The sequence below is a fragment of the Streptomyces zaehneri genome (assembly GCF_032248645.1).
Classification (GTDB): Bacteria; Actinomycetota; Actinomycetes; order Streptomycetales; family Streptomycetaceae; genus Streptomyces; species Streptomyces coriariae.
In genome coordinates this window covers 1-199,953 of sequence record NZ_JASTTJ010000018.1, presented here as the reverse complement: position 1 = coordinate 199,953, position 199,953 = coordinate 1, and the positions used below count along the sequence as shown (strand labels likewise).

Here is a 199,953-nt window from a genome sequence, read left to right as displayed (position 1 = left end):
GGCCGGGACTGCGGGGGAGGCGGGGGAGGCGGGGGAGGCGGGGGAGGCTACCGAAGCGGACCTGTCGTACCACGGTTCCGCCGTCATGCGCGGCGGCCGGGTCGACGTCCGGCTGACCCCGCGCAACCACGGTCCGCAGGACGTCTCCGACTCGACCGTGCGGCTGCGCTGGTCGGCGCCGTTGGCGGCCGGGGCGCAGCGGCTGCCGGCCGGCTGCGCGCGCACGGGCCGCCAGGAGGTGGTGTGCCGGACGGGGGCGCTGGCCGCGGACGGGCTGGGGGAGCCGATCGCGTTGCGGGTGTGGCTGCGGGGGCGGCCGACGGAGGTGACGATGGCCGTCGACACGTTGTGGGGCGGCGGGGCGGTGGACCGCAACCGGGCCAACGACCGGCAGCAGGTGCTGGTCCTGGACACCGGGGACGCCTACTTCTTCTGACGGTCGAGGGAGCGGAGCGTCGTACGATCTGCGGACGGCGCTGACGGCGGTGCCGACGAAGGGGTGCGATGTCCGGGAACGTACGCTCGCGACTGCTGGACGAGCTGTCCGTCGTGTCGCGTCGGTACGCGGCCGCGTACGCGCTGTTCAACCAGGCCCTCGCCGACCGTCTCGGGCTGCATCCCACGGATCTCCAGTGTCTGAACCTGCTGATGCTGGAGCGGGAGCCGGTGACGACGGGCCGGGTCGCCGAGCTGACGGGGCTGACCACCGGGTCGGCGACGCGGCTGGTGGACCGGTTGGAGAAGGCGGGTTACGTCGTCCGGGAGCGGGACGCGGCCGACCGGCGGCGGGTCCTCGTGGTGACGGTGCCGGAGCGGATCGCGGAGTTCACGCGGATGTGGGAACGGCTGGGCGGCGACTGGATGCCGCTCTTCGAGGACCTGGAGGACGGCGAACTCGCCGTGATCGTGCGGCACATGCGGCGCACGGTGGAGTTCGGCGCGGTCCAGGTCGCACGGTTGCGGGAAGGCCGGGTCTAGGGCGGGATGCAGGAGACGGACATACGGCCGTCCGCGGCGGCGGCCGAGGGAGTGCGGGCGGCGGACGCCCGCCCGGCGGGTGCGCTGCCGCGGCACTGGCCGCTGTTGCTGCTGGGCGCGGCGGTGGTGCCGGGTGTGCTGCTGGTGCTCGTCGGGCGGGCGTCGGACGAGCCGGCGATGCAGGCGTGGCGGACGGTGTGTCTGGCCGTGACCGTGCAGGCGCTGCCGTTCCTGCTGCTGGGCACGGCTCTGTCGGGGGCGATCAACGCGTTCGTGCCGGCCCGGGTCTTCGGCCGGCTGCTGCCGAAGCGGGCCGCGCTGGCGGTGCCGGTCGCGGGGATGGCGGGTGTGGTGCTGCCGGGTTGCGAGTGCGCGTCGGTGCCGGTGGCGAACAGCCTGATCGGGCGAGGGGTCACCCCGGCCGCCGCGTTCGCGTTCCTGCTGTCGGCGCCGGCCGTGAACCCGGTGGTGCTGACCGCCACGGCCGTCGCCTTCCCGGGCAGCCCGGAGATGGTGCTGGCCCGGCTGCTCGCCTCGCTGGTCACCGCCGCCGCGATGGGCTGGCTGTGGCTCTGGCTGGGGCGCGAGGAGTGGTTGAAGCCCACCGTCGTCCGGCACACCGGGCATGTTCCGGGGCGCAGCCGGTTCACGGAGTTCCGGCGTGGTTTCCAGCACGACTTCCTGCACGCGGGGGGTTTCCTGGTGGTGGGGGCGATGGCGGCGGCGACCTTCAACGTGGCGGTGCCGCGCACGCTGCTCGACACCTTCGCGGGTTCGCCTTGGCTGTCGGTGCTGTTCCTGGCGGCGCTGGCGATCGTGCTGGCGGTGTGCAGCGAGGCGGACGCGTTCGTGGCGGCCTCGCTGAGCGGGTTCTCGCCGGTCGCGCGGCTGGCGTTCATGGTGGTGGGGCCGATGGTCGACCTGAAGCTGATCGCGCTTCAGGCGGGCACGTTCGGGCGGGCCTTCGCGGTGCGCTTCTCGGCGGCCACGGCGGTGGTGGCCGTGGTGTGCAGCGCGGTGATCGGAGGGGTGCTGCTGTGAGGCGGTTCGTGCAGGTGGGGCTGCTGGTACTGGGTGGGCTGGGGTTGTTGCACACCTCGCTGTTCACGGACGAGTACCTGCGATACGTCAAGGAGGGCATGCGCCCGCTGCTGGTCGCCTCCGGGGTGCTGCTGCTGGTGCTGGGAGTGGCGGAGGCGTGGGCCGCCCCGCCGAGCGAGGAGCACGGCGAGTCGGGGCACGGCGGGCGGGAGCACGGCGAGTCGGGGCACGGCGGGCGGGAGCACGGCGAGTCGGGGCACGGCGGGCAGGAGTACGGGCACGTGGGTCCCGCCTTCGAGGGGGACGGGCACGTGGGTCCCGTCCGCGAGGGGGACGGGCACGTGAGCGGGGCCCACGGGGGGCACGGGGGGCACGGGCATGATCACTCCCGTGTTCCGCGGGTCGCCTGGCTGCTGTTCCTGCCCGTGCTGAGTCTGCTCTTCTACGCGCCTCCCGCGCTCGGCTCCTACACGGCCTCGCGGGAGCCTGCGAAGGCCGTCGCCGTGCAGGACGACGCCTTCGATCCGCTGCCCGCGACCACTCCGTTGCCGATCACGCTCACCGACTTCACCCAGCGGGTGCAGCAGGACCGGTCGCTGGCCATCCGGGGCCGTGCGGTCGTGATGACCGGGTTCGTCACCCCGGCCCCGGGGAAGCAGGACGGCTGGTATCTGACCCGGATCGTCGTCAACTGCTGTGCGGCGGACGCGTCGTCCGTGAAGGTGCTGGTCCGGGGGATCGCGGCGCCGAAGCCCGACACCTGGGTGAACGTCACCGGGACCTGGCGGGGGAGCGGCACGCTGGGCACGTCGTCGGCGGCGGCCGCGTTGGACGCGCGGGGCGTGCAGAAGGTGCGCAAGCCGTCGAACGCGTACATGGACGCGCTGCCGCTCCCCTCCTGAGCGGCACGGAGGCACCGAGCGGCACGGAGGCACCGAGCGGCGCTGACCGGCACCGAACGGTACCGGCGGCGCCGCTCAGACGTCGGTGGCTCAGAGGTCGGTGGCTCAGAGGTCGGTGGCTCAGAGGTCGGTGGCGTCCGCGTCGTAGCGTCGGCGGGCCGCCTGGACCTCGTCGAAGTGGATCTCCGCCCAGTTCTTCACGGCCGTCAGCAGCAGCGCGAGGTTGCTGCCGAGGGGGGTCAGCTCGTAGTCGACGCGGACGGGGACGGACGGGGTGACCGTGCGGGTCAGGATGCCGTCGCGCTCCAGGGTGCGCAGGGTCTGGGTGAGCATCTTGGGGCTCACGCCGGCGATCCTGCGGGCCAGGTCGCTGTACCGCTGGGGGCCGGGGGCGAGGGCCGAGACGACCAGGCTGACCCACTTGTCGCTGAGGCGGTCCAGGAGCTGGTTGGTCGGGCAGCTGCGAAGGAAGGCGTCGTACTCGCTGCGGGCCTGCTCGCGCCGCTGGGCGGCGGTCGTGGTGGCCATGGTGGCTCTCCTCCTGGTGACGTAGGCACCTTCAGGTAACTACTTCCCCCTGGATAGTAACTCTTCCTAGGGTTGCGGCAGCGAGAGGGGAGCGGGAGATGCCCGCAAGTACCCGCCTATTCAGGGGAGTTGTCATGCGTGCAGCAGTGGTGCGGACGTTCGGCGGGCCCGAGGCCGTCGAGCTCGTGGACGCGGAGCTGCCGGAGCCGGCCGCCCGGCAGGTGCGGATCAAGGTGGCGGCGGCCGCGCTGAACCCGGTGGACGCCGGGGTGCGCTCCGGGGTCTTCGGCGGCGCGGGCAAGCAGGTCGGACTCGGCTGGGACGTCGCCGGGACCGTGGACGCGGTGGGGGTGGCCGCCGCGTGGAACGTGGGGGAGGAGGTCGTGGCGCTCGACTACGGGATGGTCAAGCCGCTCGGTACCCACGCGGAGTACGTCGTCGTCGACGCGGACGCGGTGGCGCTCGCGCCGGCTTCCGTGGACGCGGTGCACGCGGCGACGCTTCCGCTGAACGCGCTGACCGCTGCGCAGGCGCTGGACCTGCTGGCCCTGTCGCCGGGGGATTCGTTGCTGGTCACGGGCGGTGCGGGGGCGGTCGGAGGCTATGCCGTCCAGCTGGCCGCGCGGCGCGGGGTGGCGGTCGCCGCGCTGGCTCGGGCGCAGGACGAGGAGTTCGTCCGGTCGTTGGGGGCCACGCGCTTCCCCGGCGGCGAGGGGAGTTTCGACGCGGTGCTGGACGCGGCGGTGCTCGGCGCCGAGGCGCTGGCCCTGGTGCGGGACGGGGGTGCGTACGTGGGGGTGATTCCGCAGGCTCAGCCCGCGTCGGAGCGGGGGGTGCGGACCGAGGCCGTCGAGGTGAACGCGGACGGGGCCCGGCTGGCGGAGCTGGTGCGGTCGGTGGACGCGGGCGAGCTGATCCTCCGGGTGGCGGACACGTTCGCCCTGGAGGACGCCGCGAAGGCACACGCACGACTGGCGGAGGGCGGCGTCCGGGGACGACTGGTACTGGTGCCTTAGCCGGGGCGGGGGGCAGGGGGCAGGGGCCGCTGGACCGCGAGGGTCGGGTGCGCCGAGACGGTCGGCGAAGCCGCGGACGCGCCCGGCCGCGGGGCCGGGCGGAGTCGGGCGGAGTCGGGCGGGGCCGGGCGGAGTCGGGCGGGGCCGGGCGGAGTCGGGCGGGGCCGGGCGGAGTCGGGTGCGGCATGCGGGGGAGCCGTACCTGCGTCTGGGCGGCGGAGCTCAGCCCGCGCGCGGTGGCCCGGCCGCGTCCGCGTCCGTGCGGCGGAGCCGCGCGGGGCTCGGCTCGGGGCCGTTCACGGGCCGCGATGCCTGGCGTAGGTGGCAGGGGGGACCCCGACCGTCGTGGTGAAGTCGCGGACCAGGTGGGCCTGGTCCGCGTAGCCCAGGTCCGCGGCCAGGGCTGCCCAGTCCACCGTCCTCTCGGCCTCCGCCCGCTCCAGGGCCTCGTGGATGCGGTAGCGCAGGATCACCCATTTGGGGCCCACGCCGACGTACGCGGCGAACAGGCGCTGGAGCAGGCGTACCGACAGTCCCTCGTCGCTCGCGAGGTCCGCCACCCTGCGGATCGCGCGGTCGGTGCGGATGCGGTCCACGAGGGTCATCGCGAGGTCGGCCTGGGGGTCCGGGCAAGGGACGCGGGCCGCCAGGAGGTGTGCGTCGAGGGCCGCCACCCGGGCCTCCTCGTCGGCCGGGTCCAGAACCGGGGCCGGGTCGGTGCCGGTGAGGTGGACCCGGCGGCCCGTCCAGTGGGAGACCGGGTGCTCGGGGGCGAAGGGGCGGAAGCCGCCCGGACGGAACTTGACGCCGCACACCCGCCCCCGGCCCTCCAGTTTCTGGCTGAAGAGGCCTTGCTGGACGCCGGCGATCTCGACGAAGGGCTCCTGCCCCTCGAACCGCTGGAAGACGAGGTGGACCGCGGGGTGCGGGACCACGTGGGAGACGTACGGCTCGGTCAGGTCCCAGTCGATCAGCCAGTAGTGCTCGACGTAGGGGCGCAGTGGCGGGGCCGGCTCGGGGCGGCGGAAGCGCACGCGTGCGAGGAAGTCCGCCGCGTCGACGATGCCTCGGGTGTCACGGCGTGGGGTGGCCATGTCCGGATCGTAGGGCGGCCCACTGACAGCGCCACCGACAGCGGGACGGCCCGCCGACAGCGCTGCCCACGGCGGCACGGGCAGCGCCCCTCACGGCGGCATCGGCACCGCCGCCGACACTCGTGCCGGTCGGCGGAATAGGGGGGACGAGGGAGGTGTTTGGCCGGTATAGTTTAACGGTCAACAACTTTGGAGGTTGAGCGACCATGCAGTTCGGGATCTTCAGCGTCGGCGATGTCACGCCGGACCCGACCACGGGCCGTACGCCGACCGAGCGCGAGCGGATCAAGGCCATGGTCGCCATCGCGCAGAAGGCCGAGGAGGTCGGCCTCGACGTCTTCGCCACCGGTGAGCACCACAACCCGCCGTTCGTGCCCTCGTCGCCGACGACGATGCTCGGCTACATAGCCGCGCGCACGGAGAAGCTGGTCCTCTCCACCTCCACCACCCTCATCACCACCAACGACCCGGTGAAGATCGCCGAGGACTTCGCGATGCTCCAGCATCTGGCCGACGGGCGCGTCGACCTCATGATGGGGCGCGGGAACACCGGCCCGGTCTACCCCTGGTTCGGCCAGGACATCCGGCAGGGCATCAACCTCGCCATCGAGAACTACGCCCTGCTGCGCCGGCTGTGGCGCGAGGACGTCGTCGACTGGGAGGGCAAGTTCCGCACCGCCCTCCAGGGCTTCACCTCCACGCCCCGCCCGCTGGACGACGTGCCGCCGTTCGTCTGGCACGGCTCCATCCGCTCGCCCGAGATCGCCGAGCAGGCCGCGTTCTACGGCGACGGCTTCTTCCACAACAACATCTTCTGGCCGGCCGACCACACCAAGCAGATGGTCGAGCTGTACCGCGCCCGGTACGCGCACTACGGACACGGCACGCCCGAGCAGGCCATCGTGGGGCTCGGCGGGCAGGTCTTCATGCGGAAGAACTCGCAGGACGCGGTGCGCGAGTTCCGGCCGTACTTCGACAACGCGCCGGTCTACGGACACGGGCCGTCCCTGGAGGACTTCACCGACCAGACCCCGCTGACCGTCGGCACGCCGGAACAGGTCATCGAGAAGACGCTCAAGTTCCGCGAGTACGCCGGCGACTACCAGCGCCAGTTGTTCCTGCTGGACCACGCGGGGCTGCCGCTGAAGACCGTGCTCGAGCAGCTCGACCTGCTCGGCGAGGAGGTCGTGCCGGTGCTGCGCAAGGAGTTCGCCGTCGGACGGCCGGCCGACGTGCCGGACGCGCCGACCCACGAGTCGCTGCTCAAGGCGGCCCAGGCCACCCAGGAAGGGGTGAACGTCGCATGAGGCTCGTCGTCGTCTCGGCGGGGCTGAGCGTCCCGTCGTCGACCCGGCTGCTGGCCGACCGGCTGTCGGCCGCGACCGCCGGGCGAACCTCTCCGGGGGCGGACGTGGAGGTGGAGGTCGTGGAACTGCGCGACCTCGCCGTCGAGATCGCCCACAACTTCACCAACGGCTTCCCCGGACGCAACCTGGCGGCCGCGCTGGCGGCGGTGACGGCGGCGGACGGGCTGATCGTCGTCACCCCGGTGTTCTCCGCGTCCTACAGCGGCCTGTTCAAGTCGTTCTTCGACGTGATCGACCCGGACGCGCTGGCGGGCAAGCCGGTGCTGATCGCCGCCACGGGCGGCTCCGCGCGGCACTCGCTGGTACTCGAACACGCCCTGCGGCCGCTCTTCTCGTACCTGCGCGCCGTGGTCGTCCCGACGGCCGTCTACGCCGCCTCGGAGGACTGGGGCGCGGAGGGCCTGCCCGAGCGGATCGAGCGGGCGGCGGCCGAGCTGGCGACGCTGATGACGGGCCTGTCCGCACCGTCGACGCGGCCCGCACCGGTGAAGGACGAGAAGGACGAGAAGGACGAGACGGCAGAGAAGACCGACAAAGCGGAGAAGACCGGGCAGGCCGGGAAGGCCGAGTTCACAGTGGTCCCCTTCGCCGACCAGCTCGCGGCCCTGGCCGCCCGATAACCGATGCCGCTGACCGCTGACCGGTGACCTCCTGAGCGTCGGGCGGGCAGATCCAGCCCGTCCGGCGATCGAGGACGAGGCCGTTCAGGCCGATACGGGGGTCCGGGGGCGGCAGCCCCGGGTGCGTCCACCCGGTCGGACGGTGAGAGCCCAGTAAGAAGGGTGATCGTAGGACCGTCCCCACCGCCCAACCGCCGGAGGCCTTGGCAGACTGGCCTGGTGCCTCCCACCGTGCTGCTCGCCGAAGACGACCGTGCCATCCGCAACGCCCTGGAACGCGCCCTGGCCCTGGAGGGCTACCGGGTGACCGCGGTCGCCGACGGGGTCGAAGCGCTGGCGCACGCCCACAAGAACCCGCCGGACGTACTCGTCCTCGACGTGATGATGCCCGGCATCGACGGCCTCCAGGTCTGCCGGGTGCTGCGCGCCGAGGGTGACCGCACGCCCATCCTGATGCTGACCGCGCTGGTGGAGACCGCCGACCGGATCGCCGGTCTGGACGCGGGCGCCGACGACTACGTCGTGAAGCCGTTCGACGTCGAGGAGGTCTTCGCCCGGCTGCGGGCGCTGCTGCGCCGCACCAACCCCGACGCCGCCCCCGAGGCCGCCGCGCCGGTACCCGAAGCCCCGAAGCGGGGTACGGAACGGCATGTGGAGGCGGCCGGGCTGCGGATGGACCCGCAGGCGCGGCGCGCATGGCGGGGCGGGCGCGAGCTGGAGCTGACCCGGACCGAGTTCGAGCTGCTGGAACTGCTGGCGCGCAACGCCGGGATCGTCCTGGACCATGCCACGATCTACGACCGTATCTGGGGCTACGACTTCGGTCCCGGCTCCAAGAACCTCGCCGTCTACGTCGGCTATCTGCGCCGCAAGCTCGACCAGCCCGGCGCCCCGCAGCTGATCCACACCGTGCGCGGGGTGGGTTACGTGCTGCGGGAGGACTGAGTGACGAGGTCGAACGTGAGGCGAGGTCGAGCGTGAGGCGAGGCAGAGCGTGAGGCGAGGGCGACAGTGAGACGAGGACGCGAGTGAGTCGTCTGCGTCGGTCGCTGTCCCGGCCGCGGCCGAAGCTGGTGTCGCTGCGGACCACCTTCGCGGTGTCCTTCGCGGCCGTGACGGCCGCGGTCACCGTGCTCGTCGGCGTCCTGTCGTACTCGGCGGCCGCCCGGCTGGTCCGGGTGGACCAGGAGTCGGTTTTCGACGAGGTCGTGCAGGACCTGCGGGACGAGGTGCGCGACCACCGGATGGCGCCGGAGGACTTCTCCTCGTCCGCGCCGGGACACGACATCGTGCGGCCGGCCCGTACGGACGTGCAGGTGCTGGGCGCGGACGGCTCGGTGGTGGACAGCGGCAGCCCCGGACTGCCCGTCCGGCCCGCCGACCGCACGATCTCGGCGGCCGCGGCGGCCGGGCGGATCACCGAGCACAAGGACGTCGACGTCGGCAGCGACGTCTACCGCATCGCGACCGTCTCCCTGGGCGGCAGCCGGGGCGCGGTGCAGGTGGCGCAGGAGTTCAGCGACACCGAGGACCTGCTGCGGGCCCTCCAGCAGCGCACCCTGATCCTGATGATCGCGGTGGTGACCGCCGCGGGGCTGTTCGGCTGGTGGCTGGCCCGGCGCATCACCCACCGCCTGGTGATCCTCACCACCGCCGCCGAGGACGTCGCCCGCACCCGCCGGCTCGGCGTCCAGGTGCCGGTCACCGGCCACGACGAGGTGGGCCGGCTGGGCCGCGCCTTCGACCGCATGCTCGGCCGGCTCGCCCAGTCGGAGGAGGACCAGCGGCGGCTGGTCCAGGACGCGGGCCACGAACTGCGCACGCCGCTGACGTCACTGCGTACGAACATCTCGCTGCTGCGCCGCATCGACGAACTGCCGCCGGACACCCGTGACGAACTGGTGGCGGATCTGACCCAGGAGGCCCGGGAACTGACCGACCTGGTCAACGAGCTGGTCGACCTCGCGGCCGGCCAGTCCGACACCGAGCCGCCGCGGCGGCTCGACCTCGCCGATCTCGCGGAGGAGGTCGCGAGTCTGGCCCGGCGCCGCACCGGGCGGCCGGTCCTGATCCGGACGAGCGGTGACACCACCCTCTACGGCCGGCCGGCCATGCTCCAGCGGGCGGTGTCCAACCTCGTGGAGAACGCGACCAAGTTCGACCGCGAGGGCGGGGCGCCCGTCGAGATCGCCGTCACCGGACCGTCCCGGCCGGGGGTCGTCCGCGTCGAGGTCCTCGACCGCGGTCCCGGCATCGCCGAGGCCGATCTGACCCGCGTCTTCGACCGCTTCTACCGCGCCGCCGACGCCCGCTCCCTGCCGGGCTCGGGCCTGGGCCTGTCGATCGTGCGGGAGGTGGCGCTGGCCCACGAGGGTGCCCCGTTCGCGCACCGGCGGGCGGGGGGCGGGTCGGTGATCGGGTTCACGGTGGGCGGGGGGCTGTGACGCGGGCGGAGAATGCCGACGGGCCGGGCGTCGCCGGTGGCGAAACCCGGTCCGACCGGAACCCGACCGGTCCTCCTATGGCTCCAGGTTCTGCTTCCGCGTCACGGGGTCCGTGCTGGGCGAGCCCTTGAGGCTGAAGGACTGCTTGTATGTGTCTCCGCCTTCGCAGGTCACGGTCGCCTTCGCTGTCACCGTGGCGTTCTTGGCGATCTTCTTGAACGTGACGGAGTACGAGTTGCTGTTCCCGGCGAGCGAGTTGTCGGTCTTCGCCTCGGCGCCCGCCTTCACCGTCACCGAGTCGGGGGAGGAATCGTCGAGGCAGTCGTCGACCGTTCCCGTGAGCGTGACCTTGCCGATGGTGACGGCTTGCGCCTGACCTGCGATCGCAACTGACGCCGCCACCCCCGACAGGGGAAGCAGTGCTGCGACAGTGAGAATTGCGAGACGATTGCGCATGAGCTTCTCCCAGCTGATTACGGCGTGGGTGAGTGATCCTCTGCCAAGGTCTCGCTTTTGCCGTGTGCGGGTCAAGGGTGATCGTTACCCATGGTCAGCGGGGTAGAACTACCCACACCGGGTGCTCATTCCGGGTAGGTGAGGCCGTTCTCCAGAGCGATCCGGGTCAGATCCGGGCGGCGCCGGGAGCCGGTTTTCTCGCCGATTCGGTCGAGGTGCGAATGGACGGTGTGTTTGCTGATACCCAATGCGGCGGCGATTTCGTGGTCTGTTGAACCATTGGCGAGAAGCCGCAGGATCTCCTGTTCCCGGTCCGTGAAATGGGGAGAGTGCCCCACCAGATGGCTGGCGGGTGCGGAGACATAACTGCGGCCCGAGCCCACGGTCCGGATCGCCGTCAGCATTTCGTGCGCCTCCGCCTGTCGGCTCAGATAGCCGCTCGCGCCCGCCTGGATCGCCTGTACCGCGTCCAGATGCGGTGAGGAGGACACCACCAGGACGGCATGCCCCCTCCTGCGCAGCTTTGTCACCGTCGAGGCGAGTCGGGTGGCGGACTGCTGGAGGTCGATCAGGACGACCTCCGCGCCGCGCAGGCTGCCGTCCGCGCTCTCGATCGACGGTGCGGCCGCGACCAGGTGGAGGTCGGGAGCGGAGCCGATCAGGTTCGAGATGCCGTGCCGGAAGACGGGACAGTCCCCGATGACCGCGATCCGCACGCGTACGGCGCAACCGCTCACCGGTACCTCCGCTGCTCGATGGACATGCCACGACAGACACGCCCCGCCCCCAGAGTCGGCGGGGTGGGCGCCTCCTGCGCGGTGGACTGACCCCTTCGGGGGAATCGGGGCGGGGAGGCGGAGTGGGGAACCGGAGTGAGGTGAGACAGCTCATACATGGCGGATTGAGTTCAGGACCGGGGTGAATTCCGTACCTCCGTACGACGGACGGTGTCCGAATGCGAGGATGAGGCGCCATGACTGCTGGGTGGTGTACTCGCTCGCTACGGGCCGCGCTGTTCGCGGCTGTCTGCGTGCTGCTCGCCGCCCTGGGCCACGTGATGATGTCCGGGGCCGAGGTGCCCGCGTGGGCGCTGGCCGCGGGCGTGGCCGTCACCGGGATCGCGGGCTGGTGCCTGGCGGGCCGGGAGCGGGGGCTGCCGCTGATCGTGACGGTCGTGGTCGCCGCCCAGACGGCCCTGCACTCGGCGTTCTCGCTGGCCGGGCCGGAGTCCGGTACCGCGGCGTCCGCGGGTATGGGCGCCATGGGCATGGACTCGACGTACATGGACTCGACGCACATGGACTCCCTGCACATGGACTCCATGGACATGGGCCACATGGACATGGGCCGCATGGATCAGGTGAGTCATATCGGCCACATGAGTCACCTGGGCCACATGAGTCACGTGGGGGAGGGTGTCGGAGAGGGCGGTTCCTCCTCGTTCGGCATGCTCGCCGCCCACCTGCTCGCCGCGCTGCTATGCGGGTTGTGGCTGGCGCACGGTGAGAAGGCCGCGTTCCGCATTCTGCGGGCGCTGGCCGGACGGCTGGCCGCGCCGCTGCGGCTGCTGCTCGCCGTGCCCGCCACCCCGGACCGGCCACGGGTCCGGTTCCGTCGCCGCCGCTCGGCACGAGCGCCCCGGCTGCTCCTCCTCACCCACGCGATCACCACGCGGGGTCCGCCCCCGGGGACCGCTGCCGCCGTCTGATCTCTGACGTCCGACCCTGACGTCCGACCCTTACGTCTGACCTCTCACGTCTGACCTCTCACGTCTGACGTCCGGCCTCTGACATTAGGCGTCCGACCTCTGACTTTCGACGTCTGACGACAGGCCGGCAGCAGGCGACCCGGGGCTGCCCCTGTGCGCCCCGGGCCACGGCCGTACGCCCGTGCAGACGGGCGTGGGGCCGTCTCACCCTCATGCCCTTGTGGACGATCCGAGAAGGACACCAGGTGATCACGTCTGCCGTGAAGGCACCCCCGGCACCTCAGACACCCCGCACCTCCCACGCCTCCCACGCCTCCCATGCCCCCTGTGCCCCCCATGCGTCACAGGCCGCACTCGACGAGTCGATCACCGCGTGGGCGCTCGCCGCTCGGGCCGGTGACGCGGACGCGGTCGAGCGCTTCGTGCGTGCTCTGCACCGCGACGTCCTGCGCTATGTCTCCCACCTGTGCGCCGATCCCCAGGCGGTCGACGACCTCGCCCAGGACACCTTCCTGCGCGCCCTCGGCAGCCTGCACCGGTTCGAGGGCCGTTCCTCGGCCCGCTCCTGGCTGCTCTCCATCGCCCGCCGGGCGGTGATCGACAGCTATCGGTACGCCGCCACCCGGCCCCGGCTGTCCGACGTACCGGACTGGCAGCTCGCCGCCGAGCGCGCCCAGCCGCGCGACCTGCCGGGCTTCGACGACGGCGTCGTCCTGCTGGACCTGCTGGCCACGCTCCCGGCCGAGCGGCGGGAGGCGTTCGTCCTCACGCAGCTGGCCGGGCTGCCCTACGCGGAGGCGGCGGAGGCGAGCGGCTGCCCGGTGGGCACCGTGCGTTCGCGCGTGGCGCGGGCTCGGGCGGCCCTGGCGGACCTGCTGGAGGAGGAGCCGGCGGACGAACCCGCGACCCTCGCGGCCTGACCCGCACGGTCCCCCGGCCGCACGACCCGCACGACCCGTGCGGCCCGCACGACCCGCACGACCCGTGCGGCCCGCACGACCCGTGCGGCCCGCACGACCCGCACGACCCGTGCGGCCCGTGCGGCCCGTGCGGCCCGTGCGGCCCGTGCGGCCCGTGCGGCCCGTGCGGCCCGTGCGGCCCGTGCGGCCCGTGCGGCCCGTGCGACCCGTACAAGCTCCGACACGAACCGGGCGGGTCGCCGTGCTCTGCCGGAGGCGGTGGCCCGCACCATGCGTGGAAGCCGTGATCCGCGAGCACGTCCTGACGGCGGGTCACCGGCGGGACTCGGCGGTGCACGCGGTCCTCGATCGCCAACGGCGGTCGGCGGCGCTGGGTCAGAGCCCGCCGTACGGCGGTTTCATGGGCCCCGTCCATCGCCCCCGCCCGTGGGTCAGTTGTTCTTGCGGGCCACTCCGCCGTAGATGCCGATCGGCGGGGCGTTGTGCTTCGGGGGCTCTTCGGGGCGCCAGTCCGGGACCGGGACCAGGCCCGGGTCGAGGAGGGTGAAGTCGCCGAAGAGGTCCAGGACGCGGGCGTGGGGGCGCAGGTTCAGGGAAGCGCTGGCCTTGTTGTAGACGGAGGCCGCGTTCTCGCGCCGGTCCTCGTGGACGTCGCCCGTGGCGTGCGACAGGACGAGGTAGGAGCCGGTGGGCAGCGCGTCGCGGAGTGTCGCGACGACGGCGTCCGGGTCGTCCGCGTCGGCGAGGAAGTGCACGACGGCCACCAGCAGCAGCGCCACGGGCTCGTCGAAGTCGATGATCTTGCGGACGTCGGGGTGGTCGAGGACGGCGCGCGGATCCCGCAGGTCGGCCAGGACGACCGAGGTGTGGGCGTCGGGGCCGGGGCCGGTGTCGGCGTCGGCCATGAGGGCCATCGAGTGGGTGCTGACGATCGGATCGTTGTCGACGTACGCGACCCGGGTCTCGGGGGCTATGGAGTGCGCGATCTGGTGCACGTTGGGCTCGGTGGGCAGGCCCGTGCCGATGTCGAGGATCTGCCGGACACCGCCCTCCGCGACGACGTGCCGGACGGCGCGGTGCATGAAGTGCCGGTTGGCGCGGACCCCGTCCCGCACCTCGGGTGCCACCTTGATGAACTGCTCGGCGGCATCCCGGTCGACCTCGTAGTTGTCCTTCCCGCCGAGGAAGTAGTCGTACATCCGGGCGGGGTGGGGCTTGCTCGTGTCGATTTTCAAGAAGGGGCTGCCGGTGCCGCCGCTACCGGCGTCGCTGCTGCCGCTGAGGGGAGAGGTCATGCTGCCTGGCTCCGTCCTGGACTCGCGTCCCACCACCGGATGGACCGCCGTGAGTGACTGTCAGAACATCATTCACCATGCGGAGTTGCTCGAAGACCAGCCCCGTCCCCGTGGCGGTCGACACCTTCCGTGAACCCGAACGACCGGACCCACGAGGGGAGTTCCCGTCACGAGGACGAGCCGCCGGCCACCGGCCGGGCTGACGCCGTGCGGGAGGCGGCCGACAGTGCCCCACGCCCACCGGTCATGTTGGTCACCAAGCGGTCGGCCGCGGTGCCCGCAGGTGTCCTGCCGGTCGCGTTGGCGGCATCGGTCCAGCGCATCGCCGGGCCAGGACGACCGCGTGAAGCGGGTCCATCACCGCGGCTGCGTCGGGGATTTCGGCGACGTGATCGAGATCCCGGCCATGGCCGGGCTTCACCGGCTTCAGGACCGCCGCGGCTGAGTGTCCTTCGGCCGATCAGGTGCGGTCGTGGAGGGTGACCTGGTAGCCGTCGGGGTCGGCGAAGGTGAATGTCCGGCCGAAGGGGCCGTCGATCGGTGCGGAGACGATGGTGTGACCGTCGGCGACGAGAGCATCGTGAATGGCCTGGACGTCTGTGGCGTGGAGCCAGATCGCGGCGCCGATGCCGGGCTGGGCAACGGATGCGAGATCGGTGCCGGGAACGACGTCGCGGAGTGCGAACGCGATCGGCTTCGTCTCGAAGACGACGGCGTGCGGAGGTCCGGCCTGCGAGCGGACGAGGCCGAGGTACTGCTCGTAGAACGCCTGCGAAACGGCGAGGTCGCGCGCTTGGAGCGAGATGAAGTCGGGGCCGGTGGCGGGCATGATGATGCTCCTTCTCTGCGTGTCAGCATTCTGACACAGGTCAATCTATGTCAGAATGCTGACATGAATCAAGACGGTGTCGGCGTCGACCTGGAGACGTCACTGGGCTACCTGCTGAAAGAGGCCTCGAGCGCCCTGCGCGCAGCCATGGAGGAGGTGCTGCGGCCACTCGGGATGAGCGTGACGCGCTACTCCTGCCTCGAGCTGCTGGCTCAACGGCCGGGCTTGTCGAACTCCGAGCTCGCGCGGGGCGCGTTCGTGACACGGCAGTCGATGAACGTGCTGCTCCAGGCCCTGGAACGAGAGGGCTACGTGACCAGGCCTGCGGAGGCGCCCGTCGGGAAGGTTCTTCCCACGCGGCTCACGCCTCGCGGCCGACGGAGCCTCGAGAAGGCGACCGTGGCGGTCCGGTCCGTCGAGGTCAGGATGCTGGCGGGCATGACCGAGACCGAGCGGTCAGGCGCCTTCCGGATCCTGCAGAGCATGATCCATTCCCTGCGCGACGGCAACGACGGTGCGTAGCTCGTCGCCCGGCGCACGTCTCGTCGCGCCCGGACAGGAACGTGGCCGAGCGTGAAGATCCGTGCCGACGATCTCGAAGACCGGCAGGCTCCGCCCGCACCCTCGTCCGCGATGAGCCCCCACTGTGTCCTGGCCGCCTGACCGGCCTCCATGGACATGACCCTGGCCGCCTGACCGGCCTCCATGGGCATGAAAAAGGCGGGGTCCGAAAACCCCGCCCGCAGACCACGAAACCCCTGATCAGGGCCACACCAAGCAGTACGGCTGATGCCCCGCCTCGTGCAGGCGGTGGCTGAAGTCCTGCCACTCGTGCAGCAGCTGGTACACGTTGAACGCGTCCCGGGGGCCGCCCCGGTCCGGGACCGTCGACCAGATGAAGGCCGCCGCGCCCACCGCTTCCTCGCCTATGTCCCGCAGCGGATCCACGACCGTCATGGGGAGCTTCACCACGGCGTAGTCGGGATGGAGGACGACCAGCTCCAGCGGGGGCACCTTGCTGAGGGGGACGCCTTCGATGCCGGTCAGCACCATCGCGGCCATCGTCTCCGGCTTGATCTTGGTGAACATGCCGTTCATGCCGAGCTCGTCGCCGCCGAGTTCCTCAGGGCGCATCGAGATCGGGACGCGGGCCGCGGTCGCGCCGTCGGGCGCGCCGAAGTACTTGTACGTCACCCCCACCCGACCACCATTCCTGCTCCCCGCCCGGAGGGGATCGATCCGCTGGTCGACTCGCCGCTCGACCTGCTCGAACCGCTCGACCTGGTCCAACCGCTCGATCTGGTCGATTCGGTCGATTCGGTCGAGCCGGTCGGTTCGGTCGATCCGCTCGGGCTCACTCGGTACACCTTGTGACTGCGTCTGACGTGCTTCGTTGGCTTCCTCAGCGTCGCGCCGGTGCCTTCCCCGCCGGGCACGTCGAGGACCCAGGTCGTCCGTCCCCTCGCCCAGTCCACCACCGCGATGCATATCTCCACCCGACTGCTTTTCTAGGACGCGTGGCCCCCGCCGCGCAACCCGATCATCGTGTCAGTGACCTCCCCCACGGCCGCCCGCCGAAACGTGCGGTGAAACACCTGTCCGCAGGATCTTCGCAGCCACTGGACACACGGTCGGTGTGAGCTACGTCTACCAGGCCCGTTCCGACTCAGTTTCGCAGATGGTGAAGCGGTTGACGGCCCCGCCGGCCCCGACTGCCGCTGGCCTACCCTGGGAGGTCACTGACAACCGGAGTCCAGCAAGTCGGAGAAGGTCGGAGAAGTCGCAGGTCATGAGCGAACTGCCCTATTCATACGATGCGCCTGTATCGCAGGCGCTTTTCGACCGTGCGTCCGCCGTCACGCCGGGGGGTGTGAACTCGCCGGTGCGCGCGTTCCGCGCCGTGGGCGGCACGCCCCGGTTCATGGTGTCCGGCACCGGCCCGTACCTGACGGACGCCGACGGCCGCGAGTACGTCGACCTGGTCTGTTCCTGGGGACCCATGATCCTCGGGCACGCGCACCCCGAGGTGATCGCCGCCGTGCAGGAGGCCGTCTCGCGCGGCACCTCCTTCGGTACGCCCGGTGAGGGCGAGGTCGCGCTCGCCGAGGAGATGGTCGCCCGCATCGAGCCCCTGGAGGAGGTGCGGCTCGTCTCCAGCGGCACCGAGGCCACCATGTCGGCGATCCGGCTGGCCCGCGGGTTCACCCGGCGCACCAAGGTGATCAAGTTCGCCGGCTGCTACCACGGGCACGTCGACTCGCTCCTCGCGGCGGCCGGCTCCGGGGTCGCGACCTTCGCGCTTCCCGACACCCCCGGCGTCACCGGCGCCCAGGCCGGCGACACCATCGTGCTGCCGTACAACGACCTCGAGGCCGTGCAGGAGGCCTTCCACCGGCACCCCGGCGAGATCGCCTGTGTGATCACCGAGGCCTCGCCGGGCAACATGGGCGTCGTGCCGCCGCTTCCCGGCTTCAACCAGGGGCTCAAGGACGCCTGCCAGAACAACGGCGCGCTCTTCATCTCCGACGAGGTCATGACCGGGTTCCGTACCAGCCGGGCCGGCTGGTACGGGATCGACGGCGTGCGGCCCGACCTCATGACCTTCGGGAAGGTCATGGGCGGTGGCTTCCCCGCCGCGGCTTTCGGCGGGCGGGCGGACGTCATGGCGCACCTCGCCCCCGCAGGGCCCGTCTACCAGGCCGGCACCCTCTCCGGGAACCCCGTGGCGACCGCCGCCGGGCTGGCCCAGCTGCGACTCCTCGACGACGCCGCCTACACCACGATCGACGGCGTCTCCACCCGGATCCGGACCCTGGTGTCGGAGGCGCTGGCCAAGGAGGGGGTCGCGCACACGCTCCAGAGCGCCTCCAACATGTTCTCCGTCTTCTTCACGGACCGGCCGGTCCGTGACTACGCGGACGCCAAGGCGCAGGAGTCCTTCCGCTACACCGCCTTCTTCCACTCGCTGCTGGCGAACGGCGTGTACCTGCCGCCGTCGTCCTTCGAGTCCTGGTTCGTGTCCACGGCCCACGACGACCGGGCCGTCCAGAGAATCGCCGACGCCCTCCCGGCGGCGGCCCGAGCGGCTGCGGAGGCCACAGCGGCATGACCACCCCGGAAAACGCCCCCGAGAACGCGCCCGACAAGGCCTTCGAGGACGTCCTCGATGACGCCCTCGAGAACACCTCGGGCAACAAGGACCTCACCGTCGTCCACCTCATGCGGCACGGTGAGGTCGACAACCCCGACGGGGTGCTCTACGGCCGTCTCGACGGCTACCACCTCTCCGAGCTGGGCCGGCAGATGGCCGACCGGGTCGCCGAGCACCTCGCCTCCCGCGACGTCACCCACGTCGTCGCCTCCCCGCTGGAGCGGGCGCAGGAGACGGCGACGCCGATCGCCAAGGCGCACGGGCTCGACCTGGCCACCGACGCGCGGCTCCTGGAGGCGGAGAACGTCTTCCAGGGCAAGACCTTCGGCGTCGGGGACGGGGCGCTGCGCCGGCCCGAGAACTGGAAGCACCTCGTCAACCCGTTCAAGCCGTCCTGGGGCGAGCCGTACGTCGACCAGGTCGTCCGGATGATGGGTGCGCTGGACGCGGCGAAGGACGCGGCCCGCGGACGTGAGGCGGTGCTCGTCAGCCACCAGCTGCCGATCTGGATCGTGCGGTCCTACGTCGAGCGGCGGCGGCTGTGGCACGACCCGCGCAAGCGGCAGTGCACGCTCGCCTCGCTGACGACGTTCACGTACCGGGGCGACAAGATCGTGTCCGTCGGCTACAGCGAGCCCGCCATCGACCTGGTGCCCGCCCATCTCCGGGCCGGCGCCAAGCCCGTGCAGGGCAAGGGCAAGGCCTTCGGGGCGTAGACCCACCGCCCGGCCGGATCCGCCCTCCGGGTCCGGCCACCGGGTCCGCCCCTCCACGTCCGCTCTCCGGCTCCGGTCACCGGTTCCGCCCTCCGGGTCTGCCGGCCACCGGGTCCGGCCACCGGCTCCGCCCCTCCACGTCCGGTCTCCAGTCTCCGGGTCCGCCCCTCCACGTCCGCCCTCCGGAACGCGCGGTGGGCCGGCGTGGCTGAAACCGGCCACTCTGTTACGGAATCCGGAACTATCGGCGGAACCTCCTCGTTCGTCACGTCCTCTGAATGGGTGACCATCGGAAAATGTGACGAACGGGGTTGCCATGCGCGCCATCACCCGAAGGGGAGCACTCGGACTCGGCGCCGGGGCCGCCGCCGCTGCCGGACTCGTGGGCTGCGGCAGCCTCACGAACTCGGACGGGCCGGGCACCCCCGGCGGTTCCGGCGGCTCAGGCAAGCCCTCCGGCAGTCCCGGCCCGAAGGTCACCGCCCGCCCCATCGGCGACGGTTCCACCTCCTTCACCGGCAAGCAGCCCCACCAGCCGGCCAAGCCCGTGCCGCTCCAGCCCGGCGAGGAACCGCCGCAGTTCGTCGTCTTCTCCTGGGACGGGGCCGGCGAGGTCGGCAACGGACTGTTCACGCGCTTCCTGGACCTCTCCAAGGAGCACGGCGCGAGCATGACCTTCTTCCTCTCCGGGCTCTACCTGCTGCCCGAGTCGAAGAAGCGGCTCTACGACCCGCCGAACAACCCGCGCGGCGCCTCCGACATCGGCTACCTCACCGACGAGCACGTCAGGATGACGCTCGACGGCGTCCGCCGCGCCTGGCTCGAGGGGCACGAGATAGGCACCCACTTCAACGGGCACTTCTGCTCCGGGAACGGGACCGTCGGCAACTGGACGCCCAAGCAGTGGCGCAGCGAGATAGACCAGGCCAAGTCGTTCGTGAAGGAGTGGCGGACCAACACCGGCTGGAGCGACCTGCCCGCGCTGCCCTTCGACTACGACAAGGAACTCGTCGGCGGCCGGACGCCCTGTCTGCTCGGCCAGGACAACCTGCTGCCCACCGCCCGCGCCCTCGGCTGGCGCTACGACGCCTCCTCGCCGGGCGGGCGTCAGGTGTGGCCGCGGAAGAAGGACGGGCTCTGGGACCTGCCGTTGCAGCAGATACCTTTCCCCGGCCGCGGTTTCGAGGTCCTCTCGATGGACTACAACATGCTCGCCAACCAGTCGGTCAACTCGACCAAGGCGCCCAGCCACAACTACCCGGGCTGGCGGCAGCAGTCCTCGCAGGCGTACATACAGGGATTCAAGCGGGCATTCGAGACGAACCGCGCACCCTTCTTCGTCGGCAACCACTTCGAGCAGTGGAACGGCGGCATCTACATGGACGCCGTCGAGGAGGCCTTCAAGCACATCGCGCGCGAGAAGGAGAAGGGCGCCGACGTACGGCTGGTCTCCTTCCGGCAGTTCGTGGACTGGATCGACGTCCAGAAGCCGGAGGTCCTCGAGAAGCTGCGCACCCTCGACGTCGGGCAGCAGCCGGCCGGGGGCTGGAAGGCGTTCCTGGGCGCGAGCACCCCCTCCGCGTCCACCTCCGCCTCGACCTCGGCGGATACCGGCGCCAACGCCGCCTGAAATGGGGTTTTCTCCCCGCAAGGGGGGTGGGCAAGATCCCCAGAACGGGCATGCGAAACTTTTCACATGAGTGCCGCCAGCCGCACCCCCCTGTGCTCGACCAGCCGGAACCGTTCGCGCCGTGCCGCCCTGACCGCGGCCGCCGGCGGAGCCGTCGCCGCACTGCTGCTGTCCGCCTGCACCTCCGGAGGAACCGCCGGAGGAGGCGGTGACACCAACTTCGTGATGGGCAAGGACGGCATCTCCACCGCGAAGAAGGGGACGCGGGCCGCGGCCCCCGACCTGTCCGGCAAGTCCGTCGCCGGAGGGCAGCTGGACATCGCCGCCTACAAGGGCAAGGTCGTCGTCCTCAACGTGTGGGGTTCCTGGTGTGCCCCGTGCCGTGCCGAGGCGCCGGGCTTCCAGAAGGTCTACACGGACCTCAAGGACCAGGGCGTGCAGTTCGTCGGCATCAACACCCTCGACACCAGCAACGACAACGCCCTCGCCTTCGAGAAGCAGCAGGGCATCACCTACCCCAGCCTGTCCGACCCCAAGGGCAAGCTGCTGCTGCGCTTCAAGAAGGGCACGCTCAGCCTCCAGGCCATCCCCTCCACGCTGGTCATCGACCGGGAGGGCAAGATCGCGGCCCGGTCGCTGGCCGCGCTCAGCGAGGACAGGCTGCGCAAGATGATCGCGCCCGTCCTCGCGGAGAAGTGACGTGAGCGCGGTCACCACGCTCGCCGCGACGGGGTACAACGACACCGTGCTCAACGGCGCGTTGCTGGTCGCGCTGCCGATCGCGCTGCTCGGCGGGCTCGTCTCCTTCTTCTCGCCGTGCGTCCTGCCGCTCGTCCCCGGCTATCTGTCGTACGTCACCGGCGTCGCCGGCACCGACCTGGCCGAGGCCCGCCGCGGGCGGATGGTCGCCGGCGCCTCCCTCTTCGTCCTCGGCTTCACCGCCGTGTTCGTCTCCAGCGGGGCCCTGTTCGGCTACTTCGGCGAGAACCTCCAGGCCAACCAGGATGTCCTGTCCAAGGTGCTGGGTGTGCTCATGATCCTCATGGGCGTCTTCTTCATGGGGCTGATGCCCTGGATGACCCAGCGGGAGTTCCGCTTCCACAAGCGGCCCGTCGCCGGACTGGCCGGCGCCCCGCTGCTCGGCGCGCTGTTCGGCATCGGCTGGACCCCGTGCATCGGCCCGACCCTCGCCTCCGTGATCGCCCTCTCCTCCCAGCAGGGAAGCGCGGGCCGCGGTGCCATACTGACCGTCGCCTACTGCCTCGGCCTCGGTGTGCCCTTCGTGCTCGCCGCGGTCGCCTTCCGCAAGGCGCTCGGCGCTTTCGGCTGGGTCAAGCGGCACTACGCCTGGGTGATGCGGATCGGCGGCACGATGATGATCGTGACCGGTCTGCTGCTGCTGACCGGTGCCTGGGACCGCCTTGTGCAGGACATCCAGTCCTGGTCCGTCGGCTTCACCGTAGGGATCTGATTCATGAGCAAGAGCACCGTCGGCCCCGCCCCGGGCGAGACCCCGGCCGCCGCCGACGAGCAGGATCTCGGCGCCGCGGGCTCCCAGCTGTCCACCGCGCCCGTGGACACGCTGGCCAGTGGGCCCACCCTGGGGGTCGTCGGCTGGGTCCGCTGGTTCTGGCGGCAGCTCACCTCCATGCGGGTCGCGCTGCTGCTGCTTCTGCTGCTGGCCCTCGGCGCGATCCCCGGTTCGCTGATCCCGCAGTCCGGCACCGACGAGACGAAGGTCGCCGAGTTCCGTCAGGCCCACGGGACGCTCGCGCCGGTCTACGACAGGCTCGGCCTCTTCCACGTCTACAGCTCGGTGTGGTTCTCCGCGATCTACATCCTGCTGTTCGTCTCCCTCATCGGCTGCATCGTGCCCCGCACCTGGCAGTTCGTCGGTCAGCTGCGCAGCCGCCCGCCGGGTGCGCCGAAGCGGCTGACCCGGCTGCCCGCGTACACGACCTGGCGCACCGACGCCGAGCCGGAACAGGTCCGTGCGGCCGCGCTCACCCTGCTGCGCAAGCGCCGCTTCCGGGCCCACCTGGCCGGGGACGCCGTCGCCGCGGAGAAGGGCTACCTCCGTGAGGTCGGCAACCTCTCCTTCCACATCGCGCTGATCGTGATGCTGGTCTCCTTCGCCTGCGGCCAGCTCTACAAGGCCGAGGGGAACAAGCTGGTCGTCGAGGGCGACGGCTTCTCCAACACCCTCACCCAGTACAACGACTTCAAGTCCGGCAACCTCTTCAGCACCGACGACCTGAACCCGTTCAGCTTCACCCTGGACAAGTTCACCGGCACGTACGAGACGTCCGGTCCCAACACGGGCACCGCGCGCACCTTCCAGTCCGCCATCACCTACAGCGTGGGCGCCTACGGCAAGGGCAAGAAGGCCGTCGTCAAGGTCAACCACCCGCTGGAGATCGACGACTCGAAGGTCTACCTCACCGCCCACGGCTACGCGCCCGTCATCACCGTCCGCGACGGCAAGGGCAACGTCGTCTACCGCGACGCGGTGCCGCTGCTGCCGCTCGACTCCAACATCACCTCCAGCGGTGTGATCAAGGTCCTCGACGGCTACCGGGACGCCAAGGGCGTCGGTGAGCAGCTGGGCATCTCGGCCTTCTTCCTGCCGACGTACACCACGGGCAGTGAGGCGGCCTCGACGTTCCCGGCCCTGCGCAACCCGGTGCTCAACCTGACGCCGTACCACGGCGACCTCGGCGTCAACTCGGGCATCCCGCAGAGCGTGTACCAGCTCGACAAGTCGCACATGAAGGAGTTCAAGGACTCCAAGGGCGCCCAGCTGCGGGACAACCTCAAGCCCGGCGAGACCATGACCCTCCCGAACGGCGCCGGCTCGGTGACCTACGAGGGCACCAAGGAGTGGGCGAACTTCCAGGTCACCCAGCAGCCCGCGAGCGGCTGGGCGCTGGGCGGGGCCATCGCCGCGATCTTCGGTCTCGCCGGATCCCTGTTCCTCCAGCGCCGCCGGGTGTGGGTGCGCGCCGTGAAGGGGGACGACGGGGTGACGGTCGTCGAGATGGGCGGACTCGGCCGCAGCGAGTCGGCCAAGGTGCCCGAGGAACTCGGCGACCTCGCCGGGATCCTGTACGACCAGGCTCCCTCGGCCCCGGACCCCGACACCCCCGGACCGCTCGCATCGTCCGCATCCCCCGAACCCGAAGTCGTACCTGCCGAAGGGGCTGAGAAGTGACTCTCGCCGCCACCACGGAGCTTGCCGCCGCCACCAACGAGAACCTCGCGAGCATCAGCAACACGCTGATCTACTCCGCGATGGCCGTCTACACCCTGGCCTTCTTCGCGTACATCGCCGAATGGCTCCTCGGCAGTCGCAGCAAGGTCGGCCGTACCGCCGCCGCGCTCACCGCCACGACCGCGGCCAAGGGCCCGGCCGTCACCGCCGAGAAGAAGGGCGGGACGGCCGTCCTGGAGCGGCCGCAGGTCGTCGTGCGCTCCGCGGCCGGCGCGCGCGACGTGCCCGACGGGCCCGGTGCGCACGGCGGTGACGAGCAGGGCGACATGTACGGCCGGATCGCCATCTCCCTCACGGTGCTCGCGTTCCTGGTCGAGCTGGGCGGCGTGATCGCCCGCGCGGCCTCGGTGGAGCGGGCCCCGTGGGGCAACATGTACGAGTTCAACCTCACCTTCTCCACGGTGGCCGTCGGCGTGTACCTCGGGCTGCTGGCGCTGAGGAAGAACGTGCGCTGGCTCGGCCTGTTCCTGATCACCTCGGTCCTGCTGGACCTGGGTCTCGCGGTCACCGTCCTCTACACGGCGAGCGACCAGCTCGTCCCGGCGCTGCACTCGTACTGGCTGTACATCCACGTCTCCACCGCGATCTTCTGCGGCGCGGTGTTCTACGTCGGCGCGGTCGCCACGATCCTGTACCTGTTCAAGGACGCCTACGAGAACAAGCTGGCGACCGGCGGCAAGCCCGGCAGGTTCGCCGACTCGGTCCTCGACCGGCTGCCCGCCTCGGCCTCGCTCGACAAGTTCGCCTACCGCGTCAACGCGGCCGTCTTCCCGCTGTGGACGTTCACGATCATCGCGGGCGCCATCTGGGCGGGCGACGCCTGGGGCCGCTACTGGGGCTGGGACCCCAAGGAGACCTGGTCGTTCATCACCTGGGTCGCCTACGCCTGCTACCTGCACGCCCGGGCCACGGCCGGCTGGAAGGGCCGCAAGGCCGCCTACCTGGCGATGATCGCCTTCGGCTGCTGGCTGTTCAACTACTACGGCGTCAACATCTTCGTCTCCGGAAAGCACTCGTACGCGGGCGTCTGAGCCGCGACAGGCTCACGGCGAAGGCCGGTTTCTGTGACCTGGGTCATGGAAGCCGGCCTCTTTCGTCGGGCCGTCAGGACGGTGGCAGGCACTCCGGGGCCGGGGGTCTGCCCTCCGGCCAGGCGATGCGGACGAAGCGGGAGCCGCCATCGGGGTGGAGTTCCACGATCGGTACGGCCTTGTCGTACGGATTGCCGTGCACGTCCAGGCAGATCCAGCCGCTCGCCCCGCTCACCCGCAGCGAGCCCTTGACCTGAGGCCACTGGAGGCCGACGTCCGCGAGGGGCGGGACGGTCGCGCCGTCGGGCGTGGCCTCCCGGATGCCGTGCACGGCCAGCGTCATCGCGTCGAAGCCGATGATCAGCTGGCCGTCCTCCAGGGCGATGTCGCCGATCGGGCCGACCGGCTCGCGGGCGCTGCGGGCGAGGAGGTCGGTGAGGACCTTCGCGTCCGCCGCCGAACCGCCCCGCAGCGTCACGGGGGCGTTCACCCAGGCGTCCGGATGCGCGAGCGAGGTGTAGCGGACGGCGAGGTTGTGGGTGAGGGCCGTGCGGTCCAGCTTCTTGTCGCCGGACAGGTACGAGCCCTCGTCGCCCGTCAGCACCGTGAACTTCCGGTTCTGACAGCCGCGCGTGCCGAGCGCGTTGACGAACTGCCGCAACTGCGTGTGCCGGCCCGCGAACAGGATCGTGTCGGTCTCCGCGGAGGTGTCGCAGACCAGGTGGGTGATCTGCCGGAAGGTGTTCGCCGTCGTCCCCTCCTGGGTGCGGTCGGCGGGCGGGGTGAACGGCTGCGGCTCGTAGGGCGAACCCTTCAGCAGCGCGGCGAACGACGTCCGGAGCGTCCGCGTGTACGGGTCGCCCGGCTTGTCGTACACCAGCAGGGCCCGGCCGGCGTCGACCTTGGCGAACGAGGCCAGGGCGCGTGCCTCGTCCGTGTTGGTGGGGGAGACCCGGGCCAGGCCGGGGAAGGGGTCCTTGCCGTTCTGCCCGTTGGCGAGGTTGTCGGCGGTGATGGAGGCGCCGACCACCGGGATGCCCCGCCGGGTCAGTTCCGCCACGGCCTTCTTGTTGTTGTCGGTGCTCTGCCCGACCCCGGCGACCGCGCGCAGCCGGTCGGCGCCCTTCGCCATCCGCTCCAGTCGGTCGACCATCGCCTCCCAGTGGTCGCTGGTGGCACCCGGGTTGGCGAGCACCAGGCGGATCGCCGGGGCCTGGCCGTTGGAGGTGTGGTTGGCCTGCCACTGCGCCAGGTAGGCGCCCTGCACCTCGTGCTGGATGTCGCTGAGCGTCGAGGGGGTGGAGGCGGTGTAGGGCAGCATCAGCGCGACCGTGACGTAACCGCCCGCCTCGAGCCGGTCGTTCTCCCGGTCGATCGCCCGCACCGCGTCCCGCAGTTGGGGATGGCCGAAGTCGTACGCGCCCGTGGCCACGCCCACGCACTCGTCGCTGCCGGCCGGACGGGCCACGCCGGGCGCGCAGGAGCGGTCCTCGTCGGTGACCGCCCGCACGGCGAGGACCAGCCCGGTCAGCACCGCGGCCGTGACGAGCAGTGCCAGATAGCGGTGGAGGCGGATCTCCCAGACCTCCCGCAGCCACCGCGCCAGCGGGCTTCTGACTCCGTCGGCCATCACGTCACCCCGTCCCCGTCGGCCATCACGCCACCCGTCCCCGTCGGCCGGTCCGTGCCCTTCGCCGTCCGTGTCGCCGTCGTCGTCCTCGGCCGGGGTGCGCAGCGGGCGGCCCGCGAGGGCGTCCCGGGGCCAGGCCTGGGAGGTCGCGAACAGCAGCGCGCCCCCGGCGGGCCGCTGGTCGGACAGCTGGAGCAGCTCGAACTCCAGCCGCCCGCACACCTTCGGGTCCGGCAGCACCAGCGGGTCGGTCACCTGCCAGACGGCGTGCAGCAGCCGCCGTATCCGCAGGTGGAGGGCGGCGCTCACGCCTTCCGGCGGCTCGTGTCCGGCGTCCGTGCGGCCCAGCGCGATCGCCGACCGGCGGTCGTCTCGGCCGTCGAAGTCGCGGCCCGCCGCGTCGTGCGCGTGGAAGTAGGGCGCGGACGCCAGGAACCGGAGGGTGTCGGTACACATGCGAGTCGACCGCCTCGTACGCCACCCGGCCGACGGGCGCCGGGACGGACTCCACGAGCGTCCCCGGGGTGCACTCGCCGAAGTGGACGAGGGACATCAGCTCCTCGGCGGGAGCGTCGGCCGGGGTCTGCGTCCCCTCCGAGTAGCCGTTGGCCTCCGCGCCCGGCCCCAGCCAGCCCCGCCCGCCGACCTTCGCGCCGTAGGCCTCTTCGACATCGGCGGGCAGCACGAAGAACATCCGGGCGGCGTCCCGGATGCGGTCGCGCAGGGCGGGGTCGACCCCGTGCCCGGTGACCAGCAGGAACCCGGCGGTCCGCAGGGCGCCGTCGACGGTGCGGGCGATCGCGGTGCGGGCGTCGGCGTCGCCGGAGAGCCAGGGCCCGAGGTCGATCGTCGGTATGCGGGAGGTGTGGGAGGCGCGGGAGGTGCGGGCGACAGGGGGCTCACTCACCGATGTCCTCGTTCCAGAGCGCCGGGTTCCTCGCGATGAAGTCGCGCATCAGGGCGATGCACTCGGAGTCGTCGAGGAGCACGATCTCGACGCCGTGCTCCGCCAGCCAGTCGTGGCCGCCGTGGAAGGTGCTCGCCTCGCCGACGACCACCCGGGAGATGCCGAACTGGCGGACCAGCCCGGAGCAGTACCAGCAGGGGGACAGGGTGGTCACCATCGTCGTGCCGCGGTACGAGCGCTGCCGTCCCGCCGCGCGGAAGGCGGCCGTCTCCGCGTGCGTGGAGGGGTCGTCGTCCTGGACGCGCCGGTTGTGGCCGCGGCCCAGCAGGGTGCCGTCCGGGCCGTAGAGCGCGGCGCCGATCGGGATACCGCCCTCGGCGAGACCGGCCCGCGCCTCCTCGACGGCGGTGGCGAGCCACGACCGAGCCGTCGCCTGATCCACCTGATCAACCCGGTCCACCTGGTCCATGGGGTCCTCCTCGACGAGGTGCGTGCCTTCACCACGATCCGTTCCCGGAGGGATCCGCGCCGACGCGGGCGCTCACGCGATCGTGTGGTGAGGCCGGCGCGAGATGACCTGGCTCGGGCCGTCGAGCGGGTCCTGACACCGCACCAACCGTGCCGAAGCGCCCCCGGCGAATGGCCGGGAGCGGGTTCCGACGCCGATTTCGCTTGAGCTCGGGCGCCAAGAAACCGATCACTGCACCAACTGCGGTTGCCCAGAGCCAATCAGTGCGCCCTGAATCTGAGGGTCCATGCAGAAGCATTCTGGGGGCACAGCCGAGCGACGTGGAGGGCGAGCGGCCTCAACCAGCGACGGATGCGTTAGCTCGTGCCGCAGATCCCGCCCGCCCTCTGGTGCACGGGGTACGAGGACGGGCGGCCAGACCGGTGAACTTGCGCTGAGGCCCGCTGCTTCCTGGCCCTGCCCGACCACCTGTGCGGGGCCTCTGCGTGTCCAGCAGGCGACGCCTCATCCCCCCTGGATCACAACATCAGTGATCTTCACGGACACCTTCTTGCTCGACGACGCCGTACTGATCAAAGACTGTGAGTAGTTCAGACTCGTCTCGTTCGACAGCTCAGCCGTCTCGATGACCGGCCCCGACTCGTCACCACGGATCTCGTAGGTGATCTCGTACACCACGTCCGGATCGATCCCATTGAAAGCACCCACGTAGGACAGGGTCGGCTCGACGGTCACGTTGCAGCCCGCCGACCCGAAGCACTGCCGCTTGGTGGTGCGTAGATCCATCGTGAAGTCGGCGGGGGTCAAGGCGGCGTACGTCGGCTCGGATTCCGGCTCTGATTCCTCTGCGGCATCGACGGTGCCGCCCGAACCGTAGAGGCTCGGCTGGGCGGCGGCCGGCTTGCTGTCGTCGTCTGTGGACTGCACGACGACGATTCCGGTTGCGACGACCGCGGCGATCACCGCAGCGGCAGCCCCGATGATGATCGCGTTGGTGCGGGATGTCCTCGGCCGGGCCGTCGGCTCGGGTGGGGCAGCAGGCGGGAGGTCGGGCGGCGGCGTGGTGTTGCTCATGGGTCCCCCCAAGGACGTGCGTGATGGAGGTCGCATCATCGTGGCTTGCATGCCGCTGTGTGGCGGCTATCGACGTGTTGTGACCCTGAGGGGTGATGCGACCGAAGGGTCGTATGAGAAGCCCGCCCGCCCTCCGTGACGACTGGGATACGAGGGCGGGCGGGCCGCTGGTGTTGTTGTCAGCCCTGGGGCGGGACGATGAATCCCCGCTTGGGTTGCGGCTGCGGGTCACGGGACTGAGGCTGCTGCGTGCGCTTCCACGCCGCCACCACTTCCGCGTACCGCGGGTCGATCCACTCGGACATGTGGCCTCCCTTCAGCAGGGGAGGCTAGACCACGCCGCCGGGCTTCGGCTTCGGTGTGATGACGATGGTGCAGTTCGGGGTGTGCTGGCACTTCGCCGCCACGGACCCGAGCGTCTCGTCGGACGGTGGCCCCCACAGCTGCGGGTCGGCCTCCCACCCGAGTTCGGTGATCTTCTCGCGGGTACGGTCGAGGATCGGTGGGTCGTAATTCGTCGGGTCGTAGCCGGGGAAGTGGTGGACGAAGTCGCCGCCGAGCCGCTGACAGAGGTCGGCGTACATGGCGGTGTGGAGGATGAGGGCGTGCCAGCCCTCGTCCACGATCCGCGACGGGGCGAGGCCGATGCCCGGGTTGCGGGAGCAGGCGGCCACGAACTTGAGGCCCTCCTCGACGATTCGGCCGGCCATCTCCTCGGCCAAGTCCGGGTTGCCGTCCATCACGGTGTTGCGGCAGCTGGCGAACCGCTCGTCGGTGATGAGCATCCTGGCGAGCGCGGGCACGGCCTGCGGGTCGGGCATGGGTCCCGGAGGTATGGTCACGTTCGTCTCCTTCGCTGGTTGCGGATGGGGACATGCGCCCGGGTCGGGTTCTTCGCGGGATGCGGCCCGGGCGTTCCTGCTGTCGGCGCGCCGCAGCGCAGGCCGGCGACAGGAGTCTGGGTGTATTCAGCTCTGGCCGAGCCTCTCGTAGTGGTCGCACAGGGCGCCGAGAACACGGGCCGGCCTCCGGGCGTACACGAGCGCTCCGCCGGATGCACGGCTCGGCCCGGCTCGCAGCCCTCCGCGCGCCTCACCGAGACAGGCGAGCGCGCAGTATCGGGGGATGCTGTCGCGCTTCGGCCTACGGGCCGCCTGCTCGACCTCGGGGATCAGCAACGCGAGGTGCCCGCGCGCGGCCAGCGTCAGCGTGTCCAGCTCGGGGCCGGCCGGGGCGGGGGCGAAGGCGTCGGGATCCAGCAGGACACGCGCGGTCTTCCGCATGACGGCGATGTCCGGCGGATCGGCCGGGGGATGCTCTGCCGCCCTTGGAAGCTGCGCTGTAGCGTTCGGCACGTCGACCTGCTCTCTCAGGTTGGCCACACCCCGGGGCCGGTTGCACGGCCACCGGGATTGGAACACCCAGCCTCGCGAGTACCTGCGGCTTCTGACTTCCCGCCGGGGGGTACCCATCATGGGTACTCTCACCGTCAGACCACGCCGTCACCATGTGCGATGAGGCACCTCATGAACGGTCACGAACCGCCAACCGCGCTCCCTCGCGAGCTGCTTGAGCGCCCCGACGTCCGATCCGCGCTCGCCGCCCACGACTTCGGCACGGTGTTCCATGTGGCCCGTACCGAGGCGGGCATCAGCTACTCGATAATCGCGGCCGAGTGCGGCATCAAGCCGGAGCGGGTGGGGAAGCTCGCCAAGGCACATGGCAAGGTGACGACGTTCGAGAAGGTCGTCTGTATCGCCGACGCCCTGCGAATCCCCGGCCACCTGGTGGGCCTCGCCCGCCGGCCGTGGGAGGCAATTCCCGAAGGCTCGGCGAACGCGAGGCCCGAGCGCCGGGAGTTCCTGAAGGCCTCCGCTGCCGCGAGCCTGGCCGTCGCTCTGCCTGACCTCACCCGCCCGTCGTCGGGCGGCCGCGTCGGCAGCGATCTCCCCGAGCGGCTGCGGCAGCGCACGGCCCGCCTGCGCCGCCTCGACGACGTCCTCGGAGGCGGCGACACCTACCGCACCTACCTCGGCGAGTACCAGTCCACCAGGTCACTGCTGCGGGGCCGTTCGTACACCGAGGAGACAGGCCGCGGTCTGCTGTCCGTGCTCGCCGAGCAGGCCCAGCAGGCCGGTTGGGCGGCCTTCGACAGCGGCCGGCATGCCGAGGCGCGCGGCCTGTACGAAGCCAGCCAGAAGGCTGCGGTGGACGCCGGAGATGACGCGCTCGCCGGGAACGCCCTCGCCTTCCTGGCTTACCAGAGCCTGCGTGGGGACCGGCAGGCCAGGCGGGATGCGGTGCAGACGGCGGCCAGATCGTGTGCCACGGCCGGCCCGAACGCGGCTCCGGGGGTGCGGGCGCTGCTGTACGAGCGGCTCGCCTGGGCGCATGCGGTGGCAGGCAACGCCGAGGAGACGGAGCGAGCCCTCGACGCCGCCCGTGGCGCGCTCGCCGAGGTCGACGACACACCTCAACCGGACTGGGCTGCGTGGGTCGACGACACCGAGTTGCGGATCATGTCGGGCCGATGCTGGACGGAACTGCGGCGACCGCTGCGGGCGGTGCCGGTCCTCGAAGCGGCGCTCGCCGAGTACGACGACTCACACGCACGGGACAAGGCGCTGTACCTGTCGTGGCTCGCCGACTCCTACCTGACCGCCGGGGAGGTCGAGCAGGCCGCGTGGGTCACGGGCCGCGCCCTCGACCTGTCCTCCGGGGTCGCATCCGTCCGGCCGCGCGAGCGGCTGGCGCCGGTGCTGCGGCGGTTCGTCGAGCATCAGGCGCTGCCCGCGGTCGCCGCCGTCCTGGAGCAGGCCCGCGGTTGAGCTACTCGGCTGGGGCGGTGTTTGCGGCGATCCAGCCGAGGCACCCCTTCGACCCGGCCTCGATCGCTACGGCGGCGATCTCTGGGTTCTGCCACGGGTGGTGCTTCAACAAGTGGGCTTCCAGCTCCGGGTAGCGGGCTCGGGTGGTCTTCAGCAGCAGCTGCCATTCCTCGCCGGTGCCGAACTCGCCGTCGTGCCAGAACGCGGACGTGACGGGGCCGACGATCTGCGCGCCGGCGGCGAGCCGTTCGGCAACGACGGTGCGGGCGAGGTCGACGGCCTGGTCACGCGTGGGGGTCGCTGTTGATACCTGAAGGAAGTCAGCCATGCGGCCAGCCTATGTTTGACTCGGCCGCGGCTGGCGCCTACTTGGACTGCTGCTTGATCGGGTCGAGGAGCAGGATGTGGATGGTTGCGATGGCGATGAACGCCCGGAGCACCCAGGTCAGAAGAACGTGATCGTCGTGCGGGTGGTCGTGGTCGACCGGCTTGATGACGGCCGACACCGACCAGAAGGAACACGATGATGGGCTCACCGCGCTGCGACACCGCAACCGGCACGCCCTTGACGTGGTCAAGTAACCTGTGCCGATCACCGCCGCAGGCGCGGCAGTTGAGCCTCGGGCGGAAGGAAAGTTCATGGTTGCTGCTCCTGTTCTGGAGGAGCTGCGGGAGGTCTGCCAGCCGCAGGCCAAGCTCGCCAGCCGCAACGGCGAGCACTGGGCGGGACGCCTGTACATGCGGCGCGTCTCGCTGCGGTTCACCCGCCAGCTGGTGCGCACCCGGGTCACCCCGGATCAGCTGACCTGGACGATGGTGGTGTGCGGGGTGCTGTCCGGTGCCGCGCTGCTCGTACCCGGTCTCGCCGGGGCCGTGCTCGCCGCGCTCCTGATGCAGTTGTTCCTGCTCTTCGACTGCGTGGACGGCGAGGTCGCCCGCTGGAAGGGACAGAACAGCGCGACCGGCATCTACGTCGACCGGCTCGGCGCCTATCTGGCCGACGCGGCGCTCATGATCGGCTTCGGCTTCCGGGCCGCCGAGTCCGGCCTCGGCGGCTGGGCGGGCTTCAACGGCTGGGTGTCGCTGGGTCTGGCGACCGCGCTCGGTGTGGTGCTGCTGAAGGCCTCGACCGACCTGGTGGACGTGGCCCGCGCGCGGCGCGGCCTCGCCGTCGCCGACGACGAGGCCACCGCGCCCCGCTCCCAGGGCGTCGCCTCACTGCGCCGGCTCGCCGCCGCCTTCAAGATCCACCGGGTCACCAACGGCATCGAGGCCTCCCTGGTCCTGCTGGCCGTGGCGGCCCTGGACGCGGCGACCGGCGGTGTCGGGCCCACCCGCTGGGCGCTGGCGGCCATCGCCGCGATCACCTGGGTGATGGTCCCGGCCCACCTGCTGTCGATCCTGTCGTCGTCCCGGCTGCGGTGACCCGGGCGAGGTAGCCGTGGAGGGCGCCCGCGCCCTCCAGCATCGCGTGGGTGCGGGCCGTCAGCGCCTCCCCGCGGGCCGTGAGCGCCACCCGCAGGGGCTCACCGCCGCCCTCCCGGCGCAGGCCCTCGAGCACCGGGCGGATCTGCCGGAACAGGTAGTGGCCGCGCCGCAGGGAGTCGACCACCCGGGCGTCGCGCACGTCGGCGGGGCCGAACACGCGGTATCCGGTGCCCCGTTGGCGCGTCGGGCTGAGCAGCCCGGCCGCCTCCCACACCCGCAGCGCCGACGTGCGTACGCCCAGCAGCGCGGCGACCTCGCCGATGCGCAGGCCGGAACGGGGCGCCGCCGGGGGCGGTTCCCCGGCCTCCCGCCGCGTCCGCGCCGTGACCGGCGGCGCCGGGCCCAGCGCTTCCAGCGCCTCGCCGGTCGCCCGCAGCGCGCCGCGCTCCTCGTGCAGCGCGGCATGCGCGGCGTCCACGAGGGCGAGGGCGGCCGGGGCGTCGCCGGCGTGCAGGGTCCGCATGATCCGGGCCGCCACCACGGGGCGTAGAGCACGTGTCCGGCGGGAGGACCCGTGGAGCGGCTCACCCGCACGCCGGGTTCGCACTGGGCTCGAACTGGGCTCGCACTGGGTTCGCACGGACCTGACACTCGGCTCGCGCGTCCGATCAGGTGATTCGACGATCGGTCCGGGCGGTCCCGAGTGAGTCGCCTCCGGGGAACATATGGCCGCTCCTATTGTCCTACCTTGTCGATCTTTGGTGCGCCGGATGTGCCGGATGTGCCAGGTGTGCAGGTTGTGGAGGATTTGGTGCGAAGAGCCGGAAAGATTCGCTTCCGTAGTGGTTTGGTCGCCTGTGCCGCGCTGTCGGCCCTCACGGCCGCCGCGGTCGTGCCCGGCTCCGCTCAGGCCGCCGAGCCCGCTCCGGCGGAGCGCTGGATCGTGCAGCTGAAGGACACGGTCACCGATCCGGGCAGGGTCGCCGAGGAGCAGGCGAAGGGACAGGCGTCGGACGGCGGGAGCCGGCTGCGCCATGTCTTCGACGCCACCGTGGACGGGGCGGCGATCAAGGGCTACGCCCTGGAGGCGACCGCGGACCAGATCGAGGCCATTCGCGCCGACCCGCAGGTCGCCTCGGTCGAACCCGACCGACTGGTGTCCCTGCCCGAACCGGTCGCCGGTTCCTCGCTCCAGGCGCCGCGGCAGCGGACGGGCAAGCCGGACGGGGGCGGTGTCGCGTACAAGGGCGACCCGCTGCTCGCCGGGCAGTGGGGTCTGTTCCGGATCGGCGCCGTGGCGGGCTCCGAGCACGGATTCCGGGTGCCCGCGGCCGCCCGTGTCGGGGTGGCGGTGCTGGACACCGGTGTGGACGCCGGTCACCCGGACCTGCGGGTGGCCGGGAACGCCAACTTCAGTACCTCGCCCGGCGCGAACGACCTCCACGGTCACGGAACGCACGTCGCGGGCATCATCCAGGCGCTCAACAACGGCCTCGGCGCGGAGGGCACCGCCCCGGGCACCCGGCTGTGGAACGTCAAGGTCCTGGGTGACAGCGGCTCGGGGTTCTTCTCCGACCTCATCGCCGGCCTGAACTGGGTCGCCCAGAACGCGAAGGCGAAGAACATCCGGGTCGCCAACCTGAGTCTGGGATCCTCGGTGGACAGCCCGCTGGTGCACCAGGCCGTCCGGCTCGCCGGCCAGGCGGGTGTCGCCGTGGTGGCCTCGGCGGGCAACGCCGGTACGACCGTGCCGAACTACCCGGCGGCCTACCCGGAGGCGATCAGCGTCGCCGCCACCACCGTGTTCGACCAGCGGGCGCCCTTCTCCAACCACGGAGCGTCGTGGGTGGACATCGCGGCCCCGGGCACCGACATCCTCTCCACTCTCCCCACCCACGCCACGCGGCTGGGCGAGGACCACGGCTTCCTCTCCGGCACGAGCATGGCCGCACCCTTCGTCACCGGCTCCGCCGCACTGTGCCTGAGCTCCGGCCACTGCCGGGGCAACGCCCGCGACATCCTGCGCACGCTCGGCCGGGACGCCCGGCCCGTCGCCGGCACCGGCTCGGACTACCGGTACGGGCTCGTCCAGGTCGGCTGCTACTGGCAGCACGCTCCCCAGTGCTCGCCCAGGTCCCTCGAACACGACGCGGCCTGAGACGGCGTCCAGGATCCGTCCGATCCGTCCGACCCGTCCGACCCGTCCGGCCCCTCCGACCCGTCCGGCCCCTACGACCCGGCCGACCCCTACGACCCGGCCGTTCCGCCCCGGGGCCGCCCGTTCCGGGCGCGGAGTGGCCCCCCGCGTCCATACCCCGGCGCCCGCGTCTCACCGAGACCGCAGGGCGCCGTCGGCGTGCCTCAGGCCTGCGGAGGCTGGGGGTCCTCACCGGACTCGCGGCGCTTGAGCTCGTCCTCGCGGCGGCGCAGGTCGGCCTCCCAGTCCTTGAGGAGCGCCTCGTCGTCCTTCTCGTCCTCCCCCTTGTTCTCCTTGAGGGACTTCAGGAACTCGGGGTTGTCGTCGGGCGCGACCCACTCGGCGCGTCGGCCGCGGGGCGACTCGGCCTGAGTGCCACCGCCCACGGGCGCGCGGCGCGCCTTGCCGGCCACCAGCCAGGCGACCGGACCGACGAGCACCTCGCCGAAGAGCAGGATGATGATGACCCAGATCACCTTCGGCAGCCCCCGCACCTCCTCCTCGGGGGTGTTGAGGCAGTCGATGAAGGCGTAGATCCACAGCGCCAGTACCAGCAGGAACGGCAGATACCTGAGCATGGTGGCGGGTTCCCCCAGGAGATGGTGACGGCGACGGGGGCGCGGGAGCGCCCCGGTGACCGGGCCAGGGTAGCGGGTGGCGGAAAACGTGCCCTCGCTGGCGGGCCGAGCGGATGAACGGATCGCGAGGACCGCTCAGAAGGGCTGCTCAGAAGGGCTGCTCAGAAGGGCCGATCGGGAGGGCCGCTCAGAAGGGGCGCTCGCGAGGGCCGATCAGAAGGGCCGCTCGGGAGGGCCGATCGGGAGGGCCGATCGGGAGGGCTGCTCAGAAGGGGCGCTCGGGAGGGCCGATCCGGAGGGCCGCTCGGAAGGGGCGTGCGCGAGGGCCGGCGGCGGGGCTGGTGCGGGCCGCGTCGCGGGGCGGTGCGAGGGGGCGTAGTGCGGGGCGCGCGTCGGCGCCGGAGGGGCCTCGGCGATACTGGGACGCATGGCTTACGACGATCTTCGTTCCCTGCTCAGGGCACTGGAACGCGAAGGCGACCTCAAGCGCGTCAAGGCTGAGGTCGATCCGTATCTGGAAGTCGGGGAGATCGTCGACCGGGTCCAGAAGTCCGGTGGCCCCGCGCTGCTCTTCGAGAACGTGAAGGGGTCGAGCATGCCCCTCGCGATGAACGTGTTCGGCACCGACCGACGGCTCCTGAAGGCCCTCGGCCTCAAGTCGTACGCCGAGATCAGCGAGAAGATCGGCGGACTGCTGCGGCCCGAGCTGCCGCACGGGTTCGTCGGCGTCCGCGAGGCGTTCGGCAAGCTCGGCGCGATGACGCACGTCCCGCCGAAGAAGGTGAAGCCCCAGGACGCACCCGTCCAGGAGGTGGTCCTGCACGGTGACGACGTCGACCTCGACGCCCTCCCCGCCCTCTTCACCTGGCCGCAGGACGGCGGCTCCTTCTTCAACCTGGGCCTGACGCACACCAAGGACCCGGAGAGCGGGATCCGCAACCTCGGCCTGTACCGCCTCCAGCGCCACGACAAGCGCACGATCGGCATGCACTGGCAGATCCACAAGGACAGCCGCAACCACTACCAGGTCGCGGCCCGCAAGGGCGAGAAGCTCCCCGTCGCGATCGCGTTCGGCTGCCCGCCCGCCGTGACGTACGCCTCCACCGCCCCGCTCCCCGGCGACATCGACGAGTACCTCTTCGCCGGCTTCATCGCGGGCAAGCGGATCGAGATGGTCGACTGCAAGACGGTCCCGCTCCAGGTGCCGGCGCAGGCGGAGGTCGTCATCGAGGGCTGGCTGGAGCCGGGCGAGATGCTGCCGGAGGGCCCGTTCGGCGACCACACCGGCTTCTACACCCCGCAGGAGCCGTTCCCGGCCCTGAAGATCGACTGCGTGACGATGCGCAGGCGTCCGCTGCTCCAGTCGATCGTGGTCGGCCGGCCGCCGACGGAGGACGGTCCGCTGGGCCGCGCCACGGAACGCTTCTTCCTCCCGCTGCTGAAGGTCATCGTCCCGGACATCGTGGACTACCACCTGCCCGAGGCCGGCGGCTTCCACAACTGCGCGATCGTCTCGATCGACAAGAAGTACCCCAAGCACGCGCAGAAGGTCATGCACGCGGTCTGGGGCGCCCACATGATGTCCCTGACCAAGCTGATCGTGGTCGTCGACGCGGACTGCGACGTCCACGATCTGCACGAGGTCGCGTGGCGGGCGCTCGGCAACACCGACTACGCCCGTGACCTGTCCGTCGTCGAAGGCCCCGTCGACCATCTCGACCACGCCTCCTACCAGCAGTTCTGGGGCGGCAAGGCGGGCATCGACGCGACGCGGAAGTGGCCCGAGGAGGGGTACACGCGGGACGGCGGCTGGCCGGAGATGGTGCTGTCCGACCCGGATACGGCGGCGAAGGTCGACCGCCGCTGGAAGGAGTACGGCCTGTGAGTTCCGCTTCCGCGGCGCTGCCGCAGCCAGGACGCACCAAGGCCTTCCTGCGGCTGGTGATGATCGAGCACTCGGTCTTCGCGCTGCCCTTCGCCTACATCGCCGCGCTGACGGCGATGTTCCAGACCGACGAGAACATCCACTGGGGCCGGCTGCTGCTGGTCACCGTCTGCATGGTGGGCCTGCGCACCTTCGCCATGGCGGTCAACCGGATCATCGACCGCGAGATCGACGCCCGTAACCCCCGCACGGCGCACCGCGAGCTGGTGACGGGCGCGATGTCGGTCCGGCACGCCTGGACCGGCGCCCTGATCGCCCTGGTGATCTTCCTGGGCGCGGCGGCGCTGCTGAACCCGCTCTGCCTGGCCCTGGCCCCCATCGCGGTGATCCCGATGGTGGTCTACCCGTACGGCAAACGCTTCACGAACTTCCCGCAGGCCATCCTCGGCCTGGCGCAGGCGATGGGCCCGGTCGGCGGCTGGCTGGCGATCACCGGCGAGTGGTCCTGGGACGCGGTGATCCTGGGCCTTGCGGTGGGCATCTGGATCGGCGGCTTCGACCTGATCTACGCCTGCCAGGACGTCGAGACGGACCGCGAGGTCGGCGTCATGTCGGTCCCGGCCCGCTTCGGCATCCCGGCGGCGGTCTGGGGGGCGCGGGTCTGCCACGCGATCACGACGGCCCTGTTCGTCTGGTACGCCCTGGCCACCGACGCCGGCGCCTTCTTCTGGTTCGGTCTGGTGATCGTCGCGGGTGCCTTCGTCTACGAGCACACGATCGTGCGGCCCCACGACCTGACCCGCCTGAACAGGGCGTTCTTCTCGACGAACGGGTTCATCGGCATCAGCCTGTTCGGGTGCGCGCTGATCGACCTGCTGGTGCGGGGGCTCACGGTCTAGGGCCGCGCGGTCCGCGTGATCCGTCCATGTACTCCGTCCGGGTGAACGCGCGGGCGGAGGGAGCGAAGGGGGCACGCGGGCTCCAGGGCCGACCGGTCCTGAAGACCTCTCCGCCCACCGGTACGCTCAAGGTGTGAACGCAGGAGAAACGCAGCGCGTGCCTTGGATCGTGGGGGTGTCCGGGGCGTCCGGTACGCCCTATGCCGCCGCTGTGCTGCGGGCGCTGCTCGCCGCGGGAGAGAGCGTCGACCTGGTGGTCAGCCGGGCCTCGCGGCTCACCCTGCTCGACGAGACGGGGATCTCCTTCCGGGACGCGCACTGGCGCGACGACCTGCGGGAGTGGCTCGCGCGGGGGGCCGACGGGAAGCCGGGCACCTTCGACGTGGACCTCGAAGGCGGGGGCGGGGACGAAGGCGAGAGCGACCGCGTGCGGTACTGGGCGGCCGGGGACCTGGCCGCCGGGCCCTCCTCGGGGTCGTACGCCACGAAGGGCATGCTGATCGTGCCCGCCTCCACGGCCTGTGTGGCAGGCGTCGCCCTCGGGCTCTCCAAGGACCTCCTCCAGCGGGCGGCGAGCGTGACGCTCAAGGAGCGGCGCCCGCTGGCCGTGGCCGTACGGGAGACCCCGCTGAACGGCCAGACCCTGCGTCATCTGGTCGCCCTGGACGAGGCGGGCGCGAGCGTGGTGCCGGCCTCCCCGGCCTTCTACGCGGGCGCCACCCACATCCAGGACCTGGTGGACTTCGTCGCCGGGCGGGTCCTCGACGCGGCGGGCGTCGGGCACGGGCTGTACCGCCGCTGGAAGGGCGAGATCGGCGGCGGCTCCCGTCCTCCCGCCTGAGCGTCGGACGCGGGCGGCGCGGGCGGCGCGGTCGGCACGCACCACCGCTCCAGGAACACCCCGTCAGGAAACCCCCTTCAGGAAACGCGCTTCAGAAACACCCGCTTCAGAAACACCCGCTTCAGAAACACCCGCTTCAGAAACACCCGCTTCAGAAACATCCGCTTCAGGAACTCCCCCCACACACTCCTCATCTCTCCTCTTCGGAAGGCTTCGATCGCATGGACGCGGTGGACAGGCAGCTCATCCAGGCCCTGAGGGAGAACGGCCGGGCCTCCTACGCGGAGCTGGGACGCCTCGTCGGTCTGTCGGGACCCAGCGTCACGGACCGCATCAACCGGCTGGAGGCGGCCGGTGTCATCACCGGTTACCGCGCCACGGTGAACGCCGCCCAGCTCGGCCTCGGTGTCACCGCCCTCATCGGCATCTCCCTCTCCGACGCCGCCGACCACGAGGACGTGGCGAACCGGATGAAGGACCTCAGCGAGATCGAGGACTGCTGGTTCATCGCCGGCGACGACTCGTTCATGCTCAAGGTGCGGGCGAACGACGTGGACGGTCTCGAGCGGATCATCCGGCGGCTCAGCGGGACCAAGGGCGTGTCCCGGACCCGTACCACCATCGTGCTCTCCACCAAGTGGGAGAACCGGGTCGGGGAGCTTCCCGAAGAGGTCTAGGACCGTCTCCCGGCCGTCCGGGGGCGCCTCCCGCGCGAAGAGCGGGGGCGTACGGTTGGTCGTCGGTGGCGTCATCGCAGGAAGTCGCAGGAAGTCGTAGAGAGGTGCGGGCATGGATGTCGGACTCAAGCGCGAGCTGGAGCAGAAGGTCAGGGCCGGTGAGCGGCTGACCCGTGAGGACGGCATCGCGCTGTACGAGTCGGACGACCTGGCGTGGCTGGGCGGACTGGCGCACGAGGTGCGGACCCGCAAGAACGGCGACGTCGTGCACTTCAACGTCAACCGCCACCTCAACATGACGAACGTGTGCACGGCGTCCTGCGCCTACTGCTCCTTCCAGCGCAAGCCGGGCGAGAAGGACGCGTACACGATGCGCATCGAGGAGGCGGTGAAGCTCGCCAAGGCGATGGAGGGCGAGAACCTCACCGAGCTGCACATCGTCAACGGCCTGCACCCGAACCTGCCGTGGCGCTACTACCCGCGCTCGCTGCGGGAGTTGAAGGCCGCGCTCCCGGACGTCTCCCTGAAGGCGTTCACGGCGACGGAGATCCACCACTTCGAGACGATCAGCGGGCTGTCGGCCTCCGAGATCCTCGACGAGCTGATCGACGCCGGTCTGGAGTCGCTGACCGGCGGCGGCGCCGAGATCTTCGACTGGGAGGTCCGGCAGCACATCGTCGACCACCGCACGCACTGGGAGGACTGGTCGCGCATCCACCGGCTGGCGCACGAGAAGGGGCTCAGGACCCCGTGCACCATGCTGTACGGCCACATCGAGGAGCCCCGCCACCGCGTCGACCACGTCCTGCGCCTGCGCGAGCTCCAGGACGAGACGAACGGCTTCCAGGTCTTCATCCCGCTGCGCTACCAGCACGACTTCGTGGACATGCAGGACGGCAAGGTCCGCAACCGGCTCCAGGCCCGCACCCAGATGGCGACCGGCGCGGAGGCCCTCAAGACCTTCGCGGTCTCCCGGCTGCTCTTCGACAACGTCCCGCACGTCAAGGTCTTCTGGGTCATGCACGGCGTCCAGACCGCGCAGCTCGCGCTCCAGCACGGCGCCGACGACATGGACGGCTCGGTCGTCGAGTACAAGATCACGCACGACGCCGACAACTACGGCACCCCGAACAAGCTGACCCGCGACGACCTGCTGGACCTCATCCGGGACGCCGGCTTCCGCCCGGTGGAGCGCAACACCCGGTACGAGATCATCCGCGAGTACGACGGCCCCGACCCGGCGCTCCGCGAGTCGCCGCAGCCGATGCGGGTCTGAGGCGGTAGGAGCGGGGACTTGGAAGTCGGGGCCGCGTAAGGATTACCATCCTTTCGTGGCCCTTACTTTCACCCTCGACCCCGCCGTCACCCCCGCCCTGCGTGACGGCATCCTCGACCTGTGGACGGACGTCTCCAACACGGGCGGAGCCGTCGGCTTCGTGGCGCCGGTGGAGCGCGAGACGGTCCGGCCCGAACTGGTCCGCCACCTCGTCCAGATGGCCGAGGGCCGTACCCGGCTGCTCGTCGGACACGACGCGGCCGGCGAGGTGGCGGCGACGGCGTTCCTCAGCTTCAACACCCACCGGCTCCAGACCCACTGGGTGATGCTCTACACGGTGATGGTGCACCCCCGGCACCAGGGCAAGGGCTACGGCCGTGACCTGCTGGCGGCCGCCGCCGAGGAGGCCCGCGCCTTCGACGGCATCGACGCGATCCGGCTCACCTGCCGCGGCGGACTCGGCCTGGAGCACTTCTACGGCTCCTGCGGCTACAAGGAGGTCGGCCGGGTGCCCGGCGCCATCAGGGTCGCGCCGGGCGACGACCGCGACGACATCATCATGCTGCTGCCCCTGACGTGACCGCTGCCCTGACGTGACCGCTGCGACTGCCGCGACCGCTCCGGGCGCTCGCACCCCGATGCAAGATCGGCACCCCGGCGTGCTTCACTGGATGACGGCCCCTTTTGGAATCGGAAGAGTGGATTGACATGCTCCGCTACACACTGATGCGCCTCGGTGTCTTCGCCGGCTGCCTCGTGGTCGTCTGGGGTCTCGTCTACTCGGGCGTCGTGCCCCGCGGTCTCGGCGACTCCAACATCATGTGGATCCTGCTGCTCTCGCTGGTGATCTCCGCGCCGATCAGCTTCGTGGTGCTGCGCAAGGAGCGCGACCGTGCCTCGGTGCACGTCGTGCGGCGGGTGGACCGTATGAAGGCCAACCTGGAGGCCAACAAGTCCCAGGAGGACGCCTCGATCGACGAGGCGGCGCACTCGCAGGGCCAGGCGCAGACCTCGTAGTCGCGTCACGCGGTGGGGCGGGCCGGGCCGGCACCCGAGCGGGCCCAACTACGCTGTGTCCATGGGGACCGTGAAGACCAAGCGGATGCCGCGTGCGGTCCGTGAGCAGCAGATGCTGGACGCCGCCGTGGAGACCTTCGGCCGCCGGGGGTACATGGCCGCGTCCATGGACGAGATCGCCGAACTCGCGGGCGTGTCCAAGCCGTTGGTGTATCTGTACCTGAACTCCAAGGAAGACCTCTTCACCGCCTGCATCCGGCGCGAGGCCAAGGCGCTCGTCGCGGCGGTGCGCACCGGCGTCCGCACCGACCTGCCCGCCGACCGCCAACTCTGGGACGGTCTGCGGGCGTTCTTCGCGCACACCGCCGAGCATCCGCACGCCTGGTCCGTCCTGCACCTTCAGGCCCGCACGCACGGCGAGCCCTTCGCCGCCGAGGTCACGGCGATGCGCGAGGAGATCGTCGCGTTCGTCACGCACCTGATCGTGGTCGCGGCCAGGGAAGCGCACCGGGACCCCGACCTGCCCGAACGAGAGGTCGCCGGACTCGCCGAGGCGCTGGTCGGCGCCGCCGAGTCCCTCGCCGCCTGGGCCAACGCCGCCGACGGCACCACGGCCCGGCAGGCGGCGGCGACCCTGATGAACTTCGCCTGGGCAGGCCTGGGCAACCTCATGGAGGGGCGGCCCTGGACCCCACCGGAGGCCTGAGGACCTTGGGCGGGGCCACGCGGTCGCCTCAGCTCAGGTCCATGGCTTCCGCCGGTATCAGCGCCGGGGCCTGCTCGCTGTCCGAGGCCGAGGCCGAGGAGTCGGATTCGGAGCCGTATCCGGTGTCCACCCGCTCCTGGCCCTCGCAGTCGACCCGGAGGCTGACGTGCGTGCCGTTGCCCTGCCGTGCCGCCCTGTCGATTTGCCACGCGATCGTGCTGGCGTTGTCGACGGTGTAGTCGAGCCCCATGTTGGAGGCCCTGCTCGGCCAGTACGGGCCGGGACGCTTGGAGTCGTCGTGGGTGAAGAGTTCCATGTAGCAGACCATGCAGGGCCGCTTGACCCCGGAGAGCGCGGTGATGCTGCCCGCCGGTGCGCTCTCGACGATGCGGCGCTCGGCGTGCAGGCCGTCCGTGGCGGCGTCCTCCCGCTTCGCGGGCACGCTCACCGAGCCGCCGAGTGCCTGGAGAACCGTGCCGTACGCCTCCCTGCCCTCCGGGTTCTTCAGCAGACGTGAGGCCAGCTTCTGGGCGTGCCGTCGCTCGCGCGCGGACTGGCTGGCGAGGCTCGGCTCGTTGGCCTCCAGGATCGCGGTGAGGAACGTCGCGGCGCTCTCCTGGCCCGCGTAGAGGTCGGAGAGCGCCTTGTTGGCGTTGTCCTTGTTCGACGAGATGTACAACTGGTACCTGTTCGGGGCGTCGGAGTCCATCGTCTCGTCCTGGACGGCGCTCAGGCCCGCCTGTACCTCTTCGGGCTGCTTGCGCAGGTCGTTGAGGTAGCTGAAGACCACGGTGGAGATCCAGCGCAGGGCCTGGTCGGCGCGCTCCGTCGCGAAGGAGCGTTTCGTCCGGATGTTGTCGGTGCCGTGGTACATCGCGCTCATCGCGGCGCCCTTGAGTCCCTCGCTCATCGCGTGCGCGGGGGGACTCGCGGAGGGGAGCGGCAGGTGCACGGTCTTGTTCTGAGCCCCGCCGTACTCCGTCCAGCCGTACGTCTCCACCAGGGCCTTGGTGATCGCCTGCGCCACGGTCTTCTTCTTGCCGCCCTTGGCCTTGGGCCGGGACTTGGTCACGCCGCTGGGGGCCGTGGGCATCCGCTGCACGCTCTGCCGCTCGCCGGTGCCGGCCGCCGCCCGCTGTACCGGGGCCCCGTGGCCCGCCGAGCCGGGCAGCGAGAGATCAGGAGTCGAACCCTGCGCGACCAGACGGCCGTTGGCGGCCGACTGACGCTCGAAGGCGTCACCCGGGTCGGACACCTTCACACCCGAGCCGTTGTCGCTGCCCGCCACCGGGCCCTGCGACTGCTGCCGGACGTGGTCGAGTTCGTGGAACATCGTCTCGTCGTCCACCCGGGACGAGCCGAGCACGATGTGGTGGCCGACGGTCATGGCGTGGGCCTGGAAGTCGGCGCTCGCGCGCTGGGCGGTCGCGTCGTTGTGCACGCGCACGTGACCGAGCGGCATTCCGTACGCCTGCTCGGCCTTGGCCTGGATGCGCGGGTCCAGAGAGCTGCCGCCGGATCCGGTCACCTCGGCCAGCGACACCCGGCGCTGTACCGCGGCCTGCTGCACCTCGTCGATGTCCACGGCCCGCTGGACCGACCGGTCCGCGTGGCCGCAGCCGGGGCCGTGCTCGTGCCGCTGTTCCTCGATGGCACGCGTCACCGCCGCGTTGCCCGCCGAGCGCTGGAGGGCGAGCAGTCCCGCCGCCGGTCCCGGGAGCGACGACCGTGCGGAGCCCCTCCCGGCCTTGGACCGGCGGTTGCCACCCAGGTCTTTCTCCTGGTCCTGCGCGCGCATGGACGCTCCCTTCAGCGACAGAGCCATCAGAACCCACCACTGTGCTCGACCGGACGCGGCCGGGGTAAGGACCTGGAGGGCAGTCCCGGGGGCCGACCGCGCAGTATCACCGGGCGATCCTGCGGAGCCGTGGCGCGACGGACAGGGCAAGCGGCGCGCCGCCGACGAAGCGGCGCGCCGGTCCCCCCGGCTCCGGTCACCTGGGATCCGCCCTCCCGGGTCCGGCGTCCCAGGTCCGGCCTCCCGGCCCGCTCACCTGGGGTCCGGCGTCCCAGGTCCGGCCTCCCGGCCCCGCTCACCTGGGGTCCGGCGTCCCAGGTCCGGCCTCCCGGCCCCGCTCACCTGGGGTCCGGCCTCCCAGGTCCGGCCTCCCAGGTCCGGCCTCCCGGCCCCGCTCACCTGGAGTCCGCCCTCCCGGGTCCGGCGTCTCAGGTCCGGCCTCCCGGCCCCGCTCACCTGGGGTCCGGCCTCCCCGGTCCGGCCTCCCGGCCCCGGTCACCTGGAGTTCGGTCTCCCGGTCCCGGTCCCGGTCCCGATCCCGGTCCCGGTCACGGCGTCAGCGGAGCCACCCGGCCGCTCACATGCACCGGTCCCGAATCTCCCGTCCCGCGCAGCTCGAACCGCTCGCCGTCCGCCGCGAAGGCCACCGTTCCCGGCAGCAGGACCGGTGCCCGGAACTGCGCGCGCACCCGGACGGCCTGGGGGGTGCCGTGTGCGGCGAGGCAGCGGGCCACGGTCCACATGCCGTGCGCGATGGCCCGGGGGAAGCCGAAGAGGCGGGCGGTGAGCGGGTGGAGGTGAATGGGGTTGCGGTCGCCCGACGCGGCGCCGTAGCGCCGTCCGACGTCGGCGGCGAGCCGCCACTCGTCGAGGACGGGCAGCGGGCCGGGTTCCGCTCCGAGAGCGGGGAGCGGGTCGGGCTCCGGTTCGCGCGCAGCGGGCGCTGCCTCGGTGCGGTGCCGGGCCAGATACGTGCTCGTCGACTCCCACACGAGCGCGCCGCCGTCCCGCAGCTCCGTGACGACGACCGCCTCGGTCCCGCGCCGGTGCGCGGCCAACCGCTCGACGCGCACGGCGAGTTCGTAGCTGCCGGTGGCGGCGAGGGTGGTGTGGCGGGTGATCTCGATCGACGTGTGGACGAGGCCGAGCAGCGGCAGCGGGAAGCCGCGGCCGCTCATGATCCGCATGGCCAGCGGAAAGCCCAGGACGTGGGGATACGTGAGCGGCAGGGAGTCCTCGCCGGTCGGGAAGCCGCACACCCGCTCGTAGGCGGCCAGCCGGGTCAGGTCCACCCGCAGGCCGGGCAGCACGAGCCGGTCACCGGTGCCGGGGAACGCGACGCCCGGCCGGGGCCGCTTGAACGGCGAGCGCAGCGCGCCGAGGGCGAGCAGCGGACCGAGGGAGGGAGGGCCGGACAGGACGGTCACCGTGCCGGTCACTACGCCCCCAGCAGACTCTGGCCGCACACGCGCACGACCTGACCGTTCACCGAACCGGACGCGGGGTGGGCGAGCCAGGCGGTCGTCTCGGCCACGTCCACGGGCAGGCCCCCCTGCGCGAGGGAGTTCATCCGGCGCCCCGCCTCGCGGATGAACAACGGCACCGCGGCCGTCATCCTCGTCTCGATGAAGCCCGGCGCGACCGCGTTCACCGTGACTCCGTGCTCGGCGAGCGCGCGCGGCGCGAGGGACCGGACCAGACCGGCGACGCCCGCCTTGCTCGCGCCGTAGTTCGTCTGCCCCGCGTTGCCCGCGAGCCCGGCGATGGAGGCGGTGGCCACGATCCGCCCGCCGGTCCGCAGGGCGCCCTTGGCGAGCAGGGCGTCGGTGGTGCGCAGCACGCTCGCCAGATTGACGTCTAGCACCGAACTCCAGCGCTCGGCGGGCATGTTGACCAGCCGCCGGTCTCTCGTGATCCCCGCGTTGTGGATCAGTACGTCCAGCCCGTCGGGCAGCTCGGCGGCGATCCGCTCGCCCGCGTCGGCGGCCGTGATGTCGAGCGTGAGGGCGCTGCCGCCCAGCCGCGCGGCGACCCGGCGGGCGTCCTGCGCGGCCTGCGGCACGTCCAGAACGACGACATGGGCGCCGTACCGGGCCAGCGTCTCCGCGACGGCCTCGCCGATGCCGCGGGCGGCGCCGGTGACGAGCGCGGTGCGCCCGGCGAGGGGGAGATCCCAGTCGACCGGGCCGTCGGACCCCTCGGCGGCCCCCACCCCGATCACCTGGCCGCTGACGTACGCCGACCTGGGGGAGAGCAGGAAGCGCAGGGTGGACTCGGCGGCGGACGCGTCGGTCAGCCGGACGAGGTTGACGGTCCTGCCCCGTCCGATCTCCTTGCCGAGGGACCGTACGAAGCCCTCCAGGGCCTGCTGCACGGCCGCCTGGTGGTGGTCCCGGGCGTCCAGGGGCGCGCCCAGCACGACGACCCGCCCGCTCGCCGCGACCGACCGTACGACCGGGTGCAGGGCCGCGTGGACCTCGGCGAGCGCGTCGACGTCCCGGACGCCGGTCGCGTCCAGGACGACGGCGGCGGGGCCGGTGGGTCCGGTGGCGCGGCCGGTGGGTCCGGTGGTGGTTCCGGCGTCGGACCCGGTGGTGGTTCCGGCGTCGGACCCGGTGGTGGATCCGGCCGTTCCGGTGGCCGTGGGCAGGCCGGTGCGGGCCAGGACCGGCGCGAGGTCGAGCCCGGACGGCCCGCCGGCCGTGAGGTGCAGCAAGTGGCCGTCCAGGGAGGGGCGTTCGGCCGTCCAGCGGGTGAGCGCGGCCGGCTGGGGGAGCCCGAGCCGCGCGGTGAGGAACCGGCCGGGGGCCGTGGCGGTGAAGCTCAGATAGCGGTCGGCCATGATGATCTCCCACGGGCTCGGCGCACACCTCGTACCGGGTGCTTACTCTGAAGTAAGGTTACCGTGGGTAAGTCTAGGTCACGGGTGAGGAGCAGGTCGAGATGAGTACCTCGGAACCGTCACGGGCGAGCCGGCGAGTGAGCCACCTGAAGGTCGCGGAGAGCGGTGCGCCCGTGCCCCGGCCGGAACTGCCGCGGATCCGCCGCGTGGCGATCGTCGGCGGCACCCGCATCCCCTTCGCCCGCAGCGACGGCCCCTACGCCACCGCCTCCAACCAGGAGATGCTGACGGCGGCCGTGAACGGTCTGGCGAACCGCTACGCGCTCGATGTGCCCGGCGTCGTGGGCGAGTTGGTCGCCGGAGCCGTGCTCAAGCACAGCCGCGACTTCAACCTCGCCCGCGAGACCGTCCTCGGCTCGAAGCTCGACGCCCGCACCCCCGCCTACGACATCCAGCAGGCCTGCGGCACCGGCCTCCAGGCCGTGATCGCCGCCGCCAACAAGATCGCCCTCGGCCAGACCGAGTCCGCGATCGCCGGCGGCGCCGACACCGCCAGCGACGCCCCGCTCGGCGTCAACGACCGGCTGCGCCGCATCCTCTTGGAGGCCCGCCGGGCGAAGTCGACCGGCGACCGCGTCAAGGCCCTCGCGCAGATCCGGCCCGCCCACCTGATCCCCGACATCCCGCGCAACGCCGAACCGCGCACCGGTCTCTCCATGGGGGAGCACGCGGCGGTCACCGCCCGCGCCTGGGGCGTCGAGCGCGAGGCGCAGGACGAACTGGCGGCCACCAGCCACCAGCGGCTCGCCGCCGCCTACGAACGCGGCTTCTTCGGCGACCTGGTGGTCCCGTTCCGCGACCTGGCCCGCGACCAGAACCTGCGTCCGGACTCCACGGTCGACAAACTGGCCACGCTGAAGCCGGTGTTCGGCGCCGACGGGCCCGAGCCGACCATGACGGCGGGCAATTCGACGCCGCTGACCGACGGAGCGGCGGTCGTGCTCCTCGCCTCCGAGGAGTGGGCCGAGGCGCGGGGCCTGGAGCCGCTCGCCTACCTGACGGCGTACGAGACGGCGGCCGTGGACTTCGTGCGCGGCGATGTCGCGGGCGGCGAGGACGGGTTGCTGATGGCGCCCGCGTACGCTGTCCCGCGCATGCTGGAGCGGACCGGTCTGGGCATCGAGGACTTCGACCTGTTCGAGATCCACGAGGCCTTCGCCTCCCAGGTGCTGGCGACGCTCGCGGCCTGGGAGAAGCAGGGGCTGGCGCCGGTGGACCGCGACCGTCTGAACGTGGCCGGCTCCTCCCTCGCCACCGGTCACCCCTTCGCGGCGACCGGCGCCCGCATCGTGGCGACCCTGGCCAAGCTGCTCGCCGAACGGGAGGGCCCCGCAAGGGGATTGATCTCGATCTGCGCGGCGGGCGGACAGGGGGTCACCGCGATTCTGGAACGAACGTGAAGATTCCTCATATAACCCCCGAGATTGCACATCCCCAGCCCCGGAACATCCCGGAACACGCACAAGCCCCACACGTGCGCGCCGTACGATCCCCTACCTAACCGGCGGTAACCCCTTTCTTAGGGGGCATCCCGGTTGAACGCCTCGGTACGTGAGGCACGTACGTCATGCAGCAAGCAGTTTCGTCGCTGCACGCCCAGGGAGTCGCCCGTGTCCACCCCGTACCCAGCCGCCGGCTCGGCCTTCGCCGATCCCGACGCTCCCCCCACCCTGGTGGAACCCGAGACACGACGACTGGACGGCGTGGTCCGGGAGGCGGCCGTACCGGCACTCGCCCGCCCGGTGACGTACGGGTCGCTCGCCGACCTGCCCTACGACAACGCGGCCGCCGCCCCCGAGTCGGTGGTGCTCAGCCGCAGGGGCCAGGACGGCGAGTGGACGGACATCACGGCCGAACGCTTCGCCGCCCAGGTCCACGCGGTGGCCAAAGGGCTGATCGCCGAGGGTCTCGTGCCCGGCGACCGGCTCGCCATCATGGCCCGCACCACCTACGAGTGGACGCTGCTCGACTTCGCGGCCTGGGCGGCAGGCCTGGTCACCGTCCCCGTCTACCCGACCTCCTCCGTCTTCCAGACCCGCTGGATCCTCCACGACTCCGGCGCGGTCGCCCTGGTCACCGAGAGCACCGCCCAGGCGGCCGCCCTCGGCCCCGAACTCGACCGGCTGCCCGACCTGCACCACCTGTGGGTGATGGAGAAGGGGCATGTGGACCGGCTGATCGAGGCGGGCGAGCACGTACCGGACGCCGAGGTCGAGATCCGCCGGGGAATGCTCGTCCCCGACACCCTCGCCACCCTCATCTACACCTCCGGCACCACGGGCCGCCCCAAGGGCTGCGCGCTCACCCACGGCAACTTCTTCGCCGAGGTCGACAACGCGATCGAGCTCCTCTACCCGGTCTTCAGAGGCAAGAACGGCGACGACCTCTCCGTCCTCCTCTTCCTCCCCATGTCCCACGTCTTCGGCCGCATGGTCGCCATCGCCTGCGTCCGCGCCCGGGTCCGCCTGGGCCACGCCCCGAGCCTGAAGGCCGACGAACTCCTCCCGGACCTGGCGGCCTTCAGACCCACCTGTCTGCTGGCCATCCCGTACATGCTGGAGAAGATCTTCAACACCGCCCGCGCGAAGGCCGAGGCCGGCGGCAAGCTGTCCTCCTTCGACCGGGCGGCCGGCGTGGCCCGCCGCTACGGCGAGGCGGTCGAGGCGCAGAAGACCGGCACCGGTTCGGGACCCGCGGCCACCCTCCGCGCCGCCCGCACCTTCTACGACCCGCTCGTCTACCGCCGCATCCGCAACGCCATGGGCGGCCGAGTCCGCCACGCCATCTGCGGCGGTTCGCCCCTCGGCCAACGCCTCTCCGCCTTCTACCTCGGCGCGGGCATCGAGATCTACGAGGGCTACGGCCTGACGGAGACGACCGGAGCGTCCACGGTCACCCCGCCGCTCAAGCCCCGCCTGGGCACGGTCGGCTGGCCCCTGCCGGGGACGAAGATCCGCATCGCGGCGGACGGCGAGATCCTGATCGCCGGCGACCACGTCCTGCGGGGCTACTGGGACCCGGCGGCCGGCGGAGTGGTCCCCGCCACGCCCGACGGCTGGCTGCCCACCGGCGACATCGGCGAACTGGACGACGAGGGCTATCTGACGATCACCGGCCGCAAGAAGGAAATGATCATCACGGCGGGCGGCAAGAGCGTGGCCCCCGCGCCCCTGGAGAACTGGCTGCGCTCCCACCCCCTGGTCTCCCAGGCCATGGTCCTCGGCGACGGCCGCCCCTATGTCTCCGTCCTCCTCACCCTCGACCCGGACGGCCTCACCCACTGGCGCCAGATGAACGGCAAGCACCCGGTCCCGGTGGAGCTGCTGATGGACGACCCGGACCTGCACGCCGTGCTCCAGCGAGCGATCGACGAGGCCAACAAGCTGGTCTCCCGCCCCGAGTCGATCCGCCGCTTCGCCATCCTCCCGACCGACTTCTCGGAGCACGCCGGCCACCTCACCCCCTCGATGAAACTCCGCCGTGAGGCGGTCCTCGCGGACTTCGCGGACCAGGTGGAGGAGCTGTACGCGCACTAAAGGGTTCGCGGGAGGGGCCCGAGCCCGGGAGTATGCGGCGGGTGAACGGCATCGAGTTCTTCCACTGTCCCTGGGACGGGCGCCCCGCCGCCCCGGTCTGGGGTGCACGTGTCGACGGTGTCGATCTGCGGGCGCTGACCGCCTGGGCGACGCGGGAGCTGTGGCGGCCGGAGCTGGAGGGGCAGTTCGAGGACCAGGAGCGGGAGTCGGCCGAGCTGATCTGGCGGCAGCACGGCGGGCTGGGCGTCCTCGACTTCACCGAGAACCCGTTTCTGCGTACGGCCGGCCGGACCCCGCTCCTCGGCTGCCCCTGTGGCATCTGGCAGTGCCGGCCCCTCATGGCCCGCGTCGCCATGACGTCCACGACGGTCACCTGGTCCGGTTTCCGCTACCCGGAGCGCGAGGAGTGGGGCGAACTGCCCCTGGGCCCGTTCGTCTTCGAGCGGCAGGCCTACGAGGCGTCGCTGAGCGCCCCGGCGGTGCTGGCGGAGGACCCCCTGGGCCCGGTTCCGGAGTCCTTGGGCTGCGTCCCTTGATCCTTCTCGGTGGCGGCGGCGGCGGACAGCAGCGTCGCACCGGCGAGACTGCCCCAGAGCGCGGCCGTGCCGTGCGGCGCGAGAGCGGTGATGACCGTCGGGGAGACGGCGAGGCCGAAGCCAGAGGAGCACGTCAAACCCTCGATCTGCCCGCGCCGACGGCACTGGGGTCAGACCTGCTGGGGGCGGTGCTGCGCTGAGGCGACTACTTCACGGCTTCACGGCGAGCGCGAGGAACTCCGCCCAGGCGCCGGTGCCGAGGGAGAGACGGGGGCCGTCGGGGTTCTTGGAGTCACGGACGTGGATGGTCCGGGGGCAGACGGCTACTTCGACGCATTCGCCGCCTTCGCCGTCGCTGTACGGCGATTTGTGCCAGGTGTAGGCGACTTCAATGCACTCGCCGCCACCGCCGCTGCTGTAGCTGGACTTGAACCAGTTGAGTTTTTGCCTGCTCACAACTCCCCCAGCTTCTTGTCGATCAACGCCCGGGTTTCCCGGGGCGTGAGAGCCATTGCTCGGATCATTCCATAGCGATCCACGATCTTCCTTACCTCCTCGGCATCGGTGATCAAGTGGGGAAACTCCTGGGATTCCGTGTACGCGACCTGCGGATGCTTCGGAGGGGTCAACAGGTTGAATGCGCTGTCCAAGTTGGGGTGGTGCTCGACGCCGGTCGGCATCACCTGAATCTCCACGTTCCGCAGTCCCGCGATGCGCAGCAGGTGCTTCAACTGGCCTTCCAGGACTTCCCGGCCGCCGATTGGCCGATCCAGGACGACCTCCTCAAGGACGAAGCTGCACATGGGCGGCGGCCATCTGTCGAAGACCAGTTGGCGTGACAGCCGGTCGGCGATGCGCTTCTCGATGGTCTCCTCGTTGAGTAGCGGACGTCGTTGAGAGAACACCGCCCGCGCGTAGTCCGCGGTCTGTAAAAGGCCCGGCACGCCCTGATTGGCGTAGAAGTGCAGCTCCCGCGCCTCCGCCTCCAGCGCCGCGTAACTCCGATACCACTCCGGATGCCGGGTCCGCACCCGGCTCATCGCCTCCCGGACCTCGGGAATCGCTTCCTTGAACAGGCCCCCGGCGTCCAGCAGTTCGTCCGCCTTCTCCAGTAGCTCGGGCCGGATCGTCCGCACGCCCCGCTCCATCGCGGAGATCGCGTCCGGCCCGTACCCCACCAGCTCTCCGAACTCCTTCTGCGTGAGTCCCTTGCGCTCCCGCAGCAGTTTCAGCATCTTGCCCAGGGCCGTGAACAGTCCTGTCGTCCCGTCGGCCTCCGCCGGTGTCTCCGGCCTGCGGTCCTCCGTCACGTACGCCACCACCCTCCCGCCCCCGTGGTCACGGCCGACGACCCGTACGCCTGCCCCACCGCAGCCGTACAACTACCCAGAGTCGCCGAGCCGCTCCTGGTCAGGGTAGGGACAACCGACCACGCTCAGTCAGGTGAACTCCGAAATCTCCACCCAGATCTCCACCCAGGGATCCGCCAAGGGATCCACCCGGGACACCCCTCTCGGTGAACTGACCCTGCGCCTCAGCGCGACACCGCGCGGTGCCCGGCTGGCCCGTCGCCTCACGGGTCACCAGCTCACCGCCTGGGGGCATCCGCACGGCAGCGACGCCAACCACACCGCGCAGCAGGTGGTCGCGGAGCTGGCCGCCAACGCCGTCACGCACGGCCGGGTCCCGGGCCGGGACTTCGAGCTGCGGCTCCGGCTGCTCCCCGAGGACACGCTGCGTGTCGAGGTGAGCGACGCCCGCGCGGACCGGCGACTGCGGATCGTCACGAACCCGGAGGAGGAGGGCGGCCGGGGGCTGATCCTCGTCTGGGTGCTGGCCCGCACGTGGGGTGTCGCGGAGCGGGAGGTCGGCAAGACGGTCTGGGCGGAACTACCGCTCGGCCCTTGACTTCACAAGACCCTCGCGCGACATTCCGGGCTCCGCACCCGAATCCATCCATTCGTTCCCAGCTGGCTGGAGTGGCCATGACCACGAGCGCGGACCCTGTGAGACAAGTCGGCCTTCCGTCCAGGAGGGCCGTGCTCGGCGCCTCCGCATCCGCCGGTGCCGGGCTGGCGCTGGCCGCCGTCGGGCGGGAGGCGGCCGCCGCCGACCTTCCCGTCCTCGGTACCTACGACGTCGTCGTCATCGGCTCCGGCGCCGCCGGGATGACCGCCGCGCTGACGGCCGCGAGGCGCGGGCTCAGCTGTGTCGTGGTCGAGAAGGCGCCGACGTTCGGCGGGTCCGCCGCCCGCTCGGGCGCCGGGATCTGGATCCCCAACAACTCCGTCATCCTGTCCGCCGGGGTCCCGGACACACCCGCCAAGGCGGCCGCCTATCTGGCGGCCGTCGTCGGAGCGGACGTCCCCGCCGACCGCCAGGCCGCCTTCCTGGCGCACGGGCCCGCCATGCTCTCCTTCGTCATGGCCAACAGCCCGCTGCGCTTCCGCTTCATGGACGGGTACAGCGACTACTACCCCGAGTTTCCGGGCGGGCTGTCCGGCGGCCGTTCCGTCGAACCCGACCAACTGGACGGCAACCTCCTCGGAGCCGAACTCGCCCGCCTCAACCCGCCGTACATGGCCGTGCCGACGGGCATGGTCGTGTTCAGCGCGGACTACAAGTGGCTCGCGCTGGCCGCCGTCAGCGTCAAGGGGGCCGCCGTCGCCACCGAGTGCCTGGCGCGCGGGACCAGGGCCGCCCTGCTCGGGCAGAAGCCGCTCACCATGGGACAGTCGCTGGCCGCGGGCCTGCGGGCCGGCCTGCTCGCCGCCGAGGTGCCGGTGTGGCTGAACACCCCGCTCACCGACCTGCACGTCGAGGGGGGAGTGGTGACGGGGGCCGTCGTCACGCGCGACGGCGTGCCCGGACTCCTGCGGGCCCGGCGGGGTGTCGTCGTCGGCTCGGGCGGGTTCGAGCACAACGCGGCGATGCGGGCGCAGTACCAGCGGCAGCCGATCGGGACCGCGTGGACGGTCGGGGCGAAGGAGAACACGGGAGACGGGATACGCGCCGGTCAACGCGCGGGCGGGGCGCTGGCGCTGATGGACGACGCCTGGTGGGGACCCGCGATCCCGCTCCCCGGCGAGCCCTACTTCTGCCTCGCCGAACGCACCCTGCCCGGTGGCCTGCTGGTGAACCGCGCCGGTGCCCGCTTCGTCAACGAGGCCGGTCCCTACAGCGACGTGGTGCACACGATGTACGACCTCGACCCCACCGCCCCCGACATCCCGGCGTGGCTGGTCGTCGACCAGAACTACCGCAACCGGTACCTGTTCAAGGACATCGCCCCGACCTTCGTGCTCCCCGACGACTGGTACACCTCGGGCGCCGCGCGCAAGGCCTGGACCCTCGACGCCCTCGCCGCCTCGATCGGCGTTCCGGCCGCCGCGCTCCGCTCCACCGTCGACCGCTTCAACTCCCTTGCCCTCAGGGGCAGGGACACCGACTTCCAGCGCGGCGACAGCGCCTACGACCACTACTACACGGACCCCTCGGTCCTGCCCAACTCCTGCCTCGCGCCCCTGTGGCTGCCGCCGTACTACGCCTTCCGGATCGTCCCCGGCGACCTCGGCACCAAGGGCGGTCTGCGCACGGACGCCAGGGCCCGCGTGCTGCGCGCCGACGGATCGGCGATCCCCGGCCTGTACGCCGCCGGGAACGCCAGTGCCGCCGTCATGGGGCACAGCTACGCCGGCGCGGGTTCCACGATCGGGCCCGCGATGACCTTCGGCTACATCGCTGCCCTGGACCTCGCCGGGGGACTCTAGGAATGTGACCGGGACTCTGGGAACGTGACCGGGACTCCGGGGATGTGACCGGGACTCTAGGAATGTGACCGGGGACTCTAGGGATGCGAGGGGTGCCGATACGGGGTGAGTGCCTGGGCCAGCCGGTCCACGAACTCGGTGACGAGGTCGAGACGCGGCCCCTCACGGGCGACCCGGAACCCGTGGTGCCGCCCGTGGAAGGCGGCCTGGACGAGGTGGAACTGCGCCCAGCGGCGGGTGCGTTCGCGGTCCAGTCCGGCGGCCTCCGCGAAGCGGTCCAGGATGCGGTGGGCGACCCGGCGCAGGTCCGAGTCGCTTCCCGGGCCGTGCCGCACGACGTGCCCGAAGACCAGCGGCTTGAGCAGGGTGCCGCCGTCGTACGCGGGATCCCCGGCCCACCCCTTGGGATCGACGGCGAGCCACGGCTCACGTTCGGCGCGCAGGATGTTACGGCCGTGCAGATCACCGTGGACGAGCAGCTCGGGCTGACCGCGCCCGAGTTCTCGTACGGTGTCCAGGGCCGCGTCGACCGTACGGGCGGGCAGGGCCCGGTCGAACTCCGCCTGGTCGAGCAGCAGCTGCCGCTTCCATCCGTCGGCCATGTCGCTCAGCCGGGGCAGGCCGTCCGGCGCGGGAACGGCGAGGCGGCGGCTGATCCGCCCGGCGACGAGGGCGACCTCCTCGGTGTCCTCGACCTCGGCGAGGGACGACGTCCGCACCCGCTCCAGCAGCATCGCGAAGCGCGCGTCGTCCCGCTCGTACAGCCGTACGGCACCCGCTCCGCTCCAGGCGGCGAAGGCGTCGGGCTCGTGGACGTTGCCCGGGTGCGGGAAGGACACCTTGATGACGGCGGGGGTCCGGTCGGACCGTCGCAGCACGGGTACGACGATCCCGACGCCGCCGTGCGCGATCTGGCCGTCGGGCGCGCAGTCCCAGCGGTCGAGCAACTCGGCCACCAGCGCGGGGAGTCCCTCGACCCAGCCCGCCCCGCGCTGTCCCTCCCGCTGGACGGTGGTGCTCGCGAAGGCCTGCGGTACCTCGATCATGGCCCCATTGTGCAGGGACCGCCGCCTTTCGATCAGCGGCTCGGGCGGGTGCTTCGGGCGGCGCTCTCGATGTCGGGGTGGAGGGGGAAGATCTGGTCGAGACCGACGATGCGCAGGACGCGCAGGGTGTTGGCCGGAACGGCGGCCAGCGCGATGTCCGCGTCGGCGGCCTGGGCGTGGTGGTGGGCCGCGATCAGCGCGGTGATGCCGCTGGAGTCGCAGAAGTCCATGCCGGCCAGGTCCAGGACGAGGCGCTGGCCCGGCTGGAGGGTCAGCGTGGTGAGCAGGTCACGCAGCTCGCCGGCGTGGGCGTAGTCGAGGTCGCCGAGGACCGCCAGGACGGGACCGGTCGCCGTGTCTCGGGTGGTGATCTTCAGCGGGCTCATCGGGTGCTCTTCGTCGCCGGGACGGGGTCGGGGTCGGGGGCGTGGTCGGAGTCGAGGATGGGGACGGGACCGGGATCGGGGGCGGGGACGCCGAGCGCGAGCAGGGCGGTGTCGTCGTCGAGGCCGTCGCCGAACTCGTCCAGCAGGCCGGTCAGGGCCTGGATGACGGCCTGCGGGGAACGGCCGGCGTGCTCGGCGGCGAAGGCGCGCAGGGCCTCGTCCCCGTACAGCGTGTCCCGGTCCTCGCCGACCCTGGCCTCGGTGAGTCCGTCGGTGTAGAGCAGGAGGGTGTCGCCGGGGGCGAGGACCGTGGTGGCGGCGACGAAGCGCGCGTCGGGCAGGACGCCGACGAGGAGACCGCCCGGCGTGTGCAGGAAGTCGGCCGTGCCGTCGGCACGCAGGGCCAGGGCCGGAGGATGGCCGCCCGAGGCGATGCGGACGGTGACCCGCCCGGTCCCGGGGTCGGGTTCGAGAACCCCGAAGACGGCGGTGCAGTAGCGCGGATCACCGCCGGCGGAGTACCGCTCGTGCAGCACCTTGTTGAGGGTCGACAGGGCCGCGACCGGGTCGCAGTCGTGCAGCGCGGCGGCCCGCAGGGTGTAGCGGGTCAGCGAGGTGACGGCTGCGGCCTGGGGGCCCTTGCCGCACACGTCGCCGAGGAAGAACGCGAAGCGTTTGCCGTCGACCGGGAAGACGTCGTAGAAGTCGCCGCCGAGCCGGTCGGGCGATGCCGTGCAGTAGTGGGCGGCCGTCTCCATCCCGGGCACCTTCGGCAGGGTGGTGGGCAGCAGCGACTGCTGGAGCACCGCGAGGGCCTCCTGCAGCCTGGCCCGGTCGGCCTCCGCCTGCCGGCGCGCCTCTTCGGCCGCCTTCCGGCCGCGCAGGAGTTCCTCCTCGTAGGCGCGGCGGTCCCGGGCGTCGAAGACGGTGGTGCGGATCAGCAGCGGCTCGCCGCCACCGCCGTACTTGACCACGGAGGAGACCAGCACCGGCATCCGGTCGCCGTCGGCGTGCTTCATCTCGAGCGCGATGCCGCCGAGCCGGCCCTGCATGCGCAGCAGCGGTGCGAAATGGGTCTCGTGGTACAGCTTGCCGCCCACGGTCAGCAGGTCGGTGAACCGCATCCGGCCCACCACCGCCTCCCGGTCGAGGCCGAGCCAGTCCAGCAGCGTGGTGTTGATCTTCGCGACGGTGCCGTCCATCAGCATGGACAGGTATCCGCACGGCGCGCTCTCGTACAGGTCCTCGGCGCTGTCCTCCAGCAGCGCGGCGAACGCCGCGTTCGAGGTCTTCCCGTTGTCGGCATCGATACCGGCACCGGCACCGGGGTCGGTACCGGTATCGGTAGCGGGGTCGGAATCGGGATGTGTATGGGGATGTTGATCGGCCGGGTCGGTCTGCCGGCCGGTCCGGCACATCACCGCAGCCCGGCCAGGAAGCCGGTGATCGCCTCGTTGGTGGCCTCGGGCGCGGACAGGTGCGGGCAGTGTCCGATGGCGTCCAGGGTGATCAGCGTCGAGCCGGGGATCGCCCGGTGGACGAAGGCGCCGACCTCCCGGGGCGCTATGGCGTCCTGGGTGCACTCCAGCACCAGCGTCGGCACCCGCACGCTCTTCAGGTCGGCCCGCGAGTCCGACAGGAACGTGGTCCGGGCGAAGACCCGCGCCATGTCCGGGTCGGTGGCGCAGAAGCTGTTCTTCAGCTCCTCACCGAGCTCGGGCCGCTCCGGGTTCCCCATGATCACCGGGGCCATCGCCGCCGACCAGCCCAGATAGTTCGACTCCAGTGACGTCAGCAGCTCGTCGATGTCCGGCGCGCTGAACCCGCCGCGGTAGTCCCCGTCGTCGATGTAACGCGGCGACGGGGCGACCATCACCAGCGCCCCGATGCGCTCCGGAGCCATGTCGGCGGCCAGCACGCCGATCATCGCGCTGACCGAGTGCCCCACGAACACCGCGTCGCGCAGATCGAGCGTCTCGCACACCTCCACCACGTCCCGCGCGTAACCGTCGAGGGAGGAGTAGCGGGTCTCCGAGAACGCGGACAGATCCGAGCGGCCCGCCCCGACGTAGTCGAACATCACCACCCGGTACTTCTCGGCCAGAGCGGGCACGGTGAGCCGCCACATGTTCTGATCGCAGCCGAATCCGTGCGCCAGAACCACCGTCGGCCCCTGCGGGTCGCCGGTGACCGTGACGTTGTTCCTGCGATCGATGTCCATACCCACCAGTTTCCCAAACCTCGCCGACCCCTCCCGTACCCGGTTTGTGTCACCCCATACCCAAAGCTCAGGAGCCCGGCGCGGCCGCCCTGCGGGCGATCAGGAAGGCATGCGGGGTCGACTCGCCGAGGACCGGCTCCCGCACCGTGCGCCACAGCATCGTGAAACCGGCCGCCGTCAGCAGCCCGGCCATCCGCTCCGGGCGGATTCACGCCACACCCATCGCCCGCGGCACCCCCGGTTCACGGCCGGAGGGCAAAGGCAGGAGCCCCGTGCCGACCGGCACAGGGCTCCTTGGGTACTGCTCTCAGACTTGCGATCTCAGGGTTCCGAAGATCAGACGGGGGTGACGTTCTCCGCCTGGGGACCCTTCGGGCCCTGCGTCACGTCGAAGGAGACCTGCTGGTTCTCCTCGAGCGAGCGGAAACCCTGCGCGTTGATCGCGGAGTAGTGGACGAAGACGTCGGGGCCGCCGCCTTCTTGGGCGATGAAGCCAAAGCCCTTTTCGGCGTTGAACCACTTCACGGTTCCGGTAGCCATAAGCCCTCCTTGGGCCCAAAGGGTTGCCCTGCTCCAGAACCCTGCAAGCGTGAAAGCAAGTGCCGCACAACTGCATACGTCTGAAAACGACGAGAGCCCGCGGTTACATGCTCCGCAGGCTCTGTACTGCAAGGGAAACCAAACTGCAACTTGCGGCGAGCCTAGCATGCAGGCAGCCGAAAGCAATAGAGGTCAAGATCACGTCACCCGGATGTTTGAACATGGCCGGAAGGGCTTGACCGAGGGGGTGGAGTGCCCACGGTATCCGATGGGGTCTAGCCTCGCGATGTGGACAATTCTCGCACCCGGCCGCGCGTCGGCCACATCCAGTTCCTCAACTGCCTGCCCCTCTACTGGGGGCTCGCGAGAACCGGCACCCTCCTCGACTTCGAGCTGACGAAGGACACCCCGGAGAAGCTCAGCGAGCGACTGGTGTCGGGTGACCTCGACATCGGGCCCATCACCCTCGTCGAGTTCCTCAAGAACGCCGACGACCTGGTCGCCTTCCCCGACATCGCCGTCGGCTGCGACGGCCCGGTGATGTCCTGCGTGATCGTCTCCCAGGTCCCGCTGGAGGAGCTGGACGGCGCCAGGGTGGCCCTCGGCTCGACCTCCCGCACCTCCGTGCGCCTCGCCCAGCTGCTGCTGGCGGACCGTTTCGGCGTCCGGCCGGACTACTACACCTGCCCGCCCGACCTCAGCCTGATGATGCAGGACGCCGAGGCGGCCGTACTCATCGGAGACGCGGCGCTGCGGGCCAACCTGCTGGACGGACCGAAGTTCGGCCTGGAGGTGCACGACCTCGGGGCGCTCTGGAAGGAGTGGACCGGCCTGCCGTTCGTCTTCGCGGTGTGGGCGGCCCGCCGGGAGTACCTGGAGCGCGAGCCGGTCATCACCCGTCAGGTCCACGAGGCCTTCATCGAGTCCCGCAACCTCTCCCTCGACGAGGTCGGCAAGGTCGCCGAGCAGGCGGCCCGCTGGGAGGAGTTCGACGAGCGGGTGCTCGAGCAGTACTTCACCACCCTCGACTTCCGCTTCGGCGCGCCCCAGCTGGAGGCCGTGACCGAGTTCGCCCGCCGGGTCGGCCCGACGACGGGCTTCCCGGCGGACGTGAAGGTCGAGCTGCTCCGGCCGTAGCCGCGGCACTACGCTGCTGCCCAGTCCTACGGGGCCCCGCGGGGGCGCCTTTCGGGGGAGAGGTGGACGTCCTATGCAGCCGCTCGGAGCCGACGAACCCACGACCGTGGGCCCCTACCGGCTGCTCGGCCGCCTCGGCGCCGGCGGGATGGGCCGCGTCTATCTCGGCCGCAGCGCCGGCGGCCGCACGGTCGCGGTGAAGATCGTGCACCCGCACCTCGCGCTCGACGAGGAGTTCCGCGCCCGCTTCCGGCGCGAGGTCGATTCCGCGCGGCGGGTCGGCGGCGCGTGGACCGCGCCGGTCCTGGACGCCGACCCGGAGGCGACGGTGCCGTGGGTCGCCACGGGCTACGCGGCCGGTCCGTCCCTGGCCGCGGCGGTCAGCTCCGGCGGCGGACCGCTGCCCGAGCACTCCGTACGGGTGCTGGGCGCGGGCCTGGCGGAGGCGCTGGGGGCCGTGCACCGACTGGGCCTGGTGCACCGGGACGTGAAGCCGTCCAACGTCCTGCTGACGGTGGACGGCCCGCTGCTCATCGACTTCGGCATCGCGCGGGCCACCGACGGCACGGCGTCGCTCACCTCGACCGGCGTCTCGGTCGGCTCGCCCGGCTACATGGCCCCCGAGCAGATCCTCGGCAAGGTCGCCTCCGGCGCGGCCGACGTCTTCTCCCTCGGCGCGGTGCTGGCGTACGCGGCGACCGGGCAGCCCCCGTTCCCCGGCGACTCGTCGGCCGCCCTCCTCTACAAGGTCGTCCACGAACAGCCCGAGCTGGGCGAGCCGGACAGCGGGCTGCGGGGCGAACTCCGGGCGGTGGTCGAGGCCTGTCTGTCCAAGGACCCGACCGCCCGCCCGGCCCCCGCCGAGGTGGCCAGGCGGCTCGCCCCCGAGGGCGCGGCCCGGCTGGTGGCGGGCGGATGGCTGCCGGGTGCGCTGGTGGAGCAACTGGGGCGCAGCGCCGTACAGCTGCTGAACCTGGAGGGGACGGGGGCCGGGGTGGAACCCGTCGCGTCCGGGCCGGTGGGGTTCAGCAGTCCGGCGGTGACCTCGGGGAAGCAGGCCGTGTCGTTGGGCGAGTTCGGGCCGCCGCCGGTGATGGGCGGGGGCGCCGTCACCCCGGCCGACCAGCCGCGTCCCGTCCCCGAGCCGAGGGACGCCGAACCGGCGGCCACCGGCGCGGACCGGCCGGGCAAGGTCTCCGTCACCGTCGCCGCCACCGCGACTCCGGGGGAGGGCGGGCGCGGCCGACGGCTGAGCTGCACCGTCGCGCTGGCGGTCGCGGGGGCGATGGCGGCGGTCACGGTCGGCTCGGTGTTCCTGTTCCACATGCTCCCGGGCGACGACGAACACAACGACGCCTCCGGCAGCGACGCCTACTCCTCGGCGCCGGCCAGCGGTTCGAGTTCCGGCCCGGCCGCCTCGCAGGCGCCCACCGCGCTCCCGGCCCGCTATGTCGGCACCTGGGAGGGCGAGGGCAGCGGCCTCGGCGGAACGCTCCCGATGGGCACCTTCCGGGTGACGGTCCGGCAGGCCGACGTGGGCGACAAGTTGGGGGAGCTGCGGCAGACCGATGTGCTCGGTGGTGTCTGTCTCGACGTCCTGACGCTGAAACAGGTGACGGCGAAGGAGATCGTCGCCACCTCGGTCGGGTCCGAGAGCAACCACAGCGGCTGCAATCCCGAGGCCCACACGATCCGCCTCACCCCGACCGGCGACGACCTGACGTACTCCTCGGACAGCGCGGCGGAGGGCAATCCGGTGGCCCGCATGTCGAAGGTCGCACAGTGAACCGTTTCGGCCGCACAGCGAACCGGTTCCGGGTCCGGTCCCGCTCCCGGGCCGGTGGCGTCCGGTTCTCGTCCCCTGGCGGGAGCAGGGCTGCGCGCTCTTCATGAGGCCGCCTCGGGGTCCCTAGGATCTCTGCCGATGACCACACCTCCCGGCGACCTGGCGCTGATCACCGTCGCCGCCCTCTGGGGCGCCGTCGCGGGTGCGCTGCTGCCACGGGCCGTCCACCGCTTCTCCGTACCGTGGGAGGAGCGGGACGGCGGCTGGCGGGCGACCTGCCCGGGCGGGCACCCGATCCGGGGGTGGCTCGGGCGGGCGAGGTGCGGGCGGTGTGCCGCCGCCTACGGGTCCGGTGCCGTCGGTCTTCCCCTGCTCACCGCTGTCGTGTGTGCCGCGCTCGCCGCCGCGACCGGTCTGCGGCCCGAACTCGTCGTCTGGCTGCTGCTCGCGCCGGTCGGGGTGCTGCTGGCCGCCGTCGATCTGCGGGTGCGCCGGCTGCCCGATCCGCTCACTCTTCCGCTCGCGGCCGCAGCCCTCGCCCTGCTGGGCCCGGCCGCCCTGCTGCCCGAGCACGCAGGCGACTGGACGACGGCCCTGCTGGGCGCGCTCGCCCTCGGGGCCGGATATCTCGTGCTGCATCTCGTCAACCCGGGCGGCATGGCGTACGGCGACGTGAAGTTGGCGCTGTCGGTGGGTGCCGTCCTCGGCTGGTACGGCTGGGCGACGGTCATGCTGGGCACGTTCGCCGCGTTCCTGCTCGGGGCGCTGTACGGCGGTGCCCTGGCCGTCGTGGGACGGGCCGGCCGCAAGACGCTGATCGCCTTCGGGCCGTTCATGCTCGCCGGGGCTTTCGCCGGGCTGCTGATCGGTGCGTACGCGGCCTGACGTCCGGGTGCCGGGACCGCTGGCGTAGGCTGGTTCGGTCCGTCCACAACCCTTGACGAAAGGGACGCTCCGGTGCCCGAGAAGGCCGACCTCCAGTCCGTGCTCGACCGTGCAGCGGACGGCGGGCGGATCACCCCGGAAGAGGCCCTCGACCTCTACCGTGACGCCCCCCTGCACGCGCTCGGCGCCGCCGCCGACGCCGTACGCCGCCGGATGTACGCGGGCACCGAGCACATCGCCACGTACATCATCGAGCGGAACATCAACTACACGAACGTGTGCGTCACGGCGTGCAAGTTCTGCGCCTTCTACGCGGCCCCCAAGGACACCGCCAAGGGCTGGACGCGCGACCTCGACGACATCCTGCGGCGGTGCGCCGAGACCGTCGAGCTCGGCGGCACGCAGATCATGTTCCAGGGCGGGCACCACCCGGACTTCGGGGTGGAGTACTACGAGAAGCACTTCGCGGCCATCAAGGAGGCGTTCCCGCAGCTGGTGATCCACTCGCTGGGAGCGTCCGAGGTCGAGCACATGGCGCGGATCTCGAAGGTGTCGGTCGAGGAGGCCATCACCCGTATCCACGCCGCCGGCCTCGACTCCTTCGCCGGCGCCGGCGCCGAGCTGCTCCCCGCCCGTCCCCGCAAGGCGATCGCCCCGCTCAAGGAGTCCGGCGAGCGCTGGCTGGAGATCATGGAGACCGCGCACGGGCTGGGCGTCGAGTCGACGTCCACCATGCTGATGGGCACCGGCGAGACCAACGCCGAGCGCATCGAGCACCTGCGGATGATCCGTGACGTGCAGGACCGGACGGGCGGCTTCCGGGCCTTCATCCCGTACACGTACCAGCCCGAGAACAACCACCTGAAGGGCCGCACCCAGACGACCCTCTTCGAGTACCTGCGGATGATCGCGATCGCCCGGTTGTTCTTCGACAACGTCCGGCACATCCAGGGCTCGTGGCTGACGACGGGCAAGGAGGTCGGCCAACTCTCCCTGCACTACGGCGCGGACGACCTCGGCTCGATCATGCTGGAGGAGAACGTCGTCTCCTCGGCCGGCGCCAAGCACCGCTCCAACCGCCTCGAGATCATCGACCTGATCCGGAAGGCGGGCCGCGTCCCGGCCCAGCGCGCGACGACCTACGAGCACCTCCTGGTGCACGACGACCCGGCGAACGACCCGGTGGACGAGCGGGTCATGTCCCACATCTCGTCGACCGCGATCGCCGGCGGTACCGCGCACCCCGAACTGAAGCTCCTCGCTTCCAACTAGGTCCCTCTTGCTGACGATTCACGCCGACTCCAGGGGCCGGGCGCTCGCCGTCGAAGGCGCCCTGATCGCCGAGGCCGGTCCGCTGGAGCGGCTCGTCGCCGCGTATCCGTCGGCGCGGGTGCGCCGGTGGCCCGGCATCCTGACGCCCGGTCTCGTCAACCCGCACGGCACGGAGTTGCTTGAGGGGGCCTACCACCCCGACCCGCGCGAGGCCGACGAGCTGGGCACCGAGCCGCTGACCGGGGACGCGCTCACGGCACTGGCGCCGGACGACGCCCGCTGGGGCGCGAGCGCCCGGCGCGGGGTGCAGCGCATGCTGGCCCACGGCACGGTCGCGGTGGCCTGCGAGGGACTGCGCCGGCGCGCCGTGCGGGACGCCGTGGCCCGCTCCGGCCTGGCGGTCGTGGGCCGGCCCGCGCCGCGCCCCGGCGGGGTGCCCTCGCTGGATCCGTACGCCTGCGGCCTGCCGGTGGAGTTCGCCCCGCCCCGGGAACGCGGCTCCGCCGCCCGTTTCGCGGTCTTCGACGTGCCCGACGAGGCGGCCCTGTCGACCCGTGGCGCGGGAACCTGCGTCGCCACGGTGATCGAGGGCCGCCTGCTGTACCGACGGCGCTGACCTGGGGCCCCGGTTCGCTCAGCCCGTGAACGCCTCCGCGAACGCTCCCGCACTCTGCTCGACCCCGCTGCAGTTGGTCAACGCGTCATCCGTGGCGGAGCCCTCCTCGCACTGCTGGTCGCGGAACGTCGACCACATGGACACCCAGGAGATGCCCTTCTCCTCGGCGAACGTCCGCACCTGTGCCGCGTCCGCGAGCGAGAACGTCTCGTTGTCGACGTCGTTGGTGCCGATCATCGAGGTGAGCGCCATCCCCTTCCAGGCGGCGGCGTCCGTCGTCCCGAACACCTTCTTGAGCTGCGCCTGCGCGGCCGTTGCCGAGGTGAGCGCGTACCCGCCCATGTCGCCGGCGTACGACTCGCCGTAGTTCATCGTCATGAGGTTGACGGTGGAGACCTGGACGTCGTACTTGTTCGCGGACGCCAGCAGCGCCAGGCTGTCGGCGTCCAGCCCGGAGGGCATGACCGGGAGGGTGAAGGACACTTCGAGGTCCGGGCGCTCCTCCTGGAGGGCGGCGATCGCCCGGGAGCGCAGGGCGACCGAGTCGGAGTCGGTCAGTTCGTCGCCCTCGATGTCGAAGTCGGCCTGGGCGGAGCCGGCCGCGTCGAGCGCCTCGCCGTACGCCTCCGCGAGTTCGGACACGCTGTCACAGGTGGCCGCCAACTCCTTGCCGGAGGCGCCGCCGAAGGACACGCGTGCCGTGGCGCCCGACTCGGTCAGCGCCGAGATACGGGACTTCACGGCGGAGTCGTCGATGGCGTTCGTACCGTTCCATTTCGGTGTACAGCCGCTGCCGCTCGAGATGACGAACGCCAGGTTGTACGACGTCGGCGAGCCGGCCGAGTCGTTGTCATCGGCCTCCACCGCGCTCACGTAGGGCGCGTAGGAGGTGCCGGTACTCGATGATGTGGCGCTGGGCGATGGTGAGGGACTGTTCGCCTGTTCGCTCTCCGCGGGTGGTGCCGCGTCCGACGTGCTGTCGGACCCCGCGGAGCATCCTGTAACGGCCAGGGCAAACAGGCAGGTGACCCCGGCCATCGGCATCAGGAAACTCCTCATTGCGTATGCACCCGCTCTCGTGATTTCTGTCTCAGCATGGAAACAAAGCGCGTTTCCCAAATGGAAATGTCTCACAAGTGGGCGGATCGCGCGGGAACAGTGGACACACAGACAGTTCATGGAGATAACCGCGCAAAAGGTGATATCCATCCGCCCAAAAGGGATAATCAACCCTCCCATGGCGGGCAGGTGCCGCGCAGGGGATTTGGGGATCTCTCAGGGAAGAGACAGGTTCACCTGTTTCTCATGGGTCTCTCACAAGCGGCGCAGAGTTTGTGCCACATAAAGGCTCTCTAATATCCGTGGAATGCAATCCGAGCCTGCCATCGAAAGCCGTGCCGCTGCTCGCGGCAGCCGTCGCAGCCGCAAACGTGACGACGCCTCCGCCGAGGGGCCCGTGTTCGTTGACAACTCCGGGCGCAGGTCCAGGCTGCTGCGCCGGATCGGCCTCCTCATGGGGGTCGGCTGTCTTGTGTACGCCGTCGTCCTCGGCGCCGCCTTCATGGGCTGGGGCACCTCCCTGGCCCCGTCCTCCCTGCTGCCGTTCGGCAACGGAGGCCCGCGCGGCTCCCAGAACTCCGGCCCCGGCGGCGTCCAGCCGCAGGGCGGTATCGGCACCCCGCCCTCGATGCCCACCGGCACTCCGCCCACGGGCGTCGCCACCGGCGAGCCGCCGAGCTCCGCCCCGACCGCGACCGCCTCCGCGGCCGCCAACTGACCGGAGTTCAGCCACTCCCATGACGATCACTTCCTCGCGCGGCCGCCGCCGTGCCCCGACCCGGATGTCGCGGGCGGCGGGCAAGGCCGCGGCGCTGCAGAAACCGCGTGTCATCCTCGCCCTGCTGCTTCTGCTCGCGCTGACCAGCGTGATGCTCCTCGACGGCTATCTGCGCGCCGAGGTCGGCGGGGACCAGCGCGTGCGCACCGGGGCCAGCGCCGGCAAGGTGCCCGACAAGGTCCTCGACGGCGGCCCGATCCTGACCTTCCAGGGCGGCCAGGCCACCACCGTCTCGGTGCCGGACAAGACGATCGCGCTGACCTTCGACGACGGGCCGAACCCGACCTGGACGCCCCAGGTGCTGAAGATCCTCCAGGAGTACGACGTGCCCGGCACGTTCTTCCTGGTCGGCTCGATGGTCTCGCGCTACCCGAGCATCGTGAAGGACATGGTCGAGGAGGGCAACGAGGTGGGGATCCACACCTTCACCCACGTCGACCTCTCCTACCAGTCCGACGCCCGCGTCGACCGTGAGATGGAGCAGACCCAGCTCGCGCTGGCGGGCGCGGCCGGCATCACGACGACGCTCTTCCGCGCCCCGTACTCCTCCGAGACGGACGCCATCGACAACTACAGCTGGCCCATCTACAAGAAGCTGGGCGAGGACGGTTACACCAGCGTCTTCGTGGACACGGACAGCGACGACTGGAAGAAGCCGGGCGTCTCGAAGATCATCAAGTGGGCCACGCCGGAGGACGGCAAGGGCGCGTCGGTGCTCTTCCACGACGCGGGCGGCGAGCGCTCGCAGACGATCAAGGCGCTGCCCACGTACATCGAGAAGATGAAGGCCGCGGGCTACACCTTCACCACCATCAGCGGTGTGATGCAGGAGCAGAACGCCGCGGCGCGGCAGGCCTCCGGCACCGGTCAGCAGCAGGCCGCGGGTGCGGCCGGGACCGGCGCGGCGACCGCGACCGAGGGGACGACGGCAACCGAGGGGGCCACCGCGACCGAGGGGGCCACCGGCGAGCAGCCCGGCAACGTGCCCAACGGCGAAGGCGGCACCGGCGTGAACGGCGGGACCGGCCAGACCGTCAACCGGCTCCAGGCCGCCCACCGCGAGGCCACCGGCGTGACGCTCTACGAGGGCAAGGCCCTCATCGCGGCGGTCACCCTCGCCGAGTGGACCGTCCCGACGCTGTCGGTGGGGCTGATGGTCGTCGGCGTGGCCGTCATGGGCCGGTTCGGGATGATGCTGATCCTGGCCCGCCGGCACTACAGAAAGCGCAACAAGCGCCGCTTCAGCTGGGGGCCGACCGTCACCCGGCCGGTCAGCGTGATCGTCCCGGCGTACAACGAGAAGGAGTGCATCGCCAACACCCTCAAGTCGCTGGCGAAGAGCACCCACCCGATCGAGATCATCGTCGTGGACGACGGTTCGACGGACAACACGTCCGAGATCTCGCGCGAGGCGGCCAGAGCCCTCGGAATGACGAACGTCCGCGTCATCCGGCAGGAGAACGCGGGCAAGCCGGCCGCCCTCAACAACGGTGTCCGCAGTGCCAGTTACGACATCGTCGTGATGATGGACGGTGACACCGTCTTCGAGCCGGACGCCGTGCACCAGCTCGTGCAGCCCTTCGCCGACCCGAAGGTCGGCGCGGTCGCCGGCAACGCCAAGGTCGGCAACCGCGACACGATCATCGGCGCCTGGCAGCACATCGAGTACGTGATGGGCTTCAACCTCGACCGCCGCATGTACGACCTGCTGCGGTGCATGCCGACCATCCCCGGCGCGATCGGCGCGTTCCGCCGCGAGGCCGTGCTCGAGGTCGGCGGCATGAGCGAGGACACCCTCGCCGAGGACACCGACATCACCATCGCGATGCACCGCGGGGGCTGGCAGGTCGTCTACCAGGAGCACGCCAAGGCCTGGACGGAGGCGCCCGGCTCGCTGAAGCAGCTGTGGTCCCAGCGCTACCGCTGGTCCTACGGCACCATGCAGGCGTTGTGGAAGCACCGCAAGTCCCTTACGGACAAGGGGCCTTCGGGTCGCTTCGGCCGGGTGGGCATGCCGCTCGTGGTCCTCTTCCAGATCATCACGCCGGTCTTCGCCCCGCTCATCGACGTGTTCACGATCTACTCGATGATCTTCATCGACTTCCAGGCGGCCCTGCTGGCCTGGCTGGCGGTCCTCGGCGTCCAACTGGGCTGCGCGGCCTACGCGTTCCGCCTGGACCGCGAGAAGTACCGGTACCTGCTGATGATGCCGCTCCAGCAACTGGCCTACCGCCAGATGATGTACCTCGTCCTCATCCACTCCTGCATCACCGCCCTCACCGGCGGCCGCCTGCGCTGGCAGAAGCTGAAGCGCACCGGCGAGGTCGGCACCCCCGCCGGGGCGAGCTGATGAGCTGGGAACAGCAGGGCTTCGGCCGGGACTCCGGCCAGGAGCACGGGCCGGGTCCGGATCAGGGAGACGGCTACTGGCAGGGGCAGGGGCAGGGGCAGGGGCAGGGGCAGGGGCAGGGGCAGGGGTACGGGCAGGGGCAGGGGCACGGGCCGGGGCAGCAGTACAGCCACGAGTACGGGCAGCCGTCGCCGGACCCGTACGGGTACGACGGGTACGGACAGCAGCAGTATCCGCAGCAGCCCTACCCACAGCCGTACGGCCAGCAGCCGCATCCACAGCAGCCCTGTCCGCAACAGCCCTATCCGCAGGAGTACGCGCAGAACGCGTTGTACGGCCGGGGCGTCGCCGTCGAGGAGACGGCGCCCCTGCCGGCGGTGGACGCGGACCCGATCGCTGACCTGAACGTGGTCCCGAGCGCGGCCCCGAGTGCGGCTCCGAACGCGGACCAGGACCCGGATCCCGTTCGGGAGCCGGAGGCTCCGGCGGCGACCGCCATCGTCACCGAGAAGGCGACGGCGGAGCCCCCGCCCCGGTCCGAGCCCGCTGCCCCCCAACGTGACCGCTACTTCGACACGCTCCGCGCCCTCGCCCTCATCCGTGTCGTCGCCTACCACACCTTCGGCTGGGCCTGGGCGGGCATGGTCTTCCCCTCCATGGGGATCATGTTCGGCCTGGCCGGCACCCTGATGGCGAAGTCCCTGGAGCGTCCGGCGCTGAAGGTGGTGAAGAGCCGCTTCCGCCGGCTCCTTCCCCCCTTCTGGTTCTGGGGCGTGTTCGTCGTCCTGGCGATGCTGATCCACGACTGGATGCCGGGCTGGGAGATCGTCTACTGGATCGTGCCGCTGGGGGACCCGCCGGGCAACGCCTGGGGCGAGCAGGCCTGGGAGATCCTCTGGTACCTGCGGACGTATCTCTGGTTCGTCCTGCTCTCCCCGCTGCTGCTACGGCTGTTCCGGCTGGCGCCGGTCGCCGTGCTGGCGCTCTCCCTCGCGCCGATCCTGGTGCTCACCTTCGTCTGGGCGGGCCCGGACAACCGTCTCGGCACCGCGATGTGGGACCTGTCGACGTACCTCTTCTGCTGGATGCTCGGCTTCGCGCACCGCGACGGCGTCCTCCAGCGCATGAAGCCGGCCCTGGTCGTCGTGATGTCGCTCGCGGCGATCGGGTTCGGCGGCTGGTACGCCTTCACGCACCAGGCCGAGTTCGGCACCTACGACCTGGACGAGGACCCCCTCGCGCAGGCGTTCTGGTCGGCGGGCTTCGTCATGCTGCTGATGTGGGCGAAGGCGCACTTCGGGATCGACTTCGCCTGGCTCACCCGCTTCCGGCGCACGAACCGGATCGTCACCGTCTTCAACGCACGCGCGGTGACGGTCTACCTCTGGCACGAGATCGCCCTGATCCTGGCCGTGCCGCTGATCGACCGGTTCTGGGACATCCCCGCCTTCGAGAAGTACCTGCCGCTGGAGAGCCAGTGGTTCATGTTCGGCGTGGGCTGGCTGCTGATCGCCCTGTTCGTGCTGCTCTGCGGGTGGGTCGAGGACGTCGCGGCACGGAAGAAGCCGAGGCTCCTGCCGTGAGCCGGTGAGGAGGGGGCTGCCACAATGGGCGGGTGACCCGTGCTTCCCTGAACAAGCAGCCCCACGAAGTCGCCTCGATGTTCGACCGCGTGGCGGAACGGTACGACCTGACCAACGACGTCCTGTCGCTCGGCCAGGACCGGAGGTGGCGCAAGGAGGTCGCGAAGGCGGTCGACGCCCGCCCCGCCCAGAAGGTCCTGGACCTCGCCGCGGGTACGGCGACCTCCTCCCTCCCCTTCGCGCAGACCGGCGCCTACGTCGTCCCGTGCGACTTCTCCCTCGGCATGCTCCAGGTCGGGAAGAAGAACCACACCTGGCTGCCGTTCACCGCCGGGGACGCCACGCGACTGCCCTTCAAGGACGACGTCTTCGACGCCGTCACCATCTCCTTCGGCCTGCGCAACGTGCAGGACTTCGACGCGGCCCTGCGCGAGATGTACCGGGTGACCCGGCCCGGCGGCCGCGTCGTGATCTGCGAGTTCTCGCACCCGACCTGGGCGCCGTTCCGGACCGTCTACACCGAGTACCTCATGCGCGCGCTGCCCCCGGTCGCCCGCGCGGTCTCCTCCAACCCGGACGCCTACGTCTACCTCGCCGAGTCCATCCGCGCCTGGCCCGATCAGCCCGCCCTCGCCGAGCACCTGCGCAAGGCGGGCTGGTCGAAGGTCGCCTGGCGCAACCTGACGGGCGGCGTGGTGACCCTGCACCGGGGCTTCAAGGAATCCTGAGCCACGGAGCGCGGCCACGGAGCGCGGCCACGGAGCGCGGCCACGGAGCGCGGCCACGGAGCGCGGCCACGGCTCGGGCCGCATGGTGAGGCTGCGCGGCTCGGGCCGGCTGCGTCGCCGCTACCCGGTGATCGCCTCGAAAGAATGTCCGGGCCGGTCCAGTTCGCGCTGCAACCCGCCCCCGCCCGGTCTGGGCACCCGAGGCTCGCGCACGCCCGCGCCTCCGCCGCCCTCTCCTTCGCCGAACTCGAACCACACGGTGACGACGGCGCCGCGCGGCACCTCGACACCGGGTGGCGGGTACTGCCGTACGACGTAGTCCACGACCGCGCGGTGGAACTCGGGCCGGTCCGGTGCGGCCAGCAGCACGCCTTGTGCCGCGGCCGCCGCGCGCGCGTCCACAGCCATCAGACCGACGAGTCTCGGCACGCACACGTCGGGTGTCTTGGGTGGTATGAGCACAAATGTCACCCCCAGCGGTACTGGAAGGGTAATCGCACGGGGGCGCCGTCCGGAAGAGCCATGTGCCTTTCTGTAGCCAATGACTACGGAGAGTTGCTTTCCGGTGGGGTGGCGGAGGTTACAAGGAGAGCCGGTAGCAGCGTCCCTCCCGTTTCGGCTCCGGTGTCGTGAAGACCTCCGCGAGCCGCATGCCCAGCCGCTCCGTGACGGCGATGGACCGCGCGTTGCGTGCGTCGACCATGGCCACCACCCCTGGCACCCCCGCCGCGCGCACCCGCTCCAGCGTCATCTGCGCGGCCGCCGTCACATACCCCTGTCCCCAGTGCTCCCGCCCGAGCCGCCATCCGATCTCGATCTCGCCCTGGGGACCCCACTGCTGCGGCCACGGCTGGGCGCCCGTGAACCCGATGACCCGGTCGTCCCGGTCCAGCATCGTCCACAGACAGAAGCCGTGCTCGGCGTCGTGCCGGCGCTGGCGGGCGGTGAGCTCCTCGTAGGCGGACAGCTCCGCGGACCTGCCGCCGTGGAACTCCATCACGTCCGGGTCGTCGAAGACCCGGTGCCAGGTGACCGCGTCCTCGTCCGTGGGGACACGCAGCCGTACTACGGGGAGAGCTCGGTTCACGGGGCAGCCCTTCAGCCGGGTGATCAATTCTGCTGAATAGACTGCCCATGTCCAGTGCCGGTCGGCACGAAGATTCCGAACTTGGGGAGATCCCGCCGTGACCGCCGTGAACGAGCTCCTCTCCGAAAGTACCGCCGATGTGATCGTCGTCGGCGCGGGGCCGAGCGGCTCCACGACCGCGTACTACCTCGCCAAGGCCGGACTCGACGTACTCCTCCTGGAGAAGACCGAGTTCCCGCGCGAGAAGGTGTGCGGCGACGGCCTCACCCCGCGAGCCACCAAGCAGCTCGTGGCCATGGGGATCGACATCTCCGAGGAGGCCGGCTGGCTGCGCAACAAGGGCCTGCGCATCATCGGCGGCGGGGTCCGCCTCCAGCTGGACTGGCCGGATCTCGCCTCCTTCCCCGACTACGGACTCGTCCGCAAGCGCGACGACTTCGACGAGCAGCTCGCCCGCCAGGCCCAGAAGGCGGGCGCCCGCCTCTACGAGCGCTGCAACGTCGGCGCCCCGATCGTCGACGACCGCACCGGCCACATCGTCGGCGTGCACGCCAAGCTGGGCGAGGAGAAGCGCGAAGTCACCTTCCGCGCCCCGCTCGTGGTGGCCGCCGACGGCAACTCCAGCCGTCTCTCGCTGGCGATGGGCCTGCACCGCCGCGAGGACCGCCCGATGGGCGTCGCGGTCCGCACCTACTTCACCTCCCCGCGCCACGAGGACGACTACCTGGAGTCCTGGCTGGAGCTGTGGGACCGCCGGGGCCCGGGCGAGGACCGGCTGCTGCCCGGCTACGGCTGGATCTTCGGTATGGGCGACGGGACGTCGAACGTCGGCCTGGGTGTGCTGAACACCTCCAACTCCTTCAAGGAGCTCGACTGGCGCGAGGTGCTCAAGGCCTGGTGCGCGTCCATGCCGGAGGACTGGGGTTACACCCCCGAAAACATGACCGGCCCGATCCGCGGCGCCGCCCTCCCCATGGCCTTCAACCGCAAGCCGCACTACACCAAGGGCCTGCTGCTGGTCGGCGACGCCGGCGGCCTGGTGAACCCCTTCAACGGCGAGGGCATCGCCTACGCCATGGAGTCCGGTCAGATCGTCGCCGACGTCATCGTGCAGGCGCACGCCCGCGCCACCCCCGCCCAGCGTGAACTGGCCCTTCAGCGCTACCCGCAGGTCCTCGCGGACACCTACGGCGGCTACTACTCGCTGGGCCGCGCCTTCGTGAAGCTCATCGGCAACCCGAAGGTCATGAAGATCGCGACCCAGCGCGGTCTGACCCACCCCCTGCTGATGAAGTTCACCCTGAAGATGCTCGCCAACCTGACGGACCCCACGGGCGGCGACGCGATGGACCGCATCATCAACGGCCTGAGCAAGGTGGCCCCGAAGGCCTGACCGCGGCGGGGCCCCTCCGCAGGCGGAGCACCGGCGGGCCCGGCGCGAAGCCCCCTTCCCGCCGGCCCGCCACGCCGTCCTGCCGTCTACGGTCCTGCCCTGCCACGCCGTCCCGGTCGGCGTCGACCGTCGTCACCACCGCCTTGCGGTGTGCCTCGCCGGAGACGAAGACGGTCGCCTCCGCCATGCCTGCCGTCTACAGGCCTGCCCTGCCGCGTCGGTCTGCCGTCCACGGGCCCGCTCTGCCGCGTCGGTCTGCCGTCCACGGGCCCGCTCTGCCGCGTCGGTCTGCCGTCCACGGGCCCGCTCTGCCGCGTCGGTCAGCCAGCCGTCCTGCCGCCCGCCACGTCTGCCCGCTGCCCACCGGCCTGCCCTTGCCCGGCAGCCCAGGGCGGTGCGACCTCCCGGCTTCTGCCGGGCAGCCGATCTGGAGCTGCTCCAGACCCGGTCCCGAGCCGGCCCGGATCCGCTCACGTCGGACATCGGCAGCCACGCCGACAGCCGGACCGGGCCCGACCGGACCGGGCCGAACCGAGCCGATCCGGCACCGGGATTGACGGTGTGTCCGACATGTCACCACATCGCGCTCGATGTGACGCCGCTCTGGCCTTGTCGGCGGCGCGGAGGGTGGCAGGCATGCTCACGAGGCCGGCCGACGCGCTCGTGTGCGGTCCCGGAGCGGGGTGGTGCCTCCAGGTGTCCTGGAGGCGGCGGGAGGCGACTGGGGGCCTCTACGCGCGTTCTGGAGGCGGCTGCTGGGCCCGCGGGCGCGTCGAACAGCGCGGCCGAGCCGCGCGCATGGGCCGCTGGCGTCGACCACGCGCGTCGGCAGTGCCCGAAGGGCCGCTGCCCCCGAGCGGCTGCGGCCCTTGCGTGCGTGAGGTGCCACCAGGGGCACCCAGGGGTGTCAGAGCACCCGTACCGCGCCGGTCGGCGGGTCGTACGACATCGGCTTCTCGGCCACACCGGTGGACGGGTTCTGCGCGCCGACGAACATGCCGTCGCCGACGTACACCGCCACGTGGTACGCGCTGCCCGCGCTGCCCCAGTAGAGGATGTCGCCCGGCAGCAGGTTGTCCAGCGACACCTGGGTGCCGAAGGTCGACTGGTCCTGCGAGACGCGCGGCAGGTCGACACCGACCTGCTTGAAGGCGGTCTGCATGAGACCCGAGCAGTCCCAGGAGTTCGGGCCGGTGCCGCCGGAGACGTAGGCGTCGCCGATCTGTGCCTTCACGAAGGCGATGACGGCCGCGGCCGAACCGGTCGCCGTGGAGCTGCTCGTGCTGTCGGAGCTGCTGCTGCTCGACGTCGAGGTGAGCGTGGTCCGCTCGGCGGCGCGGGTGGCCCGCTCGGCGGCGGCCTTGCGGGCGGCCTCGGCCTTCTTCTTCGCCTCGGCCTTGGCGTCGGCGAGGTCCTTCTTGGCCTCCTTGGCGGCTGCGGTGGCGGCCGCGTCGCGCTCTGCCTGAAGCTGGTAGTTCGCCGCGGCCTGCTGCGTGGCCTGAGCGGACTGCGCGACCTGGGCGGCCAGGTCGCCCGTGAGGACGGGCAGTTCGAGCGTCTGCGTCACCGGCTCGGCGGCGTTGGCCGTGCCGGCTGCTGTGGCGACGGCCAGCGTGCCGAGGACACCACTGGCGACTCCGGCCCGCATCGCGATCGTCGACGCGCTGCGGCGGGGTTTCCGGTGGCTGCGTATGTGAGCGGTGTGGGACATGGGTACAACCGGTATCAGGGGCTCCTCCATACCTTCAAGAAACGTGTGCTGCGCCACAGTTGTTCAATGGGCGCCTCAAATTCCCTGGGCTGGGTTCTTTATTGACGCCGTAACGGACATTGCGGACGCAGGTGATCAAGCCTGTGATCATGGACTTTCGTCGTTACGCCCGGATTGCCCGACGCCTACCACCGGTTGAGACCGTTGGCCAAGCCCGGCTCTTAGGTGCCTCTCACGGATGTGGCGGAGGTCACGGAACGGTTACCGCGGCGGCCGCGTCCCGCGCGTCCGGCACAGTCACCTCCGCTTGTGAACGTGTACACACGTCCACACTCGGGCCCCGCCTCCCCCTGATGTGTGAATGCGTGCCTCTATCAGGGCCCTGTGTCCATCACCAATTTGCATGCAAGGGAAGCCTCTTGATATGGAGACGACCCGCGATTCCTACGGTGACGAGCGCAAATGTCACTTCTTGTGATCACTCTGACGCTTCACGTACGAAGATCACCGTCGATATGACTTCATGATCCTTCGTCAGGTGGTGGAGATCACAAAGCTTGTGTAATACCCCGTGTCGCAGATCACAGAGCGGCGGGCATAAGATGCGAGGCAGTTGGGCTTGTGACCTGCTTCACATGTTCGCGATCTTCGCCGGGACGGGCGGGGTTCGGGTGCCTGGGGCCGCAGAGTCCGACGTCATCGCCAGCAGTCAGTGCCGACTGAGAGGAGCGAGGAGCGGTGAACGCGTATGCGCCCATCCTCGTACTGGGAGCCCTCGGGGCAGGCTTTGCGATCTTCTCCGTGGTCATGGCCACGTTGATCGGGCCGAAGCGGTACAACCGCGCCAAGCTCGAGGCCTACGAGTGCGGTATCGAGCCGACCCCCACGCCGGCCGGCGGCGGGCGCTTCCCCATCAAGTACTACCTGACGGCGATGCTCTTCATCGTCTTCGACATCGAGATCGTCTTCCTCTACCCCTGGGCCGTCACCTTCGACGCCCTGGGTGTTTTCGGGCTCGTGGAGATGTTGCTCTTCGTGCTCACCGTCTTCGTCGCGTACGCGTACGTATGGCGGCGCGGCGGCCTGGAATGGGACTGAGGGGCCTTTAGCCATGGGACTCGAAGAAAAGCTGCCGAGCGGATTCCTGCTCACCACCGTCGAGCAGGCCGCGGGCTGGGTGCGCAAGGCGTCCGTCTTCCCCGCCACGTTCGGCCTCGCCTGCTGTGCCATCGAGATGATGACCACCGGCGCCGGCCGCTACGACCTGGCGCGCTTCGGTATGGAGGTCTTCCGGGGTTCGCCCCGCCAGGCGGACCTGATGATCGTCGCCGGCCGGGTGAGCCAGAAGATGGCGCCGGTGCTCCGGCAGGTCTACGACCAGATGCCGAACCCCAAGTGGGTCATCTCCATGGGCGTGTGCGCGTCCTCCGGAGGCATGTTCAACAACTACGCGATCGTCCAGGGCGTCGACCACATCGTGCCCGTCGACATCTACCTTCCGGGCTGCCCGCCGCGCCCCGAGATGCTGATGGACGCGATCCTCAAGCTCCACCACAAGATCCAGAACAGCAAGCTCGGCGTGAACGCCGAGGAGGCGGCCCGCGAGGCGGAGGAAGCGGCGCTCAAGGCCCTGCCCATGATCGAGATGAAGGGGCTGCTGCGGTGAGCGACGCGAACGGCACCCACGGCGCGAACGGCACCCACGGCGCGAACGGCCCCTCGGACGGGGCGAACGGGTCGGACGGGGTGAACCCCGAGAAGGATCTCTCCGCCTCCAACCTGCCAGGTCAGCGCGGTCAGGGCGGCGAGGAGGTCCGCGTCCAGCGCGGCATGTTCGGCGCCAAGAACGGCGGCGACACCTCCGGATACGGCGGCCTGGTCCGCTCCGTCCGGCTTCCGGGACCGGCGAGCCGGCCCTACGGCGGCTGGTTCGACGAGGTCGCCGACGAACTCGAGGGCGCACTGGAGGAACAGGGGCTGCTCCCCGCCAACGCGATCGAGAAGACGGTCGTCGACCGCGACGAGGTCACGTTCCACATCGAGCGCGAGCACCTGCTGCGTGTGGCCCGCACCCTGCGCGACGACCCCGCCCTGCGCTTCGAGCTCTGTACCGGCGTCAGCGCCGTGCACTACCCGAACGACAAGGGGCGTGAGCTGCACGCCGTCTACCACCTGCGCTCGATCACCCACAACCGGTTGATCCGCCTGGAGGTCAGCGCCCCGGACGCGGACCCGCACATCCCGTCCCTGGTCTCCGTCTATCCCACGAACGACTGGCACGAACGCGAGACCTACGACTTCTTCGGGATCGTCTTCGACGGTCACCCGGCCCTGACGCGGATCATGATGCCGGACGACTGGCAGGGCCACCCGCAGCGCAAGGACTACCCCCTCGGCGGCATCCCCGTCGAGTACAAGGGCGCCCAGATCCCGGCTCCGGACCAGCGGAGGTCGTACTCATGAGCACGCAGTCAGCATCCGCCCGTGAGACCACCGAGGGCACTGTATATACGGTCACCGGTGGCGACTGGGACGAGGTGGTCCAGTCCGCGACCCGTGCCGACGACGAGCGCATCATCGTCAACATGGGTCCCCAGCACCCCTCCACTCACGGGGTGCTCCGCCTGATCCTGGAGATCGAGGGCGAGACGGTCACCGAGGCCCGCTGCGGCATCGGCTATCTCCACACCGGCATCGAGAAGAACCTCGAGTACCGCACGTGGACGCAGGGCACCACGTTCGTGACGCGCATGGACTACCTGACGTCCTTCTTCAACGAGACCGCCTACTGTCTCGCCGTCGAGAAGCTCCTCGGCATCGAGGACCAGATCACCGAGCGAGCCAAGATCATCCGGGTGCTCCTGATGGAGCTGAACCGGTTGTCCTCCCACCTGGTGTGCATCGCCACCGGCGGCATGGAACTCGGCGCCACCACGATCATGATCTACGGATTCCGTGATCGTGAAATGATTCTCGACATCTACGAGCTCATCACGGGCCTGCGGATGAACCACGCGTACATCCGCCCCGGCGGACTCGCACAGGACCTGCCGCCCGGCGCGGTGGACCAGATCCGCGAGTTCGTGAAGAAGATGAAGAAGAACCTCCCCGAGTACGACAAGCTCGCCACCGGGAACCCCATCTTCAAGGCCCGTATGCAGGACGTCGGGTATCTCGACCTGGCCGGCTGCATGGCCCTCGGCGCCACCGGCCCGATCCTGCGGTCCACCGGTCTCCCGCACGACCTGCGCAAGGCGCAGCCGTACTGCGACTACGAGACGTACGACTTCGATGTCCCGACCGCCGACTCCTGCGACTCCTACGGCCGCTTCCTGATCCGCCTGGAGGAGATGCGCCAGTCGCTGCGGATCGTCGAGCAGTGCCTGGACCGGCTGCAGCCCGGCCCCGTCATGATCGCCGACCGGAAGATCGCCTGGCCCGCCCAGCTCGCTCTGGGCCCCGACGGTCTGGGCAACTCCCTGGACCACATCAAGAAGATCATGGGCACCTCCATGGAGGCCCTGATCCACCACTTCAAGCTGGTGACCGAGGGTTTCCGCGTCCCGCCGGGACAGGCGTACGCGGCCGTCGAGTCACCCAAGGGCGAACTCGGGGTGCACGCCGTCTCCGACGGAGGCACCCGCCCGTACCGGGTCCACTTCCGCGACCCGTCCTTCACCAACCTTCAGGCCATGGCAGCGATGTGCGAGGGCGGCCAGGTCGCCGACGTCATCGTCGCCGTCGCCTCCATCGACCCCGTTATGGGAGGCGTCGACCGGTGACCACCTCTTCTTCCGAGCGGGGCGTCAGCCTGGGTATGCCCGAACTGCCCGCGCCCGCCTACCCGGACGACGTCCGGGCCCGGCTGGAGGCGGATGCGCGCGAGATCATCGCCCGCTATCCCGACTCCCGGTCCGCGCTCCTGCCGTTGCTGCATCTCGTGCAGTCGGAGGAGGGGCACGTCACGCGCACCGGGATGCAGTTCTGCGCGGACGTGCTGCAACTGACCACGGCCGAGGTCACCGCGGTCGCCACCTTTTACACCATGTACCGGCGCCGGCCCAGCGGTGACTACCAGGTGGGTGTCTGCACCAACACGCTGTGCGCGGTGATGGGCGGCGACGCGATCTTCGAACAGCTCCAGGAGCACCTGGGCATCGGCAACGGCGAGACCACCGACGACGGCAAGATCACCCTGGAGCACATCGAGTGCAACGCGGCCTGTGACTTCGCACCGGTCGTGATGGTCAACTGGGAGTTCTTCGACAACCAGACCGTGCAGAGCGCGAAGCGCCTGGTGGACGACCTGCGGATCGGGCAGACCGTCTCGCCGACGCGCGGTGCGCCGCTGTGCACCTTCAAGGAGACCGCCCGGATCCTGGCGGGCTTCCCCGACGAGCGGGACGGGGCCGTCGAGGCGAGCGGCAGTGCGGGACCGGCGTCGCTGGTGGGTCTTCGCCTGGCAAGGGGAGAGACCGCACCCGCGCGCGTGGTCCACCCGCGGGACGGCGGGCCGCACGACGAACCGCAGGACCGGGCGGTGCACGAGCCGTCGCCCGCGGAGCACCGGAGTTCGCACGACGCGCCACAGGACACGTCGGCCTCCGACCCGGCTCACCCGGCAGGGCCTACCGCCGAGGAGGGGGAGTGATGACCTTGGCACCCGAGTTGAAAGGCAGCAGCCCGGAGAAGCTGCTCGCACCCGTGCTGTCGGCCTTCTGGGACGAGGACCGGTCCTGGAGTCTGGACGTCTACCGAAGGCACGAAGGGTACGAGGGCCTGCGCAAGGCGCTCGCCATGTCGCCGGACGACCTGATCGCGTACGTCAAGGACTCCGGTCTGCGAGGGCGGGGCGGCGCGGGATTCCCGACGGGAATGAAATGGCAGTTCATTCCGCAGGGTGATGGAAAGCCGCACTATCTAGTTGTCAACGCCGACGAATCGGAGCCCGGGACCTGCAAGGACATCCCGCTCCTCTTCGCGAACCCGCATAGCCTCATCGAGGGCATTGTGATCGCGTGTTATGCCATCAGGTCGTCTCATGCCTTCATCTATCTGCGGGGTGAAGTCGTTCCCGTTCTGCGGCGGTTGCACGAGGCCGTGCGCGAGGCCTACGCGGCGGGCTACCTCGGCGAGAACATCCTGGGCAGCGGACTCGACCTCGAACTCACCGTGCACGCCGGCGCCGGCGCGTACATCTGCGGTGAGGAGACCGCGCTGCTCGACTCGCTCGAAGGCCGCCGTGGTCAACCGCGGCTGCGCCCTCCTTTCCCTGCTGTCGCGGGCCTCTATGCGTGCCCGACTGTGGTGAATAACGTCGAATCGATCGCGTCAGTTCCCGCGATTCTGCAAAACGGCAAAGAATGGTTCAGGTCGATGGGAAGCGAGAAGTCCCCGGGCTTCACGCTCTACTCGCTCAGCGGTCATGTCGCCGGCCCCGGCCAGTACGAGGCGCCGCTCGGCATCACCCTCCGCCAGCTCCTCGAGATGAGCGGCGGCATGCGACCCGGGCACCGGCTCAAGTTCTGGACACCGGGCGGCTCCTCGACGCCGATGTTCACCGAGGAGCACCTCGACGTCCCTCTTGACTACGAAGGAGTGGGTGCCGCGGGTTCCATGCTCGGCACCAAAGCTCTCCAGTGCTTCGACGAGACGACCTGCGTCGTGCGGGCCGTCACCCGGTGGACCGAGTTCTACGCCCACGAGTCCTGCGGCAAGTGCACCCCGTGCCGTGAAGGGACCTACTGGCTGGTGCAGTTGCTCCGGGACATCGAGGCCGGCAAGGGGGTCCTCTCCGACCTCGACAAGCTCAACGACATCGCCGACAACATCAACGGCAAGTCCTTCTGCGCCCTCGGCGACGGCGCCGCCTCGCCGATCTTCTCCTCGCTCAAGTACTTCCGCGAGGAGTACGAGCAGCACATCACGGGCCGCGGCTGCCCCTTCGACCCGGCCAAGTCGACGGTCTGGGCCGACAAGCACACGGAGGTGAACGCATGACGGTGACCACCAGCGCTCCCTCCGGAGGCGGCGAGGCGGCGGTCCCGCCGGAAGATCTCGTGACGCTGACGATCGACGGCGCCGAGATCAGCGTGCCCAAGGGCACCCTGGTCATCCGGGCCGCCGAACAGCTCGGCATCGAGATCCCGCGCTTCTGCGACCATCCCCTTCTCGATCCGGTCGGCGCATGCCGCCAGTGCATCGTCGAGGTCGAGGGCCAGCGCAAGCCGATGGCGTCCTGCACGATCACGTGTACGGACGGCATGGTGGTGAAGACCCAGCTCAGCTCGCCGGTGGCCGAGAAGGCACAGCACGGCGTGATGGAGCTGCTCCTCATCAACCACCCGCTGGACTGCCCGGTCTGCGACAAGGGCGGCGAGTGCCCGCTCCAGAACCAGGCCGTGTCGCACGGCCAGGCAGAGTCCCGCTTCGAGGGCAGGAAACGGACGTACGAGAAGCCCCTGCCGATCTCCACGCAGGTGCTGCTCGACCGTGAGCGGTGCGTGCTGTGCGCACGCTGCACCCGGTTCTCCAACCAGGTGGCGGGCGACCCGATGATCGAGCTGATCGAGCGGGGCGCGCTCCAGCAGGTGGGCACGGGCGAGGGCGACCCCTTCGAGTCGTACTTCTCCGGCAACACCATCCAGATCTGCCCGGTGGGCGCGCTGACCTCGGCGGCGTACCGATTCCGCTCCCGGCCCTTCGACCTGGTCTCCTCGCCGTCGGTCTGCGAGCACTGCTCCGGCGGCTGCGCCACGCGCACCGACCACCGGCGCGGCAAGGTCATGCGGCGCCTGGCCGCCAACGACCCCGAGGTCAACGAGGAGTGGATCTGCGACAAGGGGCGGTTCGCGTTCCGGTACCCGCAGCAGCGGGACCGGCTCGAAACGCCTCTGGTGCGCGACGCCGAGGGGGACCTCGTACCGGCTTCCTGGCCGGAGGCGTTGCAGATCGCGGCCCAGGGCCTGCTGGCGTCGCGTGGCAGGACCGGTGTCCTGACCGGCGGCCGCCTCACCATCGAGGACGCGTACGCGTACAGCAAGTTCACGCGCGTGGCGCTCGACACGAACGACATCGACTTCCGCGCGCGCGTGCACAGCAGCGAGGAGGCCGACTTCCTGGCCGCCCACATCGCCGGCCGCGGCCGTGACCTCGACGGTACGGGCGTCACGTACACCTTCCTGGAGAAGGCGCCCGCCGTCCTGCTGGTCGGGTTCGAGTCGGAGGAGGAGGCGCCCGGCGTCTTCCTGAGGCTGCGCAAGGCCTGGCGCAAGCACGGGCAGCGGGTGTTCTCGCTGGCCACACACGTCACCCGGGGCCTGCAGAAGGCGGGCGGCACGCTGCTTTCGGCCGCCCCGGGCACCGAGACCGAATGGCTGGACGCGCTCGCGGGCGGCGTCGGCCTGGAGGACGCGGGCGCCAAGGCGGCCGAGGCGCTGCGGGCCGAAGGCGCGGTGATCGTCGTCGGCGAGCGGCTGGCCGGTGTGGCCGGCGGTCTCACCGCCGCCGTGCGGGCCGCCGCGGCGACCGGCGCCCGACTGGTGTGGATCCCACGCCGGGCGGGCGAGCGGGGCGCGATCGAGGCGGGGGCCCTGCCGTCGCTGCTGCCGGGCGGCCGTCCGGCCACCGACCCACGCGCGCGTGAGGAGGTCGCCGCGGCCTGGGGACTGGCCGGACTTCCGCACCGCTACGGCCGCGACACCGGGCAGATCGTCGAGGCCGCCGCGTCCGGGGAACTCCAGGCGCTGCTCGTCGCGGGCGTCGAGGTCGCGGACCTGCCCGACCCGGCACGCGCGCGTGCGGCGCTGGCCGAGGCGGGCTTCGTCGTGTCGCTGGAGCTGCGGCCCGGCGAGGTCACCGAGCACGCCGATGTCGTCCTCCCGGTGGCCGCGGTAGCCGAGAAGGCCGGCGCCTTCCTCAACTGGGAAGGCCGGGTCCGCTTCTTCGAGGCGGCACTGAAGCCCGACCAGATGACACGCCGGTCGGCGCCCGCCGACGCGCGCGTGCTCCAGATGCTCGCCGACGCCATGGACGTCCACCTCGGCCTGCCGGACCTGCGCACCGCGCGCGCGGAGCTCGACCGGCTCGGCGCGTGGGACGGGCCTCGGGCCTCCGAGTCCCTGGAGAGCGCCGCGCATCTGCCGCGTCCCGCCGCAGGCGAGGCCGTTCTCGCCGGACACCGCCTGCTGCTCGACCAGGGTGTCCTCCAGCAGGGGGACGAGGCGCTCGCCGGGACACGGCACGCCGCACGCGCGCGCGTGTCGCCCGCCACGGCCGCCGAGGTGGGCGTCAAGAACGGCGACATCCTCGCCGTGACCGGACCCGCGGGGACGGTCGAACTCCCGCTGCTGATCACGCCGATGCCCGATCGGGTGGTCTGGCTCCCGCTGAACTCCACGGGCAAAGGCGTCGCCTCCGACGCCGGGGCGACGCCCGGCGCCCTTGTCCGCATCGGTCCGGCGACGCTCATCGCCGACGCCCCCCAGGAGGTGGAGGCATGAGCCCGTACCTCGCCGCTGAAGACCTCTCGATGTTCGGCCACGACCCCTGGTGGCTGGTCGTCGTCAAGGCCGTCTTCTGCTTCGCCTTCCTGATGGTGACCGTGCTGTTCGCCATCGTCTGGGAGCGCAAGGTGGTCGCCTGGATGCAGCTGCGTGTCGGACCCAACCGGCACGGCCCCTGGGGCATGCTCCAGTCCCTCGCCGACGGCATCAAGCTGATGCTGAAGGAAGACCTCATCGTCAAGCGCGCGGACACGGCGGTGTACGTCCTCGCGCCGATCATCGCGACCGTCCCGGCTTTCATGGCGATCGCGGTGATCCCCTTCGGCCCGGCCGGCAACGAGGTCTCGATCTTCGGCCAGCGCACCACGATGCAGCTGACCGACCTGCCGATCGCGATGCTCTACATCCTCGCGGTCGCATCGATCGGCATCTACGGCATCGTGCTGGCGGGCTGGAGTTCCGGCTCCACCTACCCGCTGCTGGGCGGACTGCGGTCCTGCGCGCAGATGATCTCCTACGAGATCGCGATGGGCGCCGCGTTCGCCTCGGTGTTCCTCTACTCGGGGTCCATGTCGACGTCGACGATCGTCGAGCAGCAGCAGGACCGCTGGTACATCCTGCTGCTGCCGGTCTCCTTCATCCTGTACATCATCACGATGGTCGGCGAGACAAACCGCGCTCCCTTCGACATGCCGGAGTCCGAGGGCGACCTGGTCGGCGGCTTCAACACCGAGTACTCGTCGATCAAGTTCGCGCTGTTCATGCTCGCCGAGTACGTGAACATGGTGACGGTCTCCGCGGTGGCCACCACGCTCTTCCTCGGCGGCTGGCGGGCTCCCTGGCCGGTCAGCACCTTCTGGGAGGGCGCGAACCACGGCTGGTGGCCGATGCTGTGGTTCGTCGTCAAGGTGCAGCTGCTGTTGTTCTTCTTCATCTGGCTGCGCGGCACGCTTCCCCGTGTCCGCTACGACCAGCTGATGAAGCTCGGCTGGAAGGTCCTGATCCCCGTCTCGGTGACGTGGCTGATGCTCGTCGCGACCGTGCGGACCCTGCGCAACGAGAACTACGACTTCGCCGAGATCGCTCTCTACGTCTGCGGCGGCGTCCTGGCCCTGCTGCTGCTGTCCTTCATCGCGGACATGTTCCGCAACGCGGGCAAGGAGGCACAGGCCCCCGCCGAGCCTGCCGGCTTCGACCCGATGGCGGGCGGATTCCCCGTACCGCCGCTGCCGGGACAGGAGTTGCCACCGGTGCCCCGACGCCGCCCCCACCAGGAACGAGAGCTCATTGTCAGTGGTGGAGTGGACACTGTGAGTGACGGATCGCTGGATGGAAAGGAGGCGTCCGATGGCTGAGGAGCCCAAGGAGCCCAAGGAGGCCGGGCAGACGACGCCTGGCTTCCAGAACCCCGTGGCCGGCTTCGCCGTGACCTTCAAGGCCATGTTCAAGAAGCGGCTGACCGAGCAGTACCCGGAGGTGCAGAAGACCACAGCTCCCCGGTTCCACGGACGGCACCAGCTCAACCGCCATCCGGACGGCCTGGAGAAGTGCGTCGGCTGCGAGCTGTGCGCCTGGGCCTGCCCCGCCGACGCCATCTATGTCGAGGGCGCGGACAACACCGACGAGGAGCGCTACTCCCCGGGCGAGCGGTACGGGCGGGTCTATCAGATCAACTACGCCCGATGCATCCTGTGCGGCCTGTGCATCGAGGCATGCCCCACGCGCGCGTTGACGATGACCAACGAGTTCGAGCTCGCCGACTCCAGCCGCGCCAACCTGATCTACACCAAGGAACAGCTGCTCGCCGGCCTCGAAGAGGGCATGGTCGACTCGCCCCACGCGATCTACCCGGGTATGGACGAGCAGGACTACTACCGGGGTCTGGTGACGGAGGCGGCGCCCGGCACGGAACAGCAGCCGGCCGTCTCCAAGGGCGAGGACCCGCAGGAGGCCGCCGCGTCCGGCACGGACGAGCCGACATCGCCGAAGGTGGTCGGCCGATGAGCGCGCAACTCGCCGCCTACTCCACCTCGACCGGCGAGGCCTTCCAGTTCTGGGTGCTCGGCACCGTCGCGGTGCTCGGCGCTCTGTGTACCGTCTTCATGAAGAAGGCCGTGCACAGTGCGCTCTGCCTGGCCGGCACCATGATCGTCCTGGCCGTGTTCTACCTCGCCAACGGCGCCTACTTCCTCGGCATCGTGCAGATCGTCGTCTACACCGGCGCGATCATGATGCTGTTCCTGTTCGTGGTGATGCTCGTCGGCGTCACCGCGGCGGACTCCCTGAAGGAGACCATCAAGGGTCAGCGCTGGCTGGCCCTCATCAGTGGCCTCGGCTTCGGCATCCTGCTGATCGCCGGGATCGGCAACGCCTCCCTGACGGAGTTCAACGGCCTCGCCGAGGCGAACGCGAACGGCAACGTGGAGGGCCTCGCCGCCCTCATCTTCACCAAGTACGTCTTCGCCTTCGAGATCACCGGCGCCCTGCTCATCACGGCCACGGTAGGCGCCATGGTGCTCACCCACCGCGAGCGTACCGAGCGGGCCAAGACCCAGCGGGAGATGGCCGAAGAGCGCGTCCGCGAGGGCAAGCACGTTCCGCCGCTGCCCGCGCCCGGTGTGTACGCGCGGCACAACGGCGTGGACGTCCAGGGTCTGCTGCCCGACGGCACCCCGTCGGAGCTCACGGTCAGCAAGACGCTGCGCGACCGCGGTCAGATCCGGGACGTGTCCACCGAGGCGCTGAACGACCTCAAGGCCCTGGAACAGCGCGCCGAGGAGCGCCTGGAGCGGGCCGCGATCGAGCCGCCACACCTGAAGCGGACCGAGGAGGCGTCGAAGTGAACCCCGTCAACTACCTCTATCTCGCGGCCCTTTTGTTCACGATCGGTGCGACGGGCGTGCTGATCAGGCGCAACGCGATCGTCGTCTTCATGTGTATCGAGCTGATGCTCAACGCCTGCAACCTCGCGTTCGTCACCTTCTCCCGGATGCACGGCAATCTCGACGGCCAGATCATCGCCTTCTTCACGATGGTCGTCGCCGCCGCGGAGGTCGTGGTCGGACTCGCGATCATCGTGTCGCTGTTCCGTTCCCGCCACTCGGCCTCGGTCGACGACGCCAGCCTGATGAAGCTGTAAGGGGTCGGAAGAATCGTGGAGAACCTGATTGCGCTGCTGATCGCGGCGCCCCTGCTCGGAGCGGCCGTCCTTCTGGTCGGCGGCCGCCGGCTCGACGCCGTCGGCCACTGGATCGGCACGCTCCTGTCGTCCGTCTCCTTCGTGTTCGGTGTCATCCTCTTCAGCGACCTGCTGAGCAGGGACGCCGAGGACCGGACGCTGACGCAGCACCTGTTCAGCTGGATCCCGGTCGAGGGTTTCCAGGCGGACGTCGCCTTCCGCCTCGACCAGCTGTCGATGACGTTCGTGCTGCTGATCACGGGCGTCGGCTCGCTGATCCACCTGTACTCGGTCGGGTACATGGAGCACGACGAGCGGCGCCGCCGCTTCTTCGGCTATCTGAACCTGTTCCTGGCGGCGATGCTGCTGCTCGTCCTCGCCGACAACTACCTGTTGCTCTACGTCGGCTGGGAGGGTGTCGGGCTCGCGTCCTACCTGCTCATCGGCTTCTGGCAGCACAAGCCCAGTGCCGCCACCGCCGCGAAGAAGGCCTTCCTGGTCAACCGGGTCGGCGACATCGGCCTGTCGATCGCCATCATGCTGATGTTCACCACCTTCGGGACCTTCGCCTTCGGCCCGCTGCTGGGGGCGGAGGGCGAGCCCGGCATCGCGGGTGACGCGAGCGAGGGCAAGCTGACCGCCATCGCCCTGATGCTGCTGCTCGCCGCCTGCGGCAAGTCCGCCCAGGTGCCGCTCCAGTCCTGGCTCGGGGACGCGATGGAGGGCCCGACCCCGGTCTCGGCCCTCATCCACGCGGCGACGATGGTGACGGCGGGTGTGTACCTGATCGTCCGCTCGGCGGCCATCTTCAACGGCGCACCCGACGCGCAGCTGGTCGTCACCGTCGTCGGTGCCGTCACGCTGCTGTTCGGTGCGATCGTCGGTTGCGCGAAGGACGACATCAAGAAGGCGCTGGCCGGCTCGACCATGTCGCAGATCGGCTACATGGTGCTGGCCGCGGGCCTCGGCCCCATCGGCTATGTCTTCGCGATCATGCACCTGGTGACGCACGGCTTCTTCAAGGCCGGGCTGTTCCTCGGCGCGGGCTCGGTCATGCACGGCATGAACGACGAGGTCGACATGCGCAAGTACGGCGGCCTGCGCACGTACATGCCGATCACCTTCGTCACCTTCGGACTCGGCTACCTCGCGATCATCGGCTTCCCGGGCCTGTCCGGCTTCTTCTCCAAGGACAAGATCATCGAGGCGGCGTTCGCCAAGGGCGGCACCGAGGGCTGGATCCTCGGCGGCTGCGCCCTGCTCGGCGCGGCCATCACCGCGTACTACATGACGCGCGTGATGCTGATGACGTTCTTCGGTGAGAAGCGCTGGCAGCCCGACGCGGACGGCCACGAGCCGCACCCGCACGAGTCCCCGAGGTCCATGACGATCCCGATGATCGTGCTGGCGTTCGGATCGGTCTTCGCCGGTGGGTTCTTCAGCATCGGTGACCGCTTCCTGCACTGGCTGGAGCCTGTCACGGGCCACAGCCACGGCGACTCCCCGGTCAGCGCCCTGACGGTCACCCTCGCCACCATGGTGGTGCTCGTGATCGGCGTGGCGATCGCCTACGCCCAGTACGGCCGCCGCCCCGTCCCGGTCGTCGCCCCGCGCGGGTCGCTGCTCACCCGGGCCGCCCGGCGCGACCTCCACCAGGACGACTTCAACCACGTCGTCCTGGTCCGCGGCGGCGAGCACCTCACGCGCTCCCTGGTCTACGTCGACCACACCCTGGTCGACGGAGTCGTCAACGGCACGGCGGCCTCGGTCGGCGGCCTCTCCGGGCGCCTGCGCCGGCTCCAGAACGGCTTCGCGCGGTCGTACGCGGTCTCGATGTTCGGCGGTGCGGCGGTCCTCATCGCCGCGACCCTGCTGATGAGGGCGGTCTGATACCGATGTCCTTTCCTCTGCTGACAGCGACGGCGGCGCTCCCGGCGATCGGGGCGGTCGCCACGGCCGCCGTACCGGCCGCCCGGCGCAACGCCGCCAAATCGCTGGCCCTGGTGTTCTCTCTGGCGACACTCGCCCTGGCGATCGTCGTCCTGGTCCGCTTCGACCCGGACGGCGGCCGCTACCAGCTCACCGAATCCCACTCCTGGATCGCGGACTTCGGGGTCAGGTACGAGTTGGGCGTGGACGGCATCGGGGTGGCGCTCGTCGCGCTGACCGCGTTGCTGATCCCGTTCATCATTTTCGCGGGCTGGCACGACGCCGACCCGCTGGAGACGGGCAGCAAGCGCTGGCGGCCGACACAGGGCTTCTTCGCCCTGATCCTGGCCGTCGAGGCGATGGTGATCATCTCCTTCGAGGCGACCGACGTCTTCGTCTTCTACATCTTCTTCGAAGCCATGCTGATCCCGATGTACTTCCTCATCGGCGGCTTCGGGGACCGTGCCCACGAGCACGGCGAGGAGGTGGCGTCCACACAACGGTCGTACGCGGCCGTGAAGTTCCTCCTGTACAACCTGGTCGGCGGTCTGATCATGCTGGCCGCGGTGATCGGCCTCTATGTGGTCGCCGGGAACTTCTCGCTCACGGAGATCGCCGAGGCCCGCGCCAACGGAACGCTCGACATGGCGACGAACACCGAACGCTGGCTGTTCCTTGGCTTCTTCTTCGCCTTCGCCGTGAAGGCGCCCCTGTGGCCGCTGCACACCTGGCTGCCCAACGCCATGGGTGAGGCGACCACCCCGGTCGCCGTGCTCATCACGGCGGTCGTCGACAAGGTCGGCACCTTCGCCATGCTCCGCTTCTGCCTCCAGCTGTTCCCGGAGGCGAGCAAGTGGGCGACGCCCGCCATCCTCGTCCTCGCCGTGATCAGCATCATCTACGGGGCGCTGCTCGCCGTGGGCCAGCGGGACATCAAGCGGCTGGTGGCGTACGCGTCGATCTCGCACTTCGGGTTCATCATCCTGGGCATCTTCGCGATGACCAGCCAGGGTCAGTCCGGCGCGACGCTCTACATGGTCAACCACGGCATCTCGACAGCCGCCCTGATGCTGGTCGCGGGTTTCCTGATCTCCCGGCGCGGCTCGCGGCTCATCGCCGACTACGGCGGGGTGCAGAAGGTGGCCCCGGTGCTCGCCGGCACCTTCCTGATCGGCGGTCTGGCGACGCTCTCGCTGCCGGGACTCGCGCCCTTCGTGAGCGAGTTCCTGGTCCTGGTCGGCACGTTCGCGCGCTACCCGGCGATCGGCATCATCGCCACCTTCGGCATCGTCCTCGCCGCGCTCTACACGCTCGTCCTGTACCAGCGGACGATGACGGGTCCGGTGAAGCCCGAGGTCTCGGCGATGCCCGACCTGCGCGCGCGTGAGCTCGTGGTCGTCGCCCCGCTGATCGTGTTGTTGATCTTCCTGGGCGTCTATCCGAAGCCCGTCACGGACATCGTGAATCCGGCGGTCAAGCAGACCTTGTCCGACGTAGACAAGAAGGACCCCCAGCCCGAGGTGGAGGCGGCCAAGTGAGCGCATCAGCCGTCCACAGCCTGTGGACAACGGCGGCAACCGCGGCCGAACCGATCTCGAAGATCGACACGCCGAAGATCGAGTACGGGCAATTGTCGCCCACCTTGATCGTTCTGGGCGCGGCGATCATCGGAGTGCTGGTCGAGGCGTTCGTGCCGCGCAAGCACCGCTACTACGCACAGTTGTTCGTATCCGTCGTGGCGCTGGCCGCCGCCTTCGCCGCGGTGGTCGCGCTGGCCGAGGGCGGATACGGCACCACGAAGGCAGGCATCGCGGCCATGGGCGCGATCGCGGTCGACGGACCGGCCCTCTTCCTTCAGGGCACGATCCTGCTGGCCTCCCTGGTCGGCCTGTTCACCTTCGCCGAACGGCGCCTCGACCCCGAGGTGCACGGCAACCGGGTCGACTCCTTCGCCGCCCAGGCGGCCTCCGTGCCCGGCAGCGACAGTGAACAGGCCGCTGTCAAGGCCGGGTTCACGACGACCGAGGTCTTCCCGCTGCTGCTGTTCGCGGTCGCCGGCATGCTGGTCTTCCCGTCGGCCAACGACCTGCTGACCCTGTTCATCGCGCTGGAAGTCTTCTCGCTGCCGCTGTACCTCCTGTGCGCACTGGCCCGCCGCAAGCGCCTCATGTCGCAGGAAGCCGCGGTCAAGTACTTCCTCCTCGGCGCGTTCGCCTCCGCGTTCACCCTCTTCGGCATCGCGCTGCTGTACGGGTACGCGGGCTCGGTGTCCTACGGCACGATCGCGCAGGTCGTCGACGGCACCGTCCAGAACGTGAACCCGGCGCTCGCCGACACCATGGGCAACGACGCGCTGCTCCTCGTCGGCGCCGCGATGATCGTCATGGGGCTGCTGTTCAAGGTGGGCGCGGTGCCGTTCCACATGTGGACACCCGACGTCTACCAGGGCGCGCCGACCCCGGTCACCGGCTTCATGGCCGCGGCGACCAAGGTGGCCGCCTTCGGCGCGCTGCTGCGTCTCCTCTATGTCGTCCTGCCCGGCCTGCGCTGGGACTGGCGGCCGGTCATGTGGGGCGTCGCGATCATCACCATGCTGGGCGGCGCGATCGTCGCGATCACGCAGACCGACATCAAGCGGCTGCTGGCGTACTCGTCCATCGCGCACGCCGGATTCATCCTCGCGGGTGTCATCGCGACCACTCCGGACGGCGTCTCGTCGGTTCTCTTCTACCTGGCCGCCTACTCGTTCGTGACGATCGGTGCGTTCGCCGTGGTCACCCTCGTGCGCGACGCCGGTGGCGAGGCGACCCACCTGTCCAAGTGGGCCGGGCTCGGACGCAGGTCACCCCTGGTGGCGGCCGTGTTCGCGGTGTTCCTGCTGGCCTTCGCCGGTATCCCGCTGACCTCAGGGTTCGCCGGTAAGTTCGCCGTGTTCAAGGCGGCGGCGGAGGGCGGCGCGGCCCCGCTGGTCGTGGTCGGTGTGATCTCGTCGGCGATCGCGGCGTTCTTCTACATCCGCGTGATCGTGCTGATGTTCTTCAGCGAGCCGCGGCCCGAGGGCCCGACCGTCGCCGTTCCGTCACCGCTGACGATGACGGCCATCGCGGTCGGCGTGGCGGTCACGCTGGTGCTCGGCGTGGCGCCGCAGTACTTCCTGGACCTGGCGAACCAGGCGGGAGTCTTCGTCCGCTGAGCCGCTCCGAGCAGGTGCGCTGACCTGCGTCTGCCTGTACGACGGGCCCGGTTCCCCAGGCGGGGTGCCGGGCCCGTCGGCGTCGTACGGGCGGTCGAGTCCGGGGATTCTCCCGCGCCCGTCACCCGGAGTCACCGGAACGAGCCTGTGGATAACTCCGGCGCTGTCAGTCCGGACCCCTATCGTGGAGGCAGTGGTCGAGGGACGACGTACGGGGGACCGGACGATGGGCGGGACAGGTGGGATCAGCGCGATGACAGCGATCACCGGGACACCGGAGCGAACCGAGAGCGAGGCACTGGCCACGCTGCACCGGGTCTTCGGATACGACGCCTTCCGCGGCGAGCAGGAAGCGGTCATCGAGCACGTGGTGGGCGGCGGAGACGCGGTCGTCCTCATGCCCACCGGCGGCGGAAAATCGCTGTGCTACCAGATCCCTGCCCTGGTCAGGCCGGGTACAGGCATTGTCGTCTCGCCGCTGATCGCGCTGATGCAGGACCAGGTGGACGCACTGCGGGCACTCGGCGTGAACGCCGGGTTCATGAACTCCACGCAGGACTTCGACGAGCGGCGGGTGGTCGAGGCCGAGTTCCTCGCCGGTGAGCTGGATCTGCTCTACCTGGCGCCGGAGCGACTGCGTCTCGACTCCACCCTGAACCTTCTTTCCCGCGGCAAGATCTCGGTCTTCGCGATCGACGAGGCGCACTGCGTCTCCCAGTGGGGCCACGACTTCCGCCCCGACTACCTGTCCCTCTCGCTGCTCGGCGAGCGCTGGCCGGACGTCCCGCGGCTCGCCCTCACGGCGACGGCCACCCGCGCGACGCACGAGGAGATCACCCAGCGGCTGAACATGCCGTCGGCCCGGCACTTCGTGGCGAGCTTCGACCGGCCCAACATCCAGTACCGGATCGTGCCGAAGGCCGATCCGAAGAAGCAGCTGCTGAGCTTCCTGCGCGAGGAGCACGCGGGCGACGCGGGCATCGTGTACTGCCTCTCGCGCAACTCCGTGGAGAAGACGGCCGAGTTCCTCTCCCGCAACGGCGTCGAGGCTGTGCCCTACCACGCGGGTCTGGACGCGGGCACGCGCGCGGCGCACCAGTCCCGGTTCCTGCGGGAGGAAGGCCTGGTCGTGTGCGCGACCATCGCCTTCGGCATGGGCATCGACAAGCCGGACGTACGGTTCGTCGCCCACCTCGACCTGCCCAAGTCGATCGAGGGCTACTACCAGGAGACGGGGCGTGGCGGCCGCGACGGACTGCCCTCCACCGCATGGATGGCCTACGGCCTCAACGACGTCATACAGCAGCGCAAGCTGATCCAGTCCGGTGAGGGTGACGAGGCCTTCCGCCGGCGGGCCGCCGCGCACCTGGACTCGATGCTGGGGCTGTGCGAGACCGCCCGGTGCCGCCGCGGACAGCTCCTCGCCTACTTCGGCCAGGAACCGGAGCCGGCGGGCTGCGGCAACTGCGACACCTGCCTCACGCCCCCCGAGACCTGGGACGGCACCGTCGCGGCCCAGAAGGTGCTGTCGACGGTGGTGCGGCTCCAGCGGGAGCGCGGGCAGAAGTTCGGCGCGGTGCAGATCATCGACATCCTGACGGGCAAGCGCTCGGCCAAGGTGATCCAGTTCGACCATGACCAGCTGTCGGTGTTCGGCATCGGTGAGGACCTCTCCGAGGGCGAATGGCGGGGCGTCGTGCGGCAGTTGCTGGCACAGGGGCTGCTCGCGGTCGAGGGCGAGTACGGCACGCTGGTGCTGACGGAGGCGAGCGGGTCCGTGCTCCGCCGCGAGCGGGACGTGCCGCTGCGCAAGGAGCCGAAGAAGTCGGCGACATCGAAGGCGTCGGGCTCTTCCTCCTCCGGGAGGAGCAAGTCCAAGGCCGCCGTGGCCGAGCTGCCCTCGGAACTGGTGCCGGCCTTCGAGGCCCTGCGTGCCTGGCGTGCCGAGCAGGCCCGTGAGCAGGGCGTCCCGGCGTACGTCATCTTCCACGACGCCACGCTCCGGGAGATCGCCACGGCCTGGCCGACCTCGGTGCAGCAGCTCGGCGGCATCAGTGGGGTCGGCGAGAAGAAACTGGTGACGTACGGGGAGGGCGTGATCGCGGTGCTGGCCGCACTGGGCGGGGCGCCGGCCACCGCCGATCCGGGGCCCGTGGAGAGCCCGGCTCCCGACGCCGCTCGGGGTGCCGCGACGGATCCGGGTGGTGCGGACTACTGGCCGGAGATGGACGCGGAGCCGGAGCCCGAGGACTGGATGTAGGGGACCGGGAGGGGACCGAGGGAGGCGGGGGGCCGCGGGAGGGGGGACCGGGGGACGGGGACCGAGGGACGGGGCCGGGCACGGGGGCCCTGGAAGGCGGCCGGGGTCGGGGGCGGAAGAGGCGACTGAGCTGGTCACAGAGCGCGCGTCGCGTACGCCCTGACGTCCGCGTCGGAGTCCGTCGTCGCCGTGGCGAGGGCCGCGCGGGCGGCTTCCGAGGCTCGGTGGCGGGTCAGGGCCAGGACGGCGGCCTTGCGGACGTCGGCGTTCGGGTCGGCCAGGGTCTTGGCGAGGACGGGCAGGGCGGTGCCGGGGTGGGCCACCGACAGCGCGGTGGCGGCACCGGCGCGGACCTGCCAGGCGGGGTCGGCCAGGGCGGTCACGGCCCGCGCGGCGAGTGGCACCGGGCAGCCGGTGGTGCCCAACGCCTCGTAGGCGGCGGCACGCACCAGGGCATCGGGGTCGTCGACGAGCCCGACGAGGGCCGCGTGGACGGCGTCGTGCTCGACGGAGATACCCGCGGCGGAGCCGGGGGCGGGGACGGCGCTGGGGTCGGCGTCGGACGGTGAGGTTTCGCTCAGGCGTCCGGCCGCCACCGTGGCCAGGGCCTTGGCGATCGTGACGCGGACCTCGCGGGACGGGTCGGCGGTCGCCGCGTGGGCCAGTTCCTCGGCGGCGTCGACGGAGACCAGGGCGCGGACGGCCTCGATACGGACGGCGATGTCTGCGTCGGTGAGCGAGCCGGCGAACAGGGCGGCGTCACCGAGGCGCAGGGCGCGCAGCACGTCCAGGGCCGCGGCGCGGACGACGGGGTCGGACTCGGCCAGGGCGGCGGCGAGGCCGTCGCGCAGGTCCGGTTCCGCCGGCAGGGTCTCGACGAGTTCGCGCAGGGAGGCCGCCGCGGCGGCACGCACCTGCGCGGAGGGGTCGCGCAACGCCTCGGCGAGAGCCGGACCGGTGCCCGACGGCACGGTCTCGGTGAGGACGGCGACGGCCTCGCGTCGGACAGCGGCCGCCGCGTCGGTCAAGTAGGGCAGCAGGGAACCGAGTTCGGGCTCGGCCTCGGCGAGGGCGACGAGCTCCAGGAGACGAACGGCCGACTGGCGGGAGGGCTCAGGTGAGGGTTCAGGGGAGGAGTGATCGAGGGCGGGCTCAGGCGTCGGAAGCGCCGAGCTGTCCGTGCCCCGCGGGGCGGCGGCCTCGGCCCCGGTGGCGACGGGTGCCACGTCCCGTGATCCGGCCGTGGCCACGTCCTCGGGGTGGACTTCGCCCAGCGGCCGGGAGGGGCCGCCGACCGGGGTGAACTCGTCGACCGGAACCAGATAGGGAGCCACGGGACGGGCCGTGAACTCCATCGAACCAGAGGGGGACTTGTGCAGATCGAGGTGATGGAACCAGGAGTCGTCGTCGCGACGAGGGTGGTCGAGGCGGTCGTGGTAGAGACCCCAGCGGGACTCCGTACGGGCCAGGGAGGCGCGCGCGGCCATCTCCGCGCAGTCACGGATGAAGGAGACCTCGGCGCACCGCATCAGCTCGTGCGCGGTGCGGGCACCCATCTCGGCGATGTCGTCGCGCATCCGCTCGAAGGACTCCAGGGCCAACGACAGCCGCGCGCCCGACTTCGGCGGGGCCACGTAGTCGTTCACGAAACGGCGCAGCTTGTACTCGACCTGGGGCTGCGGCGGGCCCTCCGGGTTGCGCAAGGGGCGGTAGATCAGTTCGTGCGCCTCGCGCAGCTGGTCGGCGGGAAGCTCACCGTCGTACGCCTTGTACCGGGCCGCGTCCGAGCCGGCCAGGTCGCCGAAGACGAACGCGCCGATCATGTAGTTGTGCGGGACGCAGGCCAGGTCACCGGCGGCGTACAGGCGGGGGACGGTCGTGCGGGCGTGCTCGTCGACCCGTACGCCCGAGGCCGAATGGCCGCCGCACAGGCCGATTTCCGAGATGTGCATCTCGATGTCGTGCGTGCGGTAGTCGTGACCGCGCCCGGAGTGGAAGGTGCCCCGGGTCGGACGCTCGGTCGAGTGCAGGATCGACTCCAGGGCCGAGATCGACTCCTCGGGGAGGTGGCTCAGCTTCAGGTACACCGGGCCCCGGTCGCTGGCGACCTCGGCCGCGAACTCGGCCATCATCTGGCCCGACCAGTAGTCGGAGTCGACGAAGCGTTCGCCGTGCCGGTTGACCTGGTAGCCGCCGAAGGGATTGGCGACGTAGGCGCAGGCCGGACCGTTGTAGTCCTTGATCAGCGGGTTGATCTGGAAGCACTCGATGCCGGTCAGCTCGGCGCCCGCGTGGTACGCCATGGCGTAGCCGTCACCCGCGTTGGTGGGATTCTCGTAGGTGCCGTAGAGGTAGCCGGAGGCGGGCAGGCCGAGGCGGCCGCAGGCCCCGGTCGCGAGGACGACCCCGCCCGCGCGGACGGTGACGAACTGCCCCGTCCGGGTGTTGAAGCCGACCGCCCCGATGGCGCGCCCGTCCTCGGGAGAGGTCAGCACGCGCACCGGCATCACCCGGTTCTCGATGCGGATCCGTTCCCGCATCTCGCGCCGCCGCAGCTGCCGGTACAGCACCTTCTTGACGTCCTTGCCCTCCGGCATGGGCAGCACATAGGAGCCGGAACGGTGGACCTGGCGGACCGCGTAGTCGCCGTGCTCGTCCTTCTCGAACTTCACGCCGTACGACTCCAGGCGCTGCACCATGGCGAAGCCGCGGGTCGCGGTCTGGCGGACGGTGGACTGGTCGACGATGCCGTCGTTGGCGCGGGTGATCTCGGCGACGTAGTCGTCGGGCTCGGCGCGGCCGGGAATGACCGCGTTGTTGACGCCGTCCATGCCCATCGCGAGGGCCCCGGAGTGCCGGACATGGGCCTTCTCCAGGAGCAGGACGTGCGCGCCGTGCTCGGCGGCGGTCAGGGCCGCCATGGTGCCGGCGGTGCCGCCACCGACGACGAGGACGTCGCAGGTCAGCTCCTCGGCGTCGCCGAGCGCGGGGATCTGGAGAAGGGTGTCCACCGGAGTGCCTTTCAGGTGCTCAGTGAGGTCAGGACATCGCGTCGCAGGGCCACCCGCGCGGGGTCGTCATGGGCGGCGCGGTCGCGTGGACGCGGCACGTCCCGTACGGCGACGAGGCGGCCCGCGCCGAGGAGGGCCACGCGATCGCCGAGGAACAGGGCCTCGTCCACGTCGTGGGTGACGAAGACGACGGTCGCGCCCGTGCCGTGCAGCACCTCCACCAACAGGTCCTGCATGCCGGCGCGGGTCTGGGCGTCGAGGGCGCCGAAGGGTTCGTCCATGAGGACGGCGCGCGGACCCGCGGCGAGCGCCCGGGCCAGTTGCGCCCGCTGGCGCTGTCCCCCGGAGACCCGGTGCGGCAACTGCCTTGCTCGGTCGGCGAGTCCGACCCGCTCGAGCCAGGCCGCGGCCTGCTTCCTGCGCTCCGCGCGCGGTGCGCCCTGGATGGCGAGGGGCAGTTCGACGTTGGCCAGCAGGCTGCGCCACGGGAGCAGAGCGTCCTCCTGGAAGACCAGCGCGCGGTCCGCCGCCGGCCCGCCGATCGGCCGGCCGTCCTGCTCGACGGATCCGGTGAGCGCGGGCAGCAGCCCGGCCAGCGTGCGCAACAGCGTCGACTTGCCGCAGCCCGAGGGGCCGACGACGGTCAGGATCTCGCCCGGCGGGACGTCCAGGTCGACATCGGCCAGAGCGGCGGCGTCGGGGCGGCCGAGGGTGGCCGCGCGGAGGGTGAGCCGGGTACCGCGTACAGCCGTACCGGTCGCGGTGGTGGTGTCGGTGGTCGCGCCGTCGGTGTCCGTACGGGTGGTCTCGCGGGTCTCAGACGAGGTGCTCATCGCGCGCCTCCGCGGGTTCGGGTCCGGTGGGGACGGTGGACGAGGTCGCCGGTGCCGGCGCGGGCGGCCGGGGACCCTTGGGCCGGGCCCGGCCGGTGGGGACGTACGACGTGCGGGGCAGCCAGCGGGTGAGGCGGCGGCCGAGGAGTTCCACGGCCGTGGACGTGGCCCAGCCGAGCACGCCGATCGTGACCATGCCGACGAACACCCCCGGGTAGTCGACGACCGTGTAGTCCTGCCAGGTGCGGTAGCCGACGCCGTACTGACCGGAGATCATCTCGGCGGAGATCACACAGATCCACGACACCCCGATGCCGACCGACAGGCCGCCGAAGATGCCCGGCAGCGCCCCGGGCAGGACGACCGAGCCGAGGATCCGCCACCGGCCACCGCCCATGGTGCGGACCGCCTCCTCCCACCCGGGCGGCAGGGCGCGGACGGCGTGCCGGGTGGAGACCAGGACCGGGAAGAAGGCGGCGGTGAAGGTGATGAAGACGATGCCCTGCTCGTTGGAGGGGAAGAGCAGGATCGCGACGGGCACCAGGGCGATCGCCGGAATCGGGCGGACGACTTCGAGGATCGGTCCGAGCAGGTCCTCGGCGAGACGCGAGCGCGCCACGAGCACGCCCGTGGCAACACCCAGGACGGCGGCCAGAAGGAAGCCGGTGACGATGCGGGTGAGGCTGTCGGTGAGGTCGGTCCAGTAGTCGTCGCCGGCCAGGCGGTCGGCGAAGGCGCGGGCCACGTCGGCGACCGTGGGGAACTGCGAGAAACGCAACCACAGGTCGATGTCCAGGCTGGTCAGCAGCTGCCACAGGCCGAGGGCCGCCCCCACCGAGGCCACCCGCAGCGCATACCGGGTCACGACGCCAGTCCCAGCGCGTCGGCGTACGTGACGACGCGGGCACCGCCGTGGGCCGCGACGTAGGCCTGCGCGGTCGCCGGGGCGACGAACGGCACAAGCGTCGTGCCGTCGGCCACCCAGACGGCCCGGTCGGCGAACCACAGGGTGCCCGTGGTGGCGTCGGGGACGTAGGAGGCGCGGATGCCGTCCTTGTGCTGCGCGACGTAGGCCAGCAGCTCGGCGGGCGTGTTGAAGGTACGGGTCCGCGTGGCGCCCTTGGGCCAGACCTCGCTCGCGGCCGGTGCGGGGGCGGCGGCGAGCTGCTTCGCGTAGGACGGGCCGAGCGCCTTCTTCACGTACCGGTCGTCGACGAAGGAGTCCACGTCGACGTCTCCGGTCAGCTTGGCCGCCTTCAGGATCGAGACGTCCTCCTTGAGCGCGGCGACGAGCTGCGGCTTGACGGCCGGGTCGAAGGTGGAGATGCCGTGGGCGCCGTTGTAGAGGTAGACGACCTCGGCGGGCAGGCCGGTGGCCTTGGCGACCTTCTCGGCGGCGGCCACCGGGTGCGCGTCGAGGTAGCCGGTGGCTTCCGACTGCGCCTTCAGGAACGCCTCCAGCACGGCCGGGCGCTTCTTCGCGAAGTCCTCGCGGGCGGTGACGCCGTGGAAGGTCGGCAGGTCCAGCTGCGCGCCGTCGTACAGCGCCTTCGCCTTGCCCTGGTAGGCGAGCAGGCCGGGCCAGGCGACGAACTGCGAGAGCGCGTCGGCACTGCCGGCCGAGAGGGCCGACGCCCCGACGGCAGGCTGCTGGTTGAGCTTCTCGATGTCCTTGGCCGGGTCGATGCCGGCGCGCCGCAAGGCCCGTACGAGGGTGCCGTCGGCGGCGGAACCGATGCTGGTGGAGACCTCCTTGCCCTTGAGGTCCTCGATGGAGGCGAGCTTGGAGTCGGGCGCCGTGACGATGGTGTTGAGGCCGCCGCGGAGGTTGTAGCCGGTGACCGAGACCAGGTGGGTGGGCTTGCCGAGCTGTTTGCCGCGGGCCGCGTTGATGAGGAGCGGGAAGTCGCCCATCGAGCCGATGTCGATCTTCCCGGCGGTCATCTGCGCGGTGATGGGGGCGCCGGTGGCGTAGTCCTGCCAGTCCACTTTGTAGGTCGTGCCGTCGCCGAGGGCGTTCAGCTCCTTCTCGAAGTAGCCGAGTGAGCGCAGGAGGGTGCCCGCCGTGACGGTGTTGATGGTCTTGGACTGGTAGCCGACGGTGACGGTGACCGTGGAGCCGCTACCGGCCTCGGCGCTGCCGCATCCGGTGAGGGGGAGCAGGAGAAGGGCGGCGGACGCGGCTGACGCTTTGGGTTTCATGGAGGTTCGGGCCTTTCACCGGAGCAGGTAGGGCATGTTGACCGTGACGGCACCGGTGGGACAGCGAGCCGCGCACGGGCCGCAGTACCAGCACTCGTCGACGTGCATGTAGGCCTTGCCGTTGCTCTCGTCGATGGCGAGGGAGTCCAGCGGGCACATGTCCACACAGAGCGTGCAGCCGTCGATGCACTTCGACTCGTCGATGGTCACGGGCACGTCGGCCCGCTGGGGTGCCAGGGTCATGGCTGTCTCCAGAAAAGTCCCGAGAAATTCTGAGAAATCCCGCTCGACGGTGAACCGATGAGGCCGTGCCGAGCGATGAAGGGTTGAGGACGGAGAAGGGGGCGGAGAAGCGGACGAGCACGAGGGCGCGGGCATGAGGGCGCGGCATGAAGGTGGAGAAGGGGGCGGAAGCGATGCCGGCGGGAGAGTTCGATGGGAGGGATCAGAGGGTGCGGTGCAGCAGGCCGCTCATCGAGATGCGGTCTCCTCGGAAGCGGATGAACTCCAGGTCCACCGGGCGGCCGTCGGAGAGGTGGGTGAGGCGTTCGAGCATCAGGACGGCAGCGCCACGCGGCGCCTCCAGCACGGCCGCGGAGTGGGCGTCCGCGGTCACCGCCTCGAGCGTGATCTCGGCGTGGCCGAGTCGCTGCCCGGTGACGGCTTCCAGGAGCCGGAACACGTCGGTGTTCTCCAGATCGGCGCCGAGCAGGGCGGTGCCGATGTCGAGCGGGATGTAGGTGAGGTCGAGAGAGAGGGGGAGGCCACCCAGACGACGCAGGCGTTCGATGTAGAGCACGTCGGCGCCGGGCGGGACGTGGAGGCGGTCGGCCACCGGGGCGGGCGCGGCGACGGGGCCCATCGTGCGGACCTCGTTGGTGACGTGGCCGTGCTCGTGCAGGGTCTCCGCGAGGCCCATCAGACGGTCCAGGCCGTGCGGGTACTTCTGCGCCACGACGACCGTGCCGACGCCAGGCAGGCGCTCCACAAGTCCCTCCGCCCGAAGCAGGTCGAGAGCCTGGCGGACGGTGTTGCGGGAGGCGCGGTAGTCGGTCGCGAGGATCGACTCGTGGGGGAGCGTGCCGTCCGGAAAGCCGTCGGTCAGCAGCTGGCGGCGCAGGAGGTCCGCGAGCTGTCGGGCCTGGTCCGCGCGCAGCCGACGCCGCGCACGGTGGGCGGCGACGGTGGTCGCGCCCTGGCCGACGTGGTCTCGGATGCGGTCGGTGGGTGGCATGTTTCGAACCATAGCGAGCCAGTAGGAAAAGCGGTGTTGCCGGAGTGTTGCGCCACCTGCGGGAGCGTCAGAGAAGGAGCTGACCTGGGAGAACAGGACCGCCTTACACAAGATCTGCCAGGTCGGGACGTCGTCGTCAGAACGTCGCTGCCAGAACGTCGCCCTCGGAACAACGCGTCAGGCCAACGCGTCAGGCCAAGGCGTCAGGCCAAGGCGTCAGGCCAACGCCGTCAGGCCTGGGGCGAAGGTGATCAGCAGGGGCAGCAGCGGCACCAGCGTGGCCACCGCCGTCGTCAGCGCCCGCTGTCTGCGGAGCAGGCGCGGGGGCGGCTGGAGCAGGCGGTCGACCCGCTCGCCCAGGAGACGGCGGCTGGAGGCGCAGGACAGGACGCCCCGGTGCTGGTTCAGCTCGATCAGGGCCAGTGCCGTGGTCAGGTGACCGCAGCGGCGCGACGCCGTGTCGTCGGCGGCGAGTTCGACCAGGCGGTGGGTCTGGTCGCAGAAGTGGGAGAAGAGCGGAATACGGGGGAAGCCGGTGGCAAGGGCGGTCGACAGGTGGAGCAGCCAGTCATGGTGGGCGCGGGCATGGCCACGCTCATGGGTGAGGACGGCGTCCAGCTGGTGGGAGGTGAGGCGGTGCAGGGCGCCGGTCGTCACGATCAACTGGGGTGGGCTGCCCGGCATCCACCAGGCGTCCGGGTACTCGTCCTCCAACACCAGCAGCGGGCCCCGCGCGGACGGCAGGCCCGCGGGCAGGTCGGGGGCGCGTTCACGCAGGTGGGACCTGGCCCGGCCGCGGCGTCGGCGCGTCTCGACGAGCTCGCGGGCCAGCATCGCGGTGGTCCAGGCGGCCCCGCAGGCCAGCAGCAGAGTCAGGGCAGCGGCCCACAAGGGGGCGGCGGAGAGGTCGTACGCCTCGGAGACCCCGGGCGGTGCGGGGGCGAAGACCCGGGCGCGCACGGTGTGGAACACGGCGGCGGCGCCCAGGGTCAGGGCGGTCAGGCAGCACAGCAGGACCGTGGCGACCAGGCACTGCCACACCCACAGTCCGATCACCGGCTCCCGCTCGGGCCAGGCGGACCGGGTGAGCGCGCGCGGAGCCGGCACGGCGGCGGACAGGGCGACGACGCTCAGCAGGAGCAGGCAGAGAGTCATGCCATGGGCTCCGGATCCTGGTCGGGAAGGGGGCGTGGGCCACGTGCGCGCGGGGTGCGTACGGCGTACCCGCGTGCGTACGGCCTGCCATGGGCGGCGGGCTCGGCCCGAGGACCGTGCCCGCCGCCAGTATGACGGCGGTTCCTCCGGGAGTCAGCCCACGACGACACCCGATTCAGCCTCGTCCGCCCTGACTCGGCGACCTCGCCGCGGCCAGTCACCCCACCACCGGGTTGGACCGGCACCGGCGCAGGGCTCGCCCCTGGCACCGACACCGACACCGGCACCGGCGCAGGGCTCGCCCCTGGCACCGACACCGACACCGGCACCGGCGCAGGGCTCGCCCCTGGCACCGACTCCGACTCCGACACCGACTCCGACACCGACTCCGACACCGGCGCAGGGCTCGCCCCTGGCACAGGCATCGGCGCAGGGCTCGCCCCTGGCACCGGCACCGGCACCGGGGCAGGGCTCGCCCCTGGAACAGGGCCCGCCCCCGGGCGTTTCACCCGGCGGTCACCTGGCCGCTCACCTCTCCCAGGCCCACTCGGGTGCCGCCGGGGCCGGGAGCCCAGGCGGAGAGGGTCACCACGTCCCCGTCCTCCAGGAACGTGCGCTTGCCGTCGGGGAGTTCGAGCGGGTCACGGCCGTTCCAGGTCAGCTCCAGCAGGGAGCCGCGCTCGTGCGGGTGGGGGCCGCTCACCGTGCCCGAGCCGTACAGGTCGCCCGTGCGCAGGGAGGCGCCGTTGACCGTGAGGTGGGCGAGTTGCTGGGCGGCCGTCCAGTACATGGTGGAGAAGGGGGGATCGGAGATCACCTGTCCATTGAGCGCGACGGAGATGCGCAGGTCGTAGCCGCCGGGCTCGGCGTCCGCGTCGTCCAGGTAGGGGAGGAGGGGGTGGGTCCGCTCCGGGGGCGCCACCCGTGCGCTCTCCAGGGCTTCCAGCGGGGTGATCCACGCCGACACCGACGTGGCGAACGACTTGGCGAGGAACGGGCCGAGAGGGACGTACTCCCAGGCCTGGAGGTCGCGGGCGGACCAGTCGTTGAGCAGGCACAGACCGAAGACGTGCTCGCGGAAGTCGGTCAGCGCGACCGGGCTGCCCTGCCGCGAGGGCACGCCGACCACGAAGCCGACCTCGGCCTCGATGTCGAGCCGCACGGAAGGGCCGAAGACGGGCGCCGGCTCGTCGGGAGCCTTGCGCTGGCCCGACGGGCGGACGACGTCCGTGCCGGAGACCACGACCGTGCCGGCCCGGCCGTGGTAGCCGATCGGCAGGTGCTTCCAGTTGGGCAGGAGGACGTCACCGGCGTCCGGACGGAAGATCGCTCCCGCGTTCCGGGCGTGGTGCTCGGACGAGTAGAAGTCGACGTAGTCGGCGACCTGGAAGGGAAGGTGCAGGGTCACGCCGGACAGGGGGTGGAAGAGCGGTTCGACGGCGGGCCGGTGGGCGGGGTCGGTCACCCACTCCGTCAGGGCGCGGCGTACCTGCGACCAGGTCGTGCGCCCCGCCGCGAGCAGCGGGTCGAGCGTCGGCGAGGCGAGGAGGCCGGCGTGTGGCGAGCCGAGCGCGCGGGCCGCCGCGCCCGCGTCGAGGACATGGTCGCCGAGCCGGACGCCGACGGTCCGCTCCGTGGAGCCCGGGAGGGAGAAGACGCCGTACGGGAGGTTGTGCGGGCCGAAGGGGTCGCCCTCGGGAAGGTCGAAGGGGGGCATCGGGTACTGCCTCTCTTTCGTGCGCTCTTTGGTGCTCGCCATGTCGGGCTCGCCGGACTTCGAACGGGTGTCGCGCGGGTGCGCCGAGCCGCGCCACACGTTACGGCCGACGTCGTGGAAGTGACACGGGGGCCGGGCCGACGAGACACGTCGGCCGGCAGCTCTCCGCTGTCGGTCGCTCACCCGAAGTCGTCCACCGGCCGGTACGCAATCTTGACGGAGCGGTGCGAAACGGGAGACTCTGGGCGGGTGCTGGAAGGCCTCGGGGAGGGGGCCTTCCCCTGGCACAACTGGGGGGCGGATGGCCATAGGGGAGGCCGGCCTCGGGTCGGCGCGGCGTGGCTCACGGCCGGAACGGCTGGAAGCGGCCATGCGCGACAGGCTCGGCCGGGAATGCGTGTACGTACCGTCGTGCAGATTCGGGCTGTACGTGGCCTTGCGCCACTGGTGCCCGCCCGGCGGCCGGGTACTGATGTCGCCGGTCAACGACGACGTGATCTTCTTCGTGCTCCTCGCGGCGGGACTGCGTCCCGTGCAGGCGCCGTTGAACCCGCTGGACGCGTCGATCGACGTCGATGCCGTGCCCGACGAGGTGTGGGGCTCGCTCTCCGGCGTCCTCACGACGAACCTGTACGGCAACCCGGACGACACACCCCGCCTGCGGGAGAAGTGCGACGCGCTGGGCATCCCGTTGTTCGAGGACGGGGCGCACGCCATCGGCAGCACAGTGGGGGGCAGACCGGTCGGGGCCTGGGGGGACGCCTCCGTGTTCAGCCTTTCCAAGCATGTCGGTGCCAAGGCCGGCGGCTTCCTGGCCTGCGCCGACCCGGGGCTGCGCGAGGCCCTGGCGAAGACCTGCGAGGACCTGCTGCTGCCGGGGCGGTTCACGGCGGAACTCGCCTACACCGTCCGGCCTTACGCGGAGGCGACCGTGCGGGGGCTGCGGCTGCGGCGGGCCGCCTGGGCCACGATGCGCCTGCTCGGGCTGATGGAGCGGGAGGAGATCCGGATGCCGCTTCGGCCGGCCGAGTTGGCCCGCGCCGTCGACGCGGCGCCCGGCCTCACCGCGCACGACTCCTGGGTACGCGTCGACATGCACGACTACCGGCTGCGTTCGGGGCCGCTGAGAGCGGGCCGCATCGGCCGCAGGCTCGACCACCTGGACGAGGTGCTGGCGGCCTGCCGGGCAGGCACGGAACTGCTCCTGTCCACACCGTGGGCGCAGCCCGGCGCTGCTCGCGCCGACCGGGTCCAACCCCTTTTCCGCGTCCCCCTGTTCGTCGCCGACCGGGACGCCGCGCGGGCGGCGCTCGCGCGGCGGGGCATCGTCGTCGGGTACCTCTATGACCCGCCTCTGGACGACTACGCGGGTGCCGCCTTCACCGACCCGTCGCCCGATCCCGCAGGGTCCCGCTGGTTCGCCCGGCACGCGTTGCCCGTGGATCCGCTGCGGGCCAGGCAGGTCGTCGAGGTGCTCCAGGAGTCCGGCGTACGGCCGGTCGAGGCGCCGGGAGGGCTGGAGCCGACCCGTGGCTGAGACGCAGGCCGAGATCCAGGTACCCGAGCCCTCGGCGCCGCCCGCCGGCAAGGAGACGGCGGGCACGCCACCGGCCGACGACCCGCACGGCTCCGGATCCCTGTTCAGGAACGCCTACTTCCTGATGCTCAGCACGGGCGTCTCCGCCGTGCTGGGCCTGGGCTTCTGGCTGGTGGCCGCGCGCTACTACTCAAAGGAGGCCGTCGGCCAGGGCTCGGCCGCGATCGCGGCGATGCGGCTGCTCGCCAGCATCACGGCGACGACGATGATCGGGGCGGTCGTCCGCTTCGTGCCGCGTGCGGGGCGGGCCACGGGCTCGCTGGTATGGCGGGCGTACGCGGCCAGCTCGGTGGTCGTGACCGTCGCCGCCTTCGTCTTCCTGCTCACCCTGGACCTGTGGGGGGCGACGTACGCACCGCTCGGCACGGCCGCCGCGGGCACGGCGTTCGTCGTCGCGTGCGTGGCGTGGGCGCTGCTCACGCTCCAGGACGGGGTGCTCACCGGCCTGCGCAGGTCGGGCTGGGTGCCGGTCGGCAACGCGGTGTTCTCCGTCGGCAAGCTGATCCTGCTGGTCGTGTGCGCGACCGCGCTGCCGGCGCTCGGGATCTTCGTGTCCTGGGCCGTCGCGATCGCGTTCTCGACGCTGCCTCTGGGCTGGTTGATCTTCCGTCGGCTGATCCCGCGCCAGGCCGCCGCCGACCGAGACCTGGAGCCTCCCCGACTGCGGGAGATGGGCCGCTTCCTGGCCGGGGACTCGCTGGGCGCGCTGTTCAGCCTGGCGATGATCAACCTGCTGCCGGTGATGGTCGCGGTCCGCTTCAGCGCGGCGGAGAACGGCTACTTCTACGTGGCGTACACCGTCGGCGGCACGATGGAGTTCATGGCCATCAACATGGCCTCCTCCCTCACCGCGCACGCCTCGCACGACCCGCGCCGGCTCGCCGAGGGCGTGCGCGGGGCGCTGCGCCGGATGACGCTGCTGCTGGTGCCGGTGGTGTTGGTGCTGGTGGTGTTCGCGCCGCAGATCCTGCTGCCGTTCCACGAGGACTACGCCGAGCACGGCACCACCGTGCTGCGGCTGCTGGCCGCCGGAGCGCTGCCCCGGGTCGTGGTCGAGCTGTACATCGGGGTGCTGCGGGTGCAGGGCCGCACCGGGGTCCTCGCCGCGCTCCAGGGCGCCATGTGCGCGCTGGTGCTGGGCAGCGCCGCCCTGCTGTTCGCCCCGGCCGGGATCGCCGGCGCGGGCTGGGCGGTGCTGATCAGCATGACCCTGATCGCCGCCGTCTCCGCCGTGGGCCTGCGGTCCGCGCTGCGCCGCAACGACCGTCCGCCCGTCGGCCGTTCCTCCGCCGCCCCGGCCTACGGCACCCATTGGGCACGGCTGAACGCCACCGCCGGATACGGCACGAACTGGGCGCGCCGGGCGGCGTACGAACGCGACGGCGTCGACGAGGACACGGTCACCCTGTTCATAGGACGTCCCGGGTACGAACGCGAGGCGCTGCAGGCGGACACGCTCGCGCTGATAAGGCGGCCCCCGCACCAGTCCGACACCGGCAAGGGAAACGAGGAGACAGAGGGGGCCGGGAGGACTGGAAGGACTGGAAGGACTGGGAGGACTGGGAGGACTGGGAGGACTGGGAGGACCGGGAGAACCGGGAGGACTGCGAGGACCGGGAGGACCGGGAGAACCGGGAGGACTGCGAGGACCGGGAGAACCGGGAGGACTGCGAGGACCGGGAGGACCGGGAGGCGGGACGAGTCGGCTCGGGAGGCTGCGCGGCGCAGGACCGCTCGGGCCGGGCGCCGGGAGCGGTGGGTCGCGGGCGGACTGTGGGGTCTGCTCGGCGTCGCCACCGTGGCCTTCTGGACGGCGGCGCTGCGCCAATTGCCTTGGCGCGACGGCCCGTCCGAGGAGGCGCTGACCGGACGTCAGCTGCTGGCGGCGCTGCCGCTCACGGCGCTGGTCGCGGGGGGCCTGCTGCTCGTGGTGTTCGTCGGCGCGGTGACACTGCGCGCGACGCGCGGCCCGCTGCTGCCGGGGGCGGCGCTGGGTTCGGTGCTGCTCGCCCTGTACGCCGTGCCTTTCGCCTTCGGCCGGGAGCCGTCACCGGTCGGTGGGGCGCTGTACGCGAGGGCGGCCGGTTTCCTCGCGGAGGCGATGGGACCGGACGGCGGGTCCGAGCCGTTGCTGCGCTGGGCACCGCCGGCCGTGCAACTGCTGGGTCTTGTACCTCTGTGGCTGCTGCTCGGCGGCGCGGACCGGTGGTTGACGTGGCCGGGGCGCTGGGGCGTCCTGTATCTCGTCGCGGTGGGCGGCTGGGTGTGGCGGCAGGAACTCGCGCCGGCGGCCGTGCCCCTGTTCGTCGTGCTCGTCCTCGCCGCCGCGTTCCTGCCGCTCGGCACCCGTGGCCGGGTGCCGGCCGGACAGCCGCGCGGCGCGGTCAGCGGGGCGGCACGGGCTGATGGAAGTAGCCGTTCCTGCCCGCCTCCCGGTAGCCCTCGAGGCCCGGGCCCTCGTTGACGGTCAGGTCGCACACGGGCTTCTCGGAGGTGGGCCGGTTCCAGTGCACCAGCGCCTTCACCTCCGGGAGCCTCTTCACGGCGGCGGGGATCTGGGTGTACCAGTCGCGCTGGCGTCGCGGGGCGTCGGCGTCCGGTGCGGTGGCGAACTCCGCGAGCATCACCGGCTTTTCGTCGCTGATGTTCTCGCGCAGCCACTCGTAACTGGGCCGCTGGCTGCGCAGGAAGTCCTTCCAGTCCGTGGTGCCGTGGCACTGGTAGTAGTTGTACTGGTCCATGGCGATCCAGTCGACGTACTCGTCCCCGGGGTAGAGCGCCTTCATGTCGGCCGCGCCGCCGAGGTAGCCGGAGACGGTCCACACCCACACCACGTTGTCGGCGCCCAGTTCACGGAACCGGTCGCGGACATGGCGGTACCCGGCGACGAACTCCTCCGGGGTGCCCGCACCTTCCTTGATGCGGGCGTCGGTCTCCTGGTCGAAGGAGAGGAAGACGCGTTTGCCGTAGGCCTTGATACGCCGGATCTGCGGATCGAGGATCTTCTCGTCGAACTTGCCGGAGGCGATGTTCTTCCAGCCGAGCTGGGTCTCCGTCCAGTTCTCGTGGTGCGGCTCGGTCCAGACGGTGGACTCCCAGGCCAGCATGAGCAGTCGCTCCTTGCCGAGTTCCTGTTCGTCGGGGGTGAGCAGTTCCCCGTCGAGCCGGGTGCCCGACATGTCGTGGTAGTTGTAGACGAGGTCCAGCTTGCGGCCGATCCTCTTCTCGAAGCCGTGCACGGCGTCCTTGAGCGAGCCGTCCTCTGCGTACGGCACGGCGGCGCCCCACCAGGCGCCGCAGGGCGGGATCAGTGTGTCGGTGGGGGCGCAGGGTCCGGTGGGCAGCTCACCCGAGGCCGCGTTGCCGGGCAGGGTGTCCGTCGCGGAATCCGGGTCCTCAAAGCGGCCGGCCCAGATGCCGAGCCCGGCGAGCAGCGCGGCCACCGCCACCATCGCGACAGCCGTGCAGGTGCGCCTCGCGGTCCCCGGGTCATTCCTCGGGCCGTCCGCCGGGCCGGTCCCCGGGACGCTCGCCGGGGAGTTCCTCGGGGCGCGTCCCGGCGAGTTCCTCGGGCTGCGTGGTCCGCGCAGCCGGTGCAGGCCCGTCATGTGTCACTGCCGCCGGAAGGCCTGCGCCTGACCTTGGCGCGCTCGACCGCGCCGCGCCGAGCGGCGGGCAGCGGCAGCCCCGGCAGGGCCGCGGTGACCGAGGTCAAGCAGGCGAGCGAGACCAGGAAGGCGGTCATCGAGAAGGCCTTCACCAGGAACAGCGAGGTGGCGGTGAGGACGCCGAGCGAGAGGCTGATGGGCGCGGCGAGCGCGACCGCCTCCAGCCTGGCGCCGGAGGCCAGGCGACCTGGCTGCGGATACAGCGCCGCGCAGCCAGGACCGAACAGGACGAACAGCAGCACCGGGATCCAGCGCAGCGGAGAGGGGCCGGGTACGGCGGTGGCGGCCAGCGCCGACCAGCCCGAAGCCGCGACGAGGACCCTCAGATGCGTCGAGGTGAACCTGCCGCCCTCGGCTCCTTTGGTGTGACCTGGTTCCCTGTGACCTGGTTCCCTGTGGCCCGGTTCCCTGTGGCCCGGTTCCCTGTGGCCCGGTTCCCTGTGGCCCGGTTCCCTGTGGCCCGGTTCCCTGTGACCTGGTTCCCTGTGGCCCGGTTCCCTGGGGCCAAGGCCGCCGTAGCCCGGTTCCCCGTAGCCCGGCCTCCCGTGGTCGAGGTCTCCGTGGCCCTTGTCGGCGGTGTTCTCGTTGTTGATGTCCCCGTTGCTGATGCCCTCGGAGTCTGTGGTCGTCACTTCGATCACCTTGTGGTCATTCATCGGGTGGCCGGGCGGTACTCCAGGACAACGCCGTACGGATGGCTCTCGACGGTCCGGAAGAGGGGCGAGGCGGACAGCTTCGAACGCAGGGTGTCGAAGCCGCCGGGCGGCAGCAGACCCTCGCCGGCGGTGTAGATGTCCTGGGTGCGGGTGAGGACGACGTAAGCCTTGGCGCCCGGTGGGATCCCGTCCGCGAGATAGCCGGCCGGGTCCTTCAGCATCCTCTCGTTCTCGGGCAGTGCCTGTTCGGCGAAGAACCAGTGCTCGAGACGGTCGTAGCGGTGCAGTGCCTGGGGGAAGGAGCCGCTGGTGGCGAGGATCAGCGAGCCGTCGGGAGCGTTGTCGAGGGCCCTGGTGACCAGGGCGGTCTCGTCCGGTGGCGTGTAGAACATCTTCTCCTTGCCGTAGTACGACGGCAGGAAGCCGGCCAGCAGCACCAGCAGGACGACCGGCAGCGCGAAGGCCGCCGTCCTGCGCCGCAGTGCCTTCGCCCTGCCGCGGTGGGTCCCCGCGACGGCCGGCACCAGCGCGGCGGCGGCGAAGAAGGCCGCGCCGGGCAGGGCGAACAGATAGACACGGAAGAGCATCTCGCCGCCGTAGTCGTTGACGGCGAACAGCGGTACAGGAGCGACGGACACCAGCAGCAGGGGCAGCGCGCTGCGGGTCAGCCGGCGCCGCAGTACGACGGCGGTCCCGGCGAGGACGGCGACCGCGAGCACCATCGCCACGTTGGCGGTGCCCGCGAGTTCCGGCCCGGGCCCGGTGAGCTGCCCGGCGTAGCCCGCGCGGGAGTTCTCCGTCAGCTCGCCGATCGACTTCCTGACGGCGGAGAGCGTCTCGACGAACAGCGGTCGCCCCATGGTCAGGTCCCACGTGAGCATCAGCAGCGCGGCGACGGCCAGCAGCCCGTAGTTGCGGTAGCGGCGGGTGAGACTGAGCGCGACCAGACAGATGGTGAGCATCACCGGGGTGAGCTGGTGCGTGGCGTTGACGGCGGCGATCAGCGGGGCCAGGATCACCACGCACACCGCGCGCTGCTTCTTTCCCGTCGGCGGCGGGACGGGCGCGGCCACCGGGTCGAGGAAGGTGCGGTCGCGCAGCCGTCCGGCGGACCCGGGCCGCACGAAGTGCCGCAGCACCACCGCGAGGACCGTCAGGTGCAGCAGGTACGCGAGCGCCTGCGGGGCGAAGTAGTCCTGGCCCACCCAGTTGGCGAGCTGGAAGATCCACACGGCGGTCCAGATCAGCCGCCAGTCCTCGCAGAAGGTGCGGTAGATCAGGACCAGCACCGGCATCATGAGCAGGCCGACGACGATCGGGGCCCAGTTGGCGTACACGGCGGCGTTCTCCACGCCGAAGGCGCGCACGAGGCCCGCGTCGAGGGTGAAGAAGCCCGGCCACTGGTCGTACGCGGACATGTTGCCCGACAGCGCCGCGCCCGGTCGCAGCTCACCGTTGGCGAGCAGCGTGTCGACGATGGCGTCGTGCTTGGAGGCCCACGGGTAGCGCACCGCGTCGTACAGCACCGCCGGCGGCGCCTTCAGCGCCAGGAGCAGTGCGGCACAGTGCGCGGCCGGCCACCAGGGCGCGGTGCCCGCGCGCCGCAGACTGAGGACGAAGCCCGCGGTGAGGACCAGCAACGAGAGGTAGTAGGCGACCGGCAGCCGGTCCAGCAGGCCGTAGTCGCCCATCTCGCGGAAGCCGATGCGGGGCAGCGCGTACACCCACAGCCCGGCGGCGAGCAGCAGCGTCAGCAGGCCGGCCTCCGGCGGACGGCGCGGGATCCGCCAGGGTCTGCGGTCACCGCCGGTGGCCGGGCCCGGACCCCCCGGAGCACCAGGACCTTCCGGAGCGCCAGGACTTTGCGGAGCACCGGGGCTTCCCGGTCCGGTGGAGAGATCAGGGGTGGGCAGTTCGCTGCTCTCGGTGCTCGGTACGGGCACGTGTTGTTGCACGTCGAGGCTCCCCTCCCCCAAAGCAACTATAGGAATTTTCTCTTCTTTTCACACCAAAATCGTCGAACTCGGCTCAACCCGCGAACACCGGTCCCTGTACGGCGGCGCGGGCACGGCGGTACCAGCGCCAGCCGACCGTCTTCGGTCCGTCGCGGTACGGGGCGACACGGGCGCCGGATCCCGCCAGCCAGCCCCGGACGTCGGCGACGGTGTGACCTCGGCGCACGATGAGCCGGGCGATGCGGTAGTGCTCGTCGCGATCCGAACTGAGCGCGTGCCGTACGGCGGTGGCCGTCTCGTAGCCCGCGGCCGCCGCCGTTCGCCGTACCCGCCCGCTGTTGTAGCCGTGCGGGTAGGCGAGATGACGGACCTGGTGGCCGAGGGCGTCCTCCAACACCGAGCGGGAAACGCGCAGTTCGTGCGCGAGCGCCCGCGGTGCGAGGGTGTCCAGCTGGGCGTGGGTGACGGTGTGGCTGCCGATCTCCATGCCGTACCGCTCGAGTTGGGCCGCCTGCGCCAGCGTCATCATCGGCGCGGGCGGCAGCAGGCTGCGTCCGCCGCGGGTGATCGCTCCGGTGGTGAGGTAGGCGGTCGCGGACAGTCCGCGACCGGCCAGCGCCTCGGCGGTCGCACCGGGCAGATCGGCGAAGCCGTCGTCGAAGGTGAGCAGCACCGGCCGGGGTGGCAGCGGCGCCCGCCCCGCGAGGTGGTCGGCGAGCGCGCTGATCGTGACGGGCGTACGGCCGCTGTCCACGACGGCGTCCAGGTGCTCGCCGAACTGCTTGGGACTGACGGTGAACTCGGCGATCCAGCCTGGTGGTTCCTCCATCACGGCGTGATACAGAAACACCGGGATACTCCCGTTACCGCCGTTACCGCCGTTACCGCCGTTACCGCCGTTACCGTCGCCGTTACCGCCATTACCGGTGTTGCTTCCGTCGGCCCTGTGTGCGGACGCCGTCATCGCGCAGCACCTCGCAGCGCGCGCCGGGCCAGCAGATAGCCCACCGGCCCGTAGAGCATGCCGCGCCGCTGGAGCCGGGAGAGCCGGGCGGGCCAGGCGTGGGTCCGGGCATCGTGCCCTCCGGGTGCGCCGTCCGCCGCGGGCTCCGCCTCCCGGCTCGCCGTCAGCGTCCGCGCGTGGGCGAGCCCTCGGGGCAGCCGGGTCAGGAACGCGGGCAGCAGGCCCGGCCGGTTGACGAGGATCGCCGTGAGGTAGGCGGTGAGGCCGGCGCCGTAGCCGTACGCCTGGGTCTCCAGGTCCCGCCAGGTCTCCCGGTGGTGGTGCCAGACCAGGGCCAGCGGGGTGTAGTGGAGCCGATGGCCCCCGGCGAGGACCCGGACGAACCCGTAGAGGTCGTCGCCGCCCCTCGCGAGCGTCCCCGCCCCGGTCGCCGGATCGAAGCCGCCGGCCGCCCGCAGCACCTCCGTACGGAAGGCCATGTTGGCGCCGGAGCCGAAGCGGCCCGCGGTGAACGGGAACAGCGGTTCGTCGGCGGGCGGGTCCTGCGGGTCGTACGTGCGTGCCGTGAAGCCCTTGGCGAAGCCGCCGTGGCTCTCCAGGAGGACCTGGGCGGGGGTCCGCAGCCGGGCCGGCAGGATCAGGCCGGTGACGCAGCCGAGGCCCGGGTCGGCGGTGAAGGGCGCGGTGAGTTCCGTGAGCCAGCGCGGGTCCGCCACGACGTCGTCGTCGGTGAACGCGATCACCTCGCCGTGGGCCGTCTCGACGCCCTTGTTGTGCGCGACGGCGAGACCCGGCACCGGTTCGGTGACGTACCGCACGCGCTCGGCGTACTTGCGCTCGACCAGGTCCCGGGTCGCGTCCGTCACGGGCGCGTTGTCGACGACGACGATCTCGAAGTCCGGATGATCCTGGGCGAGCAGCGAGTCGAGAGCGTGCGCGAGCTTCTCGGCGCGCTCACGGGTGGCAACGACGACCGTGGTGAACGGGACGGCGGCGGCCTGGGCGGTGGCGGCCGGGATGGTGCCGGCCTGGGCCGTGGCCGGGATCGTGCCGGCCGGGATGGTGCCGGCCGAGGTGGTGCCGGCCGAGGTGGTGACGGCCTGGGCCACGGCGGCGGCGGAGGTCGAGGTTGTCTCGGCCTGTGCCAGGGCGGCCTGTGCCAGGGCGGCCGGGGTCGTGGTGACCGGGGCGGTCCCTTTCGCGGGCCCCGCCGAAGGCGGCTCGGGGGCCTGCTCGCGTGTGGCCAGGTCCATGAGGACGGTCTTCGGGTCCGCTCCCTCCGGCACCGACCCGAGCAGCGTCCCGATCGGTCGCCCGCCCCTTCTGACCAGCACGAACACCTCACCGTGCGTGACGGGCGGACTTCCCGGCCCCGGTCTGAGGGCGCCCCCGTCGTCCAGTTCCAGCTCGGCGACCTGTACCGGCTCGATGTCCAGGAACCTCTGTATCTCCTGCGGTGCACGTGCAGCGCGGTACATGACCCCCCTTGTCTCACGCCCGTCACGTCGGTCGGCCCGTGCCGACCGTCACGGTCGGCGCAGTCGGCCCACGCCCTTCAAGGTCCGTGCGGCCGCCGCGGCGAGCCTCGGCCGGCCGCGCACGAAGTGATGCGCCCGACGGGACGGCTCACGGCTGAGCCAGTGGAGCGCGGCGCCCACCCCCGGACGCGACCACGCCCCCTCGTACACGGGAAGCTCCCCGGTCTTCAGCGAGTCCTTGTACTCGGCCGCGCCCCGCCCCAGGTCGAGCAGCCCGATGCCCTCGGCGGCGGCCGACTCGGCCATCCGCAGATGCAGCACCAGGCCCGGCGAGAACTTCGCCAACTCCGTTTCGTACGCGGGGAACCAGCAGGCCAGGACGGTCGACGAGCGCAGCCCGAAGTGCGCGGCGATCGGCTGGTCACCGGCGTAGAGGACGGAGAGCGTGCCGGAGCACTCCGGCGCGCGGGTCCCGGAGAGCGCGTCCACGAGCCGGGTGATCCACTCCTGTGCGAACCGGTCCCGGCGGCCGGTCCTGCGGTACTGCGCGGACTTCCACGCCGTGAGCGTGCGCAGCGCGGCCGGATCGCGCTCGTCGAACACGAACCGCACCTGCCCGACCTGGCGGCCGAGCCTGCGTTCCTTCGCCAGCGTCGTCTTCAGGAACTTCGGCGACTGGGCGCGCAGCACGGACTCATAGGTCTCGTAACCCTTTTCCACGTCGATGACATAGGAGGCGTACTCCTCGGCCGCGTGCGGGACGAACAGCCCCTGCTCCGCCTCCAGGTTGTCGAAGGCGAAGCTCGACAGGCCACACGCCCGCATCAGTTCGTCGGCGTTCAGCCCGAGTCCCGGGGCCAGCACCGCGCCCTGCGCGTCCGAGACGCCGTACGCGAGGGCCTGGCCCTGTCCGAGCCGGCCCCGCTCGTGGGGCAGGAAGCCGACCGGCTCTCGCCCCTCGTACACCACCGCCACCCGCGAGCGTGGCCGTACCAGGCCCACGGCGTCGGTGAACTCCGGTTCCATGAAAGGGTTTCGCGGCAGCGCCGACGCGGCGCGCAGCGCGCGCCACCGCTCCCGCTCCCCCTCGCCGAGGTCCTGCGGCCTCAGCACACGAATGCGCCCACTGCTCAACCTGACCCCCCGATCAAGTCCCCCTGGACACCTGGACGGTACCGGTCCACCCGGTCATCGCGGTAGGTAGCGTCCCATGTTGTTGCCAACCGGTGCAGAGGCCTTTAACCGTCCGCTATCCGGCGATGTGCCAGAAAGCTGTTTCATCGAGTCGGTCGGCAGCCAGGCGTGAGCCAGGAGTGCAAGGGGAGTTGGCGGAACCGGACAGGACTCGGACGTCGGCCGGTTCGCGTCGAACCCGGGGGGCCTGGGATCCGTATTCTCTGATCATGGCCGCACCCACCGCATATGCCGCGCGCACCGCGTACTCCCTCATCGCCACCGACCTGGACGGGACGCTGCTCCGCGGCGACGACACCTTCTCCGACCGGTCGCTCGACGCGCTCGCGCGGGTGGCGGCCGCCGGCGCACGCCACCTGGTGGTGACGGGACGGCCCGCGCCCCGGGTGCGCCCGCTGCTCGCCCGGCTGCACAGCAGGGGGCTCGCGGTGTGCGGGCAGGGCGCGCAGTTGTACGACGCCGGAGCGGACCGTCTGCTGTGGTCGGTCACCCTGGACCGGGAGCTGGCCGAGACGGCGCTCGGCAAGATCGAGGCGGAGGTCGGGCAGCTGTACGCGGCTGTCGACCAGGACGGTGTCGACGGGCTGACGCTCATCGAGCCGGGTTACCAGATGCCGCACCCGACGCTGCCCGCCCTGCGTGTCGGCCGGCGCGACGACCTGTGGTGCGAGCCGATCAGCAAGGTGCTGCTGCGCCATCCCGCGCTCTCCGACGACGAGTTGGCGTCGACGGCCCGCTCGGTGGTCGGGTCGCTGGCCACCGTCACCATGTCGGGGCCGGGCACGGTCGAACTCCAGCCCTGCGGCATCACCAAGGCGACGGGTCTGGCCCTGGCCGCCGAGCACCTGGGGCTGCGGCCCGAGGAAACCGTCGCTTTCGGGGACATGCCCAACGACATCCCGATGTTCGACTGGGCGGCCCGGGGCGTCGCCATGGCCAACGCCCATCCCGAGCTCAAGGCGGTGGCCGACGAGGTGACGACGTCGAACGAGGACGACGGCGTGGCCGTCGTCCTCGAACGTCTGTTTCCATAACCGGCTACCGGCTACCGGCAACTGGCCGCTACCGGCTACCGGCTGCGGCAACTGGCCGCCGCCGGTGTCGGCTGTCGGCTACCGGGTACCGGCCACCGGTCGTCGGCCCCGGCCAGTCGGTCACCGGCGGCCGGCACGGGTGACCGGCACCGGTGACCGGCCGGCGGGACGGTCAGTACGCGCCGAACACGTTGTCGATCGAGCCGTAGCGCGCGGCCGCGTAGTTGCAGGCGGCGGTGATGTTCGCGACCGGGTCGTACGAGTCCCACGACGTGCCGTTGACGTGGTAGGCGCGGAAGGTCGGGTCGATGACCTGGAGCAGTCCCTTGGACGGGATGCCCGCGGCCGCGTTGGAGTCCCAGAGGTTGATGGCGTTGGGGTTGCCGGAGGACTCGCGGATGACGTTGCGGTAGATGCCGTTGTACGTCCCCGGGATGCCGTGCTGCCCCATGACCTGGAGGGAGGCGCGGATCCAGCCGTCGAGGTTGTTGGCGTAGCCGAGGCTGGTGGCCGTGGAGACGGCCGGGGTCGCCGCGGAGGCGGTGGTCGCCCCGAGGACGGGGAGAGCGAGCACGGCCGCGCCGGTGGCGGCGACGGCGAGCGTGCGGATGAAACGGTTGCGGCGCGGCTGAGCGGCAGCGGGCATGTCGAATTTTCCTCTCCGGCGCCTGCGAGGTGAGCTGTCGGGTTCGGGCGGGAGCTGCCCGGTCGCGTCCTGACGGTCGCGGCTTTACCCCAAGCCGTACGGCCTGTCCGAAACGTCTCGTGTATCCAAGACATCCGGAAATTCCGTTTCGGCGACTTACCTGGTTCCCCCGCTCCTGCCGAGCGTTATCGATGGGTGTTCGGGCGGCGGCAGGATTCGGCGTTCCGCCCGACAGGCCGGGAACGTATGCGAGAGCACATGTCCGAAACAAGTACCGGATTCACAGATCACCCCTATTGACCTTGGTCTGTGGCCTATGGGGTGCTTGATCCTTTGTGGGTGCAAAGCTTCAACTTGCTTGAGGGGTGCGGAGGATCGGTGAAGAGTGAACCCGGACGGGATCTCCGCGGGGAGTGAGCCAACTCACCAGCGTTCACAAGAGTGGCGAATCGGGCATTAGGCCCAACTCACTGTTAAAGCACCGGCAATGGGTGGCGGAGGGGGTGCGGAGGAATCGGCTTTCCTCGCGCCCGACGTGCCGCGGGGGAGGAGTGGAGGGGATGCGTGATCGTCGTCACGTGGAGAGAGGGCCGGACGGGCCGGTCGGGCCGACGGGAGGCCCGGTCCGGGACATGAATCTCCGGTTCCCGGAAACTCTCTCCATGTCCGCTCATATGAGCTGATCGAAAACATATCGGGCGTGATCCGATAGCGCCTGGCCTGCGGGGGCCTCCCGGGCGAGTCCATTCGAGCCCGCGGGACGTGGGGGCTATCGGTGATCGAAACGTGACCGGATACGCTGACTTGAGTGATGGCAGAGACCTATCGACAAACCGCGTAATCGCCAGTAGACACCAGCAGACAGGAGACCCCTCGTGACCGTCGTCGGGCCGTTCGGGCTGAGCGTGCGGGACCAGGCTCTGGAAGCCGATGTCCAGGCCGGATTGGCGGCTGTCGAGGAAGGCTTGCTCGAGGCCACCAAGAGCGCGGTCCCGTTCATCACGGAGGCCGCCCAGCACCTCGTACGCGCGGGCGGGAAGCGGTTCCGGCCGCTGCTCGTGGTGCTCGCGTCGCAGTTCGGGGACCCGTACGCGCCGGGCGTGGTGCCCTCGGCCGTCGTGGTGGAGCTGACCCACCTGGCCACGCTGTACCACGACGACGTGATGGACGAGGCGGCCGTGCGGCGCGGTGTGTCCAGCGCGAACACCCGCTGGGGGAACTCCGTCGCCGTCCTCACGGGCGACTTCCTCTTCGCGCGTGCCTCCCACATCCTGGCCGACCTCGGGCCCGAGGCCGTCCGGGTGCAGGCGGAGGCGTTCGAGCGGCTGGTCACCGGGCAGATCCTGGAGACGGCGGGGCCGACGGACGGGCGGGACCCGGTCGACCACTACCTGGACGTGCTCGGCGGCAAGACCGGCTCGCTGGTGGCCGTGGCCTGCCGCTTCGGGGCGATGATGTCCGGCGCCGACGAGACGGTCATGGACGTGCTCACGCAGTACGGCGAGCGGCTCGGCGTCGCCTTCCAGCTGGCGGACGACGTCCTGGACATCGCCTCCGACTCGCACGAGTCGGGCAAGACGCCGGGGACGGACCTGCGCGAGGGGGTTCCCACGCTGCCCGTGCTGCGGCTGCGGGAGCGGGCGGCGCGGCTGTCGCTGCCCGAGGACATCGCCCTGTGCGAGCTGCTGGACTCCGACCTGACCGACGACGCCCGGCACACCGAGGCGCTTCAGGCGCTCCGGGCCCACCCGGCGCTGGAGCAGGCCCGCCGGGACACCGTGCGGTACGCGAAGGAAGCCCGGTCCGCGCTGGCGCCGTTGCGGGAGTGCGACGCGAAGGCGGCGCTGATGGAACTCTGCGACGCGGTGGTCCACCGGGCCGGCTGACCCCGGGGACCCCTACGGGTCGGATGCCGCCTCGTCACCTTCGTGTCATACCGCAGGCGTATGTGGAGTTGAGCCCTCGGGCTGACGCTTCCTCATGGCTGATTTGGTCAGATGGGAACCACGGAAAACACCACTCCTCACCGATTCGGGTGAGAATGGCGGCTTGGGGTGGGGACGTTCAGGCGCGAGATGACCAGCCGCCGCCGACGACGGAGGTAAGGCACACATGGCACCGAAGGCATCCGACGACACCACGACCGGCGGGGAGTCGACCGGCGCGGAAGCCGACGACCTGCGCCTCGGACGGCGCAAGGCCGCGCGGTACATCGTCCCGGTCACCGTGATCGGTGTGGCGGCGGCGACGATCGGGCTGGTCCCGGCGCTCGCCGACTCCGGCGACCCCGACCTGCCGAAGATCACCGCACAGCAGCTCCTCGACAAGATCGCCGCTTCGGACGTGCAGCAGCTGTCCGGGACGGTGAAGATCAGCACCGATCTCGGGCTGCCCGACCTCGGCGGACTGGAGAGCGGGCTCCTCTCGGGGGCCACCCAGGGCGGCGACGGTTCGTCCGCCGACCCGTCCACCAAGCTCACCGAGCTCGCCGCCGGCACGCACACCCTGCGCGTCGCCGCCGACGGCCCGGACCGGCAGAAGCTCTCGCTGCTGGAGAGCGCCGCCGAGTACAGCGTCATCCACAACGGCAAGGACGTGTGGGGGTACGACAGCGCCTCCAACGAGGTCTACCACTCGACCGCCGACGAGAGCGCCGGCAAGGGCTCCGGCAAGGCTGAAGCCCCGGTCCCCGCCACGCCCCAGGAGCTCACCGAGGACGCTTTGAAGGCGGTCGACGACACGACCTCCGTGACCGTCGACGGCACCGTCCAGGTCGCCGGCCGTGACGCCTACCAGCTGCTGGTCAAGCCGAAGCAGTCCGGTTCCACGGTCGGCGCGATCAGTGTGGCCGTCGACGCGAAGACGGGCCTGCCGCTGAAGTTCACGCTGACCCCGGCGAGCGGTGGCGCCGCCGTCGTGGACGCGGGCTTCACCCAGGTCAGCTTCGCCAAGCCCGCCGCGTCCACCTTCGACTTCACCGCCCCCAAGGGCGCGAAGGTCACCGAGGGTGACGAGGCCGGGAAGAGCGCCCCCTCACACTCGGGCAAGCCCGACGACCTCGCGAAGGACCTCGAAGGCGTCGAGGGCGTAGAGGGCGCGGAAGGCCTTGAAGGCCTCGACGGACTCAATGTCCTCGGCGAGGGCTGGACGTCCGTCGCCGTCTTCGACACCGGTGGCGAGGGCATGCCCTCGGGTGCGGAGGCCGGCGGCGACCTCGGCGGCTTCCTCGGCTCGTTCGGCGACAAGGTGACCGGCAAGTTCGGCTCCGGCACCGTCTTCTCCACCCGCCTGATCAACGCCCTGATGACGGACGACGGCAAGGTCTACGTCGGCGCGGTCACCAAGGACGCCCTGGTGAAGGCGGCGAACGCGGCGAAGTAGGCCGAGCGGCCGAAGGCCGGAGCATGCGGAGTGGTCGCGTGGTGCAGTGATGAAGTGATGAAGTGGCGGCGCGGGTGACGTAGGGCAGAGGTCGGCCTCCGGACACCGGAGGCCGGGAGCCGGGGAGGGAAGCCGATGGGGGAGTCAGCGCGCGAGCCCGTACGCGAGCCCGTGCCGCAGCCCGTACGCGAACCCGTGCCGGAGTCCCTGCGGGTTCCTGTGTCGGAGTCCCTGCGGGTTCCTGTGTCGGAGTCCCTACGGGTTCCTGTGCCGGAGCCCGTACGGGTGCCTGCGGACGACGGAGCCGCCGTCATCCGCACCCGCGGCCTCACCAAGCGCTACCGCGGCGGACAGCTCGCCGTGGACGGCCTCGACCTGACCGTCCCGGCGGGCAGCGTCTTCGGCTTCCTCGGCCCCAACGGCTCCGGCAAGACCACCACCATCCGCATGCTGATGGGCCTCATCGAGCCCACGGCCGGCTCGGCCCGCGTCCTGGGGCAACCCATGCCGCGGGCCGCGCGGGCCGTACTGCCCCACGTCGGGACCCTCATCGAGGGCCCGGCTCTCTACGGCTTCCTCTCCGGCCGCGACAACCTGCTCCGCTACGACGCCGCCGACCCGACCGCCGACCCGCGCACCCGGCGCGCGCGGGTCTCGGCGACGCTGGAGCGGGTGGGCCTGACGGCCGCGGCCGGCAAGAAGGCGAAGGCGTACTCCCTCGGCATGAAGCAGCGTCTGGGCCTCGCCGCCGCCCTGCTCCAGCCCCGTCGGCTGCTCGTCCTCGACGAGCCGACGAACGGCCTGGACCCGCAGGGCATGCGGGAGATCCGCTCGCTGATCCGGGAGCTGGCCGCGGAGGGCACGACCGTCTTCCTCTCCTCGCACCTGCTCGACGAGATCGAGCAGGTGTGCACGCACGCGGCGGTGATGGCACAGGGCCGGCTGCTCGTCCAGGGCCCGGTGGCCGACCTCGCCTCGGGGACACGCGGCCGACTGGTCGTGACGACGCCGGACCCGGCGGACGCGGCCCGGGTGCTGAAGGAGCAGGGGGCGGACGATGTCGTCCTCGGCGAGGACCGGGTGAGCGCCGAGGCCCCGCCCCCGGACCGGGACCTCGCCGACCTGAACGCCGCGCTGGTGTCGGCGGGCGTCCGCGTCCGCGGCTTCGCCGTCGAGCGGGCCTCCCTGGAGGACGCGTTCGTGGCTCTCACGGGGGAGGGATTCGATGTCGCGGGCTGACACGGTGGACGACCGGAACCGGACGCCGGAACCGGCATCGACGCAGGCACCGCAACCGGCGTCGGTGCAGGCATCGACGCGGGTGCGGACGGCGAGCCGGACCTGGACCTTCGGGCTGCTCCGCAGCGAACTGCTGACCACCTTCCGGCGCTGGCGCACGCTCGCGCTGCTGGGCGTGCTGGCGGCCGTGCCGGTGCTGGTCGGGATCGCCGTGAAGATCGAGACGAGCGACGGCTCGTCCGGCGGACCCGGCGGAGGAGGGGGCGGCGGCGAGGGCCCGGCCTTCATCTCGCAGGTGACCAACAACGGGCTGTTCCTGGTCTTCACCGCGCTGGCCGTGACCCTGCCGTTCTTCCTGCCGATGGCGATCGGTGTCGTCGCGGGTGACTCGATCGCCGGCGAGGCGAACGCTGGCACGCTCCGCTACCTACTGGTCGCCCCGGCCGGCCGCACGCGCCTGCTGCTCGCCAAGTACGCGACCGTCATGATCTTCTGTCTGGTGGCCACGCTGGTGGTCGCGGTCTCGGCGCTGACGGTCGGGGCGCTGCTCTTCCCGCTGGGCGACCTGACGACGATCTCCGGCACCCGGATCGGCTTCGGCGACGGGCTGTTCCGGGCGCTGCTGATCGCGCTGGTCGTCGCCGCCTCCCTGACCGGCGTGGCGGCGCTCGGACTGTTCGTGTCCACCCTCACGAGCAGCGGCATCGCGGCGATGGCGACGACGGTGGGCCTGTTGATCACGGTCCAGATCCTCGACCAGATCCCCCAACTGCACGCCGTGCAGCCGTACTTCTTCTCACACCACTGGTTGTCCTTCGCCGACCTGATGCGGGAGCCGGTCTACTGGGACGACCTGGAGAAGAACCTCGGCCTCCAGGCCCTGTACGCGGCCGTCTTCGGCTCGGCGGCCTGGGCGCGCTTCACGACGAGGGACATCACGGCCTAGGCGGCACGGCCTGGGCGGCACGGGGTAGTCGGCACGGCGTCGGCATCAGGCGCAGGTCTCAGCGGGTTTCCCACAGGAAGCGTGCCGCCGGCGTCTCTCCCGCGAAGAAGGTCTTCGCGCGGGTCAGCGCCTGCGTGTCCCTGAGGACGTCACCGGGCTTGCTGCCGTTGCCGAGCAGCACCCCGCCGAAGGACATCCCCATGTACGCGGCCGAGTTGTTGAGCGTCCCGACGAGCGGATCGGCGACCACGGGCTGGTCGTCGGCGAGCGCGGTGACGCCCCAGAGGGTCCGTCCGGCGAGCGTCGCCTTGAAGTCGAGGCCGGGGGTGCGCAGCCAGCCCGACCAGTGGTCCAGGTAGCGCTTGGTCTGGCCGGAGACCGAGTACCAGTACAGCGGGGACGCGATCACGATGTCCGTCGCGGCGAGCGTGGCGTCGAGCAGCAGCGCCGTGTTGCCCTCGGTGGGGCGGACGTGGTCGCTGTCGTGCCGCTGGTCCTCGAAGTCGGGCAGCGGGTGCCGGGCCAGGCTGATCCACGTCTGCTCGACGTCGGAGGGCAACTGCTCGGCGGCCGCGCGGGCCAGCAACTCGGTGTTGCCGTCCGGACGGCTGCTGCCCAGCACGAACAGGAAGCTGCGACGGGTCATGATTCATCCCCCAGGTAGTCGGCGTACGACGATAGTGTGCACCTGCATTATATGTGTGCACAAGTATTCGCGCTCATCGGAGGCGGAGGCGGAGGCGGAGGCGGAGGACGAGGGCTTCGGCCAGGCTGGGTAGCACGTGGGAGGCGTGGGAGGCGTGGGAGGCGTGGGAGGCGTGGGCGGATCGGCGGCTCGGGAGGCTCGGGAGGTTTGAGCTGCTTACGCGGCTTGAGCGGCTTGAGCGGCTCGGGCGGTTGCCAGGAGTGTCGTCTCCCCGTCGTGTGGCGCGACCAGTTGCAGCCCCACGGGACAGCCGTCCGTGCCGACCCCCGCCGGGATGCTGATCGCCAGGGTGTCCGCTCAGGTTGAACGCCCAGGTGAGCGCGGTCGAGTACCGGTCGCCCGGGCCCTCGTGACCGTGCGCGGCGTTCGGCGTCGTCGGGGTCAGCAGCAGGTCGGCGCGGGAGAAGTGGCCGGCCAGCAGACCGTCGTTGAGGTTCCGGACGCGTTCGGCTGCGCGGAGGTCCGAGCCCGGGGTGCGCAGCGCGAGCCAGGCGGCGGCGGGGTCCGCCAGCCGCAGGGGCGCGTCGGAGGGCGGCAGCAGCCGTACGACACCCGCCTCGGCGAGGCGCCCGGCGGCGGCACGGGCCAGGGCGAGCGGCTCCGGGTCGGGACAGGCGAAGCCGAGGTCGGCGGAGAAGGCGGCGACCGGCGGGACACGGGCCGGTGAGGGGACGGGGCCCGTCCCCGCCCTCGGCGCCATGACCCGCCAGTACGCCTCGGCGTCCGCCGCGTGGTGTACGAGTACGCCGGGCGCCGCCAGTCCCGTACGGTCCCGGGCGGCCGATGCCGATGCCGCCCCTGCCTCCCCGGGCGGTGGCCGGCGGTTCGTGGTCTTCAGGCCGATCACGCCGCACCAGGCGGCGGGGATCCGCACCGAGCCCGCGCCGTCGCTGCCGGTCGCCAGGGGGACCAGGCCGGCGGCCACCGCCGCCGCGGACCCGGCCGAGGAGCCGCCCGGTGTGCGGTCGGCGCGCCAGGGGTTGACGGTCCGGCCGTGGGCGCCGAGGCCCCAGGTCTGCCAGGGGGTGCCGGGTCCCGGAACGGCCGTGGCCCCCACCGGCACGCATCCGGCGGCGACCAGCGGGCCCGCCGCGCGCAGCGCGTGACGCCCCTTCACGCCGATCGGCACCCCGGCCAGCGGCAGTCGTCCGCCCGCGGCGACCCGGGCGTCGACCTCATGCGCCCACGCCCGTGCCCGTTCCTCCCACACCTCGGCGAAGGCGCACAGCGCACGGTCGATCCGCGCGATCCGCGCGAGCGCCTCGCCGGTCACGTCCACGGCGGACAGCCGCCCCGCCCGCACGGCCGCGGCGATCTCCACGGCCGGCGGCCACGCCGGGGGACCGGACCCCACCCCCGTCCTCCCGCGCCCGGTCAGTGTGCGCCGGTGAGCCGGGACAGCGGTTCCGTCTCGCGTGGCGGGCTCCCGCCCAGTTCGCCGAGGCGCCAGTTCGTCACCCACGGGACGCGGTACACGTCGACGACCGATTCGATCACCTTCACCCGCTGGACGAGCGGCCGGGGCAGCCGGCCCGGTGCGTCCGCGACGAGCACCACCGCGTTCAGGTCGAGCCCTCGCGGAGCCTCGCCGCGCCGGAAGACCTCCAGGGTCCGCAGGACGGAGTCCAGCCCGGCCGCGTGGGTGCGGGCGACCAGTAACACGGACGGGGGATCTTCGGCGCCGGGCCACGCGCGTCCGCAGTCGTGCCCGCCGTAGACCGCGGCGAGCGTGGAGCCGCCGGCCCCGCCGTGCGTGCAGACCCAGGAGAAGCGCCGGGGCGCGGCGGTGGAGGCGTACGGCATCGGTACCGGATCCGGTGCGGCCACCGGCCCGCGGATCCAGATCTCCGGCCCCCGCCGCCCGTCCGTCGTCCCCATGGCCCGTGTTCCTCCCAGTCGTCGCCGTCCCCCGGGACGCCCCTGATCATGGTGGTCCCGGAGCTGCCCCGGGAGCGGGGCGTGGGTTCCTGGAACGAGGCTGTGACGTCGCGGTGACGCGTGGACCGGGAGCGCTCGGAGAGACTCAACAGTACGTGTCCACGTACACGTGCCTGGACGACCGGATCGTGACGACGCATCCGAGTGAGGAACCGATGTCTCGACTCAGCCGCGAGAAGAAGCGGGAACAGAAGTACGCCGGCCCCACGGCCGTCGTGGTGGCCCCGCTCGACGTCCATGTCCGCGGGGGCGGGACGGCGACGATAGGCGGTGTCCCGGTGGTGGCGGCCGACGGCGAGGAGATCCAGCGCGCCGTCCTGAGCCACCTCCACCGCATCGCCCTCGCCACCGGAAACCCGGTCCTCGCCACGGTCCACGACGAACGCATCGGTTACGTCGTCGCCCTGCGCGTGGACCCGGACGGTTCCAGCCACTTCACGGCCGACCCCCTGCGGACGCCCGCGGCCGCGACCCCGTCGGCGGCGACGCGGGGCGAGGCGGCACGGGGCGAGGCGGCACCGGACACGCGGAGCACCGCGCCGACCGGCACGGCCGAGCCCACTGGCGCGGCCGCCCTGGTCGACACGCCTGCCCCGGCCCCGGCCGGGACGCCCGCCCCGGCCGCCACGCCCGCGCCGGTCGCGGCCGACCCGTCTGCGCCCCCGGTAGTCTCCGTGCCGGCCGACCCGTCTGCGCCCGCCGCAGGCCCCGCGCCCGCCGACACGCCGGTGCCCGTCGAAGACGAACAGCCCGCTCGGCCGCGACGCGACAAGGCCACGCATTTCCTGCGCCCGGTGTCCGAGCCGGTGCGGGACGCGGCCCCGACGTTCCCGTTGCGCGCGGTGCCCGAGCAGGAAGCGGAGCGGGAAGCCCGGCCGGCACCGGCACCGGCACCGGCACCTGTGTACGCGGCGGGGGACACCCCGGCTCCCGGTACGGTCAGCGCCCCGACGGGTGTGTTCGGTCCGCCCCCGACGATGGACGAGCTGCCGCCTCAGGACGCGGTGCCCACCTCGACCCCCACCCCGACCCCAGCCTCGGCCCTCACCGCGCCCCCTGCCTCGGCCCTGACCCCGGTCCCCACCTCGGTCCCGATCCCGCTGCCGCTCCCGACGCCCGCCTCCGCCCCCACGCCCGCCGCCAAGTCCGGCTCCACTCCCACCCCGTTCCTCCCCGACGACCTCATCTCCGGCTCGGGGCTCGACCCGGACCCCGGCCTCAAGCCCACGCCCGCCCGGGGCTTCGACGCCGTCGCGGAGGCGGTGCTCGGGGACGACCCCCGTACCCTCCACGGCGACGGCGGCCGCCCGGCCCTCCTCGCGGAACCGCTCGCGCGGATCAACGAGGCCGTGCGGGCGGGTCGTACGGACACGGCGGCCGCACTCGCCGAACGGACCGTGACGGAGGCGTCCGCAACGCTGGGGCCGGAGCACCCCGAGGTGCTCCGGCTGCGTGAACTCACCGCATACATCGCCTACTTGGCAGGCGACCCGCTGCGCTCCTTCCACACCTCCCTCGACCTGGCCCGCATCCACCGCGGGGCCCGGGACGCGGAGGCCGCCTACGGGAACGTGCAGAGCGCGGCGACGGCCTGGCGTGCCGTACGCGACCCCTTCCAGGGACTGAACCTGGGGACCGAACTCCTCGGCCTGTGGACGGAGCTCACCACCGAGGAGGGCCCGGCCGCGGACGACGTCGAGGAACTGGAGTCGGCCCGCGCGCGCATGCTCCGGCTGGCCGAACGCGCCCGGAAGGCCGGCGCGTAGCGGCCGCCCGGCCGATCAGGAGGAAAGGGTCCAGACCGCGTACGCCAGCGCGTCCGCGTTGCGGTCCAGGGCCGTGTCGTTGATGTTGGCCGTGGTGTCGCAGGAGGAGTGGTAGCAGGGGTCGAAGGCCCGCCCGGCCGTGCCGCCCCACTTGGCCGCCTGCGCCGCCGTCTTGATGTAGTCGGCGCCGCTGAACAGGCCGCCCACCGGCACGCCCGCGTTCTTGAAGGGGGCGTGGTCGGAGCGGCCGTCGCCCTCGGTCTCGATCTCCGTCGGGACGCCGAGGCCGGCGAAGTAGTCCTTGAAGGTCTTCTCGATGGCCGGGTCGTCGTCGTAGACGAAGTAGCCGGGGTTCGGCGAGCCGATCATGTCGAAGTTCAGGTAGCCGCTGATGCGGGCCCGGTTCGCCGAGGAGAGGCTGTTGACGTAGTACCGGGACCCGACCATGCCCAGCTCCTCCGCGCCCCACCAGGCGAACCGCAGGTGCTTGGTGGGGTGGTAGCCGGCTCTGGACACGGCGAGCGCCGTCTCCAGGACGGCCGCCGAGCCGGAGCCGTTGTCGTTGATGCCGGCCCCCGCTGTCACGGAGTCCAGATGGGACCCGGCCATCAGCACCTGACCGGTGTCGCCGCCGGGCCAGTCGGCGACGAGGTTGTAGCCGGTGCGGCCGGAGGAGGTGAACTGCTGGATGACGGTGGTGTATCCGGCGGCGTCCAGCTTGGCCTTCACGTAGTCGAGTGACGCCTTGTAGCCGGTGCGGCCGTGCGCACGGTTGCCGCCGTTGGCGGTGGCGATGGACTGGAGCTGGGTCAGGTGGGCCTTGACGTTGGCGACCGGGAGGTCGGGAGCGGCGGCGATCGCCCCGGGCTCGGGGGCGGGTGCCGCCCCGGCTATGGATCCGGTGGCGAGCAGGGTGACGGCTGCGACGACGGCGGTGACCGTCGCCCGCCCGGAAACGGGGAGCTTCATGGTGGGGGCTCCGAATTCCAGCGGGACACCCGTGGGCGACCGTCGAGCACCTGGACGCCCACAGGTAATCCACAGTGAATGGGGTGACTGGATGGTGAAGCCGAGGCCAACGCTCCGTCAAGAGCGCTATCCGGACAGCGGGTTCACATAGCGAAGCCCCTGGTTTCCCTCAGTGCACGCAGAACTCGTTGCCCTCCGGATCCGCCATGACCACCCACTGCCCGGACGGCTCCTTCACCTCGCGCAGCACGCTCGCCCCCAGCGCCGTCAGCCGCTCGACCTCTCCGGCGCGCAGTTCCGCACCGGGATGCAGATCGAGGTGGAGCCGGTTCTTCACGGTCTTCGCCTCCGGGACCCGCTGGAACAGCAGCCGCCGTCCGAGCCCGGTCCCGCTGTCGGGGTCGAACGGGTCGTCGGGGTGGCGTACGGCGATCAGGTCCCGGAAGGCGGGGCGGCCGTGGAACTCCAGCGTCGCCGCCCCCGGCAGCGCGCCGAGCTCCAGCAGCCGCTCGATGAGCGCGCTGTTGTCCTCGACCTCGTAGTGCAGCGCTCCGGCCCAGAAATCGGCCTGCGCGTGCGGGTCGGCCGAGTCGACGACGAGCTTCCAGTGCACGGGCGTGGGCCCGGCCTCGGGTACTGCAGATGTCTCGGTCATGCAGCCACTTCTAGCAGGCCCGCGCCGGGTCGGTCCTCCCGCGCGCCGAACCCCGCCGGAGCGGTCGGACCGGACCGTCGCGCTCCGCTCCCGTCGACTCCCGCCGCTCCCGTGGCTGCCGTCCACGCCTTCGAACGGCGGTGACGGAAAGGACGTCGGCGCAGTCGGTCGGTGACGTCGGATCACGGCTTGGTGAGGGGAGAGACTCCCGCCTCCGGAACGGGGGCACCGGGCACGCTGGGCACGCTGGAGACGGCGGCGACGGCGCCGACGGCCGCACCGCCGGGCACGCCGGAGACGCCGGAGGCCACGCTCTCAGCCTCCCGAACGGTGCCGACCGCGCCGGTCACACCGGCCGGGTCGGTCACACCGGCCGGGTCGGCCAGGTCGGTCGCGCCAGGCGCCGCGGCCCTGCTCCCGGTGACCGCGGGGCCGAGCGCGCGGGCCGCCCGGCGTGAGGTGCGCAGCGCGTCGCCGGTGAGCAGCACCAGCGCCAGCCACACCAGCGCGAACCCGGCCCAGCGCTCGGGGGGCATGGCCTCGCCGAAGTAGAGGACGCCGAGCAGGAACTGGAAGACCGGCGCCAGGTACTGGAGCAGACCCAGCGTGGACAGCGGCACGCGGATCGCCGCCGCGCCGAAGCAGACGAGGGGGAGCGCGGTGACGAGACCGGTGGAGGCGAGCAGGGCCGCGTGTCCGACGCCCTCGGTCGCGAAGGTGAGGCCACCGTGCGCGGACAACCACAGCAGGTAGCCCAGCGCGGGCAGGAACTGGACGGCGGTCTCGGCGGCCAGCGACTCGACCCCGCCGAGGTTGACCTTCTTCTTCACCAGCCCGTAGGTGGCGAAGGAGAAGGCGAGGGTGAGGGAGATCCACGGCGGGCGGCCGTAGCCGATGGTCAGGACCAGCACCGCCGAGAAGCCGACGCCGACCGCCGCCCACTGCGCGGGCCGCAGCCGTTCCTTGAGGATTAGCACACCCATGGCGATGGTGACCAGCGGGTTGATGAAGTAGCCGAGGGACGCCTCGACGACGTGGCCGCTGTTCACGGCCCAGATGTAGACGCCCCAGTTCACCGTGATGACGGCCGCCGCGATCACGACGAGCCCGAGCCGGCGCGGCTGCCGCAGCAGCTCACCGGCCCACGCCCAACGCCGTACGACGAGCAGCGCGACGGCGACGAAGGCGAGGGACCACACCATGCGGTGGGCGAGGATCTCGGTCGCCCCGGCCGGCTTGAGCAGGGGCCAGAAGAGGGGGACCAGCCCCCACATCCCGTACGCCGCGAGGCCGTTCAGCAGGCCTGTCCGGCCTTCACTCTTCGACGTCCCGGCCACGGGGCCCTCCTTCTCACGTCCAGGCATGCGTGGACGAAGGTAACGCCGAGCACCCCTGTCTGTCATGCCCGTATCGCCATACGGTCATGACAGACAGGGGTGGTGAGGTGCGGGGCCGGGCGAAGGCCCTCGGGGGAGGGTCAGCCCTTGAGCGCGGCCGTGATCGCCTCGGCGAGCGGAGTGGTCGGGCGGCCCGCCAGCCGGGACAGGTCGCCGCCGGTGACGACCAGCTCGCCCTTCTCGATCGACGCGTCCACGCCGACCAGGATGGCGGCGAACGCCTCGGGCAGGCCCGCGCCGGTCAGGATGCCGGTGAGCACCTCGCCGGGCACGGAGTTGTAGACGATCTCCCTGCCGGTCTGCCTGCTCAGCTCGGCCGCGTACTCGGCGAAGCTCCACGCCTCGTCGCCGCCCAGCTCGTACGTCTGGTTCTCGTGGCCCTCACCGGTCAGCACGGCGACGGCGGCGGCCGCGTAGTCGGCGCGGGAGGCGGAGGAGACCCGGCCCTCGCCGGCGGCCGCGACGACGGCGTTGTGCTCCAGCACCGGCCCGAGGTTCTCGGTGTAGTTCTCGTGGTACCAGCCGTTGCGCAGCAGCGTGTACGGCAGGCCCGAGGCGAGCAGCGCCTTCTCGGTGGCGCGGTGGTCGTCCGCCAGCGCCGCGCTCAGGCCGCCCGGCGCGCTGGTGTACGCGAGGAGCGCGACCCCGGCCGCCTTCGCGGCGTCGATCACGACCTGGTGCTGTGCCGGGCGGCCCTTGTCGAACTCGTTGCCCGAGATCAGCAGCACCTTGTCACCGGAGGCGAACAGGCTGCCGAAGGTCTCGGGGGCGTTGTAGTCGGCGACGGCGAGCCGCACGCCGCGGGCCGCGAAGTCGGCGGCCTTGGCTTCGTCGCGCACGACGGCCGTGATCTGCTCCGCCGGAACCTTCTCCAGCAACTGCTCCACGACGTGACGGCCGAGGTGTCCGGTGGCTCCGGTGACGACGATGCTCATGGCTCAGAACTCCTAGTGGGGGCTGCGGGTCTGCCACCGACCCTAGGAGAAGCACTAACCAAGCGAAAGTACCCACTTTGAAGTAAGGTACTGGCATGACGGTAAGTATGCAGGTGGGAAAGGTCGAAGCGGAGGGCATGTGTCCGCACCGGCTCGTCCTCGAACATGTCACCAGCCGTTGGGGTGTCCTGGCCCTGATCGAGCTGCTCGACCGCTCGCACCGGTTCAGCGAGCTGCGCCGGGCGATCGGCGCGGTGGGCCGGCCGGTCAGCGAGAAGATGCTCACCCAGACCCTCCAGACCCTCGAACGGGACGGCCTGGTGCACCGCGACGCCAAGCCGGTCATCCCCCCGCGCGTCGACTACTCCCTGACCGACCTCGGCCGGGAGGCGGCCGAGCAGGTGCGCGCGCTCGCCCTGTGGACGCACACCCGGATGCCGGACGTGGAGCAGGCCCGCAGGACATACGACGAGGCCCGGGAACTCCGCTCCCGGGCCTCGTGAACCGCGCCGGCTCCTCGCCTCAGCCGACGACCGTCCAGGTGTCGCCGCCCGCCAGCAGCGCCCCCAGGTCGCCCTTGCCGTGCTGCTCGATCGCCGTGTCCAGCTGGTCCGCCAGCTGGGTGTCGTAGACCTGCCGTTCGACCGAGCGCAGCACGCCGATCGGCGTGTGGTGCAGGGTGTCCGGGTCGGCGAGGCGGGACAGCGCGAAGGCGGTGGTCGGGGACGCGGCGTGCGCGTCGTGGACCAGGACGTCCGCCTCGTTCCGCGGGGTCACCGTGACGACCCGCAGATCGCCGCTCGCCGGGTCGCGCACGACGCCCCGCGCCCGGTCCGCCCCGAACCGGATCGGCTGTCCGTGCTCGAGCCGGATCACCGCCTCCTCGGCCGACTGCCGGTCCTTCAACGCCTCGAACGCGCCGTCGTTGAAGATGTTGCAGTTCTGGTAGATCTCGACCAGCGCCGTGCCGGGGTGGGCGGCGGCCTGCCGCAGCACCTCCGTCAGATGCTTGCGGTCGGAGTCGATGGTCCGTGCCACGAACGACGCCTCCGCGCCGAGCGCCAGCGACACCGGGTTGAAGGGCGCGTCCAGCGAGCCCATCGGCGTCGACTTGGTGATCTTGCCGATCTCCGAGGTGGGCGAGTACTGGCCCTTGGTGAGCCCGTAGATCCGGTTGTTGAACAGCAGGATCTTCAGGTTCACGTTCCGCCGCAGGGCATGGATCAGATGGTTGCCGCCGATGGACAGCGCGTCGCCGTCGCCCGTGACCACCCATACGCTCAGATCCCGCCGGGAGGCGGCGAGGCCGGTCGCGATGGCCGGCGCCCGACCGTGGATGGAGTGCATGCCGTACGTGTTCATGTAGTACGGGAAGCGCGACGAGCAGCCGATGCCCGACACGAAGACGATGTTCTCCTTGGCCAGCCCCAGCTCCGGCATGAAGCCCTGGACGGCCGCCAGGATCGCGTAGTCACCGCAGCCGGGGCACCAGCGCACTTCCTGATCGGACTTGAAGTCCTTCATGGACTGCCGGGCCACGGCCTTGGGGACGAGCGAGAGCGCCTCGACCGTGCCCGTGCCTTCCGTCGAGGTCTCAGTCATCGATGGCCTCCTTGAGCGTCGCGGCGAGCTGCTCCGCCTTGAACGGCATGCCGTTGACCTGGTTGTACGAACGGGCGTCGACCAGGTACTTCGCCCGTACGAGAGTGGCGAGCTGGCCGAGGTTCATCTCGGGGATGACGACCTTGTCGTAGCGCTCCAACACCGCGCCCAGGTTGCGCGGGAACGGGTTCAGATGCCGCAGATGCGCCTGCGCGACGGCCTCACCCGCGGTGCGCAGCCGCCGGACCGCGGCGGTGATCGGCCCGTAGGTGGACCCCCAGCCCAGCACCAGGGTGCTCGCCTCGTGCGGGTCGTCGACCTCGAGGTCGGGGACGTCGATGCCGTCGATCTTGGCCTGCCGGACGCGGACCATGAACTCGTGGTTGGCCGGGGCGTAGGAGATGTTCCCGGTCCCGTCCTCCTTCTCGATCCCGCCGATGCGGTGCTCGAGCCCCGGCGTGCCCGGGACCGCCCACGGCCGGGCCAGCGTCAGCGGGTCGCGCTTGTACGGCCAGAAGACCTCACTGCCGTCGTCCAGGGTGTGGTTGGGCCCGTGGGCGAACTGCACGGCCAGGTCCGGGAGCTCGTCCAGCTCCGGGATCCGCCAGGGCTCGGAGCCGTTGGCCAGGTAGCCGTCGGACAGGAGCATCACCGGCGTGCGGTACGTGAGCGCGATCCGGGCCGCCTCCAGGGCCGCGTCGAAACAGTCGGCGGGTGTGCGGGGCGCGACGATCGGCACCGGCGCCTCGCCGTTGCGCCCGAACATGGCCTGCAACAGGTCGGCCTGCTCGGTCTTGGTCGGCAGGCCGGTCGACGGCCCGCCCCGCTGGATGTCCACGATCAGCAGCGGCAGCTCCATCGACACCGCGAGCCCGATGGTCTCGCTCTTCAGCGCCACTCCGGGCCCCGAGGTGGTGGTGACGGCGAGGGACCCGCCGAAGGCCGCCCCCAGCGCCGCGCCGATCCCCGCGATCTCGTCCTCGGCCTGGAACGTCCGCACGCCGAAGTTCTTGTGCCTGCTGAGCTCGTGCAGGATGTCGGAGGCCGGCGTGATCGGGTACGACCCCAGGAACAACGGCAGATCGGCCTGCCGGGACGCGCTGATCAGCCCGTACGCCAGAGCGAGATTCCCGGAGATGTTCCGGTAGGTGCCGACGGGGAACGCTTTCGCGGCCGGGGCGACCTCGTAACTGACGGCGAAGTCCTCGGTCGTCTCGCCGAAGTTCCACCCGGCCCGGAAGGCGGTGAGGTTGGCGGCCGCGATGTCGGGCTTCTTCGCGAACTTGGACTTCAGGAACTTCTCGGTGCCCTCGGTGGGCCGGTGGTACATCCATGACAAGAGGCCGAGCGCGAACATGTTCTTGCTGCGCTCGGCCTCTTTACGGGTGAGGTCGAATTCCTTGAGTGCCTCGACGGTCAGGGTGGTCAGCGGGACCGGGTGGAGCTGGTAACCGTCGAGGGATCCATCCTCCAGCGGCGAGGCCGCGTACCCCACCTTCTGCATCGCCCGTTTGGTGAACTCGTCCGTGTTGACGATGATCTCCGCGCCGCGCGGCACATCGCCGATGTTGGCCTTCAGCGCCGCCGGATTCATGGCGACCAGCACATTGGGCGCATCACCCGGCGTGAGGATGTCGTGGTCGGCGAAGTGCAGCTGGAACGAGGAGACGCCGGGGAGGGTGCCGGCGGGCGCGCGGATCTCGGCGGGGAAGTTCGGCAGGGTGGAGAGGTCGTTGCCGAACGACGCGGTCTCCGAGGTGAAGCGGTCGCCGGTGAGCTGCATACCGTCACCCGAGTCGCCCGCGAACCTGATGATCACCCGGTCGAGACGACGGACGTCCTTCGCCCCACCCGGTTTGCGCTGCTCTCCCACGACGGTCCCGTCGGTTCCGTCGGTTCCGTCGTCCTGTTCCGCTGGGCTGCTGACCTGACTGGTCACTGAACTGGACCTCCCTCGAGGTGGCTGTCCCGGACGGCCTTCCCAAAGGCCCTCCACGGATCAACCCTACGTCTGTAAGGGTCGCCTTACCTCGGCCATTCGTATGACGGTCGTTGTCCCGAGACGGCCCGGCACCCCCGCTTTTCATGATTTCCCGCCGCCCGGCGCGAATCCGGTAGACGCTCCGGATCACACCACGGTTCTCCACCAGGTGTTCGCCGCCTCCACCGAGTTCCCCGCTCGACGAAAGGCACAGTGCCACTTCGCTAGGAATTGAGATAGGTGAGGACCGCCAGTACACGACGGTGATCCCCGTCACTCGGCGACAGGCCGAGCTTCAGGAAGATGTTGCTGACGTGCTTCTCCACGGCCCCGTCGCTGACGACCAGCTGCCGGGCGATCGCGGAGTTCGTCCGCCCCTCGGCCATCAGCCCCAGGACCTCCCGCTCCCGCGGGGTGAGCCCGGCCAGCACATCCTGCTTCCTGCTCCGCCCGAGCAACTGCGCGACGACCTCCGGATCGAGGGCGGTACCACCCTGCGCGACCCGCACCACGGCGTCCACGAACTCCCGCACCTCGGCCACGCGATCCTTGAGGAGATACCCGACCCCACGGCTGGAACCGGCCAACAGTTCGGTGGCGTACCTCTCCTCCACGTACTGCGACAACACCAGCACCCCGAGCCCCGGATGCGCCTTGCGCAGCTGTACGGCGGCCCGCACCCCTTCGTCCGTGTGGGTCGGCGGCATCCGCACGTCCGCGACGACGACATCGGGCAACGCGCCCTCGTCGCCGAGTTCCGTAATGGTCTTGACCAGAGCGTCCGCATCCCCGACCCCGGCCACCACGTCATGCCCCCGGTCGGTCAGCAACCGGGTCAGCCCCTCCCTCAACAGCACCGAATCCTCGGCGATGACCACCCGCACCCTGTCCTCCACGATCCTCGGCCCCCCAGCCGTCCACCCCGTTGGCAGCACCAGTCAAGCATTCCAGCAACGAGCCCGTCTGTACCCGCCGAGGAGCCCGACCACGACGAGGACGGCGGGAATCAGGCCTTGACCCACCCGGTTTCGGCCTCGGAAGAGGCCGCCGACGCACACAGCACGACGCCGGCCGGCCCGCCCAGGCGCAACCCCGGCCGGGCCGGCGCGAAAGCGAGGCGGCCCACTGAGGACCGGCATCGGACGCCGGGGAACCTGGGGCCTGCGGGCGCGAGGACCCGGCCGGCGGCTGGGGCCCGGGGTCTGGGGCCCGGGGTCTGGGCCCCGGGGTCTGGGGTCCGGGGTCCGGGGTCCGGGGTCCGGGGTCTGGGAGCGGTAGCCCCCAGGGGTGGGAAGGGCAGGGGTGGGAAGGGCAGGGGCGGAGGGGGCGAAGAACCCGCCTCAGACCCCGTTCCCGCGCCAGGGCAACTCCGCGGTCACCCGGGTGGGTCCGCCCGTCGGCGAATCGACCACCAGAATCCCGTCCACCGCGTCCAGCCGACCCGCGAGCCCGGCCAGCCCCGACCCGCCGCCGGAGGCATCCGCTCCGCCCACCCCGTCGTCCACCACCTGAAGCATCAGCCGGTCCTCCACCCGCCACACGTCGACCGAGGCCGACCGTGCCCCACTGTGCTTGCTGATGTTCTGGAGCAGCTCCGAGACGGTGAAGTACGCGATCCCCTCGATCGCCGGCGCCGGCCGCTCCACCAGATCCACATCCACCCGTACCGGCACCGTGCACCGCGACGCCACAGCCGACAGCGCCGCGTCCAGCCCCCGGTCCGTCAGCACCGCCGGATGGATCCCACGCGCCAGGTCCCGCAGCTCCTGCAACGCCGTCTTCACCTCACCGTGCGCCTCGTCCACCATCCGCGCCGCCTCCCGCGGATCCTCCCGCAGCTTCTCCTTCGCCAGCCCCAGATCCATCGCCAGCGCCACCAGCCGGGCCTGCGCCCCGTCGTGCAGATCGCGCTCGATGCGCCGCAGATCGGCCGACGCCGTGTCCACCACGACCCCCCGGTCGGACTCCAGCTCCACCACCCGCGCCCCCAGCGACGACGGTCCGAGCAGCCCGTGCACCAGCAGCCGGTCCACCGTCGTCAGCGCCCGCACGATCCACGGGGTGGCCAGCGTGATCAACAGCCCCACCAGCGCCGTCACGGTGATCTCGAAGGGGTTGTCGAGGTAGACGCTGTGCTGCTCGTCGCCGTACAGCTGAAGCCCGCCCTGACCGCCGTACATCGGGAAGACCCAGAACCACAGCGGATACGTCAGCATGGTCCAGCCGAACGACCACACGGTCAGCGCGACGCAGAAGGAGAACACCGCCCAGGGGAACTGCACCACCGCGTACAGCGCCTGCCGCCACGACGTTCCGCTCTTGAGGACGGCGGCCATCCAGGCCATCGCGCCCTTGCCGCGAGGCCGCAGCGGCTCGGGATCGGCGACCTCCAGGCCGAGCAGCCCACGTGCCCGGGCCCGTTCCAGCGCTCCGAAGCCCCGGCCCGCCGCCAGTCCCGCCGCGAGCACCGGAATGCCGAGGAACGTCACCAGCAGGCCGGCCCCCAGCGACAGCATCGTGATCGTGAAGGTGAACAGCACGATGCCGATCGGCAGGCCGAGCAGGACATAGACGAGTTCCCGCCAGTGGCGCGCCGTGAGCGGCTCCCGCAGCCCCGTCGGCAACAGGTGACGGCGCCCGCCGTCGCGGTGCCCGTACCCCGGGTCGTACTGGTCATGGCGCCCGTACTGCCCGTACTGGTCAGGCTGCCCGTACTGCCCGTACTGCGTGGCCATCGGCGTCGTCCGTTCTACTCGTCCTGCTCGTCGCGCAGCTGTCGATCCGTACCTCCCACCCTGCTGGGCGGCGAGCGCGTGGACCATGGAGTCCGTCGGCGTCTTGGGAGGGGGGTTTTCCCTACCTCCCACAACCGCCACCTCCCACACCCCGCGAACCGCCCAGCCGGCCATCCGCCCAGCCGGCCATCCGCCCTGCCCGCTGTCCGCTGTCCGCTCTGCCCGCTGTCCGCTGTGCCGGCTTATCCGCCCTGCCCGCTATCGGCTGTGCCGGCTAACCGCTCTGCCCGCGATTCCGCCAGGGCAACTCCGCGGTCACCGTCGTGGGACCACCCACCGGCGACTCCACGACGAACAGCCCGTCGACGGCGTCCAGCCGCTCCGCCAGCCCCCGCATCCCCGACCCGCCGTCGAGCCGCGCCCCGCCCCGGCCGTCGTCCCACACCTGGATGAGCAGCCGGTCGTCGGTCCGCCACACGTCGACCGAGGCCGACCGGGCCGCGCTGTGCTTGCTGACGTTCTGGAGCAGCTCGGAGACGGTGAAGTAAGCGATGCCCTCGATGGCCTGCGCCGGTCGGGACGTCAGGTCGGCGGTCACCTTCACCGGCACCGTGCAACGCGAGGCCACGGAGGACAGCGCCGCGTCCAGCCCCCGGTCGGTCAGGACGGCCGGATGGATCCCGCGTGCCAGGTCCCGCAGCTCCTGGAGCGCGAGCTTCACCTCGCCGTGCGCCTCCTCCACCATCGCCGCCACGACGTCGTCGGCCTGCCCCTCCAGCAGCTTCTCCTTCGCCAGGCCCAGCCCCATCGCCAGGTTGACCAGCCGGGCCTGCGCCCCGTCGTGCAGATCGCGCTCGATGCGCCGCAGATCGGCGGCCGCGGTGTCGACCACGACCCCCCGGTCCGACTCCAGCTCCGCGATCCGCCGCTCCAGCTCGTCGGAGGGGGACAGCAGGGCCCGCACCATGGCCCGGTCCGCGTTGGTCAGCCCGCGCGCCACGAACGGCAGCACCGGCCACAGCACGAACAGCGAGGGAACGACCACGCTGAACGTCAGGACTCCCCAGGGCAGCCGGATGAGGTCGTACAGCACCGTGCGCCAGGCCACCGGGTCCTTCAGCACCAGCCACAACCGCTGGAAGAGCCCACCCGCCCTGCGCAGCGGCAGCGGGCTCGGCTCGTCGATGCGCACCCCGAGCAGCAGACGCGCGCGGCCCCGCTCGAACCGGCCCAGCAGCCGCGCCCCGGCCAGCCCGAGCGCGAGCAGCGGGAACCCGACCACGGTGACCGTCATCGCGGCGCCGGAGACGATCACCGTCATCACATAGGTGAACCCGATCAACGACATCGGCAGGTTCGTCAGAAGGTGCGTGATCTCCTTCCAGGTCTGCGGGTCGTAGGCGAGACGGGCCGGAGGCAGACGCTCGGCGTCCTGCCCGGCCGTGCCCGGCACAGTGGTCGTGAGGGGAGCGGCTCTCGGGTGGGAGCCGCCCTGCGGGAAGCCGTCCGGGCGGGAACCCTCCTCGTCGGAGCTGTTCGGGTCGGAGGCGGATCGGCTGGCGGAAGCGGTCATATGGGCTAGCCTGCCGCGCCGCACGGCGCCACGCCATGAGGTCTGCCGCCTTCCTCGGCCGGGGGAAAACCCCCGCCCGGCAAGACGAGGTGTGACGGGCTGCTTACCGTCCCTTTATCAGGGCCTAGACTCCCGTGCGTACAGATCGTCGAACGGGCCTGTCGTCGAAGAGACTGAGGTCAGGGAGCGAGGGACGGGCGTGCGGGAACGGACCGTCGATGTCGCGGCGGAATTCGCGGCGGACTACTTCCAGTCCTACTCCGTCGTCGGGCTGCTCGCCGTCGTCGGCGTGCTGTTCGTCGCGGTGGCCTTCGGCGCCGGCCGCCTGCTGCGCCCGGTGGTCCCCACCCCGGAGAAGCTCCTGACGTACGAGTGCGGCGTCGACCCCGTGGGCGAGGGCTGGGCCCACACCCAGGTCCGCTACTACGTCTACGCCTTCCTCTACGTGATCTTCGCGGTCGACTCGATCTTCCTCTTCCCCTGGGCGACGGTCTTCGCGGCCCCCGGCTACGGCGCGGCCACGCTCGTGGAGATGTTCATCTTCCTCGGCTTCCTGGCCGTGGGCCTGCTGTACGCCTACAAGAAGGGCGTCCTGACATGGACGTGACGCCGAAAGTGAATGCGCCGGAACACCCGGAGCACCTGGAGCACCCGCACGGGACGGAGCGCCTGGAGCACCCGCAAGGGTCGGAGCGCCTGGAGCACCCGCAAGGGTCGGAGCGCCTGGAGCACCCGCAAGGGTCGGAGCGCCTGGAGCACCCGCAAGGGTCGGAGCGCCTGGAGCACCCGCAAGGGTCGGAACACCCGGAGCACCCGCAAGGGTCGGAACACCCGGAGCACCCGCACGGGACGGAGCGCCCGGCGCAACGGCAGGGGTCGGAGCACCCGGACCAGTCGGAGCAGGTGCTCTCGGAACCCGTACCGCTGCCGGAGCCGAAGCGCCTGGGCACCCTGGCCCGCCTGGCCCCGGAGCCGATGAAGGTGATCCTGAACTGGGGCCGCCGCTACTCGCTCTGGGTCTTCAACTTCGGCCTGGCCTGCTGCGCGATCGAGTTCATCGCCGCGTCGATGGCCCGCCACGACTTCATCCGCCTCGGTGTCATCCCCTTCGCGCCGGGCCCCCGTCAGGCCGACCTGATGGTCGTCTCCGGCACGGTCACGGACAAGATGGCCCCGGCCGTGAAACGTCTCTACGAGCAGATGCCCGAGCCGAAGTACGTCATCTCCTTCGGCGCGTGCAGCAACTGCGGCGGCCCCTACTGGGACTCGTACTCGGTGACCAAGGGCGTCGACCAGATCATCCCGGTGGACGTGTACGTGCCGGGCTGCCCGCCGCGCCCGGAGGCACTTCTCCAGGGCATCCTCAAGCTCCAGGAGAAGATCGCCCGGGAGTCCCTGCACGAGCGCTACGGCCCGACCCCGTCCCGCCCGGCCGTCTCCCGCCCCTCGCCGGCGGCTCTTCAGAGCGGCTTGGTGCGGCCCCCGGCCGCCGAGTCCCCCGCCGCGCCGTCGGAGGAGGGCCGATGACCACGATCGGCTGGCTCCCCGCCCCCGCCGACGAGCTCTTCGGCCCGCAGGCCACGGCCGAGGAGTCGTACGACGTCCTGACGGTCGACGTCCCTCCCTCGTCCTGGACCGACGCCCTGCGCGTGGCCCGCGACCGCCTGACCTGCACCTATTTCGACTGGCTGAGCGCGGTCGACGAACCGGGCACGGGCTTCCGCGTCTCGGCGCACCTGGTGGCCCTCTCCCCGGTGCGCCGCCTGCTGCTGCGTACGACGATCCCGCACGACGCACCGACCCTCGCCTCCGCCGTCGACGTCTACGCCGGCGCGGCCTGGCACGAACGTGAGACGCACGAGATGTTCGGCGTCACCTTCGCGGGCCACCCCGCCCTGAACCACCTCCTCCTCCCGGAGACCTTCGAAGGCCACCCTCTGCGCAAGGACTTCGTCCTCGCCGCCCGTGTCGCCAAGGCCTGGCCCGGTGCGAAGGAGCCCGGAGAGTCCGAGCACGGTGGCCCCAAGCGCCGCCAGATGCTCCCCCCAGGCGTCCCCGACCCCAACGAATGGGGCCCACTGAAGGGCCAACTCCCGCCCGCCCCGGCCCGCCCGGCCCGAGCGGCGGCGGGACGCACGGCGGTGGGACGAGCGACAGGCGACCGCCCGGTCCGCCGCGCCCGCACGGCATCGGACGGCTCTGCAACCCAGCCCACCCCCCCGACCACAGAGACCCCACCAACCTCTCCGACTTCCGCAGCTCCAGTGACTTCGTCAGCTCCGGCGACTTCGTCGGCTCCGGCGGCTCCCTCGGCTTCGGCGACTTCTTCAGGTTCGGCGGCTCCCTCGGCTTCGGCGACTTCTTCAGGTTCGGCGGCTCCCTCGGGTCCGGTGGCGCCGACGACGCCCTCCGGCCCCCGCCGCGCCCGAAGCGCGAGCGCGGGCTCGGCATCACAACGGGCAGGTGCCAAGGAGTCCCCGGGTGCAGGAGGAACCGAGCCCGCCGCGCCGACGGAACCGACGGGCCCCGAGCCGACCCCGCGACCCCCGGCAGGACCGCGCCGCACGCGCAGCGCCTCCCAAGGCTCGGCCTCCCAGCACACCCAGCCCCCGACGACACCCCCGGACACCGCCGCCCGCCCCTCCCCGGCGCCCCGCAGCTCCGACGCCCCGTGGCACCACGCCCGCCCGGCGTTCGACGAGCCACAGCAGACCCCTGAGCCAAGCGAGCAAGAAGAACCGAAGCGGGAGCAGGGCCCCGAACCAGACCGGGCACCGGCACCGAACGGGGAGCCGGAGCCGGAGCCGAAGTCGGGCGGCGAGCCGGAGTCAGGTCGCGAGCCGGAGTCGGGCCAGGAGCCAGCCCGGACGCCGGTCCCTGCGCCTGGCCCGAAGCCGAAGCCGGTCTCGGAGCCGGCTCAGGACCCGGAGTCCGCTCAGGAGCCGGACCTGGACCCGAAGCAGCCTCAGGACCCGGCCCAGAACCCGGACCCGGCCCAGAACCCGGACCCGGACCAGAACCCGGACCAGAACCCGGACCCGGACCAGAGCCCAGACCCGGACCTGGAGCCAGAGCCGAGGTCCGCTGGCCCTGAGCAGGTAGCCCCGGGAACGGCCGCGCCCAAGCAGCCCGACCCCGTCGAGAAGCCCTCGCCCGCCCGCGGCACGCCCGCCCGCGGCACGCCCGCCCGCACCGACGGCACGGAACCCCCCGCCCCCGAGGACCCCACAGGAGGCCCGCAGTGAACGACGCTCTCGACGTCGCCCTGCGACTCCTGGTCGTCTTCGTCGTCTTCCTCACCTTCCCCCTGATCGTCGGTCAGACCGAGCACAAGGTGATGGCCCATATGCAGGGCCGCCTGGGGCCGATGTACGCGGGCGGATTCCACGGCTGGGCCCAGCTCGTCGCGGACGGCGTCAAGTTCGTACAGAAGGAGGACATCGTCCCCGCTGGTGCGGACCGCCGTATCTTCCAGCTCGCGCCGGCCGTAGCCCTCCTCCCGTATCTCCTGGTCCTCCTCGCCATCCCCATCGGCCCGGGCGAAGGAGCCGTCGGTCAGGTCGTGGACGCGGGTATCTTCTTCGTGCTCGCGGTGATGGGCGTCGGCGTCCTCGGCTCCCTCATGGCCGGCTGGGCCAGTGCCAACAAGTTCTCCCTTCTCGGCGGCCTGCGCACCGCCGCCCAGCTCCTCGCCTACGAACTCCCGATGCTGCTCACCGCCGCCTCGGTGGCGATGGCGGCCGGCACGGTCTCCCTGCCCGGCATCGTCGACGCCTTCGAGTGGTGGTGGCTGCCCTGGCAGATCACCGGCGCGATCGTCTTCTTCGTCGCCGGTCTCGCCGAGTTGCAGCGGCCCCCCTTCGACATGCCCGTCGCCGACTCGGAGATCATTTTCGGCGCGTACACCGAGTACACCGGCCTGCGCTTCGCCCTCTTCCTCCTCGCCGAGTACGCCGGAATCGTCGTCCTGTGCGGTCTGACCACCGTCCTCTTCCTGGGCGGCTGGCACGGTCCCTGGGGCGCCGACGGCCTCGGCTGGGTCTGGACCCTTCTCAAGGCTGCTGTCCTCGCCTTCGTCGTGATCTGGCTCCGCGTCACCTACCCCCGCCTGCGCGAGGATCAGCTGCAGAAGCTCTCCTGGACCCTCCTCGTCCCTCTCTCCCTCGCCCAGATCGCCCTCACCGGCGTCGTCAAGGTGGTGATCCGGTAATGGCCCCCATCCCCGGTAGTGGCCTCGCCAAGGGCCTGGCCGTCACCCTCCGCACGATGACGCGGAAGACCGTCACCGCGCAGTACCCGGACGCCCAGCCCGAACTCCCGCCCCGTACTCGTGGCGTCATCGGCCTGTTCGAGGAGAACTGCACGGTCTGCATGCTCTGCGCCCGTGAGTGCCCTGACTGGTGCATCTACATCGACTCCCACAAGGAGACGGTCCCGCCCGCCGCCCCGGGCGGCCGCGAGCGCAGCCGCAACGTCCTCGACCGCTTCGCCATCGACTTCTCCCTGTGCATGTACTGCGGTATCTGCATCGAGGTCTGTCCTTTCGACGCCCTGTTCTGGTCCCCGGAGTTCGAGTACGCCGAGACCGACATCCACGAACTCACCCACGAACGAGACAAGCTCCGCGAGTGGATGTGGACCGTGCCGGCCCCACCCGCCCTCGACCCCGCCGCCGAGGAGCCGAAGGAGCTCGCAGCCGCCCGCAAGGCGGCGGAGAAGCTGGCGGCGGCCCAGGCCGCGTCGAACGCCCCCCAGCCACCCGAGCCGAACGCACCCCAGGGAGGAGAATCGTGACCCTCGCTCAGGCACACCACGGCTTTCTCTCCCCGACCGGAGTCGAGATCGCCTTTCTGCTCGTCGGGCTGGTCACCTTCGGCGCGGCCCTCGTCACGGTGACCACCAAGCAGCTGGTGCACGCCGCCCTGTGGCTCGTGGTCGCCCTCGGCGGCCTCGCCGTCGAGTACCTCCTGCTCACCGCCGAGTTCATCGCCTGGGTGCAGGTCCTCATCTACGTCGGTTCCGTCGTCGTGCTCCTCCTCTTCGGTCTGATGCTCACCAAGGCCCCCATCGGCCACTCCCCGGACGCGGACTCCGGCAACCGCTGGGCCGCTCTCACGGTGGCCGTCGCCGCGGCCGCCGCGCTCGTCTGGGTGGTCGTCGACGCCTTCCGCGCCACCTGGATCGATCTGGACGGTCCGGCCGCCGGCTCCACCGAGGTCACCGGCGCGAGCCTGTTCCAGAACTGGGTCCTGCCCTTCGAGGCACTCTCCGTCCTTCTCCTCGCGGCACTGGTCGGCGCGATCGTCCTGTCCCGCAGGGCGAAGGCGGAGTCGAGCTCTCCCCCTGTGAACTCCCGGGCCATCACCAAGAGTTCCCGACCCGTCACAGAGAGTTCTCTTTCTGTTCCGGACGCCCGGGGAAACCCGGCCGAGCAGGAAGGCACCCGCTGATGCACCTCGCCTATCCCGCCGTCCTGTCCGCCCTTCTCTTCTGCACCGGCCTGTACGGCGTTCTCGCCCGCCGCAACGCGATCCTCGTCCTGATGTCCGTCGAGCTGATGCTCAACGCCGTCAACCTCAACCTGGTCGCCTTCGACGTCTGGCTCAGCAGGACCGCCGAGGAGACCCTGCACTCCGGTCAGGCCCTGACCCTGTTCACCATCGCCATCGCCGCCGCCGAGATCGGCATCGGCCTGGCGATCGTCCTCGCCGTCCACCGCAACCGAGGCACCGCGGACATCGACCGTCTCCGGGACACCGCCGAAGGCCACGAGAGCCCCGCGACCGACGGCCCCGACAGCGACACCCCCGCGACCGGAACGGCCGCCGAGAAGGCTGAGGCCACCGCGTGACCACGACCACCCTCGCCGTCCTCGTCCCCCTTCTCCCGTTCCTGGGCGCGGCCGCCGGACTGCTCCTGGGCCGCACCGCTCCCGGCTTCGTGCGCCCGCTCGCCGTCCTGCCGACCCTCGCCGCACTCGTACTGGCCGCGATCGTCGCCGTACGTCAGGGCGGAGACGCCTCCGTCACCGCGGCGACCGAACTGACCCCCACCGGCTCGATCCCGATCGAACTGGCGCTGTACATCGACGGCTTCGCCGCCCTCGTCGCCGTCGTGGTCGGCCTCGTCGCCACCTGCGTGCAGATCTACTCGACCGGCTACCTGCGCGAGGACCCGCGCTACCCCTCGTACGCCGCGCTCGTCTCCCTCTTCACCTCCGCGATGTTCCTGGTCGTCTACTCCGGCGACCTGATCGTGCTGCTGGTCGGCTGGGAAGTCATGGGCATCTGCTCCTACTTCCTGGTCGGCCACTACTGGGAGACCCCGGAAGCCCGCGCCGCCTCCATCAAGGCCTTCCTCGTCACCAAACTCGGCGACGTCCCCTTCCTCATCGGCCTGTTCGCACTCGCCACCGACGCCGGGTCCTTCCGGATCACGAAGGTCCTCGCCACCGTCGCCCACGGCGGACTCGACCACCCGACGCTCGTCGCCCTGCTGCTCCTCGCCGGCGTGGCCGGCAAGTCCGCGCAGTTCCCCCTGCACACCTGGCTCCCGGACGCGATGGCGGGCCCCACCCCCGTCTCCGCGCTGATCCACGCCGCGACGATGGTCGCCGCCGGCGTCTACTTCATCGCCCGTCTCCTCCCGGTCTTCGAGGCGTCCTCGGCCGCGATGGTGACCCTCGCCGTGATGGCCGCCATCACCATGGTCGGCTCGGGCCTGGCCGCCCTCGCCCAGGACGACATCAAGCGCGTCCTCGCCTATTCGACGATCGGCCAGCTCGGCTACATGACGGGCGCCCTCGCCGTCGGCGACCGCGGTGCCGCCGTCTTCCACCTCCTCTCGCACGGCGCGTTCAAGGCGCTGCTCTTCCTCGCGGCCGGCGTGATCATCCACGCGGCCGGCACCAACTCGCTGGCCGCCATGTCCCGCATGAGCCACCTGCGCGACCGCGTCCCCGACGCCTACTGGACGATGACCGTGGCGCTTCTCGCGCTCGCCGCGATCCCGCCGTTCAGCGGCTTCTTCTCCAAGGAGTCGGTGCTCGGCGCCGCCGAGCACATCACCGCGGGCCACACCGAGCACGCGCCCGGCGCGGCGGGCTGGACCGTCCTCGTCGCCGGCCTGCTCACCGCCCTCCTCACGGCGGCCTACGCGACCCGCCTGTGGCTGCTGACCTTCCACGGCCGGGGCACGGAGGCCCCCGACCACGGCCGCCAGCCACTGACCATGACCGTGGTGCTGTGGGTCCTGGCCGTCCCGTCCCTGGCCCTCGGCGGGCTCGCCTACCGCACCCTCCCCGACTGGTTCGACGGCAACGACCTCGCCCCGACCCTGACCACGTCCGTCCTGGGCACGGGAGTGGCCCTGGCCGGCGGACTCGTCATGTACGCCGCCTGGCGCCATCTCGCCGGGCTCGCCGCCCGCGTCCCCCTGGGCGCGGTCGCCGCCCACCCCGAAGGCGACGCGGGACTCGTCGAGGCCGAGGCGATCGCGACGCACGTGCCGGCCTACGGAGACGTGGCCTCCGCCCCCGACCCGGCGGACCCCGGACGGCTCCTGCTCGGCCCGCTGCACCGCCACGCGGCCGTCGGCTTCCACCTCGACGCCGTGTACCGGACGCTGTTCGTCCGCCCGGTCCAGGCCGGAGCGAGTCTCGTCCGGTTCCTCGACCGCGAGGTCGTCGACACCTACGTACGCGGCGCGGGCACCCTGCCCCGCTGGCTGGGGGCCGCCGTACGGCGTGCCCAGACCGGCAACGTCCAGACCTATGTGAGCGCCCTGCTCGCCGGCACCGTCGTCCTGGCGGTCGCCGCCCTTCTCGTCGCTTCGGGAGCGTGAGCGGGCGTGATCGATATCAACGAGTCCGTGATGCAGTTCCTTCTGGCATTCATCGTGGTCGGCCCGCTCCTCGGCGCCGCCGCCGCTCTTCTGCCGGCTCCGCCGGGGCTGAAGGGGAAGTCACCGGAGCAGGCCGTGCTGCGCCACGGCATGACCGTGACCGGCGCGATCCTCATCGCCGCGATCGTCCTCGCGCTCGGCTTCGACCACGACCATCCGTCGAAGATGCAGGCCACGACGGACATCAGCTGGATCCCCGCACTCGACGTGCGCATCCACCTCGGCATCGACGGCATCTCCCTCCCCCTGCTGGTCCTGACCGCGCTGCTGACCTTCCTGTGCGCGGTGTACTCCTACTTCAGGCGGCAACGACAGTCGCCGACGCGGCAGACCGCGGACCCGTCCCCGAAAGCCTTCGTCGCACTCGTGCTCGTCCTGGAGTCCGGCACCCTCGCGGCCTTCGCCGTCCTCGACCTGCTGCTGTTCTTCCTCGCCTTCGAGATGGTCCTCGTCCCGATGTACTTCCTCATCGCCCGCTGGGGCGGCGCGGGCCGGACCCAGGCCGCCTGGAAGTTCATCCTGTTCACGCTGCTCGGATCCGTGGTCATGCTGCTCGGCCTGCTCCTGATCGGAATCAACGCGGGCACCTTCGACATGGTGGCACTCGCCACTGACAACGGCCGGTCGCTCACCACATCGGTGCAGGTCATCGCCGTTCTCGCAATCGGGATCGGGCTCGCCGTCAAGACCCCGATGTGGCCGCTGCACAGCTGGCTGCCCGACGCCCACACCGCCGCCCCGACCGTCGGCTCGGTCCTGCTGGCGGGAGTGCTGCTGAAAATGGGCACGTACGGGTTCGTCCGGATCCTGCTGCCCGTCGCGCCGGACGGTTTCCGTACCTTCGCGCCCTACCTCGCGGCCTTCGCCGTCGTCGGGATCATCTACGGATCGCTGGCCTGCCTGGCACTCGCCAAGCGGGGCGCGAAGGGCGACCTCAAACGCCTCATCGCCTACTCCTCCGTCGGTCACATGGGTTTCGTCTTGCTCGGCATCGCGACCATGACCCCGACCGGCGTGAACGGCGCCCTGTTCGCCAACATCGCCCACGGCCTCATCACCGGCCTCCTCTTCTTCCTGGTCGGAGCGCTGAAGGACCGCACCGGCACCACCGATCTGGACACCCTCGCCGAGCAGACCGGAGCCGCGCTGTACGGCAGGACGCCCCGCCTCGGCGGCCTCCTCGCCTTCGCCGCCGTCGCCTCCCTCGGCCTGCCGGGCCTCGCCGGCTTCTGGGGCGAGATGCTGGCCCTGTTCGGCGCCTTCAACCCCGCCGCCGACCTCAGCCGGCCCGCGTTCCTCACCTTCACGGCGATCGCCGCGTTCGGCACCCTGCTGACGGCCGCGTACCTGCTCGTCGTGGTCCGCCGCGTCTGCATGGGCGTCGTCCCGCAGGACGCTCCGCGCCTCGCCGACGTGCAGACCTACGAGTTCGCGGCCTGGGCCCCGCTCGTCGCCCTCACCGTCGTCGCCGGCCTGTGGCCGAAGGCCCTCCTCGGGCTGACCGACCCGGCCGTGCAACAGCTCCTCGCAGGAGGCACCCGATGAGCGCCCTGGCCCAGCCCCTGTTCCAGCCCCTGGCCGAGTCGGTGGTCCAGTCCGTCGACTGGCCGGCCATCGCGCCGCCCACCCTCGCGGCGGTCGTCGCCCTGGTCGTCCTCGTCGCCGACCTCTTCGTCGGCGACGCCCGCAAGCCGCTCCTCGGCTGGCTGTCGGTCGCGGGACTCGCCGCCGCCACGGCCCTCCTCCTGCCCCTCCTGGACGGCGACCGCTCCACCTTCTGTCTGACCGGCGACACGCACGTGTGCAGCTACACGGCAGACCGCTTCACCCTCGTCATCCAGTTCCTGGTGCTCGGGGGAGCGCTGCTGGCGGCCCTGCTGTCGGTCACCGCCCTGAAGGACGCGCGCGGGCGACTTCCCGAAGGCGAGTTCTGGTTCCTGCTGCTGTCCTCCGCCGCCGGAGCCGCCCTGCTGCCCGCCTCCCGCGACCTGGCCACCCTCGTCGTCGCCCTGGAGGTCGCCTCCCTGCCCGCCTTCGCCCTGGTCGGCATCCGGCACGGCGACCGCAGGTCCTCCGAGGCGGCCCTGAAGTTCTTCCTGTCGTCCGTCACCGCGACCACCGTCAGCCTCCTGGGCATCAGCTTCGTGTACGCGACGACCGGAACCCTCTACCTCACCCAGGTCGCCGACCGCATCCAGCACGTCGACGGCCGACTGGACACCCTGGCCCAGACCGGCGTGGTCCTCACCCTGATCGGCTTCGCCTTCAAGACGGCCGCCGTCCCCTTCCACTTCTGGGTCCCCGACACCTACGTCGGCGCCCCCCTGCCCATCGCCGCCTACCTGTCGGTGGTCGGCAAGGCGGTCGGCTTCTCCGGCCTCATCCTCGTCACGGTCATCGGCTTCCCCTCGTACGCCGACGTCTGGGGCCCCGCCCTGGCCGTGCTGGCCGCCCTCACCATGACCGTCGGCAACGTCGGCGCCCTGCGCCAGCAAGCCACGCGCGCGTACAGCGCCGTACGCCTGCTCGCGTGGTCCTCCGTGGGCCAGGCCGGCTACCTCCTCGTACCGATCGCCGCCGCCGCGTACTCCGACGACGCCGAGCACGCCATCGGCTCCACCGTCGCCTACGCCCTCATGTACGCCGCCGTGAACCTGGGCGCCTTCGCGGTGGCCGCCCTGGTGGGACGTACCAGCGCGACGAACCGGATCACGGACTACCGGGGCCTCTACGCGAAGCACCCGGCGGCAGCCCTCCTCCTGGCCTTCTTCCTGCTCTGCCTCGCCGGACTGCCGCCGGGCATCATCGGTCTCTTCGCCAAGGTCACCGTCTTCTCGGCAGCCGTCGACGCCGGCCTCGGCTGGCTCGCGGTCGTCATGGCCGTCAACGTGGTGATCGCCCTGTACTACTACCTCCAGTGGACGGCGCTGCTCTTCCGCGCCCCCGAAGGCGAACCCGAGAAGCACCGCGTCCCCGCCCCGCTCACCGCCGCGATCACTCTCACCGCGGCCCTCGGCATCGCCCTCTCCGGAGCACCACAGCTGGTCCTGCGCTTCACCGACACCGGCCTCTTCTGAGCCCGCACGCGCGCGCATGCCCCCGTCCTCACCCGGACGGCCCACACCCATGCCCACAGGCACAAGGGAACTAGTGCCTCCCGCCTGGCGTTGACCAGTACGGGAAGGTGCACTGGATGTGACACCACGGCACAGCGCCACCTGACAAGAGCAAGATTCGCAAGCAAAGGGTTCCCCTGCTGCACGACTTGGAGGGCGTACCGTGCACCGCCGGCACAACGGGCTCAGGACCGCAGTACTCCTCGGGGGACTGTCCGCATTCATCATCGTCATCGGCAGCTTCTTCGGCCGCATGGGGCTGGTCATCGCGGTCCTGGTCGCGTTCGGCACCAACGCGTACGCGTACTGGAACAGCGACAAACTGGCGCTACGCGCGATGCGTGCCCGCCCGGTGAGCGAGTTCGAGGCTCCCGCGCTGTACCGAATGGTTCGCGAGCTCTCCACCCAGGCCCGTCAGCCCATGCCCCGCCTGTACATCTCCCCGACCGAGGCACCCAACGCCTTCGCCACCGGCCGCAACCCGCGCAACGCCGCCGTGTGCTGCACGGACGGCATCCTGCGCCTCCTCGACGAACGCGAACTGCGCGGCGTCATCGGCCACGAGCTCAGCCACGTCTACAACCGGGACATCCTCATCTCCTCGGTCGCCGGAGCGCTCGCCTCCGTGATCGTGTTCCTGGTCAACTTCGCCTGGCTGATCCCGATCGGCCGCTCGGACGACGACGACGGTCCCGGCATCCTCGGCATGCTCCTGATCATGATTCTCGGCCCGCTCGCCGCCGGCGTCATCCAACTCGCCATCAGCCGCTCCCGTGAGTACGAGGCGGACGCCTCGGGCGCGCAGCTCACCGGCGACCCGCTGGCCCTCGCGAGCGCGCTGCGCAAACTGGAGACGGGCACCAAGCAGCTTCCACTGCCCCCGGAGCCCCGCATCGAGACCGCGAGCCACATGATGATCGCGAATCCCTTCCGCCCGGGCCAGGGACTCTCCAAGATGTTCTCGACGCACCCGCCGATGGCGGACCGTATCGCCCGGCTCGAGAAAATGGCAGGTCGCCACCAGTGAAGACCATCCTGAACGTCATCTGGCTGATCCTGAGCGGATTCTGGCTGTTCCTCGCCTACCTGGCCGCGGGAGCGCTGCTCTGCCTCACGATCATCGGCATTCCCTTCGGCATCGCCGCATTCAGAATCGGCGTCTACGCCCTCTGGCCCTTCGGCTACACGACGATCGAGCGCCGTGACGCGGGCGCGCCCTCCTGCGTCGGCAACGTGCTCTGGCTGGTCCTCGCCGGTTGGTGGCTGGCAATCGGGCACATCGTCACCGGCCTTCTCCTCTGCCTGACCATCATCGGCATCCCGTTCGGCATCGCGAACTTCAAACTGATTCCGGTCTCACTGTTCCCGCTGGGCCGCGAAATCGTGCCCTCCGACCAGCCGTTCGCCTCGCGCTGACGGGCCGAGTCCCGATCCGTTTCTTGTCCACAGTCCGTCAGTGGCCGGCCGGCTGCTTGACGACGGCGCGCCGCTCGCCGGTTGTCCACAGGCGGTGAGTTGTCCACAGGCCGGCTCGGTTGTCAGTGGCGGCCTGCATCATGAACGCATGACCGAGAACGAGCAGTTGTGGGCAAGGGTGGCGGCCAAGGCGGCCACCACCCGCCCCTGGGGTTGGCCTTCGCTCCCCGCCCCCGTGGACGCGGCCACCGTGGCCCGCGCCGAGGCCGCACTCGGCTTCCGCCTGCCGCCGCTGCTCGCCGACCTCTACCTGCGTATAGGGGACGGCGGATTCGGCCCGGAGTACGGCCTGCTGCCCCTGCTCGACAGCTCTCCGGCCGGTGAACCCGCCGCCGTCGCCCAGTACCTCGCCAACCGCGCAAGCGGTCGCGAGGACCCCGACTGGCCCTGGCCCGAGGGCGTCCTGCCGATATCCCACTGGGGCTGCGCGATGTACGCGTGCGTGGACTGCCACACCCCGCAGGGGACGGTTCTGCTCTTCGAACCGAACCCCGGCGACCCCGACCACGCCTGGTTCGTCGACGCCCCCAGCCTCACGGCCTGGCTGCACGCCTGGCTCGACGGCACGGGCTGGTACGACACCCTGAACGACGACCTGGAACCGACCCCCTGGACCGAGTTCCGCATACGCACGGCGGCGACCGGGGCGACGACACCGTAGCGGCCTGCTGCCGCAGCCCGCTGCCGCGCACCCGTTGCCCAGGCACCCGTCCGCAGTCCGCTGTCCGTCGATCGCCGTCGTCCGTCGCCCGCCGCCGGCCGTTGTCGCTGTCGTACGGCTACCGCGCGCCCGCCCAGCGCCGCCGTACCCCGTAAGCCAGCACGCCCACCGCCATCACCCCCGCTCCCACGACCACCGAGCTCCTCGGCAGCGCGAACGCGAGCACCACACAGCCCAGGAGCCCCACCGCGGGCAGCATCCGCTTCGCCGGGGCCGGATCGAGCGTCCAGGCCGACGCGTTGGCCACCGCGTAGTACGTCAGCACACCGAAGGAGGAGAACCCGATCGCGCCCCGGACATCCACCGTGGCGGCCAGGACCGTGACCACCGCGCCCACGGTGAGCTCGGCCCGGTGCGGTACCTGGAAGCGCGGGTGGACGGCGGCCAGGGCGGCGGGCAGATACCGGTCTCGGGCCATGGCCAGCGTCGTGCGCGAGACGCCCAGGATGAGGGCGAGGAGCGAGCCCAGCGCCGCCACCGCTGCCCCGATCCGTACCACCGGCGCCAGGCCGGGCACCCCCGCAGCCCGCACCGCGTCGGCCAACGGCGCCCCCGCCCGTCCGAGATCGCCCGGTCCCAGCACGGACAGGACAGCGACCGTCACGCACGCGTACACGACCAGAGCGATCCCCAGGGCCAGGGGGATCGCGCGGGGGATGGTGCGTGCCGGATCACGCACCTCCTCGCCCAGGGTCGCGATGCGGGCGTACCCGGCGAAGGCGAAGAACAGCAGGCCGGCGGCGGTCAGCACCCCGCCGACACCCCCGGAGACGCCGACGTCCAGCCGCCCGTCGCCGGACGCGCCGGACCCCAGGCACACGACCACCACGGAAGCGAGGACCGCCAGGACCACCGCCACGATCGCCCGCGTCAGCCAGGCCGACTTCTGGACGCCGCCGTAGTTCACCGCGGTCAGCGCCACCACGGCCGCGACCGCCACCGCGTGCGCCTGCGCCGGCCAGAGGTACGCACCGACCGTCAGGGCCATCGCCGCACAGGAGGCCGTCTTCCCGACCACGAACGACCAGCCCGCCAGATATCCCCAGAACGCGCCGAGCCGCTCGCGCCCGTACACGTACGTGCCGCCCGAGGCCGGATACAGGGCGGCGAGTCGCGCCGACGACATGGCGTTGCAGTAGGCGACCAGCGCGGCGAGCGCGAGTCCGAGCAGCAGCCCGGAGCCCGCGGCCTGCGCGGCGGGAGCGAGCGCCGCGAAGACGCCGGCACCGATCATCGAGCCGAGCCCGATGACCACGGCGTCGCCGAGGCCGAGCGTCCGCCGCAGTTCGGCGCGCGATCCGGACTGTGTCATGGGCCGCACCCTACTGACCGACGGAACCACCGTGGGCCGTGCAGACGTCGTCCTCATCGACACGACATGAACTCGCGTGCGACGCAGGACGCGGGGCGCGACGGAAACGAGCACAGCCCGTCCGGAGCGAGCGAGATCACAGTGTCCGGACAGCGCGGGCACAGCGCGGAAGGGCAGGTTCAGGGCATGAGCATCATCAGCTGGATCATCCTGGGGTTGTTGGCCGGAGTCATTGCCAAGGTCCTGCTGCCGGGCCGTGACCCGGGCGGCTTCATCGGCACGACCCTCATCGGTGTCGCGGGCGCGTTCATCGGCGGCTGGATATCGGCCCGCTGGCTGGACCACCCCATCACCAAGGACTTCTACGACGGCGCGACCTGGGCCGCGGCGATCGGCGGTTCGCTGGTGCTGCTGATCGCCTATCGCCTGCTGTTCGGCAACTCACGCGACTGAGCGCCTCCGCGGCGGACCGAACGAGAAGGGCGGGCACCCCACGGGCGCCCACCCTTGCTCACAGCTGTCCGGCTCGCTTCCGCCCGGCTCGTGACCGTCCGGCCGACTACCGGTAGTTCACGAACTGCAGAGCGAAGTCGAAGTCCTGGCCCTTGAGCAGGGTGATGACGGTCTGGAGGTCGTCGCGGCTCTTGGAGCTGACACGCAGTTCCTCGCCCTGCACCTGGGCCTTCACGCCCTTGGGGCCCTCGTCGCGGATGAGCTTCGCGACCTTCTTCGCGTTGTCCTGGGAGATGCCCTCCTTGATCTCCGCGAAGAGCTTGTACTCCTTGCCGGAGAGCTGGGGCTCGCCCGCCTCCAGCGCCTTGAGGGAGATCCCGCGCTTGATCAGCTTGGACTGGAAGACGTCGAGGACGGCGTTGACCCGGTCCTCGGAGTTCGCCTCCATGAGGATCTTGTCGCCGGACCACGAGATCGAGGCGCCGACGCCCTTGAAGTCGTAACGCTGCGAGATTTCCTTGCCGGCCTGGTTGAGGGCGTTGTCGACCTCCTGCCGCTCGACCTTCGAGACGATGTCGAAACTGGAGTCGGCCATGTCCTGTGGCTCCTTGTATCGGGGTGCGTGTCGGGTGCGTATCGGCGTACGTGGGGGTGACCGCCGAGCCCGGCGTGATCCCGGGCCGCATCCGCACAAGCCTAGTCATCCCGCCCGCTCCGGGCGGCGAGGAATCAGGTGGCGAAGCACCCCTGGGCATCGGGTATCGTTTACGTCGTTGCCAGGGAGCACCGCCGAAAAGCGGTTCGAACAGGCGGCAAACCCGGCGGTGTGCCCGAGCGGCCAAAGGGAGCAGACTGTAAATCTGCCGGCTCAGCCTTCCCAGGTTCGAATCCTGGCGCCGCCACGCTGAGAACGAAGGGCCCGTGACCTGCTTACACAGCAGGTCACGGGCCCTTCGCCATGTTCCCTGGTGAGCGGTACGCCGTCGCCCGCTGTCTTGCATTCGAACATCCAGTCCCCACGTGTGTGGACGGGATATCCGCAACGAGCCGTGGTTCCACTCCGGAACTGAGCCAGGTGGACAGCGCAGCGTGGCGAAGATCATACGGACGGTCGGTCGACGTCGATTCGAAGTGGCGGATTGCGCGATCGCTGGTGTTCCGGAGCCCAACCGGTCACACGCGAACGGTTCGTGACCTGTCCACCCCGTCCACCCCCTGGCACGGTCAGCTGAGCCGCGTCACCGTCCGGCAGCCGACGTTGTCGGCAGGGGCCGTTCGGCTCGAGGGCGGCGGCGACCCGCTTCACTTTGCTTCGGCCGGATCTTCCGGGGGTTCGGAGACCTCCGGCGAGGGTGTCTTCGCCGCTCTTTTCACCTCTGCCTCGATGTCGTTGCGTGGTCTGTTCTCGTCCTTGGCGTGTTCGGTCACCGCGGCCTGTACGTCGCGGGCGAGGTCGCGCCAGGCGCGCCAGGCGGTTTCGTAGGTGTCGGTCTGGATCTCCGGCCAGGGGGTGGCCGTGGGTGCGCCGTACGTGTCCCGCAGCGCTTCGACCCTCGCGTGTGCCTCGTCGGCCGCGCGTTGCTTCTCCACGAGTTCCTCGAAGGTATGTGCCACATGTACGGATGCTAGGGAGGTGATCGCACTTCCGCGCGGCGAGCGGGGCGCGTCTCGCCGTGGGGTACCCGCGTGGCCCACTGGGGCAGACTGACGACATGTCCAGCGCGTCCAGTCGTCGTAGAACCTGCCCGGTATGCCGTCGCGAGATCGCCGTCGTCGCCGGTCGGTTCGCCCGCCACGACCCGCCGGGGGCGCGCGGGACCGGGGACCTCGTCTCCTGCCCCGGCTCGCGCAGTACGGCACAACTGGGCGCGGCCCAGCCGTCGTTGGACGGGTATGTGGTCCCGGAGTTTCCAGGACAGCTACCCCTCTTCTAGAGGTCCAGCACTCTTCCAGCGGTCCAGCGGTCTGGCGTTCCGGGGCGTCTTCCGGCGCACGGAGCTCCTCAGTTGCCCGCCACCGCCTTGACCGCCACCGGCACCGGCGCCGAGCCGCCGATGAGTTCCAGGGTGAGGCCGGATGTCGCCGGGGTGTCCAGCAGTTCGGCCAGCACGGTGGCCACGTCGTCGCGTGGGACGGAGCCGCGGCCCGTGCGGGCCTCCAGGCGTACCAGACCGGTGCCGGCGTCGTCCGTGAGCGCGCCGGGGCGCAGGATGGTCCAGTCGAGGGAGTCGAGGCCCTGCACGTGCGCGTCCGCCTCGCCCTTGGCGCGCAGGTAGACGTCGAAGATCTCGTCACCCCGGTGGCCGGGGTCCGCGCCCATGGACGACACGACCACGAAGCGCCGTACGCCCGCCCGGACCGCCGCGTCCGCGAACAGGACCGCCGCGCCCTTGTCCACGGTGTCCTTGCGGCCCACTCCGCTGCCCGGCCCGGCACCCGCCGCGAACACCGCCGCGTCCGCGCCCCGCAGCCGCTCCGCGACCGCTTCGACGGACGCCGACTCCAGGTCCAGGACGACCGGTTCGGCGCCGGCCGCCCGGAGGTCGTCGCCCTGTTCCGCCTTGCGGATGATTCCCGCGACCTCGTCCCCGCGCGCGGCGAGCAGGCGCTCCAGCCGCAGCGCGATCTGACCATGACCACCAGCGATGACAATGCGCATGCTTCCGACCGTACGCCCGGACAACCGCATCCGCCGCATGACCTCACCCGGGGTCCCGCTCAACTCCCCGGCCCGCCCCCGCCGTCCTAAGACGGTTGTCCCCGCCCCTGTCTCGGCAGACCCCACTCCGGGGCGGCCGTCGAGCTGCGGTACTCGCGGACCGCGCTCGTGCGGGCCACCACGCGGCCCTGGTGGATCACGATCCTGCTGTACGCCAGGGAGAGGGCGCCCGCCAGTCGGTCGCCGCGGACGGCCAGGAGGTCGGCCGGGAAGCCCGCCTCCACGCGGACCTCGGGGAGGCCCAGCGCGGCTCGCGCGGACGTGCTCACGGCGTCGTATGCGTCCTCGGCGCGCAGGCCGTGACGGGAGGCGAGCAGGTAGGCCGCCTCCAGGGGGTCGCCGCGGCCGACCGGGTTGGAGACGTCCCGCAACGCCCCGCTGCCCGCCGCGATCCGGACGCCGGCCGCGCGCAACAGCCGTACGGGCGCCGCGTCCCGGTGGTCGACGGTGCCGCAGCCGCCCTGGGGGAGGCAGACCACCGTCACGCCGGCGGCGGCGAGTTGGTCGGCGGTGCGGGTGGCGGTTTCGGCGGGGAGGCCGTCGAGGCCGCCGCAGGGGCTCAGGGTGACGCCGGGGCGCAGACCGCCGGCCATCGCGGCGAGGCGGGCGAGGCGGGCCGGGTCGGCGGCGTCGGTGTGCAGGTCGACGGGGCAGCCGTGCTCGGATGCGACCTCCAGGACGGTCTCCACGTAGCCCGTCGGATCGGGGTCCAGGTCCGGGCAGCCGCCCACCACCGAGGCGCCCATCTTCACCGCGTCCCGCAGCATCGCGAGGCCGTCCGCCCCGGCTGCCCCGGTCAGTACCCGTGGCATCGCCACCGCCGTCAGTTCGGCGAGCCCGCGCAGCGAACGCCGGGCCTGCAGTACGGCGGCCAGCGCGCCGAGGCCCTGGACGTCGCCCACGTGCACATGGGCGCGCAGCGCCGTCGCGCCGTGGCCCAGTTGCAGCAACGCGGCCTCCGTGGCACGGCGCTGGACGTCCTCGGGGGCGTACGAGACCGGGCCGTCGGCGTCGGCCGTGAGCGCGGTGTCCGCGTGCGCGTGCGGCTCGGCGGGGGCGGGGAGCAGGAGGTAGCCGCCGAGGTCCACGCGCGTGCCGCCTCGGGTGGGGCCGCCCGTCAGGCTGCCCGCCGTGCCGACCGCCTCGATACGCCCGCGGCCCAGCCGTACGTCCACGGTCCGGCCGTCCGTGAGGCGCGCCCCGCTCAGCAGGAGGGCGGCCGGGTCCGGCGAACCTCCCGCGGCGCCGGACGAGGACGACGGCCAAGGGGGCGGCTGCGGCTGGCTGTCGGGCATCGCGCTCCAGGGGCTCGGCTCGGGACTGCGCGGGGTCGCGGGTGACGCGCGGTCGCGGGGACGCAAGATCACGCAGAGTGAGTCGAGCCTAGGACGGCGTTTCGGCGCCGGCGGGGAGGAGCGCAATAGTCGTACCGGTGTGGTCCGGCGTGCGGGAGGGGCCCGGGAGGCCGCTGGGACCTTGGGGAATCGGGCCTCCGGGCGGTCCCGGAGGGCCTAGCGAAACGGATTTGGGTGAACGGCTGCGGACCGTGTAATGTCTTCATCGCTCGCCCCAATAGCTCAGTCGGTAGAGCGTCTCCATGGTAAGGAGAAGGTCTACGGTTCGATTCCGTATTGGGGCTCTGGTGGGTGAGGTTCCCGTCGCAAGGCGGGACCTGATCCCATCAAAGCGGTGTAGCTCAGTCGGTAGAGCAAGCGGCTCATAATCGCTGTGTCACCGGTTCAAGTCCGGTCACCGCTACTGACAGTAGCCGATTGTGGGGTCGGTCCTTCGATCGGCTACTCTTTCATGCGTTATATGTCCCATCCGTTCGTCAAGGAGCACTCCTGTGGCTGCCACCGACGTCCGCCCGAAGATCACGCTGGCCTGCGTGGAGTGCAAGGAGCGGAACTACATCACCAAGAAGAACCGGCGTAACAACCCGGACCGACTGGAGATGAAGAAGCACTGCCCGCGTTGCAATGCGCACACCGCGCACCGCGAAACGCGATAAATCAGGCTCGTATGCGAGGCCGTCCCCGAGTGATCGGGGGCGGCCTCGTGTCGTTGAGCGACCCGTACCGGTCAGTAGAGCGACGCTGATCCGTACACAGCACCAGAACCACAGAGCAGCGGAGCAGCAGAGCAACCAGGAGGTGCCGAGGCCATGGCGCTCGACCAGTCCTTCGTCGGGCGGACCTACCCGCCCACCGATCCCTACGAGGTCGGTCGGGAGAAGATCCGCGAGTTCGCCGAGGCCGTGGGTGACGCCAACCCGGCGTACACCGACCCGGACGCCGCCAAGGCGCTCGGATACGCCGATGTGATCGCGCCGCCGACCTTCGTGTTCTCGATCACCTTCAAGGCGGCGGGACAGGTCGTCCAGGACCCTCGGCTGGGCCTCGACTACAGCCGGGTGGTGCACGGCGACCAGAAGTTCGCCTACCGGCGCCCGGTGCGCGCCGGTGACCGGCTCACGGTGACCTCGACCATCGAGGCGGTCAAGTCCATGGCCGGCAACGACATCCTGGACATCCGCGGCGAGGTCCGCGACGAGAGCGGCGAGCACGTCGTGACCGCCTGGACGAAGCTCGTCGCCCGCGCGGCGGAGCCGGCGGAATCCGTGGACGCCACGGACGGGAAGGTGTGAGGAACCGATGACGGCGAAGATCGCTTACGACGACGTCGAGGTCGGCACCGAACTGCCGGCCCGGTCCTTCCCCGTGAACCGCGCCACGCTGGTGCAGTACGCGGGTGCCTCCGGGGACTTCAACCCCATCCACTGGAACGAGAAGTTCGCCAAGGAGGTGGGCCTGCCGGACGTCATCGCGCACGGCATGTTCACCATGGCCGAGGCGGTCCGCGTCGTCACCGACTGGGTCGGCGACCCGGGCGCGGTCGTCGACTACGGCGTTCGCTTCACGAAGCCCGTCGTCGTCCCGAACGACGACCGGGGCGCCGTGATCGAGGTCATCGGCAAGGTGGGCGCCAAGCTCGACGACAACACCGTGCGGGTCGATCTGACCGTGACCAGCGGCGGGCTGAAGGTTCTCGGGATGTCCCGGGTGGTCGTACGGCTGGCCTGATCCGAGGCGGCACACACGAGGTAAGGGGCGCCCTCCAAGGGGAGGCGCCCCCTACGTGTTGTCGGGCCTTGACGTAGTTAGTGATTGAGCACTAACTTTGTCGCATGGTCAGGATGAGTGCAGACGAGAGGCGCGAGAGCGTCATCCGCGCGGCGACGAGCGAGTTCGCCCGGGGTGGCTATCACGGCACCTCCACCGAGGCGATCGCCCGGCGGGTGGGTGTCTCGCAGCCGTATCTCTTCCGGCTCTTCGCGGGCAAGAAAGCGATCTTCCTCGCGGCCTCCGAGCGCTGTATGGACGACACCGTCCGCATGTTCGAGGAGGCCGCCAGGGGGCTGGAGGGCGAAGAGGCCCTGCATGCCATGGCGAACGCGTACACCAAGGTCATCGCGGAGCAGCCCGAACGGCTGATGATGCAGATGCAGACGTACGTCGCGGTGGCCGCCGCGGAGGCGGAGGGCGACCACGGCTTCGGGGAGGCCGTGCGCGCCGGGTGGATGCGGCTCTGGGACACCGTCCATGTGCCCCTCGGCGCCGACGTGAACGAGACGACGACGTTCATGGCGTACGGCATGCTCGTCAACTGCCTGGTGGCCATGGGATTCGCACCCGGAGACCGGGTCTGGGAAGGGATGTATCCCTCGGCTCGGATCAAGGGCCGGCTGGAGAAGTAGCGCGGGCGGCGCTGGTTCGCCGTCGCCGTCGAAGGCGCCCTTTCATGGGCGTAAAAGTTAGTCATCAATTACTAACCGAAGTACGACCACCCGCTGGGGGAGCGATGTCAGAACAGACCGCACGTCGCGGGGGAGCCGTCTGGGCCCTCGTCATCACCAGCGTCGCCGGGTTCATGGCGGCCCTCGACAACCTCGTCGTCACCACCGCCCTGCCGTCCATCCGCGAGGATCTCGGCGGCGGGCTGGGCGACCTCGAATGGACCGTGAGCGCCTACACGCTCACCTTCGCCGTGCTGCTGATGTTCGGCGCGGCGCTCGGCGACCGGTTCGGCCGCCGGCGGATGTTCCTCGCCGGGCTCACGGTCTTCACCGTCGCCTCCGCCGCCGCGGCCATGGCCCCCGGTATCGAGTCCCTCATCGCCGCCCGCGCGGTCCAGGGTGTCGGCGCGGCCGTCATGATGCCACTGACGCTCACCCTCCTCACGGCCGCCGTGCCCGTCGCCAAGCGCGGAATGGCCTACGGCATCTGGGGCGCGGTCAACGGACTCGCGGTCGCCTCCGGGCCGCTCATCGGCGGCAGCCTCACCGAACACGTGTCCTGGCACTGGATCTTCTGGCTGAACGTTCCGCTGGGCCTCGCCCTGCTGCCGCTCGCCCGGCTGCGCCTCGCCGAGTCCTACGGCACCGGTGCCCCGCTCGACTTCCCCGGCACCCTGCTCGCCAGCGGCGGCCTCTTCGGGCTCGTCTACGGCCTGGTGCGCGGGCCGGCCGACGGCTGGACCAGCCCGCTCGTGCTGACCGGCCTGGTCGCGGGCGCCGTCCTGCTCGTCGGGTTCGTCCTGCACGGGCTGCGGGCCAGGAACCCCATGCTGCCGATGCGCCTCTTCCGGTCCCGCGCCTTCGCCGGGATCAACGCCGCGAGCCTGCTGATGTTCCTCGGGATGTTCGGCTCGATCTTCCTGCTCAGCCAGTACATGCAGGGCGTCCTCGGCTACTCGCCCACCGAGGCGGGCCTCAGGATGCTGCCGTGGACCGGTATGCCGATGCTCGTCGCGCCCATCGCCGGCATCCTCTCCGACCGCGTCGGAGGCCGGCCGGTCGTCGCCACCGGGCTCTTCCTCCAGGCCGTCGGTCTCGGCTGGATGGCCGCCGTGGCGACCGTCGACGCCTCCTACGGCGTCCAGTTGCCCGGCCTGATAGTCAGCGGCGTCGGCATGGCGCTGTTCTTCGCCCCGGCCTCCAACCTGGTGATGTCCAGCGTCCGTCCGCAGGAGCAGGGGATGGCCTCCGGCGCCAACAACGCGCTGCGGGAGGTCGGCGGGGCCCTCGGTATCGCGATCATGTCGTCGATCTTCGCGGCGCAGGGCGGCTACGAGTCCGGCCAGGCCTTCGTCGACGGGCTGCGGCCCGCGCTGGTCACGGGCGCGGCGGTGGTGGCCCTCGCCGGGTTCGCCACCCTGCTGATACCGGCCCGGCGGCGAACGGACCTCGTGGCGACGGACTCCGAGGCGGGCCCTGAGACCGGCTCCGAGGCGGGCCCTGAGACCGGCTCCGAGGCGGCGCCCGTGCTGGAGCACGCCGCCCGCTGAGACAGACGGCACATGAAGCGCCCGGAGCCGTCCGGCACGCGCGCGTACGGCCCCGTCACCTCGGCGGGGCCGTACGCGCGCGTGCCGGACCGGCGAGGGGCGGGCGGACCGGGCTGTCCAGGGCCGGGCGGGCGGGGCTGCCGACGGTGTCTCGTAGGCTGGGGCGCGTGCAGGAACTCCACGATGCCCCCCTCGCCCCGCTGACCACCTTCCGGCTGGGCGGTCCCGCCACCAGGCTGGTGACCGCGACGACCGACGCCGAGGTGGTCACAGCCGTACGTGAGGCCGACGCCGACGGCACGCCGCTGCTGATCGTCGGCGGCGGCTCGAACCTCGTCATCGGCGACAAGGGTTTCGAGGGCACCGCCCTGCGCATCGCCACGCGCGGCTGCGAACTCGCCGGGACACGACTGGAGCTGGCCGCGGGCGAGATCTGGACCGACGCGGTCGCCCGCACCGTGGAGGCCGGGCTGGCCGGCGTCGAGTGCCTGGCCGGCATCCCCGGCTCGGCGGGCGCGACCCCGATCCAGAACGTCGGGGCGTACGGCCAGGAGGTCTCCACGACGATCACCGAGGTCATCGCGTACGACCGCAGGGCGGGCGGGACGGTCACGCTCACCAACGAGGAGTGCGCCTTCTCCTACCGGCACAGCCGCTTCAAGGCCGACCCCGAGCGCTATGTCGTCCTGCGCGTCCGGTTCGCCCTCGAGGACGCGGACGGGCTGTCGGCGCCCCTGAAGTACGCCGAGACGGCACGCGCGCTGGGCGTCGAGCCCGGGGACCGGGTGCCGCTCGCCGAGGCCCGCGAGACCGTGCTGAAGCTGCGCGCCGGGAAGGGCATGGTCCTCGACCCGGAGGACCACGACACCTGGTCGGCCGGCTCCTTCTTCACCAACCCGATCCTCACCGACGCCGACTTCGCCGCGTTCCACGCGCGCGTGAAGGAGCGGCTGGGCGACGGCGTGGAGCCGCCCGCCTACCCGGCGGGGGCGGGACACACCAAGACCTCCGCGGCCTGGCTGATCGACAAGGCGGGCTTCACCAAGGGGTACGGCAGCGGGCCCGCCCGGATCTCCACCAAGCACACCCTCGCCCTCACCAACCGCGGCGCAGCCACCACGGAGGACCTGCTGGCGCTGGCCCGCGAGGTCGTGGCCGGGGTACGCGAGGCCTTCGGGGTCACGCTGGTCAACGAGCCGGTGATGGTGGGCGCCGGGCTCTAGCAGGCCCGTGCCCTGCGCTCGCCGCCCCGCGCTCGCAGCGCTACGCCAGCCAGTCGTCCACGCCCGACAGCAGCTTCGCCCTGACGTCCTCCGGCGCCGCCGAAGCCCGTACGGACTGGCGGGCCAGTTCCGCCAACTCCTCGTCCGTGAAGGCGTGGTGGCGGCGGGCGATGTCGTACTGGGCCGCCAGGCGTGAGCCGAACAGCAGCGGGTCGTCGGCGCCCAGGGCCATCGGCACCCCGGCCTCGAAGAGCGTCCGCAGCGGAACGTCCTCCGGCTTCTCGTACACGCCCAGCGCCACGTTCGACGCCGGGCACACCTCGCAGGTCACGCCCCGGTCGGCGAGCCTCTTCAGCAGCCGTGGATCCTCGGCCGCCCGCACGCCGTGCCCCAGCCGGTTCGCGTCGAGGTCGTCCAGGCAGTCGCGGACGGACGAGGGGCCGGTCAACTCGCCGCCGTGCGGGGCGGACAGCAGCCCGCCCTCCCGGGCGATCGCGAAGGCCCGGTCGAAGTCCCTCGCCATGCCCCGGCGTTCGTCGTTCGACAACCCGAAGCCGACCACCCCCCGGTCGGCGTACCGCACGGCGAGCCGGGCCAGGGTGCGGGCGTCCAGCGGGTGCTTCATCCGGTTCGCCGCGACCAGCACCCGCATGCCGAGCCCGGTGTCGCGCGAGGCCGTCTCCACCGCGTCCAGGATGATCTCCAGCGCCGGGATCAGCCCGCCCAGCCGGGGCGCGTACGACGTCGGGTCCACCTGGATCTCCAGCCAGCCCGAGCCGTCCCTCAGGTCCTCCTCGGCGGCCTCCCGCACCAGCCGCTGGATGTCCTCCGGCTCGCGGACGCAACTGCGCGCCGCGTCGTACAGGCGCTGGAAGCGGAACCAGCCCCGTTCGTCCGTGGCCCGCAGCCTGGGTGGCTCCCCGCTGGTCAGCGCCTCGTTCAGCGCGTCCGGCAGGTGCACGCCGTACTTGTCGGCCAGTTCCAGCACGGTGGTGGCCCGCATCGACCCGGTGAAGTGCAGGTGCAGATGGGCTTTCGGCAGCTCAGAGACATCACGTACACGCTCCATTCCAGGATCCTGCCGTACCTTCCGGTCGTCCCGGTAGGGCTTTCCCCGATCGTGGTCTTGCTCGCACAAAGCAACGGGCCGCCTCCCGGGGGGAGACGGCCCGCAGACTGCTCACGTGAGTGGTCCGAACTCAGTCCCTGGCCTCCGCCAGGAGCTTCTGGATGCGGCTCACGCCCTCGACGAGGTCCTCGTCGCCCAGCGCGTACGACAGCCGCAGGTAGCCCGGCGTACCGAAGGCCTCACCCGGGACCACCGCGACCTCGGCCTCCTCCAGGATGAGCGCGGCCAGCTCGACCGAGTCCTGCGGACGCTTGCCGCGGATCTCCTTGCCGAGCAGCGCCTTCACCGACGGGTACGCGTAGAACGCGCCCTCGGGCTCCGGGCAGAGGACGCCGTCGATCTCGTTCAGCATCCGCACGATCGTCTTGCGGCGCCGGTCGAAGGCCTCGCGCATCTTCTCGACGGCCGACAGGTCACCGGAGACGGCGGCCAGCGCGGCGATCTGCGCCACGTTGGAGACGTTCGAGGTGGCGTGCGACTGGAGGTTCGTGGCGGCCTTGACGACGTCCTTCGGGCCGATGATCCAGCCGACCCGCCAGCCGGTCATCGCGTACGTCTTCGCGACGCCGTTGACCACGATGCACTTGTCGCGCAGCTCGGGGAGGATCCCGGGCAGCGAGGTGAACTTCGCGTCGCCGTAGACGAGGTGCTCGTAGATCTCGTCCGTCATCACCCACAGGCCGTGCTCGACGGCCCAGCGGCCGATCGCCTCGGCGTCCTCGGCGTTGTAGACGGCGCCGGTCGGGTTGGACGGGGAGACGAAGAGCACGACCTTCGTGTTCTCGGTGCGGGCCGCCTCCAGCTGCTCGACCGAGACCCGGTAGCCGGTCGTCTCGTCGGCCACGACCTCCACCGGGACGCCGCCGGCCAACCGGATGGACTCGGGGTACGTGGTCCAGTACGGGGCCGGGACGATGACCTCGTCGCCCGGGTCGAGGATCGCGGCGAAGGCGTTGTAGATCGCCTGCTTGCCGCCGTTGGTGACCAGGATCTGCGAGGCGTCCACCTCGTAGCCCGAATCACGCAGCGTCTTCGCGGCGATCGCGGCCTTCAGCTCGGGGAGACCACCGGCCGGCGTGTAGCGGTGGTACTTGGGGTTCTTGCAGGCCTCGACGGCCGCCTCGACGACATAGTCCGGGGTCGGGAAGTCGGGCTCGCCCGCGCCGAAGCCGATCACCGGACGTCCGGCGGCCTTCAGGGCCTTGGCCTTGGCGTCCACGGCAAGGGTGGCGGACTCGGAGATCGCGCCGACGCGGGCGGAGACCCGGCGCTCGGTGGGAGGGGTTGCAGCGCTCATGGCACCCATGGTTTCAGACCGGAAACGGCCCCGGCACACGGGTTTCACGGACTGGTCAGCCGACTGAACACCAGAGTGATTCCGATCAAGGCCGCTTTCCGTTCGACGAGGCGCTCAAGACCACGTACACTCACACGTCGTTGGCCTTCGACAGCCGCGTCCCAACAGGTGCACACCGAGCACCCGGTCGGATGCGGTACGTTGGGGAACACACAAAGGGTCGTAGCTCAATTGGTAGAGCACTGGTCTCCAAAACCAGCGGTTGGGGGTTCAAGTCCCTCCGGCCCTGCTACACACTCCGTCACCAGGATGTGTGCGCAGCGCATGTACGTCCAGCAATGCATCGCCGTGCGGCTCAGACCGGGCGCGGCACGGCCACGACCCGGGAACAGGTGAGGACGAATGGCGGATGCCGTGGGCTCCATCGACACGCCTGATGCCCAGGACGAGGTGCCTGAGGCGCAGAAGAAGACCCGCAAGGGCGGCAAGCGCGCCAAGAAGGGCCCGCTGAAGCGTCTCGCGCTCTTCTATCGCCAGATCATCGCAGAGCTCCGCAAGGTCGTATGGCCCACGCGGAGTCAGCTGACGACTTACACGACCGTGGTGATCGTCTTCGTCGTCATCATGATCGGCCTGGTGACCGTGATTGACTATGGACTCAGCCACGCCGCCAAGTACGTTTTTGGCTGAGCCTAGAGCGAAGGGCGCCGAGGTATCCGGCGCCCCTTTCGCATGTTCCACCCCTATGTATCCAGGAAGAAGCAGCCACCGTGTCTGACCAGAACCTGAACGACGCCATCGAGCCGGAAGAGTCCGTGGACGACGAGCTCGACATCGTCGAGGGTGCGGACGAGGTGGACGAGTTCGAGGCTGCCGAGGCCGAAGCGGGCGAACCCGCGGAGGAAGCCGCACTCCACGTCGAGGACGAGGAAGCCGACGAGGACGTCGAGACCGAGGACGTCGTCGACGAGGCCGAGGAAGAAGAGCCGGCCGAGCCCGTCGACCCCGTTGTCGCCCTGCGCGAGGAGCTGCGCACCCTCCCCGGCGAGTGGTACGTCATCCACACGTACGCCGGCTACGAGAACCGCGTGAAGACCAACCTGGAGCAGCGCGCCGTCTCGCTCAACGTCGAGGACTACATCTTCGCGGCCGAGGTGCCGCAGGAAGAGGTCGTCCAGATCAAGAACGGCGACCGCAAGACCATCCGTCAGAACAAGCTCCCCGGCTACGTGCTGGTGCGCATGGACCTGACGAACGAGTCCTGGGGCGTCGTCCGCAACACCCCCGGCGTCACGGGCTTCGTGGGCAACGCGTACGACCCGTACCCGCTGACTCTGGACGAGATCGTCAAGATGCTCGCCCCGGAGGCCGAGGAGAAGGCCGCGCGTGAGGCCGCCGAGGCCGAGGGCAAGCCGGCTCCGTCCCGCAAGGTCGAGGTCCAGGTGCTGGACTTCGAGGTGGGCGACTCGGTCACCGTCACCGACGGCCCGTTCGCGACGCTCCAGGCCACGATCAACGAGATCAACGCCGACTCGAAGAAGGTCAAGGGCCTCGTCGAGATCTTCGGTCGCGAGACCCCGGTCGAGCTGAGCTTCGACCAGATCCAGAAGAACTGATCCTCCTCTGGAGCACAAGCCTCCGATCAGGTCAGACCACGCCCTCGCAGGGGGCACCTCCCGCTTGCGGGGGACGGTCTGACCTGCTCGGTTTTTGGCCGCGCATGGATACCCGTTATCGTTGTGCGGTATGCCTCCATCCGGATCATCCGGACCGGACGGCTGAAAACTCTCACTAGGACCCGGAGAGAGCAATGCCTCCCAAGAAGAAGAAGGTCACGGGGCTCATCAAGCTCCAGATCAACGCTGGTGCGGCCAACCCGGCCCCGCCGGTCGGCCCCGCGCTCGGCCAGCACGGCGTCAACATCATGGAGTTCTGCAAGGCCTACAACGCCGCGACCGAGTCGCAGCGTGGCTGGGTGATCCCGGTGGAGATCACGGTCTACGAGGACCGCTCCTTCACCTTCATCACCAAGACGCCGCCGGCCGCGAAGATGATCCTCAAGGCCGCTGGTGTCGAGAAGGGCTCTGGCGAGCCGCACAAGACCAAGGTCGCCAAGATCACCGAGGCGCAGGTCCGCGAGATCGCCACGACCAAGCTTCCCGACCTGAACGCCAACGACCTGGACGCCGCGTCGAAGATCATCGCCGGCACCGCCCGCTCCATGGGCATCACGGTCGAAGGCTGATCAGCAGCCCCGTAGCACCTTCGTAGCACCGTGGCAGGGCCTGCTCGGCCCATACCACGACTCCTCAAGACACACAGGAGCAGTAGTGAGCAAGCGCAGCAAGTCCCTCCGCGCTGCGGACGCCAAGATCGACCGGGAGAAGCTCTACGCCCCGCTCGAGGCCGTCCGTCTCGCCAAGGAGACCTCCACGAGCAAGTTCGACGGCACCGTCGAGGTCGCCTTCCGCCTGGGTGTCGACCCGCGCAAGGCCGACCAGATGGTCCGTGGCACCGTGAACCTGCCGCACGGCACCGGCAAGACCGCCCGGGTCCTGGTCTTCGCGACCGGTGACCGTGCTGCGGCCGCGGAGGCCGCCGGCGCCGACATCGTCGGCTCCGACGAACTGATCGACGAGGTCGCGAAGGGTCGTCTGGACTTCGACGCCGTCGTCGCCACCCCGGACCTCATGGGCAAGGTCGGCCGCCTCGGCCGCGTGCTCGGTCCGCGTGGTCTGATGCCGAACCCGAAGACCGGCACCGTCACCCCCGACGTGGCCAAGGCCGTCACGGAGATCAAGGGCGGCAAGATCGAGTTCCGCGTCGACAAGCACTCGAACCTGCACTTCATCATCGGCAAGTCGTCCTTCGACGACACCCAGCTGGTGGAGAACTACGGCGCGGCCCTGGAGGAGATCCTCCGGCTGAAGCCGTCCGCCGCCAAGGGTCGTTACATCAAGAAGGCCGCGATCAGCACCACGATCGGCCCCGGCATCCTGGTGGACCCGAACCGCACCCGCAACCTTCTCGTCGAGGAGGACCCGGCCGCGGTCTGAGCCTGACAGCTCACCCTCAGTCGGTGACGAGCCCCGCAACCTTTCGAGGTGCGGGGCTCGTCCCTTTTGCCGTACGTATCTTTTTCGTACGACTGTCAGTGCTGTGCGTTAGCGTTCAGTGACAGGAATCCATGGGGGTGGGACGAATGAAGTGCACGAACCTGCGCCGTGCGGGCCTCTCGATCGTCGCGGCGGCTCTGCTGACGGGGGTGACGGCCTGCGGCGGCTCCGGCGGTTCCGAGGGTTCGGGCGGCTCCGGCGGCTCCGGGAAGAGCGGGGACGGCAGCCCCCGGCTGAGCCCCATCGCGGCCCTGCGCACCGCCGAGAAGTCCACCGACGGCGCCGACTCCGCGAAGGTCGAGTCGACCACGACCATGGGCTCGATGATGTCGATGACCGCCGACGGCGCTCTCGGCTGGGGGGACGGCCTCACCGGCACGCTCACCATCACGTACACCGGTGGCACCATGGCCGACACCATGCGCCAGATGGGCACCACGTCGATGGAGGCCCGCTATCTGCCCGACGCCTACTACGCGAGGATGGGCGACTCCTTCGCGGAGCAGGCCGGCGGCAGGCACTGGATCCGATACGCGTACGACGACCTGGCGAGCCTCGGCGGCAGCTCCGGCGCGTACCTGAAGGACCAGATGCAGAACACCACTCCGAACCAGTCGGTGAAGCTGCTGCTGGCCTCCGGGGACGTGCGGGAGGTCGGGGAGGAGAAGGTGCGGGGGCAGCGGACCACGCACTACTCGGGGACGGTGGAGGTGGCGGACCTCGCCGAGAAGAACTCCAACCTCAGCCAGAGCCAGCTCGACGACCTGAGGAAGACGCTGGAGCAGGCCGGCGTCACCACCGAGACGGTCGACATCTGGGTCGACGACCGGGATCTGCTGGTCAAGAAGGTCGAGAAGGGCGAGACCACGGCGGGCGCCTACGCCCAGACCGCGTACTACACCGACTACGGCACCGAGGTCTCCGCCGAGGTGCCCCCGGCGAGCGACACCGCGGACTTCTCGGAGCTGGTGAAGCAGCAGGGGGCGGGCACCGGCTCGTAAATCACGGGATTTCTCCCGATCTCCTGGGATACCTTCGCGGTCTTGCTGTGAATCGACCGTGTGTTCGCTGTATCGCTTTCTGGGGGAAGTCGGATGAGGTCTTCCGTGGGTGTCCTCGGGCTGTCCGCGCTGCTCGTCGCGGGGTGTGCGGCGGCGGGCGGCACGGACAGCGGGGGTGACTCCGCCGCCGCGGCCGCCGTCACCCGGGCCGCGGAAAGGGCGGAGGAGACCGTGTCCCTGCGTTACCGCATGACCGGCCGGACGCCGGAGGAGGGCCGGATCAGGGCCGAGGCGGCGATCGGAGTCAAGCCGCCGGCCATGAGCCTGAAGTCCACCGTGCTCGGCGGGCCCGACCAGGGCACGGGGGAGTTCCGGCTGGTCGGCGGGGTGCTGTACGTCGGCACCGACGAAGCCGACGAGAACGGCAGGCACTGGATCAGGTTCGGGGCGCCGGGCAGCTCCGACACCCCCAGCGGGATCAAGGTCGACACCGGCACGATGGTGGACCGGGTCCGGGACAACCCCTCCCACGAGGGCGGCTTCCTCGCCGCGGCCGACGACCTGAAGAAGGCCGGCACCGAGACCGTCGACGGCGTCCGCACGACCCACTACACGGGCACGGCCGGCGTCGACGACATCCGCGCCTCCTACGAGGACGAGGACAGGAGCGTGCGGCAGCGGACCGAGAAGAGCCTCGCCCAGTACGAGAAGCAGGGTGTGGACGAACTCACCATGGGCCTGTGGGTCGACGCCGAGGACCGTACGCGGCAGCTGCGGGTGCAGGGCTTCGGACGGCACGGGGAGCTCGACCTCACCCTCACGTTCTTCGACTTCGGCAAGCCCGTGACGGTGAAGGCGCCGGCCGCTTCGGACACCGTGGACATGGCCGAGGAACTGAAGAAGGCCCGCGACTGAGACCCGTACCGGCCCCGTACGGGCGGATTTGCTTGACGGCGCCCCGTTCGCGTACGCTCCTCGAGAAGCCAAAGACCGCTGGTCGTTGCCGTGCTCTCGCAAGAGGGGGCGGTGGCCGAAGGATCCGCTGCAATGCGGACGACCCGCGCAGGTGTCAGTGGATACGCTCCCGGGCCGAAATCCTCCCACGGAATTCGTTCGGTCGAGCTACGCCCCGTGCGCCTGCGCCGGGGCGTTTCGTTTGTCCCAGCCCCTTCTGAGCGGTCCTCATCACCCGGAAGGAGGCCGACGCTCTATGGCAAGGCCCGACAAGGCTGCCGCGGTAGCCGAGCTCGCGGACCAGTTCCGCAGCTCGAACGCCGCTGTGCTGACCGAGTACCGGGGTCTCACCGTGGCGCAGCTCAAGACGCTGCGTCGTTCGCTCGGTGAAGACGCCCAGTACGCCGTGGTGAAGAACACGCTGACCAAGATCGCGGCCAACGAGGCCGGGATCTCGACGCTCGACGACCTGTTCAACGGTCCGACGGCGGTTGCCTTCATCACTGGTGACCCGGTGACGTCGGCGAAGGGTCTTCGTGACTTCGCCAAGGACAACCCGAACCTCGTCATCAAGGGCGGTGTCCTTGACGGTAAGGCGCTGTCCGCCGACGAGATCAAGAAGCTTGCGGACCTCGAGTCCCGCGAGGTTCTGCTCGCCAAGCTGGCGGGCGCCATGAAGGGCAAGCAGTCCCAGGCTGCCTCGCTCTTCCAGGCGCTTCCGTCGAAGTTCGTCCGCACCGCGGAGGCGCTTCGGGTCAAGCTGGCCGAGCAGGGCGGTGCCGAGTAACTCGGCTCGCACTTTGACCGCCGCATGACGTGGCGGTCGACGCGGGCCGAACGTACGCCCGCCGACATGTACATCCGGCACCTGCCGAATTGAATGGAAGGATCGCCCACCATGGCGACGAAGCTGTCCCAGGAAGAGCTGCTCGCGCAGTTCGAGTCCCTCACCCTCATCGAGCTCTCCGAGTTCGTGAAGGCGTTCGAGGCGAAGTTCGACGTCACCGCCGCCGCCGCGGTCGCCGCTGCCCCGGCCGGCCCGGCCGCCGCCGCTGAGGTCGCCGAGGAGCAGGACGAGTTCGACGTCATCCTCACCGGTGCCGGCGAGAAGAAGATCCAGGTCATCAAGGTCGTGCGTGAGCTGACCTCCCTGGGTCTGAAGGAGGCCAAGGACCTCGTCGACGGCGCTCCGAAGCCCGTCCTCGAGAAGGTCGCCAAGGAGGCCGCTGAGAAGGCCGCCGAGTCCCTCAAGGCTGCCGGCGCCTCCGTCGAGGTCAAGTAACACCTCCCGGTCGGCGACGACCGGACGCGAAGGCTGAATCAGTCCCTCCGGGGCTGTAACGCTCACGCACCGAGGAGCGATCATCCATCTGGGTGGTCGCTCTTCGGCGTTCCTGGGAGCGTGACCACGGTTGCCTTGCACCTGCTTGACCGGGGGGTATGGTGATCTTCATCGTGTCTCCGGCGCCCGAGTTCGCGCAGGGGGGCCTTGACGAACCGCACGCAGCGCGCAATTCTCAGGACGCGTCGTCACAAGGATCCGAATCCGAGGCATGGATCGACGGCGAAGAGGGCAGTATCACCGTGCGTTGAGGGCTAGCAGACCGAGGGCGTTGAGAACTACGAGGGTCTCCAGAAACCCGCACTGGACATCAGTGTGCCAAGTGGCTACACTGACCCTTTGCGCTGCCTGTTAGCTGTTCCCTGCCCGTCACCAGGGGCATGCCCTCACTTGAGCCGGACGACCAGACAATCCCCCACCTGGGATTTCTGTCTCTGTGCGCAGGATGAGGAGCCGGTACGCGCGTAGTGAGTCCGAGCCCTCGGAAGGACCCCCTCTTGGCCGCCTCGCGCAACGCCTCGATCTCGAATACGAACAACGCCGCCAGCACCGCCCCGCTGCGCATCTCCTTTGCAAAGATCAGGGAGCCCCTCGAGGTTCCGAACCTTCTCGCGCTGCAAACCGAGAGCTTTGACTGGCTGCTCGGCAACGACGCCTGGAAGGGTCGCGTCGAGGCCGCCCTGGAGTCCGGTCAGGACGTCCCCACCAAGTCCGGTCTGGAGGAGATCTTCGAGGAGATCTCTCCGATCGAGGACTTCTCCGGGTCGATGTCGCTGACCTTCCGCGACCACCGTTTCGAGCCTCCGAAGAACAGCATCGACGAGTGCAAGGACCGCGACTTCACGTACGCGGCCCCGCTCTTCGTGACGGCCGAGTTCACCAACAACGAGACCGGCGAGATCAAGTCCCAGACGGTCTTCATGGGCGACTTCCCGCTCATGACCAACAAGGGCACCTTCGTCATCAACGGCACCGAGCGTGTCGTGGTGTCGCAGCTGGTCCGTTCGCCGGGTGTCTACTTCGACTCCTCCATCGACAAGACGTCCGACAAGGACATCTTCTCCGCCAAGGTCATCCCGTCCCGGGGCGCCTGGCTGGAGCTCGAGATCGACAAGCGCGACATGGTCGGTGTGCGTATCGACCGCAAGCGCAAGCAGTCCGTCACCGTCCTTCTGAAGGCTCTCGGCTGGACCACCGAGCAGATCCTCGAGGAGTTCGGCGAGTACGAGTCCATGCGCGCCACCCTGGAGAAGGACCACACCCAGGGCCAGGACGACGCGCTGCTGGACATCTACCGCAAGCTGCGTCCGGGCGAGCCGCCGACGCGTGAGGCCGCGCAGACGCTGCTCGAGAACCTCTACTTCAACCCCAAGCGCTACGACCTGGCCAAGGTCGGCCGCTACAAGGTCAACAAGAAGCTCGGTGGCGAGGCCCCGCTCAACGCGGGTGTCCTGACCGTCGAGGACGTCATCGCGACGATCAAGTACCTGGTGAAGCTGCACGCCGGGGAGACCGAGACGGTCGGCGAGTCCGGTCGCTCGATCATGGTCGAGACCGACGACATCGACCACTTCGGCAACCGTCGTATCCGCAGCGTCGGCGAGCTCATCCAGAACCAGGTCCGTACGGGTCTGGCTCGTATGGAGCGCGTCGTGCGTGAGCGCATGACGACCCAGGACGTCGAGGCGATCACGCCGCAGACCCTGATCAACATCCGGCCGGTCGTCGCCTCCATCAAGGAGTTCTTCGGCACCAGCCAGCTGTCGCAGTTCATGGACCAGAACAACCCGCTGTCGGGTCTGACGCACAAGCGTCGTCTCAACGCGCTCGGCCCGGGTGGTCTGTCCCGTGAGCGGGCCGGCTTCGAGGTCCGTGACGTGCACCCGTCCCACTACGGACGCATGTGCCCGATCGAGACCCCCGAAGGCCCGAACATCGGTCTGATCGGTTCGCTCGCCTCCTACGGCCGCGTCAACGCGTTCGGTTTCGTGGAGACGCCGTACCGCCGGGTCACCGACGGTGTCGTCACCGACGAGGTCGACTACCTGACGGCCGACGAAGAGGACCGGTTCGTCATCGCGCAGGCCAACGCCACGCTCGACGACGACCTGCGCTTCACCGAGAACCGCGTCCTGGTCCGCCGCCGTGGCGGCGAGGTCGACTACGTCCCCGGTGACGACGTGGACTACATGGACGTCTCGCCGCGCCAGATGGTGTCGGTCGCGACCGCCATGATCCCGTTCCTCGAGCACGACGACGCCAACCGTGCCCTCATGGGCGCGAACATGATGCGTCAGGCCGTGCCGCTCATCAAGAGCGAGGCCCCGCTCGTCGGCACCGGCATGGAGTACCGCTCCGCCGTCGACGCCGGCGACGTGGTCAAGGCCGAGAAGGACGGTGTGGTCCAGGAGGTCTCCGCGGACTACATCACCACGACCAACGACGACGGCACGTACATCACGTACCGCCTGGCCAAGTTCTCCCGGTCCAACCAGGGCACCTCGGTCAACCAGAAGGTCATCGTCAACGAGGGCGACCGGATCATCACCGGTCAGGTCCTCGCCGACGGCCCGGCCACCGAGAACGGCGAGATGGCCCTGGGCAAGAACCTGCTCGTGGCGTTCATGCCGTGGGAGGGTCACAACTACGAGGACGCGATCATCCTGTCGCAGCGCCTCGTGCAGGACGACGTCCTCTCCTCGATCCACATCGAGGAGCACGAGGTCGACGCCCGTGACACCAAGCTCGGCCCGGAGGAGATCACCCGGGACATCCCGAACGTCTCCGAGGAGGTCCTCGCCGACCTCGACGAGCGCGGCATCATCCGTATCGGTGCCGAGGTCGTCGCCGGTGACATCCTCGTCGGCAAGGTCACGCCCAAGGGTGAGACCGAGCTGACCCCGGAGGAGCGCCTGCTGCGCGCCATCTTCGGTGAGAAGGCCCGTGAGGTCCGAGACACCTCGCTGAAGGTGCCGCACGGCGAGATCGGCAAGGTCATCGGCGTCCGCGTCTTCGACCGTGAGGAAGGCGACGAGCTGCCGCCGGGCGTGAACCAGCTGGTTCGGGTCTACGTGGCGCAGAAGCGCAAGATCACGGACGGTGACAAGCTCGCCGGCCGTCACGGCAACAAGGGTGTCATCTCCAAGATCCTGCCCATCGAGGACATGCCGTTCCTCGAGGACGGGACCCCGGTCGACATCATCCTCAACCCGCTGGGTGTGCCGTCCCGAATGAACCCGGGACAGGTGCTGGAGATCCACCTCGGCTGGCTCGCCAGCCGCGGCTGGGACGTCTCCGGTCTCGGCGAGGACTGGGCGCAGCGGCTCCAGGGCATCGGCGCCGACCAGGTCGCCCCGGGTACCAACGTGGCCACCCCGGTCTTCGACGGTGCGCGTGAGGACGAGCTCGCGGGCCTGCTGAACCACACCATCCCGAACCGCGACGGCGAGCGCATGGTGCTCCCGACCGGCAAGGCGCGGATGTTCGACGGCCGTAGCGGTGAGCCGTTCCCGGACCCGATCTCGGTCGGCTACATGTACATCCTGAAGCTGCACCACCTGGTCGACGACAAGCTGCACGCCCGCTCGACCGGTCCGTACTCGATGATCACCCAGCAGCCGCTGGGTGGTAAGGCGCAGTTCGGCGGTCAGCGCTTCGGTGAGATGGAGGTGTGGGCGCTGGAGGCTTATGGCGCCGCGTACGCCCTCCAGGAGCTGCTGACGATCAAGTCCGACGACGTCACCGGCCGCGTGAAGGTCTACGAGGCCATCGTCAAGGGCGAGAACATCCCCGAGCCTGGCATCCCCGAGTCCTTCAAGGTGCTCATCAAGGAGATGCAGTCTCTCTGCCTGAACGTGGAGGTGCTGTCCAGTGACGGTATGTCCATCGAGATGCGCGACACCGACGAGGATGTCTTCCGCGCTGCGGAGGAGCTCGGCATCGACCTGTCCCGGCGTGAGCCGAGCAGCGTCGAAGAGGTCTGACGGGAGTTCGGCAGGGCTCACGACGTTGAGCCCTGCCGGCCCCGGGACCCCCGTATCAGACCCTAAGACTTACAACCCTGAGAGGGATTGACGCATAGTGCTCGACGTCAACTTCTTCGACGAGCTCCGGATCGGTCTGGCTACCGCTGACGACATCCGTCAGTGGAGCCACGGCGAGGTCAAGAAGCCCGAGACGATCAACTACCGCACGCTCAAGCCCGAAAAGGACGGACTCTTCTGCGAGAAGATCTTCGGTCCGACCCGGGACTGGGAGTGCTACTGCGGCAAGTACAAGCGTGTCCGCTTCAAGGGCATCATCTGTGAGCGCTGCGGCGTCGAGGTGACCCGCGCCAAGGTGCGTCGTGAGCGGATGGGCCACATCGAGCTCGCCGCTCCCGTGACGCACATCTGGTACTTCAAGGGTGTCCCGAGCCGTCTGGGCTACCTGCTCGACCTGGCTCCCAAGGACCTCGAGAAGGTCATCTACTTCGCGGCGTACATGATCACGTACGTCGACGACGAGCGCCGGACCCGTGACCTGCCCTCGCTGGAGGCGCACGTCTCCGTCGAGCGTCAGCAGATCGAGAACCGTCGCGACGCCGACCTCGAGGCCCGCGCCAAGAAGCTCGAGACCGACCTGGCCGAGCTCGAGGCCGAGGGTGCCAAGGCCGACGTGCGCCGCAAGGTGCGCGAAGGCGCCGAGCGCGAGATGAAGCAGCTGCGCGACCGCGCCCAGCGCGAGATCGACCGTCTCGACGAGGTGTGGGCCCGCTTCAAGAACCTCAAGGTCCAGGACCTCGAGGGCGACGAGCTGCTCTACCGCGAGCTGCGTGACCGCTTCGGCACGTACTTCGACGGTTCGATGGGTGCCGCGGCGCTGCAGAAGCGCCTGGAGTCCTTCGACCTCGACGAGGAGGCCGAGCGCCTCCGCGAGATCATCCGCACCGGCAAGGGCCAGAAGAAGACCCGTGCGCTCAAGCGCCTTAAGGTCGTCTCCGCGTTCCTGCAGACCAGCAACAGCCCCAAGGGCATGGTGCTGGACTGCGTGCCGGTCATCCCGCCGGACCTTCGCCCGATGGTGCAGCTGGACGGTGGCCGCTTCGCGACCTCCGACCTGAACGACCTGTACCGCCGTGTGATCAACCGGAACAACCGCCTGAAGCGGCTTCTCGACCTCGGCGCGCCCGAGATCATCGTGAACAACGAGAAGCGCATGCTCCAGGAGGCCGTGGACGCCCTCTTCGACAACGGTCGTCGTGGTCGCCCGGTCACCGGTCCCGGTAACCGCCCGCTGAAGTCCCTCAGCGACATGCTGAAGGGCAAGCAGGGTCGATTCCGTCAGAACCTGCTCGGCAAGCGTGTGGACTACTCCGCGCGTTCCGTGATCGTCGTCGGTCCGCAGCTGAAGCTGCACCAGTGCGGTCTGCCGAAGGCGATGGCGCTGGAGCTCTTCAAGCCGTTCGTGATGAAGCGCCTGGTCGACCTGAACCACGCGCAGAACATCAAGAGCGCGAAGCGCATGGTCGAGCGCGGCCGCACGGTCGTGTACGACGTCCTGGAAGAGGTCATCGCGGAGCACCCGGTTCTGCTGAACCGTGCGCCCACGCTGCACCGCCTCGGCATCCAGGCCTTCGAGCCGCAGCTGGTCGAGGGCAAGGCCATCCAGATCCACCCGCTCGTCTGCACCGCGTTCAACGCGGACTTCGACGGTGACCAGATGGCCGTCCACCTGCCGCTCTCCGCGGAGGCGCAGGCCGAGGCCCGCATCCTGATGCTGTCCTCGAACAACATCCTGAAGCCCGCCGACGGCCGTCCGGTGACGATGCCGACCCAGGACATGGTCCTCGGTCTGTTCTTCCTCACCACCGACGGCGAGCTGCGTGACACCAAGGGCGAGGGCCGCGCGTTCGGCTCCACGGCCGAGGCGATCATGGCGTTCGACGCCGGTGAGCTCGCGCTGCAGTCGGCGATCGACATCCGCTTCCCGGTGGGCACCATCCCGCCGCGCGGCTGGACCCCGCCGGCCCGCGAAGAGGGCGAGCCGGAGTGGCAGCAGGGTGACACCTTCCGCCTGCGGACGACCCTGGGCCGCGCGCTCTTCAACGAGCTGCTGCCCGAGGACTACCCGTTCGTCGACTACTCGGTGGGCAAGAAGCAGCTCGGCGAGATCGTCAACGACCTCGCGGAGCGCTACCCCAAGGTCATCGTGGCGGCGACGCTCGACAACCTGAAGGCGGCCGGCTTCTACTGGGGCACCCGCTCCGGTGTCACCGTGGCCATCTCCGACGTCGTCGTGCCCGAGGCCAAGAAGGCCATCGTCAAGGGCTACGAGGAGCTGGACGAGAAGGTCCAGAAGCAGTACGAGCGCGGTCTGATCACCAAGGAAGAGCGCACGCAGGAGCTCATCGCGATCTGGACCAAGGCGACCAACGAGGTCGCCGAGGCGATGAACGCGAACTTCCCCAAGACGAACCCCATCTTCATGATGGTTGACTCGGGTGCCCGAGGAAACATGATGCAGATGCGGCAGATCGCCGGTATGCGTGGTCTGGTGTCGAACGCGAAGAACGAGACCATCCCGCGTCCGATCAAGGCCTCGTTCCGTGAGGGCCTGTCCGTCCTCGAGTACTTCATCTCGACGCACGGTGCCCGTAAGGGTCTGGCCGACACCGCCCTGCGTACCGCCGACTCGGGTTACCTGACCCGTCGTCTGGTGGACGTCTCGCAGGACGTCATCATCCGCGAGGAGGACTGTGGCACCGAGCGCGGTCTGAAGCTGCGGATCGCCTCGCACGACGAGGCCGGCGTGCTGCGCAAGGCCGAGGACGTCGAGACCAGCGTCTACGCCCGCATGCTCGCCGAGGACGTCGTCATCGACGGCAAGGTGATCGCGCCGGCCAACGTGGACCTGGGCGACGTGCTCATCGACCAGCTCGTGCGCCACGGTGTCGAGGAGGTCAAGACCCGCTCGATCCTGACCTGTGAGTCCCAGGTCGGCACCTGCGCCATGTGCTACGGCCGCTCGCTGGCCACCGGCAAGCTGGTCGACATCGGTGAGGCGGTCGGCATCATCGCCGCCCAGTCCATCGGTGAGCCCGGTACCCAGCTGACGATGCGTACCTTCCACACCGGTGGTGTGGCCGGTGACGACATCACCCAGGGTCTGCCGCGTGTCGTCGAGCTCTTCGAGGCCCGTACCCCGAAGGGTGTCGCCCCGATCTCCGAGGCCCAGGGCCGCGTGCGGATCGAGGAGACCGAGAAGACCAAGAAGATCGTCATCACGCCGGACGACGGCAGCGACGAGACGGCGTTCCCGATCTCGAAGCGTGCCCGTCTTCTGGTCAGCGAGGGCGAGCACGTCGAGGTGGGCCAGAAGCTCACCGTGGGTGCCACCAACCCGCACGACGTGCTGCGCATCCTGGGTCAGCGTGCCGTCCAGGTCCACCTGGTCGGCGAGGTCCAGAAGGTGTACAACTCGCAGGGTGTGTCGATCCACGACAAGCACATCGAGATCATCATCCGGCAGATGCTGCGCCGGGTGACGATCATCGAGTCCGGCGACGCCGAGCTGCTGCCCGGCGAGCTCGTCGAGCGCTCGAAGTTCGAGGTCGAGAACCGTCGTGTGGTGCAGGAGGGCGGTCACCCGGCCTCCGGTCGTCCGCAGCTCATGGGTATCACCAAGGCCTCGCTGGCCACGGAGTCCTGGCTGTCGGCGGCGTCCTTCCAGGAGACGACCAGGGTGCTGACGGACGCGGCGATCAACGCCAAGTCCGACTCCCTGATCGGCCTCAAGGAGAACGTCATCATCGGTAAGCTCATCCCGGCCGGTACGGGTCTGTCCCGCTACCGCAACATCCGGGTCGAGCCGACCGAGGAGGCCAAGGCCGCGATGTACTCGGCCGTCGGCTACGACGACATCGACTACTCGCCGTTCGGCACGGGCTCCGGCCAGGCCGTTCCGCTGGAGGACTACGACTACGGTCCGTACAACCAGTAAGGCGTAGGTCTGAGGTACTGAAGGGCGGTCACCCCGTTGCGTACGGGGTGGCCGCCCTTCGGCATGTCCGGGGCCGCCCTAGCGGCCGGTCAGCTCCCAGGCGGTGACGGCGACCGTCGCGAGGGCGGCCAGGGCGCCGATGCTGGCGAGCGGCCAGCGGGAGCGTTCCAGGGCGTCGAGGCGCTGTTCGTGGTCGGCGATCTGTTTGTCGGTCTGGTCGCTGCGCTGGACCAGCAGGGCGAGCGAGCCGTCGACGCGGGCGAAGCCGGCCTCGACGGTGCCGCGCAGCCGTTCCAGTTCCAGGGCCACGGCGGCCGGGTCGGAGAAGGGTTCGTTCACGCGTCGCTCTTTTCGCTGGGCCTCTCGCCGGCCGAGGTGTCCGTGCGCAGCCACGAGGGCAGCAGGGTCTGTACGGCGGGCAGGGCCATGACCCTGGTCACGCCGGCGGCCGCGGTGAGCGCCGCGGCGGCCCAGGGCAGGGTGCCGGGGATGCCGGCGGCGTCGACGGCCGTCGGCAGCAGGACGCACAGGCCGACAGCGGTCTGGACAACGGTACGGAGGGTGCGCTTGGCGGCCTCTGACATCGGGAGCCTCGATTCTCAGGAGCTGTGGGGGACCTTCAGCGCCGCCCAGGACTTGGCGCCCGGCCAGCCGTCGGCGGAGGAGCCGGTGTAGCCGAGCCTGCGCTGCCACTTGGCGTAGGAGAGACGGTCGGCCTCGGTCCACTGCGGGCCGGGGCCGGAGGTGTAGGCGGAGCAGCCGACCGCGACGAGGCGCTTGCCCAGCGCGGTGACGATCGCCGACTTCGGGTTCTTCCGGAACCAGGCGGCGCCGGGGAAGGGCTGGTACTGCGGCTCGCTCGTGCCGGTGCCGGTGCCGGTGCCGGTGCCGGTGCTCGGGGTGGTCGGCTTGCCCAGCCGGGTGGCGACCCTGGCGCGGAAGTCGGCCATGGTGAAGCCGCGCGGGTCGGTCTTCGTGCTGGTCCACTCCTTGTGGCCGATCACGGAGGCGGCGGACCAGCCGTGCGCCCGGCACAGCGCGGCCGAGGCGCGGACCATGGCTTCCAGCTGGACCGCCGGCCACGGGTCCTTGCCGTCGCCGAGGTTGACGCACTCGAAGCCGTAGAAGTGGACGTTGCCGTCGGTGTCTCTCTCGTTCGGGGCGGGCAGCGCCTTCTCTGCGATGACGGCCTTCAGGACGTCGCCGTCGCCGCTGCCCGCGTGGTTGGCGCGGCCGTTGCCGACGAGGTGGACCGTGCCGTCCTTGGCGATCACGCCGTGGCAGAGGGGGCCGGGCAGGGCGGAGTGGCCGTCGAAGCAAAGGCTCACGCTGTTCGCGGTGCCGGAGGTGACGGTGTGGTGCACGATCACTCCGTTGACCGGGCCCCAGCTTCCCTTGTGGTTGCGGTTGTTGGTGCGCCAGCCGGAGTGCTCGACGACGGTGACGCCCTCGGCCCGCAGTGCGGACACGAGGGCGTCGGCGGAGAGGGGGTTGGCCATGGTGGTGCCTCCCTGGGGAGTGTTCGGGCATGAGAAAACCCCGGCCGGCGGGGGAGCGGCTCGGGGTGGCGGGGGTGGTTCCTGGGTCGGTGCGGTGGCCTCAGACCATGGCGGGGTCGGCGTCGGTGCCGGGGTCGGCCTCGGTGCTGGTGCTGGTGCCGGTGGCGGTGCCTGCTTCGGCGGCCGTGCCGTCGGCGGTCTCGGGGTCGGCCTCCGTGTCCGGGTCCGGTTCGGTTCCGGGGGCCGGGGTGGTGCCGTCGCCGTCCTCGGCGCCGTCGTCCGGCTGCCATCGGGAGCACAGGGCGACGTAGGCCGCCGCGTTGGTCGCGAAGTCGGTCAGGGCCTCGGTGACGGCACGCTGGACGGCCGTCGGGTCGGGGACGACCGGGTCCGCGCCGACGGGCATGATCGTGATGCGGCCGGTGCCGCGCAGGACCGTGCCGCCCTCGCCGGTCTCGGTGAACTGGGCGGAGACGTTGACCGGCGAGTAGGTCCCGCTGATCGAGTCGGGGCCGATGACCGAGCTGAGGCTGGTGTCGGAGACGTTGACGTGGATCGTGTGGCCGCTCTCGGTGAGGGTGGCCCGGCCCGCGTAGTCGATCGCGAGGCCCCAGGGCTGGGTGGGGTCGATGTCCATGGACGCGCTGCCTTCCTGTGGTGTCGGGGATCAGCTCTGGCGGCCGTGCATGAGGACCGGGGTGGCGAAGACGGTGCCCGAGGCGCTGGTGACGACGGCCTGGATCTCCACCTTGAGCGTGGTCGTGTACACGGAGGAGAAGGTGGCGCCGACCAGGTCCGTGTAGTCGAACTCGGTGCCCGCGGCGACCGTGGGACCCCACTGGGCGCTGTTCACCAGCACCCGGACCTGGCCGGCCGCGCCGGAGCCGGCCGCGGTGCTCAGCCGCAGCCGCATCTTCGGCTGCCAGACCGGGTTGTACGACACCGCGATCGTCGTCCAGGACGTCGAGGCGGTCTGCGGCCAGCGTGCCGTCGCCGTGTCCTGCGGGGGCAGCATGGCCAGCCAGGGCCGGGCCAGGCCGCCGCTGTTGACGTCGTCGGAGAAGATCTCCCGGTTGCCGTTGTCGTAGATCCGCAGCGGCTGGAGTGAGCCCGCGCTGCCGTCGCCGTTGAACAGGGTCATGGCGAGGCTGCCGGTCTGGCGGTGGATCTCCAGGCCGTACTCGGCGTCCTTCCACGAGCCGACCCGGAACATCGTGTCGGTGCTGCCGGGCCGCTGGACCAGGAGGGTGCCGCCGTCGGTGACCTTCAGGGTGCCGTCCTTGATCTCCACCTCGCCGCCGGTGATCGTGTTGAGGGCGGGGCGGGTGTTGACGGCGGTGGACAGCTGCTGGATGCGGCGTTCCATCTGGGTGAGCCGGTCGATGATGTCTTCGGGGAGCTGGGGCATCAGGCGTCCTCCAGGTAGAGCTCGGCGGTGTCGGGGCGGCCGCGCTGGGCCGGGCTGACCTTGACGCCGATGATCCGGTAGCGGGCGTCCAGGCCCTCGGTCCACCACTCGTCGGTGATCCGGAGGCGGACGGTGCGGCCCAGCAGCGCGGAGGGCACCAGGTCGTCGAGGCGGACGCTGATCTCGGGGATCACCACGGCGCCGGTGCCCTCGGCGAGTTCGGCGTTGGCCAGGGACCGCAGGATCGTCGTGCTCGCGATGTCGTTGTGGTCCGAGGCGAGGTCGATCCGCGGGTAGCCGACCTTGATCAGGGCTTCGCCGTCGGGGATGTCGGCGTCGGCGAACAGCGGCCGGGACTCGACGGCCTGGTTGGTGTTGTCCGTGGCGCCGCGGGCCCGGGCGGTGGTGCCGCCGCGGGTGGCGTCGCGCGGGAAGCTGTACGACAGGATCGTGCCGGGCCGGTCCATCACCAGGTCGGTGCTGCCGGTGGTGATCTTCGGGCTGCCCAGCCGCAGCCGGCGGACCCGGGTGCCGGTGACCGGGTCGCGGTAGACGGCGATGTAGTGCTCGAAGCCGTTCTCCAGGGCGGCCAGGGCGTCGATCGCCTCCAGGTAGACGCTCTCGTCGCCGTCGCGGTACGACACCGAGCGCGTCACCCCGGAGAGCTCCTGCCCGAAGGTGACGCCGATGTCGCCGCCGGTCGGCGGCGCAGGCGTGCCGTCGTCGACGAGCTCGCCGGTCTGGAGGTGGCGCCACAGCCGCCGCGCCACCTCCAGTTGGTCGTCGCTCCCGGAGAACGTGAGGTCCTGGCGGATACGGCGGCGGCCGGCGTACGACTCGAAGGTGGCCGCCTGGATGCCGAGGGTGAGCACGCCCCGGTCGTCGCTCTGCAGGGTGGACGTCCAGATGATGCCGCCCCACCACAGGTCGTTGCCGCGCTGGAGGTAGACCGCGGTGCGGCCCTCCTCGATGCGGCGGACGCGGGCGGCCACCTGCGCGTTGGGGACGGGGACAGTGCCGGAGAGCGACCCGGCCTTGCCGATGTAGTCGTCGACGGTGACGTCCCGCAGGGGCAGGATGTCGATGGTGTCGTCGGTGCGCAGATCGCAGAAGATCGCGCGGTAGGGCGTGTTGACGCTCATGAGGCCGCCTCGTAGGTGGCGGTGCCGAGGATGGAGTTCGTGCTCGCCCAGATCCATGGCGAGGTGGCGTCCACGACACCGGTGTTGGCGAGCGCGGCCCCGCTGGAACGGCCGGTGGAGATCACCAGTTCGAATGTGGTGGAGGTCGGGATCTGTACGCGCGAGACGATCCGGCTGGTGTTGTCCGCGCCGAGTTCGGCGAACCCGACGACCGACTGCGCGGCCGAGGCCGGCACCGGCAGGGAGAACCGCCAGTTGTCGGTCGTGGCGGAGCCGGTGCCGAAGGCGGTGGTGCTGCCGAAGACGATCGAGAAGTTGCAGTGCACGGTCCTGCCGGACTTCACGTACCGGCAGTTCACGGTGGCGTTGCCGTAGGACGGCGCAGCGAGGCCGGTGCTGGTCGTCCACGCCGGCGTCCAGCTCTGCCAGGTGGGCAGGACCGGGTAGTCGGCCCAGGCGGTGCCGCTCCAGCGCTGGAGCTGACCGCCGAGGTCCCGGTACTGGCCGGGGTAGGCGCCGTTGGAGGTGTCCGTGGTCACCGGGAGGATGCCGCCGACGCCGACCGTGGCGGTGCGGCGGCCGACCAGCGCCGAGGCCCAGGCGATGCCGCCGGTGCCCGCGCTCGCGTTGGCCGGCACGGTGACCTCGTACAGCGGAAGCGACAGGCCGGGCGGCGCCGGTACCGTCGGGGCCGCGGCCGGGGTGCCCGGGACGATCTCGACGACGGCCTCGGTGCGGCCGAGGCCGTCGTAGGCGTCGTCGTGGATCCGCAGGACGAGCAGGTCGATGCGGTTGTACTGGGCGTTGCCGTCCGCGAACGTCACGGGCAGGTACTCGGTGAGGGCGACCGGGTAGGCGCCCCCGGCGTCGGTGCTCTGGAGCACGGCGCGGCCGGGGCTGACCGTGGCGGACATGCTGTTCGCCGTGCCGGTGAGCGTGAAGCCGGAGATGCGGGAGGCGCCGTCGGAGGAGCCGGGCAGGACACCGGAACGGGTGGCGACGGGTGACGTGGGGGTCAGGGCGCCGAGCGAGACGAGGCGGGTGTCCTCACGGGACTGGCCGTCGGGGGAGAGCCATCCGGAGCGCACGGGCATGGTCGACTCCTTTCGGGAGAACGGGCGGGAACGTGACGGTGGTTCAGGCGATCGGGTCGACGCGCAGGTAGAGGTTGTCGAACGCGCAGGTGAAGCTCGCGCTGCTCGACCGGTGCATCGCGGTGACGGTGTAGGTCGAGCCGGCGGTGAGGGAGTTCAGGCGCAGCTGGGTCGACGTCGACCTGGACACGGCGCCCGAACCGGACGCGGCCCGCTCGTCGTCCGCCGCCCAGATCACCGTGGAGCCCAGCGTGACCTGCGGGGACATGTGCGCCTGTGCGGTCTCGCCGCCCGAGGACATCCGGGCGCCCAGGCCGATGATCACGGAGCCGGACGGCGGAGCGGTGAAGTTGAGCGTGAGCGCCGTGACCGTGGTGGAGGCCAGCGCGGCCGTGTACGTCGTCGAGGCGGTGGTCCCGGCGTCCAGCGACTGCACGAAGGCGGGCCCCGCGGCGGCCGGCTGCCAGGCGCTGCCGTTCCAGCGCTGGAGCTGGCCGAGCGAGGAGTCGCGGTACTGGCCGACATAGCCGCCGGTGGTCAGCACCCCGGCCGGGACGACCCCGCCGACGCCCTTGGGGTAGGGCACCCAGGCCGTGGAACTCCAGCGCTGGAGAGTGTCGTTGATGTCCCGGTAGTGGCCGGGGTAGCCGCCGGGAGCGGTGTCGTCGGAGCGGGTCGGCAGGATGCCGCCGAGCGGGACGGTGGTGGGGCGCAGATCGACGCGGGCGTTGTCCCAGTCGATTCCGCCGTTGCCGGCCCCGGCGTTCTTGGGCACGGCGACGGTGAACAGGACGAGGGAGGCGTCCGGGGCGGCGGGAGCGACCGGGGTGGCGGCCGCGGTGCCCTTGACGATCTCGACGGCGGCCTCGGTGCGGTCGGAGCCGTCGTAGTCGTCGTCGTAGATCCGCAGGACGACGAGGTCGACGCGGCCGAACTGGGGGTCGCCGGCGTCGAAGGTGAGCGGGACCGGTTCGGTGACGGCGACCGGGTAGGCGCCGCGGGCGACGGACGTCTGGATGACGGCCCGGCCCACCCCGACGGTGGCGGTCATGCCGCCGGTGGTGCCGTTCAGCCAGAGACCGGTGACCCGGTACAGGCCGTTCTCGGAGCCGGGCAGGACCCCCGAGCGCCCCTTGATGTCGGTGACCGGGGTGACCGCCCCGATCTGGGTGACCCGGGTGTCCTCCCGGGTCTGGCCGTCGGCCGACAGCCAGGCGGAACGTGCGGTCATGAGGTGTCCTTTCGTCAGGAGGCCGACTCGTAGGTGCCGTGGATGGAGAGGACGTCGTTGACCGCCCAGGTGAACGGCGCGGACTTGTCCCACGGGCTGGTGCCGGTCTTGAGGGTGTCGCGCAGCGAGCGGACGACTCCGCCGCCCGCCACCGCGAGGAGCCCGCTGCCCTGGTACATCAGGACCGCGGAGTCGTCGAAGGCCTCCGCGTTCAGCACCCGACCGTCCAGCTTCCAGGCGGTGGAGACCGGTGCGGCCGGCAGCGAGAAGGTCCAGTCGCCGTCGGCGGACTGGGCGGACAGGTTGGTCGTCGAACCGATCTTGAGGTAGATCCGGAAGGTGACGACGGTGCCCGTCTTCACGTACGCCCCGGCCAGCGTGCCGTTGCCGAGGGTGGGCGCCGTGCCGGTCTCGCAGCGCCAGACCGGCGTGTAGTTCGTCCAGGTCGGGACCTGCTGGTACGTCACCCAGGCGGTGCCGTTCCAGCGCTGGAGCCCGGCGGGGGTGTCGCGGTACTGGCCGGTGTAGCTGGCCGTGGTGACGGTGCCGGAGGGGGCGACGCCGCCCAGGGCGCTGGGGTAGGACACCCAGGCGGAGCCGTCCCAGCGCTGGAGGGCGCCGCCGGAGTCGCGGTACTGGCCCGGGTAGGCGCCGTTGCCGGTGTCGCCGTAGACGGGCATGATCCCGCCGACCGCGACGGTGGGCGTGCGCAGGTCGGTCACGTCGGTGCTCCAGTTGATCCCGCCCTTGCCGGCGCTGATGCCGGCCCGGACGGCCACCTGGTAGACCGGCAGCGCGATCTCCGGGAGCGCGGGTACGACGGGGGTGGCCGCCGGTGTGCCGCGGACGATCTCCACGGCGGCCTTGGTGAAGCCCGAGTCGTCGTACAGGTCGTCGTAGACGCGCAGGACGACGACGTCGATCCGGCCGTAGGAGGCGTCGCCGTCGGCGAAGGTGAGGGTGATCGGCTCGGCCAGCGTGACCGGGTAGGCGCCCTGGTTGCTGTCGGCCTGGACGACGGCCCGGCCCTCGTGGACGACGGCGGTCATGGTGCCCGCGCCGCCCTCCATCCAGAAGCCCGAGAGGCGGTACTGGCCGTCGTAGGAGCCGGGCAGGATGCCGGAGCGGACGTCCAGCGGGTTGGCCGGGGTGGTCGCGCCGAGCTGGGTCAGTCGGGTGTCCTCGCGGGTCTGGCCGGTCTCGGCCACCCATGAGCTGCGCAGGTTCATCTGCTGGTCTCCTGTGGTCTTCGGAGGCGAACTCCGGGGATGCGCGAAGGGGGTGATGATCCGTCAGGACGCGTCAGGACTTGAGCCATTCGGCGGTGAGGTTGGTGTAGTAGCCGGAGCCGCCGAGGGTGTTGATGGTCACGCTGGAGCTCTGCAGTCCGTAGAGCGCGAGCTTGTCGCCGGCGGCGCACCTGATCAGGGCGCTGCCGCCGACCGAGGTCGCGCCGGGGCCCGCGCCGATCAGCCACGTGGCGCGCGCGACACCGCTGCCGTTGAGGTAGATCCGTGCGCCGCGCGAGGCTGTCGAGGGCTGCTGGAGCCAGGTGACGGACCCCGACACCCGCCACCAGCCGGCCCTCGGCACCGTGTAGGTGTTGGACCCCGACCAGCCGGCCGCGTCGTCCACGTCGGTGCTCTGCAGGGTCATCTGCGTCCACGTGTTGGGGACCACGGACTGCTCGATGGTCTGCGAGACGCTGAGCAGCAGGGTGGTGCGGCCCTCCGCGTAGCTCCAGGCCGAGCCGTCCCAGCGCTGGAGCAGACCGGCGGAGTCCTCGCGGTACTGGCCGGGGTAGCCACCGGTGGCGACGGTGCCGGAGGGGGCGATGCCGCCGACGGACTTCGGGTACGCGACCCAGGCACTGCCGTTCCAGCGCTGGAGCGGACCGGTGGGGTCCTCCTGGTACTGGCCGGCGTAGCTGCCCGCGGTCAGGGTGCCGGCCGGCGGGATCCCGCCGACGCCCTTGGGGTACGCGACCCAGGCGGTGCCGTCCCAGCGCTCCAGGACGCCGGCGTTGTCGCGGTACTGGCCGGCGTACGCGCCGCTGAAACCGGCGGCGGGGACGATCCCGCCGAGTGCCACCGTGGCGTAGCGCAGGTTGGTGACGGCGGTGTCCCAGGCCAGTCCGCCGGAGCCGGCCGACGCCCCGGCGGGCACCAGGATCCGGTAGAGCGGCAGGGCGCTGCCGTCGGGACCGGCCGGCTGCTGGGGCGTGGCCGCGGGGGTGCCCTTGACCAGGCGGACGCGTGCCACGGTGTCCGCGGTGCCGTCGTAGGTGCTGTCCTGGACGACGAGTTCGACCAGGTCGATCCGCTGGTGCGTCGGGTCGCCGTCCTCGATCGTCAGGATCTCGGGTTCGGTCACCGCCACGGCGTAGGTGCCCTGATGGGGCCGGCCGCCCTGGACGAAGGCGCGGCCGGTGCCGATCGTGAGGGTCATGCCCCCGGTGCCGCCACTGAGCGCGAAGCCGCCGGGGACGATACCGCCGCGGGCCTTGAGCGGGATGTTCTCCGCGACCAGGGCGTTCGGGGTGAGGAGTCCGGAGAGGGTGATCCGGGTGTCCTCCCGGGTCTGGCCGGTCTCGGTGAGCCAGGCGGTTCGCACGGTCATGGGGTCACCACTCCGCTTCTCGCCAACGCACCGTCATCTGGGCGCCGGAGCCGTAGGTGTCGGGTCGGAAGGCCAGCTGCGCGCGGCCGGGGGCGAACGCGAAGAGTTCCTCGGGGCTGCTGTCCGCGGCCGCGGTGTGCCGGCGCGAGGCGGTGCCGTTGAGGGTGACCGTGCCGGCGGCGGTGTCGACGACGAGCTCGTCGCCCGAGGCCAGCGCGATCTCGTAGCGCAGCCGCTGCGCCGAAGTCCGGTCGGTCACCGTGGGGTTGGCGCACGGGCCGGTGAAGGTGATCACCGGGTGGGTGGGTGCGGAGCCGCCGTTGTCGGCGTTGACGTCCCCGGTGGAGGCCGCCTGCCCCCAGTACAGCGGCCAGGTCAGCGGCCAGGTCAGACCGCTCTCCGGCTGCGGGGCGCCGGTGACGGCGGTCTGCTCGGTGACCGAGTAGCGGCGCGGGTCGGTGGCGTACCACTGCACGGACGCCCGGGAGACGCCCTGCGTGGTGTACGTCCGGTCGGCGGCCAGCACCCGCTGGCTGACCCGGGCCCGTACGGCCAGCGTCTCGCCGTGCAGCCGCACCGCCAGCCAGCGCTCCGCGTCGCCGAGCAGCAGCGCCTGGCGCAGGACGCGGGTGGCGGTGAGCGAGGAGGCGGCGTCGTCCTGCGCCGGGACGGTCCACACCGTGCCGCCGACCTTGCGCGGCTTGGCGTAGCGGGCGCCCGGCCAGGCGCCGTGCGCGGTGGGGTGGTCGGCGTCGGAGGAGTCGTACTCCGGCAGGTCCTCCCAGCCGCTGAGGCCGCCGCGGTCGATCTCGTAGGAGGTGCCGGGGCCCATCAGCAGTCCGGCCCACTGCATCTGCCCGTCGCGGGTGATGAGTGAGCCGGGGGCCACATCGTCTGTGTATGCGGTTGTCGTGATCTCGGCCATCGGGCCGTCACCTCACTCCTTGTGTACGGGCTTGTGGGCGAGCTTGTGCGGGCGGGTTCGTGCGCGGCTCGGCCGCGGGCGCGGGTGAGGGCTGGTGCACGGGCTCATGGGCGGGCGCGGCCGCGGGCTCATGGGCGGTGGCGGTTGCTGGTTCATGGGTGGGTGCGGGTGCGGGTGCGGGTGGGTGCGTGCCCGGAGGTGGCTGCGTGGCTGGGGCGGCCGTGTGCCCGGAGGTGGGTTCGGGTGCGGGTGCGGGTTCAGGCGCATGCGTGGGCCGCGGCCAGGAAGAGCAGGTCCTCCGCGGTGCCCCGGGCGCCCGTGCGCGCGCTTTCGTGGAACTCCCTGACCCGGTGGGGCGGCCGGGACGTCGATGCCCGGTGCCGCCGGGCGAGCACGCGCTGCCGCTCCAGGGCGGTCAGCGGCAGCACCCGGCCCGCGCCCCGGGAGGCGCCGGGGACGGCGACGCCGCCCTCCGCGAGCATCGGGATCTTGTCCAGGTGGATGCCGAACTTCTTGCCGAGGATCGAGAAGCTCAGGGAGTTGAGCCCGTCGATGACCCAGTTGGCGAAGGCGATGAGTCCCTGGATCGGCCCCTTGACCACACCGGCGACGGTCTGGGCGCCGGTCGTCACGAACCTGCCCATCGCGTCGAGGGTGCGGGAGGTGGCCTCCTTGATCCGGGTGAACATCCGGGGGACGTCCCTGGTGATCCACTCCAGCGCCGGCCGCACCGCGTCCTTGAACCCCCGCCAGACCGACGACACCTTGCCGCTGAGCGCCCGGGTGTCCCCGGTGGTCAGCGCCTTCAGGACGGCGAAGCCGGTACCGACGAGCGCGCCGATCGCGGTGAGCGCGGTGGTGATGACACCGAGGTAGACGGTGACGTACGTGTTCACGGCGCTCGCGATGCCCTTGAGCAGCGGCGTCATGACGGTCAGATATCCCTCGACGTACTTCAGGACGAGGGTGGCGAGCTGCTCCATCAGCCGTTGCCCGGTCTCGGAGTTCAGCGCGAGATCGATCAGCCGGCCGGCGACGGGCAGGAGGAGGCCGGTGACGAACCCGATGGGGTTGGCGCGGGTGAGGGCGTTGACGATCAGCATCACGCCGGAGCCGATGGTCATGGCGGTGCCGAAGGCGCCCATCAGGTCGCCGAGCACGCCGGAGGCCTCGATCAGCGCACCGACGATGGCGAGGACACCGCCGAACGTGGAGTTCAGGGCGCCGAGCGACTTGCCGGCGCCCTTGGCCCGGGTGCCGGCCGACTTGATGCCGGAGGCGGCGGCGGTGGCGGACTGCCCGGTCTTCGTGACGGAGCGGCTCGCGGCGTCGGCCGCCGTCGCGACCTGGTGTACGGCGGTGGCGCCCTGGGAGGCGGTCGGCCGGACGCGGTCGATGCCGTCGGCGGCACTCCTGATCCGGCCGGCGAGGGAACGCACCGTGGTGTTGCTCCGCTCCACCCGGGTCCGGAAGGCCCGCAGGGCCGGTGCCAGCCCGGCGAGCGGGTCGGCCGGCCCGTCTCCCGCGGACAGCGCGGCGGCACTCATCCGCGTGCCTTCGCCAGGAACATCAGCGCGTCGGCGGTCCGCTGCGGGCTGCTGCTCTCGGCCGCGTAGTAGTGCTCGATGTGCAGCGCGCCGCCGGCCCCGGCGGCTGAGGCGTACGCGGGGCCCTGGGCGGCGGCCCGTCGCAGCAGCCGGTCCAGCTTGCTCAGCGGCAGGACGGCCTCCGCCTCACCGGCCTCGGCGAGGATCGCGGGGACACCGCCGGAGCGGGGCATGACCACACCGCCGGTGGCCAGCATGGGGATCCTGGGCAGGCTGACGCCGAAGGTCTTGCCGCCGACGCCCGGGACCCAGCCCGGGATCGACACCTTGATGCCGTTGAGGGCGCCGATCGCGCGGTTGATGATGCCGATGACCGCGTTGATCGGGCCCTTCACCGCGCTCTTGATGCCGTCGAAGGCGCGGCCCGCGATGCCCTTGAGGCCGCCCCAGATGCTGGACAGCTTGTCCTTCACGGCCTTGAAGGCGTTCGGGATCGCGGACTTGACCCAGTTGACGACCGGCGAGATGACGGCCTTGATGCCCTTCCAGACGCCGGAGACGACCGTCTTGATCGCGTTCAGCGCGGTGGTGATGACCTTCTTCCAGATGGCGACGTAGGTCCTGATGACCGTGGCGACGGCCTTGACGACGGCCGAGATCGCCGTCTTGATGCCGGTCCAGACCGACTTGATCAGCTTGGCGGCGTTCTTCATGATCGGCCCGATGGCCTTCATGACGCTGCTGATCACGGACTTGATGACGTCGAAGGCGGTCTTCAGGACCTTCTGCATGGTCTTCGACCTGGTCGCCATCTCGACGACCTTCTCGATGAGCGGTGCGAGCAGGTCCATGAGCATGCCGAAGAAGTTGCCCTTCATCGACTTGTTCATCTTGTCCTGGCCCTTGGCCGCCTTGCCCGCCCCGGACTCGTACTTGCCGAGGTTCGTACCGGCCGTGGAACCGGTCTTGCCGGCCTTGCCGATGGACTTCTCGGCCTGGTCGGAGGCGGTCTTGAGGTTCTTCAGTTCACCACCCGAGTTCTGGGCGGACGATTTGAGGTTCTTGAGCCCGGAATCCGCGGTCCGTGCTTTGTCGCCGATCTCCTTGGCGGCCCGGGCGGCGGAGCCCGACCGTTCGGCGAAGGTGCCCAACGACGTCGAGGTCCGGCGCAAGGACTGTACGAGGGACATGGGAGCCTCCAGAGTTCATGAGGAAGTGCGTGTCCAGAAGCCGAGACAGGCTTACCCGAGAGCTTCCGCGAGCAGCCGTACCCGCACTTCCAGGATCTGGACACGATCCGTCGCTCCGACCAGGCTCGGTGAGGCGTCCAGGTGTCGGACCGATTGCCGTGCCACGTTCGACCGTCTTTTCAGCTGGGCTACGTTCTTCTCCAGATAGCCGATCCGTTTGTTCGCGTTCTTGATTTTTCCGGGGAGTCCTTCCCGGATGAGGCGCTGGGCCTTCTGCGCATCGGACTCCTTCCAGAGGAATCCGTTCTCGCGGCGTACGATGAATTTCTTTTCCAGCCGCTTCTCGATGACCGCGCTCAGGGACCAGAGAGCAGGAAGCGCCGCAGCGATGACGGATCCCACACCGATGCTCACCACGGATCCGAGGGCGAGGCTCGCGATCGAACCGGTGGGCAGGGCAAGCCCCGAGAACGCCGCCGGCGCAAGGCTCTTGACCATGCTCGACTTGGTCTTGTCGTCGACGTACTTCTGGGTCGCCAGGGGTTCGGCGCCGGACCCCGTCAGTGCCGAGGGCTGGATCTCGCTGCTCAGGGCATAAGCGTCGAGCAGGGTGGCGTCCGGCTTTCGGTTCACATCCTGCTGGAGGGACTTGACTTGCTGCTCCAGCGTGCTGATTCGCGTGGAATCACTCAATGGTCCGACCTCCTTCACTTGTGTGTGGCATGATGAGAAGCCTTTGGGTGGGAGGGGTTCAAATGTCGGGCTTCTATCTGTTGGGCTACCTCTTGCCGGTGGCACTGTTCGGATTGAGTGCGTGGGGATATTCGACGCGATTCCTTCTCGCCCGACGCGGCGTGCGGGTGGAGGGGCGCCGTTCGGGGGAGAGTTGGTACGCGGGAATATATTCGCCGGTTTTTCTCTACAAGGACGAAACGGGAGAGAGTCATCGCCTGACCGTCTCTCCGGAGAATGTGCCGAGGGAGGCCGGCAGGAAAATCGGCGTGGTATACGATCCGAAGAACCCTGATTCCGCGTTGTCGGAGTTCGAGTTGCGCAAGCCCGCATGGAGGAGCATCGACATGCTCCTCTTTTCCGTCGGCGCTGTTGTTGCCGTTTTTTACACCGTGGTCATCCTGCTCTGGGTGTGAGCGCGTCCGGCGGGACTACGGTCGGCCGCGCCGCCCCCGCCGCGCCTCCGACAGCGCGTCCGTCCAGCCCGCCGCGTACGCCCGTGACTCCCGGTTGAGCAGTTCCTCGTACAGCCGGTCGAGCAGGGCCTCGCGGTCGGGGGGCGTGCTGTGCAGGAGGTGGGCGAGGCGGGTGTAGGTGTCGATCGGCTGCTTCGGGGAGTTGCTCGTGCCAGTCGCCATGTCGGCCTGCTTTCCGGTCTGTCCGCTGGGCTGTGGTACAGGTGGCGCCTCTGGGGCGTTCGAAACGCGTGTTCGAACTAGTGTACGAGTAATCCTGTGGTGTCGTTCCGTGTTTGACGAGGAGCGCCCGTCGTTCAGCGGTCACTACCTGCGGTGATGCCGGGTGCGGCCGAAGTGTCGCCCAGGTTCGTGGAGTAGGATCCGGCCGTTCTCCCGTCGGATACGAAGAGGTGAACAGCGGCGCTCCGCAAGGGAACTGAGTGACCGCCAGACAACGGTGGACGGCGACGGGCAGCCGTCCTCGCGCGGGGGCGCGATGGGGCCAGGGGACGAGAGCAAGGCCTACGGGGTGGACGGGGACGCGAGCGACGTGCGGCGCGAGCATGTGATCGATTGGCTCGAACAAGCCTCCGATCTGCCGCATCTCATCGCCCGTGTCTCGGAGCTGGTCCTCCTGCTCGGCCACGAACCGGACGACCTGGTGGTCCTTCCCCGCGGCGAACTCGACCGGCGGGAACTGGCCGCGTACAGCGCGGGCTGGGCCGACGTCGTCGACGAACAACTGCCCGCGATCCGCCGCGCCTACGAGGAGCGGATCACCGCCGCCTACCTCCAGGGCCAGGAGGACGCCCGCACCGGACACCGTCCCCGCCGGGCCCGACGGGCCGAGGGGGAGCGCGAGCGCGGCGGCGAGGTCATTCCGCTTCCCTATGTCGGACTGCTGCGCCCTCCCTCCGCATGGACGCGCGTGGAGGAACGCGGCGAACGGGAACGTTCGGTGGCGGACGGAACCCCGGTGCCGTCGCCTGCCCCGGCAGGGGAGACGGACGGGAGCGAGGGGGCTCCGTACGGCGACCCGGACACGGCCGACGTTGTCGGGACGACGAGCCCGACGAGCCCGACCGGCCCGACGAGCCCGACCGGCCCGACGAGCCCGACCGGCCCGACGAGCCCGACCGGCCCGACGAGCGCGAGCAGCCCGGCCAGGGGGTCGCACGAGAAGGACCGGGACGTCGAAGACGAGGCCGGCGGTGCGGGTGGCGCCGGTGGGGCCGAGGCCGGTTCCGGCGCCGAGGGGGACATCCTGCTCTCCGCCCGTGAGGTGCGGGGGAAGCTCGTCATGCCCTCCGACCGGCGGCCGGTGGTCCGGCGCAACGGCCGGCCGAGCGTGCCTCCGCTGGCCCTGCCCGGCGAGATCGGAGCCACCGGACGGGAGAGGGCACGCCGGCCGGACGGCGCCGCGACCGCGGAACGGCCACCGCCGGAGCGGCCGGAGCGGCCGGAGCGGAGTGACCGGCCCGAGTGGACTGACCGGCCTGAGCGGACAGAGGACATCGAGCGGCCGGAACCGGTCGAGCCGGTCGACGAGCCGGTCGAGCCGAGGGGCGTGCGCGACGAACCCCGGCCCCGGCTGCTTTCGGCCAAAGCCCGGGCCCTCGCGGACGAACTGGAGGGCCGGGCCGGTGAGCGTCGCCGGGACGAGCAGAACGGCCCGTCGGGCTCCCGCTGAGCGGAGCCGACGGGCACGCGGTGGCCGACCGACCGACCGACCGACCGGCGACCGGCGACCGTCCGACCGACCGGCGGGCGAGCGGACGACCGGGAATCGGGTGACCGGGCGACCGGGTGACCGGGCGGATCAGCCGAAGAAGCGCGCCAGTTGGAACGCCGACGGCGCCTCGTCCGGCGCGGGTGCCCGCGACCCGTCCGCCGTGGGGACCGACCGCGGGGCCGGCCGCCCGACGCGCCCGGAACGCTCGCCGCCTTCCTCGTACTCCTCGTACTCCTCGTCCCCCTCGTGATCCTCCTCCTCGTCCGCGTCGCCCGCGCCGTAGGTGCCGTGTTCGCCCAGGTCCGTCGGACGAGGCACCGGAGCCGGGGCGTCCGGCTGGTCCCCCTCCTCCGAGTTGACGCAGGCGAACATCCAGTTGGCGGCCGCCAGATGGTCCACGGCGGCGGCCAGCAGATGGTCGGTCACCGACCACTCGGCGGCCTCGCCGTGCAGTTCCCGGTTCAGCGCGCTGTCGCGCGGCAACTGCTTGATGAGCACCGTGAGCCGCCGCGCGGAGAGGCGTTCACGGTGCCAGTCGAGCAGATCGATCCCGTAATAGCGGAGCAGGTCCGCTTCGAGGGCCTCGGCGTGTTCGTCGACGAACCCGACGAGGCTCAGCCTTCCCCCAGGCCGAGCCCGGTCTCCTTGCCGTAGGCCTCCAGGATCGCTGCGATGTCCTGCATGGTGACCTCGTGCAGCTCGAAGCGGGCGAACTGCTGCTCGCCCATGAGCAGCCCGAGCAGACCGTCCACGTCGTTGTCGTCGAGCTCGCGCAGCGCCTTCGCGGTGGCGCGGGTCAGCTCCGTGGGCAGGGTGAAGCTCTCGTCGTCCAGCTCGAACGACCAGGTACGGCCGAGGGCTTCGAGGCGCTGGGCGCGGGCGGCGTTGACGTCGAAACGGGCCATGGCGATGGGTGCTCCTTGGGTCCTTGGGCCTTGGGCCTTGGGCTTTGATCTGGGCCTGGGCCTGGGTCTTGGGTCTGCGGGAAGGCGGTGTGGGTCCGGGGCGGGGCGGGTCGGCCGGGGCGGTTCGACCCGCCCCGCCCCGGTGGGTCAGGACGCGGCGTACGCGGCGTCCTTCATCACGAAGCTGGCCAGCGCCGAACCGTCGGCGGCGGCCATCGCCGTGTAGGTGATGCCGAGCTGGGCCGCCGACTTGCGGGCCAGCTTGATGTCGTCCGCCGCCGTGACCTGGCCGCGCGGAACACCGAAGCGGTAGGTCACGGTGGCGCCGTCGGAGGCGCGGACGTCCGTGAACTCCAGGCCGAGGGCGCGCACATCGGCGTACGGGCGGTCGGCGATCTCGTACTTGTAGACGCCGGTCGAGCCGGTGACCGCCTCGACCGCGCCGCCGCCCATGAAGAACGGCAGCGTGTCCTCGTTGAACTGCATCAGCGAGAACTTCAGGGTCAGGTCGCGGTCCGAGTACACGAAGTGCACCGGGCTCACGGCCTGCCACACGTCGACCGGCTCCAGCTTGTCCTTCTTGCTGAAGGTGACGCCCTCACCGGAGGTGAAGCCGAGGTTCTTCCAACCGGTGGCCCAGTCGGTGGACGGGTCGGTGGAGAAGGTCGTCGGAACCTTGGTGTCGGCGGCGGCGACGTAGAGCCGGCCGACGCCTGCGATGCGGATCTCGGAGGAGTTGGTTCCTGCCATGGGTGGGTCTCCTTATAGAGGGGTGTGACGGGGTGTGGAGTGGTGCGGTGGTGTGGTGGTGCTGGGTGCCGTCGCCCGGTGGACAAGCGCTCCGGGTACGGCGAAGGCCCCGCCGTGTGGACGGCGGGGCCTTCGGTCGGTGGGGCGCGGAGCGGGAAACCGCCCGCGCGGGGTGCGTCGGCGGATGTGCGGCGTGTGTCTCAGCGGACGCCCCGGTGGACGTCCCGCTGGACGTCTCAGTGGACGTCCAGGAACACCTTGACCACGCCGACGTAGCGGTTGGCCGCGGAGTAGAGGTAGTCGGGCAGCCAGCGCGGGCCGTCCTGCTCCTCAACCTCGGTGACGAGGTTCGTGCCGTACCGGTTGCCGGCCGCGGCCAGCAGCGCGCGGCGGGCGGAGTTGGCCAGGACGTGCGCGGCCTGCTTGGTCGGGCCGTACACCTCCAGCTCGATCAGGGGCTGGTCGACGTGCAGCTCGCCGATCCACGCGCCGCCGCGCCGGTTGACGAGGACGGCGGCGGTCGTGCCGTCGAAGTTCGCGGGCGGTTCGACGGCGACGAGCGCCGTGGAGAGCGCCGAGTCGGCCTCCAGGATGTCGACGACCAGGGCCTCGACGTCCGGGAAGGCGCTCGGTGGAGTGGGTGTGGTCATGCCGGGTCACCTCGCCGTGAAGAAGGGGAAGTCGCCGGGCGGGCGCCGCGCGGGGGCGGGGAAGGGGAGGCGCGCGGCGCCTCGGCCCGGCGTTCGGCGGCGGGTGCGGCCCGCTCGGGGCTCGCGGGCACAGCTCCGCCGCTGCACCAACTGTGACAGACGAGCGTGCGCGCACGCAACTAAAACGGCGAAGGAGATGGGATCGGCGATTCGGGGGGGGCGGG

General features: G+C 70.8%; 185 protein-coding genes, 4 tRNA genes, 6 pseudogenes and 1 riboswitch. Of the genes and pseudogenes, 107 read left to right on the top strand and 88 right to left on the bottom strand.

Translation table 11 applies throughout. The features are described from left to right. The 4 genes from QQM72_RS27440 to QQM72_RS27425 all read left to right on the top strand — a co-directional run. On the top strand, positions 1-436 hold a 436-nt coding region (locus QQM72_RS27440; RefSeq protein WP_314223505.1), incomplete at its 5' end, for a hypothetical protein. A 68-nt stretch (positions 437-504) separates the two neighbouring features. Then, the gene (locus tag QQM72_RS27435) at positions 505-978 is read left to right on the top strand and encodes a MarR family winged helix-turn-helix transcriptional regulator (protein ID WP_314223504.1); all 474 of its coding nucleotides are present in this window, start codon (positions 505-507) and stop codon (positions 976-978) included. Between the two features lie 6 nt (positions 979-984). Then, positions 985-2,019, top strand: a complete 1,035-nt coding sequence (locus QQM72_RS27430) for a permease (protein ID WP_314223503.1) — start codon at positions 985-987, stop codon at positions 2,017-2,019. After that, the gene (locus tag QQM72_RS27425) at positions 2,016-2,921 is read left to right on the top strand and encodes a TIGR03943 family putative permease subunit (RefSeq protein ID WP_314223502.1); all 906 of its coding nucleotides are present in this window, start codon (positions 2,016-2,018) and stop codon (positions 2,919-2,921) included. The genes QQM72_RS27430 and QQM72_RS27425 overlap by 4 nt, the downstream gene beginning before the upstream one ends. 120 nt (positions 2,922-3,041) lie before the next feature. Here the strand turns inward: QQM72_RS27425 and QQM72_RS27420 are convergent, their stop codons facing one another. Next, complete coding sequence (locus tag QQM72_RS27420; protein ID WP_314223501.1) at positions 3,042-3,449, bottom strand: winged helix-turn-helix transcriptional regulator; 408 nt, start codon at positions 3,447-3,449, stop codon at positions 3,042-3,044. A 134-nt stretch (positions 3,450-3,583) separates the two neighbouring features. On the opposite strand from QQM72_RS27420, the gene QQM72_RS27415 reads away from it, so the two are divergent. After that, on the top strand, positions 3,584-4,465 hold the full coding sequence (locus QQM72_RS27415) for an NADP-dependent oxidoreductase (RefSeq protein WP_314223500.1): 882 nt from the start codon (positions 3,584-3,586) through the stop codon (positions 4,463-4,465). Positions 4,466-4,761: 296 nt separating this feature from the next. Here the strand turns inward: QQM72_RS27415 and QQM72_RS27410 are convergent, their stop codons facing one another. Beyond that, a complete protein-coding gene (locus QQM72_RS27410; RefSeq protein WP_314223499.1) occupies positions 4,762-5,559 on the bottom strand; it encodes a helix-turn-helix domain-containing protein in 798 nt (265 codons plus the stop codon). 206 nt (positions 5,560-5,765) lie between these two features. Here QQM72_RS27410 and QQM72_RS27405 point away from each other — a divergent pair, with 206 nt between their 5' ends. The 4 genes from QQM72_RS27405 (at position 5,766) to QQM72_RS27390 (ending at position 9,990) form a co-directional block, all read left to right on the top strand. Continuing rightward, positions 5,766-6,866 carry an LLM class flavin-dependent oxidoreductase gene (locus tag QQM72_RS27405; protein ID WP_314223498.1) on the top strand — a complete coding sequence of 367 codons (1,101 nt, stop codon included), beginning with the start codon at positions 5,766-5,768 and terminating at the stop codon, positions 6,864-6,866. Next, a complete protein-coding gene (locus tag QQM72_RS27400) occupies positions 6,863-7,546 on the top strand; it encodes an FMN reductase (protein WP_314223497.1) in 684 nt (227 codons plus the stop codon). Before QQM72_RS27405 ends, QQM72_RS27400 begins: the two co-directional genes overlap by 4 nt. A 219-nt stretch (positions 7,547-7,765) precedes the next feature. Beyond that, complete coding sequence (locus tag QQM72_RS27395) at positions 7,766-8,491, top strand: response regulator transcription factor (protein ID WP_314223496.1); 726 nt, start codon at positions 7,766-7,768, stop codon at positions 8,489-8,491. An 83-nt stretch (positions 8,492-8,574) separates the two neighbouring features. After that, positions 8,575-9,990 carry a sensor histidine kinase gene (locus QQM72_RS27390; protein WP_314223495.1) on the top strand — a complete coding sequence of 472 codons (1,416 nt, stop codon included), beginning with the start codon at positions 8,575-8,577 and terminating at the stop codon, positions 9,988-9,990. Positions 9,991-10,065: 75 nt separating this feature from the next. Here the strand turns inward: QQM72_RS27390 and QQM72_RS27385 are convergent, their stop codons facing one another. Both QQM72_RS27385 and QQM72_RS27380 read right to left on the bottom strand, forming a co-directional pair. Continuing rightward, positions 10,066-10,392 carry a hypothetical protein gene (locus QQM72_RS27385; protein ID WP_314223494.1) on the bottom strand — a complete coding sequence of 109 codons (327 nt, stop codon included), beginning with the start codon at positions 10,390-10,392 and terminating at the stop codon, positions 10,066-10,068. A 179-nt stretch (positions 10,393-10,571) separates the two neighbouring features. Further along, on the bottom strand, positions 10,572-11,183 hold the full coding sequence (locus QQM72_RS27380; RefSeq protein ID WP_314223493.1) for a response regulator transcription factor: 612 nt from the start codon (positions 11,181-11,183) through the stop codon (positions 10,572-10,574). A gap of 236 nt (positions 11,184-11,419) precedes the next feature. On the opposite strand from QQM72_RS27380, the gene QQM72_RS27375 reads away from it, so the two are divergent. Further along, positions 11,420-12,154, top strand: a complete 735-nt coding sequence (locus tag QQM72_RS27375) for a hypothetical protein (RefSeq protein WP_314223492.1) — start codon at positions 11,420-11,422, stop codon at positions 12,152-12,154. Between the two features lie 245 nt (positions 12,155-12,399). Continuing rightward, positions 12,400-13,074, top strand: a complete 675-nt coding sequence (locus QQM72_RS27370; protein ID WP_314223491.1) for a sigma-70 family RNA polymerase sigma factor — start codon at positions 12,400-12,402, stop codon at positions 13,072-13,074. Between the two features lie 431 nt (positions 13,075-13,505). Here QQM72_RS27370 and QQM72_RS27365 read toward each other — a convergent pair whose 3' ends face one another. Together QQM72_RS27365 and QQM72_RS27360 are read right to left on the bottom strand one after the other, a co-directional pair. Next, on the bottom strand, positions 13,506-14,369 hold the full coding sequence (locus QQM72_RS27365; protein WP_314223490.1) for an SAM-dependent methyltransferase: 864 nt from the start codon (positions 14,367-14,369) through the stop codon (positions 13,506-13,508). 460 nt (positions 14,370-14,829) lie between these two features. Beyond that, positions 14,830-15,198 (bottom strand): VOC family protein, encoded by a 369-nt coding sequence (locus QQM72_RS27360; protein ID WP_314223489.1) that lies wholly within the window; start codon positions 15,196-15,198, stop codon positions 14,830-14,832. Positions 15,199-15,261: 63 nt separating this feature from the next. On the opposite strand from QQM72_RS27360, the gene QQM72_RS27355 reads away from it, so the two are divergent. Continuing rightward, positions 15,262-15,720: a MarR family winged helix-turn-helix transcriptional regulator gene (locus QQM72_RS27355; protein ID WP_314223488.1), complete on the top strand. Its 459-nt coding sequence runs from the start codon at positions 15,262-15,264 to the stop codon at positions 15,718-15,720. Positions 15,721-15,960: 240 nt separating this feature from the next. On the opposite strand, the gene QQM72_RS27350 is transcribed toward QQM72_RS27355, so the two are convergent. Then, positions 15,961-16,398, bottom strand: a complete 438-nt coding sequence (locus QQM72_RS27350) for a hypothetical protein (RefSeq protein WP_020130078.1) — start codon at positions 16,396-16,398, stop codon at positions 15,961-15,963. Positions 16,399-16,987: 589 nt separating this feature from the next. Between QQM72_RS27350 and hemL the strand changes: the two genes are divergently transcribed. From hemL to ccsB, 7 genes are all read left to right on the top strand, one after another. Then, positions 16,988-18,307, top strand: a complete 1,320-nt coding sequence (gene hemL, locus QQM72_RS27345) for a glutamate-1-semialdehyde 2,1-aminomutase (RefSeq protein WP_314223487.1) — start codon at positions 16,988-16,990, stop codon at positions 18,305-18,307. Positions 18,308-18,417: 110 nt separating this feature from the next. Beyond that, positions 18,418-19,065, top strand: a complete 648-nt coding sequence (locus QQM72_RS27340) for a histidine phosphatase family protein (protein WP_314223518.1) — start codon at positions 18,418-18,420, stop codon at positions 19,063-19,065. 316 nt (positions 19,066-19,381) lie between these two features. Then, positions 19,382-20,695 (top strand): polysaccharide deacetylase family protein, encoded by a 1,314-nt coding sequence (locus QQM72_RS27335; protein ID WP_314223517.1) that lies wholly within the window; start codon positions 19,382-19,384, stop codon positions 20,693-20,695. A gap of 66 nt (positions 20,696-20,761) precedes the next feature. Then, a complete protein-coding gene (locus QQM72_RS27330) occupies positions 20,762-21,394 on the top strand; it encodes a TlpA family protein disulfide reductase (protein ID WP_314223486.1) in 633 nt (210 codons plus the stop codon). A 1-nt stretch (position 21,395) separates the two neighbouring features. Continuing rightward, complete coding sequence (locus QQM72_RS27325; protein ID WP_020130083.1) at positions 21,396-22,166, top strand: cytochrome c biogenesis CcdA family protein; 771 nt, start codon at positions 21,396-21,398, stop codon at positions 22,164-22,166. Between the two features lie 3 nt (positions 22,167-22,169). Then, positions 22,170-23,906: a cytochrome c biogenesis protein ResB gene (gene resB, locus QQM72_RS27320; protein ID WP_314223485.1), complete on the top strand. Its 1,737-nt coding sequence runs from the start codon at positions 22,170-22,172 to the stop codon at positions 23,904-23,906. Then, positions 23,903-24,997: a c-type cytochrome biogenesis protein CcsB gene (gene ccsB / locus QQM72_RS27315; RefSeq protein ID WP_314223484.1), complete on the top strand. Its 1,095-nt coding sequence runs from the start codon at positions 23,903-23,905 to the stop codon at positions 24,995-24,997. The genes resB and ccsB overlap by 4 nt, the downstream gene beginning before the upstream one ends. Positions 24,998-25,070: 73 nt before the next feature. Here ccsB and QQM72_RS27310 read toward each other — a convergent pair whose 3' ends face one another. From QQM72_RS27310 to QQM72_RS27275, 8 genes and pseudogenes are all read right to left on the bottom strand, one after another. Beyond that, positions 25,071-26,627, bottom strand: coding sequence for a type 1 periplasmic-binding domain-containing protein (locus QQM72_RS27310; protein WP_314223516.1), 1,557 nt, complete (start codon positions 26,625-26,627; stop codon positions 25,071-25,073). A 63-nt stretch (positions 26,628-26,690) separates the two neighbouring features. Continuing rightward, a pseudogene (locus QQM72_RS27305) lies at positions 26,691-27,089 on the bottom strand (hypothetical protein); the annotation flags it as partial. Further along, positions 27,076-27,534: pseudogene (locus tag QQM72_RS27300) on the bottom strand (2-oxoglutarate and iron-dependent oxygenase domain-containing protein); the annotation flags it as partial. The pseudogenes QQM72_RS27305 and QQM72_RS27300, both read right to left, overlap by 14 nt. Beyond that, positions 27,527-28,003, bottom strand: coding sequence for a nucleoside deaminase (locus tag QQM72_RS27295; RefSeq protein WP_314223483.1), 477 nt, complete (start codon positions 28,001-28,003; stop codon positions 27,527-27,529). The gene QQM72_RS27295 and the pseudogene QQM72_RS27300, both read right to left, overlap by 8 nt. Before the next feature lie 504 nt (positions 28,004-28,507). Further along, positions 28,508-29,077: a hypothetical protein gene (locus QQM72_RS27290; RefSeq protein WP_314223482.1), complete on the bottom strand. Its 570-nt coding sequence runs from the start codon at positions 29,075-29,077 to the stop codon at positions 28,508-28,510. A gap of 179 nt (positions 29,078-29,256) precedes the next feature. Then, a complete protein-coding gene (locus tag QQM72_RS27285; RefSeq protein ID WP_314223481.1) occupies positions 29,257-29,382 on the bottom strand; it encodes a hypothetical protein in 126 nt (41 codons plus the stop codon). A gap of 24 nt (positions 29,383-29,406) precedes the next feature. Beyond that, on the bottom strand, positions 29,407-29,898 hold the full coding sequence (locus QQM72_RS27280; protein WP_314223515.1) for a glycine-rich domain-containing protein: 492 nt from the start codon (positions 29,896-29,898) through the stop codon (positions 29,407-29,409). 147 nt (positions 29,899-30,045) lie between these two features. After that, positions 30,046-30,360, bottom strand: a complete 315-nt coding sequence (locus QQM72_RS27275) for a DUF6415 family natural product biosynthesis protein (RefSeq protein WP_314223480.1) — start codon at positions 30,358-30,360, stop codon at positions 30,046-30,048. 243 nt (positions 30,361-30,603) lie between these two features. On the opposite strand from QQM72_RS27275, the gene QQM72_RS27270 reads away from it, so the two are divergent. Continuing rightward, complete coding sequence (locus tag QQM72_RS27270; RefSeq protein ID WP_314223479.1) at positions 30,604-31,905, top strand: tetratricopeptide repeat protein; 1,302 nt, start codon at positions 30,604-30,606, stop codon at positions 31,903-31,905. Between the two features lies 1 nt (position 31,906). Here QQM72_RS27270 and cutA read toward each other — a convergent pair whose 3' ends face one another. Together cutA and QQM72_RS27260 are read right to left on the bottom strand one after the other, a co-directional pair. Further along, complete coding sequence (gene cutA / locus QQM72_RS27265; protein ID WP_314223478.1) at positions 31,907-32,233, bottom strand: divalent-cation tolerance protein CutA; 327 nt, start codon at positions 32,231-32,233, stop codon at positions 31,907-31,909. A 37-nt stretch (positions 32,234-32,270) separates the two neighbouring features. Further along, positions 32,271-32,411: a hypothetical protein gene (locus QQM72_RS27260; protein ID WP_314223477.1), complete on the bottom strand. Its 141-nt coding sequence runs from the start codon at positions 32,409-32,411 to the stop codon at positions 32,271-32,273. Positions 32,412-32,544: 133 nt separating this feature from the next. On the opposite strand from QQM72_RS27260, the gene QQM72_RS27255 reads away from it, so the two are divergent. Continuing rightward, positions 32,545-33,330 (top strand): CDP-alcohol phosphatidyltransferase family protein, encoded by a 786-nt coding sequence (locus QQM72_RS27255; protein WP_020130090.1) that lies wholly within the window; start codon positions 32,545-32,547, stop codon positions 33,328-33,330. Here QQM72_RS27255 and QQM72_RS27250 read toward each other — a convergent pair. Beyond that, a pseudogene (locus QQM72_RS27250) lies at positions 33,269-33,880 on the bottom strand (MerR family transcriptional regulator); the annotation flags it as partial. The gene QQM72_RS27255 and the pseudogene QQM72_RS27250 sit on opposite strands and share 62 nt — an antisense overlap. 300 nt (positions 33,881-34,180) lie before the next feature. On the opposite strand from QQM72_RS27250, the gene QQM72_RS27245 reads away from it, so the two are divergent. Next, on the top strand, positions 34,181-35,491 hold the full coding sequence (locus QQM72_RS27245) for a S8 family peptidase (protein ID WP_314223476.1): 1,311 nt from the start codon (positions 34,181-34,183) through the stop codon (positions 35,489-35,491). A 203-nt stretch (positions 35,492-35,694) separates the two neighbouring features. Here QQM72_RS27245 and QQM72_RS27240 read toward each other — a convergent pair whose 3' ends face one another. After that, positions 35,695-36,108, bottom strand: coding sequence for a PLD nuclease N-terminal domain-containing protein (locus tag QQM72_RS27240; protein ID WP_314223475.1), 414 nt, complete (start codon positions 36,106-36,108; stop codon positions 35,695-35,697). A 427-nt stretch (positions 36,109-36,535) separates the two neighbouring features. Here QQM72_RS27240 and QQM72_RS27235 point away from each other — a divergent pair, with 427 nt between their 5' ends. From QQM72_RS27235 to QQM72_RS27200, 9 genes and pseudogenes are all read left to right on the top strand, one after another. After that, on the top strand, positions 36,536-37,993 hold the full coding sequence (locus tag QQM72_RS27235; RefSeq protein ID WP_314223474.1) for a menaquinone biosynthesis decarboxylase: 1,458 nt from the start codon (positions 36,536-36,538) through the stop codon (positions 37,991-37,993). Then, entirely contained in the window at positions 37,990-38,892 is a 903-nt protein-coding gene (mqnP, locus tag QQM72_RS27230) for a menaquinone biosynthesis prenyltransferase MqnP (RefSeq protein WP_314223473.1), read from the top strand. The genes QQM72_RS27235 and mqnP overlap by 4 nt, the downstream gene beginning before the upstream one ends. Positions 38,893-39,049: 157 nt before the next feature. After that, the gene (locus QQM72_RS27225) at positions 39,050-39,733 is read left to right on the top strand and encodes a UbiX family flavin prenyltransferase (protein ID WP_314223514.1); all 684 of its coding nucleotides are present in this window, start codon (positions 39,050-39,052) and stop codon (positions 39,731-39,733) included. An 87-nt stretch (positions 39,734-39,820) separates the two neighbouring features. Next, positions 39,821-39,991, top strand: a pseudogene (locus QQM72_RS40945) (pentapeptide repeat-containing protein); the annotation flags it as partial. Beyond that, entirely contained in the window at positions 39,955-40,410 is a 456-nt protein-coding gene (locus QQM72_RS27220; protein WP_054238669.1) for an Lrp/AsnC family transcriptional regulator, read from the top strand. The pseudogene QQM72_RS40945 and the gene QQM72_RS27220, both read left to right, overlap by 37 nt. Positions 40,411-40,522: 112 nt before the next feature. Beyond that, entirely contained in the window at positions 40,523-41,686 is a 1,164-nt protein-coding gene (gene mqnE, locus QQM72_RS27215) for an aminofutalosine synthase MqnE (RefSeq protein WP_314223472.1), read from the top strand. Positions 41,687-41,741: 55 nt separating this feature from the next. Further along, the gene (locus QQM72_RS27210) at positions 41,742-42,266 is read left to right on the top strand and encodes a GNAT family N-acetyltransferase (protein WP_314223471.1); all 525 of its coding nucleotides are present in this window, start codon (positions 41,742-41,744) and stop codon (positions 42,264-42,266) included. Between the two features lie 128 nt (positions 42,267-42,394). Then, positions 42,395-42,703 (top strand): DUF4229 domain-containing protein, encoded by a 309-nt coding sequence (locus QQM72_RS27205; RefSeq protein WP_314223470.1) that lies wholly within the window; start codon positions 42,395-42,397, stop codon positions 42,701-42,703. 61 nt (positions 42,704-42,764) lie between these two features. Next, entirely contained in the window at positions 42,765-43,409 is a 645-nt protein-coding gene (locus tag QQM72_RS27200; RefSeq protein WP_314223469.1) for a TetR/AcrR family transcriptional regulator, read from the top strand. 28 nt (positions 43,410-43,437) lie between these two features. On the opposite strand, the gene QQM72_RS27195 is transcribed toward QQM72_RS27200, so the two are convergent. From QQM72_RS27195 to QQM72_RS27185, 3 genes are all read right to left on the bottom strand, one after another. Continuing rightward, positions 43,438-45,207, bottom strand: coding sequence for an eCIS core domain-containing protein (locus tag QQM72_RS27195; protein ID WP_314223468.1), 1,770 nt, complete (start codon positions 45,205-45,207; stop codon positions 43,438-43,440). A gap of 548 nt (positions 45,208-45,755) precedes the next feature. Beyond that, the gene (locus tag QQM72_RS27190; protein ID WP_314223467.1) at positions 45,756-46,646 is read right to left on the bottom strand and encodes a MaoC/PaaZ C-terminal domain-containing protein; all 891 of its coding nucleotides are present in this window, start codon (positions 46,644-46,646) and stop codon (positions 45,756-45,758) included. Further along, positions 46,646-48,049, bottom strand: a complete 1,404-nt coding sequence (locus QQM72_RS27185; RefSeq protein ID WP_314223466.1) for a 3-oxoacyl-ACP reductase — start codon at positions 48,047-48,049, stop codon at positions 46,646-46,648. The genes QQM72_RS27190 and QQM72_RS27185 overlap by 1 nt, the downstream gene beginning before the upstream one ends. A 101-nt stretch (positions 48,050-48,150) precedes the next feature. Between QQM72_RS27185 and QQM72_RS27180 the strand changes: the two genes are divergently transcribed. The 3 genes from QQM72_RS27180 to QQM72_RS27170 all read left to right on the top strand — a co-directional run bounded on the left by QQM72_RS27180 (position 48,151) and on the right by QQM72_RS27170 (position 52,181). Then, positions 48,151-49,509: an acetyl-CoA C-acetyltransferase gene (locus tag QQM72_RS27180; RefSeq protein ID WP_314223465.1), complete on the top strand. Its 1,359-nt coding sequence runs from the start codon at positions 48,151-48,153 to the stop codon at positions 49,507-49,509. Between the two features lie 210 nt (positions 49,510-49,719). Continuing rightward, positions 49,720-51,645, top strand: coding sequence for an AMP-dependent synthetase/ligase (locus QQM72_RS27175; protein ID WP_314223464.1), 1,926 nt, complete (start codon positions 49,720-49,722; stop codon positions 51,643-51,645). A 41-nt stretch (positions 51,646-51,686) separates the two neighbouring features. Further along, entirely contained in the window at positions 51,687-52,181 is a 495-nt protein-coding gene (locus QQM72_RS27170) for a hypothetical protein (protein ID WP_314223463.1), read from the top strand. Here the strand turns inward: QQM72_RS27170 and QQM72_RS27165 are convergent. The 3 genes and pseudogenes from QQM72_RS27165 to QQM72_RS27155 form a co-directional block, all read right to left on the bottom strand. Beyond that, positions 52,097-52,309, bottom strand: a pseudogene (locus QQM72_RS27165) (MFS transporter); the annotation flags it as partial. The gene QQM72_RS27170 and the pseudogene QQM72_RS27165 overlap by 85 nt on opposite strands. Positions 52,310-52,391: 82 nt before the next feature. Then, positions 52,392-52,637, bottom strand: a complete 246-nt coding sequence (locus tag QQM72_RS27160) for a DUF397 domain-containing protein (RefSeq protein ID WP_314223462.1) — start codon at positions 52,635-52,637, stop codon at positions 52,392-52,394. Next, positions 52,634-53,500, bottom strand: a complete 867-nt coding sequence (locus QQM72_RS27155; protein ID WP_399078775.1) for a Scr1 family TA system antitoxin-like transcriptional regulator — start codon at positions 53,498-53,500, stop codon at positions 52,634-52,636. Before QQM72_RS27155 ends, QQM72_RS27160 begins: the two co-directional genes overlap by 4 nt. Positions 53,501-53,636: 136 nt before the next feature. Between QQM72_RS27155 and QQM72_RS27150 the strand changes: the two genes are divergently transcribed. Next, positions 53,637-54,089, top strand: coding sequence for an ATP-binding protein (locus QQM72_RS27150; RefSeq protein WP_399078812.1), 453 nt, complete (start codon positions 53,637-53,639; stop codon positions 54,087-54,089). A 77-nt stretch (positions 54,090-54,166) separates the two neighbouring features. Then, positions 54,167-55,951, top strand: coding sequence for a 3-oxosteroid 1-dehydrogenase (gene kstD, locus QQM72_RS27145; protein ID WP_314223460.1), 1,785 nt, complete (start codon positions 54,167-54,169; stop codon positions 55,949-55,951). 77 nt (positions 55,952-56,028) lie between these two features. On the opposite strand, the gene QQM72_RS27140 is transcribed toward kstD, so the two are convergent. The 6 genes from QQM72_RS27140 to QQM72_RS27115 form a co-directional block, all read right to left on the bottom strand. Further along, complete coding sequence (locus QQM72_RS27140) at positions 56,029-56,997, bottom strand: aminoglycoside phosphotransferase family protein (RefSeq protein WP_314223459.1); 969 nt, start codon at positions 56,995-56,997, stop codon at positions 56,029-56,031. Between the two features lie 32 nt (positions 56,998-57,029). Then, positions 57,030-57,383: an STAS domain-containing protein gene (locus QQM72_RS27135; RefSeq protein WP_314223458.1), complete on the bottom strand. Its 354-nt coding sequence runs from the start codon at positions 57,381-57,383 to the stop codon at positions 57,030-57,032. Continuing rightward, a complete protein-coding gene (locus tag QQM72_RS27130) occupies positions 57,380-58,801 on the bottom strand; it encodes a PP2C family protein-serine/threonine phosphatase (RefSeq protein WP_314223457.1) in 1,422 nt (473 codons plus the stop codon). Before QQM72_RS27130 ends, QQM72_RS27135 begins: the two co-directional genes overlap by 4 nt. Next, positions 58,801-59,604, bottom strand: a complete 804-nt coding sequence (locus QQM72_RS27125; RefSeq protein ID WP_314223456.1) for an alpha/beta fold hydrolase — start codon at positions 59,602-59,604, stop codon at positions 58,801-58,803. Before QQM72_RS27125 ends, QQM72_RS27130 begins: the two co-directional genes overlap by 1 nt. 67 nt (positions 59,605-59,671) lie before the next feature. Beyond that, on the bottom strand, positions 59,672-59,797 hold the full coding sequence (locus QQM72_RS27120; protein WP_314223455.1) for a hypothetical protein: 126 nt from the start codon (positions 59,795-59,797) through the stop codon (positions 59,672-59,674). Positions 59,798-59,940: 143 nt separating this feature from the next. Then, entirely contained in the window at positions 59,941-60,144 is a 204-nt protein-coding gene (locus tag QQM72_RS27115) for a cold-shock protein (protein ID WP_003974443.1), read from the bottom strand. Positions 60,145-60,432: 288 nt separating this feature from the next. On the opposite strand from QQM72_RS27115, the gene QQM72_RS27110 reads away from it, so the two are divergent. The 5 genes from QQM72_RS27110 to QQM72_RS27090 all read left to right on the top strand — a co-directional run bounded on the left by QQM72_RS27110 (position 60,433) and on the right by QQM72_RS27090 (position 65,840). After that, on the top strand, positions 60,433-61,281 hold the full coding sequence (locus QQM72_RS27110) for a menaquinone biosynthetic enzyme MqnA/MqnD family protein (protein ID WP_020130123.1): 849 nt from the start codon (positions 60,433-60,435) through the stop codon (positions 61,279-61,281). Between the two features lie 73 nt (positions 61,282-61,354). Further along, the gene (locus QQM72_RS27105; RefSeq protein ID WP_314223453.1) at positions 61,355-63,067 is read left to right on the top strand and encodes a serine/threonine-protein kinase; all 1,713 of its coding nucleotides are present in this window, start codon (positions 61,355-61,357) and stop codon (positions 63,065-63,067) included. Between the two features lie 138 nt (positions 63,068-63,205). Next, on the top strand, positions 63,206-63,952 hold the full coding sequence (locus QQM72_RS27100) for an A24 family peptidase (RefSeq protein ID WP_314223452.1): 747 nt from the start codon (positions 63,206-63,208) through the stop codon (positions 63,950-63,952). 72 nt (positions 63,953-64,024) lie between these two features. Continuing rightward, positions 64,025-65,224, top strand: a complete 1,200-nt coding sequence (gene mqnC / locus QQM72_RS27095; protein WP_020130127.1) for a cyclic dehypoxanthinyl futalosine synthase — start codon at positions 64,025-64,027, stop codon at positions 65,222-65,224. Between the two features lie 7 nt (positions 65,225-65,231). Then, positions 65,232-65,840, top strand: coding sequence for a hypothetical protein (locus QQM72_RS27090; protein WP_314223451.1), 609 nt, complete (start codon positions 65,232-65,234; stop codon positions 65,838-65,840). An 18-nt stretch (positions 65,841-65,858) separates the two neighbouring features. Here QQM72_RS27090 and QQM72_RS27085 read toward each other — a convergent pair whose 3' ends face one another. Continuing rightward, complete coding sequence (locus QQM72_RS27085; RefSeq protein WP_314223450.1) at positions 65,859-66,899, bottom strand: chitinase; 1,041 nt, start codon at positions 66,897-66,899, stop codon at positions 65,859-65,861. Positions 66,900-67,206: 307 nt separating this feature from the next. Here QQM72_RS27085 and QQM72_RS27080 point away from each other — a divergent pair, with 307 nt between their 5' ends. The 4 genes from QQM72_RS27080 to QQM72_RS27065 are packed head-to-tail and all read left to right on the top strand — an operon-like array spanning position 67,207 to position 72,338. After that, a complete protein-coding gene (locus QQM72_RS27080; protein WP_314223449.1) occupies positions 67,207-67,617 on the top strand; it encodes a hypothetical protein in 411 nt (136 codons plus the stop codon). A 19-nt stretch (positions 67,618-67,636) separates the two neighbouring features. After that, a complete protein-coding gene (locus tag QQM72_RS27075) occupies positions 67,637-70,027 on the top strand; it encodes a bifunctional polysaccharide deacetylase/glycosyltransferase family 2 protein (RefSeq protein ID WP_314223448.1) in 2,391 nt (796 codons plus the stop codon). Next, on the top strand, positions 70,027-71,610 hold the full coding sequence (locus tag QQM72_RS27070; protein WP_314223447.1) for an acyltransferase family protein: 1,584 nt from the start codon (positions 70,027-70,029) through the stop codon (positions 71,608-71,610). Before QQM72_RS27075 ends, QQM72_RS27070 begins: the two co-directional genes overlap by 1 nt. Positions 71,611-71,642: 32 nt before the next feature. Then, entirely contained in the window at positions 71,643-72,338 is a 696-nt protein-coding gene (locus QQM72_RS27065) for a demethylmenaquinone methyltransferase (protein ID WP_314223446.1), read from the top strand. Between the two features lie 120 nt (positions 72,339-72,458). Here QQM72_RS27065 and QQM72_RS27060 read toward each other — a convergent pair whose 3' ends face one another. Further along, positions 72,459-72,800 (bottom strand): PASTA domain-containing protein, encoded by a 342-nt coding sequence (locus tag QQM72_RS27060; protein ID WP_314223445.1) that lies wholly within the window; start codon positions 72,798-72,800, stop codon positions 72,459-72,461. A gap of 118 nt (positions 72,801-72,918) precedes the next feature. Next, complete coding sequence (locus QQM72_RS27055; RefSeq protein ID WP_314223444.1) at positions 72,919-73,425, bottom strand: GNAT family N-acetyltransferase; 507 nt, start codon at positions 73,423-73,425, stop codon at positions 72,919-72,921. A gap of 106 nt (positions 73,426-73,531) precedes the next feature. Between QQM72_RS27055 and QQM72_RS27050 the strand changes: the two genes are divergently transcribed. Then, positions 73,532-74,818 (top strand): geranylgeranyl reductase family protein, encoded by a 1,287-nt coding sequence (locus tag QQM72_RS27050; protein WP_314223512.1) that lies wholly within the window; start codon positions 73,532-73,534, stop codon positions 74,816-74,818. A gap of 907 nt (positions 74,819-75,725) precedes the next feature. Here QQM72_RS27050 and QQM72_RS27045 read toward each other — a convergent pair. Beyond that, positions 75,726-76,529, bottom strand: coding sequence for a C40 family peptidase (locus tag QQM72_RS27045; RefSeq protein ID WP_020130137.1), 804 nt, complete (start codon positions 76,527-76,529; stop codon positions 75,726-75,728). A 738-nt stretch (positions 76,530-77,267) separates the two neighbouring features. Here QQM72_RS27045 and QQM72_RS27040 point away from each other — a divergent pair. The 15 genes from QQM72_RS27040 to recQ all read left to right on the top strand — a co-directional run bounded on the left by QQM72_RS27040 (position 77,268) and on the right by recQ (position 95,593). Then, complete coding sequence (locus QQM72_RS27040; RefSeq protein WP_007383963.1) at positions 77,268-77,627, top strand: NADH-quinone oxidoreductase subunit A; 360 nt, start codon at positions 77,268-77,270, stop codon at positions 77,625-77,627. A gap of 13 nt (positions 77,628-77,640) precedes the next feature. Next, positions 77,641-78,195 carry a NuoB/complex I 20 kDa subunit family protein gene (locus QQM72_RS27035; RefSeq protein ID WP_057602796.1) on the top strand — a complete coding sequence of 185 codons (555 nt, stop codon included), beginning with the start codon at positions 77,641-77,643 and terminating at the stop codon, positions 78,193-78,195. Then, positions 78,192-78,992 (top strand): NADH-quinone oxidoreductase subunit C, encoded by an 801-nt coding sequence (locus QQM72_RS27030; protein WP_399078762.1) that lies wholly within the window; start codon positions 78,192-78,194, stop codon positions 78,990-78,992. Before QQM72_RS27035 ends, QQM72_RS27030 begins: the two co-directional genes overlap by 4 nt. Further along, on the top strand, positions 78,989-80,311 hold the full coding sequence (locus QQM72_RS27025; RefSeq protein ID WP_314223443.1) for an NADH-quinone oxidoreductase subunit D: 1,323 nt from the start codon (positions 78,989-78,991) through the stop codon (positions 80,309-80,311). The genes QQM72_RS27030 and QQM72_RS27025 overlap by 4 nt, the downstream gene beginning before the upstream one ends. Then, positions 80,308-81,180, top strand: coding sequence for an NADH-quinone oxidoreductase subunit NuoE (gene nuoE, locus QQM72_RS27020; RefSeq protein ID WP_314223442.1), 873 nt, complete (start codon positions 80,308-80,310; stop codon positions 81,178-81,180). Before QQM72_RS27025 ends, nuoE begins: the two co-directional genes overlap by 4 nt. Continuing rightward, positions 81,177-82,529, top strand: coding sequence for an NADH-quinone oxidoreductase subunit NuoF (nuoF, locus tag QQM72_RS27015; protein WP_171398839.1), 1,353 nt, complete (start codon positions 81,177-81,179; stop codon positions 82,527-82,529). Before nuoE ends, nuoF begins: the two co-directional genes overlap by 4 nt. Further along, the gene (locus tag QQM72_RS27010) at positions 82,526-85,030 is read left to right on the top strand and encodes an NADH-quinone oxidoreductase subunit G (RefSeq protein ID WP_314223441.1); all 2,505 of its coding nucleotides are present in this window, start codon (positions 82,526-82,528) and stop codon (positions 85,028-85,030) included. Before nuoF ends, QQM72_RS27010 begins: the two co-directional genes overlap by 4 nt. Then, positions 85,027-86,388: an NADH-quinone oxidoreductase subunit NuoH gene (nuoH, locus tag QQM72_RS27005; RefSeq protein ID WP_314223440.1), complete on the top strand. Its 1,362-nt coding sequence runs from the start codon at positions 85,027-85,029 to the stop codon at positions 86,386-86,388. Before QQM72_RS27010 ends, nuoH begins: the two co-directional genes overlap by 4 nt. Beyond that, positions 86,381-87,037 carry an NADH-quinone oxidoreductase subunit NuoI gene (nuoI, locus tag QQM72_RS27000; RefSeq protein WP_314223439.1) on the top strand — a complete coding sequence of 219 codons (657 nt, stop codon included), beginning with the start codon at positions 86,381-86,383 and terminating at the stop codon, positions 87,035-87,037. Before nuoH ends, nuoI begins: the two co-directional genes overlap by 8 nt. Beyond that, positions 87,034-87,876 carry an NADH-quinone oxidoreductase subunit J gene (locus QQM72_RS26995; protein ID WP_314223438.1) on the top strand — a complete coding sequence of 281 codons (843 nt, stop codon included), beginning with the start codon at positions 87,034-87,036 and terminating at the stop codon, positions 87,874-87,876. The genes nuoI and QQM72_RS26995 overlap by 4 nt, the downstream gene beginning before the upstream one ends. Further along, the gene (gene nuoK / locus QQM72_RS26990) at positions 87,873-88,172 is read left to right on the top strand and encodes an NADH-quinone oxidoreductase subunit NuoK (RefSeq protein ID WP_020130147.1); all 300 of its coding nucleotides are present in this window, start codon (positions 87,873-87,875) and stop codon (positions 88,170-88,172) included. The genes QQM72_RS26995 and nuoK (QQM72_RS26990) overlap by 4 nt, the downstream gene beginning before the upstream one ends. A gap of 15 nt (positions 88,173-88,187) precedes the next feature. Next, positions 88,188-90,101 carry an NADH-quinone oxidoreductase subunit L gene (gene nuoL / locus QQM72_RS26985; RefSeq protein ID WP_314223437.1) on the top strand — a complete coding sequence of 638 codons (1,914 nt, stop codon included), beginning with the start codon at positions 88,188-88,190 and terminating at the stop codon, positions 90,099-90,101. A gap of 5 nt (positions 90,102-90,106) precedes the next feature. Continuing rightward, complete coding sequence (locus tag QQM72_RS26980) at positions 90,107-91,678, top strand: NADH-quinone oxidoreductase subunit M (RefSeq protein ID WP_314223436.1); 1,572 nt, start codon at positions 90,107-90,109, stop codon at positions 91,676-91,678. Continuing rightward, positions 91,675-93,333, top strand: a complete 1,659-nt coding sequence (nuoN, locus tag QQM72_RS26975) for an NADH-quinone oxidoreductase subunit NuoN (protein ID WP_314223435.1) — start codon at positions 91,675-91,677, stop codon at positions 93,331-93,333. The genes QQM72_RS26980 and nuoN overlap by 4 nt, the downstream gene beginning before the upstream one ends. A 226-nt stretch (positions 93,334-93,559) precedes the next feature. After that, a complete protein-coding gene (gene recQ / locus QQM72_RS26970) occupies positions 93,560-95,593 on the top strand; it encodes a DNA helicase RecQ (RefSeq protein ID WP_314223434.1) in 2,034 nt (677 codons plus the stop codon). A 134-nt stretch (positions 95,594-95,727) separates the two neighbouring features. On the opposite strand, the gene QQM72_RS26965 is transcribed toward recQ, so the two are convergent. The 8 genes from QQM72_RS26965 to fahA all read right to left on the bottom strand — a co-directional run bounded on the left by QQM72_RS26965 (position 95,728) and on the right by fahA (position 105,745). Then, positions 95,728-98,604: a fumarate reductase/succinate dehydrogenase flavoprotein subunit gene (locus QQM72_RS26965; protein WP_314223433.1), complete on the bottom strand. Its 2,877-nt coding sequence runs from the start codon at positions 98,602-98,604 to the stop codon at positions 95,728-95,730. Between the two features lie 11 nt (positions 98,605-98,615). After that, complete coding sequence (locus QQM72_RS26960) at positions 98,616-99,437, bottom strand: ABC transporter ATP-binding protein (RefSeq protein WP_314223432.1); 822 nt, start codon at positions 99,435-99,437, stop codon at positions 98,616-98,618. Then, positions 99,421-100,302 (bottom strand): ABC transporter permease, encoded by an 882-nt coding sequence (locus QQM72_RS26955; RefSeq protein ID WP_314223431.1) that lies wholly within the window; start codon positions 100,300-100,302, stop codon positions 99,421-99,423. The genes QQM72_RS26960 and QQM72_RS26955 overlap by 17 nt, the downstream gene beginning before the upstream one ends. Continuing rightward, positions 100,299-101,639, bottom strand: a complete 1,341-nt coding sequence (locus tag QQM72_RS26950) for an ABC transporter substrate-binding protein (protein ID WP_314223430.1) — start codon at positions 101,637-101,639, stop codon at positions 100,299-100,301. Before QQM72_RS26950 ends, QQM72_RS26955 begins: the two co-directional genes overlap by 4 nt. Before the next feature lie 15 nt (positions 101,640-101,654). Next, entirely contained in the window at positions 101,655-101,882 is a 228-nt protein-coding gene (locus QQM72_RS26945) for a 4Fe-4S dicluster domain-containing protein (protein WP_020130156.1), read from the bottom strand. Positions 101,883-102,084: 202 nt separating this feature from the next. Continuing rightward, on the bottom strand, positions 102,085-102,873 hold the full coding sequence (locus QQM72_RS26940; RefSeq protein WP_314223429.1) for a GntR family transcriptional regulator: 789 nt from the start codon (positions 102,871-102,873) through the stop codon (positions 102,085-102,087). Positions 102,874-103,089: 216 nt separating this feature from the next. Then, entirely contained in the window at positions 103,090-104,028 is a 939-nt protein-coding gene (locus QQM72_RS26935; RefSeq protein WP_314223428.1) for a M56 family metallopeptidase, read from the bottom strand. Positions 104,029-104,533: 505 nt separating this feature from the next. After that, positions 104,534-105,745, bottom strand: a complete 1,212-nt coding sequence (gene fahA / locus QQM72_RS26930; RefSeq protein WP_314223427.1) for a fumarylacetoacetase — start codon at positions 105,743-105,745, stop codon at positions 104,534-104,536. Between the two features lie 301 nt (positions 105,746-106,046). On the opposite strand from fahA, the gene QQM72_RS26925 reads away from it, so the two are divergent. Next, a complete protein-coding gene (locus QQM72_RS26925) occupies positions 106,047-107,282 on the top strand; it encodes a DegT/DnrJ/EryC1/StrS family aminotransferase (RefSeq protein WP_314223426.1) in 1,236 nt (411 codons plus the stop codon). Next, positions 107,275-109,806 carry a lipopolysaccharide biosynthesis protein gene (locus QQM72_RS26920; protein WP_314223425.1) on the top strand — a complete coding sequence of 844 codons (2,532 nt, stop codon included), beginning with the start codon at positions 107,275-107,277 and terminating at the stop codon, positions 109,804-109,806. The genes QQM72_RS26925 and QQM72_RS26920 overlap by 8 nt, the downstream gene beginning before the upstream one ends. On the opposite strand, the gene QQM72_RS26915 is transcribed toward QQM72_RS26920, so the two are convergent. From QQM72_RS26915 to QQM72_RS26890, 6 genes are all read right to left on the bottom strand, one after another. Then, a complete protein-coding gene (locus tag QQM72_RS26915) occupies positions 109,727-110,794 on the bottom strand; it encodes a glycoside hydrolase family 26 protein (RefSeq protein WP_314223424.1) in 1,068 nt (355 codons plus the stop codon). The two genes, QQM72_RS26920 and QQM72_RS26915, sit on opposite strands and share 80 nt — an antisense overlap. 152 nt (positions 110,795-110,946) lie before the next feature. After that, complete coding sequence (locus QQM72_RS26910) at positions 110,947-111,642, bottom strand: hypothetical protein (RefSeq protein ID WP_314223423.1); 696 nt, start codon at positions 111,640-111,642, stop codon at positions 110,947-110,949. A gap of 20 nt (positions 111,643-111,662) precedes the next feature. Beyond that, positions 111,663-113,621 carry a hypothetical protein gene (locus tag QQM72_RS26905; RefSeq protein ID WP_314223422.1) on the bottom strand — a complete coding sequence of 653 codons (1,959 nt, stop codon included), beginning with the start codon at positions 113,619-113,621 and terminating at the stop codon, positions 111,663-111,665. A gap of 73 nt (positions 113,622-113,694) precedes the next feature. After that, a complete protein-coding gene (locus tag QQM72_RS26900) occupies positions 113,695-114,450 on the bottom strand; it encodes a polysaccharide deacetylase family protein (RefSeq protein WP_314223421.1) in 756 nt (251 codons plus the stop codon). A gap of 131 nt (positions 114,451-114,581) precedes the next feature. After that, on the bottom strand, positions 114,582-116,063 hold the full coding sequence (locus QQM72_RS26895) for a glycosyltransferase (protein ID WP_314223420.1): 1,482 nt from the start codon (positions 116,061-116,063) through the stop codon (positions 114,582-114,584). 48 nt (positions 116,064-116,111) lie between these two features. Then, positions 116,112-117,176: a GNAT family N-acetyltransferase gene (locus QQM72_RS26890; RefSeq protein WP_314223419.1), complete on the bottom strand. Its 1,065-nt coding sequence runs from the start codon at positions 117,174-117,176 to the stop codon at positions 116,112-116,114. 290 nt (positions 117,177-117,466) lie between these two features. On the opposite strand from QQM72_RS26890, the gene QQM72_RS26885 reads away from it, so the two are divergent. Further along, positions 117,467-118,291: an HAD family hydrolase gene (locus QQM72_RS26885; protein WP_314223418.1), complete on the top strand. Its 825-nt coding sequence runs from the start codon at positions 117,467-117,469 to the stop codon at positions 118,289-118,291. 172 nt (positions 118,292-118,463) lie between these two features. On the opposite strand, the gene QQM72_RS26880 is transcribed toward QQM72_RS26885, so the two are convergent. Next, complete coding sequence (locus QQM72_RS26880) at positions 118,464-118,937, bottom strand: transglycosylase SLT domain-containing protein (RefSeq protein WP_020130168.1); 474 nt, start codon at positions 118,935-118,937, stop codon at positions 118,464-118,466. A gap of 4 nt (positions 118,938-118,941) precedes the next feature. Beyond that, positions 118,942-119,153: riboswitch (cyclic di-AMP (ydaO/yuaA leader) on the bottom strand. A 659-nt stretch (positions 119,154-119,812) separates the two neighbouring features. Between QQM72_RS26880 and QQM72_RS26875 the strand changes: the two genes are divergently transcribed. The 4 genes from QQM72_RS26875 (at position 119,813) to QQM72_RS26860 (ending at position 124,503) form a co-directional block, all read left to right on the top strand. Then, positions 119,813-120,823, top strand: coding sequence for a polyprenyl synthetase family protein (locus tag QQM72_RS26875; protein ID WP_314223417.1), 1,011 nt, complete (start codon positions 119,813-119,815; stop codon positions 120,821-120,823). Between the two features lie 226 nt (positions 120,824-121,049). Continuing rightward, complete coding sequence (locus tag QQM72_RS26870; protein ID WP_314223416.1) at positions 121,050-122,318, top strand: LolA family protein; 1,269 nt, start codon at positions 121,050-121,052, stop codon at positions 122,316-122,318. 135 nt (positions 122,319-122,453) lie between these two features. Continuing rightward, positions 122,454-123,557, top strand: coding sequence for an ABC transporter ATP-binding protein (locus QQM72_RS26865; RefSeq protein WP_314223415.1), 1,104 nt, complete (start codon positions 122,454-122,456; stop codon positions 123,555-123,557). Continuing rightward, positions 123,544-124,503 carry an ABC transporter permease gene (locus QQM72_RS26860; RefSeq protein ID WP_314223414.1) on the top strand — a complete coding sequence of 320 codons (960 nt, stop codon included), beginning with the start codon at positions 123,544-123,546 and terminating at the stop codon, positions 124,501-124,503. Before QQM72_RS26865 ends, QQM72_RS26860 begins: the two co-directional genes overlap by 14 nt. 58 nt (positions 124,504-124,561) lie before the next feature. On the opposite strand, the gene QQM72_RS26855 is transcribed toward QQM72_RS26860, so the two are convergent. From QQM72_RS26855 to QQM72_RS26845, 3 genes and pseudogenes are all read right to left on the bottom strand, one after another. Then, the gene (locus QQM72_RS26855; protein ID WP_314223413.1) at positions 124,562-125,149 is read right to left on the bottom strand and encodes a flavodoxin family protein; all 588 of its coding nucleotides are present in this window, start codon (positions 125,147-125,149) and stop codon (positions 124,562-124,564) included. A 216-nt stretch (positions 125,150-125,365) separates the two neighbouring features. Then, positions 125,366-126,530, bottom strand: a pseudogene (locus tag QQM72_RS26850) (amidase family protein). Positions 126,531-126,583: 53 nt separating this feature from the next. After that, a complete protein-coding gene (locus tag QQM72_RS26845; protein WP_314223412.1) occupies positions 126,584-127,087 on the bottom strand; it encodes a hypothetical protein in 504 nt (167 codons plus the stop codon). 215 nt (positions 127,088-127,302) lie between these two features. Here QQM72_RS26845 and QQM72_RS26840 point away from each other — a divergent pair, with 215 nt between their 5' ends. Next, entirely contained in the window at positions 127,303-128,913 is a 1,611-nt protein-coding gene (locus QQM72_RS26840) for a tetratricopeptide repeat protein (protein ID WP_314223411.1), read from the top strand. A 15-nt stretch (positions 128,914-128,928) separates the two neighbouring features. Here QQM72_RS26840 and QQM72_RS26835 read toward each other — a convergent pair whose 3' ends face one another. The 4 genes from QQM72_RS26835 to QQM72_RS26820 form a co-directional block, all read right to left on the bottom strand. Next, positions 128,929-129,882: a M28 family metallopeptidase gene (locus tag QQM72_RS26835; protein ID WP_314223410.1), complete on the bottom strand. Its 954-nt coding sequence runs from the start codon at positions 129,880-129,882 to the stop codon at positions 128,929-128,931. Between the two features lie 169 nt (positions 129,883-130,051). Then, positions 130,052-130,537, bottom strand: a complete 486-nt coding sequence (locus QQM72_RS26830) for a VOC family protein (protein ID WP_314223409.1) — start codon at positions 130,535-130,537, stop codon at positions 130,052-130,054. Positions 130,538-130,719: 182 nt separating this feature from the next. Continuing rightward, a complete protein-coding gene (gene rarD, locus QQM72_RS26825; protein ID WP_314223510.1) occupies positions 130,720-131,874 on the bottom strand; it encodes an EamA family transporter RarD in 1,155 nt (384 codons plus the stop codon). A gap of 140 nt (positions 131,875-132,014) precedes the next feature. Beyond that, positions 132,015-132,869 carry an SDR family oxidoreductase gene (locus QQM72_RS26820; RefSeq protein ID WP_314223408.1) on the bottom strand — a complete coding sequence of 285 codons (855 nt, stop codon included), beginning with the start codon at positions 132,867-132,869 and terminating at the stop codon, positions 132,015-132,017. A gap of 107 nt (positions 132,870-132,976) precedes the next feature. Between QQM72_RS26820 and QQM72_RS26815 the strand changes: the two genes are divergently transcribed. Beyond that, positions 132,977-133,372 (top strand): winged helix-turn-helix transcriptional regulator, encoded by a 396-nt coding sequence (locus tag QQM72_RS26815; protein ID WP_314223509.1) that lies wholly within the window; start codon positions 132,977-132,979, stop codon positions 133,370-133,372. A gap of 19 nt (positions 133,373-133,391) precedes the next feature. On the opposite strand, the gene QQM72_RS26810 is transcribed toward QQM72_RS26815, so the two are convergent. The 5 genes from QQM72_RS26810 to QQM72_RS26790 all read right to left on the bottom strand — a co-directional run bounded on the left by QQM72_RS26810 (position 133,392) and on the right by QQM72_RS26790 (position 140,760). Then, entirely contained in the window at positions 133,392-134,471 is a 1,080-nt protein-coding gene (locus tag QQM72_RS26810) for a 2-oxoacid:ferredoxin oxidoreductase subunit beta (RefSeq protein WP_314223407.1), read from the bottom strand. Continuing rightward, the gene (locus tag QQM72_RS26805; RefSeq protein ID WP_314223406.1) at positions 134,464-136,410 is read right to left on the bottom strand and encodes a 2-oxoacid:acceptor oxidoreductase subunit alpha; all 1,947 of its coding nucleotides are present in this window, start codon (positions 136,408-136,410) and stop codon (positions 134,464-134,466) included. Before QQM72_RS26805 ends, QQM72_RS26810 begins: the two co-directional genes overlap by 8 nt. 266 nt (positions 136,411-136,676) lie before the next feature. Beyond that, complete coding sequence (locus QQM72_RS26800; RefSeq protein WP_314223508.1) at positions 136,677-137,336, bottom strand: response regulator transcription factor; 660 nt, start codon at positions 137,334-137,336, stop codon at positions 136,677-136,679. A 456-nt stretch (positions 137,337-137,792) separates the two neighbouring features. After that, entirely contained in the window at positions 137,793-139,187 is a 1,395-nt protein-coding gene (locus tag QQM72_RS26795; protein WP_314223405.1) for a sensor histidine kinase, read from the bottom strand. A 274-nt stretch (positions 139,188-139,461) separates the two neighbouring features. Then, on the bottom strand, positions 139,462-140,760 hold the full coding sequence (locus tag QQM72_RS26790; RefSeq protein ID WP_314223404.1) for a sensor histidine kinase: 1,299 nt from the start codon (positions 140,758-140,760) through the stop codon (positions 139,462-139,464). 199 nt (positions 140,761-140,959) lie between these two features. Here QQM72_RS26790 and QQM72_RS26785 point away from each other — a divergent pair, with 199 nt between their 5' ends. The 13 genes from QQM72_RS26785 to QQM72_RS26725 all read left to right on the top strand — a co-directional run bounded on the left by QQM72_RS26785 (position 140,960) and on the right by QQM72_RS26725 (position 153,915). Further along, positions 140,960-141,367 carry an NADH-quinone oxidoreductase subunit A gene (locus QQM72_RS26785; RefSeq protein WP_020130187.1) on the top strand — a complete coding sequence of 136 codons (408 nt, stop codon included), beginning with the start codon at positions 140,960-140,962 and terminating at the stop codon, positions 141,365-141,367. Positions 141,368-141,663: 296 nt separating this feature from the next. Then, entirely contained in the window at positions 141,664-142,287 is a 624-nt protein-coding gene (locus tag QQM72_RS26780) for an NADH-quinone oxidoreductase subunit B (RefSeq protein WP_314223507.1), read from the top strand. Next, the gene (locus tag QQM72_RS26775; protein ID WP_314223403.1) at positions 142,284-144,005 is read left to right on the top strand and encodes an NADH-quinone oxidoreductase subunit C; all 1,722 of its coding nucleotides are present in this window, start codon (positions 142,284-142,286) and stop codon (positions 144,003-144,005) included. Before QQM72_RS26780 ends, QQM72_RS26775 begins: the two co-directional genes overlap by 4 nt. Beyond that, positions 144,002-144,970: a complex I subunit 1/NuoH family protein gene (locus QQM72_RS26770; protein WP_314223402.1), complete on the top strand. Its 969-nt coding sequence runs from the start codon at positions 144,002-144,004 to the stop codon at positions 144,968-144,970. Before QQM72_RS26775 ends, QQM72_RS26770 begins: the two co-directional genes overlap by 4 nt. Further along, the gene (locus QQM72_RS26765) at positions 144,970-145,554 is read left to right on the top strand and encodes a NuoI/complex I 23 kDa subunit family protein (RefSeq protein ID WP_314223401.1); all 585 of its coding nucleotides are present in this window, start codon (positions 144,970-144,972) and stop codon (positions 145,552-145,554) included. Before QQM72_RS26770 ends, QQM72_RS26765 begins: the two co-directional genes overlap by 1 nt. Then, positions 145,551-146,210, top strand: a complete 660-nt coding sequence (locus QQM72_RS26760) for an NADH-quinone oxidoreductase subunit J family protein (protein WP_314223400.1) — start codon at positions 145,551-145,553, stop codon at positions 146,208-146,210. The genes QQM72_RS26765 and QQM72_RS26760 overlap by 4 nt, the downstream gene beginning before the upstream one ends. Then, positions 146,210-146,611, top strand: coding sequence for an NADH-quinone oxidoreductase subunit NuoK (gene nuoK, locus QQM72_RS26755; protein WP_267018895.1), 402 nt, complete (start codon positions 146,210-146,212; stop codon positions 146,609-146,611). Before QQM72_RS26760 ends, nuoK (QQM72_RS26755) begins: the two co-directional genes overlap by 1 nt. Further along, positions 146,608-148,602, top strand: a complete 1,995-nt coding sequence (locus QQM72_RS26750) for an NADH-quinone oxidoreductase subunit 5 family protein (protein ID WP_314223399.1) — start codon at positions 146,608-146,610, stop codon at positions 148,600-148,602. The genes nuoK (QQM72_RS26755) and QQM72_RS26750 overlap by 4 nt, the downstream gene beginning before the upstream one ends. Before the next feature lie 6 nt (positions 148,603-148,608). Then, entirely contained in the window at positions 148,609-150,207 is a 1,599-nt protein-coding gene (locus QQM72_RS26745; RefSeq protein WP_314223398.1) for a complex I subunit 4 family protein, read from the top strand. Beyond that, positions 150,204-151,739, top strand: a complete 1,536-nt coding sequence (locus tag QQM72_RS26740) for an NADH-quinone oxidoreductase subunit N (protein ID WP_314223396.1) — start codon at positions 150,204-150,206, stop codon at positions 151,737-151,739. The genes QQM72_RS26745 and QQM72_RS26740 overlap by 4 nt, the downstream gene beginning before the upstream one ends. A 202-nt stretch (positions 151,740-151,941) precedes the next feature. Beyond that, on the top strand, positions 151,942-152,805 hold the full coding sequence (gene htpX / locus QQM72_RS26735) for a zinc metalloprotease HtpX (protein WP_314223395.1): 864 nt from the start codon (positions 151,942-151,944) through the stop codon (positions 152,803-152,805). Next, positions 152,802-153,194: a YccF domain-containing protein gene (locus QQM72_RS26730; RefSeq protein WP_314223393.1), complete on the top strand. Its 393-nt coding sequence runs from the start codon at positions 152,802-152,804 to the stop codon at positions 153,192-153,194. The genes htpX and QQM72_RS26730 overlap by 4 nt, the downstream gene beginning before the upstream one ends. 148 nt (positions 153,195-153,342) lie before the next feature. After that, complete coding sequence (locus tag QQM72_RS26725) at positions 153,343-153,915, top strand: SMI1/KNR4 family protein (RefSeq protein ID WP_314223392.1); 573 nt, start codon at positions 153,343-153,345, stop codon at positions 153,913-153,915. A 118-nt stretch (positions 153,916-154,033) separates the two neighbouring features. On the opposite strand, the gene QQM72_RS26720 is transcribed toward QQM72_RS26725, so the two are convergent. Next, on the bottom strand, positions 154,034-155,287 hold the full coding sequence (locus QQM72_RS26720; RefSeq protein WP_314223391.1) for an APC family permease: 1,254 nt from the start codon (positions 155,285-155,287) through the stop codon (positions 154,034-154,036). A gap of 186 nt (positions 155,288-155,473) precedes the next feature. On the opposite strand from QQM72_RS26720, the gene QQM72_RS26715 reads away from it, so the two are divergent. Next, the gene (locus QQM72_RS26715) at positions 155,474-155,740 is read left to right on the top strand and encodes a GlsB/YeaQ/YmgE family stress response membrane protein (protein WP_314223390.1); all 267 of its coding nucleotides are present in this window, start codon (positions 155,474-155,476) and stop codon (positions 155,738-155,740) included. Between the two features lie 106 nt (positions 155,741-155,846). Here QQM72_RS26715 and QQM72_RS26710 read toward each other — a convergent pair whose 3' ends face one another. After that, positions 155,847-156,335: a YajQ family cyclic di-GMP-binding protein gene (locus QQM72_RS26710; RefSeq protein ID WP_020132689.1), complete on the bottom strand. Its 489-nt coding sequence runs from the start codon at positions 156,333-156,335 to the stop codon at positions 155,847-155,849. A gap of 225 nt (positions 156,336-156,560) precedes the next feature. Between QQM72_RS26710 and QQM72_RS26705 the strand changes: the two genes are divergently transcribed. Then, positions 156,561-156,642, top strand: a tRNA-Tyr gene (locus QQM72_RS26705). A gap of 400 nt (positions 156,643-157,042) precedes the next feature. Here the strand turns inward: QQM72_RS26705 and QQM72_RS26700 are convergent. Beyond that, complete coding sequence (locus QQM72_RS26700; RefSeq protein ID WP_314223389.1) at positions 157,043-157,354, bottom strand: hypothetical protein; 312 nt, start codon at positions 157,352-157,354, stop codon at positions 157,043-157,045. 98 nt (positions 157,355-157,452) lie between these two features. Between QQM72_RS26700 and QQM72_RS26695 the strand changes: the two genes are divergently transcribed. Further along, the gene (locus QQM72_RS26695; RefSeq protein ID WP_078616067.1) at positions 157,453-157,674 is read left to right on the top strand and encodes a hypothetical protein; all 222 of its coding nucleotides are present in this window, start codon (positions 157,453-157,455) and stop codon (positions 157,672-157,674) included. A gap of 68 nt (positions 157,675-157,742) precedes the next feature. Here the strand turns inward: QQM72_RS26695 and QQM72_RS26690 are convergent, their stop codons facing one another. Together QQM72_RS26690 and QQM72_RS26685 are read right to left on the bottom strand one after the other, a co-directional pair. Next, positions 157,743-158,399 (bottom strand): SDR family oxidoreductase, encoded by a 657-nt coding sequence (locus QQM72_RS26690; RefSeq protein ID WP_314223388.1) that lies wholly within the window; start codon positions 158,397-158,399, stop codon positions 157,743-157,745. 86 nt (positions 158,400-158,485) lie between these two features. Further along, positions 158,486-159,754, bottom strand: a complete 1,269-nt coding sequence (locus QQM72_RS26685) for an amidohydrolase family protein (RefSeq protein ID WP_314223506.1) — start codon at positions 159,752-159,754, stop codon at positions 158,486-158,488. Between the two features lie 271 nt (positions 159,755-160,025). On the opposite strand from QQM72_RS26685, the gene QQM72_RS26680 reads away from it, so the two are divergent. From QQM72_RS26680 to QQM72_RS26645, 8 genes are all read left to right on the top strand, one after another. Further along, positions 160,026-160,098, top strand: a tRNA-Thr gene (locus QQM72_RS26680). A 46-nt stretch (positions 160,099-160,144) separates the two neighbouring features. Then, positions 160,145-160,217: transfer RNA gene (locus QQM72_RS26675), tRNA-Met, on the top strand. An 88-nt stretch (positions 160,218-160,305) separates the two neighbouring features. Then, a complete protein-coding gene (rpmG, locus tag QQM72_RS26670; RefSeq protein ID WP_003948671.1) occupies positions 160,306-160,470 on the top strand; it encodes a 50S ribosomal protein L33 in 165 nt (54 codons plus the stop codon). Between the two features lie 153 nt (positions 160,471-160,623). Beyond that, on the top strand, positions 160,624-161,106 hold the full coding sequence (locus tag QQM72_RS26665; protein WP_314223387.1) for a MaoC family dehydratase N-terminal domain-containing protein: 483 nt from the start codon (positions 160,624-160,626) through the stop codon (positions 161,104-161,106). 7 nt (positions 161,107-161,113) lie between these two features. Next, the gene (locus QQM72_RS26660; protein ID WP_314223386.1) at positions 161,114-161,542 is read left to right on the top strand and encodes a MaoC family dehydratase; all 429 of its coding nucleotides are present in this window, start codon (positions 161,114-161,116) and stop codon (positions 161,540-161,542) included. Positions 161,543-161,646: 104 nt separating this feature from the next. After that, positions 161,647-162,216 (top strand): TetR/AcrR family transcriptional regulator, encoded by a 570-nt coding sequence (locus QQM72_RS26655; RefSeq protein ID WP_314223385.1) that lies wholly within the window; start codon positions 161,647-161,649, stop codon positions 162,214-162,216. A 104-nt stretch (positions 162,217-162,320) separates the two neighbouring features. Beyond that, positions 162,321-163,805 carry a DHA2 family efflux MFS transporter permease subunit gene (locus QQM72_RS26650; RefSeq protein ID WP_314223384.1) on the top strand — a complete coding sequence of 495 codons (1,485 nt, stop codon included), beginning with the start codon at positions 162,321-162,323 and terminating at the stop codon, positions 163,803-163,805. 167 nt (positions 163,806-163,972) lie between these two features. After that, positions 163,973-165,028 carry a UDP-N-acetylmuramate dehydrogenase gene (locus QQM72_RS26645; protein WP_314223383.1) on the top strand — a complete coding sequence of 352 codons (1,056 nt, stop codon included), beginning with the start codon at positions 163,973-163,975 and terminating at the stop codon, positions 165,026-165,028. 40 nt (positions 165,029-165,068) lie between these two features. Here the strand turns inward: QQM72_RS26645 and QQM72_RS26640 are convergent, their stop codons facing one another. Both QQM72_RS26640 and QQM72_RS26635 read right to left on the bottom strand, forming a co-directional pair. Beyond that, the gene (locus tag QQM72_RS26640; protein ID WP_314223382.1) at positions 165,069-166,097 is read right to left on the bottom strand and encodes an adenosine deaminase; all 1,029 of its coding nucleotides are present in this window, start codon (positions 166,095-166,097) and stop codon (positions 165,069-165,071) included. A 130-nt stretch (positions 166,098-166,227) separates the two neighbouring features. Continuing rightward, complete coding sequence (locus QQM72_RS26635; protein WP_054238894.1) at positions 166,228-167,454, bottom strand: pyridoxal phosphate-dependent aminotransferase; 1,227 nt, start codon at positions 167,452-167,454, stop codon at positions 166,228-166,230. Between the two features lie 216 nt (positions 167,455-167,670). Between QQM72_RS26635 and QQM72_RS26630 the strand changes: the two genes are divergently transcribed. The 11 genes from QQM72_RS26630 (at position 167,671) to QQM72_RS26580 (ending at position 181,847) form a co-directional block, all read left to right on the top strand. Further along, positions 167,671-167,743: transfer RNA gene (locus QQM72_RS26630), tRNA-Trp, on the top strand. Between the two features lie 113 nt (positions 167,744-167,856). Further along, positions 167,857-168,144, top strand: a complete 288-nt coding sequence (gene secE / locus QQM72_RS26625; RefSeq protein WP_314223381.1) for a preprotein translocase subunit SecE — start codon at positions 167,857-167,859, stop codon at positions 168,142-168,144. A gap of 80 nt (positions 168,145-168,224) precedes the next feature. Beyond that, positions 168,225-169,070, top strand: a complete 846-nt coding sequence (nusG, locus tag QQM72_RS26620; RefSeq protein WP_020132676.1) for a transcription termination/antitermination protein NusG — start codon at positions 168,225-168,227, stop codon at positions 169,068-169,070. A 194-nt stretch (positions 169,071-169,264) separates the two neighbouring features. After that, the gene (rplK, locus tag QQM72_RS26615; protein ID WP_020132675.1) at positions 169,265-169,699 is read left to right on the top strand and encodes a 50S ribosomal protein L11; all 435 of its coding nucleotides are present in this window, start codon (positions 169,265-169,267) and stop codon (positions 169,697-169,699) included. 85 nt (positions 169,700-169,784) lie between these two features. Beyond that, a complete protein-coding gene (gene rplA, locus QQM72_RS26610) occupies positions 169,785-170,510 on the top strand; it encodes a 50S ribosomal protein L1 (RefSeq protein WP_020132674.1) in 726 nt (241 codons plus the stop codon). 146 nt (positions 170,511-170,656) lie between these two features. Further along, the gene (locus QQM72_RS26605; protein ID WP_314223380.1) at positions 170,657-171,571 is read left to right on the top strand and encodes a hypothetical protein; all 915 of its coding nucleotides are present in this window, start codon (positions 170,657-170,659) and stop codon (positions 171,569-171,571) included. Positions 171,572-171,664: 93 nt separating this feature from the next. Further along, entirely contained in the window at positions 171,665-172,486 is an 822-nt protein-coding gene (locus QQM72_RS26600) for a hypothetical protein (RefSeq protein ID WP_314223379.1), read from the top strand. 295 nt (positions 172,487-172,781) lie between these two features. Then, positions 172,782-173,312, top strand: coding sequence for a 50S ribosomal protein L10 (rplJ, locus tag QQM72_RS26595; RefSeq protein WP_020132671.1), 531 nt, complete (start codon positions 172,782-172,784; stop codon positions 173,310-173,312). 111 nt (positions 173,313-173,423) lie between these two features. Next, positions 173,424-173,807, top strand: a complete 384-nt coding sequence (rplL, locus tag QQM72_RS26590; RefSeq protein ID WP_314223378.1) for a 50S ribosomal protein L7/L12 — start codon at positions 173,424-173,426, stop codon at positions 173,805-173,807. 557 nt (positions 173,808-174,364) lie between these two features. Next, a complete protein-coding gene (rpoB, locus tag QQM72_RS26585; RefSeq protein WP_314223377.1) occupies positions 174,365-177,850 on the top strand; it encodes a DNA-directed RNA polymerase subunit beta in 3,486 nt (1,161 codons plus the stop codon). A 97-nt stretch (positions 177,851-177,947) separates the two neighbouring features. After that, complete coding sequence (locus QQM72_RS26580; protein WP_054238758.1) at positions 177,948-181,847, top strand: DNA-directed RNA polymerase subunit beta'; 3,900 nt, start codon at positions 177,948-177,950, stop codon at positions 181,845-181,847. 78 nt (positions 181,848-181,925) lie between these two features. On the opposite strand, the gene QQM72_RS26575 is transcribed toward QQM72_RS26580, so the two are convergent. The 14 genes from QQM72_RS26575 to QQM72_RS26510 form a co-directional block, all read right to left on the bottom strand. Next, a complete protein-coding gene (locus tag QQM72_RS26575; RefSeq protein ID WP_054238759.1) occupies positions 181,926-182,186 on the bottom strand; it encodes a hypothetical protein in 261 nt (86 codons plus the stop codon). Then, positions 182,183-182,431: a hypothetical protein gene (locus QQM72_RS26570; RefSeq protein WP_314223376.1), complete on the bottom strand. Its 249-nt coding sequence runs from the start codon at positions 182,429-182,431 to the stop codon at positions 182,183-182,185. The genes QQM72_RS26575 and QQM72_RS26570 overlap by 4 nt, the downstream gene beginning before the upstream one ends. Before the next feature lie 15 nt (positions 182,432-182,446). Further along, positions 182,447-183,346 (bottom strand): peptidoglycan-binding protein, encoded by a 900-nt coding sequence (locus QQM72_RS26565; RefSeq protein ID WP_314223375.1) that lies wholly within the window; start codon positions 183,344-183,346, stop codon positions 182,447-182,449. A gap of 100 nt (positions 183,347-183,446) precedes the next feature. Beyond that, complete coding sequence (locus QQM72_RS26560; RefSeq protein WP_314223374.1) at positions 183,447-183,983, bottom strand: ATP-binding protein; 537 nt, start codon at positions 183,981-183,983, stop codon at positions 183,447-183,449. Between the two features lie 30 nt (positions 183,984-184,013). Next, on the bottom strand, positions 184,014-184,754 hold the full coding sequence (locus QQM72_RS26555) for a hypothetical protein (protein WP_314223373.1): 741 nt from the start codon (positions 184,752-184,754) through the stop codon (positions 184,014-184,016). Next, a complete protein-coding gene (locus QQM72_RS26550; protein WP_314223372.1) occupies positions 184,754-185,896 on the bottom strand; it encodes a hypothetical protein in 1,143 nt (380 codons plus the stop codon). The genes QQM72_RS26555 and QQM72_RS26550 overlap by 1 nt, the downstream gene beginning before the upstream one ends. Further along, entirely contained in the window at positions 185,893-186,990 is a 1,098-nt protein-coding gene (locus tag QQM72_RS26545; protein ID WP_314223371.1) for a hypothetical protein, read from the bottom strand. Before QQM72_RS26545 ends, QQM72_RS26550 begins: the two co-directional genes overlap by 4 nt. Positions 186,991-187,033: 43 nt before the next feature. Then, entirely contained in the window at positions 187,034-188,221 is a 1,188-nt protein-coding gene (locus tag QQM72_RS26540) for a hypothetical protein (RefSeq protein ID WP_314223370.1), read from the bottom strand. A gap of 14 nt (positions 188,222-188,235) precedes the next feature. Then, complete coding sequence (locus QQM72_RS26535; protein WP_314223369.1) at positions 188,236-189,450, bottom strand: hypothetical protein; 1,215 nt, start codon at positions 189,448-189,450, stop codon at positions 188,236-188,238. 73 nt (positions 189,451-189,523) lie between these two features. Then, complete coding sequence (locus QQM72_RS26530) at positions 189,524-190,840, bottom strand: hypothetical protein (RefSeq protein ID WP_314223368.1); 1,317 nt, start codon at positions 190,838-190,840, stop codon at positions 189,524-189,526. 4 nt (positions 190,841-190,844) lie between these two features. After that, positions 190,845-191,765 (bottom strand): phage distal tail protein, encoded by a 921-nt coding sequence (locus QQM72_RS26525; protein WP_314223367.1) that lies wholly within the window; start codon positions 191,763-191,765, stop codon positions 190,845-190,847. Positions 191,766-192,022: 257 nt separating this feature from the next. Continuing rightward, positions 192,023-193,312, bottom strand: a complete 1,290-nt coding sequence (locus tag QQM72_RS26520) for a tape-measure protein (protein ID WP_314223366.1) — start codon at positions 193,310-193,312, stop codon at positions 192,023-192,025. Continuing rightward, positions 193,309-194,502 (bottom strand): phage tail protein, encoded by a 1,194-nt coding sequence (locus QQM72_RS26515; RefSeq protein WP_314223365.1) that lies wholly within the window; start codon positions 194,500-194,502, stop codon positions 193,309-193,311. The genes QQM72_RS26520 and QQM72_RS26515 overlap by 4 nt, the downstream gene beginning before the upstream one ends. Positions 194,503-194,553: 51 nt before the next feature. Then, the gene (locus tag QQM72_RS26510; protein WP_314223364.1) at positions 194,554-195,195 is read right to left on the bottom strand and encodes a hypothetical protein; all 642 of its coding nucleotides are present in this window, start codon (positions 195,193-195,195) and stop codon (positions 194,554-194,556) included. Positions 195,196-195,257: 62 nt separating this feature from the next. Here QQM72_RS26510 and QQM72_RS26505 point away from each other — a divergent pair, with 62 nt between their 5' ends. Further along, a complete protein-coding gene (locus QQM72_RS26505) occupies positions 195,258-195,650 on the top strand; it encodes a DUF3592 domain-containing protein (protein ID WP_314223363.1) in 393 nt (130 codons plus the stop codon). 15 nt (positions 195,651-195,665) lie between these two features. On the opposite strand, the gene QQM72_RS26500 is transcribed toward QQM72_RS26505, so the two are convergent. Continuing rightward, positions 195,666-195,872 (bottom strand): hypothetical protein, encoded by a 207-nt coding sequence (locus QQM72_RS26500; RefSeq protein ID WP_314223362.1) that lies wholly within the window; start codon positions 195,870-195,872, stop codon positions 195,666-195,668. A 316-nt stretch (positions 195,873-196,188) separates the two neighbouring features. Here QQM72_RS26500 and QQM72_RS26495 point away from each other — a divergent pair, with 316 nt between their 5' ends. Beyond that, a complete protein-coding gene (locus QQM72_RS26495; protein WP_314223361.1) occupies positions 196,189-197,382 on the top strand; it encodes a hypothetical protein in 1,194 nt (397 codons plus the stop codon). Between the two features lie 129 nt (positions 197,383-197,511). Here the strand turns inward: QQM72_RS26495 and QQM72_RS40940 are convergent, their stop codons facing one another. The 4 genes from QQM72_RS40940 to QQM72_RS26475 form a co-directional block, all read right to left on the bottom strand. Then, entirely contained in the window at positions 197,512-197,922 is a 411-nt protein-coding gene (locus QQM72_RS40940; RefSeq protein WP_399078706.1) for a hypothetical protein, read from the bottom strand. A 116-nt stretch (positions 197,923-198,038) separates the two neighbouring features. After that, positions 198,039-198,329 carry a hypothetical protein gene (locus QQM72_RS26485; protein ID WP_314223360.1) on the bottom strand — a complete coding sequence of 97 codons (291 nt, stop codon included), beginning with the start codon at positions 198,327-198,329 and terminating at the stop codon, positions 198,039-198,041. Positions 198,330-198,476: 147 nt separating this feature from the next. Continuing rightward, positions 198,477-199,079, bottom strand: a complete 603-nt coding sequence (locus QQM72_RS26480) for a phage tail tube protein (RefSeq protein ID WP_020132649.1) — start codon at positions 199,077-199,079, stop codon at positions 198,477-198,479. Between the two features lie 236 nt (positions 199,080-199,315). Further along, the gene (locus QQM72_RS26475) at positions 199,316-199,729 is read right to left on the bottom strand and encodes a hypothetical protein (RefSeq protein WP_314223359.1); all 414 of its coding nucleotides are present in this window, start codon (positions 199,727-199,729) and stop codon (positions 199,316-199,318) included. Positions 199,730-199,953 lie beyond the last annotated feature (224 nt).

Bases quoted from the DNA above. Each gene is read 5' to 3' on its own strand.
- QQM72_RS27435 (WP_314223504.1), top strand. From the start codon at position 505: ATGTCCGGGAACGTACGCTCGCGACTGCTGGACGAGCTGTCCGTCGTG.
- QQM72_RS27430 (WP_314223503.1), top strand. From the start codon at position 985: ATGCAGGAGACGGACATACGGCCGTCCGCGGCGGCGGCCGAGGGAGTG.
- QQM72_RS27420 (WP_314223501.1), bottom strand. From the start codon at position 3,449: ATGGCCACCACGACCGCCGCCCAGCGGCGCGAGCAGGCCCGCAGCGAG.
- QQM72_RS27415 (WP_314223500.1), top strand. From the start codon at position 3,584: ATGCGTGCAGCAGTGGTGCGGACGTTCGGCGGGCCCGAGGCCGTCGAG.
- QQM72_RS27410 (WP_314223499.1), bottom strand. From the start codon at position 5,559: ATGGCCACCCCACGCCGTGACACCCGAGGCATCGTCGACGCGGCGGAC.
- QQM72_RS27405 (WP_314223498.1), top strand. From the start codon at position 5,766: ATGCAGTTCGGGATCTTCAGCGTCGGCGATGTCACGCCGGACCCGACC.
- QQM72_RS27400 (WP_314223497.1), top strand. From the start codon at position 6,863: ATGAGGCTCGTCGTCGTCTCGGCGGGGCTGAGCGTCCCGTCGTCGACC.
- QQM72_RS27375 (WP_314223492.1), top strand. From the start codon at position 11,420: ATGACTGCTGGGTGGTGTACTCGCTCGCTACGGGCCGCGCTGTTCGCG.
- QQM72_RS27365 (WP_314223490.1), bottom strand. From the start codon at position 14,369: ATGACCTCTCCCCTCAGCGGCAGCAGCGACGCCGGTAGCGGCGGCACC.
- QQM72_RS27360 (WP_314223489.1), bottom strand. From the start codon at position 15,198: ATGCCCGCCACCGGCCCCGACTTCATCTCGCTCCAAGCGCGCGACCTC.
- QQM72_RS27355 (WP_314223488.1), top strand. From the start codon at position 15,262: ATGAATCAAGACGGTGTCGGCGTCGACCTGGAGACGTCACTGGGCTAC.
- hemL (WP_314223487.1), top strand. From the start codon at position 16,988: ATGAGCGAACTGCCCTATTCATACGATGCGCCTGTATCGCAGGCGCTT.
- QQM72_RS27340 (WP_314223518.1), top strand. From the start codon at position 18,418: ATGCGGCACGGTGAGGTCGACAACCCCGACGGGGTGCTCTACGGCCGT.
- QQM72_RS27335 (WP_314223517.1), top strand. From the start codon at position 19,382: ATGCGCGCCATCACCCGAAGGGGAGCACTCGGACTCGGCGCCGGGGCC.
- QQM72_RS27330 (WP_314223486.1), top strand. From the start codon at position 20,762: ATGAGTGCCGCCAGCCGCACCCCCCTGTGCTCGACCAGCCGGAACCGT.
- resB (WP_314223485.1), top strand. From the start codon at position 22,170: ATGAGCAAGAGCACCGTCGGCCCCGCCCCGGGCGAGACCCCGGCCGCC.
- QQM72_RS27310 (WP_314223516.1), bottom strand. From the start codon at position 26,627: ATGGCCGACGGAGTCAGAAGCCCGCTGGCGCGGTGGCTGCGGGAGGTC.
- QQM72_RS27295 (WP_314223483.1), bottom strand. From the start codon at position 28,003: ATGGACCAGGTGGACCGGGTTGATCAGGTGGATCAGGCGACGGCTCGG.
- QQM72_RS27290 (WP_314223482.1), bottom strand. From the start codon at position 29,077: ATGAGCAACACCACGCCGCCGCCCGACCTCCCGCCTGCTGCCCCACCC.
- QQM72_RS27285 (WP_314223481.1), bottom strand. From the start codon at position 29,382: ATGTCCGAGTGGATCGACCCGCGGTACGCGGAAGTGGTGGCGGCGTGG.
- QQM72_RS27280 (WP_314223515.1), bottom strand. From the start codon at position 29,898: ATGCCCGACCCGCAGGCCGTGCCCGCGCTCGCCAGGATGCTCATCACC.
- QQM72_RS27275 (WP_314223480.1), bottom strand. From the start codon at position 30,360: ATGCGGAAGACCGCGCGTGTCCTGCTGGATCCCGACGCCTTCGCCCCC.
- QQM72_RS27270 (WP_314223479.1), top strand. From the start codon at position 30,604: ATGAACGGTCACGAACCGCCAACCGCGCTCCCTCGCGAGCTGCTTGAG.
- cutA (WP_314223478.1), bottom strand. From the start codon at position 32,233: ATGGCTGACTTCCTTCAGGTATCAACAGCGACCCCCACGCGTGACCAG.
- QQM72_RS27255 (WP_020130090.1), top strand. From the start codon at position 32,545: ATGGTTGCTGCTCCTGTTCTGGAGGAGCTGCGGGAGGTCTGCCAGCCG.
- QQM72_RS27240 (WP_314223475.1), bottom strand. From the start codon at position 36,108: ATGCTCAGGTATCTGCCGTTCCTGCTGGTACTGGCGCTGTGGATCTAC.
- QQM72_RS27235 (WP_314223474.1), top strand. From the start codon at position 36,536: ATGGCTTACGACGATCTTCGTTCCCTGCTCAGGGCACTGGAACGCGAA.
- QQM72_RS27220 (WP_054238669.1), top strand. From the start codon at position 39,955: ATGGACGCGGTGGACAGGCAGCTCATCCAGGCCCTGAGGGAGAACGGC.
- mqnE (WP_314223472.1), top strand. From the start codon at position 40,523: ATGGATGTCGGACTCAAGCGCGAGCTGGAGCAGAAGGTCAGGGCCGGT.
- QQM72_RS27205 (WP_314223470.1), top strand. From the start codon at position 42,395: ATGCTCCGCTACACACTGATGCGCCTCGGTGTCTTCGCCGGCTGCCTC.
- QQM72_RS27200 (WP_314223469.1), top strand. From the start codon at position 42,765: ATGGGGACCGTGAAGACCAAGCGGATGCCGCGTGCGGTCCGTGAGCAG.
- QQM72_RS27195 (WP_314223468.1), bottom strand. From the start codon at position 45,207: ATGCGCGCGCAGGACCAGGAGAAAGACCTGGGTGGCAACCGCCGGTCC.
- QQM72_RS27185 (WP_314223466.1), bottom strand. From the start codon at position 48,049: ATGGCCGACCGCTATCTGAGCTTCACCGCCACGGCCCCCGGCCGGTTC.
- QQM72_RS27180 (WP_314223465.1), top strand. From the start codon at position 48,151: ATGAGTACCTCGGAACCGTCACGGGCGAGCCGGCGAGTGAGCCACCTG.
- kstD (WP_314223460.1), top strand. From the start codon at position 54,167: ATGACCACGAGCGCGGACCCTGTGAGACAAGTCGGCCTTCCGTCCAGG.
- QQM72_RS27140 (WP_314223459.1), bottom strand. From the start codon at position 56,997: ATGATCGAGGTACCGCAGGCCTTCGCGAGCACCACCGTCCAGCGGGAG.
- QQM72_RS27135 (WP_314223458.1), bottom strand. From the start codon at position 57,383: ATGAGCCCGCTGAAGATCACCACCCGAGACACGGCGACCGGTCCCGTC.
- QQM72_RS27130 (WP_314223457.1), bottom strand. From the start codon at position 58,801: ATGTGCCGGACCGGCCGGCAGACCGACCCGGCCGATCAACATCCCCAT.
- QQM72_RS27125 (WP_314223456.1), bottom strand. From the start codon at position 59,604: ATGGACATCGATCGCAGGAACAACGTCACGGTCACCGGCGACCCGCAG.
- QQM72_RS27120 (WP_314223455.1), bottom strand. From the start codon at position 59,797: ATGGCCGGGCTGCTGACGGCGGCCGGTTTCACGATGCTGTGGCGCACG.
- QQM72_RS27115 (WP_003974443.1), bottom strand. From the start codon at position 60,144: ATGGCTACCGGAACCGTGAAGTGGTTCAACGCCGAAAAGGGCTTTGGC.
- QQM72_RS27105 (WP_314223453.1), top strand. From the start codon at position 61,355: ATGCAGCCGCTCGGAGCCGACGAACCCACGACCGTGGGCCCCTACCGG.
- QQM72_RS27100 (WP_314223452.1), top strand. From the start codon at position 63,206: ATGACCACACCTCCCGGCGACCTGGCGCTGATCACCGTCGCCGCCCTC.
- QQM72_RS27085 (WP_314223450.1), bottom strand. From the start codon at position 66,899: ATGAGGAGTTTCCTGATGCCGATGGCCGGGGTCACCTGCCTGTTTGCC.
- QQM72_RS27080 (WP_314223449.1), top strand. From the start codon at position 67,207: ATGCAATCCGAGCCTGCCATCGAAAGCCGTGCCGCTGCTCGCGGCAGC.
- QQM72_RS27075 (WP_314223448.1), top strand. From the start codon at position 67,637: ATGACGATCACTTCCTCGCGCGGCCGCCGCCGTGCCCCGACCCGGATG.
- QQM72_RS27070 (WP_314223447.1), top strand. From the start codon at position 70,027: ATGAGCTGGGAACAGCAGGGCTTCGGCCGGGACTCCGGCCAGGAGCAC.
- QQM72_RS27045 (WP_020130137.1), bottom strand. From the start codon at position 76,529: ATGTCCCACACCGCTCACATACGCAGCCACCGGAAACCCCGCCGCAGC.
- QQM72_RS27035 (WP_057602796.1), top strand. From the start codon at position 77,641: ATGGGACTCGAAGAAAAGCTGCCGAGCGGATTCCTGCTCACCACCGTC.
- QQM72_RS27025 (WP_314223443.1), top strand. From the start codon at position 78,989: ATGAGCACGCAGTCAGCATCCGCCCGTGAGACCACCGAGGGCACTGTA.
- QQM72_RS27010 (WP_314223441.1), top strand. From the start codon at position 82,526: ATGACGGTGACCACCAGCGCTCCCTCCGGAGGCGGCGAGGCGGCGGTC.
- nuoH (WP_314223440.1), top strand. From the start codon at position 85,027: ATGAGCCCGTACCTCGCCGCTGAAGACCTCTCGATGTTCGGCCACGAC.
- nuoI (WP_314223439.1), top strand. From the start codon at position 86,381: ATGGCTGAGGAGCCCAAGGAGCCCAAGGAGGCCGGGCAGACGACGCCT.
- QQM72_RS26995 (WP_314223438.1), top strand. From the start codon at position 87,034: ATGAGCGCGCAACTCGCCGCCTACTCCACCTCGACCGGCGAGGCCTTC.
- QQM72_RS26980 (WP_314223436.1), top strand. From the start codon at position 90,107: ATGTCCTTTCCTCTGCTGACAGCGACGGCGGCGCTCCCGGCGATCGGG.
- recQ (WP_314223434.1), top strand. From the start codon at position 93,560: ATGGGCGGGACAGGTGGGATCAGCGCGATGACAGCGATCACCGGGACA.
- QQM72_RS26960 (WP_314223432.1), bottom strand. From the start codon at position 99,437: ATGAGCACCTCGTCTGAGACCCGCGAGACCACCCGTACGGACACCGAC.
- QQM72_RS26950 (WP_314223430.1), bottom strand. From the start codon at position 101,639: ATGAAACCCAAAGCGTCAGCCGCGTCCGCCGCCCTTCTCCTGCTCCCC.
- QQM72_RS26945 (WP_020130156.1), bottom strand. From the start codon at position 101,882: ATGACCCTGGCACCCCAGCGGGCCGACGTGCCCGTGACCATCGACGAG.
- QQM72_RS26940 (WP_314223429.1), bottom strand. From the start codon at position 102,873: ATGCCACCCACCGACCGCATCCGAGACCACGTCGGCCAGGGCGCGACC.
- QQM72_RS26935 (WP_314223428.1), bottom strand. From the start codon at position 104,028: ATGACTCTCTGCCTGCTCCTGCTGAGCGTCGTCGCCCTGTCCGCCGCC.
- fahA (WP_314223427.1), bottom strand. From the start codon at position 105,745: ATGCCCCCCTTCGACCTTCCCGAGGGCGACCCCTTCGGCCCGCACAAC.
- QQM72_RS26925 (WP_314223426.1), top strand. From the start codon at position 106,047: ATGGCCATAGGGGAGGCCGGCCTCGGGTCGGCGCGGCGTGGCTCACGG.
- QQM72_RS26915 (WP_314223424.1), bottom strand. From the start codon at position 110,794: ATGGTGGCGGTGGCCGCGCTGCTCGCCGGGCTCGGCATCTGGGCCGGC.
- QQM72_RS26900 (WP_314223421.1), bottom strand. From the start codon at position 114,450: ATGGAGGAACCACCAGGCTGGATCGCCGAGTTCACCGTCAGTCCCAAG.
- QQM72_RS26895 (WP_314223420.1), bottom strand. From the start codon at position 116,063: ATGTACCGCGCTGCACGTGCACCGCAGGAGATACAGAGGTTCCTGGAC.
- QQM72_RS26885 (WP_314223418.1), top strand. From the start codon at position 117,467: ATGGCCGCACCCACCGCATATGCCGCGCGCACCGCGTACTCCCTCATC.
- QQM72_RS26880 (WP_020130168.1), bottom strand. From the start codon at position 118,937: ATGCCCGCTGCCGCTCAGCCGCGCCGCAACCGTTTCATCCGCACGCTC.
- QQM72_RS26870 (WP_314223416.1), top strand. From the start codon at position 121,050: ATGGCACCGAAGGCATCCGACGACACCACGACCGGCGGGGAGTCGACC.
- QQM72_RS26865 (WP_314223415.1), top strand. From the start codon at position 122,454: ATGGGGGAGTCAGCGCGCGAGCCCGTACGCGAGCCCGTGCCGCAGCCC.
- QQM72_RS26860 (WP_314223414.1), top strand. From the start codon at position 123,544: ATGTCGCGGGCTGACACGGTGGACGACCGGAACCGGACGCCGGAACCG.
- QQM72_RS26855 (WP_314223413.1), bottom strand. From the start codon at position 125,149: ATGACCCGTCGCAGCTTCCTGTTCGTGCTGGGCAGCAGCCGTCCGGAC.
- QQM72_RS26845 (WP_314223412.1), bottom strand. From the start codon at position 127,087: ATGGGGACGACGGACGGGCGGCGGGGGCCGGAGATCTGGATCCGCGGG.
- QQM72_RS26840 (WP_314223411.1), top strand. From the start codon at position 127,303: ATGTCTCGACTCAGCCGCGAGAAGAAGCGGGAACAGAAGTACGCCGGC.
- QQM72_RS26835 (WP_314223410.1), bottom strand. From the start codon at position 129,882: ATGAAGCTCCCCGTTTCCGGGCGGGCGACGGTCACCGCCGTCGTCGCA.
- QQM72_RS26830 (WP_314223409.1), bottom strand. From the start codon at position 130,537: ATGACCGAGACATCTGCAGTACCCGAGGCCGGGCCCACGCCCGTGCAC.
- QQM72_RS26820 (WP_314223408.1), bottom strand. From the start codon at position 132,869: ATGAGCATCGTCGTCACCGGAGCCACCGGACACCTCGGCCGTCACGTC.
- QQM72_RS26815 (WP_314223509.1), top strand. From the start codon at position 132,977: ATGCAGGTGGGAAAGGTCGAAGCGGAGGGCATGTGTCCGCACCGGCTC.
- QQM72_RS26810 (WP_314223407.1), bottom strand. From the start codon at position 134,471: ATGACTGAGACCTCGACGGAAGGCACGGGCACGGTCGAGGCGCTCTCG.
- QQM72_RS26795 (WP_314223405.1), bottom strand. From the start codon at position 139,187: ATGGCCACGCAGTACGGGCAGTACGGGCAGCCTGACCAGTACGGGCAG.
- QQM72_RS26790 (WP_314223404.1), bottom strand. From the start codon at position 140,760: ATGACCGCTTCCGCCAGCCGATCCGCCTCCGACCCGAACAGCTCCGAC.
- QQM72_RS26775 (WP_314223403.1), top strand. From the start codon at position 142,284: ATGACCACGATCGGCTGGCTCCCCGCCCCCGCCGACGAGCTCTTCGGC.
- QQM72_RS26765 (WP_314223401.1), top strand. From the start codon at position 144,970: ATGGCCCCCATCCCCGGTAGTGGCCTCGCCAAGGGCCTGGCCGTCACC.
- nuoK (WP_267018895.1), top strand. From the start codon at position 146,210: ATGCACCTCGCCTATCCCGCCGTCCTGTCCGCCCTTCTCTTCTGCACC.
- QQM72_RS26740 (WP_314223396.1), top strand. From the start codon at position 150,204: ATGAGCGCCCTGGCCCAGCCCCTGTTCCAGCCCCTGGCCGAGTCGGTG.
- QQM72_RS26725 (WP_314223392.1), top strand. From the start codon at position 153,343: ATGACCGAGAACGAGCAGTTGTGGGCAAGGGTGGCGGCCAAGGCGGCC.
- QQM72_RS26720 (WP_314223391.1), bottom strand. From the start codon at position 155,287: ATGACACAGTCCGGATCGCGCGCCGAACTGCGGCGGACGCTCGGCCTC.
- QQM72_RS26715 (WP_314223390.1), top strand. From the start codon at position 155,474: ATGAGCATCATCAGCTGGATCATCCTGGGGTTGTTGGCCGGAGTCATT.
- QQM72_RS26710 (WP_020132689.1), bottom strand. From the start codon at position 156,335: ATGGCCGACTCCAGTTTCGACATCGTCTCGAAGGTCGAGCGGCAGGAG.
- QQM72_RS26695 (WP_078616067.1), top strand. From the start codon at position 157,453: ATGTCCAGCGCGTCCAGTCGTCGTAGAACCTGCCCGGTATGCCGTCGC.
- QQM72_RS26690 (WP_314223388.1), bottom strand. From the start codon at position 158,399: ATGCGCATTGTCATCGCTGGTGGTCATGGTCAGATCGCGCTGCGGCTG.
- QQM72_RS26685 (WP_314223506.1), bottom strand. From the start codon at position 159,754: ATGCCCGACAGCCAGCCGCAGCCGCCCCCTTGGCCGTCGTCCTCGTCC.
- QQM72_RS26665 (WP_314223387.1), top strand. From the start codon at position 160,624: ATGGCGCTCGACCAGTCCTTCGTCGGGCGGACCTACCCGCCCACCGAT.
- QQM72_RS26660 (WP_314223386.1), top strand. From the start codon at position 161,114: ATGACGGCGAAGATCGCTTACGACGACGTCGAGGTCGGCACCGAACTG.
- QQM72_RS26655 (WP_314223385.1), top strand. From the start codon at position 161,647: ATGGTCAGGATGAGTGCAGACGAGAGGCGCGAGAGCGTCATCCGCGCG.
- QQM72_RS26650 (WP_314223384.1), top strand. From the start codon at position 162,321: ATGTCAGAACAGACCGCACGTCGCGGGGGAGCCGTCTGGGCCCTCGTC.
- QQM72_RS26640 (WP_314223382.1), bottom strand. From the start codon at position 166,097: ATGGAGCGTGTACGTGATGTCTCTGAGCTGCCGAAAGCCCATCTGCAC.
- QQM72_RS26635 (WP_054238894.1), bottom strand. From the start codon at position 167,454: ATGAGCGCTGCAACCCCTCCCACCGAGCGCCGGGTCTCCGCCCGCGTC.
- secE (WP_314223381.1), top strand. From the start codon at position 167,857: ATGGCGGATGCCGTGGGCTCCATCGACACGCCTGATGCCCAGGACGAG.
- rplK (WP_020132675.1), top strand. From the start codon at position 169,265: ATGCCTCCCAAGAAGAAGAAGGTCACGGGGCTCATCAAGCTCCAGATC.
- QQM72_RS26605 (WP_314223380.1), top strand. From the start codon at position 170,657: ATGAAGTGCACGAACCTGCGCCGTGCGGGCCTCTCGATCGTCGCGGCG.
- QQM72_RS26600 (WP_314223379.1), top strand. From the start codon at position 171,665: ATGAGGTCTTCCGTGGGTGTCCTCGGGCTGTCCGCGCTGCTCGTCGCG.
- rplJ (WP_020132671.1), top strand. From the start codon at position 172,782: ATGGCAAGGCCCGACAAGGCTGCCGCGGTAGCCGAGCTCGCGGACCAG.
- rplL (WP_314223378.1), top strand. From the start codon at position 173,424: ATGGCGACGAAGCTGTCCCAGGAAGAGCTGCTCGCGCAGTTCGAGTCC.
- QQM72_RS26570 (WP_314223376.1), bottom strand. From the start codon at position 182,431: ATGTCAGAGGCCGCCAAGCGCACCCTCCGTACCGTTGTCCAGACCGCT.
- QQM72_RS26565 (WP_314223375.1), bottom strand. From the start codon at position 183,346: ATGGCCAACCCCCTCTCCGCCGACGCCCTCGTGTCCGCACTGCGGGCC.
- QQM72_RS26560 (WP_314223374.1), bottom strand. From the start codon at position 183,983: ATGGACATCGACCCCACCCAGCCCTGGGGCCTCGCGATCGACTACGCG.
- QQM72_RS26555 (WP_314223373.1), bottom strand. From the start codon at position 184,754: ATGCCCCAGCTCCCCGAAGACATCATCGACCGGCTCACCCAGATGGAA.
- QQM72_RS26550 (WP_314223372.1), bottom strand. From the start codon at position 185,896: ATGAGCGTCAACACGCCCTACCGCGCGATCTTCTGCGATCTGCGCACC.
- QQM72_RS26545 (WP_314223371.1), bottom strand. From the start codon at position 186,990: ATGCCCGTGCGCTCCGGATGGCTCTCCCCCGACGGCCAGTCCCGTGAG.
- QQM72_RS26540 (WP_314223370.1), bottom strand. From the start codon at position 188,221: ATGACCGCACGTTCCGCCTGGCTGTCGGCCGACGGCCAGACCCGGGAG.
- QQM72_RS26535 (WP_314223369.1), bottom strand. From the start codon at position 189,450: ATGAACCTGCGCAGCTCATGGGTGGCCGAGACCGGCCAGACCCGCGAG.
- QQM72_RS26530 (WP_314223368.1), bottom strand. From the start codon at position 190,840: ATGACCGTGCGAACCGCCTGGCTCACCGAGACCGGCCAGACCCGGGAG.
- QQM72_RS26525 (WP_314223367.1), bottom strand. From the start codon at position 191,765: ATGGCCGAGATCACGACAACCGCATACACAGACGATGTGGCCCCCGGC.
- QQM72_RS26520 (WP_314223366.1), bottom strand. From the start codon at position 193,312: ATGAGTGCCGCCGCGCTGTCCGCGGGAGACGGGCCGGCCGACCCGCTC.
- QQM72_RS26515 (WP_314223365.1), bottom strand. From the start codon at position 194,502: ATGTCCCTCGTACAGTCCTTGCGCCGGACCTCGACGTCGTTGGGCACC.
- QQM72_RS26505 (WP_314223363.1), top strand. From the start codon at position 195,258: ATGTCGGGCTTCTATCTGTTGGGCTACCTCTTGCCGGTGGCACTGTTC.
- QQM72_RS26500 (WP_314223362.1), bottom strand. From the start codon at position 195,872: ATGGCGACTGGCACGAGCAACTCCCCGAAGCAGCCGATCGACACCTAC.
- QQM72_RS26495 (WP_314223361.1), top strand. From the start codon at position 196,189: ATGGGGCCAGGGGACGAGAGCAAGGCCTACGGGGTGGACGGGGACGCG.
- QQM72_RS26485 (WP_314223360.1), bottom strand. From the start codon at position 198,329: ATGGCCCGTTTCGACGTCAACGCCGCCCGCGCCCAGCGCCTCGAAGCC.
- QQM72_RS26480 (WP_020132649.1), bottom strand. From the start codon at position 199,079: ATGGCAGGAACCAACTCCTCCGAGATCCGCATCGCAGGCGTCGGCCGG.
- QQM72_RS26475 (WP_314223359.1), bottom strand. From the start codon at position 199,729: ATGACCACACCCACTCCACCGAGCGCCTTCCCGGACGTCGAGGCCCTG.